The following is a 230,686-nucleotide window of genomic DNA, read 5'->3' as shown; positions in this document are numbered from 1 at the left end:
CTAACTTTTTTAGTGGAGTTGTATTACTAATTGATACTCCCTTTCAGTTTGGCGATGTATTACTGCTTGAGAATGGCTCCATTGCCATGCTGCAAAAAATTGGGGTGCGAGTGACTCAACTGTATATACCATCTAAGCATTGTAATATTTATATCCCTAACAGCACACTGCAAAGTCAAAACATTACAAATCTCAGCCGTCCGACCTCGTACTACCATTACTCTACCGACATGAAACTGCCGATCGCGCTGAATGTTAAAGAAGCAAAGCACGTGATGGTAGAGGTCATCCAGGCTCATCCCGATACTCTAGGTGATATTGACCAGAAATTAGCACAAATTGATCGCTACTATCAGTTAGAAGGATTAGAAAACCAACAGAAGATTGGCAAATTGCGTCTGCTTGCCGAACAAGAAGTGAACTTGAAACTAGAAGAAATTGCACCTGCGCTTGAGGCACTTGTCGTCACCTTGCAGTTTGCTGAAAAAGGTGGCATGACCAACGAGGAAATTGAGAATGTGCAACAAGAGTATCGAGAGTTTTTAAGCGCAATCGGTTTAGAAGTTGTCACCGAAATCTACCACAATCGCTCAGTTTTTACACTTAAAGAGAATCGTTCTCAAGACAGCTTAATTGAACTGATCCGAAATTGGTATCGCATTTACATTCGGGATTTTCATCTTTTAGATAATGATAGCAGCATTATAACTGAAGAATGGGAACGCAAAATCAATTTGTTAAAGCGGAGAGTGCAGCGTTTGTACCAAAAAATTTCTAATCCTCAAAATGAAGAAACCCGATTAGATGACTATGTAATGGAACTGAATCAATGGTTACGAGAACGGTTTAAAGAACCCCGACAAAAGTGGCAGGAGCCACAAGTTTTAATCAAAGGAATCGAAAATAGTGACGCGATAACTTACGTTCAGTTCAACCTGAATTTTTTTGTTGATGATATCAGGCTAGAAAACGGTCGTCGGGGCGATCGCGTCAGCAGCCAAATTTATGAAGAGGTTGTGCGATACCTCAAACAGAGCGCCACCGAAGTAATTGAACCTCAAGCGAACTCCAACGCAACTATCACTGTCCAAGGTGATAACTCATAATTCACACATCCACCATGATTACCTCTAACTTTCAACCGAAACCAACGCTCGATGCTGCACAGCGTACTCTGATGGCTGAAGCTTTCCAAGTTACTCGTCATCTCACAAATGGCAGTGGAGATGCTCATTTACAACAGCGATGGCAGCAACGGCTTTATGAATTACAAGCAACATTACAAGGATTTGCCCATCCAATTTGTCGTGAGGATTGTCCAGTAGAAACTATCCCAGTCAATGTCCGTCAAGCGTTTGCCGAAGCGATCGCCTTACTCAAGCACTACTACGAGTTGGGGGGTGCAGTTTGGCAGGGAACTGTATCATCTATCACATTGAGTCAGTACAAAGTTGAAGCAACACCAGCTGAGTCATTCACATTTGCCATTCCTCAACTCTGCCAGCAGTTTCAGTTAGCAACTGAAGTTCAGGAACAAATGACGACACTGTTGCAGACGGTCGATCGTAAAGTCGTTCAGCAAAAGCAGATCATTCAGGCAGCCCTGACGAATGTCGGTTTATTACCTAACTTAAAAAGTGCGCCGCCTGCTGCACCACTAATTCTATTTCAACATTTGTTTGGAGACATTCCCATTCCAGTTGAGGCGATCGCAGTTCTTTTTACAGAGACTCAAATTTACTTTTGTATTGATTATTCTGACAATCAACTACGTGATTCAGCCGTGTGGGAACAGCTATCAGAGATTGAACGTGAGCGAATCCAACAGTTTTTAGAATCCCTTAGTAACTTTAAGTTTGAACAATTCCGTCACTTTCCCTCGTTTAGCTTTAGCGATCCAGCAAGCATTGATGCTGCTTGGAGTGCTCGTCTAGCTCAAGCAAGTGATTTAAGCCAATCGCAAATTCTCCAAACTCTCAGTCATTCAGTGAGTATTCTGCCTACGAAAGATGCCGAAAAGTATTTGCTGCATGACATTTGGGGACATAACTGGCAGTCCATGCTGACTCAGTTTCGGGGCGACTATCAGATATTGGCAAGCTGTAGCGATCCGCTACGACCAGCTGAGACTGCCTATACCGGCTATGGGCCGTTGACCTGCCGGGAAATTTTTCAGCGCCAGGGAGAACAAGTATCTGTTGATGCAGAACGGGCACGGCTGTTTTTTCAAGGAGAGGTACGGCAACGCTTGGGGCTAATGTTTACCCATTTAATTGGTGAAATGGTTGCAGATGTGGCAGAGTTCAAATTTATCTGGGATCGTCCGGAATTGAGCGAACAACTTCCATGTTCATCTTCACTCAAAGAAAATCCGACGAAACTGGATTTTGCATTTGCAGATTTAGACTTTTTATTTTTGCGAGTGCTGCAACCGTTGCTAGATATCAAGCTATCGATCCTTGAAGAATCGGTTTTAGAACAAGAGTTACTAGCAGAGTGGGGCAGGTTGGGAGAGTCTATTCAGTCACTAGAGGCACGAGTCAGTTTGAAGCAAGCGATCGCCCAACTTTACCAAATTTTCTTTGAGGAGTATTGGCTGACCTGTTTGCCCACAATTACAGGTAATACCAGCATTTATGCCGATGTAATTGCCAATTTGGTTCACCTGCAAAACGTGATCAATACTCTGTTTACAGACGTTAGCTTACATACTCTAGCTGATGTTCCATTTCAAACCTTGTTGCTTTTATTCATGGGGTGCTATTGCAGTGGCGATAGTTATGAAGAGTTCTGGCAAGTTGACGATGCGATCGCGCAATACTTTATTCCTTGCTACCGTCAGCTAAGTCAGTTGATTAACAACTAAAAACTAAAAAGTTAGAACAAGGTAAGCCATTTGTCAGAGTTGAGAATGCAATTACGCAACTTAATCACTCACTGGTTCCCTTATCGGAGTTTTGCGAACCTCCTTTGATAACTCGCTTGCAAGCTGAACGCTTCAACAAGATCGTTGTTAACATCTGCGGAGCTTGCCCAAGTTGTAATTGTGAAATCTCTGGTATTTGACATCTAATTAGTGAATGCTGGCTTGGATGCGTATAACTGTCTCAAATAGTAAAAACCCTGATTTAATCCTTGTTATGTCAGGGTTTTAGGTATTTACAACACTGTGACAATATTTTGTTAACAAATAATTAGTTAATGTACAATGGAAACGACAACTAAAAAATCAGTGTTTTTACGCCATAAAAAACCCCACTAACTTATAGAAAGTGGAGTAATTAAAGTTACAAATTTAGGAGTCAATCATCGATAAAATCGCTATTTCACTAGACAAGCGAAATTATTCTAAAGCTTTCTTGAGTTCGTCTTTAATATTTTCTACGGTGTGACCAACTTGGGCTTCAGCTTGCTTTGCTTGCCCTTCAGTTTTATCTTGTGGATTACCTGTGACTTCACCCACAACCTCTTGAATTTTTCCTTCAATATTTTTTGCAGTCGCTTCTATTCTCTTTTCGGCACTCATGGTTTTTATCTCCAGCTTGTAGTTGATTCAGGGAACTCCAAAAATAAGTTACTACTACTTGCAAAGCGGGTCGAAAAGCCCGGCTATTTCAGAGGACGGGTAAGACGCTCATCCTACAAGTAATAAAATATTTGAGTTATTTTATTACTTGGAAATCCCTAAGCTATTAAATAATCTAACAGTTCTGTATTGTTTTTTACTTCCATCAACCGAGAGAAGATTTTGGTAAATTATATTAACTTAAGATAGATGCCGATCATAATTGTAGCAGATAATGCAAAATATGAAAATCTGATAAATAAAATTTATATATATTAAAAAAATAACTTTTTCCCCAATAAATGAACTATAAGTTAAAGCAAAATTTAAATAAAAGGAAAATAAAGGAGTGCCAACAAAAAGTCAAAAAAATATCTGGAAGAATGAGATTAATGACATCATTCGAGGTGCTTGTGGAGGTTTTTTGTTTGGCATACCCTTGCTGTACACAATGGAGGTTTGGTGGATTGGATCGCTGGCAAAACCACAACTAATAATGATGGCGATCGCATTAATGTTTATTGTGGTTTACTTGCTCAATCAGATAGAAGGCTTTCGCAAACGCACATATAGCTGGCTAGCGGCTCAAACCTCAATGGATACCGTCGAAGCGATCGCGATCGGACTAGTACGCCACGGCGTAAATAAAGCAACCATTTAAAATCCCTAAAAAGCCCATTCCATTATACTTTTGACTTTTGACTTTTGACTTTTGACTTTTGACTTCCGCCTTGCGGTACTAGCTTGTTCTACCTTTGTGCTGTTACTATTGCGAGAATTGACACCAGAAACCTCCTTAAGGGAGTCTTTAGGTAAAATCATCTTTGAAAGTGTGCCCTTTGCTCTCGGTGTAGCATTAGCGAATCAGTTGTTGGGAGATACTGAAAACAGTAATGGAAAAGGACAAGAAAGCGATCGGGAAAATAGCACAACCAGGAACAAAGGGGATGAGTTACACGCCACCTTTGCTGATGTGGGTGGAACCCTAATTGGTGCAACTATAATTGCATTTAATATCGCTCCCACAGATGAAATTCCGATGCTTGCAGCCGCAACCTCTCCACCTTGGGAGTTGGCAATGATCGCCGCATCTTTGCTGATTTCTTATGGCATTGTATTTCAGGCAGGTTTTTCTAACCAGCAAAAACGTAAAGAGCAAAAGGGAATTTTTCAACGACCATCAAGTGAAACGATTATGTCTTACCTGGTATCATTGCTAGCAGGTGCTTTTATGCTGTGGTTTTTTCAAAAGTTAACTCTTAGCGACCCCTGGACAATGTGGTTAGATCACACATTGATACTGGGTTTACCTGCAAGTATTGGTGGTGCAGCTGGAAGGTTAGCAATATGACTAAAACAGAACAACAACCAAAGCGCTCAATAGCTGAGTGGATAACATTCAGCATCGCCTCATTTATCCTAGCAATTATCGTCAGTCTAGTCGGCTACACTTGGCTGAACGAAAAAAATCAACCTCCGATCCTTTCTGTCACTAAAAAACAAACAATTAGAGAAATTAATGGTCAGTTTTATGTTCCTTTTGAAGTTGTCAATAGTGGAGGAGACACAGCTGAGTCAGTTCAGATTATGGCTGAGTTACTGATTAACGGCAACGTTACAGAAACAGGAGAGCAACAGATCGACTTTTTATCTAGTGGGGAAAGTGAAGAAGGTGCATTTATATTCAGCCATAACCCGCGCCAAGGTCAGTTAACTCTGCGTATTGGTAGCTATAAATTGCCATAGGGGACTGACAAATAAAAAAATACCCCACAATACTGGATAATCTATTTGTTGGAAGTATACCCGAACTCAACCCTCACTCCACTTGCTTTCATAGTGGCAACGCTAAGAGCAAGTTCGGGTGAGCGATCGCGTGGGTAGGGTATTTCTGTACCTGACGTGCCTCTGTCTCCAACACGCTGTTTGCGTTCGTAGAGAAGTTGAAATCTACTGTATAAATCCTATATTTTATTGCTTCACCATATTTCCAACACAATAGCGATCGCCTTTTTGAAAGCCTTGAATATAGCGGTTCTCGTTTGGATGCAATACATTTTGACCTCTCTCCAAACCTCTCTCCTAAAAGGAGAGAGGCTTTGAATCTTACTCCCCAACGCTAGCTCTTAAGGGGCTGGGGGTTAGGTCTGTATTGGACTCAACCGAGAAGTGCTATAAATAAAATAATTTTAGTAAATAAATTATTTTATTTTTCTCTCGTCAGAGATATAAAATAGGATTAACTGTTTTGAGGCATATTTCATCAGAAATTTATAATTTTGATATTTGTAATATGTCAGTATTACAAATATCAAAATTATTTGATATACAAAACTATCAAGGAATATTTTATATCTATTATTATTAGTATTCCTAATGATGATTTATTGGTGTGTACTAGTCATGACTACTGGATTTTTGCTTATGAGGGCAATGACAATATCTCTGCTAGTCTTGCAGATAACCTAATTGATGCTGGAAAGAATAATGACAAGTTGGCTGGTAATGGAGGCAATGACAAATTTCAGAGCGGTCGGCGCGATAATAGCAGTTGTTTGAACTCTCTTGATCGGAACAACGCATTGCCTCATCTTGAGTATTTAATTGTTGCATTTTGATGATATTAGTTTAAAAATTTAAGGAGTAAACATTGTGGAAGTCACGATAAATCAATTGTTTAAGTTATCTGTAAAATATTTTTCAGCAATCACAGCCATAATAATGGTTCTCCCATTACCAGTTAAAGCAGCTACATTCTTAGTAACTGAACGCGCTAGTTTAGGAGGTAATGATGAAGTTAATTGGGAAAATTTAGGTAAAGTATTTAATCCGTCTGCCCCTGATTTTTCTGCTTTTCTACCTAATTCTTTTTCAGGAACATCGCAACGTGGTTTAGGCTTGGATATAAATATAACTCCAACTAATAAGCCTCAAATTACTCCACCGTTTGTCTTTCAAACTTTACCTCCACCTGGCATTCGGAGTAACTTCAGTCTAGGTGATTTTATTCTCTTCGGAGGTATAGACCCAACAGGTTTTATCCCTCTTCCTCCTGGTACTCCCGATCCTGGAACTCAGGGGAACGGCGGGCCTTTTTCGATTAGTTTTGCCCAGCCAGTTTTTGGCGCTGGAACTCAGATAGCTGTAGACACTGGTAAATTGAAAATTGAAAATTCGATCGCCGCTTTTGATAACGCCAATAACCTATTGGGTACTTTCTCAGTTCCAAATATTTCTTCCTTAGCATTAGATAATTCGGCAGTATTCTTGGGGATTCGTAGTGACACTCCAAACATCTCACGACTTGTTTTTAGCAGTTCTGCTCCACAATACGGCTTGGCTATTAATCAGGTAAGCATTCTTGCAGTTCCCGAACCAACTTATATCTTAGCGATATTAGCTTTTGGTGTTTCAGGTGCTGTTTTGAAACGACGCAAACATACTTAACACTCCCACAGCATCGAAATAGTTTTCATTTAATAAGTTAGAGATTTTGGACATACTCAAACTTCTCTAAGTATGTAACGTAAGTTCCAGATAATTCTTGTCTTTAACCAAATTCAACTCAATGTTATACAAAGAATTAGAAAGCATCATAGACGCTAAGATACAAAAAGCCATACGGAAGCACGAAATCATAGTTGCTTTCATTAGTAGTATTATTGGCTTGATTTTTATCATGGGTTTGTTCCATGCTATTTTGCTCAACCACACTGAAATTCAAACATTTTGCTTGTACTGATTACTATTTGTAATCAATAGCTCTTTACAATCAAGCATTCCCCGATGTTCTTAAAACTAATCCAACTTACACATCTTTTTTATAAAATGGAATTGCACAGATGGAGAGTAAAAATAATAGCAGGGCTATATTCGTCTTATTTTTGACTGTATTTATAGACTTGCTCGGCTTCGGAATTATTCTGCCGATACTGCCTTTGTATGCCGAACAATTTGGTGCAAAACCTAATGAAGCGACTCTACTTGTAGCTATTTATTCTTTAATGCAGTTCTTATTTGCACCATTATGGGGCAGATTTAGCGATCGCTACGGTCGCCGTCCGATTTTATTACTGACTTTATTCGGTTCGGTAATTGCATACATAGGCTTAGGTTTTGCCAACTCATTATGGATTTTGTTTATTGCTCGTAGTCTTGCTGGGATTATGTCAGGGAATATTGCTACTGCTCAGGCGTACATAGCAGATATTACCACACCAGCTAATCGAGCTCGTGGCATGGGTGTAATCGGCGCAGCTTTTGGTCTTGGGTTTATTTTCGGCCCAGCGATTGGAGGTCTTTTAATCGGGTCAGATCCGAACAACGCTAACTTTCATCTACCGTCGTTGTTTGCAGCCGGATTATCCTTATTGGCATTTCTTTGTGCTTTGATATTACTTCCAGAATCTCTAAATTCTGAGACTAAAGCCAAAATTCAAGTTCATCGTCACCGTCAGCGATTGCTGAACTTACTACAGCTGTCACAACGTCCACAGCTTTGTGTGCTTGTTGGCATCTACTTTTTAGTCACCTTTGCGGTTGCAGCTATGGACTCTACATTAGCTTTATGGTCTAAGCAGCAATTAAATTGGGGCCCTCAACAAGCTAGTTATCTTTTTGCTTTCATGGGGATTGTCAGCACAATAATTCAAGGAGGGCTAATCGGATTCCTCAAGAAACAATTGGGTGAAATCAAGTTACTTATCTTGGGAATATTAGGATTAGGTTTAGGATTACTGTTAATTGTATTCTCAGAAAGCTTAACTTTTTTGTTGATTGCTACCACACTTGTGGCATGGGGAATTAGTGTCAGTCAACCAATATTGAACAGCTTGATTTCCCAGATGACACCTCCAGAAGAACAAGGACAAATATTAGGAATCGCCAGTTCTTGCTCTGCATTGGCACGCATCGCTGGGCCAACGTGGGCAGGAGTTAGTTTTATGAAATTTGGGAGTTTTGCTCCTTTTTTGAGTGGATTTATAGTAATGGTAATAGCTTTCACTCTTAGTTTACGAGTGACTAAAAGCGCATCTGAATCAAACACAGAACGTATCGCCTGAAAATCTAGGTCTGAATTACGAATTACCAATTACGAATTACGAATTATTATGACAGGTCGCCGAGTATTATTTTTAGGCATATTTATAAGCATCCTCCTCACCTACGCAATTTGGATTGGTGGGAGCATTCCTGCAAATATCATCAAACTTCCTGACCAAGGATTAAACTGGTACTACTGGAAACTTCCCCAACCAACCTTTTGGAGTAGAGCAACGGCTTGGGGTATGTACCTTGGGCATCAGTTTAGCATCTGGGCGTGTATCTTGTGGGCGCAGCGATCGCAGTTGAAATACAAATCAGCGTTGCACCCGATAAATTACCTCATGCTTGCCATTAATGGTGCATTCATTGCTTTACACTTCCTTCAGACCTATATTTGGTATGATGCTCTAGCTCAAGATACTTCAATTTGGGCTTCTCAAGGTGCAGTTGTACTCTTACTAGTTTTTGTACTGATTTTAGAAACACCTCGACGCGGTTTGTTTTTTGGCAATTCTGTTCCATTCCATCAACAGTTTTTGCAAATTATCAAGCTGTACCACGGCTATTTTTTCTCCTTCGCCGCTATCTACACCTTTTGGTATCATCCAATGGAAGCGACTTTGGGGCACTTAATTGGTTTTCTCTATATGTTCTTGCTGCTGCTCCAATCATCGTTGATATTTAACCGCACTCATGTAAACCGTTGGTGGACATTCTCTTTAGAAATTACGGTGGTTTTACATAGTGTTGTTGTGTCGTTGATGCTAGGACAAAGCAAGTGGCCTACATTTCTCTTTGGTTTTCTGGGTATTCTCGTGCTTACTCAACTTCACGGTTTACCTGTGGGTATCTTGACTAAACGTACTATCTACGGTGCTTTTTTAGTGAGTGTCCTGGCGGTTTATGCACTGACTGAACGCGGCTTGGGCAGAATTTACGAAGTAACCTATATACCTCTGATTGAGTTTGGATTAGTTGGTGCAATTTACTTAATCTTCCTGCTCATCTTATGGACAATTTCTCGTTTACCTGTCAAGACGTAATATCACATTAGGGTTTAATAACTCATCTGGGATATTTTAGAGAAATTTTAAATAATTGAAATATTCTTTAAGTGTCCATAATTATGTCCTTTATTATCACGTTGTATAGGAGAAGAAGCATTCTGTTTTGAAAGGATTAATTCTGCCCAATTATTAAGACTTCTATCGGAAATCAAATGTTCAAACTCATGTAGAGAATATACAATTGGCGGTATATTCAACCCCATACGAGAGCAATAGTCAGTTTGCTTTACCATCTCCTCAAATACTGTAGATGCAGCAATACTGTCATAAAAAGTCAAAATAAGAGGAATCACTGGCTTGTCGTGAAGATTTAAAGCTTTTACTGTGTTGCCAATTTGCTCGAATGCAGAATGAATTCGACACCAAACATCAGCAAGTTTATCAGCATGAAAATAGGCGCTTGTATCGGCAGACATAATACTACTTTTGCATTCTAATACGATATATGAACTTGAAGTTTCAATGAGAAAATCAGCACGCTTATCTTTGCTAGAGGTAGAATTTTTGACTTCAGAAATTCTTTTAAAAGAATTAGGAATAATAAAAGGAAGAAGTGTATTTTCAAGATAATCCTCGAATGAGCGACTTAATAATCCTTCTAACCTTTTCCTAGTACTATCCTCGAAAACAAGACCTCTAATCTGATTCCAACAAGATTCAGAAAAAGAAAAGGGATCTGGCGAACAGAATCTTTCACTATTCAATTTAATAAAAGGAACTTCTAGAAAATAATTATAAAATAGAGGTTGATAATAATCAGGAACACTATTAAGTGTTTGATTAATTCTATTCCGAAAGGAATTATCAGCTTCCGAGGAAAAAAGCTCACTATTTTGCTTAACAAATATTTTTATATTTTCTGGGTTAATACCGTGTTTTTGAACTTCATCGTCTATATCAAGAAATTCAGAAAAATCCCAAAATCCTTTTCTATTATAAAAATTGCCAAACACCATTAAGCAACCTACAATTTGTTTGAAGTAATTTATTGGACTTAGTTTTGTGCGCTCTATAAAATCATCTAAAAATTTTTGTCGGAATGTTTATCCAGTAGCTCAATAAATTTTATCGTTCGATGTATGCGAGCAACTGGGTATCCCAAACCTGCATTTTGAAAAGCTACTAGCCTTTGTAAGAATAAACCAGCTATATGAGCACGAATTACTTCTAAATCCAAAATGTTACTCAATTTTAACGACCAATTACGTGATGTTTTTTCATGTTCAATTTCCCATTTTTGGATAGAACTTAATACGACTTCTGCTTCTTTATCAAGAATACGTTTGTCTGAAATGGTATGATGTTCCCAACTATGGTAAGCATTAATTAAACTGTCAAACGTCTCAACACTAATATCCCCATGCCGATAGGGATTACCTGCACTAGCTAGTAACATGAGTCGGACAGCATAATTGCGTTCAGTATTACTATGCAACCAATCTAAAGGATCTGAATATTTCGTTTCCCACTTTTGCCAGCATTTCTTAGCTCCAATCTCTAGAATGGATGTTGAGTTGTAGCGGCGAATAAACTCACGTAGCTCAGAAAAACTTTTGAAATCCATTTGCAGTTAAAGAGCAACAAGCTAAGACGGATACGTAGCAAAATTTGTATTATGTTAACATATCCCCTTTAACTAAACCTTAAATATCTCCATAAATTAATTATGCGTTGCTCAAAATTTTTGGGAGGCACAATTCATTAATTATGCCTACATCATTTTCGGGAATGTCTATTAAAAAACTAACAATTTTACTCACCACTACTAATATTTTTTTGCTGTTGATAACGCTGTTTAAACTGCTGTTGCTGTATTTTATGATCCACAATTGGGTCAGGATAGCCAACAGCATGACGTTCTAAAGGTGGAATTTTACCAGTAACTAAATATTCTGTATCTACAGACCGCAATTCTGATACCCATTGTCGAATATATTCCCCCTCTGGATCGAATTTTTGCGTTTGACTGGCTGGGTTGAAAATCCGCACAGGTTTGGGGTCCATGCCGCTAGAAGCACTCCATTGCCAACCGCCATTATTAGCAGATAAATCACCATCAATCAGGTGTTGCATAAAATATTTTTCTCCCAATTGGGGATTAATTAGCAAGTCTTTAGTGAGAAAACTCGCAACAATCATCCGACAGCGGTTATGCATCCAGCCGCTTTCATTCATCTGACGCATTGCTGCATCCACAATGGGATAGCCAGTTCTCCCCTCACACCAAGCTTGGAAGTGTTCTTCGTTAGTTTGCCAAGGAAAGTTTTTAAAGGTGTCGCGGAAAGCACCATCAGCTAATTCAGGAAAGTTATACATTGCATGTTGATAAAACTCCCGCCAAGCTAATTCCTGTTGCCATGTGCGGATATTAACTGCTGTTTCCTGACTGCGGCTGTTTTCCAGTGCTTCTATCGTGGCTTGCCAAACGGTGCGAATGCCAATTACCCCAAATTTTAAAGCTGCACTCAGTTGTGATGTACCGTCCACTGCGGGAAAATTGCGCTGTTCTTGATATTCAGTAATGGCTTTATTAGTAAATTCTTCTAATCGTTCTTGTGCCGCCGCCTCTCCTGGTGAAATAATCAATTCTCCATCCCAAATAAATCCTAAATCTTTTGCTGAAGGTAGTGCGTTCGTCGAAGACGTTGGCGAAGCCATCGCTCCTGCAAGTTTGGCAATTTCCTGTTCAGCTTCCGTTAATCCCTCAACATTTTGCAATGTTTCTACTGGTTGACTCTTTGGTTTAGTAAGCCAATTTTTCCAGAAGGGGGTGTAAACCGTGTAAGGACTGTTACTACCCGTGCGTAACTCCTCTGGAGAGTTGAGGATTTGATCCCAGTTTTGGTTAAGAAACTCAATACCTTTTTCTTTGAGGGCATTTATAATGGTGCGATCGCGTTCTTGTGAATAAGGTTCTACATCCCAATTCCAAAAAACAGCTTTGGCTGTTAAAGCCTCTGCTAAAGCTGGTATCGCTTGTACAGGATCGGCGTGGAGTATTAACAACTGGCTACCAACTTCAGCATATCGCTCTTGGAGTTTCTGCAAACAGCCAATCATATAAGTTACTCTCACAGGAGCAACATCATCCCGTTCTAGAATATGCGGATCGAGGCAAAACACGCCCACTACCTTCGGACTCTGCTCTTTTGCCGCAGCCAGTCCCGTATTGTCAGAAATGCGTAAATCGCGCCGATGCCAAAACAGAATTAAGTCAGACATTCCATGCTGGATATAGTTCACCCGTACTAGCTTAGATGCTAGTGGTACCAATAAGCATCATTCTGACGATAAATTTATTCTTTTAATGGGTATTTAAGAGTTTAACTATAGCAGTTTGCAATTGCATGGTGTAGGGGCGCACAGCTGCGATCCTTACGAATTCAAATGAAAATCGCGATCGCAGAATGTCAATCGCAAACTAAACCCCGGTTTGTCAATCGGGATAGTGGTTTTTTAGCTCGAAATTGAGTATACTCTTCTTAACAGTTAATTAGTCTTTTTGTCATGGCTAACCTACTACTTGACGACGGTACGATTGAGAGCAATTTAGACGAAATAGCTAGTGAACTTGCGCCTCTTGGCATTCAACTCAAACACTACGACCCAGGAACATCGCTACTCTTCCCTAATCTGCTAGACCAGGACGTTTTAACTGAGTCCGAGAAACGTTATTGCGTAGAACTCCATAACAGTGTCTTTGAATTTCTTCAGCAAGAAAATGGCGCTCTCTGGTGTGACTTATTAAATGTACATCCAGGTTCGGTCAATCTTCACCACCTAATCGCAACCTACGGTCGTTACCATACTCATCCTGCGGCTGAACCCCTCTATGTGTTGTCAGGAGAAATGATTTATGGTTTCGTGCGACATGATGGCAGTCAGGTACAGCTTTTAGTTCAGGCACAAGACTATCTCTACATCCCCGCTGGCGTTGAGCATTGGTGCAGCCTAACTGCATCGTTGAATTTCAAAGGAGTACGCTATTTTGCGATGGCTGCGGCGGGTTGCGCCAATGCAGAAGGCTGGATTCCCAATTATACAGGGACTCAAGTGAGTGATTCGATCTAAAAGCCGCGTTAAAGCTCATTTATGCACGTCCTTTGGGCGACCTCACGAAATCGCGTTGCTCCCCCCTAAGCCTTGTGAAATGCGCTGTTTTTGAGTCAGGACTTACGCAACTGGCACAGTGCGATCACTATTTTGTAGTATTTATGTACTATATAAAAATGGGGTATCCACAGGTAATTGCTGAAATTAGTAACAATAATCGGCTGTGTCAGTATTCTTCAAATTATGAGAAAATTAGTTGAGGATGCATAAAATAAATTCTGTATTTTATGATATTTACTAAACTTAACTATTGCCAATACTTGTTAAGTAGTCAGATTAATTATACTCTCATAAACTTGGCAGATCATTTAGAGCAGATTAGTCATGATAAAATTAACCGTTATCTCAAGAATGAAAAGTTAACACCACGTTTGCTTTGGGATAATGTTAAAGATATCATCCAAGTGAGTAATAGCGCATATCTAGTTTTTGATGACACAGTACTAGATAAAAGATATGCAATTAGGACTTACGCAACTGTCACAAGCGATGGCGCAGCTACGCTGCGCCGAGCGCCCAATAACTAGGCGATAAACATGGGAACATTCGGACGTTTTAGTTGCTGAACTAAATAATTTGATAACAATCCATGCTTAATTTGATAGATTGTTTGATCAGTTTTATAAGCTAAATCTTTGAGCCTAAGCCAGACTAAAATAGCGCGAGGCTTTCATGATTTCTTTGAATACGACCCTTGCGGCATTGACATGACTCAATGCCAGTCAATTGTTTTAATTCTCTATGAAACTCCTCAACCTTCCAACGAACCTTACACACTTTTTGCACAACGTCCGTAGAGTCTTGAGATAAATCGTTTGTAGCGATAAAATCCGTTCTGTCGGTGGAGACAGTTACCCGGAATAGTTTCACTTTTTTTGCGCCTGATAACTTTTTTATTTTAACTGTTTTTCCTGATTTTAACTCTTTCTCATCCCAAGATAACAATTCAATTCTTTTATAGTCTTCTTGCTCTTCGGTATCATCAACAAGTCGATTACGTTTCAGAGGACAATAATAATATTTCCCTAACCCATCAATATATAACATCAATTTATTTGTCGCATACCAACTGTCCATTAAGACGGCTTTAAATGGTAATTTTTTATGGTACACAAAGTTTTGCAGCATCTCTGTTACATGTTCTATCTTTGTTTTCCCATCTCTGTCTGGATCATAAACAGAAAAGTCAACTACCCAAAACTTTCCGATTTCATGATTAACATATACACAATTTACTAGCCCAATCCCTTGAATTACACCATGCTCATTGCTACTATATTGGCGTTTACTTGGCTCTATTTCAATAGCGTATCGTTTATCAATTACTGTGTCATCAAAAACCAAGTAGGCGTTATCATTTATTTCTATTAAATCTTTCACGTTATCCCAAAGAAGACGGGGTGTTAATTTCTCATTTTTTAAATAACGGTTGATTTTATCATGACTTATCTGCTCTAAATGCTCCGCCAAATTTGTCAGAGTATAATTAATCTGACTACTTAACAAGTACTGGCAATAGTTAAGTTTAGTAAACCTCATAAACTACAGGATTTATTTCATGCATCCTCAACTAATTTTCTCATGATTTGAAGAATACTTAACACACCCGATTACTGTTACTAATTTCAGCAATGCCCTCTAGGTACGCCACTTAGTATATAGTACATAAATACTATACAAATGCGATCGCGCTGTGCCAGTTGCGTAAGTCCTGTCAAAATTAGGAACTTGGTTCTCCTTATAGAGCAAAAACCCTAGCTTTTTAGCAAAAACTTTTTCTATGTTACTGATTCATGGTGAAATCGAAAAAGTAAAACTAAGACCCCATATAGTTTTTAGCATTAGCGTTCGTGCAACGACTCCGCAGGAGTATCGCGTTGCGAAAAAAATGGATAAAGTCGAGCTAAGTGAGGCGCTATTAGATTTATCGACAGCAGCGGATTCAATAGGCTGGTTCATATAGTGTTAAAGAAAGCTGACCAATTTACTCAACTTCCTCACAATGAATTAACAGCTTTTCCATCGCTTCTGCTAGAGAAATCAATTCTGTCCAAGAGGAACCACTAACTAAATTTTGGGCGTGAGCTAATCGGTTTCGCAGCTGTTCAGCAGACTTGAGGAAACGTTCGCCAAACCGTTTTGATTTTAGTCCTAGTTGCTGGAGAAGTTCTGGCTGATTTAAAATCAACTCTCGCTTATCACAGAATTGTAAATAATCTAACAAATCGGTGGCTTCGTTTCTTTCCTGACTCTCTCGCCATAGTCGTTGAGCAACTTCTAAGCGCTCAGGTTTAAGGACTTTTTGCCAAGAATCTTGGGGATAGTAAATCCGCACCAGCCGCAGCAAATTCATTTCTAGCAGCGTTACTAAGCCAAACAGTAACATTCGCACGGGTGCTTTCTGCAAATCACCACAGGTAACAATACCACTGACCTGATTGCAATCTAAGACAAACAATCGCGGAGTTTGTTGCAAAATAGGTAGCAACTTTATCAGTGGGGTGGAAATGGCAATTAGTTCTTTGGGATGAAACACCCGTTGATAGTCACTACATTTACCTTTTTTGTCTGGAATCAAACTAGAGCGTTCTACATAACCGCTAACAATATCTCCCGTCTCAACGCCGATAACATCAAAATTTTGTGCTTGCATCCAATGCAGCACTTTTTTTGCCTCCGCATCAGCTGGCATAGCTTTCAGGGGTTCTGCCACGTATTCAATGGTGATATTGTTCTCAAATAAACTCCGCAGGTCTTGAGAACGTGATTTTAGGTGTTTCATCCCCCAGCTGTGAACTCACGTTAAATAATCCTACGGCACTGACGCGATCGCCAGTGGAATTTTCTGCTAGATTATCCTTGCATAGGCATTGCTATCCCAACAAATACCATAAACTTCACGTTATACCATCTTAGTTGGTAATAATTTAGTGATGATTTAGACAATTTCGAGCAACAAAATATTTCGCATCTAGAAAAAAATAAATATATATATAGCTTACTATATGAGATTAATTGATTAATTTGCGATTAAAATGCCGAAAACCCTGACAAAAAATGTTATTACTAAAACGACGTAACGAATTAATACTTGGTAGAATTTTACCAAGATAACCAAAATTGATAATAATATTATTATGCCAAGAAAAGAACAAGGATGGGTTACATTTCAAACCTCAGAGGACGAGCGGAAGATTTTAGAGGAGTTCTGCGAACAGTCTCAACGCACTAAGACTGAGATTCTGCGGGAACTCGTGCGTAGTCTCACTCAGCATTCTTCAACATCAATATCACCAGCAACTCAGCAGGAACAACAGGAAGATATTGACTACACTCAAAAGCCTGATATAGAAAGTAGTATTCAAAAGAAATCACTAAAAGTTAGCTCTCGCAATATTCTTAAAGGTGTGATTAAACGAGTTGTTTATGGAGCAGTTAATAGTGAGGTTACTCTGGAGATTATTCACAAAGTAGAATTAACTTCGATTATCACCAGAGCTTCCGCAGAAGAGTTGGAATTATCTGAGGGAAAAGAAGCTTATGCAGTTATTAAATCTAACGATATTGTTATAGCTAGAGAATAGAAATACGTTGATTTTGGGTGTTAGATATTAATACTACGCTTGCACCACGAAATCTGATGCACTGAGAGTTGGCGCTTCAATCAGAGTTGCAAATAGACCGCCGTTACCAAAACCAGCCGCACTACCATTTTGATTGTAGAATAACTGCCCATTAACAGCGTCGTAGATAATTTTCGCCGTACTAGTCAAGTCAGAGATGTTGAAAATGCCGCTACTGCCGACATTCGTTCCCCCAAATACCACATAGCTTTGCCCAGCACAATCAATACCGTTGGGGGAGGCAAAAGGTTGCCCAATAATCAGGTCGTTAATGCCATCGTTGTTTATGTCCCCTGCATTGCTAACTGAGGAGCCACCAAAAACACCGTTTATGCTAAAGCCGTTGCTGCCATTCAAGTCAGAGACATCAAATGATGAATTAGCCATGATTTTTTCCTATAGTTAGGGATAAAGCTTCAAAGGTCTATACTTGAAATTCCGTATTTTAAACTAAAAGTATTGTTATAAAGTGTCAAAATCATAAATCAGTAAAACAACGCGCTTTTATATGGAATTTCTTAATTAGGATAACTGCGATGTCTACGATGGGCTGTTTTGTGACGCTAACTATCTACTAGCTATATTTCCGTTGGTTAGTTTATATCGCTTTTCCAACTGTTACAATCAGCTTTTTAATAACTTTATGAAAAAAATATATATTATTGATTGATATAAAAATATTCTGTAATAATACCAATTTAAAAATGTTTGCGGCAGATACCCCACCCACGCTGACACGCACCTTCCCCTCACCGACTACGGTTACACACAAGTCTCTTGACCTGCAATGGCATTGTATCGACTAACAATGGCATTGCATCGGCTGACAATGGCATTGCATCGATTGACAATGGCATTGCATCGGCTGACAATGGCATTGCATCGATTGACAATGACATTGCATCGGCTGACAATGGCATTGCATCGATTGACAATGACATTGCATCGGCTGACAATGGCATTGTATCGACTGACAATGCTATTTCCTCGTTCCCATGCTTTGTATAGAGAATGAGAAAAGCCTTATCAAGCTAGATTTTTAGGACTTGTGTGTACGCCTTAGCCCTGACCAAGGGGAGGGTTGGGGAGGTAGGGCAAACGCGTATAAATTACTCTTAACCTTTTTGAATCGCTGCTTGATAGCGACCTAGCGCAATTAAAGGAAAGTATTGTTGATACAGATGATACTTGAGATAAAAATGGCAAGGGAAGCCAGTACCTGTAAAGTCCGCCTCAAACCAAGTACCATCAGGCTGTTGAGTTGCCACCAGATAGTCAATTCCTCGCTCGATCGCATCAAGAGCTAATTTACCAGTTGCTTCACCTGCTGCTATCAACCCAATTAAAGCCCAAGCAGTTTGAGATGCAGTACTATTTCCTTTTCCTTTGAGACTGGGGTCATCATAGCTGCGGCAAGTCTCGCCCCAACCACCATCTGGATTTTGACATCCAACTAACCAAGCTGCTCCCCGTTCTAGACTGAGTTTATGTCTTTGAGGATCGATTAACGCCAAAGCTGATAAAACGCCACTGGTGCCGTAGATATAATTTACACCCCAACGACCAAACCAACAGCCTTCAGTTTCTTGTTCGTGCAAAAGATAAGTAAGCGATCGCTCCAAATTATCACTATCAATTGACAAATCACAAGCACCCAGCATTTCTAGTACTCTGGCGGTAACATCTGCGGTATTTGGATCAATCATCGCTTTTAAATCGCCATAAGGAATCGAGTTAAGCCAATCTTGATCGTTATCCAAATCAAAAGCAGCCCAACCACCTGGTTTACATTGCATAGATGCAATCCAGTTTAAGGCACGAGCGATCGCAGCCTGCTTGATTTTTTCATTTGGGAGTTTCGCCAAATGTAGAGCCATAACCACCACCGCCGAGTCGTCTACATCTGGATAAAAGCGATTCTCAAACTCAAATGCCCAAGCCCCTGGTTTTCCTTGACGATTTTTGACAGCCCAATCTCCGTAATCTAAAATTTGTTTTTGTAATAACCATTCTCCAGCTTTTACCACAGCCGGATGATCTGCTGCAAAGCCAGATTCTACTAAGGCACGCATCGCCCAAGCTGTATCCCAGACAGGTGAAACACAAGGCTGTACCCGGTAACTATCCTCTGTTTCAATCGCAAAGTTATCAATTGCTTGCAAACCTCGTTCCACAATGGGATCGTTTCGGTCATAATCCAGACACCGCAAAGCTAACATTGAATTCAACATCGCCGGAATAATGCCGCCCCAGTCGCCTGTAGCTTCTTGGCGCTCTAAAATCCACTTTTCGGCGGCTTTGATGCCTTCTTGGCGGAAGGGTACTAAATTAAGGCTTTCTGCCAACTTGAAACCTCGATCAAGGGTGAGGAATAAATCTGTCCAATCGCCACTTTGGGGTAATTCCCACCGGACTCGATCGATAGCTTCAGCGTATAGCTCATCTAGGTTGATGGCTGAGTCGGTGAGAAAAACAGGTTTGCGATCGCATACAATCAGTAATGGTACGGTGCTGGAACGTGCCCAGCTAGACATCTCGTAGATATTAACCGGGAAAGCTTTTGGCAACAGCATTATCCAAGGTGGTAGCGAAGGAATACCGCGCCAGTTGTAGCAGCCAATCAAGGCTAGGTGTAACTTGGTAAAAATCCGAGTTTTGCTGATCCCACCCCTTTGGAGAATAAAGGCTTGCGCCCGAATCATCGCCGGATCGGTTGCTGGTACACCTAGCAGTCTTAGCGCCATATAGGCTTCAACCGAAGTGCTAAGTTCTCCGCCATCACCATAGTAAAGTTCCCAGCCGCCATGCTGCCGTTGCTCTTGACGCAAATATGCTTCAACTTGGTGCAAAGGTCTGGCTTGGTCTGTTCCCCAAATTTTATGCAGGAGGACGACTTCAGCAGTGATGGTGACATTAGATTCTAACTCTGCCCACCAATAACCTGCCGGATTTTGAATCGAAAGCAAATATTCTTGACTAGCTGCGATCGCATCTGCGATTTGATTGACTTTTACCCTGTCTTGTATTTGCATCAAAAACTATTTAACCTCAACACTTAACCTAGTTATGAACGCGGCACTACAGTGAAAAATTTTTTTCCTCTATTCAGTAGACATAGTATTGTGTCTGAGTCACTGAAAATTTGCAATAGGTCATGGATGTAATTGTATTAGGATTGATGCTGTTATCCTTGACAATTTGGTTAGGATTACTGGGTTTTTGGGGACAGTTTTGGCGGACAGACCAGCAATTAGAGGTTACAGAAACTCAGCTAGAATCGTTACCTGTGGTTTGTGCTGTAGTTCCAGCTCGTAACGAAGCACAATTGCTACCCACTACACTGCGATCGCTCCTACTTCAAGATTACCCTGGTTCTTTCAAGGTGTTTTTGGTGGACGATCGTAGCACAGATCAGACAGCAAATTTTGCCGAAGGGGTTGCCCACGCTGTCGGTAAACCCCAGCAATTGCATATTATCTCAGGTGAATCACTGCCTCCCGGTTGGTCGGGAAAACTTTGGGCAGTTGAGCAAGGTATAAAGAGCGCGAGTTTATTTGCACCCGATTATTTTTTGCTGACTGACGCAGATATCGAACACGATCCTGGTAATCTCCGTCGGCTGGTGAAGAAAGCTATGCAGGAAGATTTAGACTTGGTTTCGGTAATGGTGCGACTCAGGTGTGAGAGCTTTTGGGAAAAATTTTTGATTCCAGCTTTTGTCTTTTTCTTCCAAAAACTCTATCCTTTTCGCTGGGTGAATAATCCCAACAATCCCACAGCAGGAGCCGCCGGGGGATCTATTCTAATCGCCCGTGAAGCTTTAGAACGAATCGGGGGTATTCAAGTAATTCGCCAAGCTTTAATTGACGATTGCGCCCTGGCTCAGGCTGTTAAGAAGAGCAGAGGAGCAGGGGAGCAAGGGCGTAAGGGATACAAGGAAAATAACCATGCCCCATACCCAATGCCCAATCAAGGGCGTATCTGGCTGGGATTGAGTAGCTTGACTCGTAGCTTGCGCCCTTATGACTCGCTGGCGACGATTTGGGATATGGTTGCTCGTACTGCCTATACCCAACTGAATTATTCGCCATTAATACTATTGGGAACTTTGGTGGGAATGCCTCTAATTTATTTAACTCCACCTGTATGTGTGATTCTGGGTGCAGTCTGGAGCAATTGGGCGATCGCACTTACAGGTTTATTCGGATGGCTGTTAATGACTTTCGCTTACTACCCGACGATCCGCTTTTATAAATGTTCTTTCTGGTTCGCGTTGAGTTTACCTGCGATCGCTTTTCTCTATACCCTGATTACTCTAGACTCAGCACTACGTCACTGGCAAGGGCGCGGCGGCGCTTGGAAAGGAAGAGTTTATCACAGAGAAAGATAATTTATAGTTAGAATAAAATTAAATGTGGATGTCCAGTGGATGTCCACAGTGCTAATCTAAATAAAAATAAGCCGAAAGTGGTTGATTAAAAGAGCTATGACAACCGCAACACCAACAAATAATCCTGTTATTGTCCCCAAAAAGCTGCCTTTTCTGGAGTCCATTTGTTGGCAGACTGCCGATGTCTATCGGTTCACTTCAGAAGAAATGCTGAGTCGCTACGAGCGTGGTTGGCAATATCACAACCTATTTAATAATCTTGAGGGTGAAGAACTCAATTTCCTTCAGGAACTCGCCAGACGCTATAAATCCTGGTTGCAAGTTTCTTTATGACCTTCAGGTTAGAACACCATAATCAAATTCTCACAGTTCTTGAATGCTTAGATTCTGAAATACTTAGGAAGGGTTCTGCTTACTTCGGTGGCGGAACCCTTCTGGCATTTGATTTTGATGAATATCGCTGGAGTAAGGACGTTGATTTTATCGCCTCTGTTGGTACAGAAGGCTACAAATATCTGCGGACAGTGGTATTTGAGGGTGGGCATGAAGCATTATTTCGGGATTTAAGTAAAATCCAAGTTGGACGTAGCACAACTGACCAATATGGAATTCGGATGATCGTTTTTGTAGATGATGTGCCGATTAAAACGGAAATTATTGCCGAAACTCGTTTTCAACTAGACCCACCAAGATATCCAAAGTGGTCAGTCGTTCCTTGCTTAAGCTTCAATGACTGTTTTACCTCTAAGCTACTGTCAAATTCTGACCGTTACGCCGATGACAGCGTTGAGGCAAGAGATTTAATCGATTTAGCAATTCTCAGGCTGCAATCTCCAATACCTCAAGCATCAATTGAGAAGGCTGAAAAAGCATATCAGGTTATGCGTCCTTTGAAAAGAGCGATCGCACTATTTCAGGAAAGACCAGATTACAGGGAGAAATGCTTTCTAGGTCTGCAAGTTGATCAAGCTCAGATACCGAAAATTATCGACGGTATTGATTTACTCTCTACAGATTTAGATTTATCTCACACTCCAAGAACTTTTGGGGAACAACATGATATCTTTGCTGATTTAGAAACACAAATTGAAAAACGAGAAGATTTTTAAACAAGTACCCATTACCCATTACCCATTCCTCCTAAATCCTTGAAGCTGTTTGTTTATCACTCACAGAACTCACAGGCAATGGTTGAGCGGCTTTCAATACCGCATCCAGCAGCCCTGGAAACAGTGTCTCTAAATCTTCACGCCGCAGGATGTTAATGTGATGTGTCCCTTCTTTACGTGTAAAGACTATCCCCGACTCCCGCAAAATCTTAAAATGATTGGACATAGTAGATTTTGCGATCGCAAAATCAAATTTGGCACAGCATTGTTCCCCCTCAGTCGCCAGCAGGCGCACAATCTCTAGCCGTACCGGATCGCCCAAGGCATACAACACGCCCGGTAAAGAAATATTTTTTCGATCTGGATGATAAAGGAATCTCATAGTTGCATTATCTCATCAAGTGGCATATATTTTTATTATTCGATATTATCGAATTATAGAATTAATTAGGAGGGCAATTTATGTCATCCATTACAAATGTCACAGAAGCCACATTCAAGCAAGAAGTCTTGGAAAGTGAAATTCCGGTATTAGTGGACTTTTGGGCCCCGTGGTGCGGCCCTTGCCGGATGGTGGGCCCAGTCGTCGATGAAGTTGCTACTGAATACGAAGGACAGGTGAAATTTGTGAAGTTGAACACAGATCAAAATCCTACTGTAGCCAGCCACTATGGAATTCGCAGCATCCCGACGCTGATGGTTTTTAAGGGGGGTAGGCAGGTCGATACTGTCGTAGGGGCAGTTCCAAAAACCACCTTGAATAAGACCTTAGCACAGCATCTTTAATCTAGTACTCGACCAACCCAAAATTGCTAGGTGAGGGTGGGGAGTGGCGAGTAGGAGGTGGAGAGTAGGGGAAACAGGGCACAGGGAGCAGGGGGAAAATTATTGTTTTCTGCACCCTGCCCCAATGCCTCATGCGCAGTGCCCCATTCCCAACTTCTGAATTCTGTTTCAACTAACGGGGAAAGAGCGAAATGGACTTGAAATTACATGGTAAATCCGCGCTGGTGAGTGGCTCAACCGCAGGTATTGGTTTGGCGACAGCCCTTGGGTTAGCTCAAGAGGGTGCATCAATTATTGTTAACGGTCGATCTGAAGAACGAGTCGCTCAAGCGATCGCCAAAATTCAGCATTCTACACCTGATGCGAAAGTTTCTGGTGTTGTTGCGGACGCAGGCACTGCATCAGGGGTAGAAAAACTCATTCAAGAGGTTCCTGACGTTGATATACTGATCAACAATGTGGGTATTTATGAGCCAAAAACCTTCTTTGATATTACTGATAAAGACTGGTTAAACATATTTGAGGTTAACGTCCTTAGTGGAGTCCGTTTGAGTCGGCAATATCTGCAAAAGCAGCTAGAGCAAAACTGGGGGCGGATAATTTTTATCTCCAGCGAATCTGCTATTCAAATTCCCGTAGAAATGATTCACTACGGCACAACTAAGACAGCGCAGCTTGCCATTGCACGAGGTCTAGCAGAAATGACAGTTGGTACTGGAGTCACAGTAAACTCCGTCTTACCAGGGCCAACCCGCTCAGAAGGAGTTGAAGGTTTTATCACCAACCTGGGACAGGAACGCGGTATTACTCGCGCTGAAGTTGAGGCTGAATTTTTTCAAAATGTACGTCCAACTTCGCTAATCAAACGCTTTGCAACTAATGAAGAAGTAGCAGCGATCGTAGTTTATCTTTCTAGCCCCGTAGCATCGGCAACTAATGGTGCAGCTTTACGGGTAGATGGTGGCGTTATTCGGTCGATTGTTTAGTTAATGCGCTTTGCGTGGGGGCTGGGGGACAAGGGGACAAGGAGAATACCCAATGCCCAATGCCCAATGCCCAATGCCCAATGACCAATGACCAATGACCAATGACCAATGACTAAAATAATTTGGAGATAAAACCAATGACTAATGATATCAACTTATTTTCTCCTTACCAATTAGGGAATCTGGAACTACCTAACCGAATAGTGATGGCACCTTTAACCCGAAACAGGGCAGGTCAGGGAAACGTACCGCACCAACTGAATGCTACCTACTACGTCCAACGTGCTTCCGCTGGACTGATTATTGCTGAAGCAACACAGGTAACTCCTGAAGGACAGGGCTATCCTGCTACACCAGGAATTCATTCACCAGAACAGGTGGAGGGATGGAAGTTAGTAACCGATGCTGTGCATCAACAGGGAGGAAGAATTTTTCTGCAACTATGGCACGTAGGCAGGATTTCTCACCCTGATTTACAACCGAATGGAGCTTTACCTGTAGCACCTTCTGCCATTGCTCCTAAAGGTGACGCTACAACTTATGAGGGGCCAAAACCCTTTGTTACTCCCCGTGCTTTAGAAACTTCGGAAATACCGCAGATAGTCGAACAGTACCGTCAGGGAGCGGCAAATGCCCTAGCGGCTGGGTTTGATGGGGTAGAAATTCACGCAGCTAATGGTTATTTAATAGATCAGTTTCTCCGGGATGGTACGAATCAACGCACAGATAAATATGGAGGTGACATTGAAAATCGTGCCCGATTCCTGTTGGAGGTGACAGAGGCGGTAACTAGTGTGTGGGATTCTAACCGAGTTGGGGTACGTTTATCTCCTAGTGGGACTTATAACGATATGCATGACTCCAATCCCCTGGAGACATTCGGTTATGCGGCTCAAGCGTTGAACCAGTTTAATTTGGCATATCTGCATATTTTTGAGGCAATAGAGGCAGACATTAGACATGGCGGGATAATTGTACCCACTAGTCATCTACGCGATCGCTTTACAGGTACACTGATCGTTAATGGTGGTTATACCCGTGAAAAAGGCGATGCAGTACTGGCAAACAAAGCAGCAGATTTAGTTGCCTTTGGTACACTATTTATATCAAATCCCGATTTACCTCGACGCTTGGCTTTGAATGCACCACTAAATGAAGCAGATCAAGCAAGCTTTTATGGTGGCGATGAAAAGGGATATACAGACTATCCATTTTGGTCAACTGCTAACGAGCCGGTAGCTAAGGCGTAATTCTTCTCCTCTGAATAATTAAAACCCACTTTCCGCACTCTAAAGTATCAAATCAAACTGAGGAGTTTGAGATTTTTCCAAGATCCAACAAAATGGTTGTGTAAATTAGTTGTCAACTATGAAAGATACTTTAGAGGAAAGGGAAATCAAAGAACGCGTTAACAATTGGCTAGCCGCGTTTAGTGCAGGCAACAAACCATTTGATTTTTCTGTTCTAGACAATCTCTACTGGCAAGATGAACAATTGCTCGCCTTCGATACCCTCTCACCGCAGACCACTCGAATTCAAGGATGGCAATCGTATCAGGAGATATGGAAGCCCTTCATGACAGCAATAACACAGTGGCAAGTTAAATCAGTTGGGGATATTCAGATATTTACAGGTGATAACATTACCGTCTCAGCTCTGATTTTTGAGAGTACGGTAGCCACTATAGCGAATGAGGCGGTTAAAATTACGGCTCATGCAACGCTTGTATGGGAGAAGCGAGACGGACAATGGCGCATTATCCATGAACACATCTCTAACCCGGTTAACATTGCCAATTAGAGAGGAACACATTACATTGCCTTGCTCTTAATCACTCTCAGCAGAGTAAAATCTGAAACCCTTTCATAACTCAACTTATCAGGAGAATCTCATGATTTCCATTACTCAAACCCAACCTTTAGATGTACCCAGTGCGATCGCTCAACGTCGTTCCATCAAAACTTTTAAAACAGACCCCATCGCCCCAGAATTGCTCAAGCAACTAGTAGAGTTAACCGTAGCTGCACCCAGCAGCTATAATATCCAGGATTGGCAAATTATTCTTGTGCAAGATGAGGCGCAAAAGGCAGCACTGTCAGCAGCATCTTTTAATCAACAGCAAATTGTTCAAGCACCTGTAACCTTTGTTTTTGCCGCCGATCCTAACGCAGGCGAACAAAACTTGGCCCCAATTCTAGAGCGGGGACTCGAAACTGGGGCATGGAATGAAGGTACGGTAAACTACTTTAAAACCGCCGTCCCCCAATTTCAAGCGGCGTTGGGCGAGAAGCGACGCGAATATGCGATCAAAGATGCCATCATTGCTGCTACCCATTTGGTGTTAGCAGCAGAAAGTCTGGGATTATCCACTTGTTTTATGAACGGTTGGATTGAGGATCAGGTAAAACAAGTGATTAGTGCAGGGGATAATCCAGATTTAGCGATCGCTGTTTTAATTCCTGTTGGCTATGCAGCCGAACCACGCTTAAATCCAGGTCGTTTGCCATTTTCCTCTAATGTCTCTGTAGACAGAATTGGTAATCCTTATGCAGGGTAGTTCTCTCTAAATTGCGAATGGGGCATTGGGAAGAGACAAGGTAGAGGGGGAGATAAGGGAGAGACTTGTCCCCCTAGCCCCAATACGGTTCAGTTAAGCCTAAAAGTCAAGTAAATTAGGGATTAGTCCTAAGTACGGAAACTGAGTGTGATGGCTCTCAAAGATTTAACAGTAGTGTCTCATGATATACAAACTAATCATTTTCTGAAAGTGGTAGAGATAGCCATCCTTGCAACTGCTTACCTGCACGGCAATGCTTTTATTCCTTCTGTTACTGCAACTGTGATTATTTTGACATATAGTAGTTACCGCATGGTTAAAGTAGAGAAAATTGAGTCAATTAGCTGAATTATTTAAAACCTCAGCGATCGCCTGAGAAATCGGTAAGCCAGGACAGCGTTCCAGCCAGAAAAACTCGCCAACTGGGTTAACTTCAAGGAATACATGACGACCATCAGGAGTCAAAATAATATCAAGCGCCCCATAGTTTAAACGGAATTCTGCCATGAGTTTGAGCAATTTCTCTTCGACATCTTCGGGCAAAGTGTATGACTCCCAAGCGTCGAGTAAGGCGATTCCCTGTTTGCGCCAGTCGTAACGTGCCTTATCCAAAGTTTGAGAATCAACCGCAGCCGTTAGCACACGCTTACCTACAATAATTGTCCGCAATTCCAATGCCTTGGGAATCTTCTCCTGAAATGTCATTGGGCAGAAACGTAAGCCATCAAGGTTGTCTAGATCCTCTGATGAAATTGGATTTGTAAACACAACTTTTTCTCGCCCTTGTTCATCATAAATAGCAAAGGAAGACAGCATTTTTGTAATCATTCCCTGCTGACACTCTTGGGCAAATTGCTTTACTGCTACTGGATTATTTGTAGTCAGAGTGCGTGGCGTATCTAGACCAACATCTCCTGCTATTTGTAATTGCAGTTGCTTATTTTCGGCTCGGCGAATATTTGGCACAGGGTCAAGATGAAACCCCCTGATACTAGCAATCATTCCCTCAATACTGACGCGAGATTCTTTCAGTGAGGCTTGTCTAAGTTGACTGTCCATCGAGTTGGGAATTTTTGACCCAATTGCAATGCGCCGATACCAAACTGCTGACACTTGATTTAAATCTAATGTCTGGTCATCGACACTCAGAATCACTCGCTTAGTACTACCATAGTAAATATCTAACTGCACTTCTGTGGGAAATCGGTCTGTGTCAAAACGAAATGCTTTCTTTCCTTGGGCTTCAATTGCCTGAATAACTAGAGGAATACTTTCGTTGTCTTGGCTGTGAGTAATGATTAAAACAGTCATTTACAAATATAGAAAATGAAGTACGCTACAGATAAAAATAGGGGTTATCAGTTGGTTTGGAATTTTTAAGTAAGAGCATCTTACTTCGGGCTTGTTGAAAGTAGTGCAGATGCGATCGCTTGAGCAATTGGATAGTCCAAATCCCTCTCCAGCATCCCCCACTCTCCTGTAGGATTAATTTCTAAAAAAACATATTCTCCGGCTGGTGTTTTAATAAAATCAAATGCTCCAAAAACTAGTCCAAACTTCGCCATAAAGGTATCCAAACAACGGATTAGTTTATCAGGTAATCGATCTGGTTGCCAGGTAAGAATCTTTTTTGTCTCGCGTCGCCAATCCTGGGTAGATGCTGCATACTCAGACGCATCTAGCGCCCCGACAAAGAGATTGCCATTCACATACACTACCCGTAGTTCTTGCTGTTTAGGGATTTGTTCTTGAAACATAACTGGACAATAGCGCAGTGTTTCAGCATCAAGTAAGTCTTCTTCTTTAACGGCGCTGGTATACATGAAAAAAGAGGAGACTTGCATCCCAGAAGAAAGAGGTTTGAGCAGCTTGACAATCATTTTTCCCTTAACTTGGTGGAAAAATTCTCGTGCTTCTTGAGGATTATTGGTGACGAGAGTCCGAGGTATGATAAGACCTACTTCCGATGCAACCCGCAGTTGGCGTAACTTGTTTTCAGCTGCACTTATCCGGCGTAAATCATCCACCCACTTAGCTTCTCTCAGGCTGTCCCAAAAGCCATCTAAGACTGCGAGTGATTCACTAGAACAGACTGCTTGAAATTGTGGAGCCAATTCTTTACCGAGATCGGGTTGCCAAATACGCCGCATCCATACTGCTTGCACTTGCTCGGTGTTGAGGGAGCAATCGTTATATTTCAGTGTATGATTGCTACCAGAGTTACTTAAATTAGCCTGGAGTTGGAGTGCGATCGGAAACTTATCAGTATCAAGACGAAATGGCTGTGCGCCTAGTTTTGATACTGCTTCTGCAACTCTATCTATTGTAAAGTAATCACCACTATGGGTAATTAATAAAACCACATCACGCTCAAGGTGCATAAAATATTTTCATTAGTTTTTGCATCTTCACTATTGTTAACTATTGAGAAAGCAAAATTTTAAAAAAGTGAACTTAATTTTAATGGGAAGCCAACCTCTAGATGAAGTTGGCAAAGCTAACTGTATTTTTATTCTGACAATAGTTTTAAAACTGCATCTCTGGTGTAGTCAAAAGTATGCAGCTATGAAGGTCAATACGGCGAACTGTCATCACCATCTGAAGGATATTTCTGAGTAACAGCGTACTCATGACTATCAGAAGGGTGCTTCTTGGTTACTATAGTGGCATCTTCTTGATCGGATGGAAACTTCAGAGTTTGGACAAGATCATCATTCTTCTTGTTTGTGGCATTATTGCATCCACCGATAATCGCTTTTGATTCTTCATCAGAAAGGTCTTCAATGCTTTGCGCTTCCAAGAATCGAGCAAAGAATGGTACTGCTTGTGAATTCAAATCTTCTGGTTTATTTTCAGACACAATATTCCTCCTATAAAGACTGAACCTAAATTTATACTGTATCTGATTATGTGACATAATACTTACCAATATTTTTGCCAAAACAAGAGTTTATACATCAACTCACCCTCGTAAATTGGCGAAGGTATTGACTTAGCAAAACAAGTATTAATTTATGTTTTACAAAATATTTACTTTTGTGTAATTAGGTTTGTATAAAGTTAAAAATATAATAATTTTTCTTAAGTATAGCAACGGACAGGAAGCTTAGGACAGCAATAAAATCATAAAGTACGCTGTTGAAGACGCGTTTCCCGCAAACTGTCCTAACGGCTTTGGCGACTGCTATAAGTATGGACAGGGTGCAATTTCTCATGCACCGAAAACTTATTTTAAACCTGAATAATCACCCTTAAAAGCGCGACATTCCCAAGAATTATTCACTTCAAAATAATTCAAAATATTCTCTTTGCTCCCAGTTAGTTACCTGCTTTAAATACTCTTCTGGTGGCCGATCGGCGACGGACTGTAAAAAACGATTAATTTCACTTTGTTTCATCTTAATGATGAAGTTGATGAACTGATGCCCCATTTTTTGAGAAAAAAGTTCGCTTTGGCTCAAATATGAAATCGCCTCTGGTAAACTTTTGGGTAAGGTCGGACTTTCTGTAGCGTAAGGTGACTCCGTTGGGGAGCCAGGGTCAACTTTACAATCTACACCATCTAACCCAGAAATCAATTGCGATGCCATATACAGGTAGGGATTGGCTGCTGGTTCTCCAACTCGGTTTTCTATGTGGGTGGTGGGGTCATCATAACCGCCTTGTAATCTAATCATTGCCCCTCGGTTTTCCAATCCCCATCCGGCACGGTCAGGAGCTAGGGAATAAGGCCTAAATCTTTTGTAGCCGTTAATTGTCGGGGTTGTGAACACAGAAGCGGCATTGGCGTGTTTAAGAAGACCACCAACGAAATGTTTACCTAAATCTGACATTAGGGATTCAGAGTTTGCAGACATGAAAGCGTTCTCGCCTGTGGTTCGTTCTACAAGGGATTGGTGCAAATGCCAGCCATTGGAAGAAGAACCTTGCAATCCTGGACGACACATAAATGAGGCGATGTAACCTTGTTGACGGCAGATTTGCTTGGTCGCCATTCGGAATATCATCATTGTATCCGCAGCTTGCAATGCCGGAATCGGGTCAAAGGTAAATTCAAATTGACCGACACCTCCTTCGTTTTCTACACTTCTTAAAGGCAATTCCATTTCAACTAAGTTTTCTGCCAAAACGCGCAGTAAGTCGTGAATCTCTGGATTGTGTGATTCTAAAAGGTATTGAAAGCTATGCTCTACAGCGCTAACTTTGGCAGGTTCACCAGGTTTTCCAGAAGTACCAACATTAGCGATCGCTAACATCGGATCTTCTAACTTTGCCAGATACCACTCAACTTCTAAGCCGATAATATGCTCTAATCCTCTTTGATGTAACTCTACCAATGATTGGCGCAAAATACCACGACTGGAAAAGGGCATTGCCTGACCATTTTGAAAGTACTCGTCACAGAGAATAAAGCCAGTACGTTTTGCCCAAGGCAGAATTTTGAAAGTATCAGGGTCAGGAACAGCCACAAGATTTGGCGCACCTGTCATCGAAGGCATATCTAAACTACCACCAGGAACAAACGGGTTAAATACTATTGCACCACCAGTATCAAACAGGAATGTCCCTGTGCTGATTTGCATACCGTTTTCTAAGGCGCTGAAAAACGCTTGGGGTAAGAGCGACTTGCTGCGAACAATGCCATGCTGGTCTGACCAAGCGGTACGAATCAACAGTAGATCCTGTTCTTTAACAACAGCCTTGATCTTTTCAGATGCTTCTTTTTGGATTTCTGTCCACAGGTGATGACGCTCAATAAATCCAGGTCTTTTCATTGCACATGAAAATATTTTAATGTTACTAATTATTCGGCTAGTAGGCGATCGCTACTTGAAGAAATGGGCAATACTATAGTCAGAATAAAAGTAAAACCAGTAAGGTACAACAATATGCCTAAAAACCTTACATGGTAAAGTCTCTGATATACTTCATCCATGTCGAAACTTAATTATTAATTTTTCAATTTTTGGAGGAGAGAAAAATGAATAAGTTCACCAGTTTAATGATTGTCGGGGCAGTATTGTCAATTACTGCGCCAGCCTTTGCTGAAAATCGTGCGGTTAATATCAGTATTGGCAGCATTGGTGGCCCCTTAGATAATGCCGCTTTGCAAACGATTCGCCAGGTTATCGGGTTTGCAGTCGGTACTAGCACCGTCGATAAATTCATTGTATATAGTCCCAGGGCAGGATCTCCTATTCCTATCGAAGGGGGTTTATCTGCTTGTGCTGAAGCTGGCTTCGGCACAAGCAATACAACATTTAATGATTTTATTCAGCAATTGCGTTCAATTAATCCCAAATCAGGGACTTTCTACAATGTAGAACTTACCGCAAGCTGCAAACAGAGATAAGAATGTCGTTTGCACTCAAGCGCGGTAGGATGGGCTTCGTACCTCAGCCCATCCATTGAGTTATATAACCCTTTGTCATCACCCAAGCCCAAAGATTTATTTTAATGATATTGACAAAATTTTACCCTTGTGGTTATAACAAGCCCTGCTACCTCTAAAGGGGTTGTATCCCCAGCAAAGCTGGTAAATCCAGAGAGGCGAGGTGTTGATAAGCTTGATCTATGACCCGCTTACCTCTAAGAAAGCCTGTATTAGCTCCAGGACAAATATACTGAAGAGTTTCTGGTGTAAAACGTTCTAACAATAATCGAAGGCTCTGAATTTGCCTTGGCCAGTGAAAGGTTTTAGCTGTTCGTAATGGTACTGCTTGACCATGCTGGTTAGGAAGTAAATGGCGACCAGAAAATAATATACCACCAAGCTCACTGTAGTAGAGACAAGATGAGCCAGGAGAATGCCCTGGTGTCCAAATTACTTGTGTTGCAGCATCAAGAGTAAATTCTTGCCTAAAGCTAGTTACGGTTAAGCCTGGTAATAAATAGGCTTCTTGCTCTTGGATCAGCACCTCGCAACCAAAGGCTTGCTGAAATTCAGCAGTCTTACCAATGGCGCTGCGATGAGTGATAAATAACCAACGCACGCCTCCATGCACTGCTAAAAAATCTTGATTTGTTTTTTCTAATGCAGGGCAATCTATGAGGATATTGCCTTCATTTCTTACAATAAAATAAGAGGTTCCCCCGAATGTGTCCCGATTGGGTGGAAAAGCAAAAATACTCTCTTGTGCGAAGTTCGATTGCAGAGAACCTGCGCTGAGAACTTCGTCAGGGAAGACAGCCCGTGGCGGCTTAGTTATATGACTTGGCTGTTGAGGTAAAGGGCACATAATCAAAGAACCGAAACTGAGAAGTTGTGGACAATTTGATTACAGTGCGGAAATTCTCAAGAATTGAAACTTGAGCGTTAACCAGCACTGTTAACCGTTGTGAAAAAAATTGGGATTTGAGGTCTGCCTTGTAGTTAATGCTATGGTGCTGAAGCTACTGGTGGGGCGTTTTGTCAAAATTACTGAAGATAACATGGCATTTTGGTTTCTATTTATCCTGCTGCTGGGGCTAGCTACTTATCTCATGGTGCAGCGCAGCGTTGCTCACATCACCCGCACACCTGTATGGTTGTTGTGGCTGGTTTTAATGACACCAGCATTTCTGTTGAGTGGATGGACGCTAATCTACGGTACGAAACAATCTCCACCACCATATCTGATCCTCTGGTCGGTATTTGTCTGCACAGTTTTGTACTGGGTGTTGTTTCAATGGGGGCGTCAAGTACCAAGAGATACACAGACCGAAGCCCAAACCCAAGCCTCAGAATCACAACCGACTATCCAGCCTACCCCAGAACCAATAGTGCGTCCCATTGAACCAACGGAAGAAACCCAACTACGAAATTGTTTTCCTTGGTCTATATACTACGTTCAAAATATTGAGTATCGACCACAATCTGTGATTTGCCGGGGTCAGTTGCGAACTAAAGCCAGCAACGCTTACCAGCAGATTAAAACCAATATTGAAGCACAATTTGGCGATCGCTTCTTGCTGATTTTTCAAGAAGGTTTCAATGGCAAACCTTTCTTTGTGCTGGTTCCCAACACTCAAGCTGCGAAACAGACAGATACACCACGACGCAACCAGGAACGATTAACTCGACCAGGATTAGCGCTGATGCTGCTAGCAGCTACTTTGATCACTACTACCTTGGTGGGAGTGGAAAATGCTGGTGTTACTCTGCCGCTTATCTGGGATATTGGATCTTTGTTCAAGCTTCTATCTAACCCAGATGTCCTATTTAAGGGATTGCCTTATGCTTTAGGGCTGATGGCTATTTTGGGCACTCACGAACTTGGGCATTATTTGACAGCTAAATTTTACAAGATTCGCTCGACGTTGCCTTACTTTATTCCTGTACCTTTCTTCTTAGGAACATTTGGCGCATTTATTCAGATGCGTAGTCCCATTCCCAACCGCAAAGCTTTATTTGATATTAGTATTGCTGGGCCAATTGCAGGTTTTGTTGTTACTTTACCATTACTAATATGGGGTTTGGCTCATTCTGAGATAGTTTCCCTGACTGAAAAAACCCAACTTTTAAATCTTCATGCCCTCAATCCCAAGTATTCAATTTTACTGGCTATACTCTCGAAGTTAGCTTTGGGAAGTCATTTAACAGCAAAATCAGCCCTTGACTTGCATCCAGTTGCAGTAGCAGGTTTTTTAGGACTAGTTGTCACAGCGTTAAATTTAATGCCTGTGGGACAATTAGATGGAGGTCACATTGTCCATGCGATGTTTGGACAACGAACTGCGATCGTAATTGGTCAAATTGCTCGCGTGTTGTTGCTATTACTTTCTTTAGTTCGACAAGAATTTTTGGTGTGGGCGATTATCTTATTATTTATGCCGTTGATTGATGAACCTGCACTGAATGATGTCACCGAATTAGATAACAAACGTGACGTTTGGGGATTACTGGCAATAGCTTTGTTGATTATAATTATTCTGCCATTACCGCAAGCGATCGCTAACTTTTTGCAAATTTAATCAAGTAAGCATATCAGCGATCGCGTTCTCAAGCTTTATCGTTTTGCTAATTCTGGAGTCCGCCCCTTTAAACCAATCATCAATTTCAGCATAAATACTTTTAATATCGGTACTCGCTGCAAGAACCATAAACCCAGACGACGAACCACCACCACAGGGAAGAAATTATTAGAAAACATCCGATCTAACAAATCGGTGAAACCTAAAATCGTCAGATTCTCTAGCTGGCGCCAGCGTTCATAATCTTTGAGAATCTGAATATCGCCAATATCTTTACCCGCCTTGTGCGCTGCTTGAATTACTTGCGCCAAAGCTGCGGCATCCCGAATACCCAAATTTAAACCTTGTCCACCGACGGGATGGCAATTGTGCGCCGCATCACCAATTAATGCCAGTCGCGGGAGAACGTAGCGATCGCTTTGCATGAGTTGTACCTGAAAAACAAAGCGATCGCCTAGTAATTCCAGTTTCCCCATCTGATCGCCATAGCGGCGGCTTAGTTCTGCCAAAAATTGCTCGTCATTTAAAGCACACAAAGCTTTTGCTTCTTCATGGGGGGCAGTCCAGACAATGCGGCAACGGTTCCCCGGTAAAGGTAAAATCGCAAAGGGGCCGCTAGACCAAAATCTTTCGTAAGCCGTGTCATTGTGGGGTTTTTCTGGTTTGACAATGGCGACAATGCAAGATTGCCAATATTTCCAGCCAGAGGTTTTGATTCCAGCCGCTTGCCGAATTGGCGATCGCGATCCATCTGCTGCTACAACTAATTTGCTCTTGACTGTCTTTAGCTGATCGGCAATTTTTATCTCGATTGTGACTATATTCTGCTGGTATTGTGTATTTACCACTTCTGCCGGACAGAGATAAGTCACATTTGGACAATTTTGGACAAAATCTTGCAACGGCTGCAACAGGGCTTGGTGTTCCGCCACATAACCCAACTCTGAGGTATTTATATCATCTGTGGTAAATTCCACCACATCGGGATAATCGGCATCCGAAAGACGAACTCGGCAATACTTGGCGATTTGCGGCAACATTTTGTCCCAAACGCCAATTCCTTGATAAATTAGCGACGAAAGCTGATGAACTGCATAAGCTTGTCCCTTCGCTACCGCCACTGATGCGACTTTCGCCTCAATTAGCAAAATACTCAAACCAGAATCTTTTAAAGCAGAGGCTAGAGTTAACCCAATAATCCCACCGCCGACAATTACCAAATCATATTCATATCCCCGCTCATTTGGCGGTGTTGGTTGAGGGGAAATTTGCTCAAGCTGCGTTGGGGTCATTATTAAGTTAGGTTACAGCGTCTTAACTCTTATTTTGACGCGATCGCGCCTCCTTGAGCAAGTTAACAATTCAAAATTAAATAGGACTTACGCACTCAAAAACCTGAAAACTTGATCCCCCCTAACCCCCCTTAAAAAGGGAGGGATATAAAAAGCCCCCTTTTTAAGGGGGTTGGGGGATCTCTTATTCATCTGAATTATTTGCTGACTCGATAAATTGGTCTAACCTGACGATAAGTATTAAGTAAGCTGAGAAATTTATTACCATCAAAATTTATCGGGTCAACTTTTTTACCAGAACGGTCTACTAAATGGTGCGTAGTGATGCGATCGTCTGGGACTTGACTTTGAGCAATTAACCAAGCAAGAGAATTATATTGAGTTTCCGTGTAGCCGCTATGGGTTTGTTGGCTACTAGCGTCATAACTATCTGGCGGTGTTTCTAAAGAGACGTGATAAGCAAAATTATTCACCGACGCTGGCAAATTCGGATTAGTCTGCACAGTTTCCACTCCCTCGGAACTCTCAAATACTGAGTTAGCCGCACCAAAAGCCCGCTTTTCTGGCGGTACTAGATAAACTACTGTTCCGTCTAACTTAACTAAAGCGTGGTAACTTGCTTGCACACTTTCATCAGTATGGGCTACTTGAAAAAAATTAACGGCGCTGGAAGCAGAATAACCAGTTTCATGGAGGACGATAATCGGTTGATTGTGGAGAGTTACGCCGTTAACATCTTGAATGTACCGTTCTCCATAGTTACTTGGATCAACCGAAGCAACTTGATAATTAGGTCTGTACTGTGCAAAAGCTTGAGTGGTTACATACCTTGCTACAGGTTTGTTAGTCTTGACTGGGGACTTGATAACATTTTGAAATTTCTTCTCTGGCTCTTTCGCTAATTGAAATTGCGCCTGGGGATATTGACTGAAAGCTGTAACCTGTGGATTGGGTGTACGGGATATTGTCGGATTGTTGTGTAATTTTGTTGCTCGTCCAATTAGCAGCACTACAATTAGAGTGGCGAACATCAGCCAGATTAGTAGCACCCTAGTCACCCAGTCTGTAAACTTCATTTTTCTAATACCCGTAAAACGGTAGATATTAATTTATAGCTAAACTGGTATGTCTTTTGTAGAGGCGCACTTCTGTAAACCTCTACCGCTTATGGTATCTAAACAATAATCGCTATAATACCTTAATTCTAGTCAAATATACGCTATTAGTATATGTTGGAATGCTAAGTAATTGTTTTAGATGCTTCCTCTGTCTAGGGAGCTATTTAAATGTTCTCAAAAACATTGCTACTGGTTCAGGTAATAGTTGATGAATTGTGTGTCTACAATTCAAGATCGCAATCTCAAATCTAAAATGGTTAGCGTTTATACTCTGCTGCGTGATGTTTGCATATCCAACCCGAAAACTAGAGATGATACTAAGACACATTCAAAGCTCTCTTGGCATTGCATGTCTATAAAATGTTTTACCCACACCTTTTTCACTAACTACTAACAGTTTATTGCCGTTGGCTATCCTCTAACTTTTCTCGAAGATAGGTCAAAATCGCCTGCGCTCCTTGCTTGACAATCTCAGGCGGCGGTGAGGTCAATTGTGGGTTGTTAGCGAGTGATAACCATGTCAAGTTGGAGAGTTGACCGATTTCTGGCGGCAAGCTACTTAATTTATTGTTAGCAAGGAATAGCACCTCCAACTTGGAGAGTTGGCTAATTTCTGGCGGTAGGCTGCTGAGTTGATTGTAATGCACGCATAGCGTTATCAAGTTGGAGAGTTGGCAGATTTCTGGCAGCAGGCTGCTTAGTTTATTGTTAGAGAGGTATAGCTCCCTCAAGTTAGAGAGTTGGCCAATTTCTGGCGGCAGGCTGCTTAGTTTATTGTTATAGAGGTTTAGATGTGTTGCTTTTTCCCTGGCAGCTTTTTCTATAATTTGCAACAGTTCTTCGTTCGTCACCTGCAAACCTCACGAACGATGTAGCAATATTTACCAGAATAGTGTATCGCAGGAAATGGGGAGTAAGGGTAGATTCGTGTGTTCTATCTACATGAAAACTGCTTTAATGTTCAAATTAGCAGGGTGCGACGCCGAATAGCCCGTCGTAGACATCGCTAACCTCGCAGTAACATTCACTCATTCACGGAGTTAAAAGCCTCATTAATGGAGTTCAAATACTCATTAATGGAGTTCAAATACTCATTAATGGAGCTAAAAGACTCATTAATGGAGTTCAAATACTCATTAATGGAGTTCAAATACTCATTAATGGAGTTCAAATACTCATTAATGGAGTTCAAATACTCATTAATGGAGCTAAAAGACTCATTAATGGAGCTAAAAGACTCATTAATGGAGTTCAAATACTCATTCACGAATATCAAAGGGTGCGTTACGCTTTCGCGCTAACACACCCGAAGACTACGATCGCTTTATAATTGCGATGTCTACGACGGGCTATTCGGCGTCGCAGTTCTGAAACCAATCCATAAGCACTTATCCCAATTCTCTTGATGGAGAGACGGTTTCGTTCGTTTGAGAAGATGGTTTATTCAAGAAGAAATTCCAGATTCTTTGAATAGCTATTATTAGAAAACCAATCACAGTCACTCCTGCTAGCACTGGGAATACTAGCGCCAGCAAAGACAGTCCGATTGCCATGACCAACTCAATGGTTGACACAATAGGATTAGTTAATCCACCCGAAACGCCTGTAGAACTTATCCGCAATGTATTCATTAATCCCTTAGTTAATCCTGCGGTTCCACCACCAGCAACTAAAGCTAACGTCCATTGCACCAGTGGATTCATCTCTGGAGCAACCGAAGCTGTTACGATTGTCCCGGTGATAAATGCCGCAGGTGTGGCAACAATATCCAGCAGATGATCCAACCAAGGAATGTAATAACCAGTAATTTCCAGCGAACAAGCGACTGCAAATACAATTACAGCTTGAGGTGTTTCCAGCCAATCAAAGTCAGTCGGCAAATCAAAATGTCCAAAAACTGAAGCCACACTCAATGCTAGCAGTGGTACAAATACTCGAAAGCCAGCCGCCGCACTCAAACTAATTCCCAGTAATAATTCAATAAATGTATTTAGATTGAACAAAGAATTTAAATCCATAGTAAGACTCAAGTTATACTCCTAGTGTTTTTTCCATCTTTGAGCTGAACGGAGTAACAACTCTAAGCTGTGATCCCAAGATAAGAAACTTGATGAAAATATTTCATCTGACTATGTGTATAATTCAGTGAAACTTGGGATAAGCCAGAAACCCCTCATGTAGAGACGCGATTTATCGCGTCTAAAAGACTGACACGTTAGAGAGACGCGATAAATCGCCGTCTCTACAAAGAATGGACTCGTCAATTATTCCTTGACAGCTTTTGCATAATTCTGTCGTCGCCAATGTTGATAAATCAGGTCAAAATGAGCGAATGGTGAGTTTCAGCAAAACTGAATTTATTAAATAGTGCCCAAAATATCACAATTTGGGAAAATAATAAAGTAAGTGGAGTATCACAAGACTCACTTGATTTGCTCATTTATTCTCGGAAAATATGACTCATCCTTTCCTTGAACGGCTGCGTAGTCCAGATAGCCCAGTCCTCGTCTTCGACGGGGCGATGGGAACCAACCTGCAAACCCAAAACCTGACTGCTGAAGACTTCGGCGGCCCACAGTATGAAGGTTGTAACGAATACTTAGTCCACACGAAACCTGAAGCTGTCGCTAAGGTTCACCGAGACTTTCTCGCTGCTGGTGCTGATGTGATTGAAACCGATACCTTTGGCAGTACGTCCCTGGTGCTGGCAGAATATGACTTGGCAGACCAAGCCTACTACCTCAGCAAGACAGCCGCAGAATTAGCCAAGCGTGTGGCTGCGGAATTTTCCACGCCAGAAAAACCCCGATTTGTGGCAGGTTCCATTGGCCCCACAACTAAACTCCCTACCTTGGGACATATTGACTTTGATACCATGAAAGCTACTTTTGCCGAACAAGCAGAGGCGCTGTGGGATGGTGGTGTCGATTTATTTCTGGTGGAGACTTGCCAAGATGTGCTGCAAATTAAAGCGGCGCTGAATGGAATTGAAGAAGTGTTTGCCAAAAAAGGCGATCGCCGTCCGTTGATGGTTTCTGTGACAATGGAAAGCATGGGCACAATGTTGGTGGGTTCAGAAATCAGTGCTGTGCTGACAATTCTGGAACATTACCCAATAGATATTCTCGGTCTAAACTGTGCCACTGGCCCAGACTTGATGAAACCACATATCAAGTATCTGGCAGAACATTCGCCTTTCATCGTTTCCTGTATTCCCAACGCGGGTTTACCTGAAAACGTCGGCGGTCAAGCGCACTACCGCCTGACACCGTTGGAATTACGGATGTCGCTGATGCATTTTGTTGAAGATTTGGGTGTCCAAGTGATTGGGGGTTGCTGTGGGACGCGTCCAGAACACATTCAACAATTGGCAGAAGCCGCTAAAGACCTGAAGCCAAAAGTTAGACAACCTAGTTTAGAACCAGCAGCAGCATCAATTTACACCACTCAGCCCTACGAGCAAGATAATTCCTTCTTGATTGTTGGCGAACGTCTTAACGCCAGTGGTTCCAAGAAGTGCCGCGATTTGTTAAATGCCGAAGATTGGGATGGACTGGTTTCAATGGCGAGGGCGCAAGTAAAAGAAGGGGCACATATCCTTGATGTCAACGTCGATTATGTGGGACGTGACGGTGTACGGGATATGCACGAATTAGTTTCGCGCATCGTTAATAATGTGACATTGCCTTTAATGCTTGACTCCACCGAATGGGAAAAGATGGAGGCGGGTTTAAAGATTGCTGGTGGTAAGTGCTTGCTGAACTCCACCAACTACGAAGATGGGGAACCGCGCTTTTTGAAGGTATTGGATTTAGCGAAGAAATACGGTGCTGGTGTAGTCATTGGTACTATCGATGAAGATGGCATGGCGCGGACAGCAGACAAAAAATTTGCGATCGCACAACGTGCATACCGTCAAGCTGTAGAATACGGCATACCTCCCACAGAAATATTCTTTGATACCCTGGCGTTACCAATTTCCACCGGGATTGAAGAAGACCGAGAAAACGGTAAGGCGACAATTGAATCCATTGGGCGAATTCGTCAAGGATTGCCTGGATGTCATGTGATTTTGGGTGTTTCCAATATTTCCTTTGGTTTGAATCCAGCCTCGCGGATGGTGCTGAACTCGGTGTTTTTACACGAAGCAACGACGGCGGGAATGGATGCAGCCATTGTCAGTGCAAACAAGATTTTACCGTTGTCCAAGATTGAGGAACGCCATCAAGAAATTTGTCGGCAGTTGATTTATGACGAACGGAAGTTTGAGGGTAATGTTTGTGTTTACGATCCCTTGGGAGAGCTTACCACAGTGTTTGCCGGGGTGACGACAAAACGCGATCGCTCTTTAGATGAAAGTCTCCCCATCCCCGAACGTCTCAAACGCCATATCATCGACGGCGAACGCATTGGCTTAGAAGAACATCTCAAAAAAGCCTTAGAAGAACATCCCCCCTTAGAAATTATCAACACCTTCTTGCTAGATGGCATGAAAGTTGTCGGGGAATTATTCGGTTCTGGACAAATGCAGCTACCCTTTGTCTTGCAATCTGCGGAAACCATGAAAGCGGCGGTGGCGTTTCTAGAACCGTTCATGGAAAAATCAGAATCAGGCAACAATGCCAAGGGAACCTTTATCATTGCCACAGTTAAAGGCGATGTCCACGACATTGGTAAAAACTTGGTGGATATCATCTTGTCCAACAACGGCTACAAGGTGATTAACCTGGGAATTAAGCAGCCGGTGGAAAACATCATCAACGCTTACGAACAACACAAAGCTGATTGTATTGCCATGAGTGGTTTGCTGGTAAAATCCACTGCCTTCATGAAAGAAAATTTGGAGGTATTCAACGAAAAGGGAATTAGTGTCCCCGTGATTTTAGGTGGTGCGGCGCTGACTCCCAAATTTGTGCATGATGATTGCCAAAAAACTTACAAAGGTAAGGTTGTTTATGGCAAAGATGCCTTTTCTGACTTGCATTTCATGGATAAATTAATGCCAGCAAAGTCCGCTGGTAACTGGGAAGATTTGCAGGGATTTTTGAACGAAGTTGAAACGGCTGAAGTTTCGACTAATGGTCACAAAGAATCAGTAACTACAACTGCTAAGGAAACAGTAGCTACTGAACCAAAAGAAGTAGATACGCGGCGTTCTGATGCTGTGGCAATAGATATTGAACGTCCTACACCACCTTTCTGGGGAACAAAGTTATTGCAGCCTAGTGATATTCCTATTGAGGAAATATTCTGGCACTTGGATTTACAAGCTTTAATTGCTGGACAGTGGCAATTCCGCAAACCAAAAGAACAATCTAAGGAAGAATATCAGGCTTTCTTAGCTGAGAAAGTTTACCCAGTTTTAGAAACTTGGAAACAGCGAATTATTGAAGAGAATCTGTTGCATCCCCAGGTGATTTACGGGTATTTCCCTTGTCAAGCCGAGGGGAATTCTCTACATATATATAACTCCGAGAACCAATCACAACAGGTTGCAACTTTCGAGTTTCCCAGACAGAAGTCTTTAAGGCGGCTGTGCATAGCAGATTTCTTTGCACCGAAGGAGTCGGGAATTATTGATGTCTTCCCAATGCAGGCGGTAACTGTAGGGGAAATTGCCACAGAGTTCGCCCAAAAGCTGTTTGCTGCCAATCAATACACCGATTATCTGTATTTCCACGGCATGGCGGTACAGATAGCGGAAGCTATAGCTGAATGGACACACGCCAGAATTCGCCGGGAGTTAGGTTTTACTGCTGATAGCGAAGCGGTAGCGAGTACTCGAGCGTCTGAACCCAACAATATTCGGGATATCTTAGCACAACGCTATCGTGGCTCACGATATAGTTTCGGGTATCCAGCTTGTCCAAATATTCAGGATCAGTACAAGCAACTAGAGTTATTGCAGACTGACAGGATTAACTTGTATATGGATGAAAGTGAACAACTTTATCCAGAACAGTCTACCACTGCAATTATTGCTTACCACCCATTAGCAAAATACTTTAGCGCATAAAATCCGACTCGTTAACCCAATACGCTTGGTGCTAGTGATATTTTGCCTCAAAGATCCCCCCTAACCCCCCTTAAGAAGGGGGGAAAAGAAACTCTAAAAGCCCCCCTTTTTAAGGGGGGTTGGGGGGATCTCCAAAGACTCAGGTGCTTCAAGAAAGGTTTGAAAACACGCCCTAACCTCTTTTCTACCTCTCCCCTTCTCTCTCCTATCAGGAGAGAGAAGGGGAGTAAGATTCAAAGCCTCTCTCCTTGTAGGAGAGAGGTTTGGAGTGAGGTTCAAATGTTACTTTGATGATTTTTCCGGGAATCCTGTAGTTGTATACGCACCAAATTTATTAATCTCTCAGTTTAGGTAGGCTTATTTATGCAACTCATCAGCTCGTTAGATATTAGAAATTCAGAATATTTATCAAAAAATCGCCTCATCAGTTACCATCACCAGTTGCGTCTAATTTTTTCACTGGGTAATCAGGTAAAAAACGTTCTGGAAATTGGGATTTTTAATTCTCTGTTAACAGACATTCTGAAGAATAATGGATACAACGTCTCTACTGCTGATGTTGACCCCAGCCTCAAGCCAGAAATAATTTTGGATTTGACTACAGATTTTTCATTACCAAAAGATAAATTTGATGCGATTGTCCTGTTTCAAGTGCTAGAGCATTTCCCCTACCCTGAGTCAGAAGAAGCATTGAGAAAACTTGCTATTGCAACTAAGAAATTTTTGGTGATTTCGATTCCCTATTGCACTCAATACCTCTCATTTCAGGTGAAAACTTCTTTCTCTGGTAGACCAAGGTATTTACTATTCAATCTCCCAAAATTCTGGAGTACAACACCAGTCTGTGACGAACATTGCTGGGAAATGGGTTTGAAAGGTTATCCCAAAAAGCGGATTTTAAACTCTGTTGCCAAAGCTGGGTTAACTGTTAAGCAAGAATTTATCGATCCCAGTTATCCATACCACTATTTTTTGGTGTTGGAGAAGAATTTTAGTAATACTTAAACAGCAATCTGGGAAGAGTGGGGAGTCGGGAGTAGGGGAATCCGAATCAGAAAATGGCGGCAAACAATGCTCAAAAAAGGTACGTAGGCATAGCCCGTCGTAGACATCGCTTAAGTTATGCTTTTAAAATCATAATTGGTATCATACCCTTCTATGTTCTCCGGGTTTATCCTGGAAAACAGATAGCTAGTACAGGTCGGCGGAAATAAACCACCCATTTGAAATGTCTAGAACCCTTACGCAATCATAATTACGAATTACGAATTACGAATTACGAATTACGCCTTGCGGTACTAAGTTGTATTACCTACTATCATCGTTTCAGATACTAACATCGAAAATTACCAATTATGCTAGAACAAGGCACTATCAGTATTCATACTGAGAATATTTTCCCGATCATTAAGAAGTCGCTTTACTCAGATCACCAAATCTTCTTGCGGGAACTGGTATCCAACGCTGTAGACGCCATCCAAAAGCTGAAAATGGTATCTCGCGCCGGAGATTATGCTGGAGACATCGGCGAACCAGAAATTGAACTTGCCATTGACAAAGATAAGAAAACCCTATCCATCTCCGATAATGGTATCGGGATGAGTGCAGATGAAGTTAAGAAATATATCAATCAGGTTGCCTTCTCTAGTGCTGAAGAATTTATTCATAAGTATGAAGGCAAATCAGATCAACCGATCATCGGTCACTTTGGTCTTGGTTTCTACTCTTCCTTCATGGTGGCGCAAAAGGTAGAAATTGATACTTTATCTTATCAAGAAGGGGCGCAGGCGGTTCACTGGTCTTGTGATGGTTCCCCAGCATTCACCTTAGAGGACTCGCCCCGAACAACTCGCGGTACTACTATTACTCTCAGCCTGCAAGGAGAAGAGGAGGAATTTCTCGAATCAGCACGGATTAAGAATCTTGTCAAGACCTACTGCGACTTCTTGCCAGTCCCAATTAAACTTGATGGTGAAGTAGTAAATAAGCAAAAAGCACCGTGGCGAGAGTCTCCGAGTAATCTTACTCAAGAAGATTATTTAGAGTTTTATCGCTACCTGTATCCTTTTCAGGAAGAACCTTTGTTATGGGTACATCTAAATACAGACTACCCCTTTATCATCAACGGGATTCTGTATTTTCCGAAAATGAGGCCGGATGTAGATGTTACGAAAGGGCAGATCAAGCTATTTTGCAATCAAGTTTTTGTTAGCGACAACTGCGAAGAAATTATCCCGCAATTTCTGATGCCGATGCGGGGTGTGATTGATAGCACCGATATTCCCCTAAACGTATCGCGCAGTGCCTTGCAAGGCGATCGCACCGTGCGGAGAATTGGTGATTACATTGCTAAAAAAGTAGGCGATCGCCTCAAAGAACTTTTCCGCGATAACCGCGAACAATACATTAGCGCCTGGAAAGACCTCGGCACTTTTGTAAAATTCGGCGCTCTCAACGACGAGAAATTCAAAAAACAAATCGAAGATATCATCGTCTTCCGCACCACCGCCAAGCTGACAGAAAAAGTTGCTGCTGAAACGCCAGTGGTTGAAGTCCAGTCTTCAGAGGGGGATGCTTGGCAAGATGTCACTCCTTCACCCAATTCTGAGAACTCAGCACCCAGCGCTCCCTATACTACGCTCAAAGAGTATCTAGAACGGAACAAAGAACGCAACGAAAATCGGGTTTTCTACAGCACCGATGGAGCAACCCAAGCTACATACATAGAACTGCACAAAAATCAAGGCTTGGAAGTCCTGTTTATGGACTCCTTCATCGATACCCACTTTATCAACTTCCTAGAGCGGGAATATCAGGATGTCAAGTTTACGCGGGTAGACTCAGACTTAGATAATACCCTGCTAGAACAAGACAAAGCTACGGAAATTGTCGATCCCAAGACGAACAAAACTCGGAGTGAGACGATCAAAGAGTTATTTGAGAAATCCCTCAACAAACCCAAACTCAATATCCGTACCGAAGCTTTGAAATCAGACGATCCTCAAGGAACACCACCTGCGATCGTGCTTTTACCAGAAATTCTCCGCCGCCTGCGGGAAATGAACGCTATGATGCAGCAGCAAACAACAGAGTTTCCTGAAGATCACATTTTGCTGGTGAATACTGCTCACCCACTGATTCAAAATCTGGCAAATATTAACCAAGGTAGTATCATTCAAGGTGACGGTCAATCGCCTACAGATCAGTTAGTCAACTTGATTTGCCAACACGTCTACGATTTAGCGTTGATGTCTCAGAAAGGATTTGACGCTGAGGGAATGAAATCCTTCGTCGAGCGTTCAAATGAGGTACTCACCAAGCTGACGGAACAAGCAAGTAAATAGTGCTGAGTGCTGAGTGGGAAGTTGGGAGTTAGGAGTTAGGAGTTATTTCTCCCCTGCTCCCCTGTCCCCTCATCTCCCCACTTCTGTTGCCTAAGACCTAAAATGGAAAGGCTGTATTAAAATAACAATCTGGAGATATTTGCTATGTCCCGTCGCTGTGAACTAACTGGTAAGAAGGCAAATAACGCTTTTGCTGTTTCCCACTCCCACCGCCGTACTAAACGCCTTCAGCACGCTAATCTGCAAAACAAACGTGTTTGGTGGGAAGGTGGAAATCGCTGGGTGAGATTAAAGCTGTCTACCAAAGCAATTAAAACTCTACAAATTAATGGTTTAGAAGCAATGGCAAAAGAAGCTGGCATTAACCTAAATCATTACTAAGTAATCTGGATTTTATAACCTGAAACTTTCGTAGGGTAGAATATAGGTAATTCGTAGGGTAACACAGCTTGTGCTACCCTACTGCCTTGTAAAGCTCGCGTTCCACTACTACTGTGTTGGATAACAATAATAGGAACTATCGGGCGACGTAAGATTTAGCCGCTATACGCTCACCCGATAGGGAGAATGGAAATCAGTTCGCTCTTATATTGCGGAGCGTTAAGGCTTGCCTAGGAAGTCTTTTTTGCCAAGCTCTACACCGCAGTGTCTGAGAATGTCATAGGTTGTTGTGACATGAAAATAAACGTTTGGCAAAACAAAATATAGGAGAAATGGCATTCCTTCAAAAGATAGGCTCTTGTCACCCTGAGTAATGGTAATTGTTTTATCTTCCGAACCATCTATTTGTTCGGATTTTAATGTGTCTAAATAAGAGATAGTTTTCTGAACACGGTCAATAAGTTCGGGCAATGTAGTTTCATTGTCCTCAAACTTGGGTGCTTCTGCCCCTGCTAATTGTGCGGCACCTCTCTTTGCTATGTCAGAGGCAATTTGTACTTGTCTTGACAATGGAAACATATCTGGGAATAGACGACTATTGAGCAACACATGCTGATCTATTTTTTTGATTTCTGCGTATGTAGCACCTTTTTCAAGAATACCTACAAGGTTATTCAGTGTGTGAATAAACACTGGTATTGAAGCTTGATACATTGAAATGATCATTGATATTTCTCCAGAAAAAGTTCTATCTTTGTATAGTTGGGGTCTTGTCAAGATAAGTGGTGCGATTCGCTCAGTCTAAATCTATCGCATCGGATAAGCGCTACAGATAATAACGCGCGATCGCCATGAAGAGGGGGAAGGGAAAATTCCATACCTTTACCTGCGCCCCTTATCCTCACAATTATTGATAAAGAGACAGAGGGGCAAAGTGCAGGAGGCAGAGGGGAAAAACTTACTGCAACTTCTCCTCTGCTTCTTCGCCAATCCGTATCTGATTGCTACAGTCGCGGTGAAAAATACTAAGCTGGTAGATAGCACGTTTAAATTTTAGCGGAAATTCCAAATCGCATTCATCGGCGGTTTAGAATTCTCCATTGGCGAACTACCTGTAATTACATTATGTTTGATGCTCTATCTGACCGTTTAGAATCAGCCTGGAAAAAACTGCGGGGACAGGACAAAATTTCTCAATCCAACATTCAAGATGCATTGCGCGAAGTGCGCCGCGCCTTGTTGGAAGCAGATGTCAATCTCCAGGTAGTAAAAGATTTTATTAGCGAAGTCGAAGCCAAGGCACAGGGAGCCGAGGTGATTACCGGCGTGCGACCTGACCAACAGTTCATCAAAATTGTTCATGATGAACTGGTGCAGGTAATGGGAGAAGAAAATGTTCCCATAGCAGAAGCCCAGGAACAGCCTACTATTATTCTCATGGCTGGGTTGCAAGGTACTGGTAAAACCACGGCTACCGCTAAGTTAGCCTTACATCTTCGGAAATTAGAGCGTAGCTGCTTGTTGGTGGCGACAGACGTATATCGCCCAGCAGCGATCGACCAGTTGGTGACGTTGGGTAAGCAAATTGACGTACCAGTATTTGAACTAGGAAACGACGCCGATCCTGTAGAAATCGCAAGGCAAGGTGTAGAACGCGGTAGGGCAGAAGGTGTCAACACAGTAATTATTGATACTGCTGGTCGCCTGCAAATTGACGAAGATATGATGGCGGAATTAGCCCGCATCAAAGCAACCGTCCAACCCGATGAAACGCTGTTGGTGGTGGATGCGATGACTGGTCAAGAAGCAGCAAATCTTACCCGCACCTTCCACGAACAGATCGGCATTACTGGAGCGATTCTTACAAAATTAGATGGTGATAGCCGTGGTGGTGCAGCGCTTTCGGTGCGAAAGATTTCGGGAGCGCCGATTAAATTTGTGGGCGTGGGTGAGAAAGTCGAGGCACTGCAACCGTTTTATCCCGATCGCATGGCATCGCGGATTCTCGGTATGGGCGATGTGTTGACCCTGGTAGAAAAAGCCCAGGAAGAGTTTGACTTAGCAGACGCTGAGAAAATGCAGGAGAAAATTTTGTCAGCAAAGTTTGACTTTACTGACTTTCTCAAGCAGTTGCGGATGCTGAAGAACATGGGTTCTCTGGGAGGCTTGATCAAGATGATTCCAGGGATGAACAAGCTTTCAGATGATCAACTCAAGCAAGGAGAAACCCAGTTAAAGCGCTGTGAGGCAATGATTAACTCCATGACTCGCCAAGAACGCCACGACCCCGATTTATTAGCTAGTTCTCCCAGTCGGCGGCGGCGGATTGCTTCTGGTTCCGGCTATAGAGAGTCAGATGTCAGCAAACTGGTGGGTGATTTCCAAAAAATGCGATCGCTCATGCAGCAAATGGGTCAAGGTGGCTTCCCTGGAATGCCGGGAATGTTCGGCGGTGGCGGTATGGGCAACGCCTTCGCCGGTGCTGGTAATCGTCCCCCAGCCCCCGGATGGCGAGGTTATGATGGTGCCCCAGCCACGAAAAAGAAAAAACCCAAAGATAAAAAGAAAAAAGGCTTTGGCAATCTTTAATCTTTAGTCATTAACTAAGGACTAATGACAAAAGACTAATGACAAATAGCAGCAAACGCTAGGCAGTGCTAAAATTAGCATTTCGACCTCAGAATTTATCAGCAGAGGAAACTAACCCTCAATTTCTCGGCAGCAGCCAGGTTTAGGTTACTTCCTCACCAATTAATTAGTTGCTAACTAATATCTAACAACAGGAGAATGATTCTTCAACCATGATCAAACTGCGCTTGAAAAGATTCGGTAAAAAGCGGGAAGCAAGTTACCGCATTGTCGCCATTAACAACCTCGCTCGCCGCGATGGCCGTCCCTTAGAAGAATTGGGATTTTATAACCCCAGAACGGATGAAGTGCGACTAGACGTTCCCGGTATCGTCAAGCGACTACAACAAGGCGCTCAACCCACTGACACCGTTCGTCGCATTCTAGTAAAAGCTAATGTTTTTGAGCAGGTCAGTGCAACAGCCGCATCATAATTTCGGAACAAAACTCCCAACAGCTAGCCCCAACTATGTTGAGCTGGTTCGGTTTTTGGTGCAGCCGTTTTTGGAATCTCCAGAGACATTAAGCGTCGATTGTGAAATTTCTCAGGCCCTCAACCGGGTTTGGGTTCGCATCGCCTTTGAAAGCACAGATAAAGGAAAAGTATTTGGTCGAGGGGGACGCAATATTCAGGCGATTCGTACAGTAATTGCCGCAGCCGCCGCCGCAGCTGGGCAATCAACATACCTGGATATCTACGGCAGCACCACTCCGGGCCGCGAGGGTATGTCTTTTGATGAAGACACAGAAGAGCGATCGCCACCGCCGACTAAGAGAGAACCGCGTGCAAATGATGGGCCTAAACCCATTGTTAAACCACGCCTCCGCTAGGTTGAAACTAAAGAGCAAATCTGAGCGGTTGTTGTTACCTCCGCTCAGAATTTTTATAAAGATGGAAAGTAGCAAAAAGATTTTTAAATCTTTTTTTGAACTCTTCACCAGTAGGAGCGTACAGCTTTGTATTGGTGTCAACTTCAGATGAAATCTTCTGAGTGCATGAGTTTTGCCCTCACCCCCGGCCCCTCTCCCATGTTGGGAGAGAGGGGCAAATTCTCTAGTTCCTCTTCTGCCAATATGGGAGAAGGGGTTAGGGGAGAGGGCAACCCTACGGCAGATTAATTTGTTGCAAAGATTTTCCAAAATGTAGGAAATAAAAGCATAATTTCGCTGTTAGCGAGAAAAAATTAACCTTTGTCAAATACAGATCCTCACCAATTAAAAAATACTATGGCAGGTGCCTTAACAATTCAGCTGCCGAATATTACCAGTGCGATCGCTCTTGGCGGAGATGGAGAAGAAAATCTCAAAATTCTATCTCGGCAAACAGGAGCCGCTTTAGTGCTACGCGGACAAGAATTAGTGATTTCTGGTACTGAAGGGCAAATCGATCTGGCTTCTCGATTAGTGCGATCGCTTGAAGACCTCTGGATTAAAGGCAATACTATTTCCAGTGCCGATATTTTAACAGCTCATCAAGCCATAGATAGCGATCGCCAAGGGGAACTGCAAGATTTACAGCGAGATGTCCTCGCCAAAAGTCGCCGGGGTGAACAAGTTCGTGCCAAAACCTTCCGCCAGCGCCAATATATCGACGCACTCCGCAGATGCGATCTCACATTTGGGATTGGCCCTGCTGGTACTGGTAAAACTTATCTCGCTGTTGTTGTTGCTGTGCAAGCACTCCTTGCTAACCAGTTTGAAAAGCTAATTTTAACTCGCCCTGCCGTTGAAGCCGGCGAAAAACTCGGTTTTTTGCCTGGAGACTTACAGCAGAAAGTTAATCCCTATCTTCGCCCACTTTACGATGCTATTTATGAATTCATCGACCCAGAAAAAGTACCCAGTTTAATGGAACGCGGTGTGATTGAAGTCGCACCACTTGCCTATATGCGGGGACGCACTCTCAATAACGCCTTTATAATTGTGGATGAAGCTCAAAATACTACACCCGCTCAGATGAAAATGGTTTTGACTCGTTTGGGTTTCCGTTCGCGGATGGTGATTACAGGCGACATGACACAAACTGATTTGCCACTTCACCAACAATCGGGTTTAGTAGTGGCTTTACAAATTTTAAAACACGTTGAAGGCATTGCCTTTTGTGAATTTTCCCAAAGAGATGTTGTGCGCCATCCTCTAGTTCAGCGTATTGTTGCCGCTTATGAACAATATGAAAAATAGGAATTGGGAATGGGGCATAGGGCATTGGGCATTAGGTATTAGTTAGGACTAATTGTTTAACCAACCACAAATGACAAATGACAAAGGACAAATAACAAATGACCACAACATTAAAAGAATTTTTAGCAGCTTGCGAGACTTTGGGAACTTTGCGTTTAATTGTTACTAGCAGCGCTGCTGTATTAGAAGCACGAGGCAAAGTAGAAAAGTTATTTTATGCAGAATTGCCTAAAGGTAAATATGCGAATATGCATACTGAAGGCTTTGAGTTTCACTTGAATATGGATAAAATCACTCAGGTGAAATTTGAAACAGGTGAAGCGAAGAGAGGTAACTTTACAACCTATGCCATCCGGTTTTTAGATGATAAACAAGAGCCTGCTTTAAGCTTATTTTTGCAATGGGGTAAACCGGGAGAATATGAACCAGGACAAGTGGAAGCTTGGGAAACTTTAAAAGAGAAGTATGGGGAAGTTTGGGAACCTTTACCAGCAGAAATTTAATACAGCTAAACTGATAAGGGTGGAGGAAATCGGATATCTGCACTGAATTGCTCGATATTAACGCTGCGATGAATCGGTAAAATATATTCTAAATTTTCGTGTGGACGGGGAATAATGTGATTAGAAAGTACCTCGCCACCATCAACTCGCAGCACAGCCTTTAATCCTGCTGTTACTGCCACATTCACCTCGCCTATAACTCCTCGAATTAACACGGTAATTCGTCCCAAATCAGTGTTTTCATAACCAACAAGGGTTACACGGGCAGCTTTACACATAGCATCTCCTACTTCCACAGCAGTGGGAATGCCATAAACTTCAATCATGCCTAATGCCAATGTCATGCTGTCACTATAATTCGGGATAGGGCTAATTATCTCACTACAAAGTTTTAATTTTTTACAGAAAATTACTTAATTTTTAATTGATAAATAATAAACGTTAAATACAAAACTGCTAATGCTTGTAATGAAGGGAATTTGGAGTTTTTGCTTGCTAGTTTTTTTCCTATTCTGGGGTGGTGAAGCTTTTGCAGAAGAGTTGTCTCAAAGGTTAGCAAATTTTCCCCAATGGGAAAAACTAACTTCAGTGCAATCGGCTTCGGGTGATTTAGTTTACCCTGAATGGATGGCTGGTACTTGGAAAGTTACAAGTACCTTAGTAGATTTAGCTGCGCCTTTAGCACCAGAGATTGTAACACCAGGATTTGAAGGTAATCGCCGACAATTAAATCAGCCTGTGAGTTTTGTAGTAAGATTTGTGAAACGGCAATCATCTATTACTGGGTTAAAAATACTTCCTCAGATAGCTTACAAATCCCAAATTTTAGTAGCAGATAGAGCATTTAATAGCTTGAATTTGGCAAGAGCTTATTTAGGGGATGAAGCAGTGTTATTAGTCAAAGTAGATCCAGATTCACCTAATCGTCAAATTACGTTCTTGCGTAGCAGTCGCCAACTAGTTTCCATTGTGACTGCACGTGCTACAGAAACTACCTCTAATTGTAAATTCATCACCACAGAAGTGTTTCAACAACTATTTAAAGGTGGCTCACGCCCCTACTTCAACTCTGTAGAATCTACTACGGCTTATCATAAACTTCCAACATCCAATCCGGCGATTGAAGCAGATCAAGTTACTGCTGTCTATCTTTCACCCCAAGATCCAGATTACTTTAAAGCTGATTCTCGACCAGTTGCTCTCTACCGCTATCGCCTCGAATTTTTCCCTCAAGAACTACCAACTACTCCTAAAGAGTGATTTGTCATCTAGCTCTTGACTACTTTGTAGTGCGTTTGTAGTATACAAATTCCAAGTTTACGATCGCGCTCTTGGACGGTGTGCATCATGGCCAAATTTCAAGATATTGTCAATTACTTTCGCTCTGATTGGAAGCTGAGTGTTTTTAGTATCGCAGCATCCGGCATTTACGAAATTATTGATTTGGTTGTTCCTTATGCGATCGGGCAGATTTTAAACATTTTGTCTGGTCAAGCTTTGGATAAACCACTTCAAAGTGCGATCGCAACTTTTTCTGACATCACCAATTATCCAGTTACTAAAACTCTATCTTTGAGTGTATTACTGGGTTTAATTTTCGTTGTCACCGTAGTGAGAGCGCCAACACAGCCCTGGTTAACTGGTTGGTTTCACTGGGATATAACTTTCAGGTCGCGTCGAAAGAAAACCGAAGCAGCCATCGCCAAAATTCTTACTCTACCACTGGAATTTTATGACGAAAATAACCCCGGACGCATCGCCGGAAGAGTAGCTAGAGGTGTTGAGAACCACGCTTGGGCGTATCCCGAAATCGCCGGACAGTTGATTCCTAAACTGGTTCGTGTACTGGGAATTTTTGTGTTTATTTTGGTGATTGAGTGGCGAATTGCGATTTTATATCTAATTTCCTTTGTAATTATTCTCAGCTTCAGCTTGAAGGATTTACAGCAATTGATTAGGTATGAAAGTCGTCTGAATAAATATGCAGAGAATACCGAAAGCCACAATTCTGAACTGATCACCAATATCAAAACGGTGAAAGCATTTGCTACAGAAGCTAGGGAACTGAAACGGCAAAAGCAACGTCTAGATCGTGAATTAATAGTGGTTGATTATCGCATCCACAAAGGTTATGTGAAACTGGGTACTTGGCAAAGGACTGTAATTCAGTTTTGTGTGTTTACAATTCTGGGTTTGACTTTAGCAGCAACAGTAGACGGTAGAATTTCTCTCGGTCACTTTATCATGACCTTAACTCTTTCCAGCATGGCTTATGCCGAATTAGAACCTATTACTAACTTGGCAGAAGTTTTCGCCCGTCGTTACTCTTCCATGCTGCGGTTTCACGAATTTCTCCAAGAGCCAACTGCATCTGATTCAGATAGTCTTTTAGAAGAGAGCAGCCAGACAGAATCACCTTATAAATTTACTGGAAAAGTTGAGTTGTCACACGTCAGTTTTGGATATGATGCCAACCATCAAGTTTTGCAAGATATCAGCTTGTTGATTGAGCCATACCAAACAGTCGCATTAGTGGGGCGTTCCGGTTCTGGTAAGTCTACTTTAGTAAAATTACTGCTGCGATATTTTGAACCTCAAGCAGGTCAAATTCTGATTGATGGTCAAGATATTCGCACTTTGAATGTAGGTAAATATAGACGAAGGCTAGCGATCGTTCACCAAGAAGTAGACGTTTTCAACGGTACTATATTGGATAATCTGACTTATGGCAGACCAGATGCTAGTTTGGAGCAGGTTCAAGAAGCCTGTAGGATTGCCAGAGTCGATGAAGTAGTGCAGCATTTACCACAAGGTTATTACACCGTCGTGGGAGAACGAGGTGTCAGACTATCTGGAGGACAAAGACAACGCTTGGGAATTGCTAGGGCGTTGTTAGTGGAACCAGATGTACTGATTTTTGACGAAGCCACCTCTAGCTTAGATTATGAATCTGAGCGTTCAATTCAGCTAGCGATGCGATCGATTCAGGGCACTTGCACCACCATCGTTATTGCCCACCGTTTAAGCACAGTCAGGGAAGCTGATAAAATTGTCGTTCTAGAGCAAGGAAAGATTGTAGAAGTGGGTAGCCACAATGAACTCTTGCGTCACGAAGGTATTTACCGCCGCTTGCACTCTCTGCAAGAAACAGGAGAACTCCTGAGTTAGGGGATATACACCTTTTAGATTTTAAATTTTAGATTGACCACAGGATGAATTCGCTTGATTCAATCGACTTTATTCACAATAAAGTCGATTTTTTTCTAAACATATCCAGAAATTAAATATGTGTTATCTAAAACCCTTTCGCGCCTATTCAGTAGTACAACTAATATTATCAAGTGGGGAATTTGCTCCTATTCCCCAAGAAAAACCTTAGCCATCGAAATTCGTTTTACGCGCTTGGATGAAACGTGATAAGTAAAGTAAATAATTCATTGCCTACTGCTGGAATACTAATCACTAATCGAATTCTTCCAATCAGAAAAAACTAAGATTTGCTCTTATCGGCTTCTTTTTGTGCCGCCTCACTGTATTTTTTATAAAGTTGAGTACGAATCTTAGCTTCTTGATAACGGCTGTGGGTTTGTGGTACAGTACTCATTAAATCTGAAGCCCGTTGCCACTTAGCAGCGATCTCTAACCACTGAGTTGAGGTTGTAGCCGTTTTCCCAGATGCAGAAGCTTGATTGGCAATTCGCACAGATATTTGAAATGGATCGTCAGATGGCTCAGAAAAGCTATTGTTAGGAGAGCGAGATGGTGTTTGGGCTTTCCTGTGGTTAGTATTTTCTGTAGTTAAAGATTTGGAAGTTTCTGGTTGTATTAGATTTTTCAGTTTATTACCTAGCTGGGCATAAACAACCCAACTAAGCAACAACAGCGAGCATAAACCAGCTGCTGCTAATATCTTTGTTTTAGATTTATTTTTGGATTTTTCTTTGTTAATGAGTACTAAAGGACGAGAGACTTGAGTTTTAGGATAATTTGGTTTTCCTAATTCAGCTTGAGCTTCTGTGATATCTTTAATTAATTGCTTTACAATATTGGGCTGAATTAATGTAATTTCCTGCGACCAAAGCAATTGATTCTCGCGATCGCTATCTATTTCTTTTAACCACAGCAATTGTTGTTCTCGAACAATCCGACTGTTGATCTTGACGCGGCGAATGTGACGCGGGGCGATAGACTCAAGAATTTGCTGGATTTGTTCTACTAGGGGAGATTGCTCTAGTTGCTCTACTCTAGCTGCCTCGCAGAGAATTTGTAAGACACCATCAGAAAAAATGGCTCTAGTTCTGACACAAGACTGGGCTAGCTTTTCGTTCAATAGCTGAATAATCGCTGCAACGCTGCCTTGGTGAGCTTGCCAAGCGATATCGTTTATCCGGTCTACCACCTGAAATTTAGTGATAGCTCTTCCACCCTGACTGATTAACGTATTCATTAATTTAGGGACTCTTTTCTACTGACCTTGATCTTGTCTTCGATTTTACGAGTAAAAAGATGAGTTGCCAAATAATATCATAAATATGGAAATATGAAGCTTCCTTTTTGGTTTGGTAAGGACACTCGCTGACGCTCAGTTAATTTGTACGCTTCCCCGCCTTGAAAACGTGCAATTCTTGGGCTGAAACTGCGCTTTCCAGGCAACGCCCATGCTGACGGACTTAGCTGTTTGACATATTACACGCTCGTGTCTTTTGGCGATCGCCAAAAGGTCAGGTTGAGGTAGGTGAATGCACTCTGTTCCCGATGTGAAGCACCGACGATGTGCGATCGCAACTTCATAAACTAAACAAAATAGTCCTATCGGCATACTTTTGTGAGGAATTATCGTTTTTTTTACCTTTTTGCCACAATGGCAATACTAAATAGCACAGCGATCGTTACATTAGAAGATATATAAATAAAAATCAACAGTGATTTTTTTTCGTTCGCAGTTCACACAAAACCATGAGTGCAAGTACCATTATTTCCGATAATCCCTTACTCCAAGGCACTGGTTTACCCCCCTTTGCAGAAATTAAACCAGAACGAGTAGTACCAGCCTTTAATCAGTTGCTAGCAGAACTCGATCGGCAACTTGCCACCTTAGAGACTAGCGTACAGCCGACTTGGAGTGGTTTAGTAGAACCCTTAGAAAAGCTGACAGAACGGCTTACCTGGAGTTGGGGAGCGGTAAATCATTTAATGGGTGTTAAAAATAGCCCGGAACTGCGCGAAGCTCATGAAATCGTACAGCCACTAGTTGTACAATTTATCAACAAACTCGGTCAAAGCCAACCCATCTACAATGCTTTTAAGGCACTCCGTAGCAGTGATAGTTGGGCAACTTTAGAATTAGCCCAACAGCGCATTGTGGAAGCCGCCATTCGAGATGCAGAACTTTCTGGTGTTGGCTTAAAAGGAGAGGTAAGAGACCGTTTCAATGCCATTCAGATGGAGTTGGCAGAACTTTCTACTAAATTCTCTAATCATGTACTTGATGCTACGAAAGCCTTTAGCTTAACCCTGACAACAAAAGCCGAAATTGACGGTTTACCACCAAGTTTGGTGAGTTTAGCCGCCCAAGCTGCACGAGCAGCTGGAGAAGAGAACGCCACACCAGAAAATGGCCCTTGGCGTATTACTTTAGACTTTCCCAGTTACGGCCCTTTTATGCAGCACAGCACCCGTCGAGATTTGCGCCAAAAGCTCTACAAAGCTCATATCACCCGTGCTTCTAGTGGCGATTTAGATAATAACCCGTTAATTGTGCGTATTTTCGAGTTACGGCAAGAACTTGCAGATATACTTGGCTTTAAGAGTTTTGCCGAGTTGAGCCTTGCAAGTAAAATGGCTCCTAATGTTGAGGCAGTCGAAGCATTATTAGAAGAACTACGCCAGGCCAGTTATGATGCTGCTGTCAAAGACTTAAAAGAACTCCAAGCTTTTGCTGCATCTTATGGAGAAGAATATCAAGATTTAAAACATTGGGACATCAGCTTTTGGGCAGAACGCCAACGAGAAGTAAAATTTGCCTTTACCGCTGAAGAATTACGTCCCTACTTTCCCCTTCCCCAAGTGCTAGATGGCTTATTTGGACTTGTTAAGCGGTTATTTGGTGTTACAGTAACCCCTGCCGATGGTAAAGCCCCAGTATGGCATGAGGATGTGCGTTATTTTCAAATAGCCGATGAAACTGGTTCTCCCATCGCTTACTTCTACTTAGACCCCTATAGCCGTCCAGCAGAAAAACGCGGTGGTGCTTGGATGGATGTATGCATCAATCGTGCCAAAACTGAAAATGGTGCTGCCATCCAGTTGCCTGTGGCTTATTTGATATGCAACCAAACTCCTCCAGTAGATGGCAAGCCGAGTTTGATGACTTTCTATGAAGTAGAGACTTTGTTCCACGAGTTTGGTCATGGATTGCACCACATGCTCACCAAGGTTGACTATGCTGGAGCCGCAGGCATCAATAATGTGGAATGGGATGCAGTGGAACTGCCCAGTCAGTTTATGGAAAACTGGTGTTATGAGCGACCCACTTTGTTTGGCATGGCGAAACATTACGAAACTGGAGAAGCTCTACCAGAGCATTATTATCAAAAGCTGCTAGCGGCGCGTAATTATATGAGTGGTACTGGTATGTTACGGCAAATTCACCTTAGCAGTGTTGATTTAGAACTACACTACCGCTATCGTTCCGGTAGCAATGAAACTCCAGCAGATGTACGTCATCGTATAGCCAAGACTACTACTGTCTTACCACCACTTCCAGAAGATTCAGTATTATGTTCTTTTGGGCACATCTTTGAGGGTGGTTATGCAGCAGGTTACTACAGTTACAAATGGGCTGAAGTACTGAGTGCTGATGCTTTTGCCGCTTTTGAAGAAGCTGGGCTAGAAAATGAAGAAGCGATAAAAGCTACAGGTCGGCGTTATCGGGATACGGTGCTAGCACTCGGTGGTAGCAAGCATCCAATGGAGGTGTTTAAAACTTTCCGGGGTCGTGAACCAAGTACGATCGCTTTGCTTAGGCACAATGGTTTAGTGAGTGCTGCTGCAAACTAAACAACACCTCTGTAGAGATGTTGTATTGCAACGTCTCTACTATCAAATATTGGCTTAACTAAACATTATTTTCCTAGTTTAAGGTGTTCCTGGAAGAATGGGTTCTTCGGCAACATCATCTAAACGGATGCTACCTAATAAATTTCGCCACTCTGCTTTCTGTGCTGCATCTTGAGGATTTTTTTGACGTAGTTCAGCCAACGTCGTCAGCGCCTCGTACCATATCCCATTTTGGGCATAGATAGCATAGCGCTTTAGAGGTTCTGCCGTTTCTAGTTCTTTGACTGTTGCTTGACTGAGGTTAACTCGTTTTATTACCCCTTCAACAAAAGTTAGGGGAGCATTCTGTTGCTTGTCACAGTTAATGGTGAAAAACCAGCGGTATTGTTGACCTACTGCTAAAGTGGGAGCAGTGCTAGGCAAAGAAACGCGGACGATTCCGGGCTTATCCGGTAGAGCGATCGCTTTTTTGTATACCTCGTTATCGTCTAGATATTGCAGCACAAATTCAACTGTATATGGCGAATCTTTAGTATATGGCACATAGAAAAACCAACTTGGATGTTCTACTGTTGTTTGTGCCCAGACTCATATCTTGCACCTGATAAAAACTCTCAGTATTAGTCAATAACAAGAAAATAAAAGTAACATCTAAAAATTGAGCTTCTACGTTTTGCATTAGTATAATAAACTACATTTAGTATCAAAATATATACAAATGACATATACAAAGATGGGAATAATGTCATCTGCATAAAGATATTTTTATATGTTCGTAAAAAATGAGAGAAAAGGGCGTAGATAACATAAATAACAGCAAGAAATATGGAAACCATTCTTGCCCACGCCCATACCCTAATGTATACGATTCTGGCATTGATGCCTAGCCGTTATCAACGAGGCAACTTGGAAGCAATGTTAGGGCTGTTTCTAGCAGCAGACGGAAAACCTTTGCCACACTACAGTAAATCCAAATCTGAAAGTGCTTTAAGTAGATTTTTGAATACCTATAAATGGCCTACTCGCAAGCTAATTCGCCATCTTCGCCAACAGGCAATTGAGCAAGTTAACAGTCATTGTCCATTGGGAAGAAAAGCGTTTCTACAAGTAATAATTGACCTGACAACTTTAGAGAAATGTGGTCAATTTAAAGCATTTAAAAATCTAATAACCGTTTACAACGGGAAACGAGGCTTGCATATAGTAGTTTTATATTTGGTAGTTGGACAATGGCGTATACCCTGGAATTTTCGTGTCTGGAGAGGTAAAGGGACGGCTAGTCCGTCTCAAATAGCATTACGAATGGTACGTCATTTACCCAAAGATTTAACCAAACGATTTCGGGTAAAAATTCTCGCTGATACTGCTTTTGGTACTAAGGATTTTATCAACAATCTTCGGAAACTAAAATATCATGCTGTTATTGGTATTGGTTGTAATCGCAAGTTGGTTAATGGTTATCCAGTTAAACTTCTACATCGTCGAGGACAACAAGTCCGACTTGTTGGATTAGATTTCCCTGTTACTCTTTCTTGGTATTACTTCAAACGCGATAATGGTCAGTTTGTTAAAAGATATGTTATCTCTACACAACCTCTTAAAGCCAGTACTATTTCCTGGTGGGGTAAACGCCGTTGGAAAATTGAAGGTTGGTTTAAAACTGCTAAATATCGCTTTGGTTTAGATAGATTTGGACAAGGTACTCTTTTAGGAATTTATCGTTGGTTAGTCTTGTCTATTACTGCCTATTTATTAGCATATTGGACGTATCTTTCATCCTGTTTCCCTGATTCTTTAGACTGGGGTCAAGCTGCTTTCCTTGCACTATCTACTTTTTTACCTCATTTAGTCTTGTCTTTATTGCTACTAGACATTGAACGGCTTCGGCCCTTAGCACTTAGTCATGGAATTGACATTACTATTTCCAGGTGCAAGATATGAGCAGACATTAATTACAGAGTTAGCTTCCTGAGTAAAGGGTACTAAAGCAGTCAAGTCAATTTTAGGTGAAGGACATCCACTAGGCCCCCCGCGCTTTGCTCCACCACGAACACGACCTCCAGGAGGTGAGCCAGGTGGAATTGGAGGTTGAGTAAAAGTTGTGGCTTGAGCAAGGGTTGTTTTAGCGTCAGAGCGATTAGGAGTTGGTTTTGCCAGTATTGGAGTCAGGCTAACTAATAAACTTGTACAACTAAAAGCTACTACTAAAAACAGTTTTATCAGTTGTGAATTTAAATTCATAGAAACCTGACCTCATAGGATTTTAGATTTTAGATTGGACATTAGACATTAGTTATTCTGCTTTATCTCCTTTAGCTCCCGATTCCCCGCCCGGACTTTTATTTTTGAATGATTATAAATTGACATCAAACTCGCCATAGCTACAAGCGATAAAGCCGACGGTACAAAAGGTACCCAAGCACCTGAAATTAACAGACCCAAGCAAACTACATACAAAACGCTAGAAGTAACACCGATTGCCAATGCCAACCAGGGTAAGGAAAGCTTGCGCCAAACCAGGACTCCCCCAATCAAAGACCAGCCCCAAATCCAGGCGACCTCTGCCCACCATGACCAAGCTCGCAGCAACGGCCGCCCATCTTGGACTGCACCAAGGATCTGGCTGACCATGTGAGCTTGTACCAGTACTCCTGGCATTTGCTCATCTAAAGGAATGCCATAAGGTGTAGGCCAGGTGTCTGGAGAATCCCCCTTTGCAGTTACACCAATCAGAACAATCCGGTCTTTGATGGCGTTGGGGTTAATGGGACTAGATAAAAATTGCGTTAGCTTTACCTGTTCGGCTATTTCTTTTGAAGAACGATAGTTGAGTAAGATTTGACCGCCATTAGCATCAATATTTTGATAGCCATTAGTACGAGACTTCAGATTCGGAAAAATAGTTTTACCCAACTGCAAATTTCCTTCACGGGTGAACTTTGTTTGAACTCCTAAAGGGCGCAAATAAAGGGATGCTAGCTGTAAACTGAAGGAATATGGAGCAGAACACAATGATGTCGTCTCCTGATTCATGAACAGAAGATGTCGACGAATAACTCCATCGCGATCGTAAATAAAGTCACTGAATCCCAGATTTCCTGGGGGGATTTCTGGCGGTGGCTCAGTACCTTTAATTTTTTCTGTGCCATCGCTCCCCTTACATACGCCAACCAAGTTTTGAGTTTGCTGGAGACGAGTAATTAAATCTGGTTGTGTGGCTTTAAAATCACGGTAGATATCCAAGCCGATCGCACGGGGTTGGTATTGATTCAGTTTTGCTAAGAGTTTATTCAGAGATTTTTCGGAAATAGAAGCTCCGATCAAGGACTCGCCATTTTGTCTTTGAGTCGCCAGATCCTCATCGTCAATTGTGATTATTAACAGTCGGGGATCGAGTCCTTCTGCGGGACGCGATCGCATCATTAGGTCAAAGGCTTGAATCTCTGGATTTTCTAGCAATCCCAGCAATCTCACGCCACAAACCAAGACTGTAACTGCCAAGCTGGATAACAAAGTTCTTTTAAATCTGCGTCTGTTAGACAAAGGTAAATTTGCTTTATCTTCATCCTCAGATTTTGCAGACCTTAATTCATCCCAAGTCGGTGGTATCTGCGCCGGATTTTGGCAAATTACTGGTAGCCAAGTTGCACAAGGAAATCTATCCTCAAGTCCTTGCAAGCGTTCTCGCGCTTGGCGTACCGCTTGATATAAAGACTCGCCACCGGCAAAGCCTTGGAGAAAATACTTTAAAAACTCCTTCGCAACCTGATCTGGGACGGGTTCGCGCATGACAATCATTTGAGGAATTTGCAAATCAGCTAATTCTCGCGCCAAACCCAATCCATCACAGGAGTTGAATATAGCTAATTGCAAACCATTCTCAATAGCTTTTTTGAGAGCGTACTTTAACTCGCCAATGGTAAGACTATCAGTTCTATTTAGGTAAATTCGTCCGCTTTCTCCATTTTTCTGACTGGAACTGTGTCCAGCAAAGAAGAGAATATCCCAGTTTTTTCCCCAGAGATGCTCAGTCAAGTCCTTACGTTGTGGTTCTACCAAAAAGCTCACCTCTGCGTTACTACACTGTTGCAATAAAGCTTGATCGGCTTGGGTGTCAATCCCCTTACTATTGCCCACAATTGCCAAAATATTGACTAATTGATTAAGAGTGCGTGGCTTGTGAATGCGATCGTAGGATGGTGAAGAAAGGGCAATTTCAGCTTTGGGATAGCGTTCTAACAAGTCCCACAGATGCCAGGGTAATAGCTGCAATTGGCTATTTTCTGTTTGCAAAATCACCCTTACTTCGTCGCTGGACGATAATCTTTCTAACCATTTTTCCCTCAAAGGGCGAAACTCCTCTGCTCGCAGCCAGGTATTAAAGCGTGCCCGCAAAATATGAGAAGCGTTTTCGCAGTCTTGAACCATCGATACATTCGTCACCTGCATTTGGTCAGCATGGAGGCGATAACGATTGCCTATCTGCCGATAACTAGACTGCCAATGACTATAATAGAGCGGCATTTCCGGGAATGAAGGTAGCCTCCCGGTGATTTCGGTTGTAGCACGCTCGTGTTCTTCACCTATTTGGAGGGTGACAGCAAACCCCTGCTCAAAACTACCCTCTCCAAATTTGATCGCCACTAATTTACCCATAACCGTCGCTATCTCCCCATGCAATATCGTGCCCTGTTCTAATGTCCGATCACAAGCTTCACAAGCGTCTACAGATTTTTTTCAAAATCCCCAAAAGCTGGCTTGGATTTTTAATTTTTAATTAATGAATTATCACTTAATAAATTACCAACAAAGAAGGAAGATAGCTACATATTTCAAATTCGGAAATATTCGGTAATACTGGTATTATCCAAGGCTACCCTAACGCTAAATTGCTCTGTAGGTTCACCACGAAACTGCAACTGAATATAGTTGTCTAATTTTCTAGATTGAGCGTCGAGAAATATTGCTCCTGAACTATCTATAACAGTGAGATGAACTCCTGGTGGTAAGTAGATTTGATTTCCAGTGGCGTGCAATTGGAGATGAATACTAGTTTGTTGATCTTTTTCGGGGCTGATTTCCACAATCAACATCACAGGTTGGTTGAGAATTTGGATACCTAAATCAATCACTTTTGCCCGTTTAGTAATTGATTCTGGTTGTTTGAGAGTATCTAATTCCAAAGTTTCAATACTGCGAAAGGCATAAGTTGGCCTGAGTTCTGGCACGTTCCACAGCGATTCAATAGTCTCCCAGCCAGTCTCAAATATACCAGCAAACCACTGACTCAAATTCACTAATGAATTAACTGGGGATTGGCGCAGTTGCCAGATGTGGTCAATAAACGCTTCCAATGGTTGCAGTTGCGCTAAAGGCAGTGTTTCAGTTGCCACACTAGGGATAAAACCAAGCAGCCTTGCTTCTTCGAGCGATTCATCAAATTGAACTATTAAATAACCCACCCGTTCTTGCCAAGTTTCTGGAGGAATAGAACATATCTGCTGATGCAAAGGCACGGGGCGACACTCCAGACGGCCAATTGAGGGCAATTCTAAATCAGCTACATCCCCACAAAGGCGCATGATCGGGTTCCAACTGTCACTAGCTTGAAGATCGGTAGGAATATTCATCATCTGCAAGTAGTCATTCACCACCCATACAGCTAAAGTATTCAGCCGGACTTGCTCTGCTTTTTCAAGATTTGGCTGCTGGTTAGCAAATTGCTGGGCAGTTATGCGAGCTGTTTGGGAAATCGGCAATGTTAAAGCGAAATCATCTAGCTGATAGGTGGAGTTATTCATAAGTCAATTTATAGGGTTCAATGCTGCTATGTATATATCACCCGCATTCAATAAATTTATGCCACAAAATTGAATACTGGAAAAAGAGAATTGGGGACTGGGGATTAGGTAAAAATATCCCATCAAATTAAAATATTGTATATTCAAATGATCTGGGAGATAGAGCTTTTGAGTATTTATACTTCTATGAAGATAGCTTCAAGCTGCTAAAAGCGGCTTATCAACTAGCAGATAGTTTGGCAAATTTTGAGCGTACAATTTGAGCGATCAATTAGGAAGATTGGCTCGCCAAATCACAACCAATTACCAATCAATACATAGGCAGACCAAAAGCTTGGCGATCTGTAGTTGGGATGTTTCAGTAGTTTTAGCTGGGCACGGTGGACTGCTTCGGCTTTGGTGATTTTGCCACTCTTGAGTTCTCGATAGAAGGCACTAACAAACATTGCTGTTGATTCATCATCAATTTGCCACAGGGAAGCTATGGTACTACGTGCCCCAGCTCGGACAGCTGCTCCTGCTAGACCGAGTGCTGCACGGTTGTCTCCTGTTGCTGTCTGGCAAGCACTTAAGACTAATAATTCTACTACGGTTTTACCCTGACTGCGGAAGAGAGTATCAAAATCTTTGACATTGATCTGACCATCGAAATCTAAAATAAAAGTCTCTTCAAGGCGGGAACTAAACTGACCGTGGGTTGCCAAATGCACTATGTTGAATGAAGCACCACCAATTTCACTTTCCAAATTCTTTTTCTTAAAATCTCCATCAAGTAGGCTGGTTGTCGAAACTCCTGCTTTAGCAATACCGTCAAATTCAGATTTGATCGCTAGCAATGGTGCAAACTTGGAAAATCCTGGCGGCGGCTGAGTCAGTCCTGCGGTTAGTGCTCTCAGCTGCTGTTTTACCAGCGGTTTTGGGTCGAGGAGTTGTAGACCGACGCTCAGGGCGATCGCATATTTCTCTACCAAGTATTGTTTACCATCGTAGAGAGCTGCCATTGGTAAATTGCGTAATGGCCCATCTAAGACGAACACTAACGTATCAACACCACTTTTTTGCAATTGTGACTCAATGGGTTTAAGCAGCCAGTTGTAAACTTCTTGCGATTGGGTTTGGACGATCTTAGTAGCAGTTGGATCGACAAGATTTCTTCGCAGTTCTATTAAGAGTTTCTCTACTTCTTTTTGGGAAATTTTGGTACTGTAGCTTTGCAGAGGTTGTTTAGGAATTTTGACAATTACCTGGAGTTCGTCACGAAGAATAATTGGATAAAGGATGGCAGCCTTGGTATTATCTTTGTCTACTACTCGATCGAGGGCTACTCTCTGACCTTGCAGACAAGCTTCCTGAAAGAAGTCGTCTAATTCTGCTAGTTGGAGTGCTTCAATCCGCTGGCGTGCTTTCTCCAATATTTTTTCATTTGGTTTTCCTGTTTGAGATTGCAGCAGTAACTCTACTGACTGGCGGTAGACGGGTTCTACACTGTCCCGGAAGTCAAATTGCACATCCTGGTTCACGACATCTTTATTTACTACTAAATCTCTGCGGAGAGACTCAAGAGTGTCTACAGCAGCATCATAAGCCGCGATCGCACCATTAATATTTTTTTGTGCCCAAAGCAATCTACCTAACTGCCACTCCAAGCTATAGGTAATTTCTGGTGCATTGCTACTCTGTGCCAAAGCTAATCCTTGCCTGGTCAAGTCTTGCGCTTCTGACCACTGTCTGGTTTCTTCGTACAAGCCGCCTAAACTCTTCAGAGCATAAGCCTCTGCCCGCTTGTCCCCTAAACTGCGGGATTGCTGGATGGCACTAGCAAGTAACTTTGCTGAGTCTTTTGTACTGAATCCTGAGTAAAAACTCTGACTGGACGCTTGTAATACACCGCTCTTGACTTTTGCCAAACTTTGTGAAAAGTTAACCTGAGCATAAATACTCGCACGGCTGAGAGGGAGTTGGTCGAGGTAAGACTCAATCGACGGCAAAAGAGTTTGAACCTTTGCCCATTCTTTATCTTCAATCAGTAGGCCCAGGTGATTAAGTTGTGCTTGAACTTTTGTTAAAGGTGAGGGAGATGCTGCGACTGTTTGTTGATAATAGGCGATCGCCTGTTCCTTTTGGTTTTGTTTACGGGCATTATTTCCCAAGCTGAACAGACTAGCCCCAATATCAGCCCTTGATTGCAGATTTCGAGCAATTATCAGACTTTCTTCTAATGCTTTGCGTGACTTTTTCAAATCGCCCAATACCAAAAGGGCATCACCGAGCGATCGCAAACTCACTGTCTTTTCTATAGAATCGGGTTGAGATTTTAACGTCTGACTTATTCGATCGAGTGTTTTGAACGCTCGCGGGTAAAATCCTTGGGTGCGCCACGCCTGTGCTTGATTGATTAGCGATCGCACCACACCACTTTTATCATCTGCTTGTTTGTAAATTTCTTCTGTCTGCTGCCAAGTTGCCAAAGCCGCCTCAGACTGTCCCATTGCCAATTGCAGACGACCTTGAATATCTAGTGATTGGGCAAATATTGGCAGATTTTGGTTTTTATCCAGTCCTTGGAGTAAATTTAAGCTTTCTGTAATTGCCTGCTGCGCCTGACTCCATGTACCGAGTTGCTGGTAAGCTAGGGAAAGATTACTCAGTGTCACTGCTAGTGTGAGGTTCTCCCCTTGCTGCTTATATATTTGGACAGCCTGTTGTAACACTTCTACAGCTTTGGCAAATTTGCCAGTACTGTATAAAACTTTGCCCTGCTGTAGGAGTGAGGCGGCATCAGTGGGTACAGCCAGCGATGTCAGACTGTTTATTGGCAGTTGGGATGAAGAATTGATTGAGTTAGGAACTTTTGCTAGCACTGGTGAACCGACAATGCATAGCAAAGCGACCAAGAAGTACAAAGGCAAACGTAAAAAGTGAGCTAGGGGGGTGAGCCAGCGCGTCCTTGCGGTTTCCCGACCCCTGCTTTTAAACTTTAGAGAATTCGCACCAAAAATCCTAGTTGTTTTAGCCATAAGCATGACGAGAGGTAGGTGATAACCAGAAACACATAGGATCAACTATTAGGCTAACAGGGTAATGTTACCATTCCCATCCCTCACCAATCTTTGAGCTTTCACAATCTTCTTATTTATTGCGATCGCTGTGAAACTTGATTAGCAAAGTATAGTTAAAAAGCGAGCGCAAACCTTAAACAAAAACCCACCGAAATAGTGCTGAGTAAAAAGTAAAATTAACTAGTACACCACGGCGTAAATAGAGCAACCATTTAATATCCATAAAAAGCACATTCCATAAGACTTTTGACTTTTGACTTTTGACTTTTGACTTCCGCCTTGCGGTACTAGGCTTAGGCATAAAATTAATTCCGAGGAGTGAATACCTCAGCTGAAAGTGGGAAGATTCATCAGTACTACTTCTGACTCAGCACTGGCTCAACCCTAGCTATTCGCTATCAGCACCGATCATAATAATCCCTCCAATTCTGCAAACTTACGCAAACGCGGTAAACATTGGCGTTGATAAAAACTGCTTAACGTCGGAATTGACAACCCAAATTCCTCAGATAAATCTTTCCAGCTAACTTCTGGGGGTAAGCGTTTGAGAATTAACACCTGACAATTCACATCTGGACGTCCTTTAATGTAAGTACCGCGCAGTTCCCCATCCGAATCTGTCTTCGTCCATATCTCCAAGTCTTCCAAAATCGGAGGTGCTTGGGGGCTAGCCGGTAGGTTATCTACAGGATCGATAGTTTCACTTATTCCACCGAATGTAGACTGACGAATTCTCAGAGGGACTGTTGTGGCTTGTTCTCGGTTCTGGTTAAGGTAAAAGTCTTGTAGTCTCCGTTTTAGGTAAGCATTCAGCCAAGTGATCACACTGCCATAATTGGGATCGTAGGTTTGGCCTGTCAAACCTTCACAAACATTGCGACAGAAATACAACCAAGTTTGTTGTAGTGCGTCTTGATAGTAGGGAGTATGTTCCCTCCAGAGTCTACTTGCTGTCAAGCGAATAATTTGCGTGAGCAGCTTCTGACGCTGAGGGCTTCCAGGTTGGTGTCCACAGGCTTCTGTAACTAAGCGGCGTAGCTGTTCATCGAATTGAACCATGACAATCTTGGCGAAGAAAGCAAGAATATCTTAGTATTGCGTATAACAACACCCGAAGAATTACCTTTCCTTAAGATACTGAATCTTTTTTAAAAGGAAGTGGGCAACGGGCATATACTATTGGGAGATTTGAGGTTCTGAAGTAAATAGAACTTAGATTTGACACTCTCCGGGCTAAAGCGACGGAGATTTTTAAGACATCGAGCGCCTTAATATTCTGGTTGCTTGGGTTCTCAAACTCACCACGTTTGCTCATAGAGCTTGGTTATACACTCAATTTACCGCTTTTATTCCTACCCTATAAGTACATTCAGGGTAGGGAAGACAGCGATGCATTCAAAAACACTTGAATGCACATTTCCTTAAGATTTTGAAACAGCAGTAATCGTTTTTTCTAATGACTGCAATGTTGTCAATAATTTTTCTTTTTGGGGTTTAGAAGCTTTAAGTTCTTCTGTAACTCGATCCATATTTGTCTCTATAGTTTCATAATTATTAGGAGATTTAACTTTGATACCGTCTTCAACTTCTTTCCAAGCATCCTCAAATTGGTCAAATTCTTTTTTAGCTTGAACAAAGTTGCCAGATGTAACGGCGGCTTTAGTTTTAGATACGATAGTTAATAAACTACTATTACTTGTAGTGGATGTTGTCGCTGGGGCTGATGCTGCGCTAGCATTAGGAGTCACTGCTGGGGTAGTTTGGGTAGTAGGTTGTTCGGGACTGTTGCAGCCTACCAAAGCTAGCAAGCTGATACCTGCAACGCTCGACATTAGTTGAAAACGCTTCATTGTAAAACTCCTCGATTTATTATTAAGCTGTAATTGACAAAAGTGAATAGTCTGCTGTTTGCCAGCATTAATAGCAATATTTATGCGGCTAGTCTCTACTAGATAAATATATCACTTAACCTTATACTTATTTATAGAATAAGTTTGCAAAGTGGAAAAACATATATCAAAAACTCAAAGCCACAGGAGCAAAATATAATTTTATCAAAACTGTTTACGGACTTTGGTAGATGCGGCAGCTTCAGTCTTTTGAAAAGTTCAGCTAGGTTGTGAATAGACGTGATTTTTTGAAAAAACTTAACATAGGACGGAAAATTGACTATTTTTTTATATAATAGATAACAATTTTAAGTATTACTTCCTTTGCAAGATAAATTGGCAGATGTAAGCATTGAAATTTCGATCCATATTGGGTTAATTCATCCCATAATTCAGTAACGCTTAATTTTCATAACCACTAGTATAAAAATAATAACCTTTCTGAAAGATGACTATGAAACGATCATTTCGCAAGTATCACCGCACGATTGGCATCATAATTTGTCTACCTTTAATATTAACTGTATTGACTGGAATGCTGACAACTATTGTTAAAGAATGGCCAATTAGCACTGGGATTTCTTCTAGTTTGCTGTTAAGAATTCATACAGGAGAAATCTTCCATTTAGAAGCAGTTTACCCAATTTTTAATGGATTGGGATTGATTGGTTTGCTGGTGACAGGAATAAGTATGTCTGGATTATTCAATCAGAAAAAACGGAGCGGTATTAATAACTAATATTAGCTTATTTGAGAATTTAGGAGTTTCTGTGGAGAGTATTTCCGACAATCCCTTAAGAGTTATCAGTTGATAAAAAGTAAGAAAAGGAAATTATCAGATTTGATTTTTTGAATTAATCTTACTCTCCACTCTCCTTAATATAATCCCAGCCAGGATAGTAAATTTCCCCACCAAGAATATTGCAGATTACCTACACTCAACTTCATTTTGTTGCGAATATCTTGGATTTTCCAGTTGGTTAGTTTAGCTAGAGTTTGCGCCTCTTGTTCAAAACGTTTGGGTAAAGACTGCTTATATTGTCTACCAGCCTGACATTTTAGTTCCCCTTGGAACGGATGTTGCAAAACATAGCGTCCTTGGAAAGATTCACTGTTAGCAGTTTGTTGAAATATCAAGTCTTCAGGGAATTTGTCGCGGGTATAGCGAACATGCAATCGAGAGATGAAGACGTTACTTCTAGGAGAGGGACGACGAAAACTGGGGGGTACTGGCAGATTACTTGTAGAATTATCATCTAGCCAAAATACGCCTGCTTGCTTGAGTTCTTCTGGAGTCAGGGGTTCAGCAGAACAAGGATCGCAACTACCCATATCCCAAGCGTATTCTAAAAAACCAACTTTCCTGTCTTCTTTGGTGTAGATAGTTTGAAACATGGATTTGTAAAATTCACCAAATTCATCTTTGACAAATAAGGGAATGTTCGCGTCGGAGGGAATTTTCACCGTCCGATAGTTGGTGATTTCTGCTTGTCCTTGGGGCGAGAGGATGTAGACAATCAAATCTTGCTCTGTCGTAGCATTGATCATGCCTAAACGAATTGGCAGCATGAATTTAGGCGATTGGTAGGAAATTTGTAGCGGACGGAGAAACTGGTAGCCAGATTGCTCGAATTTATCCAAGTTGACTTTAGCAACAAAGAATTTCATTGAGGAGCGAATATAAGGCTGAAGTAACTGTTTCGCACCTCTGGGGATTTTGTAGCCATTGCGTTTAAGCCAAGTTTCCAGTCCGCCAGATTCTTTCGCGCTGAGGATCAGGATGTCGTATTCGCCAACGTTGAAACGTGCTTCAACCGTCACACCCAAACTAGTATCGCCCCTTGCACTCCCCGGCTCACTTCTGGCGGCTGCTGGTGCTGGTGCTGCTGATAACTCTCTTTCCTCAACTGGGGCACAAGGATCTGAGTCAAAATATTCTACCAATCGCGGCGCACTAAAAGCATCTAGGCGCTCGATAATCTTGGGTTCAGTGACGCGAACTTGTTCTTTTTGCAGCACCGTTGGCACAGGTACTACCATTGCAAAATCTTTGACTTCGCCTTGAAAGTCGTTTGCCATTGTTAGGATAGTGCGATCGCCATCCCGCGCGATCGCCACTTGAGAAGCTTTGTTATACAGTTTTGTATCAGCTTTGGCTACATAAAATCCACAAAATGCCCAAGCTGCTGGTGCAAAGCACAAAACAGCTACAATTGCCAACAATAATGGTGTTAAAAGTCGAAAAAACTTCATTTTTTATACCTCTATTTTTTAGTGCTAAGTTAGGAGTTTGGAGTTAGAAGTTCTACCTCTGCTCCCTCATCTTTCTCTTGCCAAGCAAACCTTGGGGCTAACCAGAAAACATCTAGCAGGATGCTCAACGGTGCAAGGGCAAACAGCGCCCAGAAAACTGCTGTGGAAACAAAGAAATAATTTCGCAGGATAAAAGTTAATCCAGCGATACAAACTGCCCAAACTACGCGCCCAATTCGGGAATTGGGGATTGATCGCGGATCTGTAATCATAAATAGGGCAAACAGCAGCAAAGACCCACTCATCAATCGATGCCAGTAAACATCCCAAGTCCAACCCAGCCAGAGATTGCGAATCGCCTCTAGCAAAGAGTAGGAACCCAAAAAAGCTGCTGTGGTGTCCCAGCGACCAACGCGCTGCAAAATCATGCCGCCAGTACCGAGAAATAATAGCCCATACCACCACTCTTCACCCCATTGTCCCGGCGAAACCCAAGCATCGGGGGTGAGAATCAAGGCAGATATGATGCCAAAGTTGGCAGGATTGAAAAAATGCTTATCGCCGACTCGGAAGATAAATTTGCTGGCGATCGCAATTGCTGCGGCTATTGCCATTGTCGTCCAGTGGTCAGCCCGCAACAGTAAACTCAGTCCCAGTGAGGTAATTAAAGCACTGCGCAAATTTAGGCTTTGTCCTTTGTTGTTGGCTAATGACCAATGACCAATGACTAATGACAATATCCATTGAGTTGCAAGACTTGTGGCGATCGCTACCCCAATCAATTCTGGCCGCAGCGTCCAATCTCGTGTACCGATTCCCAAGACTAGGAACAAGCCCAAAAATAAAATCTGATAATCTCGTATATCTTTAAGTAACATCAACCCTTAATTCAGGGATTCCCCGTAGATTTCTCATCAATTTAGACGAGAGATAGGTAAAATAGTATTGCTGTTACAGATTTTGTTACAAAGCGTCCCTACTGTTCACATCTGAGAACTGCTGAAAGATATCCTGTGCTTCCTTGCCCAACCGTGTGCCAAGGCATCCAATTTGGCTAGAATATTGAGGCATTGTATGCGGTGCGATCGCAGTTTCATAAGCAACACCTACAAAAAGTTGTCAGTAGCAGATAAACGCAAAATGCAACTAGCTCCCCTGTTCCCAATTTTCTACCGGATTCTCCAGCCGAATTTTCCCAACTGCCTTTGGAGTGGAAATCCCCATGCTAAGACGATCGCACTCACATTCGATGATGGGCCCCATCCTCAATACACGCCCGAAGTCTTAGCAGTGTTAGATAGTTACAAGATTACAGCGAGTTTTTTTTGGTTGGGTGTTTGCGTCAACCGTTCACCAGCCATTGCTAAAACCGTTAGCGATCGCGGACACTGGATCGGATTGCATGGCTACGATCATCGCTCTTTTCCCATGCTTTCCCCAAATGACCTGAAGGATAGTTTAGAAAAAACCCAAGCAGCCATTTACAATGTCTGCAACCTGCAACCCGAACAAGTGCGGGATGTTCGTCCCCCCAATGGTTTATTTACACCTGCTACTTTAAATTTTTTTTCTCAGTGGAATTACCGCCCAGTTATGTGGAGCGTTGTACCAGAAGACTGGGTGCGGCCAGGTGTCACTACAGTGGTACAGCGAATTATGCAGCAGGTCAAAAATGGTTCAATAATTGTTTTGCATGATGGTGCTTGTGGTGGACAAGATGTTGCTGCCACAATTCAAATTCTCATTCCACAACTGCTACAACAAGGTTATGAGTTTGTAACTGTTGATACTCTATGGCAGCAAGCTAAGACAAGCTATTGATAACTCGATAGGTTGGGCGATCGCTAAATTATTAGGACTTACGCAATTAACTTGTCACTTATGAACCAACAGGTATTGACCGTTACCAAGAATTTCACCATTACAACCGTCAAAATACTGTATGCACAAAAGCAAATAAAGTCTCCACATCCGGCAGAACTTAGCATAATTCATGCCATAATTTAAATCTTTGATTTTTGCTTGATTTTGATCAAAATTCATCAACCAATTTCTGAGGGTATTTGAGTAGTTAGTACCATTTAAATACCATCGATTAATGGTTTTTAGGTCTGTATTAATATTTGGTATGACATCATAATTCCATACCCGCATATTGGGGAAAATATATTTATTGATAAAAGGATGGGTTATGTTGTCAGGTAATTTTGTTGTGATTATGTGAATTAAAACCTTACCATCATCTTTGAGGATAGAAGCTAGTTTTGGGAATGATTTTGTTAAATTACCTACATGTTCAAACAGCCCAATCGCCATAATTTTATCAAATTTAGTCTCCAAATCAATATCATTAAAGTCCTTTTCATATAGAGTGAATCTATCTGAACTGAGGTAACTTCTAGGGTCTTGCATTTTTTTCCGCATATATTCGCATTGCTCGTGGCTCAAATTAAGAGCCGTTACTTTCACATGCGGAAACCGGGAAAGAATGTAATTTGATGCAGAACCCCAACCGCATCCCAAATCTAAGATTTCGTCTCCGTCTTCGATGCCTACTTTTGCAATCAAATCATCAAGCATGTCCATTTGAGCTTGCTCAAGGTTGGATGCTCCTTTTTCCCATAAAGCCATTGTGTATTTGGGATATAAAAGTTCTGTCTCTTTCAAGATCAGACTGAACATTTTTTCGGGTAGGTTGTATTGAACCTTCATTAGTTCGTGTGACCCTTCTGCAAGGCGATCGCTTTCTTGCAACAACCATTCATAGGGAACTAACAGAGAAGGAAAATACTTGTAGCTGATTTGTATGGAGAGATTTAAAAGGGCTTTAAGCAGAGGATCGGGGATTTTTAGCCCATTGATATAAGCCTCTGCTCCTGCCATTAAGATTGTATTGAATCCGGCGATCGCTGTGCGGCTCGCTTGGTAAGCAATTCGACTTTTATTATTTACATCTCCTCCTAAAGGAGTATGTCTTTGGATATCTTTTGGAATGCTGGAAGTCATATATATAGCTCCGACATTTCTATTGAAATTTTTAGTTTTCTTAGGGTTATTGTCAGATTTTAGCGATCAATAAATGCCTGGTTAAGGCATAAGGTAGTCCCAATGAAACAAGTTTCACCGCCAAGCATAAAAATGTCTTTCTTCCCCTGTTCTTTCAAGTCAGAGAGCAGAAGAGTTAAGAAATAAAACTCCATCATTTGTTGTAGTGCAAGAGTTGTAGAATATCTGCATCACAATCTCGTCTTCAAGTTGCATCTGAGTCTTTGTCACGTTCCACGACTACAGGCAAAATGTTTAAAACTTTTCTGCCTTGTGCCTCCTGCCCTAAAGCAAGTAACTTTATAATCATCACCGAAGGTTGCGAATTCATCTCTATGTAGACTTATGATAAAACCAAATAAAATTGAGACTTGTAAAATCAATTTATTGTATTAAAAATTAATATTTTATTATTTTATGAAGCGTAATTACGACTCTAAACTAATTTCTTAGGGTCGTATGCAAAAACATTACGTTCCTTGCTTCCATTTGAAGTATTTGCATCTTATCCAAAAGTATTGATCTTCGGGTTGCAAAACTATTTGATAAATTGCATTTACATTTATTGTGCAATACGAACGCAGAATGGCATGAGGATTTTCGTCCATTTTCTAGTCGGGAGTATCAGCCTTTGGTGGCTGATATCCCAGTGGCTTATGCTAGTTCCTAGAGTTGATGTGTGGTTAAAAAAGCTTTGACTTCAGCAGCAGTAGGTTGAGAAGCGATCGCACCTGGTTTAATAGTAGTCAGTGCCCCAACAGCACTGGCATAAGTGACAATGCGTTTTGCTGTTTCTGCATCCCGCAAGCTGTGGATACCATACTGACTCAGTTGCTGGATGAAACCTGCCAAAAAGCTATCTCCTGCACCAGTTGTATCAACTACAGGGATAGAAAACGAGGGTAATTTGCCTTCATTCTCACCTAGACAATAAGTGCAGCCGTTTTCCCCATCTGTCACCAGTACTCCCTCAATTGAAGCTAGACGATAAGTGATGGCTCCAGGATCTGCGGTTTCAAATAGCCATTCAGCCTCTTCTTTGGAGAGTTTGAGGAAATCAACTCGCTTAAACAATTCTGGAATTTTTTGATGGGCGATGTTTGGTTCATCCCAAAATACAGGACGCCAGTTGACATCCAGCACAATCTTCAGGTCGTAATGTTCTGCTAACTCTAGGGCGCGATTAATTGCCTCTTCACTTTCAGGATAGGCTAATTCCAAAGTACCCAAAACCAGAAAATCTGCCTGTTGAAACAGCGAATTTGGCAATTTTTTAGCTTGCAGGCGAGTATCAGCAAATTCGGCAGTATCGTACTGACCAAATCCGGCAAAGGTGCGATCGCCAGCCAGATCCCGTGTAACATAAACTTGCCGCGTTGGTGCTGTGGGATGGCGTTGTACTCCCGTCGTCTCTACACCTACATCTTGTAATAGCTTGACCAGTGCATTCCCTGGCTCATCTTCGCCAACAGATCCGATAAATCCCGCTGACATTCCCAGTTTGACTAAAGCACAGGCTACATTAGCTGGTGCCCCTCCTGGATAGGGAGTCCAAGATTTCACTTCTTCCAGCTTTAGCCCTAATTGATCGGCTAAACAATCAAACAAAATTTCACCAAGGCACAAAACACGGGGATTGCTCATCTCATTTTCAATTTTAGATTTCGATTTGGGATTAGGAATTTACAGTATAAAATCTACAATAGTTTTTACTAATCTGTCGCCAGTCCTTCATAGAATTAAATAGCAATTTTTACTACCCTATAGCATATATATGCTTCTCATTCTCGCTTATTTCAACTAAGTGCTTAGACAATAAATTTATCAAAATAAGCTATATTTATTACATGAAGCTTCGCGTAGGTTATATTTTTGCCAACTTGAAATCCAAAGAAAATATTGACAATCATATTACTGCTAACACTTGAAACCCCTACCAAGAAAAGAATCTTCTAGAATTAGAAAGAGCGATTAAGTACATATACCAAGGGAGGATAGAAATAGTCATGGCTGGTGGCAAGTCTGAGACCCCCGTTAGTCTGTCAGACAGAGAACTGCAAATTATCGATTTAGTAGCCGCTGGCTTAACTAACCAAGAGATTGCAGGAAAACTGGAGATTAGCAAGCGTACAGTTGATAACCATATCAGTAATATTCTCACTAAGACTGAGACAGATAACCGAGTAGCTCTTGTCCGCTGGGCTTTACAGTGGGGCAAAGTCTGTTTGAATGATGTCAATTGCTGTACTCTACCTAACCAGATTGAATAAACAATTTACTAGTAGAAGCGTAATTGCTTTGGTCTAGTAAATTACAAGTCAATTTTGAGTTTTACTGATTGTTCCCCTCCTTACGCCTAAGTTTTCAGTGTGAACACTCTACCAAAAGTTCCGAGTCCATCACTCAGCCGGAGTTTATGTTAGTGGAGCCAGCTGACCCTCGGACTCGGAAACTAAAAAGATCGGAATTCTTTTCCAAATTGATTGGGGAGCAGAGGAGCAGGGGAGAAGTTGCAGTAAGTCTTTCCCCTCTGCCCCATACCCAATGCCCTAACAAAACAATTATCTACAAAAATTAGCAACAATTCAGTAGTGCAAGCGTTACATTTGAAAGAAATCTATGTTGCCCCATCGGCTTTGGGAGTAGTGTTCCAATGAATACTTCCGCTTCTTTTCAGGGTAGCTCGTCTCCCTTTGAATTTTTTAACTTTGATTTTACGATACCTGTATCTGAGAAAATTCCGAGTCTGGAAGACCAATTTTCAGACTTTCCGCAACCCAGACAAGATGCCGACTTACTCAGACAGCTATCGTTTATTCCAGGGTTGAAAGAAATTTTGATGCTGCGGCAGGTTCACGCTTTAGAACATGCTACTGTTTGGGTTCTTAGCGAATCAAAAAGCGCCTATTCTGCCCCAGCAGAATCCACTAACGTTCAACTAGATAATGAACTATTAGGCGGTTTATCTACTGAGCAGGGATTCTACCTCTATGGTGAGGTAAATATTAGTGATTTGCGGCGTGCGGTAACACTTGCTCGACATCGCATCACTAGTGGAGAGTGGGATTTGGCTGTACATCCCCGTTGTGGCACAAATTTATCAGTAGCAATGCTCTTAACGGCTGGACTAGCTGTCGGTGTGCATCTATTGCTACCATTTCGACCAATCGAGCAATTTATCGGTTTGGGGTTAGCAGCAACGACAGCCGCGGAACTCGCACCTGATTTAGGTTCTATGGTACAGCGTTACCTGACAACTGCCATTCCTTTTAACCTAGCAATTGAAAATATTACCCGTACACGCGACGTTTGGGGGCGTGAGGCACATTTTGTTAAAGTATGCTGGCAAGAATGAAGAGAGCAAGAAGAGATAAGGGCACAAGATAAAATTTTCTCTCTTGTCTCCCCCATCTCCCCCCCACTCCCTACTTTCTACTTCCCTAAAAAAATTATGAGAAAACTTTACTTCTTACTTCCCGGTACAGATAGCAAATTTGCCTGTGGTGGTCTTTGGGCTGAATTAAAAGCACTTAATCTAGCTCAGAATTTCTGTAGTGCTGATGTTGTAACTTACCGTCAACGGGAAAAAGATAAGCTTTTTATTGATGATTTGCTAAAAGAGAAAAATTTAAATGATGTAATTTTTGTGATCAGTTGGGGATTTGATATAGCTCAACTTGTGGCTAAACTTAAGCAACATAATGTCGTTTATCATGCACATAGTGCAGGTTATCCATTTAGGCTACCTGCAAGTATTCCAATCATGACTGTTAGCCGCTATACAATGGGATACTGGGGAGGAAAATCACCCAATTCTCTGATTTATTATTTGCCCAATCAAATTTCTGATGAGTTTCAAAATTTAGGTTTGGAACGGGATATTGATGTTTTAGTTCAAGCTCGGAAGTCTTCTGAGTATTTAATTAAAGAATTGATTCCAGCGTTGCAAAAACGTTGTAAAGTATTGGTTGTTGACTCATACATAGAGGATTTACCTGGACTATTCAACCGAGCTAAGGTTTACCTTTATGATTCTGCTGAGTACTGGGCACAACAACGTGTTAGTGAAGGATTTGGTTTACAACCAATGGAAGCTCTTGCCTGTGGTTGTCAAGTATTTTCTAGTGTCAACGGTGGACTGGCTGATTACTTAGATCCTGGATTTAATTGCTATAAAATTGCTGGATATTCCCAAGAATATGATGTCCAACGTATTCTGAAGGTGATTAAATCTTCAGTAATTTTTAGCTTGCCTGAAGAGTTTTTGGTTGAGCATCGGACTGAAAATATTATTAAGCGTTTCCAAGTTATTTTGGATGAATTAAATGAGTTTTTTGACCATAAAATACAGCAGCCATCTAATATTAAGGATTTAACTAAAATACGTATGGCAAAATTACTCGCTCAGAAGATATATGGGAAGCTGAAGAAGAAATATTTTAAGTAATAAAAACGTAGACGCGTAGCGGCTTGCCGCAGCCTACCGCAGAGGCGCTGAGAATACAGAGAAAAGAGAGGAAATTGGATGATTCGGCGGTTATTAGTTACTGGGGGTGCGGGGTTTATTGGGGCGAATTTTGTCCATCATTGGTGTCAGGTTTATCCAGACGATCGCGTGGTGGTGTTGGATGCTCTTACCTACGCGGGGAATCGCCTGAATTTGGCGCTGGTTGAGGGTGGAGAGAATTTTCGGTTTGTGCAGGGGGATATTTGCGATCGCACCATCATAGACAACCTATTATCAACGGAAAATATTGATACCATCGCCCATTTTGCCGCTGAATCTCATGTGGATCGTTCGATTCTTGGGCCAGCTGCTTTTGTGCAAACTAATGTGGTGGGAACTTTCACGCTGCTAGAAGCTTTTCGGCAACATTGGGAGGCGAAAGCACAACCATCTGATTATCGTTTCCTGCACGTTTCTACTGATGAAGTCTACGGTAGCCTGGGCGCAGATGACGCAGCTTTTTGTGAAACCACACCCTACGCTCCCAATAGTCCCTATTCAGCTTCAAAAGCGGGTAGCGATCATTTAGTCCGTGCTTATTATCATACTTATCAACTTCCAACTATTATCACAAATTGCTCTAATAACTACGGACCTTATCAGTTTCCCGAAAAGCTAATTCCCCTGATGTGTATCAACATTTTGATAGGGAAACCATTACCTGTTTATGGTGATGGGAAAAATGTACGGGATTGGCTTTATGTGGGCGATCATTGCCGTGCTTTAGATGTGGTAATTAATCATGGTCAACCAGGAGAAACGTACAATATCGGTGGCAATAATGAGGTGAAAAATATTAACCTTGTCCAACTTTTATGTCAAATGATGGATGAATTAGCACCTGTACCAGTACATCCAGCAAAGCAGTTGATTACTTTTGTTAAGGATAGACAGGGACACGATCGAAGATATGCAATTAATGCAAACAAAATTAAAACTCAGCTTGGTTGGACGCCTTCAGTAACAATTGCTGAGGGTTTACGTTTAACTGTTGAATGGTATCTCAATCATCGTCATTGGTGGGAACCTCTGCTGTCTGCGGAATATCAAGCTTACTATCGCAAAAATTATCTGTAAAATTACCCAAAATGGGGCTAACTTTAACGAGTAATGCTCTCAAATTTTTATGGGGAACTAATTTGTCATAATGTAACCGACCAAGAATTATGCCTGGATGTCTATTTTGATTTTGAGCAAATTCTTCAATCGCTTTCCGAGAAAAAACTTTTTTGCTCCTGATAATAAATTCATTTAATGTCTGATAATTTATTAACCAGTCAGCGGCTTTTTCATTAGCTGCTCTTTCCTCATCATTTTCTTCTAACGCATCCAAATTGTCTAAATAAGCTCCTTGATGTCCTAAAACAATATGCGCTACCTCATGCATGAGGGTGAACCAGAATGAATCTATCCGGTCATATCTCAATGTCAATGCGATAACGGGATTGCTGTTTAAATAAAAGGCTGCACCATCCAAGTAGGTTTTGCTTAAATGCGGCACAATTAGAAAATGTACACCTAAATCTGCCAGCAATTTAGGAATCTGCACAATACTTTCTACTTCTTTAGCACAAGCAAGAATTTCAGGGATAGCAGTCTCTAGTTTTTTGCGTTCAAAACTAGCAACGGTTTGTTGTTTCGCTATGTTCTCAACTCGTTTTATCCAAGCTATGCGAGAAGTTTCCTCTAGCTCTCGATGCTCGGAACAACGGAAATTAACGTTTAGCTGGAGTGTTTCATCTAAGGAAGATACGCCGAAAAAATCACATACTTGCCGTTCTAAGTCATCAATTGAATCTGTTGCTTGAATCCACTTATTTTTGATTAGTTCAGAGATGGGGGCAATTGTATACAATCGGCTTTTACGAGTTATATCTTGCTCCTTTTTTTCTTTTCCCACTAGATGAAGTCGATACTGTGCTTCAAGGTTCGTCCAGAACTCTGGAGAAGTACCCAAGGCTTGGGAGAGTTCGATAGCTGTTTCAGGTGTAATTTGCTTGCTTCCCTGAATAATTTCATTGATGGTTTGAACTGGACGCCCCAAAATTTCTGCTAAATCTTTCTGTATCCACCCACGGGCTTCTAATTCTTGACTTAAAATTTTTCCTGGTATTGGTACTCTTGCTGGTGCTAGCTTCTGGCTAATATTGCTGTTTCTCCTACTGCCTTGGTTAGTGGTAGTTGGTGTGAGAAAATATCCCAGTGCCTTCATGATGGAATTGACGTTTTCAAGGCGTGGGTTGCCATTGCTGGATAAGGCTTTTTGCAATCCCCGGCGTGTCATGCCTATTTGCTCGGCTATCTGACTAATTCCTCGTACACGAGCAACGACGCGTAAGGATGCCAACAACGCACCAGAGTCATTGTCTTCTGCATATTCCTGAAATATCTCCGTCAAATAATTGTCGATTTCTTCTGGGTGCTTACGGAAGTACTCTTCTTCAAATTCATCAAGTGTTCTAAATTTTCTCACCGCTTAGGTACTCCTTCCAGTAAGCTTTTGCGTCTTCGATGTCCTGATTCTGTGTACTTTTGTCGCCTCCACACAGTACGACAACAATATTTTCAGCATCTTCACCGAAATAGACGCGATAACCAGAACCAAAGAACATTCGCAATTCGCTTAAACCATCTCCTATTGGCGCAACGTCACCGTAATTGCCTTGTTCAAGGCGGCGTAGGCGTTGTAGTATGCGTCGTTTTCCTTGTTGATCGCGTAAATTATCCATCCACTCTGCAAACGGCTCGTAACCGTCTTGATTGGCATAGATGATAATCTTTTTTGCTTGTGCTTCTTTGGCCACTTTTAATCTCTACTATATATTTATAGCAGATGCGAACAATAATTCGCACTAATTTTCTAGAGAACACCAAAATTGGAATCTTCACCTGCTTTCAATAAATTATCAGGCTGCCACAGTTTCTGTAGATAATGACTATCCTTGAATATAAGGGAATCACATCAACGTAAATTGCCAGCAGGTGTAAGATGCTGCAACCAGAACAAATATTACAAGATCGTTATCAAATCAAGCGCCAACTCGGCGACAATGGAATTCGCCAAACTTGGCAAGCATTGGATTTACAAGCCTCTGATGGCGAAAATTCGACCGTTGTGGTCAAACTTTTGGCCTTTGGCGGTACTGTACAGTGGGATGACCTGAAACTTTTTGAGAGGGAAGCACAAATTCTTAAACAGCTAAATCATCCCCGCATCCCTCGATATATAGATTATTTTTGTATCGACGATCGCACACTCTGGTTTGGCTTAATACAAGAATATATTCCTGGTGAGTCGCTTAAGGAAAAACTTGCTGTTGGCAAAAGGTTTAGTGAAAAGCGAGCGCGAAAAATTGCTGTTGAGGTTTTAAATATTCTCACCTATCTACATGAATTGAATCCTGGGGTGTTGCATAGAGATATTAAACCAAGTAATTTAATCTGGGGCGACGATAATCGGGTTTATTTAGTTGATTTTGGCGCAGTTCAAGATAAAGCGGCAAGAGAAGGTGTTACTTTTACCGTTGTCGGTACTTATGGTTATGCCCCAATGGAACAATTTGGTGGTCGAGCGGTTGCGGCTTCAGACTTATATGCACTGGGAGCAACTTTGATTCATTTGCTTACTGGAACTTCCCCCTCTGATTTACCCCAGCAGGATTTGCGACTGCAATTTACAGACCGAGTTAACCTCAGTCCCAGTTTTGTCAGTTGGCTACAAAAGTTGATAGAACCTGCTCCCGAACAAAGATTTACTAGTGCAAGTGTTGCGCTGAATGTCCTCAAATCGGGACTGACTGTCAAATCTGCAAACAAGAATCAACTTTTGCCGCCAAAAGAAATAATCAACAATTCTGGATGCGGGATATATAATCACAATGAAACAGTCCCAGAGGAAATTCTCGGTTGGAATTGGGGCGCTTTTCTGATGCCTTGGTTGTGGATGTGGCCGAATCAAGTGTGGTATGGTTTATTCTGTTTTGTACCTAATGCTTGGTGGCTAATGGCGATCGCTCTTGGTGCAAAAGGCAATGAATGGGCTTGGAAAAGTAGACCGTGGCGCAGTATTGAACAATTCAAAGCCCATCAAAGAGGCTGGGCGATCGCTGGTATTCTACTTGGAGCGCCCATTAGTATTATGTTGTGGGTTAGAGCGATCGCTTTGCTCAAATCGGCATTTTAGTGGGGCATTGGGCATTGGTATTATTTATTCTCCCATGCTCCTCTGCCCCTCTGCTCCCCTGCTTTCTTCTAACTACTAACTTGCGATTCAACTACACCCACGGGACAAGATACATTTGTCCCTCCTAAACCACAATATCCATTGGGATTTTTAGCCAGGTATTGCTGATGGTAGGCTTCAGCGTAGTAAAATTCCGGGGCATCTAAGATTTCAGTGGTAATCTTGCCATAACCTGCATCGTTGAGGGCTTGCTGATAAGCTTCCCGCGATGCTTCTGCTAGCTGCTTTTGATTTTCGGAATATACATAAATTCCCGAACGGTATTGAGTGCCAGTATCATTACCTTGACGCATCCCTTGGGTGGGATTGTGGCTTTCCCAAAAGACTTTGAGTAGTTCGGCATAACTAATCACTTTGGGATCAAACACAACCAACACCACTTCATTGTGACCGGTTCGCCCACTACATACCTCTTCATAAGTGGGGTTAGGTGTTAACCCAGCAGCGTAACCGACTGCGGTGGTGTAAACTCCTTTAAGTTGCCAGAATTTGCGTTCTGCACCCCAAAAACAGCCCAAGCCAAAAATTACCTTCTCTAATCCGTCGGGAAAAGGAGGTTTTAAGGGATTCTTGTTGACATAATGAGCTGCGGGTACTGACATAGATTGCGCCCTTCCTGACAGAGCATCTTCAGGTGTGGGCATAACTGCCTTTTTGCCAAATCCGAATAGTGCCATTGATTTTGACTCTGATATATATCTTTACCTTATTTACTATTGTAAAGATTCTCGCGATCGCTTGGGCTGTAAGTATTAATACCTTAGTTGATATCGAAGATGCGGCGAAGGCGCACTGAAGCCGATTGGGCCAGTTGCGTAAGTCCTGAGGGTGTCAAAGAAAGCAATTTTTATTGCGAATACAAAGCTTTTGGAATGGATGTGTAATGGCTACTTATAGTACATAAGTAGCCATTACATTGTGCCAGTTGCGTAAGTCCTGATTCAAATAATTTTGTTCCTTACGACACTGTTGTCTTGAAAATTTGCACGCAGGAACTTGAGATTGGTGCAATCAAGCTGTTTTCACAAAAATTAAATCCTGGCTACAACTTGGCAAAATTGAAATTGATTGCTCAAAAATTTGAAGATAGTCGTTCCGAAGAGACTTAATCATATCAGCTAAAACTTTGAATTCTTCATCAAAAATTTAAACAGGATTTAAGAGTTATTTTTAAATATTAGACTAAATTAGTTGTTAATTATTCTCAATTTTTATAAAAAATGTTGTTACAACCTCGAAGATCCTCAGAAAAAGCTAGTTCCCAATCTGTAAAACTCTTACGAAGAAAAGCACTCCTCAAAGCAGCGTCATCCCAAAAAATTATCGCTATTACCGTTGAGAAAATTCGTCAGTCTCTTGATTTAGAATATATTTTCCAGACAACCACTCAAGAAATCAGACAATTGTTTAACTCTGACCGCGTGATTTTATATCGTTTCAATCCAGATTGGAGTGGAACAATTGTGTCTGAATCCTTAGCACAAGGGTGGTTACCTCTGATTCAGCAGCAGGTGCATCAACCAGAATTAGTAGAAAATATCAGTGAATGTAGCTTGAAAAATTTATCTATTCCTCCAATTGTAGATACTTACTTACAATCTACACAGGGAGGACGCTTTTCTCAAAATGAAACCTATCGCGTTTGTGAGGATATTTACAGTGCTGGCTTTAGTAAGTGCTACCTCTCCATTCTAGAGCAATGTCAGGCAAGAGCTTATGTGATTACCGCTATTTATCAAGGTCAACAACTTTGGGGACTGCTAGCAGTTTACCAGAACGATTTGCCTCGAAAATGGCAAACAGATGAAGTATATATACTGACGCAAATTGCTTCTCAGTTAGGTATAGCATTGCAGCAGGCAGAATTACTCAAACAAACTTTTACTCAAAAGCAAGAACTTGCTGCAACTCTCAAAGACTTACAGCAGGCTCAAGCTCAGTTAATTCAAAATGAGAAAATGGTTAGTTTAGGACAACTAGTAGCTGGAATTGCCCATGAAATTAACAACCCAGTTAGCTTTATTTACGGCAACCTCAAACCGGCTGATGAATATACTCAAAATTTATTTTCACTCTTAGACCTCTACCAAAAACATTATCCTCAATCAGTCAAGGCAATTGAGGAGTTTTCAAATCAAATTGAACTAGATTTTTTAAGGTCAGACTTCCCTAAATTATTCAAGTCGATGATGATGGGAGCAGAGCGGATTCGAGAGATTGTACTATCATTGCGGACTTTCTCACGCTTAGACGAAGCTGAGATGAAAGCGATTGATATCCATGAGGGAATTGATAGTACAATGATGATTATCCAAAGCCGCCTTAAATCTACCGATCAACGCCCACAAATTGATGTGATCAAAGAATACGGCAACCTCCCCTTGGTTGAATGTTATGCTGGGCAGTTAAACCAAGTATTTCTGAATATTTTAGTGAATGCGATCGATGCTTTAGAAGATTCAGTACTTAAAGGTCGCTGGGCAACAAAACACAATATTTGGGATAATCCCCGAATTTATATTAGTACCCAATTACTAACGCCAAATCAAGTCACAATTCGCATTGCCGATAATGGACTGGGAATACCGGAAGATATTCAAAAGGAAATATTTAATCCCTTTTTTACAACTAAGCCCGTTGGACAAGGTACGGGGATGGGACTGGCTATTAGTTACCAAATTATCACACAAAGACATTATGGTTCTCTAGAATGCATTTCTCAACCAGGAATTGGTACTGAGTTTATTATTCGCATTCCCCTAATTCCGCAAAGTCAAATTTTTCACGCTTGATCTTATGTCTCTACCTTTTGAATAGAGCTTTTAAGCAAGTCATAAATATTTTCACAAGAGTAGTCAAAGAGCATGGTAGGCTGCTAAATATAAAGCTTTATGCTTGCTACAATTAAGGATTTAACCCATCACTTACAAGCACTATCATATCTGTATCTTTGGCTCTTTCCTTGTATCCATTTAATTACGAATTACTCTGTTAGTGATTATTTGGTCATTCGTCACTTGATTTGAAGTATACTATCGCCATCCCTTCAACTTCTTTACCCAGAGACAATCAGTCATGCGCTCTCGTCTAAAGTGCAGTGCGATGTACACGAAAAGCCGCAACTTCGTCTACGCACATCAAAAACAATAACCTGCTCCAGAATTCAGTTATTTAGCGATCGCTATTGATGCACTGCCAAAGCTCCTTCTCCCGAATCAGATTATTAGAACTCAGGAGTCAGAATGGGCTACGCCCCGCTGTGCTAAGGGTTTTTTGGGTAAATAGTTATTAGCAGGCAAACCAGCCATCAGATTCATCAAAAAGTTAAACACGCTTTTTAGACGATCGCATTTTTTTGTAACTTCTTTGCCGATTCTCAATCAATCTTAGCGTAGGCGAGCATTTACCGCAGCCATCGCTCTATGTCTGCCCGATTGGATCACACTTCATATCTAGCAAGCTTTTAGGCTTTTTGTAATCATTGCTTTCACCTTGGGCTGAATCGTCATACACTGATTTTGAACTAATGAAAGCGGTTGCCCTTACACAAACGATGAGCGAAAGTAAGATATCAGAGATATTAGAAACCTTCGAGGTAGACTTGCTGTCGGAGTGGACTCAGGAACTAGCCACTGTAAATATTCGGAGAGGCTTGATTAAAGAAGCCCAGCTAAAGGAGGAGTGCCAGGAATTCTTAAGTTTGTTTCGGATTGCCGTTGGGCGAGGCAACTTTATTAATATTCAGGCAGCAGAGTGGCAGGAGATGCGGGAGATGCTCAACAGTATTTCTCGATCGCGATCGCAAAATGGCTTCACACCCTCAGAAACGGCTACATTCGTCTTTTCGTTCAAGCAACCCCTCTTCAAACGAATGCGTCGGCAATTGAAAGACTCTATTGAGTTGGGTGAAAATATCTGGCTAGCCACAAACTTACTGGATAAGCTGGGATTGCTGACAATTGAAGTCTATCAAAAGACGCGGGAAGAGGTGATTTTGCGGCAGCAGGAAGAGTTGATGGAGCTGTCTACCCCAGTGGTTAAACTTTGGGAGGGAATTTTGGCATTGCCGATTATCGGCACTCTGGATAGTGCCCGCACTCAAATGATGATGGAGTCGTTATTGCAGAAAATTGTTGAAACCGGTTCCGAAGTTGCGATCATTGACATTACTGGGGTTCCCACCGTCGATACCTTGACTGCTCAACATCTGCTCAAGACCGTTACCGCCGCCCGTCTGATGGGAGCCGATTGTATGATCAGTGGCATTCGTCCTCAAATTGCCCAAACAATCGTTTATCTCGGCATTGATTTGGCTAATGTCACAACAAAGGCAACGTTAGCCGATGCCTTTCTCACGGCACTAAAACGGTTGGGAGCGACCATTAGCCGTTCTCAATCCAAATAGGTGGAAGGAAGCAATGGAACGCATTCCGATACTCAAAATGGGCAATTTCCTGCTTGTGACAATCCAAGTAGATATGCACGATCGCCTCGCCATGACGCTACAGGACGACCTGACCAACCGCATCACTCAAACTCAGGCTCACGGTGTCCTGATTGATATTTCTGGATTAGAGATTGTTGATTCCTTCATTGGTAGGATTTTAGGCAACATTGCCAGAATCTCACGGGTACTGGATGCTGAGACGGTTGTCGTCGGGATGCAGCCTGCGGTGGCAATCACCCTAGTGGAATTGGGGATGTCGCTGACGGGCATTCGCACTGCCCTAAACGTAGAAAAAGGCATGGCATTGTTGCGATCGTCACTTAATGAAACCACAAATCAAATCACTGCCACTAAACGGCGTGCAGATGACGATGGAGAAGACTGAAACCATCAACATTCAATCTTCTACAGATGTAGTTTTAGTTCGGCAAGCCGTGCGCCAGCTTGCCGTGGAGATTGGCTTTGGCTTAGTAGACCAAACAAAAATTGTCACCGCCGCCAGTGAGTTAGCCCGCAATACCCTAGACTATGGGGGGGGCGGCACAGTCAAGCTAGAAACGCTTCAGGAAGGGCGACGACGAGGACTCCGGCTGACCTTTGAAGATCGGGGCCCAGGAATTCCCGATATCGAGTTGGCCCTAAAGGATGGGTTCACCACGGGCAGCGGCTTAGGTATGGGGTTGGGCGGTGCCAAACGACTTGCTAACGAGTTTGAGATTCAGTCTGCGGTGGGAGAAGGGACACGGATAATAATTGTACGATGGAAATAAAATGAGAGAGTCTGTCGCCATTACAATTACTGAATTTAGCCAGACCGGGGAAGCCCGACGGGCAGCGATGGCTTTGGCAACTCGGCTCGGCTTTCAGGAAACTGAACGGGGCAAGGTTGGCATTGTGGTGACAGAAATTGCTAATAATTTGGTACAGCATGGCCACGGCGGAGTAGTGCTGCTGCGATCGCTCAAGCAACATTCCAGAATTGGCATTGAAATCTTATCGTTAGATAAAGGACGAGGAATGGTCGATGTGGATGAGTGTTTGCAAGATGGCTTTTCCACAGCCGGAACTTTAGGCAATGGAATGGGTGCAATTCGTCGTCTTTCTGGTTTATTTGAAATTTACTCTGTTCCCAACCAAGGAACAGCACTCCTGGCTCACCTCTGGCCAGACCCAGCCCCCCATCTGCCTGAGAAGATTTTAGAAATTGGAGCGATCTGTTTGCCCATACGAGGAGAAGAGGTTTCAGGAGATGCCTGGGTATCCGAAGTCGATTGTTGCCGTAGCCTGTTGCTAGTAGCCGATGGTTTAGGGCATGGGCCTGCGGCTGCCAGTGCTGCTGACGCAGCCGTAAGAATCTTTCAAGAGCATCTTCAGCGTTCTCCTGGTGCGATCGTGGAAGCTGCCCACGCCGCCTTGCGAAGTACGCGAGGAGCGGCACTGGCTATTGCCGAAATCGACTTTGAACAACAGTCTGTCCGCTTTGCCGGAATTGGCAATATTGCTGCCAGCATTTTCTCCTTTACTGAACATCACAATCTGGTGTCTCACAATGGTACGGTTGGACATGAAATCCGCAAAATTCAAGAGTTTAGCTATTCTTGGTATGCCAACGGACTTTTAATTATGCATTCTGACGGATTAGGCGCTAAGTGGCAGATTGATCACTATCCAGGCTTGATGCAAAAACATCCCAGTCTGATTGCAGGTGTGCTATACCGAGACTTTAACCGAGAGCGGGACGATGTAACGGTGTTAGTCGCTAAAGGAATGGGCAGATGACAATCGTTTTCACGATCGCCATCCAGTATGAAGAGGATGTTGTGCAAGCTCGGCAACGAACTCGTGAGATCGCCGAGCAGTTGGGCTTTGATGCTCAAGATCGGGCGCGATTGGCAACGGCAGTTTCCGAAATTGCCCGTAACGCGTTTCAGTATGCCAAAGGCGGAACAGTTGAATTTTCCGTGGCCGGAGAGCCGCAAACGTTTCTGATTCGGATTCAGGATCGGGGTGGCGGTATTCCTCATTTAGCAGACGTTTTGGCAGGACGCTACACCTCTGAAACAGGAATGGGGCTAGGCATCGTCGGTACGCGCAGGTTGATGGATTTCTTTGAGATTGAATCGCTGCCAGAGCAGGGAACAACGGTAACAATTGGCAAAAGGTTGTTGAAGCGCACGCCTACTTTCACTGATTCGCAATTGCAGCAGATTCGAGAAACCGTAATTCGGCGATCGCCCGAAAACCCCTATGAAGAAATCCAGCGGCAAAACCAGGAATTACTCCGGGCAATGGCAGAGCTACGCAAGCGCGAAGAAGAACTGAGCCAGCTCAATCAGGAGTTGGAAGATACCAATCGCGGTGTAGTTGCCCTCTATGCAGAACTGGATGAGAAGGCAAGCTCCCTGCAACAGGTAAACGAGCTAAAAACCCGCTTTCTCTCGAACATGAGCCATGAGTTTCGCACGCCGCTCAACTCAATTCTCTCCCTCTCTCGGATGCTGCTGGCCCGGATGGATGGTGATTTGACTGTCGAGCAAGAAAAGCAGGTAACATTTATCCAAAAGGCGGCAAGCGGATTATCAGAATTGGTCAACGACTTGCTGGATTTGGCAAAGGTGGAAGCTGGAAAAATTGAAGTGCATCCCAGTTCTTTTGAAGTGAGTGACTTGTTTGGCACGCTGCGGGGGATGCTGCGCCCATTATTGGTTCAAGGCTCCTCTGTAGCGCTGATTGTCGAGGAACCTGAAGGCATTCCGCCGCTCTATAGCGATGAGGGCAAAGTCGCTCAAATTCTGAGAAACTTTGTCTCGAATGCGCTCAAATTTACCGAGCAGGGAGAGGTGCGCGTCAGCGCTGTACAAACGGGTCATACCGTCACCTTCTCTGTATCTGATACCGGCATCGGCATTGCTCCCGCCGATCAAGAGCGGATTTTTGAGGATTTTATGCAAATTGAGTCCCCTTTGCAAAAGCAGGTGAAGGGAACCGGGTTAGGATTGCCGTTATCGCGCAAGCTAGCGGAGCTAATTGGCGGTAGCATTTCGGTGAAAAGTCAGCTGGGTGAAGGCTCTAGCTTTACAGCCTTGATTCCGATCGTCTACCCAAATGCCAGCGAATTTCCCACTGTAGTGCAACCAATCGTATCAGTTGAGCCAACTCGCCTGCCAATTCTGGTGGTTGAAGATCATCCAGACACCCTATTTATTTACGAAAAGCACCTTCAGCAATCAATCTATCAATTGATTGCCACCCGTACCTTAGCTGAGGCAAGGCTTGCTTTACAACAATTTCGACCGGCGGCGATTATCCTAGATATTCTGCTGGAGGGGCAAAACGGTTGGACGTTCTTGCGAGAAATCAAAGGGGATGAAACAACCCGTACTATCCCTGTACTCGTTATTACCATCATTGATAACGAGAAGCAAGCACTAGCGTTAGGAGCAGACGGTTTTCTAATTAAGCCGGTAGACAGATTGCCGCTGTTGAACAAACTTAATACGCTAATTACTGAGAACAAGCCACAAAAAATCTTGTTAATTGACGATGACCCCGCCTATCGGTATCTGGTGAAACAGTTGTTAATAAATACACCATTGAGTATTTTAGAAGCCGCGAATGGACAGGAAGGATTAAATTTGGCACAAAGCGAGCAGCCAAACGCGATCGTACTGGACTTGGAGATGCCAGAACTCGGTGGGTTTGATGTACTCAAGGAGCTTAAAAACAATTCCGTCACTCAGTCGATTCCTGCAATCATCTACTCATCTGCCCAACTTGATGCAGAAGCGCAGAGCTGGTTAGCGAAACAAAGCATTGCGATTGTTTCCAAAGAAACAGGCTCTCAAACGACGGCGATCGCCCAACTTCAAGATGCGCTCGTCAAAGCCGGACTTGTTCTAGAGGTTTCAGGGGAAAGTCATGTCTGAGCCACGGGTTACGATCCTGCATATTGACGATAACGAAGCCAATCGTTACGTTGTTAACCGGATTTTGCAAAATGCAGGCTTTAGTGTCGTGGAAGCGGCAACCGGAGCGACAGGATTAGAAGCCATTACTAACTTTCAGCCTGACTTAGTAATTTTAGATGTCCAACTACCAGATGTTAGCGGCTTTGAAGTCTGTCGCCAAATTAAGGCAAACTCGGAAACGGCTTTTATCCCTGTGCTACATCTTTCTGCAAGTTTTGTCCAAAGCCAGGATAAAGCGGAAGGCTTAGATAGTGGTGCTGATGCTTATTTGGTGCAACCTGTTGAACCGATTGAATTGCTTGCCACTTTGCGATCGCTCCTACGAATTCGCCGAGCGGAGGAAGCTGCTTTGTCCTCAGCGCGGGAGTGGCAAACCACCTTTGACTCCATCAACGACGGCGTATCTCTGGTAGACAGAGAAGGTATAATTCTGCGCTGTAATCGAGCGATGATGCAGCTTTTTGGCAAGCCTTCTCAGGAAATTTTAGGTTATGCCCACCATGAGTTGATGGACGCAGAATTGGGAATCGGTGACGGCGCTTGTTTTCGCCGTGCGAAAGAAACTCACCAACGCCAAATTCTCGAATTTCAATCCCGAGAACGGTGGTTTGCCAAAACTATCGACCCGGTACTTGATGAGCATGGGACTCTCACAGGTGCCGTTTTCACCCTGTCCAATATTACCGAACGTAAGCGAGCATCAGCCTTGCTGCAAGAGCAAAACGATCGCCTCAATCAACTGATGATTTCTTTGCAGCAACAGACTGAACAAGCGCAGCAAGCCAACCGCATCAAAGATGAATTTTTGGCAGTACTGTCTCATGAATTGCGATCGCCCCTGAATCCGATTCTAGGTTGGGCAAGAATTCTGCAAAAGGGTCATCAGGATGCAGCTAAAACTCAGTACGCCCTGGAAACGATCGAGCGCAACGCAAAACTGCAAGCACAACTAATCGAAGATTTGCTCGATGTGTCGCGTATTCTCCAAGGGAAGTTGAGTTTAAACACAGTTCCAGTCGGTCTAACTTTTACCATCAAAGCTGCCCTTGAAACCGTGCGGCTTGCTGCTGAAGCTAAATCTATTCAGATTCAAACAATATTTGAACCGAACGTTGGGCAAGTGTTAGGTGATTCTGGTCGCCTGCAACAAGTTATTTGGAATCTACTTTCTAACGCAATTAAATTTACCTCACAGGGTGGTCGAGTAGAGGTGCGGTTAGAAAGTATAAAGGATGAAGTAGATACTCATCCTGCGGAATACACTCAAATCACTATCAGCGACACTGGTAGGGGGATCTCTGGTGACTTTTTACCCTACGTCTTTGACTACTTTCGCCAAGCCGATGGGACAACGACGCGAAAATTTGGCGGGTTGGGGTTAGGATTAGCGATCGTGCGTAATTTGGTTGAATTGCACGGCGGAACTGTTCAGGCAGCCAGTCCTGGAGAAGGTCAAGGAGCAGTGTTTACAGTTAAACTTCCACTGATCGCTGCTTCCAAATTGAATCAAGATAATACTGGCGATCGCGATCGCTCAGATTTCAATCTGAATGGATTGCAAGCGCTGCTTGTAGACGATGACAAAGATTCGCGGGAGTTCATTGCTTTCGTGCTAGAACAGTACGGGGCACAAGTGACTGAAGCAGACTCAGCAGATGATGCTTTGAGCAATTTGGGGCAAGCAAAATTTGATTTGTTAATTAGTGATATTGGTATGCCCGATATGGATGGCTACACACTAATTCGTCAAATTAGAAAACAGTCACCCGATCGGGGCGGAGAAATTCCAGCGATCGCCCTGACTGCTTATGCGGCAGAAACCGATCGACAACAAGCACTAGCCGCCGGATTTCAACAGCATATTTCTAAACCAATTGAGCTAGAAGTATTAATACAGGCTATTTTGACTATAGTAAAGGTCTAGCAACCTGACTTTTGTCTTATCTGTTGAAGCTAAACTCAACCTAATTGCTGTTTGGTTGATTTCACCCCCAAATATTCTAGGAAGTTTTGTTAATAGAAACAGATATTTTTGTTTGTTAAATTGAGAATTAAAAGTAATTAATAAGTAGTAGTGGAGGCTGTAACAACAGATTTTGGGTAGATAAATCGCTAAATCCTTTATCTAATTTCTGAAATCATCTTTAGCCTTTTTTCTGCGATCGCTGCGTTTAACAAACCTATTTAAGTAAACGCTCATTCCTAATAGGTTAACTTACTTCTGCTATAATTCAACATCTAAAAGTGAATACTACTTTAAATTATCCCGTGCAGCAGCACGAACAATGCTGTTGGGGTCTTGTGTTAGTTGTTGGCAAATATCGCGATCAGTATTAGGGTTTTGAGCGATCGCATATCTTTCTGGCCAAAACCAAGATTTATAGTATCTTGCCAGAAATGAACTCGGTATATGAGGATTCATGAGAACCAAAAAGCGAGAAAATGATGGTCTATCGGGAAATTTTAGACACCGATCCAAGAAAGGAATCGCCGCTTCTGGTTTTTGAGTCAAGCTCCTATATCGTTCCGAAGACGCTTAATATTAATCTCATATTGACGTTCTAGAGAGAAGTATTGAAAATTATCCTTATTCCGAATACGCTTAATATTAGTCTCACAAATGCCAGCAGCAAATTCTAGAAAAGAGGTTGTTGCATTAAATGCACAAACAAGCTTAAAGAGTAATTTATTCTCAAAAGTGTGAGAAAAGTTTAGATTTTCCAAAATTGACAAATCATAAGCCGGATTGCTAAATAATTCTTCAGGAAATAGATGCGCTAGTCCGATTAACCATTGTGTTGGTGTATTGGGATTACTTGCGATCGCTCTTTGCATTTCCACATCTTTGTTGTTTCTGGCTTGTATGGCAAGTTCTCCTAATAAACTACTATCGGCGATAGGATTGGCAGCAACTAATCTCGTTAACTCATCATTAATTGCAGCTAATTCTCGTAATCTTTGTGGTGAAGTATTATGACTTTTTGCTTCTTGCTTAAGCGAATCGAGTAACATTAACTTAACAATCCTCTTTTACTATTTCAGCAATATCATTTTTAATTTACTCGGATATTTCAGTAAGTGCTAGGTTGATTTAGTAAAAGATTCAAAGCCTCTCTCCTTTTAGGAGAGAGGTTTGGAGAGAGGTCAAAATTGTACTTCACGCTTGTCGAGAACCGCTACAAAAACACTCAATTAACAGTAGCCTCAGAAATAACCGTTACACAAGCATTTACTAAGGGTAACAGCGGCCCTAATTGCTCTTGTCCATTTACGGCTAAATCGCTGTGACACAAATAAACTCTCTGGGATACACGAGATAGCAAATCTGTCAAAATCCTTTGCAGTCGTTGTTCTTCTGCCAATTTTTCATCTTCTGCTGTCCAAGGTTCGCCTAATCTATCTCGCAGGAAAAACGGCGCACCAAACAAAGTCGCTGCACCACCTTTCGCCCATAGGGGTGAACCAGCATCCAACCAAAAATGCCACTGGTGCGATCGCCTACTAGATCGATATTGAAATATGGTTGCTAGTGTGATAGCCTTTCTCGCTCCACCAATGGGACGCACAGGGTAAGCGTTGGCGGTAATCGTACCACGTCGCAGTAGTTGAATGAATTCAATAATAGTTGTCTGAGGCGTTGTCTCCACTGGAGCAATTTGTCGTAACCTGGTGTCAATTTCCCAGTAATGTTGGGCAGTTTCTAATAATTCCCGCAATGCTGCTAGTTGTTCGTAAGGAAGATTACTACCATTCCACAAAAAACGTTGAATTGCTCTGTCTAACAGAGAAATGGGACTGGGAATTAACCGCAATTCTTGTTGCGATCGCTGCTGTTCTAACCACTGTAATATCTCATTATATGCTGTAGTCGCTGCATAGCCGATTCGATCCCAGCGCTCAAAGGCTGACACTGGTAGTAAGTTGGGGCGATCGGGATGGGGTACAAAGCAGTAATCTGCAATCAAACCAGCACGTACCGGGTCAATATGAGTGCTGAGTGCTGTTAGCGGATAGCTAAGGTTTAGCCCGTTGTGAGTGCTGTTAGCGTTAGCGGGGCGTTTAGCCCGTGAGGAGTTAGGAGTTAGGAGTGAGGAGTTTTCTGGTGGTTGTTGTTTCCTGCTCAATACAACCAGCATTTCTGCCACGGCATCCCGATCTACGAGTCGTCCCAAGCCGGGATAAACTAGCGCCAGCATGGTGAGTAAGGCGCGAATCACGGGCGAACTAATTAGGGGACGTTGATCGTTGAGCGATTCTACTTGGATGTTTTGCTTGACGAGGATTTCTACTAAAGTATAACGAGCGATCGCATCTAAACCTGGTGCAATAATCGCCACTTCTTCTGGTTGCACTTGCTGTAATTGGATGGCATTAGCAATTACCTCTGCTGTTTGCCGCAATAATTGGGCGCGGGAGGTAGTTTGAATTGAATGCACTGTTTTTGGTAAACTCAACAGTACCATCGGTTCTGTGACTAATTCCACCATCTGTTTAGTCAGTTGTTCGCTCAGAGACTCTGGAGGCGGCCCATTCAAGATTTCTACCCGACAACGCTCTGCTAATCCTTCTAGGTAGTTGGGATCTGCTCCCAATCCCAATCGCACCGCACCATCAGGATTGTAGCTAAACGCGCCAACTGCACCTCGATCTAATAGCAACTCAAACAAAAGACGCGCTACGCTAGGATAGTCATCGACATCATCCGCCAGTACCGCCTGATAGCGTTTAGTTAGATGCTGCTGGTAATGGCGATCGCTTAACAAATGCTGACTATAAAGTTCCGTAATAATCCCATAAGTTAGTAACCCCCTATCTAAACACCAATTACGCCAATCTAGTAGCAAAGATGCCAAAAATTCCGGCTCTAAAGTTGTGGTATTTTCCCCAAAACCCTTGGCCAAAATCTGGGCAATATCTTCGCAAGGTATACCACTGTAAGCTGCTAATTGTAATAAGTCCAAGATGCGACGCACCAAACGAGATTCATTCACTCCCGCAAGACGTAAAATTTCTTCGTCTAATTGGGGACGCCAAAGTTTGGTTGCTAACTCTTGCTCTGTTTCTGGTCGCAATCTTACCGGAAACTGGGCTTTCAAGTTCAACGAGTTAATGAGCAACGGCCAAAATAAAATAACTTCATCCTGAAAAAAACCTAGTGGCGTCTTGGCACGAACCGGATATTTACCCAAAGTAGATGTAACAATTATATCCCCTAATTCTCGACGATTATCATCATTGGCAGCTAAGACTAAAACTCCCGGCTCTGTTTGTTTAAGATATAAAAATTCAGATACATCACCAGTTTTTTTACGTCCTGATTTTTTCGTATAAAATGATTCAGTGTATTGTGTTTCTGATGTTACCCAATTACAAAATTGCTCTACCAAGCGAGCCGTCTTACCACTACGGCTACTGCCAACAATCCAAACCGAATGAGAAACCACAACCTTTCTCCTTGTAGATTTGTTAGTATACCTCGTGCGTTAACTTAAGGTTAATAAGTCATTAAATAATGCTGAATGATTGTCTGCAATGAAAAACTCTGTTTTTAGCCAAAAAATCTATTCTTTCTTACTTGCTGCTTATCGATGGTACTTACAGACTCCTGAACGTTCTTTAAATCAAGCTTACGATGCAGTATTAAAGATTCAGGAAATAGAAGATAAGCATTTCAATGGTAACAAAATAGACATTGACTCAGCCATGTACAGTAACAGTGTGATGGATTATTTTGAGTCAGACCTCAACAAGCTATTAAAAATTGCCAGGATGCGGCTGACGGAGTTTAGAGGAAGCCGTTGGTTTCTAAATGAAGAGAATCAAAAAGCTGCTCAAAAAGCAGGTATAGAGTATTTAAGTCCTTCTTTAGTTTTGGAAAAGCTAAACTATATCGACCAAGTTTTATCTAAATACACAACAAGTTCCGAGCGAGTAACTTCTAACGCTTTAGTAGTCAAACCTCCAAGTCTGCCAGTTAACTCTGTAATATCTGACGACAAATCGCTGCTCGTTAATACTCCAACATTACCACCCAAAATATCAAATCAAGACTTAAATCATAAACCAAAAGCTAAGAGTAAAACCGATACAACGGGTGTTTTACCTCGCTCTATTTTAAGTACTATTACTCGTCTGCAAGTTGAATTAGACCCTAATTCGGAACAAGAAGTAATTCAGAATTTTCGTCAAACTCAAAAAAGAACAATAATATCTCTCAGGTTTCTTTTACTATTAATTATCGTACCACTTTTAACGCATCAGATAGCAAAAACTTTTGTAGTCGGCCCAATTATTGAGAAATTTAGAAATACTGAGGAAATGCAGATATTTCTCAATTCTGAAATGGAAGAGGAAGCCTTTGAAAAATTACAAACATTTGAAGAAAAGCTCAAGTTTGAAAATCTCATTGTCAAAGCTCCTCCACTGTTACCTGAGCAGATAGAGACTGAAATGAAAAATAAGGCGAAAGAGCTTGCTGAAGAATTTCGTCACGAAAGCTCTGGTGCGATCAAAAATGTTTTTGCAGATATGTTCTCGGTGGTTGCTTTTATCTGGCTTTTGTTAGTCAGTAAGTCTTCTATTGCTGTGCTCAAAGATTTCTTTGATAATATTGTCTATGGACTTAGTGATAGTGCCAAGGCATTTATCATTATTTTGTTTACTGACATCTTTGTAGGATTCCACTCTCCTCATGGCTGGGAAGTACTTCTAGAAGGAGTATCACGCCATTGGGGATTACCGGCAGATAGAAATTTTATCTTCTTATTTATCGCTACATTTCCGGTGATTTTGGATACCATATTTAAGTATTGGATCTTCCGATATTTGAACCGGATATCGCCTTCTGCTGTTGCGACTTACCGTAATATGAATGAATAAGCAATAGGGCATTGGGCATTGGGCATTGGGTAAAACTTTTGGTGTTGTGAAACAATTAAATAATTTTTGGTTTTTGATTTTAGAATTTGAGCGAGGTGGGAGAATCTTAAAAATTTTGAATTTTAATGAAAAAGACACTTACTGGGTTAGGAAAGTTTAACAAAATTATCGCCATCAGTTTACCTGTGATTTTATCAATTTTCCTGGTGCGGATGCAATCTTTGACGCATCAGGAACTCATTTCGCCAGAATGTAAGATAAAAAAGTGGGATCTACCAGTGTCCTTGACTGCTGAAAATCAAGATGCATTTCCACAAAAACAAAAATTACCATTAATCCCAAGACTACCAATTACTTGTTGTCAAAATGATACCTCTTGTTTGGATGAAGTAATTTATGGAAAAATACCAGACAAAAAGGCACTGATCGGTGCGATCGCTCGCAGTCTTCAATATCTGCAAACAGCTAATGCTGCGGCTGCTTATCAAAACTATCCGGTGGCTGGGATTACGCGCGATCGCGTCATCAAAAGCTTGAAAAGATTCCGCGAACTCCTATTAAAAACTAATTCTGCAACAGAATTACATCAAGCCATCCTGCGAGAATTTGTTCTTTACCAGTCAGTCGGTAAAGATAAGAAAGGTTCCGTTTTATTCACCGCCTATTATGAGCCACTTTACGCAGCTAGTCGCGTCCTCACAACCGAATATCGCTATCCTGTTTATCGCTTACCTCCTGATTTCAACTCTTGGACTAAACCTCATCCGACACGCGAGGAGTTAGAAGGAGTAGATGGTTTACAAAGTGCAAAAGGGAAATTGCGAGGATTAGAGTTGTTTTGGTTTCGCCTTCGCCTCGAACCATATCTAGCTCAAATTGAAGGTTCGGCGAGACTTCAACTTCCCGATGGGACTCAAACAGCAATTGGCTATGCGGGTAATACCGCTTATAACTACAAAAGTATTGGGCGAGAATTAGTGAATGATGGCAAATTACCGCTACAAGGTGTAACTATGCCAATTATTCTTAACTATTTCCAAAAGCATCCCCAAGAATTAAATATTTATATTCCGCGCGATCCCAGCTTTGTTTTTTTTCAAGAAAATCACGGTGAGCCAGCGCAAGGTTTTATCAACGTACCATTAACAGCAGAGCGTTCTATTGCTACAGATAAATCTCTCATGCCTCCTGGTGCTTTAGCGTTGATTCGCGCTTCCATTCCCTTTGTTAATCCTACCGGAAAAATGGAGGAGCGCATCGTTAGTCGCTATGTTCTTGACCAAGATACCGGAGGTGCAATTAAAGGTGCAGGTAGAGTAGATTATTTTTTAGGTACTGGGAAAATAGCAGGCGATCGCGCTGGTGTTACAGTCAGTAATGGACAATTATTTTATCTCTTACTTAAGTCCAAGAATTAAACACACTCGCATTTTAATACTAAAATTCCCGACTTTTTAGATCAGTCAGGAATTTTAGCCTTTCGGCGTCAATGAAACACCCATTCCAAATCAATGGAACGCTTGCGATATAGTAATTACGAATTACGAATTACGCTACTAGTACAACACGGCGGAAATAAACATACCATTTCAAATGGCGTAAAAGCCCGGAATACACTTCTTTTGACTTTTGACTTTTGACTTTTGACTTCCGCCTTGCGGTACTAGGCTTCCAAATCCATTTCAGCATCATCATCGTCATGATCGTAAGGGATATCGTCAAGGTCGATCATTTCGGAAATTTCTTCTACTTCAGTTAGATACTCAGATTCTTGATGTTCGCGCTCGATTAGACGACCAGTAGACTTCAGCCATTCCAAGAGAATAAACTCATTACTTGTACGAATTACAGGCGCTCGCTGGTTACGAGGTTCTTCACGCAAAGGACTTATAGGCATAAAAAAAACTCACTTTGAATTATAGGTTGGCGTACAAAAACATCAAAATTGTACATTAAGGTTAAAAGTCTTGTATGACAAGCTTTTTATCAACAGATGAAATATGACCCATTGAAGTTTTCGTCTCAAGTCCATCTAGCTATTTACCATTAAAATGTCCCCGCGTCAGTTTTAATAATAAATATTCCAGCCGATGCAATATATTATTACAAAGCATTTGGTAGCTTGACGAGAGTTTCATACATATCAGAGGGTAATGCAGATAGTCTATTCGCTACAGCGACTGCATCAGCTAAGTTACTAAATTGACACCGGACTATTTCTTGTCCATTTCCTGAAGGGAATCGTTTCCTAGCTTTACTAGATACGGCACAAATAATCGCTAAAGCTTTGGCTAACCCGTCTTTTGTCAATATTGTTTCTTGAACGAACCCTTCAACAGGGATAAGGCAAACCTCAAACCGATAGCCAGGTCTGGTAGAAACAGCTATATCGATATATGGTTTATCTTCTTTTCTGATTCGGCGTAAATATTTGGCTGTCGAATTAGGATCGTGCAAATCAGTCCCAAGGGCGTAAGTAAAAAAGCAATCTTCTGTAAGGGACTCAGGACGAGTAATTATATCCGTGGGCATAAGTTCCAGTAGTATCCGTAGGTTGTCTGCGTGTGTGACACACTAGACTTGTCCGTTCTTCTTAGCACCTTTTTTTGACAGTTGGATGTATCAGCATCACGCGAGGTATTGCAATACATTTCGGCTAACTAAAATTTCAATTTTTGGAATACTGATAACATCAAACACCTTCAGAATCAAAGGGTGTAGAGATTTAGATTCGGAGAGGCGTCTATATAGTCAGTCACATGACCGAAAATATTTCTCAACAGATAAAAATTATAACATAGTTGATGCCAAACTTTGCGATCGCTTCACCTGACAGCATCGGTGGATGCCTAAAAGCGATCGCAAACTATCTGAATATTTATTTATACCCATCAACTTATAGACTTCAAGGGTACTCAATTTACTATCTATAGTTGAATAAGATAAACTTCTAAAAGCTTGACTATTACTGCTAATAATGCCTTAAAGTTGCTAAATAAGGACATTTTCAGGAGTTATTGATATAAAATTATCGCCTCAATAAATCCCCAAGATTATAAATATAATCCTGGGGTATAACTTTCATATCTTTGTCAAGACATTTAAAAACCTAAAGGATACAAGGGAGGATAAGACTAAAAACAGTATTCACCCAATTATGGTTTGACGTAAGTATTCACAACATTTCGAGATAGAGTTTTAATGGCAGCGGGAAGAGGAGCATATCCACTGTTTTAAAACTACTTTTAAAACACTTTTATTCTTTTTTTAAAGAAAATAAAAACCTTTCATTTTTCATTTAAGTATGTAGTTTTTCTTATTAATATTTTTTAGAGGCTTTAATCAGTATTTAATAGAGTTTACTAATTGCTTGACAAAAAACACACTATCTGGGTTGCTCGGAATCGAGTTTTGTGACTATATTCTGTCAAAATCGTGGATTTTTCACTGTTTTTGTGTTTTTCACGACATCAAAAATATAAATAATGTTTTATGCTACCGAACGAAATCATTAATCGTGCCATTCACGTTATTGACTCAGTGCTAGTACGGTTTTTGTGGTGTTGGTAAAACAGGCTTTCTGAGTCCTTTTCAAATAGGGCTATACCAACATTTAAGGCATTTTCTCACTAGTGTCTAGGCTGACAAATTCTACTAACTTTAGATAAAACTGCGCTCAACACGTAGATTGAGTCGTAGCAATATCTTGTAGATGACGGAGTAAAACCCAACACATACAAGATGTTGGGGTCTTGGGTTTCCTCCTTCAAACGCCACTTGTTTCTTCCTTTTATCCAAAGGGAGAGGCTAGGCGTAGCTTGCTTAAACGCAGAAAAGCTGGAAAACCCTTCTACAGACGTGGCTTCCTAACCTACATTTGTAGCGATCGTTTTTCAAATTGGTATTTAGTCATGAGTAGCAGCCATCACAAAATCCGTTAGAACTAGCTACAATTCCGTCTCCACTAACTTTTTTTGAGGTATTCAATGAACAAGATTAATCTGTACAAACAACGCCAGAGCAAAAATAAGGTATTGATTTTAACTTCTCTGACGACTGTTTTAGCTTCTTCACTACTACTACCCTTCCAACAAGCCTTTGCTGCAACATTGACTACTGTTGTAAATTTCAACGGCACCAACGGAGCTACACCAAGAGCTGGTGTACTTAAAGGCAACGGTACTGATGGCAATCTTTATGGAACTACTTCTGCTGGTGGCACTTCTGGCAAAGGAACTGCATTCAAGTTAACTCCTACTGCTTTCACTACTCTGACCACACTAATAAACTTCACCGGAACCTCTGGAATCAATAAAGGGACTAATCCAGTTGCTAGATTATTCCAAGCAGCCGATGGCAATTTATATGGGGCAACCTTTACAGGTGGTACAAGTGACCTCGGCAGTGTGTTTAAGTTGGCAAAAACAGCTTTTACAACCCTGACAACTCTTACAAATTTCACAGGCACTAATGGGGCTAACCCAGCAGGCCGACTGATTACAGGTACTGATGGCAATTTGTGGGGGACAAGCTCTACAGGTGGGGCCAATAAGAAAGGAACTATATTCAAGGTTTCGCCCACCACCGGGGCACTCACCACCATTAGAAGCTTCAGTGGTACTGATGGAGCAACTCCATTAGCAAGATTGCAACTGGCTACCGATGGAAACTACTATGGCAGTGCTTCTGCCGGTGGAACAAGTGCTAAAGGAGTTGTGTTCAAGTTAACTCCCGCAGGAATACTGACTTCATATAGCTTTAGTGGCGCCAATGGGGCAAATCCGCAATCTGGATTAATTGAATCTAGTGGATTCCTCTACGGCACCGCTAAACTGGGTGGAGCCAGCAATAAAGGAGCTATATTCAAGGTTCCAGTTGGTGGCGGTACACCCGTTTTAGTTGCTAGTTTTAATGGCACCAATGGGGCCAACCCAACGGCTGCACTCATAAAAGCAAGCAATGGTAACTTCTATGGCACAGCATCTGCTGGTGGGGCAAATAACAAAGGAGTTATTTATCAGCTGACTGGGGCAACCATCACCGGCTTAATTAGTTTTAATGGTACTAATGGAGCAACGCCAGAGTCCACGCTAATTCAGCTCTCAAATGGTGCCTTTTACGGTACTGCCTCGAATGGCGGTAGTTCTAATCTAGGAACTGTGTTTAAGTTTGTAATCTAGTTCCAAATCTAATCGGCATGTAGAAAATGGTAAAACGTACATTTGAACGTCTACCATTTTTCTACAATCGATCTAAACTTTTCAAGACAGGTATTTGAATTTCGGTGACTCAATACTGTTTCATCTCATGTTCGCTCCGAAGAACCCTAAAGAGCCAAAATACCCTTGATCTGCACTCAGAGCAAGCCTACGGTGTACATACAAGTCTGAAATATTTATAGCATAGCAGTTTGCTCAGATACCTATGAGATAGGGAAAGTCAAGGCTTTGAAGTTGGTTTATCCAGGCTGTCTGTATGAGAAGATTGAGTAAATTCTCAAAGTCGAGAAGACTCTACCAGTTCAATCTCGATATTTGCAATCCAGCTTTTCAAATCAGAGAAATTTAGTTTTAGATAAATCTTAATATCATGTTAACTTAACTTCAGAATACTAATGTAAAATATAAAACTTTACTATAGGTTTATAATTTGATTAATAATGAATGATGTTAAAGCACGTTTGATTGTAAAAATTGATACATGTAATAATTATAGTACACCATAGGAAAATTAGCAAATGTTTAGACAAAGTTCTCACGAGAGAAACTTTTTCAAAGCTTTAACTGGTAGTGCGGCGAAAAAATCTCACAAGTTAAGACGGGCATTTAAATCCTGTCTGACTATTCTGCTTGAATCTGTACCTTTTTTGATTGCTTGTGCTGTATTGGTTAGCGTTATCAGCCTAAAAAGTCCTATCCTGCTGTTTTGTTTACTTGTTGGTAGTTTAATTGCTGTTATCATCCAGCAAATGGGACAGCAAGTGAATTTACCAAGGCGATCGCTAATATTATTACAAATTTTAGCAGCAGCGATCGTTCTGAGTTTGTATTGGTTAGACTGGTTTGCAGCCCCCGCACAAGCTCAATTTTTTGGTAAAGCTGAAGACTTTTTCAAAACCAGCTTCCGTGGTTCAGCAACCAATGGTGGTGATAGCAACACAGCAATAAGTTTGATATTTAATGTGTTGCGGGCAATTTACTTACTCTATATTGCAATTTCCTTAGTTGGTGTGATTAACGCAGTGCGTAAAGATGAAGATTGGCAAAGCATCGCCAGAACTCCCCTATTAGTGGTTGTTGCTGTTACCGTTGCTGATGTACTTACAGGCTTTGTAATTGGCGCTAGCCCTAATAAATAATTTAGATATTTCAAATGTCTCAAGAGCGGGAACAAGAATTTCGTCCAGTCAATCAAGTTCTGGGAAGCCAACCTTCGTTAGGGCCAATTCCTGCCGATCAAATTCTTCCTTGGACGGTAATTGCCTTAGCCTCCTACTTTATTATCAATGGGATTTTTGGGGGGATTTTTCAAGAAGAGTTTCAAAAATGGTTGTGGACAGTACTAATTACTGGTTGGGGAATAGGAACTTGGTGGATCTTAACTGGTGGTAGGAGTTGGAGTTTTTTAAGTAAATTTATCGGGGTTCCCGCTTGGACAAGAGGCTTTGCTCGTTATCAAAGCTTACTGGAAGTTAACAATGAAGCAAAAAATCGGAAAACAAAGCGTCGGCATCGCCGGAAATGAAAGTAGATTAACACCATTTGAAGATGCCTTGCACTTGGCGACAATGCTGCGTGTAGCAATGAATGGACGTGATATTGGCGCTTATCTTTTGACAAAAGGTACTCAAAAAGATCGGTTCTGCTTTGTTTTTGGTTTTGATTGTAAGGGAATTCATACCACCTTAAGACCTGAACAAATTGATACACTTTTTAATAACATTGAAGCCGGATTAAAAGATATTCCTAGCGGTGAAAGGATGACGCTGCACTTGGGATCTTTTAGTTCAGACAAAGAACGCCAAAAAGAATTAGCAACATTAATCAGAAATGCCCCATCGCGAGACATAAAATATTTATTGATGGCGGAGAGAGCCAGAGTTAAAGAGCTGACTCTTTCTGGAATTCGTAAACCCAAATTTTTGCGGATTTATGTCACTTACACCATTGAATCTAACTCGCAACACGCAGATGATTGGATAGAAAAGCTTTTAGTCAAAGCTGAATCGTGGTGGTTGAAATTCAAAGGCGATCTTTCAGAAGTTGAAAATCAACGCATTGAAACCCTGATTACAAATGCTTACAACCAAGGTTTTCTTCGCTGGGAACAAATCTTATCTAACAAAATGGGATTGGATGTCAAACCTTTGACTGCTGATGAACTTTGGAGTGACATCTGGAAAAGGTTTAATGATACGCAGCCAATAGATATTCCCCAGTTAATGACTTTAGATGAACAAGGACTACACGAACAAGTTAATTCCGATTTAGCTAGTACTAAATTACTTCTAGACAATATCCACGGCACAACTTTGCTGATGGAATCCAGTGTACCTTGTGCTGATCGCCGCTGGGTTAATGTTAATAATCGTTATATTGGCACGCTGTCATTTCTGGAAAAACCCGGCGGTTGGCCCAATAAATCGGCTCAACTGCGCTATTTATGGGAGCTGTTGGCCAGAGAAACAGTAGTAGATACAGAAATTTTTTGTGAGTTGACTGCCGCAAATCCAGCAGTGGTAAAAACTACTTTGCAACGAGTGCTGAAGCAGTCAAACATGACGACAATCATGGCTCAAGAAAAAAGTAAAACTATTGATGTCAACGCTCAATTAAAGTTGAAGAAATCGGTAGCAGCACAAGAACAGTTATTTGAAGGTGCAGTCCCGATTTATACGAGTGTCGCCATTTTAGTACATCGTCCAACTGTAGAAAAATTAGATGAGGCGACAAGATATATTGAAAATTGTTTTCAACGCCCAGCCAAGGTAATTAGGGAAACTGAATATGCCTGGAAAATTTGGCTGCAAACTCTACCAATAGTTTGGGAGGGTTTATTAGCAACACCCTTCAACCGTCGCCAGCTATATTTAACTAGTGAAGTTCCGGGATTAATGCCTCTAGTTTTAAGTAAAAAAGGTGACAAACAAGGTTTTGAGTTGATTGCTGAAGAAGGTGGAACACCAATACATTTAGATTTATTTAATCAACACAAAAATTTAGCTTTGTTTGCTACAACTCGTGCTGGTAAATCGGTGTTGGTATCAGGGATTTTAACTCAGGCTTTAGCGCATGGGATTCCGGTTGTGGCGTTAGATTTCCCCAAACCTGATGGAACATCTACTTTCACTGACTATACAGAGTTTATGGAGGGGAATGGAGCCTATTTTGATATCTCCAAACAATCGAATAACTTATTTGAACAGCCAGATTTACGATCGCTAGAAGCAGAACAACAGCGCGATCGCTTTAATGATTATACCGCCTTCCTCGAATCAGCGTTAATGACAATGGTTTTAGGATCGTCCACTGAAAGTCAAATCTTATCGCAAACCGTGCGATCGCTGCTCAACCTCGCTTTAGAAGCCTTCTTTAGAGATGAGGGTATCAAAGAGCGATATAAACAGGCTATGGAGGGAGGATTTGGCACTCTTGCTTGGCAGAAAACCCCCACTTTAAAAGATTTTCTCTTTTTCTGCTCGCCAGAACACTTGCAGCTAAGTTCTTTAACTGGCAGAGTAGAAGACGCTCTCAGCCAAATTCAGTTGCGCTTACGCTTTTGGCTTTCTAGCCGCGTAGGACAAGCTATTTCTGCACCATCTAGCTTTCCTACCGATGCACAGCTTTTAGTTTTTGCTCTCAGAAACTTATCAGATAGTGAAGATGCAGCCGTACTATCCTTAAGTGCCTATTCAGCCGCACTCCGACGCGCATTAAGTAGTCCAGCTTCCATATTCTTTATCGACGAAGCACCAATTTTATTTGAGTTTGAGCAAATTTCCGACTTAGTTGGTAGAATTTGTGCTAACGGTGCTAAAGCCGGTATCAGAGTTATTTTATCAGGACAAGATCCTGACACCATTGCCAAATCTAAAGCTGCATCGAAAATATTGCAAAACCTGACAACACGGTTGATTGGACGCATCCAGCCAGTTGCAGTAGATAGTTTTGCAGACATCTTGAAATATCCCCGCCAAGTTATTTCTCGTAATGCCTCAGAAAGCTTTTTTCCCCGCAAAGAAGGCGTTTATAGCCAATGGCTGCTAGATGATAACGGTATTTATACATTCTGCCGTTACTATCCAGGTTACGAACAATTGGCAGCAGTTGCGAATAACCCCTCTGAACAAACTGCACGTAGCAAAATGATGCAACTTCACAGTGATAAATATGAAGCAATTTCTGCGTTTGCGCGTCAATTAGTGGCTACTCTACGTAGTAGTTAATTGAGTTATGTAAGTAGTTAATAGTGAGTCAAACCATTTTGGATTTTAAATTTCTGATAGTGTAGCATTAGCAAATTACCAACGTCTTTTAGATTTCCTGCACCCATTCTTGGGTTGTAGCTTAGGAATTTTAGATTTTAGAATAGCGTCGGGGATTTAACCGAAAAACTAATTCTATTATCCAAAATCCAAAATCAGCACGGTTCAAAAGCTAAATTTTTACCTCACTATATAATGTAGTCTACCTTTTTCAGGCACAGATATATGCGAAAAACTATCATTTTTACTTTTACCTTGCTATCTCTGGGAATACTACCAGCGATCGCACAAATTCAGACAGGCGGATTAGGTCAGGTTTGGACTGACTTTCAATCATATTCCCAAGATATGCAAGATTACTTTCAACATAATAACTTGAAGTATACCTTAAACCCTTTAGAACAAAGTCAGAGTCAAATTGCTATTGAGAGTGCCAAGGGAGATTTGAAGATACCTAACCCCGTTGCTGCGGGACAAAAAATTCGTGATGATTCAATTAACTACTCTTATAATTCAGATGCTAAATCAAGTCGCTTTGAGAATAATGCAGCAGTACGGGGAAATTTAATTAGTAATGAACTTAATCGTATAATTACCCGTGGAGTAGCGGTAGGTGTTCTCGGTAAAAATGGACAAACTAGGACAAAAGTAAAGTTAGAAAATACAGAAAAATCTCTGGAAGATATTGAGGGATTTGCTCAGGATATACAGGATAGTAATAATACATTTATCAATCAAATCAAGTCTGGTATTACTAATGCAGGTAAAGCTGCAACTCCAGAAGCAAATGCTATTTCTGGATTAGCAGAATTGCTAGGTGTTAGTCAAGTGCAAATGATGAAAATTCAACAGGAACAAATAAAAATTGTAGCTGAAACATTTGGTCAGACATTACAAAATAATCAGGCTTTACAATATTCCAACTTAAATTTAGCAAACATTTCTCAGCAGTCAGAAGAGGCGAATCGCGCTCGGAGAGTAGAAACATCTACAGAAGCAGCGCGACTTTTACGAGCGACTTCTCAACTAGATTTGTTTGGCAGACAAGTTAATAAGTAGGATTTTAATAAAAAACCTCTAATATTTTAGACAATTTTAAAATCCTTTAACTTCTGAAAAAGCAACAGGAAATCTAAAAAAGCTTAGTATGGTGGGTTATTTTCCTAACGCACCTGGCAAAATCTAAAAAAATAGCCCATCAATTCAAAATGCAACTTGCTATTAAACTAATTTTTGCCCAAGTAGGCATCGATCAGGTTATCGATAATGGTGCCGCAACTTCCCAAAGTATTGCCGAAGGTTGGGACAAACAATGGCTGGATTTATTACAAAATAACACCAGTAATAACTTGTATGGAGCGCTGACAAATCTGGGTATTTTTTTTGCTGTAGGAACCTTGTTGTTTTTTATGATACAATTCCTTAAAGACTTAATATCCTACGAATACACCCGTCCCATATCAGCTTTAATTTGGCCTTTTATTGTGGTAGTACTCTTAAGTAATTCAGGCAATGGAAGTATACTGTCTAATCTGACATTGGGAGTACGGAATGTTTTAAACACTGTGAATCAGCAAGTAGTGGTTTCAGCAGATGCAGATAAAATATATCAGCAAGCACTGAATATGAGTGTTGCTGAAGAAGTAGCTGGTTCTTTACTACGTCCTTGTCAATCTCTTACTGGTGAACAACAAAGTCAATGTTTTGTTAATGCTGCTGAAAAAATTAAGGTTCTCTGGCAGAAATATAGAAATATTTATGGAAATAAAAATTGGATAAATAGACTACAAACTAAAGTAGATAATATCAGATATGGGACTGGCATTGTATCAGAAACTTCTTTTAATTCTCTGTTAGGTTCTACAGTCCAAACGAGCATCAAAAACTTTTTAGTTTCCTTACAATATGCCTTCCAAAATTTGATAGAAGCTACTATGTTGTTAATAGCAGTTTTAGGGCCAATTGCTGTAGGTGGATCTTTGCTACCTGTAGCTGGTAAACCAATTTTTGCATGGCTGACCGGCTTTTTATCTATTGGAATCGCTAAAATTTCATTCAATATTATTGCTGTGCTGACTGCCGCAGTGATTGTCAATGGCCCAGGTCAAAATGCTAATGTCGATCCAGATTTAATGTGGTTCATAATTTTTCTGGGGATTTTAGCACCAATTTTATCTTTACTTGTGGCTGCTGCTGGTGGTTTTGCGGTCTTCAGTGCTATCAGCAGTACGGCTTCTTTAGTAAAAGAAAGGATATAGAAAATTAAAAATTAAAAATGAATAAATGTAAGTGTTGTAACTAGTAAGTATATGCAAAACATCATATATAATAGCTGAAGTTTTTGCAAAAGGAGGTGAGTAAATGGTGCGTTTACTAGAAAAAAGACAAAGAACGGGAAGTGTTTTGACGCTTTTTGCGATCGCAACCTTTAGTTTACATATATTAGTTTTATTTTTATTCTTATTACAAGGGCTAAATATTCGCCAACTCAGTCTGAGAAAACCTCCCAACTTTGTGCAATTAATCGATGGTAAACCAGTAGCTAATATTGATGATTTAGCAAGAGAACCAGAAGCAATTCGCCAATTTATCAGCAAAACGATGATATCAATGTTTAGTTGGTCTGGAACCTTACCACCACAAACTATTGAAGAAGTCGCAAACCCCAAATCCGATTTAGGAATACTGATTAACACACCTCAAGGTAGTAGCCAAAAAATTACTACCAGCAGTTGGGTAGCTAGTTTTGCCTTGTCAGAAGACTTTCGCAAAGGTTTCTTAAGCACAGTTGCAGAAATAACACCGCCAGAAGTTTTCTCTGAAAATCCCAACCAAGCGATGATTTCACAACTAGTAATTAAAAGAGTTTATCCGCCAAAACAAATTGCACCAGGGAAGTGGCAAGTGGGTATGGTAGCGGACTTAGTTCAAAAAAATCGAGTTGGTGGTGCAAAACTTATAACTCCTTTTAATAAAGATTTACTTGTACGTGCAGCAGATTATTTCGCTAATCCCCAAGCCGACAATAGCACCGATGTGCAAAAAGCAATTTATAGTGTCCGCGCTGATAGACTAGAAATTTATGAAATTCGGAATTTATGTTTGCTAGATGACTACAACCCGAACAAAAATCAATCACAACAATGCGGAACTGGACAAACATCTGATAGTTTTATCAGATAATCGATTTTTTACATGAAGATAGTTCAATTTATACGATCGATTATTAATGCAATTACTCAAACCAGAAAATAAAAAAAATAGCCCTTTACCCCTGTTGGCAGTAGGAACGTTTGGTTTACATCTATTTACCTTACTGTTACTAATATTTCACTGGTCTATGTTACAACAGTTAGGTCGACAACTCACACCTCAAAGTTTAGTGCAACTTGTTGATGGTCATGCTATAACGGTAGACCCGCAACCCAATTTAGAGCGACAACCAGAGACTATTCGGCGCTTTGTGGGTGAAACTATGAGTTTAATGCTTACCTGGTCACAACAGCAGCCACCAACACAAATCTGGGAAATTACCTCCCAACTAGTAGCTGATGATTTTAAACAAAAACTTAAGTCACAAATTACTAATTTAAATCCAGATAGCCAATTTGAAAATGTTAATCGAGGAGCGGAGAATGTCTTAGTAATCCAAAAAGTTTCTCAACCTCAAGAAATAAGTAATGGAAAGTGGAAAGTAGAGATACTTGCCAATCAATTAATTTTTAACAGTTATGATAAATTAGGGAAATCAGTTTCCTTTAATAAACAAATTTTAGTTAGAGCAATAGATCAACCTGCAACTTCACTACCAAATGCAGCACTACCGTCGCAGTTTGCAGCTTACCGCCTTGGGGAAGCCAGATTAGAAATTTATAATATATGTGAAATTAAAGATAATAATTGTTCTGGAAATCCAAACTAGGCTCTACCATGACCCGATACTCAATTCCTGCCCAAACGCCTCCCCAAAATGGATTTACTCTTACCACCGACGATCGCCAACCAGAAGTAGAATCTGTAGATTGGGAATCACGGATGTCAAGGTTGGTCGGCTTTGAAGAAGAATCTTCTTCTGGTGATACTCAAGGATCGGAAGACTCTGCAACGCCGCCAGAGTCGCTATCTCTTCCACAAGAAGTTCAGACCAAGCAAGCACTCTCATCTAATCCCTTTGCCAAGTTAGGCTTGGTGGGGGCTGCTACCTTAGCGATCGTTTTGGTGGGTGGTGTGTTTTTGTCTCAGTTGATGAGTGGCAGCAATCAAAAGCCAAAAACTATTGTTTCTCCACCAGTGCAACAGCAGCCCACTGATGAATCCATATCTCAACAGATGGAAGGCCAAATAGATACTCTCAAAACGAAATTAGCCCTGAGTGAACAAGCACAGATGGTGAAAGCTGCCCAACAACAGCTTAGAATTGCCAAATCAACGCCGACAGTAGCCTTACAACAACCGTCAGTTAGACAGAAAGTGATCCCAACACCCCCACCAACAGCTTACGTACCTCGGACAGTGACAGTTGAGCGCATCATTAGAGTACCTGCTTCTCAACCTTTGCTATCACCCCAGCCACTAGTTGCGAAGCCAAATACTCAACCGGTTGTTAATGTAACTCCACCACCCCCACCAAGCCCATTTGAAGAGTGGGCAAGGTTAGCAAAGTTAGGTAGCTACGGTCAAGTGAATCCTAGCAATCAACCTACTAGTAATATAGCTACTTTGGAACCTGCAAAGACTACACAGCCGCAGCAGCAAGAGACACCAAACCCCGATCCTGAGCAAACCCCACAAACCCCACAACCGGAAAATTCTGCGGTCAGTCAAGCCCAACCGCAGGGACAGAAATCTGTAGCAGTTGGGAGTAGTGCCAAAGCTGTGTTGGCGACAGCAATATTTGGAGAAACTAGTAATAAGTCAGGTGGTGGTGGTGATGCAGATGAAGCGAAAAACGTATTTGTGATCCGATTGAAAGAAGCACTAAAATCTACCGATGGTACGGTCGCTCTACCTGCAAACACCGAGTTCCTAGCTGAAATTGGTTCGCTTTCTGAACAAGGTCTTTTGCAGATGAACATAGTCAAAGTTATCTCGCAAAATAATGGCAACCCCACAGAACGAAGCTTACCCAACAATGCAATTATTCTTCGCGGTACTCAAGGTAAACCTTTAATCGCAAATAAATTTCCTGGTCAAAGTTCATCTATAGCCTCAATGGATGCAGGACTATTCGTTTTGGGAGGTATTGGTAAAGCAGCAGAGTTAGTAAATCGTAGTGATAGTGAATACCAATATCCAACAATTAACCCCACCCCCAACCCCGATGGCTCTTCTAACGGTAACGTCACCAGTGCATATCCTATTTTAGTCACTAAGAACAGACGCAACCTTGCAGCTGCTGTTTTAGAAGGTGGTATGAACTCTGTAGTTCCCCAAATCGCCCAACGCAATCAACAGGCGATCGCTCAAATGTCTCAACAAACTAATGTTTGGTTTTTGCCAGCAGGCACAAATATTGAAATCTACGTTAATCAACCAACTCAGTTTTAAGGGGTAATATTTATACCAATTTTAGATATTTGCAACCATGAAAAAGAATATTAACTTGTCAGTAAATACCCCAAAACGTTCTTATTTCATACCTATAGCTTCCTTAATTTTCTCGGTTGCTATGTTCTTATTGGTAGGTCGCGTTGTAGCTAATAACGCCGTTCTGCGTTCCGTATTTTCCTGCCAAGCACAAGGTTTAGGGGGACTAATACCTACGATCGACGTTTGGTATCAACAAGGAACAAACTTAAGTTTTATTCCGGCTGGAGAAGTAATTAAAAAAGTTTGGTTAAATGACCCATCACAAGTAACTATAAGTTTTGATGGCCCAGTATGTATGCAGTTTGGTCAAGAAGCTAATAGTAGTTCAGAAGATTGTAAAAACTCCGCAGCAAATGTAATTCAACTCAGACGAATTCAAAAACTGGACATTCCTGGACTTCCTCCCACTAGTAATACACTTTTAACAGTTGTTACCGAAGCGCAAGGTAAAAACAAGCTGTATACTTTTCGAGTTATATATAAAACAGATAATCCTGAGTATCACACTTTAGCAGTTTTTCCCGATCCTTCTGGTCAGGAAGGAGCTTGTGCGAAAGTTTTACAATAAATAAAGTTCTAGCAAAATTACCCGATAGCCACAGAAATTTACTGTTGAAAAAAGCGTTGATGCCTACGTATGTCTGCATTTTTGCCGATCAAAACCCTTGCTATAATTCCCTCCTTCTAAAAAAGGTTAGGGAGGATTTAAGCCTTTTGGCAGTTTTATTTCTTTAAATGGTACGGCTAAGATAAAGTGTATACAGTTGTGTAATAGTTCAATCACTTAAAAAACGCTATAGCTTATACTGACTTAACAAACTCAGGCATTTTTAGCCTATATCTTTATAAATCTTCAAATAAAAACTGACCATAAATTCCAAAATCGTGTAAATATAAAGAAAAGCTTAAGAGGTTACAGACTCATGGTAACAGCGAAAATGATGCAACAGCTTTGGGCTGTAATCGAGTCTACCCAAGTTAGCACCCTGCTCCAGTTTGATGATGCCGCTTTAGTACAATTGCTTTTCCAGCAGTTACAAGCAAAGCAAGGTCTTGACGCCCAGACAGATAGCACTCTCAATACTTATATAAAATCTAAACTGCCCCTAATACGTGATACAGCTGAAGGTCGATTATCTTTAGGCCAAGGTGGCAATCATTAGTCCTAAAAATCAAATGATTGCTCGTTGCCAATCATACGCTCAGAGTTCAAACAGTGGAATATTATGAATAACTGGCTAGTAATTGCCCTAGTAGCTTATCTAATTGGAGCAGCGATTGAAGGGGTGAGTACAGCCAGTCAGCTATCTCATTCAATGCCAGAATTAGCTAAAAATACACAAGCTCATCCTTCAGAGTCTGAAACTGAGTTTAGTTCAAGTTGGCGAGTTGTGGCCGCCATCGCCTCAGTCAGTATTTGTGGAGCTTTTTTCTGGCCTTGCCGCCTTTTCCACCGTTTAATTAAAGGCAACGTTCGGTCATAATCCTAAAACATCAATATAGATACTAATTCTGGAAGAAGCTCTCCCCTTGTGAGAGAAGAGTTTTGAGTTTGCTCTCGCTTACCTATCATGCAGTTTGTTCGGGTTCTGTCGCTACAGGTTGCCCAATTTTTGGCTCCGTTCCCGCAAATAGTCGTTCAATATTAGTGCGATGGCGTAAAATCACATACAACCCACCGCCAATCCCAAACAGAATATAGGGTAAAGGTTGATGCAAAAGTGCCATGAAAATGGAAACTGCGATCGCACCTGCAATTGAACTTAAAGAAACAATCCGCGATATTGCCATAACGACAGCAAACACACTTGCTGTTGCTAAACCTACCTGCAAACTCATTGCCAACAAAATCCCCAAGCTGATGGCAACAGATTTACCACCGGTAAAGCCCAAAAAAATTGATTTACTATGTCCCAGAATAGCAGCTAACCCAGATATTGTTACTACCCACGCCTGCCACAGTTGTACATCTACCGTTGGAGGGATATAATTTTGAATTGGTTCAAAGTTGAACAACCAATAAACTAGAGCGATCGCTAATACTCCCTTTAAGGAATCAAGTACTAAAACCAATGCTCCTGGGCCTTTCCCCAAGGTTCTTAGTACATTAGTTGCGCCAGTGGAACCTGAACCAACCGCCCGAATATCAATACCTTTTAACTGCTTCACAGCGATGTAGCCAGTGGGAAAAGAACCCAGCAGGTAAGCTATAACTACAATTGCCCCGCACAGAGTTAACCAAATAGCCATAATACAATTCAAAATTCAAAATTTAAAAAAGTCAAGAGGTATTACTCTTGACCAATGACCAATAACTAATGACTCATTTAAAAGTCATCATCATAGTTTCTCACTATTTTGGGGTCAGGAGCAAAGGCTAACCACAGTGGAAATTGCAGCAGTGATAGACTGATTTGCTCTTCTGAATCGTCAATAATAATTAAAGGCAATTGATTGGCTTTCGTCAATCGGTCTGCTTTTTGAGCGAGAGCATCAGATGCCTCAAATAATACCACACCCCGGTCTGGGCCGAAATCTGGGCGACCGATTCCTAGACAATCTTGCAAGCCGCGCCGCCATTCACCTAATCGCTCTGGCGTATTAGCTAAGACTAAAGTACGGACGCGATCGCCATACAGCTTGTGTAATATCGAAATTGCAGCTGAGGCAATCAGAATATTTTGTAAGCGGCTACCCATTGTCCGCAAACCACCCCTTCCTCCTTGGGTAAAAAACCAGTTGGAGATTCGTTCAGCGTGGATTGGTTCAAAGGTACGGCGTAGTTGCCACGGTGGGCCGTAGTAATCTGGTTTATTGCGGTATTGGTCAATTAGGCGGCGAATTTGCTTTGTAGTATCTTGAAACTGCTGTTGGGCAAATTGGGGTATTCCAGGTTGGGGTTCAGTTGGTTTAGCCTCTTTTACAGATGGTTTTTCTCGTTCCACCACACTTGGCGTTAGTTGCAACTGCTCGGCGGCAGAAGCCAAATCCTGTAAACTACCTGTGAGATAGTCCTTAAAACCCTGTACCCGAATTGCCAAGTCTTGGGATGTACCAGCAAAAGTAGTTCGCATCTCATTGCGGATACGTTCTTGACGGCGTTCTAATTGTTCTACAGAAATTTGCAGGGTTTGTTTGCGTTGTTCTAATTGCACTAGCGACTCTTGCACGAGTCGCCCCAGTGAGGTTTGAGTTTCACTCACCTGTGTCTGAAGCTTTTCGTAAGAAGCTTGCAGCTTGGCTATTTCTGACTTGAGAGCTGCTTGGGCACTTTGCAACTCTGCCACTCGCTGCTCTGCTTCTACATATAATGAATGATTTCCCGATCCTATTTCAGACCCCAGGGCGACATTTTCCGCTTCTAACTGCGCGACAAACTCGCCATTTGAATTTTCTGTTAGCTCTACTGTAGAATCTACCACTTCTGCATTGGAAATGAGTGGCTCAAAAGTTGTGTAGTCCTCTGATGAGCTAATGGCTTTTGTGTCTACCACTGACTCAACTGATGGATCAACTGGATGTTCAACTACATTGTTCTCTTCTGGTTTTTCTGTCAACCGCTCATCAATTGGTTCTGGGGTTTGAGATGCCTCTGGGTTCATAAACAATAGTGTAATTCCTATGACGCGAATAAATAGCTTTCAGAAATATTACAATTGACCTGCTATAAAAGTCCTGAGCATGAGTGCTGAGTTCTGAGTCTATATCAAAATGACTCAGAACTCAGCACTAAATACGCGGACAACGTTGTTCTAAGCAAGTTTTCAAGGTGTTGGGGTCAAATAAAATCGGCAAAAAGTGAATACTTTTAATTTCTTTAAAGTAAAACAAGATAGGGACTCTATTCCAAAATATCCGCCAGTTTTGCCATTCCTGGTAGGGAAAGCGCCGAATCAATTTTTCGCCTCTGTAAATATCTAAGTCGGTAGCGGTAAATTGCAAACGCAGCGTTAACGCCTGAAACATGAGAAACAAACCAAACAGAGTGAAAACAGAGCCTACCCACGGTTGTACCAACAGTAGTGGAATCGCGGCAATCACCAACACTATGGGTATATTGTAACTAGGCTTGAGTTCCACAGTTGATGTGGAGTTAGAAGCAAATGAACTGGTCACAGTCTTAAATCCTGCTTTGTTTAGTAGGCATCTCTCCTATTTTAGGAGTCAGGAGTTAGGAGTTAAGATTCCTCACTCCTAACTCATCAGTTTTATAGACCTATGAATGCACTACCAGTCCCCTGAAACATTAACCAAGAAAGAAAGAAGTTGCTAACAAATATAATCAGCAAGGCAGTCACAACAGCAGTTGTAGTTGACTGTCCTACACCTTTTGCACCTCCTGTTGTCGTCAACCCCCAACTGCAACCAATTACAGCAATTAAAATGCCAAAACAACAGGCTTTAATCATGGCGCTAAAAATATCCCAGAGACCAAGAAAGTTACGGGCTGAGTCTAAAAATACCGTATCAGATAGGTTGTAGATATTTGTCGCAATGATGAATCCTCCGAACATCCCTGTCACCAAAGACAGAAGGGTTAAAATTGGTAGCATTAAACAGCAAGCAAGGACGCGGGGGATAACTAGATAATCGATTGGATCTGTTCTTAACATCAACATGGCATCGATTTGTTCTGAGACTCGCATGGTACCGATTTCTGCTGCAAAGGCAGAACCGACTCGTCCTGCCAAAACCACTGCTGTTAACACGGGAGAGAGTTCTCGTGTCAAAGCTAGAGAAAGCACTCCGCCGATAACGTTTCCGGCGCCAAAGTTGATAAATTCCCGCGCTACCTGAATGGTAAACACCGCGCCAACGAAAATAGCCGTTAATAGGGCAATAAATAAAGAATCTGGCCCAACTGCTGCCATTTGTTCTAAGGTGTTGCGCCGATGGATTTTGCCCCTCAATAGGTGAACTAGTACTTGCCCACCCAGAAAAATTGCCGCCAGCAGCCGCTGACTCCATTCCTCTAAACTGGATTTGGATGTAGTCTGGTTCAATGTTCTCTAGCTAACTCGTAACTGCCTTAAGAATAGCGGAAGTCATGGGAATGGGGAATGGGGAATGGGGCATTGGGCATTGGGCATAAGAGGCAGAGGTGCAAAGGGGCAAAGAGGAAAAACTTACTGCAACTTCTCCCCTGCTCCCCTGCTCTCCTGCCCCTCTGCCCTCATCTCCCCACTTCCCCAAGAAGACTGAATATTAACTTATATTAAAGATGCTCTCAGAAAATGAAGCTGTTATTAAACGTGCTGCAAAGCAATAAATAAGTAGTAACCTTGGCTATAACCTCCATTTTGCAGGGTTTTTGTAGATTTAAGTCGCTTTTTTTATCCCCAGCATGGGCTGTAACTACTAGCCGTTTATTTTAATGAAAACTTAAGATTTTTGACAGATTGTCTGCTCAAGAGCGATCGCCCGTATTCTAGAAAATGACAAACCGCTATCTTGCTTTTGTCATCTCTACTCACGGAGTTTGTCTTAAATGACTATTTTTACTAACTTTCTCCGCTCCCTAGTACTTACAATCATTTTTAGTTTTGTCGTTCCCATGTTTTTTGTTGGCGGCGGATTCCTCTTTCTATCCCTGATTGGTCACTTCCCTGGTTTACAAGAGTTAACCGAGGCGATCGCAACTGAGATTATGCATTTTCTCGCCACCTTTGGTAGTGGAACTCCCCTACGGGGATTATTTGTAATTAGCTTGACCTGTAGTTTCGTTGGGGCACTGTTTGATATGTTTGTCTACTACCGATATCAAATTTTACGGATAGATTCTTAAGTAGCAAAAATAGCTTCATCAGGAGATTATTAGGCTGTAGAAGACAGGAAAAAGTAATATTTCCAAGAGTGAAAGTACTACTGATCTTAACTTAACTAGAGATTAGTGTTGCTGAATGGATTTTTATTAATTAAATTAACTGTCGAAGTGATTGATTAAATATTTATATATTCATTAGTTATTAGTTATTAATTACTGACAACTAGTAAACGTGCGCGACCATAGTAAACCAGTCCTCAAACATTCAAAAAGCCAGAATAACAAGGCATTGAGAACTTTGAATTTGGCAAAATAGCTAAAATAGCCTTTCTAAATCATCACGTTAACGCTAAACTAGAATTTGGCATTTTGTGCTAGCTGCAATCTTTAAGGATTTGATTAGCTTTAATTGAGAATATCAAATAAAACTCACTGAAAAATATAAAAATTTCCTTAAAATCCTGATGAGTACAATGCCTGCTCATGTTTCTTAACAGAGGAAAGCAGGTCGTCTGACCGTTGGGCATCTTATATTGAATTTATTACGAGGCATGTTGAGAGCTCATGGTTTGGCCGTTTAAGCCCAAGTTTAGAAAACAAATTGCGCGGATTGAAATTACTGGTGCGATCGCCGGTGCTACTCGCAAACGCGTCCTAGAAGCCCTGAAAACTGTAGAAGAAAAAAAGTTTCCGGCATTATTGCTACGTATCGATAGTCCTGGCGGTACAGTCGGAGATTCTCAAGAAATCTACAGTGCCCTGAAGCGTTTGCGCGAAAAAATCAAAATCGTCGCTAGCTTTGGCAATATTTCGGCTTCTGGAGGAGTCTACATCGGCATGGGAGCCGAACACATCGTCGCCAACCCAGGTACGATTACGGGTAGCATTGGTGTGATTCTGCGTGGAAATAACTTGGAACGCTTGCTAGAAAAAATCGGTGTTTCCTTCCAGGTAATTAAGTCTGGCCCTTACAAGGACATTTTGGCTTTTGACCGGGAACTGACTCAACCAGAAGAAAATATCCTGCAAGAGTTGATTGACACAAGTTATCAGCAGTTTGTCCAAACAGTAGCTGAGGGCCGTTCTTTAACGGTAGAAACTGTGAAAAGTTTCGCCGATGGCCGGATTTTTACTGGACAGCAAGCTCTAGCCTTGGGTGTTGTAGACCGCCTGGGCACAGAAGAAGATGCCCGTCGTTGGACAGCAGAACTGGTTGGTCTCGATCCAGAAAAAACTCTCTGCTATACCCTAGAAGAGCGTAAACCTTTATTGAGCCGCTTTCTACCCGGAAGTCGTCAATTTTCATCAGGAATTAGGGCTGGTATTGATTGGCTCGAATTTGAAATGTCTACTAGTGGTTTACCTCTGTGGTTATATCGACCCTAATATGAGTTAGGAGCGGAGCCGGAGATGCTCTGCCTTTGGTTATGAATGAAAAGTTATGAGTTAAAAATCTTAACTTCTCATTCTCAACTCCTAACTCCTCACTTTTGTGTTTTAAGGAGGATTTTGGCGTGGACTGGCAAATGCGGGCTATTCGCGGAGCAACAACCGCTTCAGAAAATACTGTTGAGACAATCCGAGAGGTGGTTACAGAACTACTAGATGAACTGGAAAACCGGAATCAATTTCAGCAGAGGGACATCATTAGTGTGACTTTTTCAGTGACACGCGATTTGGATGCAGTTTTTCCAGCTGCGATCGCAAGAGCGCGTTCTGGTTGGGATAATGTGGCTATGTTGGATGTGCAGCAAATGCACGTAGAAGGCAGCTTACAGCGCTGTATTCGCTTCTTAATTCACGCTTATCTGCCAACCTCCGCCTCAATTCATCATATTTATTTACGCAACGCCGCTAGCTTGCGTCCCGACTGGAGTTTGCCTCAGACTTTACAAGCATCACAGCAAGCAGTTAAGTCAAAAGTGTAAAATACTTAATATTTTTAAGATAAAATCCAGTTTTCCAACTGTAAATTAGAAATACATCTGTAGTGACGAGTATTGTTTGTTACTAAAGTGTAATTGTCTGCAACTGCAACACTAGTACCGTTCAGTCTTAGTTAAAGCTCGGTTTCTGCCTCCTCGATCAAATGAACCAATATCCACACGGCCTTTGGCATCAAGACTAAGACGTAAAATACTCTTATCATTTAAAGCTGATTCATTAAAAGAGTGCTAGTTGTTCAAAAATTGCGTCAGTTTCTGGTATTTTTTTTGAAGTAAAACTTTTGCTACTCGTTTGAGTCGATAACCTAAATAGTTTAATTTCACACGAATTGTTTCTTCAGTTGGTAACTGGTCAATACTGTAACCAAACTTGTCAAATTAATAGCTTTCGTACTTCAGAGGCTGTGAAGCGTGTATACAATCTCTGACTTTTAAAACTTGGATCAGTTTGGCGAGTGAGAATCAACCAGTTTCTTAATATCTTCCAAAAGGTTTGGTAAGTGTTCTTCTGCCTTCCAGCGCCCTTTATAAAGAATAATTATCTATATAAGTAATCCCAGTTGTTTATTCTTTGATTCCTTTACGGATAATATTTCTATCCCATCCCAATTCTTTTTGAGCCAACAATTGCCCCCCATAACCTAGATCAATCATTCTGTGGAGTTCTCAAAAGACTTTGAGTGCAACTGCAGCAGAAATTGAAGCGCGAGATTCTCTCTCAGAAGATCGCGCTAGGATTACTGAAGCGTTTACCCTGATTCTGGCAAATCCGCTTCTGCTGCCCTACAAATTTGACCCCAGTTTTTGCAAAACTGCATAAATATCTAACTAGGCGTAGATAGTTCTACAGAAATACCCAGGCTTTACAAACATCCTCTCATGACGACTGTTCAATTCTTAGATGATAAAAGTCATAACAAAAGTAGTCACAAGTCAAAAATGAGTCAGTAAATCTCAGGCTTTAACTTAGTTAGCAGTGGAGTTAGATAAATATACCAGTAGGAAATATTTAGCTTATAAAAAAGTGGCTTTTCTTGAAAAATTAAGGAGGATTAGTCATGGCAGCAATCGATACAGCACCGTTAGAAAACAGCTTGGGATTTATAGCTTTAGGAGCTTATATTCTCACCTTAATGCCCACGAATCTCAGAATTATTTTTCCTCAAACTAAACAAGCGAACCTTCCCAAATGGCTGTTGAAATATCGACGAATTATCGGTATTCTGGCTTTCTGCTTGGCTTTGCTTCACGGTTTCCTCTTAGTGAAAAAGAGAGACCTTGATTTTTTAGATCCCAATACCTATTGGATTTATATCCAAGGTGTATCTACCTTTATAATTTTTACCCTATTGGCAATTACTTCTAATGACTGGAGTGTCAAAAGACTGAAAAAAAATTGGAAGCGATTACATACCCTGACTTACTTAGCTATGTTCCTGCTCACTTGGCACGTTTGGGACAAAATGTTAGATCATTGGAGCTATTTAACCCCGATTGGGCTAGTAGGGATTGTCACGACAACTCTTTTATTTCTGATGCGACGCTGGCTTGAATATCGGAATAAACAACAAAAAGCCAAAGGAAAAGCGTTCTCATCTCAAATTCCAGAAAAAATTACTCTATAGTACCGCTAGTCTCCGACACCGTTACGCAGTGGGTGCAAATCAGATTATTCTCCCACTCGCACAAGGAATGTCCTGTTATGAGATCGAAACAAATTACCTGGAAATCTTCAGCAGCATTCGCAATCAGCACCCTAACGATCTTGGTTGGTAGTAGCAGTTGTGCTAACCTATTGTCTTCCTTCCGAAACGCTAGTGTTGCTACTATCTCTGTTGCAACCACTCAACCTTTACGTTCTGTCCAAGGAGATTCAACTTGGGTTTACGCTCTTGCAATCAGCCCTGATGGACGCTTCCTCGCCAGTGGCAGTTACGATAAAAAAATCAAAATTTGGGATCTGCCTAGTAACACCTTACTCTATACTTTAGAAGGACACGGCGATGCAGTGGTAAGCCTTGCTATCAGTCCAGATAGCAAGCTGCTCGCTAGTGGCAGTTGGGATAACCGTATTAAACTCTGGAATTTAGAGACGGGGCAACTGCTTCGTACTCTAGATGGCCATACAGATGATGTAGAAGCCGTTGCCATCAGCCCCAACGGAAAGTGGTTAGCCAGTGGTAGTGCTGACACAACCATCCGCATCTGGAACGTGCAGACTGGCGTACAAGTTCATCAGTTATCGGATGGAAAGTGGGTAAGAACTGTTGCTTTTAGTCCGGATGGGCAGACCTTAGCTAGTGGCAATGAGAGTGGGACACTCAAAATTTGGCGGCTCATGGATGGTGCTGTTCTAAAAACCCTGAATGCTCATTCACAAGCCGTGCGCTCAGTGACTTTTAGCCCTGATGGACGGACTTTAGCGAGTGGCAGTGCTGATAGGACAGTCAAACTCTGGCAAATGCCCACTGGTAAATTGTTGCACTCCCTAAATGGACATTCAGGAGTTGTGTGGTCAGTGGCTTTCAGTCCCGATGGCAAGAGATTAGCTAGTGGTAGCAATGATAGCACTATCAAGTTATGGGGATTGCCTAAAGGCAAACTCTTGGAGAATTTGATCGGGCATGAGCGAGGCGTGCGGTCAGTAGTTTTCAGACCGCATGGAAACATGATAGCCAGCAGCAGTGCCGACAAAACCATCAAACTCTGGTCTCTTCCTAAAGAGTGATAAAAAGCTTTCAGAAAGTAAACAAATCTATAAGGAGGAAATCTGATGATAGACAGGGATACATCCTAGCCGACATTAATTTGACAACTAGGCTATGCCATCTCTGCTTACAAAAATGTCAAAGCTGTCAAAATCACTTTCTTTTGATAATTTTATCGAAATCTAAAGTGCAGATTGCTTTAACGCAATAGTCATTCAATCAATTAACTTTACCTTAATTAAGGAGCATTATATGAGTGGATTTGGTCACGGTTCCGTCGGCACACGAGAACAAGCATTTACACATTTACTGTCTTTAAGAGCAAAAAGCTATCCGACCCATGAACTACTAAAACTTGCCAACAGCATAAAGTCAGAGCTTGATACCGTGAAAGATGGTCCTGATCCTGAAGAAAATTTGCTGTTACCAGCAGGTTATACATACTTTGGTCAATTCATCGATCACGATCTAACCTTTGATAACACATCATCTTTAAACCCAGTAGATATTGGTTCTCAAGATCGTTTGCCAAGTAATTTACGAACTCCACGCTTTGATTTGGATTCCTTATACGGTGACGGTCCTGATGCTCAACCTTTTATGTACGCTGAGGATGGAGCTAGTCTTTTATATAAAAATGGTACTGAAAATCAGGTTCAACCTACCGTCAGTAATACAAAGCTAGTTGAAGACTTTAAAAATCAGGCAGATCAAGATTTACTGCGTAGCCCCAATGGTCGCGCGATTGTTGGTGACAAACGTAATGATGAAAACTCGATCATCAGTCAAATTCAATTGTCTTTTGTCAAGTATCATAATGCAGTAGTAGCAAAGCTCAAACAAAATAATCGGAGACTGCAAGACGATCAGAAACTGACGGGTACTGCTTTGTTTGAAGCAGCACGAAACGAAGTACGCTGGGTTTATCAAAAGATAGTGATAGAAGACTTTTTGCCGCGCATTGTTAACGCAGATGTTCTAGAAGGTCTAAAAGACAAAACTCGTGACCAGCGCGCCCAAAACTATGCTCTTTACACAGAAGACAAACGCGAGAATTTACCCCGCGAATTTGTAGTAGCAGCTTACCGCTTTGGACATTCTGGAGTACGTTTTGGTTATCGCCTCAACAAAGATAAAAGATTTAGCATTTTCCCGGATAGTGAAAGTTGCAACCCAGACAATGACAGTTTATTAGGATTCGAGCCACTACCGAGTCATCATGTCATTGATAATTGGGCGCGCTTTTTCCCGTTTACAGACCCAGGAGTGTTGCCTAATGAACCTCGTGACGAGCCTGCTGATAAAACAGAAAGACCAGAAGTACGCTTACAACTAGCTTACAAAATTGATTCCAACTTGGTTGACCCACTTGGCGTTTTACCGTCTCCTGTATTGCCAACCAGCCAGAATGTTGGGGGGGTTATTAAAGAAGTTAAAGATGCGATCAGCCCTGACACCTTACCAGACACGAAAGTAGTACCACCACGTCCATCCCTAGCACTGCTTAATTTATTGCGAGGCAACAACTACAGAGTACAAGGTGGGCAACAGATTGTCAAAGCTTTACAGAACAAAGGTTTTACTCAGGCTATTCCTCTCACATCAGATCAACTCAGTGTGAGACAACCAGCGGGTGAAAATTCGGCAGGCGATGCACTGTTCAAGTTTGAGCCAATTGCTGAGAGTCTGCAAAACGACACCCCACTCTGGTTTTACATCTTAGCTGAGGGTCAAGCTCCTTTAGTAGATCGCTTTGGTGTGGGAAAAAGTTTTTCCGAAGTAGACTTACTAAATGGTGTTGGTGCTAAAACTCAGCTAGGTTGGGTAGGTGGTCGGATTGTAGCCGAGGTATTTTATGGACTTTTAGATTCCGATCGGGAATCTTATATTAATAAAGCACCTAAAGATTGGCAGCCAATTTTAGGTGGCAATCAGACAGTTATCTTTGCTAACCTACTCAAATTTGCTGGCCAAAATATCGAACCACCTCCAACCAGCACAAGCACCCACAAAAACTCAGGTTTTTGCTGATGGGAAAAATGATAATTATGCAATCTGTTTTTGCTTGCTTGTGACTAGTTAGGTATTATACCAATTTTTTATGAAGCTGCGTTAAATAAAGCTTCAAGAATAAAGTCGTAAGAGGTAAGAGAAACAATCACCTCTGGTGTAATATTTTCTAGTACAGAAGCTAATTTATGACGCAGTTGGGTAAGAGTTGAATGGCACTAAGATAAGCGGAAATCATTGATATTACTGGTTTTGGGGTGTGGGATGTAGGGAATGAAGAAGTAACGTCTGTTTGGGAGCAACGCTCCAAAGTGAGGTGCTAAAAATTAGGGGTATAAATCACCTGTTTAATAGTGCGTAGGCGTAGCCCGCCGCAGGCATCGCAATGAAATGGCTGGTTTTATTGAGAATCTAGCTAGATAATTGAGAATTAAACCTCGATCTCACTTTTTCGCGTAGCTCCCCCTCTGTTTCACCCCTAAAAAATGAATGTTTATTAACACTACACCCTACCCCAACACCCTGGCCAGACCAGGTTTCACGTTTTCTTAATGCCATTTGGCTAATCCCGTAATGCCTTGGGACTTCCGCCACAGAGCTACCCGAAAGACAACTTTGCAACCAACTCAAGGGCAGCAACAGAATAACTGTGATCCCTCTTATCCAGATTTTTGTATCCCTAAGAATTCACCCGACTTAAATTGCCGAGATAATAAGGGTTTCAGGCGGCGTTGTTGGGACTGTCCATCATCACCACAAGCGATCGCTTTTAAGTCCATCTAAAACAGAGGTCCTTGAAAGGTAGATTAGAAGCTGATTTGAGCAGATGATCTTCCCAAGGTGAAATTAAGGGCTGATAAGGGTTTTGGAAAAGTTTTCGGTCTACTGAATGTCCCAATGTCATCGCCACTGAAATGGGCAGAAGAATTTTGAGTTCTGTAATCAAGCTGTTGAACTCCATTTAAAATTAAATATCAAGATGTGAATACTTTTGCCCTCAAGTTCAAACTCATTTAGTCGTTGCACAACAATTACTCGTGCTTTTTTCGTGGATTTAGTAATTAAAAAAGATAACACTGATGTCATGGTTAAGCTAGTCACAAAACTCAAACCAGTTTTGAGGATTTGACAACGCTTAGGACTCTTAAATATATTTTCTCAATTAGGAAACTTAATTGAGAAATTTCAGAACTTAATAAATCTTATTTTTTCCATTTGCTCAACAATTTTCCTGATGAAACCCACAAAATATTAAATTTTCATCTTTCACAAACATAGTACTAGAATCTCAATTTTTGATCGGCTAGATGATTACAGAACTTGTTACTTTTCCTTGCTGATTAATCTCATAGACAATCGGAACACTAGTCGCAAGTTCGAGGTTGGGTATTTCTTCAATACTAAGGTTATCTATATACATGATGATTGATCGTAGAGAATTGCCGTGGGCAGAAACCAGGGCAAACGCATCTAAATATTGACGAGCCTGAATCATGGTGAAATACACCAAGACTCAAACTACATAGGGCTTTCAGGATATTAAACCTCACTTTAGATGAAAATAATAATCATTATTAGGGGAGAGTTAGAGGCAGCCGACGGACGGCTGCCTGAATTTTCACGGTCAGTTCTCAAGTCACTAAATAGCGTAAGTTTTCTCACAGTCTGATTCTCAATAGTTTTAGATTAATGACTAGGAATCACGAGAAGATCAGCGAAAAGAAAAACTCAATTTATGCGATAGCTAACTGACCAAGGGAGCAATGCGATTTTGTCAGATTCGGTAAACGAGGTGCGATCGCTAAAAATCAAATCTGAGTACTAAGTAATTTCATTTACAATTTACTACTTAATATGTATAAATATATTTTTATTACTGATGAAAGGATTTAGCGATCGCACCTTTTTTCCCAGACCTCACCAAATCGCGTTGCTCCCCTGACCAAAGTGACTTTTACAGATGTTGTGAAAAGTCAGGACAGCTGCCCTTCATTGAACGTGGTATTCTCACATTGATCACAAAGAAGAATTACGTTCTTATTCTCCTCTCTATGAAGCTCAAACCCAAAATTACGATTGCTGACCATTTTGCGGTGATACAAGATCCACGAATAGATCGCACCAAACGACATAAATTAATCGATATCATGACCATTGCCGTATGTGCTGTGATTTGTGGTGCGGATGGTTGGGTAGCCGTAGAGACTTATGGTTGTGCAAAGTATGAATGGTTAAAAACATTTTTAGAATTACCAAATGGGATTCCGTCCCACGATACATTTGCAAGAGTATTTGCACAAATAAATCCTCAACAGTTCCAGGAATGTTTTCTGAGCTGGATGAAATCAATACAGAAGATAACTGATGGTGAAGTTGTCGCACTTGATGGGAAAACTTTACGTGGTTCTTATGATACAAGTAGTGACCAAAGCGCAATTATAATGGTAAGCGCCTGGGCAACTACAAATAAATTAGTGCTGGGACAAGTAAAAGTAGATGAAAAATCAAATGAAATTACAGCAATTCCAGAATTATTAAAGGTATTAGAACTGTCAGGATGTATTGTGACCATTGATGCAATTGGCTGCCAGAAGGAGATTGTGAAGCTAATCACTCTAGCATTATGCAGATTATGTAATTGCGTTAAAGAAGAATCAAGGAAATCTTTATGATGAAGTCGAAAAACTATTCTCTTCAGGGATAGCCACAGGTTTTGATGGGATTAAACATAGCACATATAAAACAGAAGGAACAGGGCATGGCCGTCATGAAATTCGCAATTACGTAATGTTCTCTCAAATTGAATCTCGGCTTAACCCAGATTCGATTTGGTCAAATTTTAATAGTGTTGGCATGGTAGAATCTGTCCGTTCATTCAATGGTGAAACAACGGTTGAAACTCGGTATTTTATCAGTAGCCTTGAGTCAGATGCTAAACAGTTTGGTAATTCTATTCGCAGCCATTGGGGAATTGAAAATTCATTGCATTGGCTATTGGATGTTGCCTTAAGAGAAGATGACTGTCGAATTAGAAAAGATAATGCTCCACAGAATTTTGCAATTCTCAGACATATTGCAGTCAATCTTTTAACTCAAGAGAAGCGTGTCAAACGTGGAATCAAAAATAAACAGTTTCTTGCAGCGATGGATAACAAATATTTACTAAGTATTTTAGCGTTAGCTTAAAATAGTACATCAAAACTTGAGTTGAATGTTTTACATAAAAGTTTTATTTATCCTCTAAGTAAATATATTCTTATGTAGCTCATAATTGAATTATTTTAGTATTGACGATTAGTCATTGAGTTGAAGTAAGCTAATTCACATTTTGAAAAAATATTTGATTTGTTTTATTTATCATTTCACCAATTTTTACAATTATCTATGTCATTTTGGAATCTCCCTTAGTTTTTATTAGTAAATAAGATGCGTTTGCCCTGCCACAAACAAGTTGTTTACCAATCAAGGTTAGACCACAAGAGTAAAATGGTTCTTCGCCGCCGTACTAGGAGAAGATTTAACCCCAAAATTTTCATTGATCGCACCATAGAAACAACTGCAATTATCTCTCTGCTGATTACTAGCTTTTCAGGAGTAGGGGCAATGGGGTGTTGGGGAATGGAGATTATCGAGACAAATGCTAATCCCAACATAATTATCTCTGGTTGGCAGCAGCAGAAAGGTATTTGCCTGGGTGCAATGCTGGTAAGTTTTTCTGCCTTCTTAGGCAGTTCTTTAGTCGGAGCAAGTCTCAGTATTCAACGAGATAAATTTCAGGGAGATAAACAACGATGGAAATCAAATTAACCACAGCAGAGAGAGATTCGGACTATCCTACAAGGCTGTCAATATACATTGCGGCTTGTAGGGAGTAGTCGAGATTATCGTAAAATTCAATCGTCAGAGCATTTTTCTACCTCAAACGATGTGGTGCTAAATGATGCGTTCAATATTTTGGGAGATGTAGTCAACGCAATCGAGCAGGTAGAGCAATTTTCTCAACAAGGAGAATCCAGTCATGGAACAGGAAATTAAATATGCAATTGGTTTGGGCAATCCTGAACTCGTAATAGAGTCATTTCCAAAACTTGAACCACAACTAAAACCAACAGTAACGATTTACGACTTCTCTTCTTTGTTATCTAAGCACGAACCACTAAAAAACAACGATAACAGATGTTCATCCCCACGGCTGCTTGGCGATCAATGCGTTGATTATGAAAACCATCAAGAAAATCATGTTTTACATAGGAGCAACAACATGACATTCACTCTGGATAATCGCTCTAAAAACAAAGAATCTTCTTTAACAAAAGCATTGCGACAGATACAGGAGTTAAACTCTAAAATTCAGGAATTAGAACAGTGCCATAAAGACTATGTGGTATCGCAACAGAATTTGATTCCAGCCATCGCCGAAATTTGTATTTCTCCGATCCAGGAAGTGCAGGCGCTAAGGATTTTGATTTATCGGGGAGAAGCAGCTTGTCGGCAGTACTTGCGTTCAGTGTTGATTAAACAACGTCAGACTTCATAAAGATCAAGCACTCAGTGATTCCGGTTCTGTACGAGATATTTCCAAAACCCGACGTAACCAATATGAAGTTTCAACAGATGCAGATTGCTTTTGTTCGGTATCCGACCAAATGTTCTCCCAGTGGAATAGCCATCGAGTCAATAAGCGACCTAAGTCAACCAACTCTGCTGCTCTATCAATATCATCTGCTTTCACCATATCTGGTACAGTCCACTCAATAAAGTATCGACTTTCTTTTACCAGAGTCAGCATCAATTCCTGCGATGAGCCTTGAGTCCACAAAGACTGAATTTGCTCAAGGTGTGCAGCTAGATGATGTAAACGGGTAGTCACATCATCTTGTATAAAAATTTGTTGTCTCGGTGTCAATTCGATCATAAATTTCCCAGGAATTCGATAATGATTTGAGCGACCCTTTCTCTAATATTAGAGTCCAATATCTCCATTGATTTATTTTGCCGGGGGCGGAGATTGACAATCGATTCAAAAATCATCTTTTGAGTCACAGGCATAAAGCTTGCTGCCCAGATAGTTTCTTGCCGACTACCATCACCTAAAAGAGCCTGTTCGCAGTCATAGTGCAAATCACCACCACCAACCAACACCCGACGCTCGATATCGACTGCGGTTTTAATGTAGAACTTGTGTTCTTGGAGCATTTGTTCAAGTTGTTCCGGGGTAGCGCGTTCGCGTAACAGCAAAATCATACAGCTGAAAACCTCTGTAATATCATCAAAGCTAACTAGAAGGGCGCTCTGTTTCTTGCAACCAACTTAAAATAGTCAGCGCCAACTCCCAGGATTCGCGCCGCTCCCAATTAGGTAAGTGATTCAGTACTTGTGCAAGGAATATTGCTGGGTTTTCCAATTCTCCGCCACGAGCCGCAACACCATCCCTAACGAGCGCCCCCAAAGTGGCAGCTTGATTCCCTTTATAGTCAGGCTGTCTCTTAATTTCATCAACAATCCAGTCCGGTACTGTGATTGTTTTAAATCCTGATTTCGGCATACACAACAGAGAAATAATATAAAGATAGTACGGCAGTTTACGTTATGTTTGCAATTTTTTGTGCGGTATGGTACGTTAAACTCAAGTCGCAAGTAAGTTTTGTAACCCCTAGCTGTCTAATTGGTATTGAGAGCTTGAAACTCAAGCACAGTGAGAAGTTCTTGATGTTGATTAACCAAAGCTTGTATTGCGCTAACTGGATTACGATGAAGACGACGTTTTTGTTGGCGAGGAGCTTCTGCCATTGCTAATCGACGACGTTGAGTTTTATACTCAGTTATAGGTACTTGCTGAATTTGTTCAAGTAGCTGTTTTTCATTCTCAGCAAAAAAGAGAACTTGATATTGCCCAAAATCACGCAATTCAACAGTTGATTTGCGCCCACTAATTCGCCTCTGATGGCGACGCAACTGGCTGAATTTTGACTCAATTTTGAGATTATCTGGCGGTAAACCAGGGATATCATAGCAGTGCAACAAATTAGCCCCGTATTTGTGCCACAGCAGTTGTAACTTTTTTTTGAGAGCAAATTGTGCCGGATTTTGTTGACTGTCAGGCACAAACTGTTGTAATAACTCTTCCATCTTGCACCGGACTTGAAAGCTTGTTAAAGGTAATTTTGCAGCTTCTGTGATATAAGTCACATCATCTGTGTTACGACTGGTGTGTTCTGGATAGTGCAAACATTCGGCAATTCTTCGCAGCCACTTGTGCGCCTCTTCTAAATCCGATGCTACTGAACAATTAGTCAGTAAAGCAAGGTCCACCCATACTGACAATAGAGATAAATAATCTGTGTCAATTTCCCGGCATGGTAAACTACGTAGTATTTCTCCAATAACTGATAATTGTTGGTAGCCTTCAATACCTCCCCAATTAAAAGGTTTACGATTGGTACGATTTACACAATCCCGAATCGCAGCACGAATTTGGGATTCGACTGCCATTAACTCCGCATCTCTTGACAAATAGGGAATTGCTAAAAAAGGGGGCTACTGTCTGGCTGTCTTAATTGATTTGGGTGAAGAAGTCTTTCTGAGCGATCTGGAACTTGTGGCAGCCCATCCAAATCTGCCTTTAATTGCTGTCGGAGCTTTGTATCTAATGGCAGTACAGACTCACTCAAATTACTTAGAAAGTGGGCTTGACAACGCTGATGTGGTGCATTTGACCAACTTGAATTCATTGCAGCAATGATTGCTGATTCCCCATCTGACAGCGTTGCTAGCACTGTAAAAGGTAATTCCTTATATGGTTGCAGCCATTCAATTAGCCGTTGTGCTTGTGCTTGTTGTAACTGAATTCCACTGACTGGTGTGCCACTTAGTACTTCGTACAATACATACAGCAAGGTTCCATGACCTTCGGGCTGTAAGGCATCAATTGCCCAAATTAAACCACCATGTTCATGGGCTGTGGCAGCTAATTTCTCCTGGGTATGTGCAATCGTTCCACCTAAGAGTGCTAGAAATTGTCGATAGAGCTTGCCTACGTTCCTCTCGTTAATTTCAACACCACGCTGCTTTAATAAGCGTTGAATTTCTACCAACTGTTGATGCTCATGCTCATGTTGCCAACCTATAAATGCCAGCACATCTAGCCCGTAAGTGCTTTGAGGTAAACTATATTTTAGCACACCACAGGCTAAGTAGTGTTTACCAAAATATTCACATTGAGAGTTGGCACATTCTTTACCCTTGCCTGCCACAAACACTGCTCCATTTAAGGTTTGAATGGTTTTTCGCATGTGCCAAGATGGAAGGCTAACTAATATTGTGTTGCAATGGATACACAATTCTCGCTCACATTTTACAATTATTCGTTTGGCATCCGGGAAATATCTTTGTGGGCGATGCCGAGGCTTTTTTTCGATCACGAAGTTTTTACTGCTGGTAGGTGCTCTTTTTACCTTACAACACTCATTAGACAGTCAGGGATTGGGCATTAAAAACATTCCGATAGATAGGATTTTTAATTTTGAGATAGCCGTTATGTCTCTCTACTAAACCGGACAATAACAGTTGTGTCTGTTCTCGACTATCATCACTTGGAACAGAATGAAGAGGCAAAGAGGAAAACTCTTCTCCGCCGCTCGCCTGCCCCCTTGCTCCCCTGCTCCCCTGCTCAATAGCATCTTCTGCAAGCAATACCTGTTGATAAATACCCAACAACCGCCCTGCCTGTTGTTCGTCGAATAAGAGGCGATCGCGAATAGTACGCAAATGTTCGGGTTCGTCTTGTGACTGCCAATTTTGAATAATCTGCTTAAGCACTAATTGCTCTACCCACAATACTTCTATACCTGGAGGCAGGGTAATCTTCCCTCTAGTTTCAAAGGCTACTTGAGTAATTAAGTCACAGAGTTTTTGTGTCAGAAAGGGTTGTCCGCCTGTCCAATAAATAACCTCTTGCAGTATTGCTTGTGGTTGACTGACTACTTCTTCTAATCCTAGAAGCAAGGGCGTGGCCTCATCCAATCCAAAGCCCTGTAACTCAATTGCTTTACCAAGGTTAAAGGGCGTGCGGCGTTTATCAGCAATCAAGTCGGAGGGACTAGCTACACCAAATAGTGCAAATCCCAAGCGTTCAAAGTTTGAGTTATGCGGCCGTAGATTATAGCACTGACGAATCCAAGCAAAAAAGTCGTTAATTGGGAAACTTAAACTTAGCAGGCTATCAATCTCATCAATAAATATGAAAATGCATTTGGCTTTGCCGTCTCGCAGAGAATCACTTTTGAGATTTGGTAGTAAGATATCTTCAACAAATAGCTGTAGTTTTTGCACTGAGGAAATACCTGCTTGCATTTCCCACCAATGCTGAAAGTCAATTTGTGACGCTAATTTTAAACTATATAATAAGCTGATAATAATGCCTTTGTACCATTGATCTGGTGTAGTATCTTCAATACCCAAGCGAGTCATATCTAAGTAAACACAACTATGCCCTTCTTCTTTAAGACGATAACTTGTGCGTTGTAGTAACGATGACTTGCCCATCTGACGGGAGTTGAAGACATAACAGAAATTGCCAGCTTTCAAACTGGCATAGACTTGTTCATCTGCCTGACGCGTAACGTATGTGGGGTCGTCACTGCGGAGACTACCCCCTACTTGATATTTCATCTCTTGTAAAAACCACAAATTTCAATTTCTTCTTGGCTAAGAGGAACCTTTAATATCTTGCAAAAAACACGCTGAATATAAGATATTTTTCAGGCTTGGCTTTTGTTAGCGTCAGCAGCAATAATTTATTCTCACCAAAGTGTTCTAGTAATGAAAGAGTTATTGCCCAGATTTTTAATTAGTGTTTAACCATTAAATCCCTCGCAAAATTGCTGATGTCTTACTATTGGTATAGATGCATTTAAATATTCTCCACATCCTGCGATGCCTAGGTTGGGCTGCGCCTACGCGGTACTTGATAATGAGTCAGTGCCAAAAGTGTTGCTCTATCAAACAATTGTCGATAGCTGTTTTGCAAAATAGGCGCGGTAGAGTTCGCAACGCGGTAAGATGCGATCGCTCTCAAAGCGAATTAATCCCAAACCTTCAAGCTTGTAAGTGTCAATAGGATTAAGAGAAATATCTTGCTTTGCTGCCAGAATTTCAGCAAAGGTCTTTGCCAGTCTAGGATTTTCTTGCAGTTTGAGCCAGTGTCGCCATAAATGATATCGGTAGATGCCACCACTGGCGATCGCATCCTCTATTATTTCTTGTAGGGTCATTTCTTGAGAGCAAAGATAGTACAAACTAATCTGAATTAGTGCTGGATGTCCTCCTACTAATGACATCAGTTTGGCAAAATCTTTAGCTTTAAACGAGTCTAAACCATACCGCCTAGCTAAATCTTCTACTTGTGGTTGAGTAAAATCATTCAGACGAATAGGTAGACCAATATTAAAAGGAGAGAGGTTAATATCCATAGAGATGTAGTCTTCGGTTGAGTAAACCATTATTAACCTCAGCTTTTGCCAGTTGGGATTGTGTCGTGCTTCCTCACACCATGACCGCAACAAAGCAAAAAAATCTTGGCAAATGTAAGGATATTCAAAAAAACGGTCAACTTCATTCAACACTAAAACCACTGGGCTTTGACATTGATCGAGCAAATAGTTTTCTAAATACAAGCCGCTACTCAAGTTGTAGCCAATTTCTTCATTCCACTTTTCCTTGAGGTTGGGGTCAATACCTAACCCTGTTGCAATTTTCCAGCAAAGACGACGCAACAGTTGATTTAAATCAGTTAGACACTCACTATCGAATTGGTAGCAATTCAGATTCACAGTCTGATACCCAAGTTTGTGTGCAAAGGCACAAAGCCGCAACACAAGAGAACTTTTACCCATCTGTTTGGGAGACCTAATCCGAATCACGCAGCCACCAGTAGTTATTTCCCGATAAACTTTTCTCTCTAGTGGAGGACGTTCAATATAAAAGTGAGAATCTAAAGGTACGGGGCCATCCGGGTATGACCAAAGATTTTCTATCTGTTCAGTTTGTGTGTGATGTTCTTCGACAAATGAGGTTAATTCGGAACGTTGAGATAAATTTTCTTCTATATTTGTAATAGACAATAATTCAGATGTTTCAGTCTCATTTGCTTTATTGACTATGGTGTAGTCTTCGCTGTGTAATTCTAGATTAAAAGCGCTAAAGCAGAGTTTTATAGTTTTTTGATCTACACTTTCACTTAAAGACCATAATTTACTCAAAGTTCTACTAGAAACATGAATGCGCGAGCTTATTTTTTCTAAACTCAAGTGTTCGCCTTTATTTTCTACTATCTCCACAGAAAGAATTGCTGATTGTAACCGTTTAATTCCTGTGGAAGTTAGTACAACTCCTCGTGTGCGTTTATTTTTATACATTGCTGTTCCAGATATGTATTATAAATGAGTTTTACAAGCAATACTTTTTTCTATTTACCTACTGAAACTGGAATTTAGCGTAGCAATTTTTGATACAGTCTTCTTTTATTTTTTGTAAAATCCATAGGAACTCTAATCAACTAATTTACATTATATTAGCTTGATAGTAGACACTAACATCAATTATCTATTTATCCTACTTTTCCTACTTTTCCTACTTTTTCACTCGGTGTTTTAATGGTAGTCTTGCAAAAACTCTCTGAAGAAATGAAGTCCTTGTATTTACCTAAATTTGTACAAATATGATTAAATAATGTAATATTTTTAGCTTGTATAATTTGTGACTTTTTGTTGAGTGTAGCAAAAATATTATCGCTTTAGTAAAACTATAAATACTTAGTATTTATAGTTGTGTAACTACTTGTAATCAAGACTTGGTTGAAAAATTGGCAGAAATTATGCACAAGCAAAGTCCAAAGATATACGAGTATATGGTGTATAATTTAGTAGTATTTTATACTTTTTTAGTATACAAGCAATGCAGAACTTGCCTAACAGATGTATTCTGATTACTAGCTTCTACCAAGAAAAGGGAAGATTTTCTAACTGTCTTGATATCCATTGAGGAGTAAAAACACTCCGGTAGATCGGATTTTTAACTCTCAGATAGCCGTTATAATTTCCTATCAAACCAGATAGCAATAGTTGCGTCTGTTCTTCACTATTATCGGCTGGTATCAAGTTCTCTATCGGGTTCCTATTCCTTAGTTCCTCTACTTGTAACACCTGTTGATAAATTTTTAATAACTTTCCTGCTTTGTGTTCGTCAAAAAGTAAGCGATCTCTTATGGTACGGAGGTGTTCAGGTTCATCTTGGAATTCCCAATGTTGAATAATGCGCGATCGCACCAATTGTTCTATCCAATATCCTTCAGCACCGTTCGGTATAGTAATCGTTCTTTTATAATTTTCCAAAGCAACTTGCACAACTAACTGACAAAGCTTTTGCGTGAGAAACGGCTGTCCTCTTGTCCAATGAATAATATACTGCAATATTGCCTGTGGCTGGGTGACTACTTCTTCTAAACCTTCAAGTAGGAGCATAGCTTCATGTAATTGAAAGTCACATAACTTAATTGCTTGACCAATCTTAAAGGGATTTCGATGTCGATCAACAATTAGGTTAGATGGACTAGCTACACCAAACAAAGCAAAAACCAAGCGTTGAAAACTTGGGTTGTGTGCTTGCTGCTCATAACAGTAACGAATCCAGATCAAAAAATCGTTGACCGGAAAATTCAAACTTAGCACGCTATTAATATTATCGATAAAGATGAAAATGCGATTATTTTGGACTTTTCTCAGCAACACCTGTTCAACAAATTTATACAGTCGTTGTACAGGATCAAGCTCTGATTGTTGCTCCCACCAACTTTCAAAGTTGATTCGCTCTGTCAGATTTAACTTGTGAAACAAGCTGAAAATAATGTCCTTATACCATTGTATAGGTGTAATTTGATTAGTACCTAATAGAGCTAAATTCAGATAAACACATATATGATTTTCTTTTTCTAAATGATGAATAGTCTGGTGTAGTAGAGATGATTTGCCTATTTGGTGGCACTTGAAGACATAACAAAAATCTCCTGTTTTTAATCCAGTATAAAGTTGTTCGTCTGCTTGACGGACAATATATGTAGAGTCATCATACTTCAGGCTACCACCGACCTGATATCTCATAGCCAAGTCAATTTCCATAAATAGGGATACTTGTACTTTTATAACCAATACAACATTTAACCACAACAATATTCTGATATAATTTCACTATTATGCTCATTATTTTTACTGTTACTTAAGTTTTAAGTGTCTTATCTCTCCTTGGATTCTCCGATGCCGATCGCCCTGTTTTATCACTCTCAGAAAATAGCTGATCTCTAGATTTAATGCTATATGCCGAGCTTTCTCAATCATTCCACTTACTTCTTTTTCATTGCGGTGTTGAAGTGAAATTTGATAAATCCAGGTTGATATTTTTAGCAATGGCAACATATAATTATTACTCAATCAACTTGTCTTAATTAGTAAATAAAGCGTCGTAATGAGTAGATGGACATAAATAACGTGAAAACAGGACAAGCGAGACGCCTACCCCATACCCCATAAGAGGTTAATTGTTTTGTGGGGTGGGCATTATGCCTGCCATAGTTAGTAAAAAAGCATTTTGTATTTAATTAAGTTCATCTACTTATTGCCAATGGAAACGAGAATTTAAATCAATATATTTCATAATTTTCACAGCAGATGTGTAGTGGAAAATGACAGCTAAATAAGCCTATGAAGAAAGCAATTTTTTTGAGAAAAAATTATATATTTTTAGATAGCTAAATAATAATCGCTCAATAGATAGTGCCAAAGTCGATTGCTCTATCATGTGCAGACTTATCTTCTCTTAGCTAAAAATAAAAATCAAGGAAAGTTAAGACATTTAAGTAAATTTTTGAGATAGTTAAGACAGGAATACTGTTTGGTTAAGGAAAAAAGTAGGCTCAAACCCTTGAAACATCCTTATAGCCATAAAGAAAGTAACTCGTCATATCTGTCAATTAGGTGCGTGATCGTTCGTTGACTGATACATATACCCTTTAATTCAAGGTGAGTGTGTATTTGAGGAACACTTCTATGTTCCTGGTAGCGTAATGCTCCTTATAAAATCACATCCAAACCAAATTCGTTCTGTGGTAGAGCGAGTGACCCTTCTTGCTCTGGTCGATATGCTTTTTTATACCACAGACATGACTTATTTTGACATTGACGAATTTTTAGCCCACATTTCGCACTTCAAAAAGTAACATAAATAAACTACACTCACAAGCAATTCAAAACTATAGTTAAAAAAATCAAATAACAATCAAAAATAAATTATGCGCGCCAAAAATCTAGCTTTTTTATTGTATTTAAAAAGCTAGTAAGACAACAATATTTAATCCCACATTCCGCACTTCATTTTGTAGTACGAGTATCGGTAAAATAAGTAGCAAAAATAGCTTAAATATAAACACTTATCTAAATAAGTAGCAAATATACATAGTAGTATAAAAAGTGCCAAGAAATGGAAATTCATAAGGTATTGACAATAAATTCAGGAACAAAAATGAGAAAATGAGCCTGAATTAAATAAAAATACCCTAAAATATGAATTACCAAAAAGAAGAGTTGGAGAGTAAAAACTTAGATCACTTAGGAATAATAGCAGGAATAATAGATGAGATAGGAATAGGAGAAAAACTCAATGAGATATTTTTAATAGATAGTAGAGAGAAAGTTAATACAGGAGAAGTAGTCAAAGCAATCATTCTTAACGGACTAGGTTTTGTGTCGAGGCCATTGTATTTATTTTCTCAATTTTTTGAAGATAAAGCAATAGAGCATTTATTGGGTTCAGGGATTAAAGCAGAGGATTTAAATGATGATAAAATAGGCAGAGTAATGGATAAGCTGTACAAATATGGATTAACAAAATTATTTCTAACAATTGCATTAGAAGTAGTCAAGAAATATGGAGTATCAACTAAGTATTCCCATTTAGATTCAACATCATTGCATTTACATGGAAAGTATAATAATTACCCAAATAATCTAGAAAAAGAATCAGGAATAAGCCGAGTAAATCCTATTATAATCACACAGGCATATTCTCGTGACCATAGACCAGACTTAAAACAATGTATATTAGATTTAATAGTAAGTAGTGATGGAGATATACCTTTATTTTTTAGAGGAGCATCAGGAAATGAATCAGATAAAGCAGTATTCGCTCAAATCCTGGTGGAGTATGAAAAACAAATAGATTTTGAAAGTATAATGGTTGCTGATAGTGCATTATATAGTGAAAGTAATTTAAAATTAATGTCGAATATGAAATGGATAAGTCGAGTACCGTTATCCATTAAAAAAGCCAAAAATTTAGTTAAAGCCTTCACAAGTAAAGAACTGAAACCAAGTGACATCAAAGGATATAGCTATCAAGAATCAAAAGTATCTTATGGAGGAATAGAGCAAAGATGGTTATTAGTAGAAAGTGCAGAGAGAAAAAAAGCAGACTTAAAGAAACTAACCCAAAAAATCCAAGAAGAGTTCCTAAAAATTAGTAACCAGCTTGTGAAGTTAGCACAAGAAGAATTTGAACAAGAATCTTTAGCGGAATTAAAAATTCAAGAGTTAGTAGCCAAACTAAAATATCATAAAATATCAGATTTAGAAATTACCGAGAGATTAAATAAAAGGCAGACAGGAGTTTATAAATTAGGAGGTAAAGTCATAGAAGATCAGGAGCTAATCAGCCAAAATCAAAACTCTTGTGGTCGATTTATTTTAGCAACGAATATTTTAAAGACAACCGAATTAGAATCCAGAGAAATATTGAGAATATATAAAGAACAGCAATCTACAGAAAGAGGATTTAGATTTATCAAAGACCCGTTATTTTTCGCCGATAGTCTTTTTGTGAAAAATCCAGAAAGAATAGAGACAATGATGATGTTAATGGCATTGTCTCTTTTGGTTTATAATCTGGGACAAAGACAATTAAGAACCTCGTTAAAGACCCGAAAAGCGACAGTTAAAAATCAACTGAATAAATCCACAGAATCCCCTACTTTGCGTTGGATATTTCAATGTTTTCAAGGGATTCATTTTCTGATTACACAAGGAATTTATAGGATTCTTAACTTGACTGAGGAACGTTGTCGAATCTTACAATTCCTGCCTACAGCTTGTCAAAAGTATTATTTATTGTCTTAGTTTTAAAATCTCTAATTCACTATTGTATAGTCTTGTGTTTTCATAACTGATTGAAAAAATTCAATTAAATATTGTTGTCTTACTAGCTTTTTAAATACAATAAAAAAGCTAGATTTTTGGCGCGCATAATTTATTTTTGATTGTTATTTGATTTTTTTAACTATAGTTTTGAATTGCTTGTGAGTGTAGTTTATTTATGTTACTTTTTGAAGTGCGGAATGTGGGTTTTAGCTGTAGTTGTACTACCCCATTTAACGTTCTTATATGTCGAGGATTATTGTATTCATTCCACATTGCTTTGCCGCACGAGGGGCATCTTTTTTGAACACAATCGAGTACTTCAAACGATGTTGCCTCCGGTTTTAGACAATTTCATGCCAAGTTTTTGCACCATTATTTCGCTACAAGATCAAGATTACAGGATTTCCACTCTTCTCTAGTAAGTTTTGCCACGCTAGGTTGTTACTGGTGAGTCGAGTTGGCGGTGTCGGTTTCCGTCCCGTCGAACTGGCGTTATTTTATGACACTGTGTGTTCCTCGCTGACCTTAATTTCTTCTGCTACCCCGAATTATTGAGCCGATACTATTTGCTTAACTTTCTTAACTTTCTTAACTAATGTTTTAAATATTTTCTTAAGTGTCTTAACTGGGATTGCGTTTTATTTAAAAAAATGGGATTATATTATCTAATATATTTATTTACTAAAAAATTACATATAAATTATGATTTCGCTTAAAATCTAGTAACTATTTATTTTAATGAACAATAGAATTGAAGTTGAGAATAGAAACTAATGCAATTAGATAATCCTAGTCAAGTTTTAACCAGTTTAAATAATAAAAGTTTTACCTATGTAAAAATAGAAATAAAAATTACTATTCGAGCGAGTTTAACTGTAACAGTTCCAAAGAGAGTAACTTAGTCTAAGCTTGAAAAACTTTTTGACCCAGACTCTCTTTGCACATTCCTTATTTGTATTGTTATAACTAAAATTCTAAAGTTTAAAGGAGTTTGAATGAATAGAATTGTAAAAACAACTTACCCACTCTCATCTGGTCAAGAAGCAATATGGCTCATCCAGCAAATTGCTCCAGAGAATGTTGCTTATAATATATTCATTACTGCAAAAATTAATTCTTATTTAGATATTAATGTTGTCAATCGTGTATGGAAAAAAATTATTGAACACTATCCTATTCTTCAATCTACGTATACCATCCACAAAGGTAAACCCGTTCGAGAAATTAATCAACAACAGGAATTTAAAATTGAAGCAATAGATGCCAGTAACCAAAGTGAAGATGGCTTAAAAGAGAAAATATTTGCTGTAGCTGACCGACCTTTTAACTTAGAAAAAGATGCAGTTTTTAGAGTTAGTCTATTTACTCAATCAGCCAACAAACACGTTATGATGCTAACAATGCACCATATATCTAGCGATATGTGGTCTGTTGATTTACTATTCAGTGAATTTAGGTCTTTGTACACTACCGAAATTGAACAAGATAGCCAAGAGCATACAGAGACAGCCAATGATTTTTTGGAAAAAAATAAATCTTATACAGAATTTGTGCAATGGCAGTCAGAAATGCTATCGAGTTCCACAGGAGAAAAGCTTTGGCAATACTGGCAAAAAAAATTAGCTGGCGACTTACCAATTTTAAATTTGCTCACCGATAAACCCCGCCCCCTATTACAGACTTATCAAGGAGTATCATATATTTCAAAGCTAGATGAACAACTAATTCAAAAACTCAAACATCTAGCTCTATCCTTTGGAACAAGCTCTTATCAGATTCTGTTGACAGCATTTTACGTGCTACTTTATCGTTACACTAATCAAAAAGATATCCTCATAGGCAGCCCAATAAGAGGTCGGAAGGGTAAAGAATTCAAAAAGATTATCGGCTACTTCGTCAATCTAACAGTTTTACGAGTTTCTGTTGAGAAAAACGCCACATTCAACGAACTTTTCGCTAGAGTCAGCAAGACAGTTAGAGAAGCCCAAAAGTATCAAGATTACCCTTTTCCTCTTTTAGCAGAACAACTTCAACCGCATCGAGATCCCAGTCGTCCGCCTTTATGTCAAGTTATTTTTACTTGGCAAGCACAAAGTTGGTGTGAACCAAAAGAGAATTCATTGCACATTCAAGAACAAGTGCTTCAGATGGAGCCATACTTGCTCGGACAACGGGGTGCAGGTTTTGATCTGAATCTTATGGGGATGGAAGCTCAGGGAGAGTTACAACTCTGCTGGCAATACAACACTGACTTGTTTGAAGCTGCTACAATCATGCGTATGGCAGGGCATTTTGTGACCTTGCTTGAAGGTATTGTTGCTAATCCACAGGAGCAGATTTGGCAACTACCTCTACTGAGGGAAGTTGAGCAGCAGCAGTTACTGGTGGAGTGGAACGATACTTTTGTAGATTATCCTCAAGATAAGTGCATTCATCAGTTGTTTGACGAGCAGGTAAAGCGTACCCCTCATTCAATAGCAGTGATATTTGGAAATGAGCAACTGACTTACCACCAGTTAAATTGTCGCGCTAACCAGTTGGCTCACTACTTGAAGTCTTTGGGTGTGGGAGCGGATGTGCTAGTAGGGTTGTGTGTAGAACGTTCTTTAGAAATGGTGATAGGCATACTGGGGATACTCAAAGCAGGTGGTGCATATCTGCCTCTTGACCCAGATTATCCTACTGAACGCTTGAGCTTTATGCTAGAAGATGCTCAAGTAACAGTGCTGCTGACACAGCAGCAAACCTTGAACAAGTTGCCCCAGCACCAAGCACAGCTTGTATCTTTAGATACTGACTGGGCAGTAATTTATCAGTCAAGCCAGAAAAATGCCTTAGCGCAGCCTACCGTAGGTAGCGCACTTGTGCAAGCAGATAACTTAGCTTATGTGATTTATACTTCTGGTTCTACAGGTCAGCCAAAGGGAGTGATGCTTTCTCACCGCAATCTTTGCAACCATATGTTTTGGATGCAATCAACATTCCCTCTGACTGAAGAAGACAAAGTGCTACAGAAAACCCCCTTTAGTTTTGATGCCTCAGTTTGGGAATTTTACGCACCTTTGCTAGTAGGTGGACAGTTGTTATTAGCTCAACCAGGAGGTCATGCTGACCCCGCTTACCTGTTAAATTTAATTGCTCAACAACAGGTCACTACTGTTCAGTTTGTACCATCTTTATTACAAATACTGATAGAACAAGGAGGACTTGAAAATTGTCACTCCCTCAAACAAATCTTCTGCGGTGGTGAAGCTTTACCTGTTGCTTTGCAAAAGAGAGTGTTAAGTAATCTCAATGTGAACTTACACAATCTCTATGGGCCAACGGAAGCTTGTATTGATGCCACCTTCTGGACTTGCAAGGAAGGAATTGAGCGTCAAGTTGCCCCTATCGGCCGTCCAATAGCCAATACGCAAACCTACATTTTAGACGAGTATCTGCAACCATTACCCATTGGTGTACCTGGAGAACTGCACATTGGCGGTGCTGGATTAGCCAGAGGCTACTTCAACCGTCCTGAGTTGACAAAAGAAAAATTCATCCCTAATCCATTTGAGGATAGTGCAGCGTTAGCAAGTCCGCGTACCCTTACAGGGAAGCAAGCTACGCATAGCGTCTCGCAGAGAGCGTCGGCAGCAAAGAGTAGACTGTATAAAACTGGGGACTTAGCACTTTATTTACCAGATGGCAAAATTGAATACTTGGAACGTATTGATAATCAGGTAAAAATTCGGGGATTCCGTATTGAGTTGGGAGAAATTGAAACCATACTCAACGAACATAGCGATGTGCAGACATCTTGTGTAATTGCCCGCGAAGATACCCCAGGACAGCAGCAGTTGGTCGCTTACGTAGTACCACATCTACAAGTGACACTAACAATCAATGAACTGCGTTACTCCCTAACAGCAAAACTTCCACAGTACATGATTCCCCAGGCGTTTGTGGTGTTAGAGTCACTACCACTAATGCCCAACGGTAAAGTAAACCGCCGCGCACTACCAAAACCAGATTTACACAGCCAACCCAAAGACCAATTTGTTGCACCTCGCACCTCCACTGAAGAAATACTGGCACAAATTTGGTCACAAGTTCTCAGAGTACAGCAGGTAGGTGTACATGATAATTTCTTTGAGCTCGGTGGCGATTCCATCCTCAGTATTCAAATCATTATTAGAGCAAGGCAAGCGGGATTAGAACTGACTCCCAAGCAATTATTTACTCATCAAACTATCGCCAAATTAGCCACCGTGACAGGCACAATCACGGAAGCCCAAACAGAGCAAGGGTTGGTCAATTGTTCTTCTTTAGAAACTGATAATTCTACTCCAAATGATTTCCCGTTATTACAAATTAATCAATTAGAACTAGAACAAATATTATCAAATTTATGAAATCAGAAATTAATAAAACAAATAGAGAAAATATAGAAGATATTTATCCTCTATCTCCGATGCAACAGGGGATGCTGTTTCATAGCTTGTACGATCAAAAATCAGACGTATATTTTGTCCAATTCAGTTGCACTTTGAAGGGAGCATTGGATGTAAAAACCTTCGAGCAAGCTTGGCATAAATTAGTAGAAAAATATTCCATCTTTCGCACAGCTTTTATTTGGAAGTCTTTGAGCCAGCCTGTACAAGTAGTATATCGACAGGTGCAGATTGCTGTTGAAACCTATGACTGGAAAAAGTTAACTTCACAGGAACAGCAACACCAATTAAAAGTTTTTCTGGATTTTGATCGACAAAAGGGCTTGCAATTGTCTCAAGCTCCATTGATGCGCCTACATCTGTTCCAATTGGACAGGGATACTTATCAATTTGTTTGGAGTAGCCATCATTTATTACTTGATGGCTGGTCTTTATCTTTGGTAATTAAAGACCTCTTAAAGGTTTATCAAGAAAATTCTCAGAATCAAACTTCCAGTTATCAATCATCTGTCAACTATTGCAACTATATTGCTTGGCTACAGCAACAGGATCAAAAACAAGCTGAAGAATTCTGGAAACAAAAACTTCAAGGTTTTACTGCACTCACTCCATTGACAGTAGAGAAACTGTTACCAAACCAAGAAAATAGCAGCGTCAGCTATGGGGAACAAAAAATTCAGTTCACATTTTCAGCAACAACCACACTTCAGTCTTTTGTCCGACAGCATCGCTTGACTCTCAATAATTTAGTGCAAGCAACTTGGGGTTTGTTACTGTCTCGCTATAGCCAAGAAACAGATGTAGTTTTTGGCGCAACTGTATCTGGTCGGGAGCCATCTATTGTTGGCATTGAATCAATGGTGGGACTATTTATCAACACCTTGCCAATGCGAGTTCAAGTTGCCGCAGACACCCAAGTGCTGACTTTAATTAAGGATTTACAAGCACAGCTACTTGAGTCTGAGCAATACTCATATAGTTCCTTGGCAGATATTCAAGGCTGGAGTAAGATCCCCAGGGGTACATCTTTATTTGACAGCATTGTTGTCTTTGAGAATCTTCCAGTTGATACTGCTCTCATCTCACACAATAATAGTTTTCACCTAGAAAATACTCAGGTTTCTCAAGAAAGTAATTATCCTCTAACAGTAATAGCTCTTCCTGGTGAACAATTAGAGATAAAAATTAGCTACGATACTAGCCGATTTGATGATACAGTGATCGCTCGAATGTTGGGTCATTTCCAAACATTGCTTCAAGGTATTGTTGCTAATCCACAACAGCGCATTTCTCAAGTGCCAATGCTGACAGCAGTTGAGGAACAGCAGTTATTAGTTGAATGGAACAATATTCAGGCGGACTATTCTCAGGCTCAGTGTATTCATCAGTTGTTTGAAAAGCAGGTAGCACTTACTCCTAATGCTGTGGCGGTGACATTTGGCAATCAACAACTGACTTATCAACAGTTGAATACCCAAGCTAATCAATTGGCACATTACTTGCGCTCATTGGGAGTAAAAGCCGATGCGCTAGTGGGTATTTGTGTGGAACGCTCACTCTTAATGATTGTAGGAATACTGGGTATTCTCAAGGCAGGTGGTGCATACCTGCCACTTGATCCTGAATATCCCCAAGAGCGTTTGAGCTTTATGTTAGAAGATGCTCAAGTGTCCGTGCTGTTAACTCAACAGCAATTAGCAGAGTTTCTTCCTCAACATCAAGCGCGTGTCATCTGCATAGATACCGATTGGGAAAAAATTACTCAAGAGTGCGAGACAAACCAGGAAAATAGCGCAACACCTGATAATCTGGCTTATGTCATTTACACTTCAGGTTCTACAGGTAAGCCCAAGGGTGTTTTAGTCAATCACGCTAATGTAGTGCGTCTGTTTACAGCCACAGACCCTTGGTATAAGTTCAATCAAGATGATGTGTGGACAATGTTCCACTCCTACGCCTTCGACTTCTCTATTTGGGAAATATGGGGTGCATTGCTGTATGGTGGACGATTGGTAGTAGTTCCGTATTTAGTGACGCGATCGCCTAAATCATTCTACCAGTTATTGTGTCAAGAACAAGTCACAGTTCTCAACCAGACACCTTCAGCCTTCCGCCAATTAATTCAAGCCGAACAGTCAATTACAACTGCTGGCGATTTGAACTTACGCTTAGTAATTTTTGGTGGGGAAGCTTTAGAAATCAACAGTTTGCAGCCTTGGTTTGAGCGACACGGCGACTCCTCACCCCAGTTAGTGAATATGTACGGGATTACAGAAACTACCGTACACGTTAGCTATCGCCCACTGAGCAAAGCCGATTTGAATGTTACAGCCAGTATCATTGGCCGTCCGATTCCCGACTTGCAGGTATATTTACTAGATCAGCATTTGCAGCCAGTACCGATTGGTGTTAGGGGTGAAATGTACGTCGGTGGTGCTGGGGTAACACGCGGCTATCTGAATCGTCCCGAATTGACTCAACAACGATTTATCTCTAATCCTTTTGCGGAGGTAGGAGGAAGTAGATTATATAAAACAGGTGACTTAGCTCGTTATTTACCTAATGGCGAGTTAGAGTATTTAGGACGTATTGATAACCAAGTCAAAATTCGCGGCTTCCGCATTGAGTTGGGAGAAATTGAGGGATTACTAGCTTCTCACCCCGCACTGTGGGAAAATGTGGTGGTTGTACGAGAGGATGAACCTGGGGACAAACGTTTAGTAGCTTACGTAGTAACAAAGCCGGAAAAATCTACCACAGTCCAAGAATTACGCTCCTTCCTCAGCAACCAATTGCCGAGCTACATGATGCCAAACACCTTCATGTTGCTGGAGTCCTTACCTCTTACCTCTAACGGCAAAATAGACCGCCACGCCCTACCAAAACCAGACTTAGACAACACACAATTAGAACAATTTGTTGCCCCACGCACTCCTATTGAAGAAATGCTGGCACAAATTTGGGCGCAAGTGCTGAGAATAGAGCAGGTAGGCATTCATGATAACTTCTTTGAATTGGGGGGACATTCCCTACTAGCAACACAACTGGTTTCACGCATCCGCAACACTTTCAAAGTCGAATTACCATTGCGTGAATTGTTTACCAATGCAACAGTAGCTCAATTAGCGCGATCGCTTCAGCAGTTGCAACAACAAGATATCTCCCTGACTTCTTTACCCATCCTCAAGCGGACTGAGAATGTAGAACTACCACTGTCTTATGCTCAACAGCGTTTATGGTTTTTAGACCAATTTGAGCCGAACAGCCCCTTTTACAATATCCATCTTGCTTTACGTTTAACAGGAACCCTCAAAGTTCCTGCCTTAGAACAAAGCTTACAAGCAATCGTTGAGCGTCACGAAGCTTTACGCACCAACTTCATCACCGTTGATGGACAAGCTTCACAAATCATTCAAACACAATCAGACTGGCAAGTTTCAGTTTTTGATTTGCAAAATTTACCTGCAAACGAACAAGAAATAGCTCTACAACAATTAGCGCAAGAACACGCTATTCAACCCTTCAATCTAGCAACTCAAGCATTATTTAGAGCAAAGTTATTGGTGCTGAATCAGACAGAAAATGTATTGTTAGTGTCCATGCACCATATTGTCTCAGACGCTTGGTCAATGGGTGTGTTTGTCAAAGAATTAGCGGCACTGTACGATGCTTATGCTCAAGGTAAATCACCCAATTTATTACCACTACCGATTCAGTATGCAGACTTTGCACTATGGCAAAGAGAATGGTTGCAAGGAGATGTCCTGCAAGACCAATTGAATTATTGGCAAAAACAACTCAAGTACGCACCAGCTTTATTACCACTCCCCACAGACCGACCCAGACCAGCTGTACAGACTTTCGTGGGCGCACATCAAGAGTTTGAGCTTTCACCTGAGCTAAGTCAACAGTTGACACAACTGAGTCAGCAACAAGGGGTGACATTATTCATGACGCTGTTAGCAGCTTATGATACCTTGCTTTATCGCTACACAGGTACAGAAGACATTTTGGTAGGTTCGCCAATTGCTAACCGCGATCGCTCCCAAATAGAAGGGTTAATTGGCTTTTTTGTCAATACATTAGTCATGCGTACCGACTTATCAGGCAACCCCAGTTTTAGCGAATTACTCGGTCGTGTTCGAGAAGTCGCTTTGGGTGCATACTCTCATCAGAATTTGCCTTTTGAAATGTTGGTAGAAGCATTACAGCCAGAACGGAGCTTAAGCCATACGCCTTTGTTTCAGGTAATGTTTGTCTTCGAGAATACTCCTATCTCAACCGCAGAGTTAACTGGATTAACTGTCAATCCACTGGTTGTAAAAAATACGACTACCAAGTTTGATTTAACTTTAGCAATACTGAACACTGCCACTGGACTCGTGGGTATATGGGAGTACAATACCGATTTGTTTGATGCCAGTACCATTGAGCGGATGGCGGGTCATTTTGTCACACTCCTAGAAGGTATTGTTGCTAATCCAAAAGAGCGAGTTTCTCAATTACCTCTATTAACAGCAGTTGAGCAGCAGCAGTTATTGGTTGGTTGGAATGATACATCGGTAGAGTATCCCTCAAATAAATGTGTCCATCAGTTATTTGAGGAACAAGCACAACGTACCCCGGATGCAGTAGCAGTAGCGTTTGAAAAAGAACATCTCACATACCACGAGTTGAATTGTCGCGCTAATGGGTTGGCACATTACTTGCGCTCCTTGGGTGTGGGAGCCGATACGTTAGTGGGTATTTGTGTAGAGCGTTCTATAGAAATGCTAGTGGGACTGTTGGGCATTCTCAAAGCGGGTGGCGCTTACCTGCCAATTGACCCAGAGTATCCTACTGAGCGTTTGCACTTTATGCTAGAAGATGCTCAAGTAAGAGTGCTGCTGACACAGCAGCGACTTCTTGATAGACTGCCCCCAAATCAAGCACAGCAAGTCTTGTTAGATGCTGATGCTCAAGTTATTTCTCAATGTAGCCAAGAGAATCCCATTACTGCTACCGAAGCTAGTAACTTAGCTTATGTGATTTATACTTCTGGTTCTACGGGACAACCCAAGGGAGTATTAGTTGCCCATAAAGCACTGCTCAATCTTGTATTCTGGCATCAGCGTGCTTTTGCAATCACTGCGTTTGACAAAGCTACTCAGGTTGCTTCCACAGCATTTGATGCTGCTGTGTGGGAATTGTGGCCTTACCTAACCGCAGGCGCAAGTGTTGATCTCATCAAACAGGGAATCTTGACATCCCCACTAGATTTGCAAGATTGGTTGATATCGCAAAACATCACCATCAGTTTTCTACCAACACCAGTAGCAGAGCAGTTATTGTCTCTGGAATGGAAACCAAATACAGCTTTGCGAACGCTTCTCACTGGGGGAGATAAACTCAATCGCTATCCATCCAGCCGACTGCCTTTCCAGGTCGTGAATAACTATGGCCCAACTGAAAATACTGTTGTCACCACTTCTGGCATAGTAGTTGCTGATGGCACAGATCACATTTCTCCATCTATTGGTCGTCCCATAGCCAACACACAAGTCTACATTTTAAGCGAGTATTTGCAGCCAGTTCCTATAGGTGTGGCGGGAGAATTGCATATTGGTGGGGAATCCTTGGCGCAAGGCTATCTCAACCGCAACGAGTTAACACAACAGAAATTCATCCCAAATCCTTTTGATAAGGCAGAAGGCCAGAGATTATATAAAACAGGGGATTTAGCCCGCTATTTAGCCGATGGTAATATTGAATACCTGGGACGCATCGACAATCAAGTTAAGATTCGCGGTTTCCGTATTGAATTGGGCGAAATCGAAGCCATACTCAACCAAGATCCTAATGTGCAAACATCTTGTGTGATCCTCCGTGAAGATATCCCAGGAGAAAAACGTTTAGTTGCCTATGTCACACTGCATCAGCATACACTAACAATTAGCGAACTGCGCCATTACCTGAAAGCAAAACTTCCTCCTTACATGATGCCCCAGGCTTTGGTCATCTTGGAGTCAATGCCACTAACTCCCAATGGAAAAGTAGACCGTAGGGCATTACCAGCACCGAATTTACAGAGTGACAAAGATAAATATGTCGCCCCACGCACCCCCATTGAAGAAATGCTGGCGCAAATTTGGGCGCAAGTGCTGAAAGTCGAGCAAGTGAGCATTTATGATAACTTCTTTGAACTGGGAGGGCATTCATTACTTGCAACGCAACTGATTTCACGTATCCGTTCTAATTTCCAAGTAGAACTACCATTGCGTGAGTTATTTGCTACGGCCACAGTTGCCGAATTAGCGCAATTGATTGAGCAATTACAGCAACAGAAGTTACAACTGACTGCGCCACCCATCTTACCAAGACCAAGGGATGCTCAATTACCACTATCTTATGCTCAAACAAGGCTGTGGTTTTTAGATCAGTTTGACCCCAACAGTTCCTTTTACAATATCCCCACAGCTTTGCGTCTAGTCGGTACTCTTAATGTTGCTGCCTTAGAACGAAGCTTACAAGAAATAATTGCGCGACACGAAGCTTTACGCACCAATTTCATTACAGTTGATGGACAAGCAAATCAAGTCATCCAAACACTACCCAATTGGACAGTATCAATTGTTGACTTGCAGCATTTACCCTTAAGCGAAAAAGAAATTGCAGCACAGCAATTAGTACAACAACAAGCTACTCAACCATTTGATTTAGTAAGACTTGCATTAGTCATATCGACATTAGTAGTGCTGTCCGAGACAGAACACATATTTTTAATGTGCATACACCACATTGTTTCTGATGGCTGGTCAATGAGTGTGTTTGTCTCTGAACTAGCGGCACTTTATAATGCTTATTCCCAAGGTGAACAGTCACCTTTAACACCACTAACGATTCAGTACGGAGATTTTGCTATTTGGCAGAGAGAGTGGTTGCAAGGAGAGGTACTGCAAACTCAACTAAGTTACTGGGAACAGCAACTCAAAGATGCGCCAGCCTTGTTAGTGCTACCTACAGACCGACCCAGACCGGCTGTGCAAACCTTTGCTGGTGCAACTCAAGAGTTTGCCCTGCCAATTGAACTAACTCAAAAGTTGACAAAACTCAGCCAAGAGCAAGGCTGTACCCTATTTATGACGCTGTTGGCAGCTTATGATACCCTACTATATCGCTACACTGAGCAGGAAGACATTTTGGTAGGAACACCAATTGCTAACCGCGATCACTCTGAAATAGAAGGGTTAATTGGCTTTTTTGTCAATACTTTAGTTTTACGGACTGATTTATCAGGAAATCCCAGCTTTAACGAACTATTAGGTCGTGTACGACAAATGGCAATGGAGGCATACTCGCATCAGGACTTGCCATTTGAAATGTTGGTGGAAACATTGCACCCAGAACGTGACCTCAGTCATTCACCTCTGTTCCAGGTAGATTTTCTCCTGCAAAATGATCCCCTGTCGCAAGTAGAGTTGACTGGGTTAACTGCTACGCTGTTACCAATAGAAAGCACAACGGCAAAATTTGATTTAACTCTGGCAATGTCGAACACTGCTACTGGACTGGTAGGTGTGTTTGAGTATAATACCGACTTGTTTGATGGCACTACTATTGAGCGGGTAGTCGGACATTTTGTTACCCTGCTGGAAGCAATTGTGGCAAATCCACAGCAGCACATAGCCGAATTGCCAATGTTAACAGCTGTTGAGCAACAGCTGTTATTTGGAGAATGGAACGATACTCAGGCTGATTATCCAGATCATCAGTGTGTTCATCAACTGTTTGAGTCGCAGGTTGAACTGACACCCAATGCTGTAGCGGTGGTGTTTGGGAATGAACAACTAACTTATCAGCAGTTGAATACCCAAGCGAATCACTTAGCGCATTACTTACAATCTGTGGGTGTGGGGATAGAGACATTTGTCGGCATATATTTAGAGCGATCGCTCTCGATCATTGTGGCATTGTTAGCTATCCTCAAAGCTGGTGGTGCTTACGTTCCTCTAGACCCCGATTATCCCCAACAGCGTTTAGCTGACATCTCCCAAGACTCACAATTATCCTTCCTGATTTCCAAAACTAAATTGCTCGGCTCCTTGCCAGTCCAAGGCACAAAAGTCATTGTCTTAGACGCAGAGTCACAAAATTTAACTGCTCAACCTCAAGACAACCCAAACAGTGAAGTTAAACCAGAAAACTTGACTTGTATCCTCTATACTTCTGGGTCTACTGGCAAACCCAAAGGCGTAATGCTGTCTCATGGGGCTTTAGTTAGCCATAGCTGTGCAATTAGTGAAGTATTTGGTTTAACAAGTAGCGATCGCGTTTTGCAATTTGCCTCCTTCAGCTTTGATGTTGCAGCCGAAGAAATTTTCCCCAGTTGGTATACAGGCGGAACTGTAGTACTCAGACCCGCCCAAATGTTCCCTGACTTGGCAAGTTTTGCTCGATTTATTGCCCAAGAAAAGTTAACTGTCTTAAATATCACCCCAGCTTACTGGCATGAATGGGCAATTGCGGTATCTCAACAGGATGCAACTGTGCCGGAAAGCTTAAGGTTAGTAGCTGTGGGTGGGGATTCAGTTCTACCAGAAACAGTGACAATGTGGCGGCAATTAGTAGGCAATCGCGTTAGTTGTATCAATGTGTACGGCCCCACAGAAGCATCAGTAACGGCGATCGTTAACGACCTGCTTGATCCCAAATTGGAAACAACCAATACAGTCCTAATTGGTCGTCCCATTGCTAATACCCAAGCCTACATCCTTGATGGTAATCTCCAACCAGTACCAATTGGAGTCAAGGGCGAACTGCATCTAGGCGGTGTACGTTTAGCTAGAGGATACCTTAACCGTCCAGAATTAACCCAGGAAAAATTTATTCCTAATTTATTTATGGAAGGTGAAGGGAATAGATTATATAAAACAGGAGATTTAGCACGTTATCTGCCGAATGGTAGTATTGAGTGCTTCGGACGCATCGATAATCAGGTAAAAGTCCGGGGCTTCCGCATTGAGTTGGGCGAAATTGAAACGGTACTCAACCAACATCCCCATGTGCAGATATCTTGTGTCATCGTCCGCGAAGATACTCCTGGGGATAAATGCTTAGTCGGCTACGTTGTACCTTTGGAGCAGAAGCTATCCACCATTAGCGAACTGCGTCAGTTCCTCTCCAGTAAACTGCCGCTTTATATGGTTCCCCAAGCATTCGTAATGCTGGAAACACTACCACTCACACCAAACCGTAAAGTAGACCGTCGCGCCTTACCAGCACCAGACTTATACAGCAATCTCCTCAAAAAATATGTCGCCCCACGCACCCCAGTTGAAGAAATGCTGGCTCAAATGTGGGCGCAAGTGCTGAAAGTCGAGCAAGTTGGTATTCATGACAACTTCTTTGAGATTGGCGGACATTCACTACTAGCAACGCAATTGGTTTCACGCATCCGCAACATTTTCAAAATAGAGCTACCATTGCGGACTCTGTTTGCAGCCGCAACAGTTGAGCAATTAGTGCGATCGATTGGGCAGTTGCAGCAAGAGGATTTAGAACTAACTTCCCCACCCATCTTAAGGCGGGTGGAAAATACAGAATTATCACTGTCTTATGCTCAACAGCGTTTATGGTTTTTAGAACAGTTACAGCCGAATAGTGGCTTATACAACATCCCCCTAGCTTTGCGTCTAGTCGGAACTTTCAATCGAAGTGCCTTAGAACAAAGCTTGCAAGAAATAATTGCGCGTCACGAAGCCTTACGCACCAACTTCATTGCCGTTGATGGAAAAGCTTTGCAAATCATTCAAACAGCAACAGATTGGCAAGTCTCAATTGTTGATTTGCAGGATTTATCGACACCTGAGCAAGAAATAGCTATACAGGAACTAGCGCAACAACAAGCTCTGCAACCCTTTGACCTAGCAACACAAGCATTAGTCAGGGCAAAGTTACTAGTGCTGAATAAGACAGAACACATTTTGTTAGTATGTATGCACCACATTGTCTCTGATGAGTGGTCAATCGGTGTGTTTCTCCAAGAATTAACAGCGTTGTACAATGCGTATTCTCAAGGGAAATCCCCCAATTTAGCGCCACTACCAATTCAGTATGCCGACTTTGCCCTGTGGCAGAGACAGTGGTTGCAAGGTGATGTACTGCAAAGCCAATTGAATTACTGGCAAGAACAACTCAAAGACGCACCAGCTTTATTACAATTGACCACAGACCGACCCAGACCTGCGGTACAGACTTTCGCTGGCGCATATCAAAAGTTTGAACTTTCACCTAAGTTAACCCAAAAACTGACACAACTGAGTCAGCAACAAGGGGCAACTTTGTTCATGACGTTGTTGGCAGCGTTTGATACCCTACTTTACCGCTACACAGGACAATCTGATATTTTGGTGGGTACACCAATTGCTAACCGCGATCACAGTGAAATAGAAGGGTTGATTGGCTTTTTTGTCAATACATTAGTGATGCGGACTGATTTATCTGAAAATCCGAGTTTCTCATCATTACTCACTCGTGTTCGGGAAATGGCTTTGGGCGCTTACTCTCATCAGGACTTGCCCTTTGAAATGCTGGTGGAAGTATTGCAGCCCCAGCGTAATTTAAGCCATACACCTCTGTTCCAAGTGGCGTTTTTGTTTCAGAATACCCCTACGTCTGGTGTAGAACTGAGTGGGCTAACTATAAGTGATTTGCCACCAGAAAATGTCACTGCCAAGTTTGATCTTACCTTGGCGATCGGCAACACAGCGACTGGACTGGTGGGAATGTTGGAGTACAATACCGACTTGTTTGATAGCAGTACTATTAAGCGCATGGCGGATCATTTTGTGACACTGCTTGAGGGAATTGTGGCAAATCCCCAACAGCCCATTTCCCAATTGCCAATGTTAACAGCAGTTGAGCAGCAGCAGTTATTAATTGACTGGAATGATACACGGGTGGATTACCCACAAGATAAATGTATCCATCAGTTGTTTGAGGAGCAAGTAGAACACACCCCGGATGCAGTGGCTGTAGTATTTGAAAATGAACAGACGCGACATATCGCGTCTCTAACCTACCACGAGTTGAATTGTCGTGCGAATCAGTTGGCGCACTATTTGCGCTCACTGGGTGTAAGAGCCGATGCGCTAGTGGGTATTTGTGTAGAGCGTTCTTTAGAAATGGTGGTGGGACAGTTGGGCATTCTCAAGGCAGGGGGTACATATCTGCCACTTGACCCAGAATATCCAACTGAACGTTTGCATTTTATGCTTCTTGATGCTCAAGTTCAAGTGCTGCTGACCCAGGAGCAACTCGTTGATCAACTATCCGCAAATCAAGCAACTCTTGTATGTTTAGATACTGACGCTCAAGTTATTTCTCAGTTCAGCCAAGAGAATTTGATTACTGCTACCACAGCTAGTAACTTAGCTTATGTGATTTATACTTCTGGTTCTACCGGGCAGCCCAAGGGAGTATTAGTTGATCATCATGCATTGCTCAATCTCATATTTTGGCATCAACAGACTTTTGAAATCACGGCTTTAGACAAAGCCACTCAGGTCGCTTCCACAGCATTTGATGCTGCTGGATGGGAATTGTGGCCTTACCTCACCGCAGGGGCAAGTATTTATTTACTCAAATCTGGAATCATTGGATCACCAGTAGATTTGCAAGATTGGTTGCGATCGCAAAATATTACCATTAGTTTTCTGCCAACGCCTGTAGCAGAGCAATTATTGTCTCTAGAATGGACTCAAAATTTCACCTTGCGAACTCTACTAACTGGTGGAGATAAACTTCATCGATATCCATCAAGTTCTCTTCCTTTCCAAGTCGTGAATAACTATGGCCCAACTGAAAATACTGTTGTTACAACTTCAGGGATAGTAGTTTCTGATGGATGGGAGCATAATATCTCACCATCTATCGGTCGTCCCATTGCTAACACGCAAATCTACATTTTAGATGAGTATTTACAACCAGTTCCCGTTGGTGTGCCAGGAGAATTGCATATTGGTGGTGCTTCCTTGGCCCAAGGTTATCTTAACCGCGCAGAGTTAACACAAGAAAAATTTATACAAAACCCTTTTAGCGATAAACCACATTCCCGCCTTTACAAAACTGGGGATTTAGCACGCTATTTACCGGATGGCAATATTGAATACTTGGGGCGCATTGACAATCAGGTAAAAATTCGTGGCTTCCGCATTGAATTGGGAGAAATTGAAACTGCGCTGTCCCAGCTAAGAGAAGTACAGGAAGCAGTAGTCGTCGCACGGGAAGACCAACCGAATAACAAACGCCTAGTAGCTTATATTGTACCCCAACAGAAAAATGGAGAAAATAATTACCCCGATAATTCAGCTCAATGTTTAAGAGCGAATCTCAAGAAAATCTTGCCCGACTACATGATCCCCTCCAGCTTTGTGGTGCTGGATAACCTGCCCTTAACGCCAAACGGCAAGATAGATCGCCGTGCTTTACCAAAACCTGAGCTAACTCTTCTAAATGAAGCTGATTATGTCATGCCAAATACAGAAGCAGAAAAAATCATTGCTGGTATTTGGCAAAAAGCGCTGCAAGTAGAAAAGGTAGGTATTCACAATAATTTCTTTGAACTAGGGGGACATTCCCTGATAGCGACTCAGGTAATTTCTCGATTGCAAGAAGCTTTTGGAACTTCGTTGCCATTACGTTATATCTTTGAGTCACCGACAATTGCCCAGCTAAGTGAGGCGATTTTAGGTCAACTGGAAACTGGTTCGAGTTTGGCAGTACCTGCAATTCTACCCGTTTCCAGAGACGCAGATATACCGCTATCTTGGGCGCAGGAGCGACTGTGGTTTGTGAATCAGTTAGAGGGCGAAAGTGGTGCATACACCATAGATTTCACCTTGCGTTTAGTGGGGAATCTCAATGTCAAAGCTTTAGCACAAGCCTTTACAGAGATAGTACAGCGCCATGAAGTTCTACGGACTCATTTTGAGATCAAAAATAATCAGCCAGTACAGGTAATAGATCCTAATATGACCATCACGTTACCAGTGGTCGATCTCCAGAATTTACCAGACCCCTGGAAACAAGTGGAGCAACTGGCAACAGCAGAAGCCTGCAAACCATTCGATTTAGCTAATGGCCCTGTGCTGCGAGTCAAGATGTGGCAAGTTGCAACTGATGAGCATGTATTGCTATTCGCAATCCACCATATTGCAGCTGATGGTTGGTCAATCGGCGTTTTAATTGGCGAACTGTCAGCCTATTATCGAAGCTTTTTAACGAGTAGTTCTGTTGATTTACCAGAGTTACCTGTACAGTATGCCGACTTTTCCGTATGGCAGCGTCAGTGGCTGACAAATCAGGTACTAGAGCGTCAAGTAAACTACTGGAAGCAAAAGTTAACGGGAGCGCCACCTCTATTAGAATTACCCACAGACCGCCCCCGCCCAGCTATACAGACTTTCCGAGGTGGTACAGAGCAACTTCAACTAGATGCCTTGCTAACGCAGCAGTTGAAAAAGCTATCTCAAGAGTCTGGAAGCACGCTGTTTATGACACTGCTGGCGGGTTTTGTAGTTCTAATGTCTCGCTACAGTGGACAAACAGATTTGGTGGTTGGTTCACCGATCGCAAATCGCAACCGTACAGAAATCGAAGGGTTAATTGGTTTTTTTGTCAATAGTCTGGCACTGAGATTCGATTTATCCCAAGAACCGACCTTTGAAGCTTTACTGGCGCAGGTGCGACAGGTGACTCAAGAGGCATACGACCATCAGGATTTGCCCTTTGAGATGTTAGTCGAAGAGTTGCAACTTGAACGAAACCTCGATCGCAACCCGTTAACACAGGTGGTGTTTGCCCTTCAAAATGCTCCCACCTCCCCGTGGGATCTGCCTGGTTTAAAGGTTGAAGGGATGCCTTCGGGACTTGACTCAGTTCGGCTTGACTTAGAGGTTTACTTGTGGGATGCACCAGAAGGGCTTGGGGGCTTTTGCTCTTACAACAGAGATTTATTTGATGCGGCAACTATTGCCCGGATGATGCAACATTTCAAGACTTTGCTTGCGGCAATAGTTGATAATCCACGGCAGCCAGTGTCTTTACTACCCTTACTCACCCAGCAAGAACGCCATCAATTATTAATGGAGTGGAATGATATTCAAGCAGAATATCCGCAGAATCAGTGTATTCATCAGTTATTTGAGTCACAGGTAGAGCGGACACCTGATGCAGTGGCGGTGGTATTTAAAAATCAACAACTCACCTACCACGAGTTGAATTGTCGTGCTAACCAGTTGGCGCACTACTTGCGGTCTTTGGGCGTGGGAGCGGATGTACTCGTTGGGTTGTGTGTGGAGCGATCGCTGTTAACGCTGATTGGACTTTTGGGGATTCTCAAGGCCGGTGGTGCTTACGTACCCCTTGACCCCGATTATCCGACTGAGCGTCTGGGCTTTATGCTTGAAGATGCTCAAGTTTGGGTACTACTAACCCAACAGCACTTAGTTGATAAAATCCCCTCAAATCAAGCAAATACAGTCTTTTTAGAGCAAATCTGCTCAGAAATTGCCCAAAACAAACAAGATAACCTGACTGGGATCGTAACGGCTTTTGATCTAGCCAATGTGATTTACACGAGCGGTTCCACAGGTAAACCAAAAGGGGTGATGGTTGAGCATAAAGGATTGTGCAACCTAGCTCAAGCTCAGATTCAGGCTTTTGGCTTGCAAAATTCCAGTCGTGTTCTCCAATTTGCTTCTCTCAGTTTTGATGCTTGCATATCAGAAATCTTGATGACTTTGGGAGCGGGAGCAACACTTTACTTAGGAACAAAAGACTCTCTCATGCCGGGTACGCCATTAATTGAGCGATTGCACGATTATGCCATTACCCATGTCACCCTACCACCATCGGCATTAGCAGTTATGCCAACTGAAAAACTCCCGGCACTGCAAACATTAATTGTCGCTGGCGAAGCCTGTTCTGTTGAACTGATGAGGCAATGGTCTTTTGGGAGAAACTTCTTCAACGCTTATGGGCCAACAGAAGCTAGCGTGTGTGCTGCGATCGCCAAATGCACTTTTCAAGATGAGAAAATTACCATTGGTCGTCCAATTGCCAACACCCAAATCTACATTTTAGACTCGCACGAAAAGCCAGTTCCCATCGGTGTACCAGGAGAACTGCACATTGGTGGTGCGGGATTGGCAAGAGGCTATCTCAACCGAACAGAGTTAACACAAGAGAAATTCATCGATAATCCTTTTAGCGATGAGGCCCATTCTCGACTTTACAAAACTGGAGATTTAGCCCGCTATTTAGCCGACGGTAATATTGAATACCTGGGACGCATCGACAATCAAGTTAAGATTCGCGGTTTCCGCATTGAATTGGGCGAAATTGAAGCAGCTTTGAGTCAACATTCCTTGGTACAGGAAAGTGTTGTTGTCACCATTGATACCTCTGGAGATAAAAGTCTGGTGGCTTACCTAGTACCCGGTTTCAAAACTCAAGTACTACCCCAGCAGTTGGCTCAATGGCAGAGCGAATACGTTACTGACTGGCAAAAGCTCTATGAACAAGCATACAGTCAACCTCAACCATCCACAGAGGATGTAACATTTAATATTTCTGGTTGGAACAGTAGTTACACCAGGCAACCTATTCCAGATTGGGAGATGCGGGAGTGGGTTGAAAATACGGTGAGCCGAATTCTGGCCGTTGAACCACAGCGAGTATTAGAAATTGGTTGCGGAACGGGGTTATTGCTATCTCGCATTGCTCCCAACTGTCAACAATATTGGGGATGTGATTATTCCATAGCTGCCCTACAGCACGTTGAGCAGGTATGCAGCACGGTTGAGGGTCTAGAACATGTGCGGTTACTGCACCAAATGGCGGATAACTTTGCAGCTATCCCCCAAGGAGAATTCGATACTGTAATTTTGAACTCAGTAGTCCAGTATTTCCCCAATGTTGACTATCTGTTGCAGGTGATAGAAGGAGCGATATCTACGATGGGCTACGCCAACGCAACAATTGGTCAAAAAGGTGGTCAAAAAGGTACGTTATTCGTGGGCGATGTCCGCAGCTTACCTCTGTTGGAACCATACCATGCAGCCGTGCAGCTAGCCCGCGCCGAGTCGGACAGAACTGTTGAGCAATGGCAATCTCAGGTACATTCTAGTATCGCCGCCGAAGAAGAATTGCTCATCGACCCCAGATTTTTCATCGCCCTCCAGACACGCTTTCCCCAAATTACTTGGGTAGAGATTCAGCCCAAACGCGGCCATTCTGAAAATGAGTTAACTCAATTCCGCTATGATGTCACCCTACATCTAGGTACTGATGTCCTTTCAACGGTAGTCCCTTGGTTAAATTGGCAACTAGACCAACTTTCCTTTAGTCAGATTCAAAATCAATTAGTTGAGGAGCAACCAGAACTGTTGGGAATCAGATGTGTACCCAATCAACGTGTGCAGCAAGCACTACAGACTTGGAAATGGTTGTCAAATCCCCCTGGTGTCGAAACAGTCGGTCAACTGCGGGAAATGCTGACACAACAGCCAGTAACCAGTATCAATCCAGAGCAGTTTTGCCAACTGGGGCAGCAACTGGGCTACAGTGTTCACCTGAGTTGGTGGGGGAGTAGTCAGGATGGTTGCTATGATGTGATGTTCTGCCGCAATTCAAAGGCAGCACAAGGCGCTTTTTGGGATAGTTCAGCAATCGCTGCCAAACCCTGGACTGACTACACTAACAATCCCCTACACGGCAAGTTGGTTCAGAAGCTAGTGCCGCAAGTGCGTGAATTTATCCAACAAAAGCTACCCAATTATATGGTGCCGCAAGCTTTTGTCGTCCTCAATGCCCTGCCCTTAACACCTAATGGCAAGGTAGATCGTCGGGCGTTGCCAAAACTTGATACAGCCTCCAGAAATCTCTCAACTAGCTTTGTTTCACCTCAAACACCTATTGAAGCTCAACTGGTGCAAATCTGGGGTGAAGTTCTGGGACTAGAACGGATTGGTATCAAGGACAATTTCTTTGAAATAGGGGGACATTCCCTGCTAGCAACTCAAGTCATTTCCCGGATCAACTCAGCTTTTGGAATTGATTTATCTGTACAGAAGATGTTTGAGTTTCCCTCAGTAGCTGCGATCGCATCCTACATAGAAGTAATGGATTGGGCAGCAGAAGGTTTAGCAGTTACAGAAGCCAGTGGCGAAATAGTGGAGTTTTGAGTAATGACTAAAAGCACCTTTGAATTCCTTTGTCAACTAAAAAGTTTGAGTATTAACCTAGAGATTGATGGCGTTAGCGGAGCGCCTCTGGAAAAGGTTCGCTTACGTTGTCATGCCCCGGATGGGGTGTTAACTCCAACCCTGCGCCAAGAAATAGCTGGGCGTAAAACCGAAATTATTTTCTTATTAAAAGAGGCAAAGCAGCTTAAAACCTCCGAGCAGTTGTCAATTCAACCCGTGCTACGGAACGGTAAGCTACCACTGTCTTTTGCCCAACAACGACTCTGGTTTGTCCACCAGATTTCACCTGACAGTACTGCTTACAATATGCTGGAGGCTCTGCGGCTAGACGGTTCGCCCAATATAGCTGCACTCTCGCAGAGTCTGGGTGAACTTATTCGCCGTCACGAGGTATTAAGAACTACTTTTTCCACGGTAGATGGAGAACCAATTCAAGTAATTGCCCCGGACACTGCCTTAACTTTGCCAATTCATGACTTGCAGGGGTTGGCTACCGAGGAGCAAACTGAGCAAATTCGACAAATAGCGAAGTCTGTTGCCTCCAAACCCTTCGATCTGGCTGTTGGGCCATTAGTACAATTTACTCTCCTCCAACTCAGTAATCAGGAATATGTACTGCTGTTGAAGATGCATCACATTATCTACGATGGTTGGTCTTTAAACATCTTCTTCAGTGAGTTATCTCAGCTATATGCAGCTTTCAGTCAAGGATTGCCCAACCCATTACCCAAATTACCCATCCAGTACGCCGACTTTGCAGTTTGGCAACGCCAGTGGCTAACTGGTGAAGTCCTCGAACGCCAACTCAATTACTGGCAAAAACAGTTAGCGGGTGCGCCTTTGGTACTAGAACTGGCTGGCAATCGGCAACGTTCCCCAGTTCAGACCTTCCAAGGTGGAATTGAGTGTTTCAAACTCGATCGCAACCTCACACAACGCCTCAAGCAGTTGAGCCAGGAGTCAAACACAACTCTGTTTATGACCCTACTGGCAGCTTTTTTTATCTTGCTCTCTCGTTACAGTGGTCAGTCAGATATTATTGTTGGCTCCCCCATCGCTAACCGCAACAGTCCCGCGATCGAGAAACTAATGGGATTTTTTGCGAATACTTTAGCATTAAGGGGCAATCTCTCTGGAAATCCTACCTTTGCTGACTTTTTAGCACAAGTGCGGCAAACCACGTTGTCAGCATACTCCCATCAAGATTTGCCCTTTGAGATGTTAGTGGAAAAGTTACAGCCAGACCGGGATTTAAGTCGTAATCCTCTAGTACAGGTGATGTTTTCCCTCCAGAATGCCCCAGAGTCTTCTGCTAATTTGCCTGGTTTAAGTATCCAGAATATTCCTTTGCCGCTTGATGTCAGAGCTAGGTTTGACCTGGAAGTGAACTACTGGGAAATTCCCTCCGGTCTAGAGGGCGTTTGGTGCTACAACACTGATTTATTTGATGCGACCACAATTGCTCAGATTGCCCAACATTCTCAAACTTTACTAGAAGCAATTGTTGCCAATCCCAAAGCACGAATTTCTGAATTATCACTATTGAGTCAAGCAGAGCGTCATCAATTATTGGTGGAGTGGAACGATACTCAAGTAAAATATCCCGAAGATTTGTGTATCCATAAGTTATTTGAGTCACAGGTAAAGCTTACACCCGATGCAGTGGCAGTGGTATTTGAAAATGTACAGACGCAACATGTCGCGTCTTTAACCTACCACGAGTTGAATAGTCGCGCTAACCAATTGGCGCACTATTTGCAAACTCTGGGTGTAAAACCAGATGTACTGGTTGGGTTGTGTGTAGAGCGAACTGTGGAAATGGTCGTGGGATTATTGGGCATTCTCAAGGCGGGTGGAGCTTATGTGCCACTTGACCCACAATATCTGACTGAGCGCCTGAGTTTCATCTTAGAAGATGCTCAAGTTTCAGTGTTGCTGACTCAGCAATCACTCCAGGGCAAACTACCACAACATCAAGCACAGCTTATTTGTCTGGATACTGACTGGCATTTGATTGCTGAGTGTAGTCAAGATAATGCGTTAGCACAGCTTCCCGTAGGTATCGCCGAAAGTGGGCAAAACGCGATCGCAGATGTGCAAGCTACTAACTTGGCTTATGTGATTTATACCTCTGGTTCTACAGGTCAGCCTAAAGGAGTTGAAGTTGTTCACCGTGCCGTTAATCGTCTTTTGTTTGGCGTAAATTACGTTCATCTCGATGCAACTCAAAGATTTCTTCAAATTGCCCCAATTTCTTTTGATGCTTCCACATTCGAGATTTGGGGAGCTTTGTTGCATGGTGCAAAATGCGTTCTTTTTCCAGAAAGTATTCCTACTGCTAAAAGTCTGAGGCATGAAATCCACAAACATGACATTACTATTTTATGGCTGACGGCTGCTTTATTTAACTCCATAATTGATGATGATCCCCAAGCCTTGGCAGGAATTGAACAGCTACTAATTGGTGGGGAAGCACTTTCAATTGCTCACGTTCAGAGAGCAACTGAAGCTCTGCCATCTACACAAATTATTAATGGCTATGGGCCGACAGAAGGCACAACTTTTACTTGTTGTTACCCAATCCCTAGACAGATTAACTCAACTATAAAGTCAATCCCCATTGGACGAGCGATCGCGAATACACAAGTTTACATCTTAGACGAATATCTGCAACCAGTACCTATGGGTGTGCCAGGAGAATTGCACATTGGTGGTGCAGGGTTAGCACGCGGCTATCTCAACGCAAGAGAGTTGACCGATGAAAAATTCATCCCCAATCCCTTTAGTCGAAGCACAGAAGCAGGGAAGCAGGGAAGCAGAGGAGCAGAAATTCTTTATAATTACCAGCGATGCACTGAGCTTGTCGTTAGCGGAGCATCTTGGAGAGAAGTGTCCCCAATCCCCAGTCCCCGACTTTATAAAACCGGAGACTTAGCACGCTATTTACCTGATGGCAATATTGAATACATAGGGCGAATCGACAATCAGGTGAAAATCCGGGGCTTCCGCATCGAGTTGGGAGAAATCGAAGCAGTACTGAGCCAACATAGTGGTGTGCAAGTTTCTTGCGTAATTGTCCGCGAAGATACCCCAGGTGATAAGCGATTAGTCGCTTACATAGTGTCGCACCCAAAGGTGACACCCATAACGATTGAACTGCGCCAGTTCCTTGCCAATAAACTACCTGGATACATGATACCTTATGCCTTTGTGATGTTGGATTCTCTGCCACTAACACAAAACGGTAAAGTAGACCACCGCGCCTTGAAAGCACCTTCTCACACCAATGACTTAGAAAAATTTGTCGAACCTCGTAACCAATTAGAACTGCAACTAGTGCAAATTTGGTCAAAGATTCTTAAGGTTGACAAAGTAGGGGTAAAAGATAACTTTTTTGACCTTGGTGGTCATTCCCTTTTAGCTTCCTACTTAATGACTCAAATTAAGGAGCAGTTTGGTAAAGATATTCCCTTAGCAACTGTTTTCCAAAATCCAACTATTGAACAGTTGGCAGCAACTATCCAAAAAGATTCAGATTACTCAAATTCTTCTTGCTTAGTAGCCCTTCAACCTAATGGTGCAAACTTACCTTTTTTCTGTGTTCCAGGTGCAGGGGGCAGACCTTTTTATTTTTATCATTTAGGACGTTATTTAGGAGATGAACAACCGTTATATAGTTTTGAAAATGATCTGTATGAGAATTTAGGAGCGATCGCTCGTATTGAGGATATCGCTAGTGTTTATATTGCTGCAATGCAAACTTTTCAGCCAGAAGGTCCATACTTATTAGGAGGACATTCCTATGGGGGAAACGTCGCTTTTGAAATGGCTCAACAGTTAAATAAACAAGGGCATAAAGTTGCTTTGCTAGGAATTATTGATTCTTCAGCACCAACCTATAAGGATAAGCAAATGCTTGCTGATTATCTTAGTTGGGATTTTGCAATGTGGTTAGCTGAAGTAAGTAAAGGGCTAGAAATTTATTTAGATAAAAATGTAGATATTTCCTACGAGACTCTACAAAGCTTATCGGAGGAGGAACAACTAAAATACGTTTTACACTATTTCAAAATGGCTAATATGTTACCCCCGGATGCTGGAACTAATCAACTAAAAAATATCGTACAAGCTTATAAAACTAGCTGTTTATGTCTGATTGATTATGTACCAAAACAACTTTATCCGGGTAAAGTGACGATTCTCCGCGCCAACGAGGATATGCCGTCAGATCCTAATAGTGAGTTAGCATCTGAAGCTTCCGCAGATTTTTCCTTGGGCTGGAGCGAGTTTTCTACAGAGCCAGTGGATATCCATTTTGTGCTAGGTAATCACATCTCAATTATGAGCGAACCTCATGTCCAAGTTTTAGCCCAACAATTGAAAGCTTGTATCAAAGAAGCACAAGCAAATATCTAATAAATAGTTGTGCCAAATCAAATTTATTTGTAAAGTGAGGACACAGGAAACGAAAAATAATGTTATGTAATTATTGCTTTTGGATGCTGAGTAGGTCATGGTATTAGTGAGAAAAAATGGACAAAAGCGAATATGTTAGCAATTTTGATAGTTTAATTTTAAGTCCCCAAATTAGAAAACTCTACGGGCAAAAAGAGTTTTTTAATGTAGGATATTGGCTTGAGGATACTCAAAATCAACAATCAGCTTGTTTTAATTTGCTAGAAAAACTTTTAGATTTTATTCTAGAAAAAAAAGGAAACATTCTCGATGTTGGTTGTGGTTTGGGCGCAACGACTAGTCATCTACTTAACTATTATTCGTCTACTGATATTGTGGGAATTAATATTTCATCCCAACAAATCGAAAGAAGTATTGTTAACGCTCCAGAGTGCAAATTTATATGCATGGATGCTGTACAGATGGAATTTGAAGATGAATCTTTTGATAACATCATCTGTGTTGAAGCAGCCTTCTACTTTGATACCAGGGAAAAGTTTCTCAAAGAGGCTTGGCGTGTATTGAAGCCAGGAGGACATCTCATCCTCTCTGATATCATCTTTGAAAATACTCAGCATTTCGGTGATTGGATTGTTCCGCAAAAAAATATTGTCAAAGATCAAGATATTGAGGAGTATAAAAATATTTACAAACAGGTAGGATTCCAACTTTTAGATTTTGTGGACGTAACAGAGAAGTGCTGGCTAACACACTACCGATATCTAAAATCTTCTATTGAAGAGGAATTCCAAGCAGGAGAGATAGATGAACAAACCTATCAGTTAAATATTGATGGCATAGATGGGTTGCTAAATTCTTCATCTATTGCTTATTTGTTAGTTTCAACAAAAAAACCAGCGAAAGTTATTTGATAAATCCAGCAGAATTATGAATAGTTACTCATGTCTTATAGATAAAAAATTTGGTGCTTTAGCCAGATAGCTAACTCTTACTCTGTAGCTATTCGAGACTAAAAATAAGCGAAATTTGCCCCGTCTACAGAACAATAGTGAATGCAATTTTGTACTTTCAGACAATAAATAGATCAAGTTATACACCATATCGTTAAGTAGAAAAAATGACAGCTATCTTTGTAAACGAACAAGAATTAGTCAAACAAATAGTCGAATATGTCGAGAAAGATGAAATTGCGATCGCTGTGAGAAAACTGCGTCAACAAGCGGCAAACTCTCGTGAACTTCTCCCACGTTGGCTACTAAATACAGCAGATGCTTTAGAAAATAACGATTGGGATATCTTGTCTGAAGGCTTTATCAATAAAGATTTTATCGGGAAAAACGGCTATTTCCTGATTATTGCACCTTACAAAATCAATCGACAATCTCAACCACAGGTGACTTTAAGTGCAATTTACGGCAAAATGCACGACACCCAAGAGCCATCTATCGAACAATTAGAAAATCTCAGTCGGGAAAAGTTTGGAAAACTTGGTCAACCTGTTCCAAAGAACTATTCTTTTACCGAGATAGCTAGTTGTGGTAATATTAGCGGTGAAAGTGGTGAAGCCTTCATTGTTCCATATAGATGGTGTTTTCGTAACAGTTCTTCTGGCCCAGTATTAAACAATGCAAGCGAGCAGCGACGACGTTTTTTAGGTTCGAGCCGCGAATGCATTAAAAAAATATTTGAATATGAAACGGCTAATTTACTATTAGATCCTTTAGAAGATGAAATCAATGATAAACGCTATCGCCACGCAGACACTCAAGTTCATGAAGCTGGTCATGCGAGTGGTTTAGGATTTGACTTCAAGTTAAAGCAAAAGTTTTTCCAAAACTATACTTATGGTGGTGTAGAGGAATGGCGAGCTGATAGTTTAGGGTTTGAGTTTGCTGCTTGCACTTTAGCTGCTCAAGAAGCGGGGAAGTTAGTAGCTGTGAATCTCTGTATTCGCTTTGGCTTAGATGCTCATCGTTTAGGAGGCTTAGAAAAAGATGTGGATGTACATGCTGGACTTTTGAGCTTAGAACATCTTTTTCAAAATGATGCCATATATATCACTAAAAATGGTCAATTAGCTTTGCGTAATTTGAGTTATCCAGGTTTACTTCAAGCTGTGGAACTCCACCGGGCACAAGCATTATGCTTGACTCGAAGAGAGTTAAATCTTAAAAGTCCTACTGGTCTTTTTTCTCTGTATAAAATAGATATTCACCCTTCCATTCAATCAATTTTTCAGGGGCTAGTTATAGAACGCTGTCAAGGAATTTGGGCAAAGTTGCAATAATGATAGGACTTACGCAAAACTACACACGGTAGGGGCAATTCATGAATTGCCCCTACCTGAGAATCAGGGTTTTGACTATTGTTTGCGTAAGTCCTAAATGACTTTCTCACTCTTTTCGGCGTTGTTGTGGGAATAGGAATAAAACGACTCAAACAATTTCGCCACATCGGGATACGATATGAAAAGTTAGCTGCAATTGAAAGCACCCTATTTAGAGGATATGCGAAAAGTAGGAGAATACGATGTGGCGATCGTCGGTGTTCCCGACGATTCTGGAACTACTTATCGACCAAGGACACGCTTTAGCCCCCAAGGTATTCGTCGGATCTCTGAATTATACACCCTCTATAATTTTGAATTTGGTGTAGACTTGCGCGAACAGATTAGTTTATGTCATGTCGGTGATATTTTCAGCATCCCAGCTAATAAGGAAAAGTCCTTCGATCAAATTTCTAAAAACTTTCAACAAACACGGGTGTGACGTAATCAAATGTTTCAGTTGCTATCAGACAAAAAAGTGGTGATTATTGGTGCAAGCTCAGGGATTGATCTGGCAATCGCCAGCAAAACAGCAGAAATGGGGGCATCGATAGTGATATCAGGTTCCTCACAAGACAAATTAAATCAAGTCAAGGATTTGGTTGATTTTGCGGTTGAAGCGATCGCGGTTGACATCTTAAACGAGGCTTCAGTGGATGCTTTCTTTGAGAAAGTCGGCAACTTCGATCATTTAGTTGTTACGGCTGTACCAGATAGAAATATCCCGCGATCGCTTTTATCAGAGATGACAACCCAAATCGCTCAAAGCGGGATGGAAAAATTCTGGGCAACATTTTATGTTGTCCGTGCGGCGGTGAAAAATATAGCGCCTGACGGCTCGATTACCCTAACATCAAGTGTTACTATCTCCAAACCTTCAAAAATGGGTGGTATTTCAGTGATAGCAGCCGCAAATGCTGCTGTTGCCGTATTTGGCCGCACGTTGGCATTGGAACTCTCTCCAATTCGAGTTAATGCAATTGCCCCTGGAATAGTGGAAGATACAAGCGTATTAAGCTATCAAAGCGAGTCGGAGCGATCGGATTTGTCAAAGTGGGCTGAAGCATCCTTGCCTGTCCAGTATCTTGGGCAAGCAGAAGAACTAGCACAAGCAGTGTTGAGTTTGATGACAAATCCTTATATTACAGGGGTAATTTTGCCCGTGGATGGCGGTGTAACCCTGGTGTAATCACAACACCAATTGGTTCTGACGATCAAAGATTTTAGTTGATTTCTAAAATATGCCAACTCAAGTTATTCAAACTCAACCAACAAAAAATGCTTTTTCAAGTTTTATCCAATTTTGGGGCGATGTAAAAGTGATCTTCGGGCCTTACTGGTATCCAACCAAGCCAGGAGAAAGAGCATTCTCAGATGTAATTCGTGCTTGGGGAATGCTAATTCTCCTAATATTACTAATAATCGCCCTTGTGGGTACAACTGCTTATAGTAGTTTCGTTAATCGCTATTTGGTCGATAGTCTTATTCAAGACAGAGATTATTCTAAGTTTACTAACATTTTATCAATCAATATTGTTGTACTTGTCTGCCTAACGCTTTTAACAGGATTTTCTAAATTTGTCAGAAAACAAATCGCTCTTAATTGGTACAAATGGCTTAATAATAAGATTTTAGATAAATATCTAACCAATCGTGCTTATTATAAAATAAATTTTAAAGCAGATATTGATAATCCAGATCAACGATTATCACAAGAAATTGAACCTGTTACCACTAATGCTCTGAACTTTTCAGCTACTTTTCTAGAAAAAGTCCTAGAGATGGTGACTTTTTTAATAATTGTTTGGTCAATTTCGCAAAATATTGCCCTTATCCTGCTTGCTTATACGATCATAGGCAATTTGATTGCCGTTTACTTAAATCAAGAATTGACTAAAATTAATCAAGAGGAACTCTTATTTAAAGCTGATTATAGTTACGCCTTGACACATGTGCGGAATCACGCTGAATCGATAGCTTTTTTTCAAGGAGAAAACCAAGAATCGAATATACTTGGGCGGCGATTTAGTAATCTGCTCAAAAATATTGAACGTAAGATAAGTTGGGAGAGAAGTTCAGAAATTTTTAGTAGAGGATATCAATCTATTATCCAAATATTTCCCTTTTTAGTACTTGCACCTTTATATATTAGAGATGAAATTGATTTTGGGCAACTTGGACAAGCTGCTTTAGCTTGTAATCTATTTGCTATTGCTTTGGGAGAATTAATCAGTCAATTTGGGACTGCTGGACAATTCTCTAGCTATGTTGAGCGTTTATCTGAGTTTTCAGATGCTTTAGAAGAAGTAACTAAGCAACCCGAAAATGTCAGTACTATTAAAACAATAGAAGAAAACCATTTCGCTTTTGAAAATGTCACCTTACAAACGCCCAACTATGAACAGGTAATCGTCGAAGATTTATCGTTGTCTGTTCAACCGGGAGAAGGTTTATTGATTGTCGGCCCTAGCGGTCGAGGTAAAAGTTCTCTATTGCGAGCGATCGCTGGTTTGTGGAGCGCTGGAACTGGTCGTTTGGTGCGTCCTCCTCTAAAAGAAGTATTATTCTTACCCCAACGTCCTTACATAATTTTGGGAACTTTGCGCGAACAATTGCTCTATCCAAATACCAATCGTCAAATGCCCGACGCAGAACTTAAAGAAATTTTGCAACAAGTCAACCTGCAAAACTTATTTAGTCGAGTCGATGGCTTTGATACAGAAGTTCCTTGGGAGAATATATTATCAATAGGAGAACAACAACGCCTGGCTTTTGCACGACTGTTAGTTACTCATCCTAGCTTTACTATATTAGATGAAGCAACGAGTGCTTTAGATTTGCAAAATGAAGGAAGGCTGTATAAACAGTTACAATCAACGAAAACAACGTTTATTAGTGTTGGGCATCGAGAAAGCCTGTTTGATTATCATCAATGGGTTTTGGAACTTGCACAAGATTCCAGTTGGCAACTTGTGAGTGTTCAAGATTATCGTAATCAAAAAACAATAAACATTCAAAGCACGCCTAATAATGAGTCGCAAAATCAATCTCAAATATTGACAGAAACAATTACAAGTGAAAGGCTTTCTCATAAAGAAATAAGCGAATTAACTAACTATTCCATTAGCACTATTAGAAGTAAGGCAAGCAAAGGAGATTTTATTACTACTAGGGATGGCTTGACGTACCGCTATGACAAGAACTCAAGTGTGTTGAAATGGTTAAGAGTTTAACGGCTTGACAATTTTAGAGTTTAGGTCGCACCAAAGGCACGCTAAAAGCGCAACTTTGATTTTGGTGAAGCAGCGCGGTCTTCTCCCAAAAGGAGACGCCCAAGGCGTTAGCGAGGTACGAGCATCTGGGGGTTTCCCCCATGAGCGACTGCTGAACCAGATAACTCTGAAAGAAATTAGCAGGCGTTTGCTGAGTTATTTATCGCCTGTGAAAGAATAGTTTTCTATTTTGATTTGTAAAAATCGCGCTTGCTCAGAACCCTAATTTTTTTAAAAAGTTGGGGTTATTGTTGTTCACTAATTAATTACTTAATAGTTATAATAATTCAATAATTTTTTCTTAACTTTCTTAACTTTCTTAACTTTCTTAGAATAATTACTACTTAACTGTCTTAACTGACCTTGAAAATATATTTAATTACTGATATATCTGTAGTTGAAAAACAAGTTAATTTGTTTAAGGAGAAGTCTATGCCTGCAAACACAGCCAAAACAGTGGATGTTGTAGCGGTACCATTCTTTGCGCGTTTCTTGTCAGAGCAAGCTACTGAAGGAACAGAGGTTCCTTGGACTTACAAGTTTCCTTCAGATTTGGAAGATAAATAATATATTTAGTCTTCTACATCTGAAAGTACCTTTCTGATCGGAAAGATACCTTGTAATTGGCTGAATCATAATTTAATAGAGTAGCAGTTATCAAATAACTGGAAACTACTTTTAGAGATGCGATGGCGCAGAGCGCCCGCCGTAGGTGATCGCTTTCATATTACCTTATCCATAACATGGAGGTGATTGCTTTTTCCATCTCCCTAAATTCTTCAAAAACTTTGGGTTATAAAAAGCAATTTGTTTGTTATGACTTAATAGCTACCTCATAAATTATCAAATAAAATATATTTTATGCACCTGTCTAGTGATGTTGTTTTATTAATCAGCCACAGTGGTGATTTCTTCACAATAGATAGAGTGGCAGAAGCCTTATCAAAAAAAGGGGTGCAACCATTTCGTCTAGATACTGATAAGTTTCCTCTAGAAGTGCAATTAACAGCACATTTTGATAAGTCTAAAAGCTACCACACTATAGAATGTAACAACCACTCTATCAACACAGAGCAGGTGCAAGCTGTATGGATGCGCCGTATTTGGGAACCACAATTGAGTCAAGAATTAGCGCCAAAGTTCCGAGGCGCTTGCGTTAGAGAATCACTTGCAACTTTAGATGTTTTTTGGGACAGCCTCAAGGGAGCTATATGGGTAGATAATTTAGAGCGGATAAATTATGCAAGTAACAAGCTGCGCCAACTACGGATTGCGTCTGAAGTAGGCTTTGTTATTCCCCAAACTCTTGTTACCAACAAAGCCCAAGCAGCACGAGAGTTTTTCAGGCAAGTTAACGGCAAAATGGTGAGCAAGCTCTTAACTGCTCTTTCCCGCAGTATGGAAGCTAACTCCTCATTTTTTCTGTACACCAGCATCGTCAAGGAAGAAGATTTAGTTGATGCCGAGTCACTGCGCTATTGCCCAATGGTTTTTCAAGAGCAAATTCCAAAGCAACAGGAATTACGGGTGGTGTATGTGAATGGTAATGTATTTGTGGGGGCGCTAAATGCAGATGTGTATGCAGCAGCCAAAGTTGATTGGCGTAAACCAGGTGTTGAGGTTGGCGCATGGCAACACCACCAACTTCCTGATGAAGTAGTTAGTCGTCTCAAAGTCTTTATGGGGAAATTTGGGCTGTTGTTTGGAGCGTTAGATTTCATCGTCACACCATCAGGCGAATACGTCTTTTTGGAAATCAACCCTCTGGGGGAGTGGGGAATGCTGGAAAAGGATCTAAACTTACCCATTGCAAGTGCGATCGCAGATGCGCTACTTCAAACAAAGAATTGAACGAGCAAAAATTTAATATTTAATACTAGCCTGCGGCAAGCCACCCAAAGGGTGTCTACATACTTCACACTTCATACTTTTTATGACCGTATTAATAGTCACGTTTAGTAAAGACAACGAAAGTATTCCTCTAGTCATCAACGAAATTGAGGCTAGAGGAGAAAAAGCATTTCGGTTTGACACAGATAGATATCCCACCGAAGTCAAGCTAGACATTTACTGCGGCGATACTGAACGGGTAATTATTACTGATGGCGAACAGAAGCTCGATTTGAGCGAGGTATCCTCAGTTTGGTATCGGCGGATGCGCTACGGTCAAAAAATCCCCGACTCAATGGACAAGCAATATAGAGATGCGTCAATTAACGAATGTCGCGCCACAATCAGGGGGATGATTGCCAGCCTTCAGGGATTCCACTTTGATAAAATGTCCAATGTAGATCGGGCTAATAATAAGCAACTACAATTGCAAGTTGCACGAGAAGTTGGTCTTGTAACTCCACGTACTCTGACTTCAAACAATCCAGAAGCAGTCAAGCAATTTGCTCAAGAGTGTAGCCAAGGTATAGTTACCAAGATGCTTTCTTCCTTTGCTATTTATGATCAACAGGGACGAGAAAACGTTGTGTTTACCACTCCAGTTACAAACGATGATCTGGAGAATATGGAAGGACTGCGTTTTTGTCCGATGACCTTTCAAGAAAATGTGCCCAAGGCGCTGGAGTTGCGGACAACTATTGTGGGACACCGCGTATTTACTGCCGCAGTAGATTCCCAAAACTTAGAAGGATCTACTTACGACTGGCGCAAAGAGGGGAGAGCCTTAGTTAAAAATTGGCAACCCTACGACTTGCCAGAAGATATTGAGAAAAAACTGCTCAAACTGATGGCTTATTTTGGCTTAAACTATGGAGCAATTGATATTATTGTCACGCCAGATGGTCGGCATATATTCCTCGAAGTTAACCCAGTCGGGGAATTTTTTTGGCTGGAGATATATCCACCACACTACCCAATTTCGCAGGCGATCGCAGAAGTATTACTGACTAATAAAAATTAGGGGATTGAGCCTTATATATTTTTCTTGTCTTCTATTTTGAAAGGTGTTAATGAAATTCCACTATTAAGTTTATTAATCTTAAATTACTACTTATTGAAAATTATGAATTATTTAGATTGGGAGATTAAAGCCTTGTGATCAACCTAGTAAATACACAAACAGTTTTAACATTTGATGGGGTAAATGATTATATAGATTTTGGCAGAAACGATATTGGCGGCGTTTTCGCTCAAGGGAGTTCAGCTTTTACGGTTTCAGGATGGGTAAATCCACATGAACTAACAAATAAAGCCACTAGTTACGGGACGCGCAATGTATTTTTTGCCCGTTCTTCAGAGAGATTCAGCGATAATTTTGAATTCGGCATCAGTGAAACAGGAAGCCTAGATGTCTACATTGATGAAAGTGTTAGCAAAAATATTAAAACCTTCGGACAAGGAGAATTAACTATAGGACAATGGCACTTTTTTGCTATTGTTTTTAATAGTGGTCAGCTAACCGTATATCTTGACGAGCATGAATACAACGATTCTCTTAGAGGTTCATCTTTAAACAAAGCCACAAGTTCTATAACTCTGGGAGCAACGTTACACAAACAGGTCTATTTCAAAGGACAATTAGCAAACATTAGCGTTTGGAATTATCCCTGCACTCAAGCAGAAATCCAGACTCATCGTTGTGGGCTAATAGTTGGGGATGAATCAGGATTAGTGGCTTACTGGAAATTAGACGATGGGCAAGGTACAACTGTCAAAAACCAAACTGGAAAATCTTATCAAGGAAATTTTCGTGGTAATCCTATTTGGACTTTATCAGAAATTCCATTCGCAACACAATCATCAAATCCAGTTCTATTTGCAGCAGAATCATTTAATCAAGAAGATATTCAAGAAGAGATCCAAACTGAAACAGCAGTTATTCCTGAAGAAAATATCTCACCAATAACTACAAGTTTATTAGCAGCAACAGTATCGTTAGTAAGCGACGACGAAAACCAATCAAAGGAAATTCAACAGACAGAAATAAACAGCGAAGAATCCGAGATTATTCCAACTGCGATCGGTTTCAAGCCACATGACGAGGAAACCAAAACAGACCAAACTGAAGATCCCGTCAATATCCAACAAGCACAAATATTAACTCAGGAGGAATCGGCAGAAACCATGAATACAGAAGCCCGTCCCAAATATAAAATACTTTCCATTGATGGAGGCGGTATTCGAGGCATTATTCCTGCATTAATCCTAGCAGAAATTGAAAGGCGGACACAAAAGCCTATATTCAGTTTGTTTGATTTAATTACTGGCACTTCCAGTGGTGGAATTTTAGCACTTGGACTAACTAAACCCCGATTAAGTTCCGATGTATCTGATAACTTGCCAGTAGCTGAATTCACTGCTGAGGATCTTTTACAGCTATTTCTTGAGTATGGGGTAGAAATATTTTATGAGCCGTTGTTTGAAAGACTACTTGGCCCATTAGAGGATATATTTCTCCAGCCAAAATATCCTTCCGAAAGCAAAGAAGAAATTTTCAGGAAATATTTTGGTAACGCCCTTATAGAAAATAATCTCAAAGAAGTTTTTGTAACGAGTTACGATATTGAGCAGCGAATTCCGATATTTTTTACAAACCAACTAGAAAAACAGCAAATAGAATCTAAGAATTTTCAGAAGTTATGTAGCGGTTTTTCGCTCCTAGATGCAGCATTGGGAACTAGTGCCACTCCGACTTATTTTGCTCCTCATCGGGTTGTAAACCCCCACAATAGCGGCATCGCCTATACTTTAATCGATGGTGGAGTATTTGCTAATAATCCAGCCCATTTAGCTATTTTAGAAGCACAAATTAGTAGTAAACGAAAAGTCCAAAAAGTCCTGAATACAGAAGATATTTTAGTAGTTTCTTTAGGTACAGGTTCGCTGACGAGTGTCTACCCTTATAAAGAAGTCAAAAATTGGGGACTATTGCAATGGGGAAGACCGCTTTTAAATATTATGTTTGACGGAAGTAGTGAAGTGGTAGCTGGAGAATTAGAACAGTTGTTTGAACCTAGCGATAAAGAAGCTAAAAGTTTTTATTATCGCTTTCAAACATTATTAGATAGTGAACTGGAAGAAATAGATAACACCAAACTCCAAAATACACGTCAGTTACAAGCTATAGCCCATCGACTAATATCTAACAAAAGTCAACAAATCGATGAATTGTGTAGTCTTTTGTTGGGCTAAATCAGATTTCTTACGTCTTGCACCAGTTAGTTGGTGCAAGATGTAAGATTTTTAATTTCTTCACAAAAGAAATTAGTAATGACTCTCTTATACCAATTCACTTAAATTACGAAACAGATGTAAACCCCGAAAGGGAAGTATCTCTAAGTTTTTTAATTGCGTTAGCGGAGCGGGGCGTTAGCCCATTGCGAATTGCGAATTGCGAATTGGTATTAGTCATGTTTTCACTTTATAAGGATTGTAGGTAAGTACAATGGATGAACTCGTCAAAAAAATTTCTGGTTTAGGCCTTCCTGGCATACTATTCGTGATTGCAACAGGTGCAGCAGGGGGTAATGTCGCCGCCGTTGTCGCTATGCTTTCAACGCTGGGCGGGCCTTTCGGCCTCTTAGGAGGTTTAGGCTTACTTGGGCTGGTAGCCGTTCTAGGGGAATATATAGCGGGATTTGGAATTGAAAACATTCTCAAGCTCATCTATACAGAACGTAGCAAAACTGAATCTGTCAGATTTCTTCTCAAAGAAATTCAAGAATTGCCCATTTCAGATGAGTTAAAACTCAAACTGAAACATCATATTAGCCCAGTAGTCGTTACTGAGCCTGACCAAGGCCCTTTTCCGAGAACAGTCGAAATTGTTGATGAGGAATCATTGACCTAGTGCATTCGATTTGATCCCCCCTATACCCTGCCTTAACGCTGACAGCGTTAAGGCAGGCTCCCATTAAAAAGGGAGTAAATTTAATAAAATTCCTCCTTAAAAAGGGGAATTTAGGGGAATCTACAAATCTCGAATACAACACCATAAAAGTTTTCAGACATTCTCTAAGAGGAAAAATGGCCTCTGAGTCTAACTTAATTCTCAAAGGCCATTTCAAAATTCCTAGTGTAATTAGTAACGGCTACATTTTTAGAATATGCAAACTCCATCTGTGCGTGAGCAAAATACAACAAATCCTTTTTCAGCCTTGATTCAGTTTTGGCAGGATGTGAAAGTAGTCGCTCAACCTTATTGGTATCCGACAAAAGCAGAAGGAAGAGTATTTTCAGATGTGATTCACTCATGGGGAATGCTCATTGTCTTAGTATTATTAATAGTCGTGATTGTTGGTGCAAATGCTGCAAATAGTTACTGGAATCGCTATGTGATTGATATCGTTATTGAACAGAGAGACCTTGATAAATATAATAGTACTTTATGGCTGTCTAGTCTCATTATTGTCGGGATGGTATTGTTAGTAACTCTTTTGAAATATGTCAGAAAAAAAATAATTCTTGACTGGTACAAATGGCTAAATAATCATGTTTTAGAAAAGTATTTAAGCAATCAAGCTTATTATAAAATCAATTTCAAATCAGATATAGATAATCCAGATCAACGCTTATCCCAAGAAATAGAACCCATTACTAGTATTGGTTTGAGATTCTCATCTTCTTTACTAGAAAAATCTTTAGAAATGGTCAGTTCTTTGATAATTCTCTGGATAGTTTCTTCACAAATCGCAATTTATTTAGTTATTTATACAATTATAGGTAATTTAATAGCTGTTTACTTAAATCAAGCAATAAATAAAGTTAACCAAGAAGAAATTGCATTTAAAGCAGATTTTGCCTATTGCTTAACTCATGTTCGTAATCACGCTGAATCAATTGCTTTTTTTCAGGGAGAATCTGAAGAATTAAATATAATTCAGCGCCGCTTTAATAATGTTTTAGAAACTGCTGAACGCAGGCTGAATTTAGAGAGGGGACAAGACGCTTTTGGTAGAGCATATCAGTCTGCCATTAGCGTATTCTCGATGTTTATTCTTACACCTTTATTTCTTCAGGATAAAATTGATTATGGACAAATTAACCAAGCTAGTTTTGCTTGTTTTATGTTTTCTAACGCTTTAGGAGAACTAATAGCCGAGTTTGGTATTTCAGGACGATTTTCTGGCTATGTAAAGCGTTTAGCAGAGTTTTCAGATGCGCTACAGGCTGCTAGTAAACAACCAGAGAACGTCAGTACTATTCAAATTTTAGAAGAAGAACGTTTAGCTTTTGAGAATGTCACTTTACAAACGCCAAATTATGAGCAGGTAATCGTTGAAAACTTGTCACTAGCTGTTCAGCCAGGAGAAGGTTTATTGATTGTTGGCCCTAGTGGTAGGGGTAAAAGTTCTTTGTTGAGAGCGATCGCTGGTTTGTGGAATGCAGGAACTGGTCGTCTAGTGCGTCCTCCTCTAAAAGAAGTATTATTCTTACCCCAACGGCCTTATATCATTTTAGGGACTTTGCGCGAACAGTTGCTCTATCCTCACACAGACAGGAAAATGAGCGACAAAGAACTTGAACACATTTTGCAACAAGTTAACCTGCAACACTTACTTACCCGCGTAAATGGCTTTGATACGGAAGTTCCTTGGGAAAATATATTATCGTTAGGAGAACAACAACGCCTCGCTTTTGCACGGCTATTAATTACACATCCTAGTTTCACTATCTTAGATGAAGCAACGAGTGCTTTAGATTTAAATAACGAAGGTAATTTATATCAACAGTTACAATCAGCGAAAACAACTTTTATCAGCGTTGGTCATAGAGAAAGCTTATTCAATTATCATCAATGGGTGTTAGAACTTTCACAAGAATCTAATTGGCAACTTGTTTCTATGCTAGATTATCAATTGCAAAAAGGAATTGCTGTTAAACCATCACAAAAGGAGCAAATTACGATAGATATTTACCCGAAAAATGAACTCAAAATGAAACCAGAATCAGCAGCGATATCTAACGACAAGCCCTTCTCTACGAGAGGCTGCGCCAACGCGTTCGAGAGTGACGCTCCTAACGTCGCTAACGCTACGCTATCGCAATCGACGGGAACCGCCTTGGCGCAGCCTCTCGTAGAAAAGACTGCGACTCCCTCACCACAAAGCGTCTACGCCACAATTATAGGACTTTCTCATAAAGAGCTTCAGACATTAACAGACTATTCTATTACTACGATCAGAAGTAAGGCTAGTCAAGAAAAGTCTGTGACTACTAAGGATGGTGTAACCTACCGCTATAACAAAAACCCAGAGGTATTGAAATGGGTAATAGATTAAGCCTATATGGTTAAAGTCATCTCAACCTAATGTGCAAAGTGCGACTGCTTGATGCGATCGCGATAATATAAGTTCAAAGCGAGTCCTAGAAAAAATCGGCATACAGCTTATAGAATCACGAGATAAAATGCTGGTATGGGAATTATGCAAAATAGCTACGGTAAAGTAATTTTGTCTGCTTTAAAAAGGACATCTTGACTTAATGTAATCACAAAAATCTTCAGGTGTTGAAATGAATAAGAGTTTAGTAACTATTTGTATATTTCAAAACAAGTGATGCTAACTAGAAAGCAAAAACAATTAGTTACTTATAAATCTATTACGATTTATGAAAAATATTACAAATTTCCTACCTTAAAAAATCCCAAACTAAAAAAAGTTCAAAGAAAAATTAGAAAATGCCAAAACTTAATTAAAGAAGGTACTAAATATTATTCTTATTTTTGGGGAATAATCAAATGGAAAAAGGAAATTAGTCAAGGAGAAACCTTAGCAAAGGTTAAATTATTAATTACAGATTATATTCAACTTCTGGATTTTTTAGAAAATTATAAAAACAGTTATCAAAATTTTTTATTAAATTTTATAGATGACTGGAAAAATTTGTTTCGCCAAAAATATTATGAAATTAGAAAAGTCAATGAAGAAAGAAGTAAGTTAGAGATAAAGAATAATAAAGATTCTCAAATAATTGAAAAGTTAAAATGGGAAGAAGAAGAGAATTTAAAATCTATTTTGTTGTTAAGTAATACTAACTTTTTAATATTAGAAAAAGTAAAAATACTCATTGAAGGAATTAAAAATTTAGCGGAAGATACCAAAAATCAAAAGCAAGCTATTCAGAAAATACTTAAAGATATAGAGGTGTATCAAGAAATTTATGAATACCAAGTCAGAGCTACAAAAATTCGTCAAGAAATCGCAAAAATAGCTGAAACAGCAATTAATCTAGAAAAGTCTCTACAAGATTACTTTAGTCCGTTTCAATCTTTAATAGATGATGTAGTAAAAGTAGATGCAGATTTTTACGCAATTGTAGGAGAAATACAGAATTTAGCAAGCAGTACTCTAAATTCTCAAGTTAATTTATTAACGAGACAAGATACTAGTACAATGTCTCATGACATACTCAATTTATTAGTGGCAAGTTATGATAAAAAAGATAGACTGAAAGATGCTTTTCTTCAGTCACAATTATTAGATTTACAGGTTCATGACTTTGATTTAAGTAAAGATAATATAACTTTAAATCAAGCGATTTACCTCATATCTAATTATATTTCTACTCAACTGGTTGCTCAAAAGAAAGTGCTAGGGATAGAAGAAACAGATATTGTTCCTGATTATTCTCAGAATTTTATCGAAAAAATAGAATTGGCGGAACAACCTAATATTGATATTGAGCATCCTATAGAGTTTAAAAATAATTGGAATATTGATTACAGTAAATTGCAAAACCTTCTTACACAGCATAAGTGGCAAGAAGCTGATATTGAAACAGCTCAATTAATGCTACAAGTCATGAGTAAAAATGATTGGAATGAAGTTTATAAACAGGATATTCTTAACTTTTCATGTGAAGCTTTTCATAAAATTGATCAACTTTGGCAACAATACAGTCATGGTTACTTTGGGTTTAGTGTTCAGCAAAGTATTTGGAACGAAATAGGCGGTCAAATAGATTATGAAACAGAAAAAAGACTTGGCGATCGCCTGGGTTGGCGAAAAGAGGGAAACTGGTTAAATTACGACCAATTAACTTTTAAATTATCCCCGACGACACCGATGGGACATTTACCAGTTAAATGGTTACATTATGACCAAAATATATTAGATATATTCCCACATTCATCTACAACCCCCCTGTCAATGGCAGCTTGGCGAGTTGGATCTTGGCTAGTATGGCAGATGCATTTATTTTTTACTCGTGCCAAAACCTGTCACGAAACTTTACCATGAGTCAATCGCACATTATTTAATAATTGGGGAGAAAGCCAATGAATAATATGAATCTATCTGATACAGAAATAGAAATTTTCCTTTTTGGAAAATGGCGTTTTAATACAGACTGGGAAAAAATTTATATTGAATTTAAAGATGATATGACTTATGAGCAAACTAGAATTCAAACGTTTCTTTTATCTAAACCCAGCGAATTTATCACGGGTAATAAATTTACTGGTGTATGGCACGTAAATGATAAAAGATTATGTTTAATTGTTAAAACTGTTCCTAAATCATTTTTCAATTTGCGATTACTGATATTATCTAAAGTTGATTTGGCCGATATGATAGCTAGCATCTTCTCTATATTTATAACCGAAACTTATGAAGTTATTGAAATTAATAAATTAAAGTTTATAATCAACCATAAAAATCAGATAATTGCTGGTACAAAAATCAAATAGTACTTTTTCCATGCTTGTAATATTAACTTAAAAAGACTAGGTAACATATCAAGTCTGTGCAAATTATAACGTTCCTGTATTTTAGTAGTAGATTTATTGAAATTAATTTACAATATTAATATGAATAATATTAATCTTATGCATAGAGAGCTTAGAAAATCTTAGAACTTGCAAAATTTATTGTGCTAACCTAGTTTAGTGCCACTAAGACTAACTATAACTTGAATTTAACTTGTTTTTATCCTACTTATCTATTCCTTTTGAATGGTTGGGCTTTCTGATAATGTGCATACCTAAAATTTTTAAAGTACTATTATTATGGCGGATAGTGAGTGATGTTAACTCTTGACCCAACAGATAAAAGCTACCCATAATACTAACCCAATTGTACAGTCCGCTTTTTGGTCTGTTAAGCGTTATTGTCGCATTCCTTCGATTATTTGCTCCTTTAAGTATTAAAATACCACCAAAATTAAAACTACCCGATGCAATTAATTGGCTGCTAGTAATGCTAGCCGTGATATTGGCAAAGGTGTAGCCTAAAAACTTGAGGCTTCCTGCAATACTGGCAGAATTATTGATATTACCATTAGTTCCTTTGCTGAGAGTGACTGTAGCGCCGTTGAAAGCTAAAATGCCAAAATTGAAATTACTTGTAGCTTGAAACCCGCTCTCGTTCAGGCTGATACCTAACGCGGTGAATTGTTTGCCTAAGAGAGTAACATCGCCTAAACCAAAAACCTTTTTATTAGTTAAATCAAGTTTAAAACTCGGAACATTGAGCTTTATAACATTACCTAAATTGAGAGCTACATTATTAATTGAAACCTTCTGAGTGTTAAATGATAAAGTGCCGCTACCCAAAGATTGATTAAAAGCAATAATATTTGCTGTCCCTGTTGCGCTTTGAGTCTTTAAATTAACTGTGAGGTTTGGAATAGTCAAAGTCAAGAAACCTGCTAAACTCAGCCGAACATCCCTCAGATTGACACTATTTTGAGTAACATCAAACATAATGCCTGCTAGGGTATTGCCAAAAACTGAAATTGTTCCTAAACCACTACCGCTACCAGATTTTATATCGATACTCAGGGCATCAACATCAATACTTAACAGATTGCCTAAACTCAAGTCAAAGTTTTTAAAGGTAGTATTGGTAGGGGAAATTTTAAATTCAACATTCGCAATTTCGTTATCAAGAATTTCTACATAACCATCTCCCTCAAGATACTGCTCACTAGGCGTTACCTTTAAAGATAAATCTAAACTATCGTCATCCGTTCCCTTAATTTTCAGAAATCCTAAATCAATTTCCAGAACTTTTAATGAACCAAAGATATTATTAAAAGTTTTATCTCCTTGAAGAATTAAGATTGCCTCATGCCCCCAAGCATTAAGTTTGCCATTAATTTCTAAACCTTCTGATATTGCTTGAGCCGCAATTATTGTTGGAAAAGGAACATACTTAATCAAGGGATTGATTTTTCCGTCTCCATCCCCATCAATTGATTCGATGTTTAAGTTCACTAAGCTTTCTAAAAGCCCTAGTGCTTTGTTAACTAAATCGGTTGAATAACCTACTTGTTTGCTAATAAAGGAAGTGACTGGTCCCCGCCACAAATCTATTAAGCTAATCGCTTGCTTGGGATTTAAAATTAAAGCTAATCTTTCAGGATCATTAGTGTCCATCAGAAAAGCTACCTCAAGGTCTGTTTTTTCCCATTTCAAATCACCAATGAAGCCAAAGTTATCAAAGTAAGGAGGTAAATACGTTCCGCCTCCTTGAAATCTGATATTGCGAAGTTCAGTTCCTACCAATCCATAGGGATTAAACCAAGATTTTTCACCTTGTTGACAAAAGTATGCTGTTAAAGATTCGGGTTCGAGAGAGAGACTACCAGAGAGAAATAGCTTAGGTTCTTTTTCTTGGGTGGGATCGTAGCCTTGAAGAATTAAATTTCCAGTTAATCCAAAGTTTGGCTCTAAATCAGCCCCAATATTTAACCCTATGAGCAAATTATTAAAAGTAGCTTTAAATTGTTGCTGGGAAAATAGCTGAATATCGCCTGCAATATTACCTGTTAAGCTAACCTGTCCTGCCGGATTAAAGTTAATTATGGCTCTTAAACATCCAATTCCTAAGCTTCGATAAATAAAACTGCTGAAATTTGTCTGGAGATTATTGAAATCAATATTTCCAATAAAGTTGAATCCTCTGCTTAAGTTAATGCAACCTAATTTTGAATGTATAAAATCATGTTCAGTATCAGTGATAATTAGCTCTGGGTTGCTTAATTTTAAATCGTTGATAATAGGAAGTTTACTAGCTATGTTGCTAAAAATAAAATCTTCCTTTAATTTATATTTTAATGTGGTTTGCTTGCCAAAAAATAATTCAATACCTTGGTTATTTAGTAATCCTTTAAAGCTGAGTTCAACTTCTTGAGAAGTTTTATAAATTTTATATTTTGGTTTAGATATTCTAATTTCAGGTTTGCCAAATATTTCAACAATGATTCTATCAAATATTACATTTATGTATGGAACTGTACTATGAGTACTAAAAATTTTATCTAAATTTAACTGCAAATCATGGTCAAAATCTAAATAAATTCCTGAACTGGACGAGACTAAATTTACATTATCTAAAAATCCAAGTTTTAATTTGATAACATTAGGTAAGGGAATTATTGTGAAATCAATGCTATTAGCCATAAATAAGTTGATGTAAATGTTTTTAACAGATTGGTTTAGAGGTTATTTCTAGCAAAGCGTTTAGAACCTAAACTCAAGTCTTTGCTGGCAGATCGTATTCTCAAAAAAACTTTGAATACCAATTCGTCATAACTAGATGTAAAAGTTTCCCTGAATTTAGTAGAGCAACGTAGCAAAATTATAGCTAAAACTACCACATTATTGAGTCACAAGAATCGTCAAGTCTCACAAAAAATTTATCCACACAAACAAATTACTTCTCCAACAACTGTTTTAATTTCAAGTAACCAATAATAGTCGAACGTCCCCAGCCAGAACTAAAGTTAACAATAATACCCCGTTTGTTTTTCACCATTGCTGGTACGAAATGGCGAATTATATTTGCTACTCCTTTGATATTGATATCTATTAAATCCGAAAATTCTTCAGATGGTATTTCCCACAAAGGTGCTAGATAATTGGTAATTGCCGCATTATTAATTAATATATCTGGCGGTGAATATTTTTGAAGTACGTCTTGGGCCCATTTTTTTACAAGTTGTTCATTTGCCACATCTACAGATGTAAAATCGTTGGGCGCACTAAACTTTTGGCGTATTTTATCGATTGCGTCTGATGAACGGGCGCAACCAATAACAGTATGTCCCTGTTGAATAAAACCCTCGGTCATCGCATAACCTAGACCTTTACTTATGCCTGTAATTAAGATGAACTTACTCATATTTTTCTGGTATTATTAGATTTCAGTTTTTTCGGGTCGGTTTCGTGGAGGTAAGGTTCGTCCATCATAAAACTGAATAACTAACTTACTTAGTCCGAGCCATGCTAGTGCAAAAATTAAGGGAGTTAGAGTTTCAACCACAACTACTACAACTGATGTTGTCTGAAAAAAGAAAAAAAGCATTGGAGTCAAAGCCAAAGTAAGTACTGTTGCAACTCCACTCCCAAATCTCAATCGCTCAATAATAGAAAGCGCCGAGCTACAACTGGCACATTTTTCCGTATGAGAATGATACCTATCCAGAAGCACGGACTTTGCCAATGGGGGAGAAAAAGTCTCTTTGCCAAATGGTTCAGCATTATATTGGTTTACTCATATCTTGCACCTGATAAAAACTCTCAGTATTAGTCAATAACAAGAAAATAAAAGTAACATCTAAAAATTGAGCTTCTACGTTTTGCATTAGTATAATAAACTACATTTAGTATCAAAATATATACAAATGACATATACAAAGATGGGAATAATGTCATCTGCATAAAGATATTTTTATATGTTCGTAAAAAATGAGAGAAAAGGGCGTAGATAACATAAATAACAGCAAGAAATATGGAAACCATTCTTGCCCACGCCCATACCCTAATGTATACGATTCTGGCATTGATGCCTAGCCGTTATCAACGAGGCAACTTGGAAGCAATGTTAGGGCTGTTTCTAGCAGCAGACGGAAAACCTTTGCCACACTACAGTAAATCCAAATCTGAAAGTGCTTTAAGTAGATTTTTGAATACCTATAAATGGCCTACTCGCAAGCTAATTCGCCATCTTCGCCAACAGGCAATTGAGCAAGTTAACAGTCATTGTCCATTGGGAAGAAAAGCGTTTCTACAAGTAATAATTGACCTGACAACTTTAGAGAAATGTGGTCAATTTAAAGCATTTAAAAATCTAATAACCGTTTACAACGGGAAACGAGGCTTGCATATAGTAGTTTTATATTTGGTAGTTGGACAATGGCGTATACCCTGGAATTTTCGTGTCTGGAGAGGTAAAGGGACGGCTAGTCCGTCTCAAATAGCATTACGAATGGTACGTCATTTACCCAAAGATTTAACCAAACGATTTCGGGTAAAAATTCTCGCTGATACTGCTTTTGGTACTAAGGATTTTATCAACAATCTTCGGAAACTAAAATATCATGCTGTTATTGGTATTGGTTGTAATCGCAAGTTGGTTAATGGTTATCCAGTTAAACTTCTACATCGTCGAGGACAACAAGTCCGACTTGTTGGATTAGATTTCCCTGTTACTCTTTCTTGGTATTACTTCAAACGCGATAATGGTCAGTTTGTTAAAAGATATGTTATCTCTACACAACCTCTTAAAGCCAGTACTATTTCCTGGTGGGGTAAACGCCGTTGGAAAATTGAAGGTTGGTTTAAAACTGCTAAATATCGCTTTGGTTTAGATAGATTTGGACAAGGTACTCTTTTAGGAATTTATCGTTGGTTAGTCTTGTCTATTACTGCCTATTTATTAGCATATTGGACGTATCTTTCATCCTGTTTCCCTGATTCTTTAGACTGGGGTCAAGCTGCTTTCCTTGCACTATCTACTTTTTTACCTCATTTAGTCTTGTCTTTATTGCTACTAGACATTGAACGGCTTCGGCCCTTAGCACTTAGTCATGGAATTGACATTACTATTTCCAGGTGCAAGATATGAGTTTACCCACTGACGCAATTCAAATACAAAACTATCTGCTTTGGTTGGAAGGTAAAAGGCTTTAGTAAAGTTAGGGCTACCTCCTTTAGCTTCAAGATACCTTTCTTGATAGTGGAGAAAAATTTGATCGTCTTCTAAAACACCATTTTGTCCAATGTGGTAATACCAACGCGGTCTGAGCTTAATAAACCAACCTGGAAGTTTATCAGGAAACTTAAAAGGAAAACGTGCAAATACACGACATTCTCCTTTACGTATGGGTGTAGCATAAACAACGGTTAGAATTCTACCACGCTGGGAGTTGATGTCATGCCACATTAAACTTGGAGCGACGAAGGTTGTAGACAACTCTCCTGATTGCCCTGGTTTCAAACCTTGTTTCCAAATCCCTTTGAATCCATGTTTCCCAGATTCAATCACTTCAAGTTCCAAAGGTGCTGCATTTGCCCTATTTCCTACCGTTTTATGATGTGTAAACGATATGTGGCTAGGGTCTAGTATATTTTCTAATAGTGTTAATGCATCATAAGGTACATCTCTAAATGTATTAATTACAACCCATCCTTCGGGAGATTCTTCTAATGGTTCAATTATTGGGACTTCGGTTTTGGCAGCATTTTCATATTCCCCAAAGTATACAAACAGTAGTCCTTGCTTTTCAATAATTGGTAATGATGCCACACAAGCTCGTTTTGATGTCTCTGCTGTTCCACCTTTGACTTGTTGAGGAATCCTTTGACAATTTCCATCTCCAGAAAAAGCCCAACCGTGATAGGGACATTCCAAAAGCCCATCGTCACTAATCCTACCTTCAGACAACGGTGCTAAACGATGAGGACACTGGTCTTCAAAGCTTCTCCAAGATTGGGCAAGTCTATCCCACCAAATTACAATATTTCTTCCCAGCACTGTAAAAGGCGTTGGTTTTGATTTGTCTAAGTCCTCTAGGTAATGGATGGGATACCATGTTTCTTTACAATCAAAACTATTCGGATCGCTACCGCCCCCAGGCTGTTTTGAGTGAAAACTATCTCTGACATTGACTTCTTTCTCAAACATTTTTGATGTTTATTAATTTTTATTGCCTACTCTAAGATTTATTTTAGCTAGTATGAACATTGGCTGTATGGCGATCGCATTTCCATAAATGATTTTATGAATAGCCACTAAGCTCGACTTTATCCAAAATTAAGAACTTGGTTCTCCTTATAGAGCAAAAGCCCTAGCTTTTTGGCAAAAACTTTTTCCATTCGCTAAAGCCGATGTAACGAGCTTTTCCCTAACGCACTACCTCAGCGAGTGCCGTCATGGTTTCTTCTAAAGGCGTATTTTGAATCGTAGCGATGGCATTGGTACAGATCAACGTATGTCAAAAACCCAAAAGAATTTTGACTTCTAGAAAATGATCCTACTGCGATCGCTTTTAAGCATCTGCCCGAAAAAGATATTTATGTCCAATTAATAAATTCCTCAATAAGGGACTCGTATTTCCCATAGATTTGGTGTACTTTGTTAATTCTGTGCAAATTATTTATACCTATCTTCTTGCAGCTTTACTCAGACAAATTTTAAGCCAATGCCTTCAAGGGAACAGCCAATGAAAACTTCTAATGATACAGATATTAAGAAAATCATCAAAAAATCCGACAAGCTCACCCTGAGACAGATGAAGTTAATCGAAGAAGCAGAAGACCAACTTCTTGAGGCTAATACTGTCAATTCTCCAGCCCCTGTGGTTGAGGTTGAGGAGAAACCAGTAGCGATTTCAGAGCCTAGAGTTCCTGACTATATTCCATTGCTTGATAATCCTCCAGTACAATCTGTGGGTAATTCCGGCTGGCAGGTTTCTGATGTCTGGCGGGATATCCGCGTGGATGATTTTTGTAATTAAAGCAGACAATTTGTATTCCCAGACGGTTCTGCATCAAGGCGGTTGCAATTATCCATGATCCGAATCTTAGAAATTGAGGGACAGGAACCGCTTCAGGAAGAAAAGTTTTCCCGAATGCATTCTTCGGCAGCAATACCTCTGTATCTTCGCTGAACCAATATTATGGCAACCGCCTGAGCAACTTTTGTAAACTATCTTTGCACCAAGTCAAAGTTATAGTTGCATTGTGTCTATAATAAGTTACGGGTAACTATAACTGAAAGTTAGCACCCTGTAAGTGTGTATCGCTAGATTAGGCATTAGAGACGATACCAAAGACAAGCAAAATTTATCGGCAACGCAATAGTTTCTATTCCCGTTGCCAACATGCACCCTCCGCGATCGCATGTTGGTGAAAGTGTTGTATATCAAGGGAAGTAGTGTTAATCGGAGTTTATGTCGGATAAAAGATAAGGGTTACTTATTTTGGGTTGGAGGTGATAAAATGAGGGCTGTCACTGTAGGCATAACTTGAGCAACTTGTTTGCTTTATGCTTTCAAAGAAGGCTGCTCAATTTATCCTTACAAAAATAAAGGAAGTGAACTGAAGGAGGAACAACGCTGTTGCTTGATTTTTTCCCTTTATAAGAGCTATGCCAAAACTTAGTTTTAATGCTAGGTGTGAATATATTTGCTCACCTTATGATTTCAAAACAGAACTTTTGCTTAGGTTATAGTTTCAAAAGCTGTTTTCGATGAATAATTTCCCACGCAATTAAAGGCTTTCCTCCAGCTAATTGCTCAACTTATGATTACAGTTACATCCGCCTTCAAGCGATCGCTAGTCTGAGATCGCTTACAAAAATTAAGCCTTAGAATAGGGAATCGGTGTTCGGAAAGATATGGGGTATGCCAGCAAGAGATGTTTTTCACAATGCAGTCAAGCATGGATTAATTGCCAATGGATGGAAAATTACCCATGACCCATTGCCAGTTAGTTTTGAATTGGGGGATATGTATATTGATTTGGGTGCTGAAAAACTTTTGGCCGCCCAAAGAGGGGAGGAAAAAATTGCGGTAGAGATTAAAAGTTTTGTCAGAACTTCAGCAATCTACGAATTTCATACAGCATTAGGACAATTTATTAACTACCGTCTGGCACTTTTTGAGCAAGAACCAGAACGCACATTGTATTTAGCAGTACCAATTGATGCTTACAGTTCATTTTTTACAATTAGGCTCGTACAAAATATTATCCGCATTCATCAACTGAAATTAATAGTTTATAACCCAGAAACAGAGGAGATAGTGGAGTGGATAAACTAACACAGTATCGACAAATCGTGCAACAACTGCTACGTGAATATGCAGAAATTGGTAGTCCTGATCCAGATGTAGAAACACAAATAGTCTTTGATACTGAACGCGACCACTACCAATTGATGAATGTGGGGTGGAAAAATCAACGCCGCGTTTATGGTTGTTTTTTACACATTGATATTAAAGATGGTAAAGTCTGGCTGCAACACAATGGTACAGAATACGAAGTTGCTGAACAATTGGCAAATTTAGGAATTCCTAAGCAAGATATTGTGATTGGATTTCACTCTGCTTTTAAACGCCAGTTTACAGATTATGCAGTTAGTTAAGCCAATGAACTACAACACAGATTCTTTACCTGCAATCAAACTTATCTCTCTTGATGGTGAAAATCCATTGAATATTCAAGGAATAAGGAGTACAAAAACGTCTGCACCTACGGATATTCGGTGGGTAAAGGTACTGGAGTTTTTACGCAGCAATAACCTTGCACTCAATAGCCGCAAGCTTTATGAACGTGAACTGAAGCGTTTTTTGGCTTGGAGTGAACTACATTATCATGAACTGCGCCCACGTCACCTTGCGCTATATAAAGAATACCTAAGAGATGAAATACGGACTGATGCAGGTAAACCGCTTTCCAAAAGCAGTATCAATGCTTCGATTGCGGCACTTAAAAGCTTTTTCAAATGGATGTGCTATACATATCCTGACATAATTTCTACTAATCCCACGCTGGGGATAAAACTGGAAAAAGTACCTCTACCACCAGCCCAGAGTTTAACCCCAGAACAGATGGAACGGGTGTGGTCAGCGTTGGAGTTATTGGGAGAAACAAAGCAACGCGATACAGCACTTCTTCACATTCTCAGTCATGGACTCCGGGCTGGGGAAGTTGTACAGCTAAATGTTGGATCATTTGATGGCAAACTGCTGTTTTTACCAGACACCAAAACGAATGAACCGCGCTTAGTTCCACTGCGAAAAGAGAGTCGGGAAGTTTTAGCAGAGTATTTGCTTACGCGAGAAGAAAGGAGTGAGGTGTTAAACAGCGACTCCCCACTGATGATTTCACACCATGCTTCATACAAGGGCGAACGCTTAAGTTATCACGGCATTTACTTCGCTGTGGAAAAAATCGGTGAAATAGCTCACATTGAGGACTTACATCCTCACTCCTTTCGTCACACCTACGCTACTGACTTATTGCTATTGGGAGTTGACCCCAGCCATGCCCGTAAGCTGACTGGACATCAAAGTGAGAAAGCGTTTCGACGGTATACCCTTCGCAGTGAACAAGAAGCTGCGATCGCTGCTTACTATCGCGCGATTGGCGAAGAAGCGGAGTAAGGTATGCCAAAGCCACTTGATCCCAAATGTCAGCTATGTGCCAAGTTACCAACTGCCCAAGCTAAAGTTTTACATGGAACAGCAGGGGATGGATGTTGGAATCCCAAAGTCTGTCATAATCGCCGTTCGTTTTACCGCCACCGCTCCCAGAATAATTCAGCAGAAATTGATGCGATCGCAGTCGAACCACCAACAACATATTTTGCAGTGCTGTATTTGTATAAAGAAGCAGGGGATAAGCCATTGCACGCCTTGGGCGCAGAACTCTGGCTGGGGCAAAAACCGATTTGCCGCTTAGAACCAATTCACTGTTTTGGGTTAACGGCTGGCAAGATCCGCGCCTATACAGATCAGGTGTTGCAGTCTTTTGCTAAACAATACGGTGTTTCACTATATCAATATAAGGATATGTTTGAAATTGCCTCAAGTTACTGCCCAGTACGACCCTGCCCGTTACATCCAGAATCCTAGAGATGACCACATACCGCCAATTAACAATTTGGGATGTGCTTGATGAGTTGTCCGAATCTCCAGCAACATCAACACTAGCACCAATGTGGGAATGTTTAGATGCCGAGTTAGAAAAATTACCCTTGGAGGCACAATTATCAACCGCAGGTATTGCCTTCAGTCAAATTGCGGATATTCTCAAGTCTCGTGCCGAAGTGCTGTTGCAAGATACCCGCGATCGCAATAGTCTTTTGGGGCCTGTTGTTAGCACCGATCTCTTTGCTGGTTTAGTGCGGACAACAATGCACCTAGATTTAGATGATTTGATTGAACCACAGACACCACAAACCTTTAAACCACACGGACCACACCAATTTTCATCTCCTACTGAGTTAGGTGATTCTGTAGTAGCACCTGTTGAAAAAGCGAATGTTTTGGCAATGCTCGATGAGGTGACAACTTTAGAAGATGTCCGCAATTTGGCATCAGATGAAGATGTCCAAAAATGGCAGAGCGCGATCGCTAAATATCTTACACAGGTTAAAGGTGAAATTTCTTTAACTCAACTCCAAGGTGGGTTAAAAATGCCGATGGTAGAAGTATGGTTGGGATTATTGCTGGGTGGGTTTACATTAGAACAGCATGGCGATTTTTATCACAACCAAAATGTTTGGGTGAAAAGCTCTCCTTCCTACTACCAATAACAATACATTCGCCATATAGGAGAGTCCGCGATCGCTTACCGCTTTCATACAACGAGACTCTATCAATGTTGCATCTGGATGTGCTGCAACTAACTCTCTCAACTCTATGTCAGCATTTGTCAGATGACTAAATTGTGGTTTTCCTCGCGGCTTGGATTGTAAATTTCCATCAACTCATATCTTGCACCTGGAAATAGTAATGTCAATTCCATGACTAAGTGCTAAGGGCCGAAGCCGTTCAATGTCTAGTAGCAATAAAGACAAGACTAAATGAGGTAAAAAAGTAGATAGTGCAAGGAAAGCAGCTTGACCCCAGTCTAAAGAATCAGGGAAACAGGATGAAAGATACGTCCAATATGCTAATAAATAGGCAGTAATAGACAAGACTAACCAACGATAAATTCCTAAAAGAGTACCTTGTCCAAATCTATCTAAACCAAAGCGATATTTAGCAGTTTTAAACCAACCTTCAATTTTCCAACGGCGTTTACCCCACCAGGAAATAGTACTGGCTTTAAGAGGTTGTGTAGAGATAACATATCTTTTAACAAACTGACCATTATCGCGTTTGAAGTAATACNAAGAAAGAGTAACAGGGAAATCTAATCCAACAAGTCGGACTTGTTGTCCTCGACGATGTAGAAGTTTAACTGGATAACCATTAACCAACTTGCGATTACAACCAATACCAATAACAGCATGATATTTTAGTTTCCGAAGATTGTTGATAAAATCCTTAGTACCAAAAGCAGTATCAGCGAGAATTTTTACCCGAAATCGTTTGGTTAAATCTTTGGGTAAATGACGTACCATTCGTAATGCTATTTGAGACGGACTAGCCGTCCCTTTACCTCTCCAGACACGAAAATTCCAGGGTATACGCCATTGTCCAACTACCAAATATAAAACTACTATATGCAAGCCTCGTTTCCCGTTGTAAACGGTTATTAGATTTTTAAATGCTTTAAATTGACCACATTTCTCTAAAGTTGTCAGGTCAATTATTACTTGTAGAAACGCTTTTCTTCCCAATGGACAATGACTGTTAACTTGCTCAATTGCCTGTTGGCGAAGATGGCGAATTAGCTTGCGAGTAGGCCATTTATAGGTATTCAAAAATCTACTTAAAGCACTTTCAGATTTGGATTTACTGTAGTGTGGCAAAGGTTTTCCGTCTGCTGCTAGAAACAGCCCTAACATTGCTTCCAAGTTGTCTCGTTGATAACGGCTAGGCATCAATGCCAGAATCGTATACATTAGGGTATGGGCGTGGGCAAGAATGGTTTCCATATTTCTTGCTGTTATTTATGTTATCTACGCCCTTTTCTCTCATTTTTTACGAACATATAAAAATATCTTTATGCAGATGACATTATTCCCATCTTTGTATATGTCATTTGTATATATTTTGATACTAAATGTAGTTTATTATACTAATGCAAAACGTAGAAGCTCAATTTTTAGATGTTACTTTTATTTTCTTGTTATTGACTAATGCTGAGAGTTTTTATCAGGTGCAAGATATGAGTAGAGCCAAAGATGCGACCTTTGAATTAACAGATGCGATATTGCTGACCCGCAATATTTATTCCTTAGCAGATTTATCCTTATCACCAGTATTCAGACGCAAGTGGCCAAGTATTTATGAAGCGCTACAAGATAGCAGACCGCAGCGACAGAAATTGATGCAATTATACATCAAACAGATACCAGTAGAGGGACGACCCTTGTTAGCAGGCGACCACACAAACTGGCCTCGCCCTGATGCAGTAACGCTTCAAGAGAGGACTTATGAGCATAGTGGCACATCCATAGCAGAAAATAAACCGATTACCATTGGTCAAGGATATAGCACAATTGCTTGGATACCAGAAGATTCAGGTAGTTGGGCATTACCCTTGAGGCACGAGCGGATCACAAGTGGCGAAAGCCCAATTCAGAAAGCGGTTTGGCAACTTAAACAGGTGTGTAAGCATTTAGCCACCAGACCAATTTCAGTTTGGGACAGTGAGTATGGTTGTGCCCCTTTTTTGTTAAAAACTGCGAGTATTCCAGCAGATATTTTGGTACGATTGCGTTCAAATCTTTGTTTATGGGGTGAACCTGAAGCCTATTCCGGTAAGGGACGTCCCAAGAAACATGGGTCTAAATTCAAACTTAGTGAACCTACAACATGGAGTGATGCAGAATCTGTTTTAGAATTGGATGATCCGAAACTACAACGGGTAAGGGTTAGCCTCTGGAAGAATTTACATTTCCGTAAAGCGGCAGCACTCCGATGCTACTCCTACGGGTTGAACGTCTCAATGCACAAGGTAACTTGAGAGTGTTAAAACCTTTATGGTTGGCTTGGGTAGGAGAAGAAATGCCACCTGTAGAGGAAGTTTGGCGACTTTATTTGCGTCGCTTTACAATTGACCATTGGTATCGCTTTTTAAAACAACGTCTACATTGGACTGTTCCCAAGCTAGGCACTCCTAAACAATGCGAGCGGTGGAGTGACTTAATGCCTTTTATGACTTGGGAGTTGTGGTTAGCTCATGATATTGTTACTGACAATCCTTTACCTTGGCAGAAATCAATCGATAAATTGACCCCTGGGAGGGTCGCTCAAGCTATGGGAGGAGTTTTTGCGGCCATTGGTACTCCAGCTGTTCCACCCAAACCTCGTGGAAAGTCCCCTGGTTGGAAAGCAGGAAAAAAACGTCACCGTAAAAACCGATGCCCAATTGTTAAAAAAACAGTAACACGACCACGTAAAGAAGCATCTGTTGCTGTTTAATACCTAAGATTATTCATACTTTTGCTAAGTCTCTGATTAACTCAGCCCTGCTGGGTAATTTTGTATGGCTTAGTCTAAACTCCAGTTGTGAGTAATGTCCTTGAATGCGATGTAATTCTGCTAGGTTATTCAAGCTGTCACAATATACAGAATTCTCGGTTAGTTGCTGATTTATACCTATATTTACAGCTTGCTGGGCAATAAACATAGCTTGTTCTAAATTACCTTGTCCAGCTAGTTGCACAACTTCTAAATTAAGTTTATTTAATTTTGCTATGTTTTTTTTCGTCATTTACTTTAAGTCAAAAGTATGAGTAGGTTGGATTGAGTCAATGCATTACCCAACATCTCGATTAATTTAAGTCTCTTTCTTTTTACTTTTACATTTTTGCTTTTTACTTTACCTCGTATTCTGTATACAAAACTCGACAATTTTCACTTGCATTGACAAACTCTAGTAACTGAATCAGATCATCTTCTGTTAGTTCTAATGGTTCATCATTTCCTTGCGGTAGCCAGTCGAGACTAGGCGCTTCTATAGTCACTACTGCTAAGATATATTCCTTACCTGGCACACCTTCGATCGGAAAAGATGTGATGGGTGAACCCTGTTGAGGTAGACTAGTTTTACCTGTATCTAATTGTGGCTGGGGAGCGAAACGTGATGGACAAAAACACCATACTTGCTCTGATGTATCCTTTTGTATTAGTAATAAATATCCTGGACTTTCAAGATTTACTTCAAACTGAATATAACTACCAATACGCACGGATTTTTCATAACGGCTATTAGCTTGCCATTTCCAACCTAATGTTTCTGTTTGTACTAAAACTAATCCCATTTCTTCAATAGGGGAACCTAGTGATTGAAGTTGTTGCCAAAGCTGATTGAGAGGCGTTAATAATACTTGTTGTGGTTCTTCAACAGGAGAAAATGGTGCGATTATATCTTGCCAATCTAAATCTAAAATCTGACAAACTTCAACAAAAATATTGTAACTAATAGGTATACGGTTAAAAAACTTACTGATAGTCGCCCAAGATGCAACACCGACATCATCAGCTAAGGTTTGTTGAGTCCAGTTTTTTCGGATGAGTGCATACTTCGCCCTTTCAACACCTTTTTCTGATGCAACAAGCGATCGCTTTGGCATAGCAAGTCAAGTAAAAAGTAAAAAGTATATCTTTTCCCATTTTACCAAGTTATATACAAAATTATATACTCTGCAATCAAGTTATACACGTAGTTATATACCCGCCTGCAACGATGGAAGCATAGCAACAGATAACAAGAGGATGTGACAGATACCTAATAGGAGCATCCGCCACTCCCTTCTTCATCCGTCGCCAACCTCTTTCTTTTACCTTTTTACTTGATTTATGATGTTCACCCTCGAACAGCTTCATTTTGCATGGAGTCAAGTCCGTGCGGGGAGTCGCAGCGCTGGTGTGGATGGAATTACCGTTGACTTGTTTGCAGCATCTGCTGACGAACAGTTACAAATTCTGCTGCGCCAGCTACAACTTGAATCTTATCGCGTCAGCCCCGCACAAGGATTTTATTTAACCAAAAAAAGCGGCGGAAAGCGACTAATTGGCATTCCTACAGTCCGGGACAGAATTATCCAGCGTCTCCTATTGGAAGAATTATACTTCCCCTTGGAGGATACATTTCTCGATTGTAGCTATGCCTATCGTCCTGGACGCAACATTCAACAAGCCGTACAGCAGCTATTTTCTTATTACCAATATCGCCCAGCTTGGATTATCAAGACGGATATCGCCCAGTTTTTTGACAGCCTATCTTGGGCGCTGCTGGTAACTAACTTGGAAGCATTGCATCTGGAAACAACGGTACTGCAATTAATCGAACAACACATCAAAGCTGGGATTGTAATTGCGGGTAAGTACATCAATTACGGACAAGGTGTATTGCAAGGCGGGATACTTTCTGGAGCCTTAGCTAATTTATACCTGACTGATTTTGATCGAAAATGCCTCAGTTACAATATTAATTTGGTGCGGTACGGAGATGATTTTGCCATTGCTTGTAACAGTTGGTCAGAAGCAAATCGTATTTTCGACCAAATTACAACTTGGCTGGGGAAACTTTACTTAAAGTTGCAACCCGAAAAGACGCAAATTTTTGCACCCCATGAAGAGTTTACCTTTCTTGGTTATCGCTTTGCCAATGGAAAAGTTTACGCGCCACCGCCACCAGAACCGAGACGGGAAGGGGAATGGTTAACTAATGCTTCGGGCACACCTTATTTTCGTCCTAAAGAACGCCCGTTAAAATTTGTTTCCCGTCCGCCGAAAGCTTGTGATATTAGCAAGCCGACTAATTTACCTCGCGCACCAATTTCTCATCTTTGGCAGGAATTTATGACAACATTATATGTCACAGACCAAGGCGCTTATTTGAGCGTCAAAAATCAACAGTTCCATGTTTATTATCAAAGGGAATTGCGGATAAAAGTTCCCATTGTACGAGTGACGAGTATCGTGTTATTTGGTTGTTGCAATTTGTCCCACGGTGCGGTATCTCTGGCGTTGCGACAAAGAATTCCTGTCATGTATTTATCACAGAAAGGCAGGTATTTTGGGCGCTTGGAGACTGAAGGAATGGCGAAAGTTGAATATTTAGCACGTCAGGTTGAGTGCTGCAAAAATTCTGAGTTTACTAAGAAGCAAGCATCAGCTATAGTGCAAGCAAAATTGCATAATTCGAGAATTATGTTGATGCGATTAAACCGTCGGGTGAAGTCTGATAAAGCTACTCAAGCCATCGCTCAACTAGAATTATTTATGGACAAATTACCATTCGCTAAAGATGTCAATATGTTACGTGGTTATGAAGGAATAGCTGCAACAACATATTTTCAAGCTTTAGGTTCATTGATGACAGGGGAATTTGCTTTTGAGAAGCGCACTAAACGGCCTCCGACTGACCCAATTAATAGTATGCTGAGTTTAGGGTATACATTATTAAGTCAAAATGTTCATTCACTAATCCAGGCAGTAGGTTTACATACCCACTTTGGCAACTTACACGTACCTCGTGACAATCATCCAGCGTTAGTATCTGATTTAGTAGAAGAGTTTCGTGCTTTGGTTGTTGATTCTCTGGTAGTATATCTGGCAAATCGAAACCTGTTTACAATTGACGATTTTACTTACCCAGACGAACGCAATGGTGTGTATTTTCAACCCCATGCACTCAAAAAGTTTCTCAAACATTGGGAGGAAAGGCTACAAACAGAAGTGACGCATCCCCATACAGATCAGAAATTGCCTTACCGTCGGTGTATTGAGTTACAGGTACGTGAATATATTGCTTGTTTAATGGGTGAGGTTGAGGTGTATCGTCCGATGATTTGGGATAAGTAAAACTTAACTGTTTGCTCGTTTCGGGGCTGAAGTCTAAAGCCCCAAACCCTGATTCTTTCGTTGACAGCCCCGGCAAGCTTATCAATTAAGGGTTCGGGGCTTTTTCTCGGAGGGTTAATTCTCAATTGAGGGTATTGATTTTGGATAAATTTGACAAGCCCCGAAAATCTGCTGTAGGATGACCTCTGGGTAAGGCTTTCAGTAGCCAGCCCTTTAAACTTCTTCGGAAGTTGAATTAATGGAAACTAGGATCAGCGTTTAGCATTTTTTTTAAGGTTTCAAAACTTTAAACTTCTTCGGAAGTTGAATTAATGGAAACCAGTACTGAAGCCTAAACCAGCGGTACTTTTTGAGGCTTTAAACTTCTTCGGAAGTTGAATTAATGGAAACATTTGATAACTTCCTTCCAGAATGTATAAAACCAGATATTTAAACTTCTTCGGAAGTTGAATTAATGGAAACTTCAGAATGCGGGACACAAAATCTATGGTCATCTGCTCTTTAAACTTCTTCGGAAGTTGAATTAATGGAAACAATGTTGGACATGTCTGATTCCTTGGAGTTAATTTCTCTTTAAACTTCTTCGGAAGTTGAATTAATGGAAACCTTTTCTACCTGTACCTCTGTGTCCGAAAACAAGGGCTTTAAACTTCTTCGGAAGTTGAATTAATGGAAACCGAGTTGCTAAACAATTATTCTTGTTGAGAACAATTGCTTTAAACTTCTTCGGAAGTTGAATTAATGGAAACTTACTATTGGATGTGGCATTCTGCCAAAGTCTATTTTCCTTTAAACTTCTTCGGAAAATGAATTAGTTATAAATTACAGACCCCCGATTTGTTTGAGAAATCGGGGGTTTTGTTTTTTAAGCGAACATTATTTAGTATGGCTATATTCCCAGATTTTTAATTGTCTAACTTATATACAAACTTATATACAAACTTATATCCAAACTCCCTTTGTTATATATCAGGTTATATATCTATCTGAGAATATGTAATTAAGTAAGAAGTGCAACGAACAAAAAAAAGAACAGCCTTTTCTGTTTGAACTTTTTACCTTTAACCTTTTACTTAATTTCAACTATGTCCACAATTTATATCACCGAACAGGATGCAACCCTCCAAGTGCAACACCATTATTTAAAGGTGTTCCATCAACAAAAACAATGTATCAGTCTTCGGATTAATAACGTCAGCCAAATCATTCTCTTTGGTAACATCAGATTGTCAAAAGAAGTACTTCAGGTTGTAGTAGCTCATCAAATCCCAGTGCTTTATTTAACTGCAAATGGCAAATTCATCGGGAGATTAGAAAACACAGCACAACGCCAATATAAATATCTAACTTCTCAACGCCAACGCGCACGTAATGCAGAATTTAATCATGCTACTGCGGAAAGTATCATCTGGGCAAAATTGCACAATCAACATACCTTTGTGCAAAGTTGGACTCGTCATTACGCCGACTATACAACCAAGCGTGCATTAAATTACCTAACGTTGTTGATGGATAACTTACCACTAGCAACATCTCCTAATGAACTGCGCGAATATAGCGAAGAAGCAGATAAAGTTTACTACAGTGCTGTTACTTCGCTACTCAACTTTCACAATTCATGTTCACAGTTCAACCAAAAGCGCATTAATGGTTTTTTGAACCTGGGATATCAACTACTGCATCAATATATATACACCCTACTGGATACCACAGGACTTCATCCCGATTACGCAATTTTACACCGCGATTTAGATCGTGAGTTACCGTTAGCATGGGATTTTACCGCCGAATTTCGTGCTGCAATTGTTGATGACCTAGTATTAAATTTCGCCCGAAATTTTCCCCATACTAACGGAAACGGGAATGGAAATGGTAAAAGTCATCCACGAAGCATCCTCCAACATTTTCTTCAGCATTGGGAAGGAAAGTTACGTACCTTTATACTGCATCCTTACGCAGGAGAAATTAGCTACCGCCAGTGTATGGATTTACAAGTACGAGAATATCTTGCGTGTTTGCTGGGTAATGTGGACTATTACCGTCCCTTGGCTTTGAAATTTCACCCAGCCGATTCCAACCTCGCCAATATTACTGAACTCCAAAAAACACCGTTAACCCTGGTGAGGTAGAGATGTTCTATTTAGTATGCTACGACATTGTTAGCGATCGCCGTCGCAACAAAGTGGCTAAACTCCTAGAAGCTTACGGATTGCGGGTGCAAAAGTCGGTTTTTGAATGTGTATTAGATGAAAACCAGTACACAACTCTATCTAAATATCTTGTTCGATTAGTAAACAAACGCGAAGACCAAGTACGATTCTATCCGATGTCTGCACATACTCGTTGCAAAATCGCAGTTTTGGGTACGCAACCGCAGTTGGTAATTGACGACGCGGCGTATATTGTCTAATTCGGAATTTTCACCAAGATTTCACCCTACTAAAAAGACCAATATGAACGCTCCACGCGCTCCACCGGCAAGAGTGAAACATCTCCACGCTTTCGGTCAAGTTTGGATATTCGGAAACTATTGAATGCAGATTCCAGCTATCAAATTCCGTTTAGTTTTTACTTCCAAAGTTCAAAAAAAACTTGAGACCTTACCCTCTTCAGACCGCAAGCAATATAAAAAGGCTTTTGAATGTTTTGCTCAATATGGCCCGACCTATCGGAGTTTGAGAACGCATCGATATCGCTGCAAAGATAGTGATATTTGGAGTTCTTCCGCATCGATGACGAAACGATTTTACTGGCGTTACATGGAGAAAATAAGTATTGAAGTAACACACATAGATTCACATTAAACCAATTCGCAATTCGCAATGGGCTTCGCCCCGCTGCGCTAACGCAATTCGCAATTACGTTTTGTGTTAGCGAGTTTGTGAGCGTCCGGGGATTTAGCTTAGGTATCAAAACCCGCTGCCTATATTGCTGGGGACTTAAACCCCCAAAGTTTGTTAATGAAGTCAAAAGTCAAAGCATTTTCAAGCCAAGGCTTTTGGCTTTTTACCTTCTCTCCTTTTACCTTTTTACTTTTTACTTATTCTTATGCCCAACCCTCGTCCATTACAAATGCGAGATTTACGGCTAATTTCAATGTACAGCAATTGGGAATTTGGCATGACACCACAGCAATTCTATTCTAAATGGGCAGTTAGTTATGAGCAAATAGCTCTGATATGCTCTCGTTCTGATTCCACAGTTAGGGGCTGGTTTAGAAATGGGCGTAACCGACGCTATCCAACACGTAATGATTTACTTCATCTAGGATTGATGGATTTCTTGCTGGAACATTACGAGGAGATTCCTGAACATATACAAGGCTTGTTGCGTTTTGCTGCTTCATAGTGTTTTGCATCCACATAAGTACTCGATTGTCAATATCTTCTAGACCTGTTTTGATGTCTATCTCCTAAACTAATGTGAATTTGGGCAATTGAAAAATACATTATTCATACAAATTTCAGCAATTGTAGGAGATTATTATGACCTATTTTGAGCAACTACATCCGTGGTGCATAATTCGTAAATTATCTAGCAAGGATAGCAAAGTTATAGCGAGATTCCGTCGCCATAATGACGCAACTGCTTATCTACAAGTGCTGCAAAAACAAATGGCTAATGTAAAGTTGGTGGTGAAATTTAATTCCCCGACTGAAATTGCTTGACTTCATCAGAAGTCGAATTAATGGAAACATTGGCATTTTATCCCCGCCAAACGTGTCAAACCTCCAGTTACAAATCATAACTGGAGGTTTTCTAGTTTTTCGTCAGATACTTATCGATATCTGAAACACCTATAATATTCACTAATCAATGAAAGTGGTTACTTGAGAAGGCGATCGCAGATCGTGAATGTATAAGTATAGATTATGCCGACACAGATAGCGATCGCCCAAGTATTCTTTCAAAAAATTATCTTGGAGGAGTTAGAACTTTATATAAACATTTAGACACAATGGGTGCGCGAAACTCTGCTGCAAGGACAAGCGAGAAATGACAAATAAAAAAAGCTGATTACTTTCTCAAAATGCCTGTTTGCTTTCTCATTTTAGTGTTTTGGGCAAGCAAAAAGGCATATTGCTTACTCAAAATGCTTAATTGCTTACTTATAAAACCTCGCGGGATGCGGGAAACTCAGTGGCTTCAGAGAAAGAGAGTGTCAATTATCCGATGACCAAAAATCACGAAAAATTAGGATAAAACTGTTGCCCCTTATCTGTTCGACAAACTTCATATAACTTTACAAAAAATAAATATAAGTTATATGTATTTTTGCGTAATTATTTCTTTAGGTAGGGAAGTATATTTTGAGTGCCTTAAAAATTTACTTGGTAAAACAAGAAAAATCAACTACAGCCTAAAATCTCAATAAGATAGCTATTTTCAACGTATACTCATATCTTGCACCTGATAAAAACTCTCAGTATTAGTCAATAACAAGAAAATAAAAGTAACATCTAAAAATTGAGCTTCTACGTTTTGCATTAGTATAATAAACTACATTTAGTATCAAAATATATACAAATGACATATACAAAGATGGGAATAATGTCATCTGCATAAAGATATTTTTATATGTTCGTAAAAAATGAGAGAAAAGGGCGTAGATAACATAAATAACAGCAAGAAATATGGAAACCATTCTTGCCCACGCCCATACCCTAATGTATACGATTCTGGCATTGATGCCTAGCCGTTATCAACGAGACAACTTGGAAGCAATGTTAGGGCTGTTTCTAGCAGCAGACGGAAAACCTTTGCCACACTACAGTAAATCCAAATCTGAAAGTGCTTTAAGTAGATTTTTGAATACCTATAAATGGCCTACTCGCAAGCTAATTCGCCATCTTCGCCAACAGGCAATTGAGCAAGTTAACAGTCATTGTCCATTGGGAAGAAAAGCGTTTCTACAAGTAATAATTGACCTGACAACTTTAGAGAAATGTGGTCAATTTAAAGCATTTAAAAATCTAATAACCGTTTACAACGGGAAACGAGGCTTGCATATAGTAGTTTTATATTTGGTAGTTGGACAATGGCGTATACCCTGGAATTTTCGTGTCTGGAGAGGTAAAGGGACGGCTAGTCCGTCTCAAATAGCATTACGAATGGTACGTCATTTACCCAAAGATTTAACCAAACGATTTCGGGTAAAAATTCTCGCTGATACTGCTTTTGGTACTAAGGATTTTATCAACAATCTTCGGAAACTAAAATATCATGCTGTTATTGGTATTGGTTGTAATCGCAAGTTGGTTAATGGTTATCCAGTTAAACTTCTACATCGTCGAGGACAACAAGTCCGACTTGTTGGATTAGATTTCCCTGTTACTCTTTCTTAGTATTACTTCAAACGCGATAATGGTCAGTTTGTTAAAAGATATGTTATCTCTACACAACCTCTTAAAGCCAGTACTATTTCCTGGTGGGGTAAACGCCGTTGGAAAATTGAAGGTTGGTTTAAAACTGCTAAATATCGCTTTGGTTTAGATAGATTTGGACAAGGTACTCTTTTAGGAATTTATCGTTGGTTAGTCTTGTCTATTACTGCCTATTTATTAGCATATTGGACGTATCTTTCATCCTGTTTCCCTGATTCTTTAGACTGGGGTCAAGCTGCTTTCCTTGCACTATCTACTTTTTTACCTCATTTAGTCTTGTCTTTATTGCTACTAGACATTGAACGGCTTCGGCCCTTAGCACTTAGTCATGGAATTGACATTACTATTTCCAGGTGCAAGATATGAGATGATATCTTTTTTGTGGATTTACCCCATGAAGGGGCAAGATATGAAGTTTTCAATCTACATCTAGCTAAGTATTTTCCAGGGTTTCGAGACAATAACTCACCTTGGAGTGATGATCAATGGCGTAGACTTTTGGCTGAATATCGCATTTGCAGTCCAGCAGAAATTGGTAATGCAGTCCGTCGTTGTGCCGAGGAGGCTTTTTATCAAGGTAGACCAGGGGAAATTGAGTTTGAGGATTTGCTGAAACAGCGACAAGAATTTACTCCAGCTATGGAGCGAGAGTCAGAACAGATACAAGCAATTCGCAATCAGGCTATTTATGCTAAACCTGTGGCTAGTCTGGATGTTTCTCGATTTGCTTATCAGCATCGGGAGTTATTTGGGTGATATGAGTGGAATTTTTGAAATTCAGCTTGTGTCGGATTTTAAAATGCCGATGGTAGAAGTATGGTTGGGATTATTGCTGGGTGGGTTTACATTAGAACAACGTGGTAATTTTTATCACAACCAAAATGTCTGGGTGAAAAGCTCTTTAACTTCGACTGGTGACATCCTTGGGCGCTGACTCTGAGACTACAGCACCGGCTGACCAACCTCACGGGAGCCCTGTATTTCCCTTACAAATCAAAATCAAGGCTGAAGGTTTGGTCATCAGAATCCTCTGGTTTAGAGTCTGTAGATAGCTCTTTAGTCGGCTGAACAAGTTGGTTTGACTCAGTATTAATCGGGGTGAAAGCTACTTGTTGAGTAGGGAATGTACCCTTTCTGAAAGCAAAATAACAATCAATGATAAAGTAAAGCGTCTCTAGGTAACTTTTACCTAATTGCTGTGATTCTGCAAATATCCGCTCACGGTAGCTATCTTTGATCCGAACTTTTTCCGGTGTCAAATCTTGTTTGTCTGCCATTGTTATAACTTCCCAGATGTGGTTGTTGGATTCTTGCTCATAATGGTTTTTGCCATTTCTAGAAGCCCAAAAACATTAGCTTCCACTGGATTATCCAAAATTTTGAAACCGTTCTTTTCTAAAAGCTTCTTAAATCCTGGTAACAGACACCCTCCACCAATCGCCCAAATTTCATCCCCTTGGTGCTTGGCATCAAGTGTCAAATTCAACACTTTCTTCAAGTATTTTTCATACCAATCTTTCAAACAAGCACTATATATATCTTTAATATCGATGTCACGGCTGTACTTGGTATGTCCCATTTCCAGACAAAATCGGATTTTGGAGGCATCTCCGATTTTTCCCCCATTTAGATGTTTCATTTTTTGGGAAATATCATCGATTAGAACTTCTACACCAATGGGGTAGGCGGTGTGAACTTCTCGCTTCCCCTGGTTATAACGAGAATACAGAGTCGTTCCATTGCCAAAGTCTAAAATGGTTAATTTTTTCGGTAGTTGATGCCCAAACAATGCACCCATCCCCTCTAGCACAATTTTCAGCACTTCTACTTTCACCTCTGATTGTTTACCAGCAAGTATTGGCTGATATTCCCCACTTAGTACTTTTTGCAATTCGTCAGCCAGACCTACATCATGTAAGCTGACGACTAATTTTAAGTGCCAAGCCTTACGGTGTGGTAGATGTGCCAATGCACCCAATAATGTCAACAACGCATTATTGACTTTGTTTTCATTGTTATCCGTGTTCCGGTCAAAATGATAACCTGTACGGAAAGCTGATTCTCCGACTGTGTAAGCAGTGCCGTTAAAAACTACTCGTCCGGGTACATCTTCCATCTCGGCATTGGTTATATAGCTGGGGACACGAACTACTTCAAAGCCATCGACTAAAAGTTTTAGGCTTCCATAACCGTTATCAAAGCCAGCAGGAAAAATTTTTTGTAAGGTATGAATATTCGACATTGGGGGAAAGGTAATACGGTTCAATTTGTAAAAGTTATCAGTTGAGAAGATATGGGGGAGCAGAGGAGAGAAGAATAAAATGACTACCTCTTTTTTCTCCAGCCTCAAGAGCTTATCATACCCCCTTGGGGGCTAAGTGGGGTATAAAGTGTTCAACAGTCAAGTGTACCCTATAAAACACCCATACATACCCTAAATAGGGGTCAAATACTCATCGAAGCCCTGAATCATTTTTGGGGTACATATAGCCCCTATGTAGCCCCCGTCAGCATTTTTGAAGTTTTATTTTATTCAAAAAACAAAACTGGTTTACTAGATTGCATTATTATACAATTTAGTTATTTTTGAATGACTAAATTCAGTCTTGACTAAAATCAGCAACAAGTAAACGGGACAAAAATCTATTTTTACAACTATCTTCTCGAAGAGTAGGACTTTTTGAGAGCTAAAGTAATGACTAAATAACGTTAGTTACAATTTAGTCATTTGTAAATGACTAAATTACATAATGACTAAATAACTTAAAAACAACATTATGCATTATGATATTGACTAATTTACACAATGCTGCTGGTAGTCAGTAAAATGTTAATTCTTACTTGTGCATCCTTGTCCGGTGGCCAGGGAAAAACAACTGTTGCAATCTTGTTGGGTAGAATGCTTGCTCAAACAGGACAGCGTGTACTGATGATTGATGCCGATCCCCAAGCGAACCTAACTTTTTACCTGGGACACGAAGTTCAGCAGAATCAACCCACGCTTCTAGAAGTTCTCAAAAAACAGATAAATACTGAAGACGGTATTTACGAAATCGGAGAAAACCTATGGTTAATTCCTGCTGATGATGGATTAGATAATGCTCAAGAATTTTTGTCTGGGAGCGGTATGGGAGCTATTGTTCTAAGCAAACGCTTAAAAGAGGTATCAGATTTATTCCAATACTGCATTGTCGATGCGCCACCTCAGCGATCGCAAATCTGCCTTACATCGTTGGGGGCAGCTGACCATATCATCATTCCTGTAGAAGCATCATCCAAAGGTGTAAATTCTCTCATCCGAACTCTGAGTTTAGTTGAGGAGCTTCAAGAAATTGATGCTTTTTCAGGGATAGTGCTTGGCATCTTGCCATTCAGAGATAAATGGGTAGGTAATAACCAAGTCGCACAAAGTAAGGCGAGTATCAGTGCAATGCGAACAATTGCCGAAGAAATAGTCGTTTTACCTTCAATTTTAGAATCTGAACAATTTAAAAAGGCGATAGATAAAGGTGTAAGTTTGTCCTCTCTAGGCTTTGAACAACTCGAAACTCCCTTCCAACAAATTATCGAGAGGTTACAAAAGAATGTCTGATGTTTTTGAGCGCCTTAAGAAAAAGACACGTCCAAGTGTTCCAGCACGGGATACAACACTTGTGAAAGTACAACATGATAACTTACTAAATGACGAAATTACTGAATTTAGTCATTTACCTGAAAAACCAAAACCAGATTTAGATAGTGAGGAAGTTATAAACGATAAGGTAAGCACTTCTAATCAAGAAGAGCAGTTAGAGTTACCGCAGATCATCAGGCGAACAATCAGGTTAGAACAGGACATTGATACCAAGCTAGATACGTTTTGCAATGTAAATAAAATTACTAGAGATACTTTCCTAGAAGGTGCATTTATCGTCTGCTCAGAAAATGAGGAATTATTGCAACAGGTACTAAACCAAGCTAGAAAACGTTATCAACAGCGTAAACAAGCTGGTGAACAACGCAAATTTCAGACATTGGCTAAGAAAATCAACGTTAACGATTAAGTTAACCCTAATCTATCCGTGGGAGGTTAAGGTAATTGCACTAATATGGGGTAAATATAGCGTAGCTGACACTAGGGGCAAGATAGGCTAAAAGTATTCCTGTATAAGCTTTTGAGTATCGCTTTTAGATAAATCAACCAAGCCTTGTTTGCTTCTTGTTAGACAAGACTATAACGAAAGAATAAGGGTTTCAGTCCTGTCATTAGCATACTACAAACCTTTGTTTTAGGTAAAATTGTACTATCTTGCCCCTGGTGTCAGTTACGCTATATCTGCCCCAATATCTGGAATATTTGCAACTTGGTGGATAATTCCTCTTAGTTAAATCCTATAATCCTATTGCGAACGGTGAGCTATAAAGCTTTAAGTAAGGAACTGCACTGGATCTGTAGCCTCACGGCTGTTATTCACAAAAATATCAGCAATTAGTCGTAAAACTTCAGCTTGTTCTTCTGGAGGTGCTTCAGCAATCAGCGATCGCAGGCTAATTCCTGGTCTCTGACCAAATAACTCAGATAAATACCATACCCTAGCTTCTACCGGAATAGCCAAAAGTAGCGATATTAGTTTTGATGCTCCTAGATCCGCCTTCCCGCGACGAAAGCGGGATAACATTACTTCCGACACTTTAGCCTGTTCAGCAGTTTTCTTCGCTTCCAAATTGAAGCGATTCATCATCTCATCGAATAACTGCTGATAACTTTGAGTTTTTTCTGATACAAAACTTTGCATTGCTTTGCTAATTATACTTAAGTTTAACGGTTATACTATTTGATGTTTGATGAAACAACAACGATGATGTATACCCTAATCTTACCAAACTCTTGCTAGGAGTGCTTTTTTCCAGACATATCTTTAATCTTCAGATTACTAGCATAGCCATCAAATAAATGCCTTGTCACGATTGAATATAAAAGTTCGTTGACTAAGTGTTAATGATGGACACCTAAAAAATTAGTCTCTATCCCAACGGATCGAGGTGAAATTTTGTCTTTTCATTTGTATTAGCAAAATTGTGACACAACCAAATTCAAAAATTCAGGGACGTTTCTATCCACTTCAGCATGAAGAATGGCTGAAAGCCTGCCGTGAACTCACACCAGCACAGAGGGATATCCTCTACTACATCCGAACCATTGATCCTTATAACCAAGGGATTGACATCAATGCCGCCGAGGTAGCTCGTAAGCTGTCAGCACCAGAGCGGATAGTCCACAGGCAAACTGTAAGCCGCGCTCTCAAGGAATTGGACGCAAAGGGATTCATTGATCTAGAGCTATTGCAAGTCAGAACCAAGGTGAAGCCAAAGGGATTATGGTGCAATCACACACCCGAATTTATTGAAGACACCGATGGTGTGATGATGCACCCAAGGTGTGATGACGCACCCGAATTTATTGAAGACACCGATGGTGTGATGACGTACCCAAGGTGTGATGACGCACCGAGCGCGATCGCCACACACCACGCTGGATCACCACGCACCACGATGGATCATGACGCACCATGCGCGATCGCCACGCACCATGCGGAGGCTGAAAGCCTTGCGGAGAGAGAATTTCACAACTCTAAGATCAATAAGAATTATTTAGACTTTATAAAGACTCTCTCAGAAGACGAGCGAGCGAATTTTTTGGAATTTTGTGAGGAAAAAACCAAAAATCTTAGCCAGCCAGTGAATGACATTGAGGCTTGGTTAGCTCACAAGAACAAAGCCGGAAGAAATCGCTGGGAGGTTTATTACGAAAAATATCTGGCTTCAAAACAGGTACAAGCCAAAAAAACTGAAACAAAAAATGCTCGAGACGAATTCCGCCGAGAAATCGAGGAACGGCAGCGACAGGCTCAAAAAGCTTGGGAAGAGTCGCAAAGGCAAAATCTCGCTCTTGATACTGGCGGTGAGACATGATTGATAAATTGCCACCCCAAAACATCGAAGCGGAAGAGGCGATTTTAGGCGGTATCATGCTTGATCCAGAAGCAATCGGTAGGGTGAGCGATCGCCTTATTCCCGAAGCCTTTTACATTAGCGCCCATAAAGATATCTATCAAACCGCGCAGCGCCTTCATTGCTCTGGTAAACCCACTGATTTACTCACAGTTACAGCTTGGCTTACTGACCACGATTTGCTAGTCCGTATCGGCGGCAGAAATAAATTAGCAACTCTGGTAGACCGCACAGTGTCAGCTGTCAACATTGACGCTTTAGCCGAGTTGGTAATGGACAAATTCGCGCGTAGACAGTTAATCAAGGCTGGAAATGAAATTGTACATCTGGGTTATGAGACAGAAACTGAGTTACCACAAATCCTTGACCAATCAGAACAGAAAATTTTCCAATTATCTAATCAAACCCTATCTTCAGACACTGAACACAACAGCACGATTAACGTTGCTGCTTACGAGGATTTAAATTCAGGAAACCCCATTTACCCTACAGGACTTCATGAACTCGATAATTTGATGGTGGGATTTGAAAGCGGCACACTCACCATAGTTGCGGGTAGGCCATCAATGGGTAAGTCCCAGATCGCCTTGTTTTTGGCTCTCCAAATTATACTACTCCACAATCTACCTGTGGTCATCTTCTCCTTGGAGATGACAAAGAAACAATTGGAGTACAGGCTGTGGAGTTTAATTAGTATTACCAACGCCTATAAGCATTTAGAGTTAACGCCACTAAAAAGCGATCGCATCCGCAGACATCGCTCAGGTAATAAACCCCTAGCAGACTGGGAATTTACAAGCATTGCCAAAATCGTCGGTGTTGCTTCAGAATTACCGCTGTACATGAATGACTCAAGGGGCATCACCGTTTCACAAATTGCGTCAGAATGCCGTCAAATTAAGGCCAAAGAGGGAAAACTGGGGTTAGTTGTAGTTGATTACCTGCAAATGATGGCAGAGGATTCTGGTGGCAACCGGAGTTATGAACTAGGTGACGTGGCACGGGGACTTTACAAAATGGCTGGAGATTTAGATGTTCCTGTGTTGGCACTTTCTCAAATCTCTAGGGGAGTTGAGGGCAGACAGAATAAGCGCCCAATGATGAGCGACCTTAGCCAGTCAGGAATTTTAGAAATGGTGGCAGACAATATTATTCTCGCTTACCGCGATGAGTACTACAACCCAGACACTACAGACCAAGGAATATTAGAGCTAATCATGGCTAAAGCACGGCACGGTGAAACAGGTACAGCAACGGTATTTTTTGACAAGTCCTATGGAATTATCCAGAATTTGCGCTCCAGAAATATTTGAGTCCTCAAACTGCTGTCAAAACCATCCGCCTCCTGTATCGGAATTTTTACTGGGGGGTATTGATAATAGCCCTAGTAAAAACTTTGAACAAATAGAAATACCCCCAAGTATTGACAACCCTAGTAAAAACTCTGAACAAATAGAGATACCCCTAAGTATTGACAACCCTAGTAAAAAGCGCAGAAATTGGGGTGAGGGTAACGGCACTATTTATTGGCGCACCATTACTAGGGGTGGAAAGGACTATCCCCAGGCTTATTATCATTGGCAGGAAAAAGGGAGCAAAAAGACCAAGTACATTCCCAAGTATTTGCTTGGGGATATTCAAGAAGCAGAGTTCAAGAAGCGCCCAATTAGAGAAATTTTGACATTACTGGGTGTTGTACCTAGCCCTAGTAAAAACACATTACTGGGGGATATCGAAAATAACCCTAGTAAAACTAGACGACACAAAGAAATACCCCCCAGTAAAAATAACCCTAGTAACGATGTCGAACAGTCAGAGATAACCCCCAGTAAAAATAACCCTAGTAAAACTAGACGACACAAAGGATTAGGTAGTGGCTCCATTCAGTGGAAAACCATCACCCTTCACGGCAAAGATTATCCCCAAGCTTGGTATCACTATGAGTTTTGGAAGGATGGCGATCGCCTGGTTAAAAAGTGCAAGTATATTCCAAAACGACTATTAAGCAGAATAGAGAAGCTAGAAGCAGATAAAGCGCCAGTTAGAGATATTTTGTCAGTATTGCGAGTAAAATTATAGAAAAACTTCATAAAAATCATCAACATTCGCCCAAGCCAGAATAACCGTAGTATGATAATACAGTCTAACCAAATTCGAGAACAAGTTAGCCAAATTACCAAGCAATTGCTAGGAAGATTGTAATGCCTAACTGGAGTGCAATTGAAGCGAGTTTTTTACGTCAATCCCACGCGCAACAATTAGGAGAATTGGCAGCTAGTTTGGCACGCCTTAACTCTTGGTCACAAAAGAGTGCAATTCGTGAATTAGTTCCAATATTGTTGTCAGAAAGTTTGTTGTACGTGTCTTTAATACAACAAAAAAGTGAAATTAATAATGTTGAATTAAATCAACTCCAAGACTTATTACAAAACTGGATCAATGTTTGGGACAAATCAATGGAAATTACAGATATTGCATCTGTTGCGTCTACTTGGTCACAGCGAGTATTGGAGATGTCGGGTTTGCTAGCTTCTTAAATCGTTGACTCATATCTTGCACCTGGAAATAGTAATGTCAATTCCATGACTAAGTGCTAAGGGCCGAAGCCGTTCAATGTCTAGTAGCAATAAAGACAAGACTAAATGAGGTAAAAAAGTAGATAGTGCAAGGAAAGCAGCTTGACCCCAGTCTAAAGAATCAGGGAAACAGGATGAAAGATACGTCCAATATGCTAATAAATAGGCAGTAATAGACAAGACTAACCAACGATAAATTCCTAAAAGAGTACCTTGTCCAAATCTATCTAAACCAAAGCGATATTTAGCAGTTTTAAACCAACCTTCAATTTTCCAACGGCGTTTACCCCACCAGGAAATAGTACTGGCTTTAAGAGGTTGTGTAGAGATAACATATCTTTTAACAAACTGACCATTATCGCGTTTGAAGTAATACTAAGAAAGAGTAACAGGGAAATCTAATCCAACAAGTCGGACTTGTTGTCCTCGACGATGTAGAAGTTTAACTGGATAACCATTAACCAACTTGCGATTACAACCAATACCAATAACAGCATGATATTTTAGTTTCCGAAGATTGTTGATAAAATCCTTAGTACCAAAAGCAGTATCAGCGAGAATTTTTACCCGAAATCGTTTGGTTAAATCTTTGGGTAAATGACGTACCATTCGTAATGCTATTTGAGACGGACTAGCCGTCCCTTTACCTCTCCAGACACGAAAATTCCAGGGTATACGCCATTGTCCAACTACCAAATATAAAACTACTATATGCAAGCCTCGTTTCCCGTTGTAAACGGTTATTAGATTTTTAAATGCTTTAAATTGACCACATTTCTCTAAAGTTGTCAGGTCAATTATTACTTGTAGAAACGCTTTTCTTCCCAATGGACAATGACTGTTAACTTGCTCAATTGCCTGTTGGCGAAGATGGCGAATTAGCTTGCGAGTAGGCCATTTATAGGTATTCAAAAATCTACTTAAAGCACTTTCAGATTTGGATTTACTGTAGTGTGGCAAAGGTTTTCCGTCTGCTGCTAGAAACAGCCCTAACATTGCTTCCAAGTTGTCTCGTTGATAACGGCTAGGCATCAATGCCAGAATCGTATACATTAGGGTATGGGCGTGGGCAAGAATGGTTTCCATATTTCTTGCTGTTATTTATGTTATCTACGCCCTTTTCTCTCATTTTTTACGAACATATAAAAATATCTTTATGCAGATGACATTATTCCCATCTTTGTATATGTCATTTGTATATATTTTGATACTAAATGTAGTTTATTATACTAATGCAAAACGTAGAAGCTCAATTTTTAGATGTTACTTTTATTTTCTTGTTATTGACTAATACTGAGAGTTTTTATCAGGTGCAAGATATGAGTAGCGCAGCGTTAGCGACGCAGGAGCGTCTGGGGTTTTAAACCCGTTTATTCATCCACCAGTCGCACAGAATTCAATTCTGAATTCTGGCTCCTGACTCCTGAATTCTGTTTGATAAAGAATTTTGGGCAAGGTGTCGATTTGAGCAATTGCCGTTCGACTGACTGATAAAGGGAGATAAAGTTCAATTGTACTAGACAAAATTTTTGCACTCAGGTGTCGATTTGGACAATTCCCGTTCGACTTAATCACAAAGGAGGCAACCGAATGAAATATTTGCTGCTGATTTATATGGACGAAAACGCCATGAGCGACACCGAGCGGGAGCATTGCTATGGGGAATCTGCCCAACTCGCCCAGGACTTGCATACTCAAGGACAATTTCTGGCGACGGCTCCACTCCATCCTGTTGCAACCGCAACCAGTGTCCAAGTCCGTGATGGCAAATCACTCGTGACCGATGGACCATTTGCCGAAACCCGCGAACAATTGGGTGGATTCTTCCTCGTTAATGCTCAGGATTTGGATGAAGCCATTGCGATCGCCACCCGCATCCCAGGTGCAAAAGTCGGCACCGTCGAAATCCGTCCTGTCATCGAAGTTGCGGGACTACCAGCACAGCCCTGACCGTCCTTAACCGCTTGAACTCAAGGAGAACCCTCATGCAAAACAATTCCAAAATCACTCCCTGTTTATGGTTTGATGATCAAGCCGAAGCCGCCGCTCAGTTTTATACGTCGATTTTTCGCAATTCCAAAATTGTCCACGTCAGTCGATATGGAGACGCTGGACAAGAAATTCACGGAAAACCAGCCGGAGCCGTCATGACTGTCAGCTTTGAACTTGATGGTCAGCCGTTCACAGCACTCAACGGTGGCCCGACCTTCAAATTTAACGAGGCGATTTCCTTCCAAATCTTTTGCGATACCCAGGCGGACGTGGACGATTACTGGCAAAAATTGTCTGCCGGTGGGGATGAAACCGCACAGCAATGCGGCTGGCTCAAAGACAAATACGGCGTCTCCTGGCAAATTATTCCTCGCATTCTGATTGAGTTACTCAACCACCCCGACGCGGCAACCTCTCAAAAAGTGACCACTACCATGCTGCAAATGAAGAAGATCGAGATTGATGAACTCAAGCGTGTCGCTGCTGATTAGCGGTTCCTTCAAAGTTGCGCTTTGCGCTAATCAGCACACCCAACCCCTGACTGTCTAATGAGTGTTGTAAGGAAAAAAGAGCACCTACCAGCAGTAAAAACTTCGTGATCGAAAAAAAGCCTCGGCATCGCCCACAAAGATATTTCCCGGATGCCAAACAAATAATTGTAAAATGTGAGCGAGAATTGTGTATCCATTGCAACACAATATTAGTTAGCCTTCCATCTTGGCACATGCGAAAAACCATTCAAACCTTAAATGGAGCAGTGTTTGTGGCAGGCAAGGGTAAAGAATGTGCCAACTCTCAATGTGAATATTTTGGTAAACACTACTTAGCCTGTGGTGTGCTAAAATATAGTTTACCTCAAAGCACTTACGGGCTAGATGTGCTGGCATTTATAGGTTGGCAACATGAGCATGAGCATCAACAGTTGGTAGAAATTCAACGCTTATTAAAGCAGCGTGGTGTTGAAATTAACGAGAGGAACGTAGGCAAGCTCTATCGACAATTTCTAGCACTCTTAGGTGGAACGATTGCACATACCCAGGAGAAATTAGCTGCCACAGCCCATGAACATGGTGGTTTAATTTGGGCAATTGATGCCTTACAGCCCGAAGGTCATGGAACCTTGCTGTATGTATTGTACGAAGTACTAAGTGGCACACCAGTCAGTGGAATTCAGTTACAACAAGCACAAGCACAACGGCTAATTGAATGGCTGCAACCATATAAGGAATTACCTTTTACAGTGCTAGCAACGCTGTCAGATGGGGAATCAGCAATCATTGCTGCAATGAATTCAAGTTGGTCAAATGCACCACATCAGCGTTGTCAAGCCCACTTTCTAAGTAATTTGAGTGAGTCTGTACTGCCATTAGATACAAAGCTCCGACAGCAATTAAAGGCAGATTTGGATGGGCTGCCACAAGTTCCAGATCGCTCAGAAAGACTTCTTCACCCAAATCAATTAAGACAGCCAGACAGTAGCCCCCTTTTTTAGCAATTCCCTATTTGTCAAGAGATGCGGAGTTAATGGCAGTCGAATCCCAAATTCGTGCTGCGATTCGGGATTGTGTAAATCGTACCAATCGTAAACCTTTTAATTGGGGAGGTATTGAAGGCTACCAACAATTATCAGTTATTGGAGAAATACTACGTAGTTTACCATGCCGGGAAATTGACACAGATTATTTATCTCTATTGTCAGTATGGGTGGACCTTGCTTTACTGACTAATTGTTCAGTAGCATCGGATTTAGAAGAGGCGCACAAGTGGCTGCGAAGAATTGCCGAATGTTTGCACTATCCAGAACACACCAGTCGTAACACAGATGATGTGACTTATATCACAGAAGCTGCAAAATTACCTTTAACAAGCTTTCAAGTCCGGTGCAAGATGGAAGAGTTATTACAACAGTTTGTGCCTGACAGTCAACAAAATCCGGCACAATTTGCTCTCAAAAAAAAGTTACAACTGCTGTGGCACAAATACGGGGCTAATTTGTTGCACTGCTATGATATCCCTGGTTTACCGCCAGATAATCTCAAAATTGAGTCAAAATTCAGCCAGTTGCGTCGCCATCAGAGGCGAATTAGTGGGCGCAAATCAACTGTTGAATTGCGTGATTTTGGGCAATATCAAGTTCTCTTTTTTGCTGAGAATGAAAAACAGCTACTTGAACAAATTCAGCAAGTACCTATAACTGAGTATAAAACTCAACGTCGTCGATTAGCAATGGCAGAAGCTCCTCGCCAACAAAAACGTCGTCTTCATCGTAATCCAGTTAGCGCAATACAAGCTTTGGTTAATCAACATCAAGAACTTCTCACTGTGCTTGAGTTTCAAGCTCTCAATACCAATTAGACAGCTAGGGTCTCCGATCGCATAAATCCCAGCGCAAGTTGTTTGAAATTGATCGTCGATTTTAATAAAACCCTGTGCATCTAATTCAGTGCCTGTCACCGCAGAATTTAATGCCTGAGTATTCGGTTTGCGCCCAATCGCAATCAGCAATGCTTCTCCATCTAGTACTTCACCATTGTTCAGCGTTAGGGTAAACACACCGTTAGTGTAAGCAATCTGCTGAACCGTCACATTGAAATGCAGTCCAATTCCGTCTTGCTCAAAAGCATCAGCAAGCACAGCACTGACATCGGATTCTTCTTGAGCCAGCAAGCGATCGCCCCGCACAATCAATTCGGTTTGGCTCCCTAAACGCGCCATTCCCTGCCCTAACTCCAGGGCAATATAGCCACCGCCGACCACGAGCAACCGGGGCGGAATCTGCTGCAAATCAAAGAAATTTCGGTTGGTCAGATAAGGCGTTCCAGCTAAACCGGGAAAGTCAGGAATGCTGGAGGATGTCCCTGTATTGATAACAATGAGCGGAGCCTGCACAGTCACACCTCCTCCACTCACAGTTCGCTCTCCGGTGAAAGCAGCTTCAGCGCAGATGACTCGAACCCCTGCACTCTCTAGTCGCCGCTTGGTACCCTGGTTAAACTGGCTGCGAATACTACGCACACGCTCCATCACCGCAGAAAAATCGACCTCGACCTGCGCGTGTATGCCTAACTTTGCCGCTTGTCGAGCGCGACCTGCGGCATGGGCAGCGGCTAGAAAGGCTTTAGAAGGTGTGCAACCATAGTTTATGCAACTGCCTCCCAATGCATCGCGCTCAAATAGAACGACGTTTCGACCTGATGATGCAAAGTCAGCTGCGAGTGGAACTCCGCCCTGACCACTTCCAATCACAATTACATCTGCTGTTTCCATTGTTACCTCTGTTAATAGTTGCTCATCATACTTTGTCAAGTACGACTGGCTTTAATTAAATCGACTGCCTTATACCAATTTAATGTGAAGTTGCACATATCTTGATCCCCCTAAATCCCCCTTAAAAAGGGGGACTTTGATAAATGTTTTTCCAGTTCCCCCCTTATTAAGGGGGGATCGAATTCTATGCAGCTTCATAAAAAATTGGTATTACACAGGTAAAACAACGGCTAATGATTGATTATTTAACAGCGAGTATTACATTTGGGGTAACTATATAAATCTCATCTAGGTTGAAATCCGTAGTTTTTCCGTATCGGGTTTGAGATGAGTTATAACCCACACTCGATATTGAATTTTATTTATAATGAAAGGGCTTATTTAAATTTTTTGAGCAAAGAAAAGAACCGATAAATAGGGTTTATTAACATATCCCCCATGAGCATTTAATATCTGTATAATAGCATCAGAGAAATCCTGCTTTTCAGTTTCAGTAAATTCTTGATAAGCAGTTTGAGTTTTCAGAAGACCTAGATATCGCTCTGCATCATAATCAATAGACCAAGGATATTGTTTGACCACTAGGTTTTTGAAACAAAAGCTATTTAATATCCAGTTTTCTCTTTTTTTTATTAGTGATTCAACTGAGGATGGTTTAGCATTATATATTGTTGTACATACATATTTTTGAAACGTTTCTTTGAGCGCCTGAAATATTGAAGTATCTGGTAAAATAGAGAAATTCCAAAAAAACGCAATATAACCTTTTTCTTTTAAAGCTTGTGCAACTTTTGGATACCCTTTTTCACGATTTACCCAATGAAAGGCTTGGGCAGATATTGCTAAATCAAAGGACCTTGGGCGTAGGTTCCAATCCTCTAAAGTCACTGTCTCAAATGTCACCTTTGGATATAAACGCATATTTTGAGATGCTATTGCAATCAGTCTTTCACCTGGCTCTAAACAGCAGATAGCATAGCCCTTTTCAGCAAATGGAACAGTTCCCTTACCTGTCCCTGTTCCAATATCTAAAATTGAAGCTGAATCTGGAAGATTAGCCATCTCAATTACATCTTCAATCAATTGAGATGGATAGCTAGGGCGTGCTGCATCATAGATTTCTGCAACTTCATTAAAGGACTCACTACGTTTTCTGTTCATCACTGATAAATCCACAAACGTATTTTACTCCCGATCACTTTCGCTCGGATTTTAGAAAATATTAACAGTTTTACCACTAGAGAAAAAGCCTCTGTCTCCAATCCAATTTGACAAGACGCTACCGCTACTATTAATCTGTATGATTGGTAATCATTCGGGTGCAGGGTGCAAGTCTGTACTAAAAATAATTCAGAAACCAACCGAGAAACTTTTACTATGATTTATGACAAAAGCTTTATCCTGGCTTATTAAGGGCAGCACTTTGTTTTGTTTATTGCCTTGGGAGCCAATTGCGGCACAAATTGTTCCAGATGCAACCCTAAGAGTCAACTCCAGCGTCACAATAGAGGGTAATAATACCAGTGCGATAACTGGAGGAACCCAAGCCGGAAGCAATTTGTTCCATAGCTTTGAACAGTTTTCTGTACCCACAGGAAGCGCAGTCTATTTCAAAAATGCCCCAGACATCCAAAACATTTTGACAAGAGTGACGGGTAGCTCAGTATCTAATATTGATGGTTTAATTCGAGCTAACGGCATAGCCAACGTATTTCTTATTAATCCCAATGGGATTATTTTTGGGCTGAATGCTTCACTGAACATTGGCGGCTCGTTTTTCGGCACTACTGCCAGTAATATTAAATTTGCTGATGGCATCTCCTTCGATGCTAAACCCCTTAGTGGTGCAGAACCTCTGTTGACAGTGAGCGTGCCTGTGGGATTAGGATTTGGGACAAATGCTGGAAATATTCGCGTCTTTGGAGACGGACAAGGTATAAGAAAAACTTCAAACCTCATAGATACTAGTTCTGGTCTGCGCGTGCAGCCAAATCAAACCTTAGCTTTGGTGGGTGGTAATATATTACTCTCAAGTGGAACGCTTAAAACAACAGGGGGACAGATTGAATTAGGCAGCGTGGCTGGAGCGGGTTTGGTCAATCTGATTCCTACAGATAAAGGCTGGACGTTGGGATATTCAGGCATCTCAGCCTTTGGAGAGATCCAGTTATCTGGAGCAGCAGCAGTTGATGCCAGTGGGAATGGTGGTGGTAATATTCAAATACAAGCCATGAAGCTAATGCTAGACGGTGGTTCTCAGATTGAGTCCAGCACATTAGGAGCAGGAACGGGAGGAACATTGAAAATTAATGCTTCAGATTCAGTGAACCTGGTGGGATTACCAGAAGTTGATTCGTTTTTCAACACTGGTATATCGAGCCTAGTTTACCCAAGAGCTACCGGAGCTGGTGGCAACATCAATATTGAAACTGGGCGGTTAAATGTCCGGGATGGAGCAGGGATCGCTGCTGGTACGTATGGCTTCGGAAATGCTGGTTCCATAGAGGTCTTAGCTCATGATTCAGTGGAAGTGTTGCGAAAACCAACAGCGAATGCAGGCAGTTCCATAACAAGTTTGGCCCAACGAGGATCTACCGGATCTGGCGGTAACATCAAGATTCAAACTGCGCGGTTAAGTCTACGCTCTGGAGGAGTTATATCATCAGGCACATTTGGGCAGGGTTCGGGAGGCAACGTATCTATCACTGCTGACGAAGAAGTGCAAGTAACCGGAAAGTCATTAACTGGTAATTCTCCTAGCAGAATATCAGCTCGAACTGGAGGAACTGGAAAGGCCGGAAATCTGACAATCGAAGCAGAACGATTAACTGTCACTGATGGTGGGAGAGTAAATATTGGTGGTGAAAAAATTCCAAAAAGTCTTTCCGTTTTCCAGAAATTGGACTCGTGGTTTTGTGGAGCGATATGGGCACTGGTAAAACTGAACTCATGCGCTGGTGGCGTGACCAAAATCCTAACGCACGGTTCCTCAACAATGGACATCGGGTTAACTTGCTGAAAAATCTTGCCGAACGCTTGCGGACGGCGATGTACTCCGACTTGGGTTACACAGGTTTAGCCCAGGCCCCAGCCCTTAGTATTACTATTGACAGCTTGCATAAGCTGAATACTCAGTCTCTCACCTACGGCTGCATATTTATAGATGAAGCCTGCCAATACCTCACCCACTTACTACACAGTAATACTTGCAAACAGCACCGTGCAGCAATCCTAGAAGTACTGGAATATATAGTATACAATGCGCCACTGGTCGTCATTGCTGATGCACACATGGATGATTTAACGGTAGACTTCTTTCTTGCAATGCGACCAAAAGGTGAAGTACCTTACATCATTAAAAACGAGTGGCGAAACGGTTCACGCACAATTTATTGGTACGAGGGGGATAATGAGAGCGCCCTAGTCGCCCAAATCTCGGCAGCGCTGATGCTTGGAGAAAAAATCATGGTTGCAAGTGACAGTAAGCGTTTCATCAAAAAACTCGACAAATCCTTTACTATCAAATACGAAAAGGCAGGAGAAGGGGTGCATGGTAAAGGGCAAGGGGTAAAGGAAGAATTAACAGATTCCTCCACCCTTTCACCCTTACCCCTTACCCCTTGCCCAGCCCGTAGGGCTTCATGGCGCATCTGGTCAGTTCATTCCGACAATTCTGGCAGTGATGAAAATGTCGCTTTCATCAAAGACATCACCAACGCCGTCAAAAACTTTGATGCCTTGTTCACCTCTCCCAGTCTCGGTACTGGTGTTGATATTTCGGAGTATCATTTTGATTTAGTATTTGGTGTGTTTCACGGCGTTTCCCAAACTGCTACTGAGTGCGCTCAACAACTGTACCGTTATCGTCCAAAAGTCCCGTTTCATATTTGGGTGGCCCCGCGCCCCCCATTTGGCTACCAAGATACAAACGCATCCAAGATTAAAGAGCGCTTGCTCCAAACCAATGAAATGACCGCTTTTCTGTTGCGGATTGACCGTCAAACAGGCAAGCGGGGCGCAGAGAAAGATTGGGCGCTTGAGGCTTACTGCCAAATTATGGCTAACCGCCACTATTCTCTTAATAATCTGCGTGATGATTTGCGATCGCTGCTCACGGAAATGGGCAATACATTTATATGTGTGGGCAGTGATGATGATGACCAAGCAAGAGAAAGTCTAAAAGCAGCAGCACAAGCTTTGGATCGTGCCCACAATTCTCATGTTGCCAAGGCTAAGAATATTACTTTGAGTGAGTACCGTGCCCGTCAGAGCAAAGATTACCTTGACCCTAGCGAAATTTTTGAATGTGAAAAGTTTCGCATTTCTGACTCTTACGGCATCGAAGTAACCGAATCACTCGTAGAAATGGATAAAGGTGGTCGCTTAATTAGAGCGATCGCTGGACTTGAGGCCATTTTAGCAAAGCCCGAAGAATCAATTGTTGACCCCAAAACTGGGCAAAGTTATCCTACCCCACCAGCAATTGTCACCCAAAAAGACCGCACCGAGCGCGACAATCTACCTTTGTGCATCGACTGGGGCAATTACTCGGCACGGTGGCTTGCTAGATTTAACCTGGGATTGCATCAAATTCTCTTAAGTTTAATGAGGGGTGATGAAGTTTCTGCCGACGATTCCACCTTACTCAAGATGACGGAGATTGCTATACATTGTGCTGCTCACGTCAAAGCAATTCTTGGGTTTACTATTCCTAGTGACTGTAAGCCTATTTGGTTGCTAGGAACTTTAGTTGAGCAGCTGGGGTTAAAGTTAACTTTCCGTAAGCAAGGTAAACGCGGTCAACAGGTGAAACTTTTCTCTTTAGATAAAGAGCAATTGGAATTTGCAATGCATGTAATTGCTCATCGTGAAACGAAGCGTAATCAAAAAGAAAATCGAACCTATTATGCTGCCGAAACCCCTGCTGTGTATAGTGCAAACCCAAATCACCAGCCCGTATCCATCCCCCCCCTTGATGCTATAGGGAACTCCCATTGCCAAGGGGAGGATACTACCGAATTTGAGTCGCCTCCGACCGATCGCATTACGCTACTCCATTGTGTGGAAATGCTACGCTCTGGCATTAAGCAGGGGGTGGACGCGATTAAGGGCATCCTTAAGCGATGGGTTGAGGATTTGCGCTGGGATACGGTGCTGGAACTTGAAGCGATCGCAGCGAATGAGCTGCGACTTGTCGAGGATCAAGTCCCGGAATTTTATGCCTTGCTAAGTGAAGATGTGTTGCCTGTTGAGGGGTAAAGTCAGCATCACATGCACGCAATTATGAGATAATTACTTATCAGAATCTTGCTTATAAGAATATATGTTCCGATAAGTAAATGCATCAAACCCTTGAAAACAGCACACCTTCTCCTCTTGCTCTGGCTTCTCCCATCCCGCTAATCGAACATCCCGCTGCGGTCTATTTGGCAACCCTTTCCCCTGGTTCCCGCCCCACAATGCGCCAAGCTCTCAATGCGATCGCGCGATTGTTAACCAACTCAAGTTGTGATGCGATGACCCTGAACTGGGCAGCACTGCGCTACAAACATACGGCGGCAGTCCGCTCTGTGTTGAGCGAAAAATATGCACCAGCTTATGTCAACAAAGTGCTGTGTGCTTTGCGGCGAGTTTTAAAAGAAGCCTTGCGGTTAGAAATAATGGATGCTGTTGATTTTGCTCGTGCTGTAGACATTCCCAACGTTAAAGTCACCAAGCAATTGCGGGGACGTGTCCTTACGGCAGAAGAAATCGCCCAATTGATGCAAACCTGCTTTGATGACCCTACCCCCACTGGTTACAGAGATGCTGCAATATTTGCAATACTCCGTGGATCTGGAGTCCGCCGCTCTGAAGTGGTGAATTTAGACTTGAGCAACCTAGACCTGAATACTGGGGCAATAGAAGTGCGCGGTGGCAAAGGTGGTAAAGATCGGACTGTGTACTTACCCGATGCTGCTCTTACTGTCGTCTTGGACTGGTTATCGCTTCGAGACTTCGAGGCAGGCCCCTTGCTGTGTCATATCAACAGAGGCTCAAGGATAGTACGACGACGGCTTACCTCTCAAGCAGTGCTGTTCATCTTGCAAAAACGTGGTTTAGAGGCGGGAGTAACTAATTTCTCCGCTCACGATTTCCGTAGAACTTTCATCTCCGATCTGCTCGATGCTGGTGAAGACATTTCTACAGTTCAAAGGTTAGCTGGACACGCAAACAGTGACCAGACTGCCAGATATGACCGTCGCGGTGAAGAAACTAAACGCCGTGCTGTCCAAAAGTTGACTATTCCAGGACAGAGGAAGAAATCTCCTCTATTGATGTAGTTTCTACACTTTTTCTATACGTTCCTGGCTCTGAAATGCGATCGCTCTTCTTTTCAGTTTAGGGCTATAAGGGAATGGGTCGGTGAAGTACAAGAAATGGAACCGAGCGATTATGCAGATGATCAGTATGGGTATTTTGAGTGATTAATATAATGACTGGAAATATTTGATACTTAATATCTAAGTAATATGGTTGATGCTGGAATTGCTACGGGGTGATATCTATATTTATTCGCAATCGCCAATGGTAGCCGTTGGCAGTAGTATCTCTTCATAAAAGCGATCGCCTCCGGCGGCAGGGCAAACGCATCTAAATATTGACGAGCCTGAATCATGGTGAAATACACCAAGACTCAAACTACATAGGGCTTTCAGGATATTAAACCTCACTTTAGATGAAAATAATAATCATTATTAGGGGAGAGTTAGAGGCAGCCGACGGACGGCTGCCTGAATTTTCACGGTCAGTTCTCAAGTCACTAAATAGCGTAAGTTTTCTCACAGTCTGATTCTCAATAGTTTTAGATTAATGACTAGGAATCACGAGAAGATCAGCGAAAAGAAAAACTCAATTTATGCGATAGCTAACTGACCAAGGGAGCAATGCGATTTTGTCAGATTCGGTAAACGAGGTGCGATCGCTAAAAATCAAATCTGAGTACTAAGTAATTTCATTTACAATTTACTACTTAATATGTATAAATATATTTTTATTACTGATGAAAGGATTTAGCGATCGCACCTTTTTTCCCAGACCTCACCAAATCGCGTTGCTCCCCTGACCAAAGTGACTTTTACAGATGTTGTGAAAAGTCAGGACAGCTGCCCTTCATTGAACGTGGTATTCTCACATTGATCACAAAGAAGAATTACGTTCTTATTCTCCTCTCTATGAAGCTCAAACCCAAAATTACGATTGCTGACCATTTTGCGGTGATACAAGATCCACGAATAGATCGCACCAAACGACATAAATTAATCGATATCATGACCATTGCCGTATGTGCTGTGATTTGTGGTGCGGATGGTTGGGTAGCCGTAGAGACTTATGGTTGTGCAAAGTATGAATGGTTAAAAACATTTTTAGAATTACCAAATGGGATTCCGTCCCACGATACATTTGCAAGAGTATTTGCACAAATAAATCCTCAACAGTTCCAGGAATGTTTTCTGAGCTGGATGAAATCAATACAGAAGATAACTGATGGTGAAGTTGTCGCACTTGATGGGAAAACTTTACGTGGTTCTTATGATACAAGTAGTGACCAAAGCGCAATTATAATGGTAAGCGCCTGGGCAACTACAAATAAATTAGTGCTGGGACAAGTAAAAGTAGATGAAAAATCAAATGAAATTACAGCAATTCCAGAATTATTAAAGGTATTAGAACTGTCAGGATGTATTGTGACCATTGATGCAATTGGCTGCCAGAAGGAGATTGTGAAGCTAATCACTCTAGCATTATGCAGATTATGTAATTGCGTTAAAGAAGAATCAAGGAAATCTTTATGATGAAGTCGAAAAACTATTCTCTTCAGGGATAGCCACAGGTTTTGATGGGATTAAACATAGCACATATAAAACAGAAGGAACAGGGCATGGCCGTCATGAAATTCGCAATTACGTAATGTTCTCTCAAATTGAATCTCGGCTTAACCCAGATTCGATTTGGTCAAATTTTAATAGTGTTGGCATGGTAGAATCTGTCCGTTCATTCAATGGTGAAACAACGGTTGAAACTCGGTATTTTATCAGTAGCCTTGAGTCAGATGCTAAACAGTTTGGTAATTCTATTCGCAGCCATTGGGGAATTGAAAATTCATTGCATTGGCTATTGGATGTTGCCTTAAGAGAAGATGACTGTCGAATTAGAAAAGATAATGCTCCACAGAATTTTGCAATTCTCAGACATATTGCAGTCAATCTTTTAACTCAAGAGAAGCGTGTCAAACGTGGAATCAAAAATAAACAGTTTCTTGCAGCGATGGATAACAAATATTTACTAAGTATTTTAGCGTTAGCTTAAAATAGTACATCAAAACTTGAGTTGAATGTTTTACATAAAAGTTTTATTTATCCTCTAAGTAAATATATTCTTATGTAGCTCATAATTGAATTATTTTAGTATTGACGATTAGTCATTGAGTTGAAGTAAGCTAATTCACATTTTGAAAAAATATTTGATTTGTTTTATTTATCATTTCACCAATTTTTACAATTATCTATGTCATTTTGGAATCTCCCTTAGTTTTTATTAGTAAATAAGATGCGTTTGCCCTGGGGCAGAAACCAGGACGTTATCTCCATCTTTTATATGAGGAAAGATTCGATTTTGAAAAAATGGAATCGTCCTTTTGGCAGTGTCTTCAAGACTTTCTCCTCCTGGTGGTCGTTTGACAAATGAACGCCGCCATTCATGCACCATGTCTTCACCGAACTTTTCTGTGGTTTGAGCTTTGTTTAATCCCTGTAAATTACCGTAATAGCGTTCATCAAGTTTTGCACACATGAAAATAGGAATTTCCTGACTTTTATCTCCTTCATAGTTATCCCAACCATGCCATTCGTGATCTGAAGCGTTATGTTTGAATACAGGGCTTTTACCAGCGCAAGTTTTTTCACATTCAGTTAGACAAATAGCACTTGTCTCAATGGCACGAACCAGTAGGCTAGTAAAACACACATCAATTCGATAATTTCTAATTTTTTTTGCCGCCGCAATCGCCTCAAGGCGACCTAGATGACTCAGGGGGACATCAACCCAGCCGCTAAATCGGTTGGCTGCATTCCAAGTACTTTGACCGTGACGAATTAGAATGAGTTTTGCCATTATGGGTTGAAGAAAGCAGTGAATGCAGCATTTTGGTTGGATGTACCGATTGAGCAGCGCCTACGGCTAAAGTTACAGTTGAACTTGATTTTGAAATGGCTCACACCTTTCAATTACCGAGAACTGGTGGCGTTGGGGGCAGCTATTTGGTTAACTAGAGCAACAATGCCACAATGAAACAACGATAACAGATACAGTAACGTTAACCGATTAATTTCATCGCCAGATTTACTATGCCCAAGACTTGGAACATAAAGGTAGATAACTATTTTCAAGCCAACCCCAATTGCATTATCGCCACCGCCCATGTAGACTCGTTCCCTATAAACCTCCCCCTAGAACCGAACATCCGTGAGCCAAACCGCAAAAGCGCAACCTACAGACAAATCTTCGACTCGCTGACGACCGAACCCGTA

The 230,686-nt window shown here is 41.0% G+C and carries 185 protein-coding genes, 12 pseudogenes and 1 CRISPR repeat array (2 of these 198 cut by a window edge); of the genes and pseudogenes, 125 read left to right on the top strand and 72 right to left on the bottom strand.

Annotated elements, in window-relative coordinates:
• Both NLP_RS13430 and NLP_RS13425 read left to right on the top strand, forming a co-directional pair.
• Window positions 1-1,106, top strand: the 3' portion of a protein-coding gene (locus tag NLP_RS13430; protein ID WP_234017313.1) for a mechanosensitive ion channel family protein. 553 nt of this gene lie to the left of the window's left edge; 1,106 of the gene's 1,659 nt are visible here — the last part of the coding sequence; its start codon lies off the left edge, out of view; the stop codon is at window positions 1,104-1,106.
• A gap of 14 nt (window positions 1,107-1,120) precedes the next feature.
• Window positions 1,121-2,866, top strand: a complete 1,746-nt coding sequence (locus tag NLP_RS13425) for a hypothetical protein (RefSeq protein WP_104906827.1) — start codon at window positions 1,121-1,123, stop codon at window positions 2,864-2,866.
• Window positions 2,867-3,343: 477 nt separating this feature from the next.
• Here NLP_RS13425 and NLP_RS13420 read toward each other — a convergent pair whose 3' ends face one another.
• The gene (locus NLP_RS13420) at window positions 3,344-3,526 is read right to left on the bottom strand and encodes a CsbD family protein (protein ID WP_104906826.1); all 183 of its coding nucleotides are present in this window, start codon (window positions 3,524-3,526) and stop codon (window positions 3,344-3,346) included.
• Window positions 3,527-3,932: 406 nt separating this feature from the next.
• On the opposite strand from NLP_RS13420, the pseudogene NLP_RS36070 reads away from it, so the two are divergent.
• The 6 genes and pseudogenes from NLP_RS36070 to NLP_RS13385 all read left to right on the top strand — a co-directional run.
• A pseudogene (locus NLP_RS36070) lies at window positions 3,933-4,916 on the top strand (TIGR02587 family membrane protein); the annotation flags it as partial.
• Complete coding sequence (locus NLP_RS13405; protein ID WP_104906825.1) at window positions 4,913-5,311, top strand: TIGR02588 family protein; 399 nt, start codon at window positions 4,913-4,915, stop codon at window positions 5,309-5,311. The pseudogene NLP_RS36070 and the gene NLP_RS13405, both read left to right, overlap by 4 nt.
• Window positions 5,312-5,886: 575 nt before the next feature.
• Window positions 5,887-6,183 (top strand): calcium-binding protein, encoded by a 297-nt coding sequence (locus NLP_RS13400; RefSeq protein ID WP_104906824.1) that lies wholly within the window; start codon window positions 5,887-5,889, stop codon window positions 6,181-6,183.
• 103 nt (window positions 6,184-6,286) lie between these two features.
• Window positions 6,287-7,012, top strand: a complete 726-nt coding sequence (locus NLP_RS13395; RefSeq protein ID WP_234017312.1) for a hypothetical protein — start codon at window positions 6,287-6,289, stop codon at window positions 7,010-7,012.
• Window positions 7,013-7,407: 395 nt separating this feature from the next.
• Window positions 7,408-8,628: an MFS transporter gene (locus NLP_RS13390; RefSeq protein WP_104906822.1), complete on the top strand. Its 1,221-nt coding sequence runs from the start codon at window positions 7,408-7,410 to the stop codon at window positions 8,626-8,628.
• A 48-nt stretch (window positions 8,629-8,676) separates the two neighbouring features.
• A complete protein-coding gene (locus NLP_RS13385; protein WP_104906821.1) occupies window positions 8,677-9,654 on the top strand; it encodes a hypothetical protein in 978 nt (325 codons plus the stop codon).
• Between the two features lie 47 nt (window positions 9,655-9,701).
• On the opposite strand, the gene NLP_RS34155 is transcribed toward NLP_RS13385, so the two are convergent.
• The 3 genes from NLP_RS34155 to NLP_RS13375 form a co-directional block, all read right to left on the bottom strand.
• Entirely contained in the window at window positions 9,702-10,634 is a 933-nt protein-coding gene (locus NLP_RS34155; RefSeq protein ID WP_199784818.1) for a hypothetical protein, read from the bottom strand.
• A gap of 65 nt (window positions 10,635-10,699) precedes the next feature.
• Complete coding sequence (locus NLP_RS34150) at window positions 10,700-11,242, bottom strand: hypothetical protein (RefSeq protein ID WP_199784817.1); 543 nt, start codon at window positions 11,240-11,242, stop codon at window positions 10,700-10,702.
• 188 nt (window positions 11,243-11,430) lie between these two features.
• Window positions 11,431-12,900, bottom strand: coding sequence for an FAD-binding domain-containing protein (locus NLP_RS13375; protein WP_104906820.1), 1,470 nt, complete (start codon window positions 12,898-12,900; stop codon window positions 11,431-11,433).
• A gap of 285 nt (window positions 12,901-13,185) precedes the next feature.
• On the opposite strand from NLP_RS13375, the gene NLP_RS13370 reads away from it, so the two are divergent.
• The gene (locus NLP_RS13370) at window positions 13,186-13,749 is read left to right on the top strand and encodes a cupin domain-containing protein (protein WP_104906819.1); all 564 of its coding nucleotides are present in this window, start codon (window positions 13,186-13,188) and stop codon (window positions 13,747-13,749) included.
• Window positions 13,750-14,018: 269 nt separating this feature from the next.
• A pseudogene (locus NLP_RS13365) lies at window positions 14,019-14,249 on the top strand (IS701 family transposase); the annotation flags it as partial.
• A 65-nt stretch (window positions 14,250-14,314) separates the two neighbouring features.
• Here NLP_RS13365 and NLP_RS13360 read toward each other — a convergent pair.
• Both NLP_RS13360 and NLP_RS13350 read right to left on the bottom strand, forming a co-directional pair.
• Window positions 14,315-15,330 (bottom strand): annotated as a pseudogene (locus tag NLP_RS13360) (IS701 family transposase).
• Window positions 15,331-15,775: 445 nt separating this feature from the next.
• Window positions 15,776-16,573, bottom strand: coding sequence for a hypothetical protein (locus tag NLP_RS13350; RefSeq protein WP_104906817.1), 798 nt, complete (start codon window positions 16,571-16,573; stop codon window positions 15,776-15,778).
• Window positions 16,574-16,928: 355 nt separating this feature from the next.
• Between NLP_RS13350 and NLP_RS13345 the strand changes: the two genes are divergently transcribed.
• Window positions 16,929-17,375: a TOBE domain-containing protein gene (locus tag NLP_RS13345; protein ID WP_104906816.1), complete on the top strand. Its 447-nt coding sequence runs from the start codon at window positions 16,929-16,931 to the stop codon at window positions 17,373-17,375.
• 33 nt (window positions 17,376-17,408) lie between these two features.
• Here NLP_RS13345 and NLP_RS34900 read toward each other — a convergent pair whose 3' ends face one another.
• Entirely contained in the window at window positions 17,409-17,801 is a 393-nt protein-coding gene (locus NLP_RS34900; RefSeq protein WP_234017311.1) for an integrin alpha, read from the bottom strand.
• A 400-nt stretch (window positions 17,802-18,201) separates the two neighbouring features.
• On the opposite strand from NLP_RS34900, the gene NLP_RS13335 reads away from it, so the two are divergent.
• Entirely contained in the window at window positions 18,202-18,429 is a 228-nt protein-coding gene (locus NLP_RS13335) for a hypothetical protein (protein ID WP_158680364.1), read from the top strand.
• 100 nt (window positions 18,430-18,529) lie between these two features.
• Here the strand turns inward: NLP_RS13335 and shc are convergent, their stop codons facing one another.
• Entirely contained in the window at window positions 18,530-20,446 is a 1,917-nt protein-coding gene (gene shc, locus NLP_RS13330) for a squalene--hopene cyclase (RefSeq protein ID WP_104906814.1), read from the bottom strand.
• 122 nt (window positions 20,447-20,568) lie between these two features.
• On the opposite strand from shc, the gene NLP_RS13325 reads away from it, so the two are divergent.
• The 3 genes from NLP_RS13325 (at window position 20,569) to NLP_RS13315 (ending at window position 22,913) form a co-directional block, all read left to right on the top strand.
• Window positions 20,569-21,804, top strand: a complete 1,236-nt coding sequence (locus NLP_RS13325; protein ID WP_104906813.1) for a glycosyltransferase — start codon at window positions 20,569-20,571, stop codon at window positions 21,802-21,804.
• 96 nt (window positions 21,805-21,900) lie between these two features.
• Complete coding sequence (locus tag NLP_RS13320; RefSeq protein WP_104906812.1) at window positions 21,901-22,137, top strand: hypothetical protein; 237 nt, start codon at window positions 21,901-21,903, stop codon at window positions 22,135-22,137.
• Window positions 22,134-22,913 carry a nucleotidyl transferase AbiEii/AbiGii toxin family protein gene (locus NLP_RS13315; protein WP_104906811.1) on the top strand — a complete coding sequence of 260 codons (780 nt, stop codon included), beginning with the start codon at window positions 22,134-22,136 and terminating at the stop codon, window positions 22,911-22,913. The genes NLP_RS13320 and NLP_RS13315 overlap by 4 nt, the downstream gene beginning before the upstream one ends.
• Window positions 22,914-22,944: 31 nt before the next feature.
• On the opposite strand, the gene NLP_RS13310 is transcribed toward NLP_RS13315, so the two are convergent.
• On the bottom strand, window positions 22,945-23,295 hold the full coding sequence (locus NLP_RS13310; RefSeq protein WP_104906810.1) for an ArsR/SmtB family transcription factor: 351 nt from the start codon (window positions 23,293-23,295) through the stop codon (window positions 22,945-22,947).
• Window positions 23,296-23,375: 80 nt separating this feature from the next.
• On the opposite strand from NLP_RS13310, the gene trxA reads away from it, so the two are divergent.
• The 6 genes from trxA to NLP_RS13280 all read left to right on the top strand — a co-directional run bounded on the left by trxA (window position 23,376) and on the right by NLP_RS13280 (window position 27,590).
• Window positions 23,376-23,699: a thioredoxin gene (trxA, locus tag NLP_RS13305; protein ID WP_104906809.1), complete on the top strand. Its 324-nt coding sequence runs from the start codon at window positions 23,376-23,378 to the stop codon at window positions 23,697-23,699.
• A gap of 191 nt (window positions 23,700-23,890) precedes the next feature.
• Window positions 23,891-24,685: an SDR family NAD(P)-dependent oxidoreductase gene (locus NLP_RS13300; protein WP_104906808.1), complete on the top strand. Its 795-nt coding sequence runs from the start codon at window positions 23,891-23,893 to the stop codon at window positions 24,683-24,685.
• Between the two features lie 137 nt (window positions 24,686-24,822).
• A complete protein-coding gene (locus NLP_RS13295) occupies window positions 24,823-25,935 on the top strand; it encodes an alkene reductase (RefSeq protein WP_104906807.1) in 1,113 nt (370 codons plus the stop codon).
• A 118-nt stretch (window positions 25,936-26,053) separates the two neighbouring features.
• Complete coding sequence (locus tag NLP_RS13290) at window positions 26,054-26,485, top strand: YybH family protein (protein ID WP_104906806.1); 432 nt, start codon at window positions 26,054-26,056, stop codon at window positions 26,483-26,485.
• A gap of 91 nt (window positions 26,486-26,576) precedes the next feature.
• Entirely contained in the window at window positions 26,577-27,242 is a 666-nt protein-coding gene (locus NLP_RS13285) for a nitroreductase family protein (protein ID WP_104906805.1), read from the top strand.
• A 150-nt stretch (window positions 27,243-27,392) separates the two neighbouring features.
• Window positions 27,393-27,590, top strand: coding sequence for a hypothetical protein (locus tag NLP_RS13280; RefSeq protein WP_104906804.1), 198 nt, complete (start codon window positions 27,393-27,395; stop codon window positions 27,588-27,590).
• Here NLP_RS13280 and NLP_RS13275 read toward each other — a convergent pair.
• The 4 genes from NLP_RS13275 to NLP_RS13260 all read right to left on the bottom strand — a co-directional run bounded on the left by NLP_RS13275 (window position 27,579) and on the right by NLP_RS13260 (window position 32,017).
• A complete protein-coding gene (locus tag NLP_RS13275; RefSeq protein ID WP_104906803.1) occupies window positions 27,579-28,553 on the bottom strand; it encodes an MvdD family ATP-grasp ribosomal peptide maturase in 975 nt (324 codons plus the stop codon). The genes NLP_RS13280 and NLP_RS13275 overlap by 12 nt on opposite strands.
• A gap of 80 nt (window positions 28,554-28,633) precedes the next feature.
• On the bottom strand, window positions 28,634-29,623 hold the full coding sequence (locus NLP_RS13270; protein WP_104906802.1) for an MvdC family ATP-grasp ribosomal peptide maturase: 990 nt from the start codon (window positions 29,621-29,623) through the stop codon (window positions 28,634-28,636).
• A 191-nt stretch (window positions 29,624-29,814) separates the two neighbouring features.
• Window positions 29,815-30,102: a microviridin/marinostatin family tricyclic proteinase inhibitor gene (locus NLP_RS13265; protein WP_234017310.1), complete on the bottom strand. Its 288-nt coding sequence runs from the start codon at window positions 30,100-30,102 to the stop codon at window positions 29,815-29,817.
• A 424-nt stretch (window positions 30,103-30,526) separates the two neighbouring features.
• The gene (locus tag NLP_RS13260) at window positions 30,527-32,017 is read right to left on the bottom strand and encodes a glutamine synthetase family protein (RefSeq protein ID WP_104906800.1); all 1,491 of its coding nucleotides are present in this window, start codon (window positions 32,015-32,017) and stop codon (window positions 30,527-30,529) included.
• 206 nt (window positions 32,018-32,223) lie between these two features.
• On the opposite strand from NLP_RS13260, the gene NLP_RS13255 reads away from it, so the two are divergent.
• On the top strand, window positions 32,224-32,595 hold the full coding sequence (locus NLP_RS13255; RefSeq protein WP_104906799.1) for a hypothetical protein: 372 nt from the start codon (window positions 32,224-32,226) through the stop codon (window positions 32,593-32,595).
• Window positions 32,596-32,749: 154 nt separating this feature from the next.
• Here NLP_RS13255 and NLP_RS13250 read toward each other — a convergent pair whose 3' ends face one another.
• Complete coding sequence (locus tag NLP_RS13250; RefSeq protein WP_104906798.1) at window positions 32,750-33,481, bottom strand: MBL fold metallo-hydrolase; 732 nt, start codon at window positions 33,479-33,481, stop codon at window positions 32,750-32,752.
• Window positions 33,482-33,674: 193 nt separating this feature from the next.
• Here NLP_RS13250 and NLP_RS13245 point away from each other — a divergent pair, with 193 nt between their 5' ends.
• Window positions 33,675-35,195, top strand: coding sequence for a site-2 protease family protein (locus NLP_RS13245; protein ID WP_104909863.1), 1,521 nt, complete (start codon window positions 33,675-33,677; stop codon window positions 35,193-35,195).
• Window positions 35,196-35,230: 35 nt separating this feature from the next.
• On the opposite strand, the gene NLP_RS13240 is transcribed toward NLP_RS13245, so the two are convergent.
• The 4 genes from NLP_RS13240 to NLP_RS13220 all read right to left on the bottom strand — a co-directional run bounded on the left by NLP_RS13240 (window position 35,231) and on the right by NLP_RS13220 (window position 39,623).
• Window positions 35,231-36,487 (bottom strand): FAD-dependent hydroxylase, encoded by a 1,257-nt coding sequence (locus NLP_RS13240; protein WP_104906797.1) that lies wholly within the window; start codon window positions 36,485-36,487, stop codon window positions 35,231-35,233.
• A gap of 197 nt (window positions 36,488-36,684) precedes the next feature.
• Complete coding sequence (locus tag NLP_RS13235; RefSeq protein WP_104906796.1) at window positions 36,685-37,563, bottom strand: peptidoglycan recognition protein family protein; 879 nt, start codon at window positions 37,561-37,563, stop codon at window positions 36,685-36,687.
• Between the two features lie 440 nt (window positions 37,564-38,003).
• Window positions 38,004-38,456 carry a leucine-rich repeat domain-containing protein gene (locus NLP_RS13230; protein WP_104906795.1) on the bottom strand — a complete coding sequence of 151 codons (453 nt, stop codon included), beginning with the start codon at window positions 38,454-38,456 and terminating at the stop codon, window positions 38,004-38,006.
• Window positions 38,457-38,993: 537 nt separating this feature from the next.
• On the bottom strand, window positions 38,994-39,623 hold the full coding sequence (locus tag NLP_RS13220) for a DUF4126 domain-containing protein (RefSeq protein WP_104906793.1): 630 nt from the start codon (window positions 39,621-39,623) through the stop codon (window positions 38,994-38,996).
• A gap of 437 nt (window positions 39,624-40,060) precedes the next feature.
• Here NLP_RS13220 and metH point away from each other — a divergent pair, with 437 nt between their 5' ends.
• The 4 genes from metH to rpmB all read left to right on the top strand — a co-directional run bounded on the left by metH (window position 40,061) and on the right by rpmB (window position 47,346).
• Entirely contained in the window at window positions 40,061-43,621 is a 3,561-nt protein-coding gene (gene metH / locus NLP_RS13215; protein WP_104906792.1) for a methionine synthase, read from the top strand.
• Between the two features lie 363 nt (window positions 43,622-43,984).
• Window positions 43,985-44,626 (top strand): class I SAM-dependent methyltransferase, encoded by a 642-nt coding sequence (locus NLP_RS13210; protein WP_104906791.1) that lies wholly within the window; start codon window positions 43,985-43,987, stop codon window positions 44,624-44,626.
• 350 nt (window positions 44,627-44,976) lie between these two features.
• Window positions 44,977-46,965, top strand: coding sequence for a molecular chaperone HtpG (gene htpG, locus NLP_RS13205; RefSeq protein WP_104906790.1), 1,989 nt, complete (start codon window positions 44,977-44,979; stop codon window positions 46,963-46,965).
• A 144-nt stretch (window positions 46,966-47,109) separates the two neighbouring features.
• Window positions 47,110-47,346 (top strand): 50S ribosomal protein L28, encoded by a 237-nt coding sequence (gene rpmB / locus NLP_RS13200; RefSeq protein ID WP_104906789.1) that lies wholly within the window; start codon window positions 47,110-47,112, stop codon window positions 47,344-47,346.
• A gap of 219 nt (window positions 47,347-47,565) precedes the next feature.
• On the opposite strand, the gene NLP_RS13195 is transcribed toward rpmB, so the two are convergent.
• Window positions 47,566-48,072 carry a DUF1993 domain-containing protein gene (locus NLP_RS13195; protein WP_104906788.1) on the bottom strand — a complete coding sequence of 169 codons (507 nt, stop codon included), beginning with the start codon at window positions 48,070-48,072 and terminating at the stop codon, window positions 47,566-47,568.
• 399 nt (window positions 48,073-48,471) lie between these two features.
• On the opposite strand from NLP_RS13195, the gene ffh reads away from it, so the two are divergent.
• From ffh to NLP_RS13170, 5 genes are all read left to right on the top strand, one after another.
• Window positions 48,472-49,935 carry a signal recognition particle protein gene (ffh, locus tag NLP_RS13190; protein WP_104906787.1) on the top strand — a complete coding sequence of 488 codons (1,464 nt, stop codon included), beginning with the start codon at window positions 48,472-48,474 and terminating at the stop codon, window positions 49,933-49,935.
• Between the two features lie 212 nt (window positions 49,936-50,147).
• Window positions 50,148-50,408 carry a 30S ribosomal protein S16 gene (gene rpsP, locus NLP_RS13185; protein ID WP_012409382.1) on the top strand — a complete coding sequence of 87 codons (261 nt, stop codon included), beginning with the start codon at window positions 50,148-50,150 and terminating at the stop codon, window positions 50,406-50,408.
• Complete coding sequence (locus tag NLP_RS13180) at window positions 50,371-50,805, top strand: KH domain-containing protein (RefSeq protein WP_104906786.1); 435 nt, start codon at window positions 50,371-50,373, stop codon at window positions 50,803-50,805. The genes rpsP and NLP_RS13180 overlap by 38 nt, the downstream gene beginning before the upstream one ends.
• Before the next feature lie 396 nt (window positions 50,806-51,201).
• The gene (locus NLP_RS13175; RefSeq protein WP_104906785.1) at window positions 51,202-52,155 is read left to right on the top strand and encodes a PhoH family protein; all 954 of its coding nucleotides are present in this window, start codon (window positions 51,202-51,204) and stop codon (window positions 52,153-52,155) included.
• Window positions 52,156-52,253: 98 nt separating this feature from the next.
• Window positions 52,254-52,658 (top strand): ChuX/HutX family heme-like substrate-binding protein, encoded by a 405-nt coding sequence (locus NLP_RS13170; protein ID WP_104906784.1) that lies wholly within the window; start codon window positions 52,254-52,256, stop codon window positions 52,656-52,658.
• Window positions 52,659-52,663: 5 nt separating this feature from the next.
• Here the strand turns inward: NLP_RS13170 and NLP_RS13165 are convergent, their stop codons facing one another.
• The gene (locus NLP_RS13165) at window positions 52,664-53,002 is read right to left on the bottom strand and encodes a carbon dioxide-concentrating mechanism protein CcmK (RefSeq protein ID WP_104906783.1); all 339 of its coding nucleotides are present in this window, start codon (window positions 53,000-53,002) and stop codon (window positions 52,664-52,666) included.
• A gap of 115 nt (window positions 53,003-53,117) precedes the next feature.
• Here NLP_RS13165 and NLP_RS13160 point away from each other — a divergent pair, with 115 nt between their 5' ends.
• Window positions 53,118-53,918: a DUF6816 family protein gene (locus tag NLP_RS13160; RefSeq protein ID WP_104906782.1), complete on the top strand. Its 801-nt coding sequence runs from the start codon at window positions 53,118-53,120 to the stop codon at window positions 53,916-53,918.
• Between the two features lie 87 nt (window positions 53,919-54,005).
• Window positions 54,006-55,826 (top strand): ABC transporter ATP-binding protein, encoded by a 1,821-nt coding sequence (locus tag NLP_RS13155; RefSeq protein WP_104906781.1) that lies wholly within the window; start codon window positions 54,006-54,008, stop codon window positions 55,824-55,826.
• Window positions 55,827-56,148: 322 nt separating this feature from the next.
• Here NLP_RS13155 and NLP_RS13150 read toward each other — a convergent pair whose 3' ends face one another.
• Together NLP_RS13150 and NLP_RS33110 are read right to left on the bottom strand one after the other, a co-directional pair.
• On the bottom strand, window positions 56,149-57,105 hold the full coding sequence (locus NLP_RS13150) for a hypothetical protein (protein WP_104906780.1): 957 nt from the start codon (window positions 57,103-57,105) through the stop codon (window positions 56,149-56,151).
• Window positions 57,106-57,240: 135 nt separating this feature from the next.
• The gene (locus NLP_RS33110) at window positions 57,241-57,477 is read right to left on the bottom strand and encodes a hypothetical protein (RefSeq protein ID WP_158680362.1); all 237 of its coding nucleotides are present in this window, start codon (window positions 57,475-57,477) and stop codon (window positions 57,241-57,243) included.
• Window positions 57,478-57,614: 137 nt separating this feature from the next.
• Here NLP_RS33110 and NLP_RS13145 point away from each other — a divergent pair, with 137 nt between their 5' ends.
• The gene (locus NLP_RS13145; protein ID WP_104906779.1) at window positions 57,615-59,717 is read left to right on the top strand and encodes a M3 family metallopeptidase; all 2,103 of its coding nucleotides are present in this window, start codon (window positions 57,615-57,617) and stop codon (window positions 59,715-59,717) included.
• 78 nt (window positions 59,718-59,795) lie between these two features.
• On the opposite strand, the pseudogene NLP_RS13140 reads toward NLP_RS13145, so the two are convergent.
• Window positions 59,796-60,284, bottom strand: a pseudogene (locus NLP_RS13140) (DUF928 domain-containing protein); the annotation flags it as partial.
• Between the two features lie 258 nt (window positions 60,285-60,542).
• Here NLP_RS13140 and NLP_RS13135 point away from each other — a divergent pair.
• Window positions 60,543-61,658: a transposase gene (locus NLP_RS13135; RefSeq protein WP_104906701.1), complete on the top strand. Its 1,116-nt coding sequence runs from the start codon at window positions 60,543-60,545 to the stop codon at window positions 61,656-61,658.
• Here NLP_RS13135 and NLP_RS13130 read toward each other — a convergent pair.
• The 6 genes from NLP_RS13130 to NLP_RS13100 all read right to left on the bottom strand — a co-directional run bounded on the left by NLP_RS13130 (window position 61,608) and on the right by NLP_RS13100 (window position 70,427).
• Window positions 61,608-61,958, bottom strand: coding sequence for a hypothetical protein (locus NLP_RS13130; RefSeq protein ID WP_234017309.1), 351 nt, complete (start codon window positions 61,956-61,958; stop codon window positions 61,608-61,610). The two genes, NLP_RS13135 and NLP_RS13130, sit on opposite strands and share 51 nt — an antisense overlap.
• Window positions 61,959-62,006: 48 nt before the next feature.
• Window positions 62,007-64,373 carry a CHASE2 domain-containing protein gene (locus NLP_RS13125; RefSeq protein WP_104906777.1) on the bottom strand — a complete coding sequence of 789 codons (2,367 nt, stop codon included), beginning with the start codon at window positions 64,371-64,373 and terminating at the stop codon, window positions 62,007-62,009.
• Window positions 64,374-64,549: 176 nt separating this feature from the next.
• Window positions 64,550-65,518, bottom strand: coding sequence for a DUF1822 family protein (locus NLP_RS13120; protein ID WP_104906776.1), 969 nt, complete (start codon window positions 65,516-65,518; stop codon window positions 64,550-64,552).
• Window positions 65,519-65,811: 293 nt separating this feature from the next.
• On the bottom strand, window positions 65,812-68,535 hold the full coding sequence (locus NLP_RS13110) for a CHAT domain-containing protein (protein ID WP_442946651.1): 2,724 nt from the start codon (window positions 68,533-68,535) through the stop codon (window positions 65,812-65,814).
• 450 nt (window positions 68,536-68,985) lie between these two features.
• On the bottom strand, window positions 68,986-69,636 hold the full coding sequence (locus tag NLP_RS13105; protein ID WP_104906774.1) for a hypothetical protein: 651 nt from the start codon (window positions 69,634-69,636) through the stop codon (window positions 68,986-68,988).
• A 362-nt stretch (window positions 69,637-69,998) separates the two neighbouring features.
• Window positions 69,999-70,427: a DUF4363 domain-containing protein gene (locus tag NLP_RS13100; RefSeq protein WP_104906773.1), complete on the bottom strand. Its 429-nt coding sequence runs from the start codon at window positions 70,425-70,427 to the stop codon at window positions 69,999-70,001.
• 493 nt (window positions 70,428-70,920) lie between these two features.
• On the opposite strand from NLP_RS13100, the gene NLP_RS13095 reads away from it, so the two are divergent.
• Window positions 70,921-71,205 carry a peptidase gene (locus NLP_RS13095; protein WP_104906772.1) on the top strand — a complete coding sequence of 95 codons (285 nt, stop codon included), beginning with the start codon at window positions 70,921-70,923 and terminating at the stop codon, window positions 71,203-71,205.
• A 137-nt stretch (window positions 71,206-71,342) separates the two neighbouring features.
• Here NLP_RS13095 and NLP_RS13090 read toward each other — a convergent pair whose 3' ends face one another.
• The gene (locus NLP_RS13090; RefSeq protein WP_104906771.1) at window positions 71,343-72,719 is read right to left on the bottom strand and encodes a DUF2330 domain-containing protein; all 1,377 of its coding nucleotides are present in this window, start codon (window positions 72,717-72,719) and stop codon (window positions 71,343-71,345) included.
• A 29-nt stretch (window positions 72,720-72,748) separates the two neighbouring features.
• A complete protein-coding gene (locus tag NLP_RS13085) occupies window positions 72,749-73,597 on the bottom strand; it encodes an RnfABCDGE type electron transport complex subunit D (protein ID WP_104906770.1) in 849 nt (282 codons plus the stop codon).
• Window positions 73,598-73,859: 262 nt separating this feature from the next.
• On the opposite strand from NLP_RS13085, the gene NLP_RS13080 reads away from it, so the two are divergent.
• The gene (locus NLP_RS13080) at window positions 73,860-74,540 is read left to right on the top strand and encodes a polysaccharide deacetylase family protein (RefSeq protein WP_104909862.1); all 681 of its coding nucleotides are present in this window, start codon (window positions 73,860-73,862) and stop codon (window positions 74,538-74,540) included.
• 54 nt (window positions 74,541-74,594) lie between these two features.
• Here NLP_RS13080 and NLP_RS13075 read toward each other — a convergent pair whose 3' ends face one another.
• The 3 genes from NLP_RS13075 to NLP_RS13070 form a co-directional block, all read right to left on the bottom strand.
• Window positions 74,595-75,725, bottom strand: coding sequence for a class I SAM-dependent methyltransferase (locus tag NLP_RS13075; protein ID WP_104906769.1), 1,131 nt, complete (start codon window positions 75,723-75,725; stop codon window positions 74,595-74,597).
• Window positions 75,726-75,969: 244 nt separating this feature from the next.
• Entirely contained in the window at window positions 75,970-76,095 is a 126-nt protein-coding gene (locus NLP_RS35525; protein WP_267894917.1) for a hypothetical protein, read from the bottom strand.
• Window positions 76,096-76,430: 335 nt separating this feature from the next.
• Entirely contained in the window at window positions 76,431-77,408 is a 978-nt protein-coding gene (locus NLP_RS13070) for a carbohydrate kinase family protein (protein ID WP_104906768.1), read from the bottom strand.
• Between the two features lie 362 nt (window positions 77,409-77,770).
• Between NLP_RS13070 and NLP_RS13065 the strand changes: the two genes are divergently transcribed.
• From NLP_RS13065 to rfbB, 4 genes are all read left to right on the top strand, one after another.
• Entirely contained in the window at window positions 77,771-78,034 is a 264-nt protein-coding gene (locus tag NLP_RS13065; protein ID WP_099103136.1) for a helix-turn-helix domain-containing protein, read from the top strand.
• Window positions 78,035-78,417: 383 nt separating this feature from the next.
• Window positions 78,418-79,119 (top strand): DUF6391 domain-containing protein, encoded by a 702-nt coding sequence (locus NLP_RS13060; protein WP_104906767.1) that lies wholly within the window; start codon window positions 78,418-78,420, stop codon window positions 79,117-79,119.
• A 96-nt stretch (window positions 79,120-79,215) separates the two neighbouring features.
• Window positions 79,216-80,211, top strand: a complete 996-nt coding sequence (locus tag NLP_RS13055; RefSeq protein WP_104906766.1) for a glycosyltransferase — start codon at window positions 79,216-79,218, stop codon at window positions 80,209-80,211.
• Window positions 80,212-80,289: 78 nt separating this feature from the next.
• Window positions 80,290-81,348, top strand: a complete 1,059-nt coding sequence (rfbB, locus tag NLP_RS13050; protein WP_104906765.1) for a dTDP-glucose 4,6-dehydratase — start codon at window positions 80,290-80,292, stop codon at window positions 81,346-81,348.
• Here rfbB and NLP_RS13045 read toward each other — a convergent pair.
• Window positions 81,275-82,744, bottom strand: a complete 1,470-nt coding sequence (locus NLP_RS13045) for an addiction module antidote protein (protein ID WP_104906764.1) — start codon at window positions 82,742-82,744, stop codon at window positions 81,275-81,277. The genes rfbB and NLP_RS13045 overlap by 74 nt on opposite strands.
• Window positions 82,731-83,075, bottom strand: coding sequence for a type II toxin-antitoxin system RelE/ParE family toxin (locus tag NLP_RS13040; protein WP_104906763.1), 345 nt, complete (start codon window positions 83,073-83,075; stop codon window positions 82,731-82,733). The genes NLP_RS13045 and NLP_RS13040 overlap by 14 nt, the downstream gene beginning before the upstream one ends.
• Window positions 83,076-83,260: 185 nt before the next feature.
• Between NLP_RS13040 and NLP_RS13035 the strand changes: the two genes are divergently transcribed.
• Window positions 83,261-84,454, top strand: a complete 1,194-nt coding sequence (locus NLP_RS13035) for a serine/threonine protein kinase (RefSeq protein WP_104906762.1) — start codon at window positions 83,261-83,263, stop codon at window positions 84,452-84,454.
• Between the two features lie 68 nt (window positions 84,455-84,522).
• Here the strand turns inward: NLP_RS13035 and msrA are convergent, their stop codons facing one another.
• Window positions 84,523-85,191: a peptide-methionine (S)-S-oxide reductase MsrA gene (gene msrA / locus NLP_RS13030; protein ID WP_104906761.1), complete on the bottom strand. Its 669-nt coding sequence runs from the start codon at window positions 85,189-85,191 to the stop codon at window positions 84,523-84,525.
• A gap of 543 nt (window positions 85,192-85,734) precedes the next feature.
• Between msrA and NLP_RS13025 the strand changes: the two genes are divergently transcribed.
• The 7 genes from NLP_RS13025 to NLP_RS12995 all read left to right on the top strand — a co-directional run bounded on the left by NLP_RS13025 (window position 85,735) and on the right by NLP_RS12995 (window position 94,853).
• Window positions 85,735-87,306, top strand: a complete 1,572-nt coding sequence (locus NLP_RS13025; protein ID WP_104906760.1) for a GAF domain-containing sensor histidine kinase — start codon at window positions 85,735-85,737, stop codon at window positions 87,304-87,306.
• A gap of 734 nt (window positions 87,307-88,040) precedes the next feature.
• Window positions 88,041-88,919, top strand: coding sequence for an STAS domain-containing protein (locus NLP_RS13020; protein ID WP_199784816.1), 879 nt, complete (start codon window positions 88,041-88,043; stop codon window positions 88,917-88,919).
• A gap of 13 nt (window positions 88,920-88,932) precedes the next feature.
• Window positions 88,933-89,346, top strand: a complete 414-nt coding sequence (locus tag NLP_RS13015) for an STAS domain-containing protein (RefSeq protein ID WP_104906759.1) — start codon at window positions 88,933-88,935, stop codon at window positions 89,344-89,346.
• Complete coding sequence (locus tag NLP_RS13010) at window positions 89,285-89,731, top strand: anti-sigma regulatory factor (RefSeq protein ID WP_234017308.1); 447 nt, start codon at window positions 89,285-89,287, stop codon at window positions 89,729-89,731. Before NLP_RS13015 ends, NLP_RS13010 begins: the two co-directional genes overlap by 62 nt.
• Window position 89,732: 1 nt before the next feature.
• The gene (locus NLP_RS13005) at window positions 89,733-90,740 is read left to right on the top strand and encodes an ATP-binding SpoIIE family protein phosphatase (RefSeq protein ID WP_104906757.1); all 1,008 of its coding nucleotides are present in this window, start codon (window positions 89,733-89,735) and stop codon (window positions 90,738-90,740) included.
• On the top strand, window positions 90,737-92,887 hold the full coding sequence (locus tag NLP_RS13000; protein ID WP_104906756.1) for an ATP-binding protein: 2,151 nt from the start codon (window positions 90,737-90,739) through the stop codon (window positions 92,885-92,887). Before NLP_RS13005 ends, NLP_RS13000 begins: the two co-directional genes overlap by 4 nt.
• A complete protein-coding gene (locus NLP_RS12995) occupies window positions 92,880-94,853 on the top strand; it encodes a hybrid sensor histidine kinase/response regulator (protein WP_104906755.1) in 1,974 nt (657 codons plus the stop codon). Before NLP_RS13000 ends, NLP_RS12995 begins: the two co-directional genes overlap by 8 nt.
• A gap of 327 nt (window positions 94,854-95,180) precedes the next feature.
• On the opposite strand, the gene NLP_RS12990 is transcribed toward NLP_RS12995, so the two are convergent.
• The 3 genes from NLP_RS12990 to NLP_RS12980 form a co-directional block, all read right to left on the bottom strand.
• A complete protein-coding gene (locus tag NLP_RS12990) occupies window positions 95,181-95,441 on the bottom strand; it encodes a hypothetical protein (RefSeq protein ID WP_104906754.1) in 261 nt (86 codons plus the stop codon).
• The gene (locus NLP_RS12985; protein ID WP_104906753.1) at window positions 95,438-95,941 is read right to left on the bottom strand and encodes a hypothetical protein; all 504 of its coding nucleotides are present in this window, start codon (window positions 95,939-95,941) and stop codon (window positions 95,438-95,440) included. The genes NLP_RS12990 and NLP_RS12985 overlap by 4 nt, the downstream gene beginning before the upstream one ends.
• Before the next feature lie 176 nt (window positions 95,942-96,117).
• Complete coding sequence (locus tag NLP_RS12980) at window positions 96,118-98,373, bottom strand: hypothetical protein (RefSeq protein WP_104906752.1); 2,256 nt, start codon at window positions 98,371-98,373, stop codon at window positions 96,118-96,120.
• Between the two features lie 79 nt (window positions 98,374-98,452).
• Between NLP_RS12980 and NLP_RS12975 the strand changes: the two genes are divergently transcribed.
• Together NLP_RS12975 and mltA are read left to right on the top strand one after the other, a co-directional pair.
• Window positions 98,453-99,808 (top strand): proton extrusion protein PcxA, encoded by a 1,356-nt coding sequence (locus NLP_RS12975; RefSeq protein WP_199784815.1) that lies wholly within the window; start codon window positions 98,453-98,455, stop codon window positions 99,806-99,808.
• 125 nt (window positions 99,809-99,933) lie between these two features.
• A complete protein-coding gene (gene mltA / locus NLP_RS12970) occupies window positions 99,934-101,226 on the top strand; it encodes a murein transglycosylase A (RefSeq protein ID WP_104906750.1) in 1,293 nt (430 codons plus the stop codon).
• 245 nt (window positions 101,227-101,471) lie between these two features.
• Here mltA and NLP_RS12965 read toward each other — a convergent pair whose 3' ends face one another.
• The 3 genes from NLP_RS12965 to NLP_RS35520 form a co-directional block, all read right to left on the bottom strand.
• The gene (locus NLP_RS12965) at window positions 101,472-101,705 is read right to left on the bottom strand and encodes a DUF3134 domain-containing protein (protein WP_094350689.1); all 234 of its coding nucleotides are present in this window, start codon (window positions 101,703-101,705) and stop codon (window positions 101,472-101,474) included.
• 206 nt (window positions 101,706-101,911) lie between these two features.
• Window positions 101,912-102,340, bottom strand: coding sequence for a hypothetical protein (locus NLP_RS12960; RefSeq protein WP_104906749.1), 429 nt, complete (start codon window positions 102,338-102,340; stop codon window positions 101,912-101,914).
• 258 nt (window positions 102,341-102,598) lie between these two features.
• Entirely contained in the window at window positions 102,599-102,727 is a 129-nt protein-coding gene (locus NLP_RS35520; protein ID WP_267894916.1) for a hypothetical protein, read from the bottom strand.
• Window positions 102,728-103,794: 1,067 nt separating this feature from the next.
• Between NLP_RS35520 and NLP_RS12955 the strand changes: the two genes are divergently transcribed.
• From NLP_RS12955 to NLP_RS12900, 12 genes are all read left to right on the top strand, one after another.
• Window positions 103,795-104,988 carry a choice-of-anchor tandem repeat GloVer-containing protein gene (locus tag NLP_RS12955; protein ID WP_104906748.1) on the top strand — a complete coding sequence of 398 codons (1,194 nt, stop codon included), beginning with the start codon at window positions 103,795-103,797 and terminating at the stop codon, window positions 104,986-104,988.
• A gap of 557 nt (window positions 104,989-105,545) precedes the next feature.
• Window positions 105,546-106,166 (top strand): hypothetical protein, encoded by a 621-nt coding sequence (locus NLP_RS12950; RefSeq protein WP_104906747.1) that lies wholly within the window; start codon window positions 105,546-105,548, stop codon window positions 106,164-106,166.
• A 14-nt stretch (window positions 106,167-106,180) separates the two neighbouring features.
• The gene (locus NLP_RS12945) at window positions 106,181-106,552 is read left to right on the top strand and encodes a hypothetical protein (RefSeq protein WP_104906746.1); all 372 of its coding nucleotides are present in this window, start codon (window positions 106,181-106,183) and stop codon (window positions 106,550-106,552) included.
• On the top strand, window positions 106,506-109,253 hold the full coding sequence (locus NLP_RS12940; RefSeq protein ID WP_104906745.1) for a hypothetical protein: 2,748 nt from the start codon (window positions 106,506-106,508) through the stop codon (window positions 109,251-109,253). Before NLP_RS12945 ends, NLP_RS12940 begins: the two co-directional genes overlap by 47 nt.
• 264 nt (window positions 109,254-109,517) lie before the next feature.
• Window positions 109,518-110,351, top strand: a complete 834-nt coding sequence (locus NLP_RS12935) for a hypothetical protein (protein WP_104906744.1) — start codon at window positions 109,518-109,520, stop codon at window positions 110,349-110,351.
• A 149-nt stretch (window positions 110,352-110,500) separates the two neighbouring features.
• Window positions 110,501-111,550: a hypothetical protein gene (locus NLP_RS12930; protein WP_104906743.1), complete on the top strand. Its 1,050-nt coding sequence runs from the start codon at window positions 110,501-110,503 to the stop codon at window positions 111,548-111,550.
• Between the two features lie 103 nt (window positions 111,551-111,653).
• A complete protein-coding gene (locus tag NLP_RS12925) occupies window positions 111,654-112,475 on the top strand; it encodes a hypothetical protein (RefSeq protein ID WP_104906742.1) in 822 nt (273 codons plus the stop codon).
• Between the two features lie 46 nt (window positions 112,476-112,521).
• Window positions 112,522-113,214: a hypothetical protein gene (locus NLP_RS12920; protein ID WP_104906741.1), complete on the top strand. Its 693-nt coding sequence runs from the start codon at window positions 112,522-112,524 to the stop codon at window positions 113,212-113,214.
• A gap of 8 nt (window positions 113,215-113,222) precedes the next feature.
• Complete coding sequence (locus NLP_RS12915) at window positions 113,223-114,839, top strand: TrbI/VirB10 family protein (protein WP_104906740.1); 1,617 nt, start codon at window positions 113,223-113,225, stop codon at window positions 114,837-114,839.
• Between the two features lie 37 nt (window positions 114,840-114,876).
• Window positions 114,877-115,449, top strand: a complete 573-nt coding sequence (locus tag NLP_RS12910) for a hypothetical protein (RefSeq protein WP_104906739.1) — start codon at window positions 114,877-114,879, stop codon at window positions 115,447-115,449.
• 355 nt (window positions 115,450-115,804) lie between these two features.
• A complete protein-coding gene (locus tag NLP_RS12905) occupies window positions 115,805-116,044 on the top strand; it encodes a hypothetical protein (RefSeq protein ID WP_104906738.1) in 240 nt (79 codons plus the stop codon).
• Between the two features lie 63 nt (window positions 116,045-116,107).
• Window positions 116,108-116,365 (top strand): hypothetical protein, encoded by a 258-nt coding sequence (locus NLP_RS12900; protein ID WP_104906737.1) that lies wholly within the window; start codon window positions 116,108-116,110, stop codon window positions 116,363-116,365.
• 85 nt (window positions 116,366-116,450) lie between these two features.
• On the opposite strand, the gene plsY is transcribed toward NLP_RS12900, so the two are convergent.
• From plsY to NLP_RS12880, 4 genes are all read right to left on the bottom strand, one after another.
• Window positions 116,451-117,131, bottom strand: coding sequence for a glycerol-3-phosphate 1-O-acyltransferase PlsY (plsY, locus tag NLP_RS12895; protein WP_104906736.1), 681 nt, complete (start codon window positions 117,129-117,131; stop codon window positions 116,451-116,453).
• Between the two features lie 77 nt (window positions 117,132-117,208).
• On the bottom strand, window positions 117,209-118,483 hold the full coding sequence (locus tag NLP_RS12890; protein WP_104906735.1) for a DUF3086 domain-containing protein: 1,275 nt from the start codon (window positions 118,481-118,483) through the stop codon (window positions 117,209-117,211).
• Window positions 118,484-118,610: 127 nt separating this feature from the next.
• Window positions 118,611-118,997 carry a DUF3119 family protein gene (locus NLP_RS12885; protein ID WP_104906734.1) on the bottom strand — a complete coding sequence of 129 codons (387 nt, stop codon included), beginning with the start codon at window positions 118,995-118,997 and terminating at the stop codon, window positions 118,611-118,613.
• Window positions 118,998-119,089: 92 nt separating this feature from the next.
• A complete protein-coding gene (locus tag NLP_RS12880) occupies window positions 119,090-119,884 on the bottom strand; it encodes an MlaE family lipid ABC transporter permease subunit (RefSeq protein ID WP_104906733.1) in 795 nt (264 codons plus the stop codon).
• Window positions 119,885-120,369: 485 nt separating this feature from the next.
• Between NLP_RS12880 and NLP_RS12875 the strand changes: the two genes are divergently transcribed.
• The 3 genes from NLP_RS12875 to aroH all read left to right on the top strand — a co-directional run bounded on the left by NLP_RS12875 (window position 120,370) and on the right by aroH (window position 122,573).
• Window positions 120,370-120,666, top strand: a complete 297-nt coding sequence (locus tag NLP_RS12875; RefSeq protein WP_104906732.1) for a hypothetical protein — start codon at window positions 120,370-120,372, stop codon at window positions 120,664-120,666.
• A gap of 543 nt (window positions 120,667-121,209) precedes the next feature.
• A complete protein-coding gene (sppA, locus tag NLP_RS12870; RefSeq protein ID WP_104906731.1) occupies window positions 121,210-122,031 on the top strand; it encodes a signal peptide peptidase SppA in 822 nt (273 codons plus the stop codon).
• A gap of 128 nt (window positions 122,032-122,159) precedes the next feature.
• The gene (gene aroH / locus NLP_RS12865; RefSeq protein WP_104906730.1) at window positions 122,160-122,573 is read left to right on the top strand and encodes a chorismate mutase; all 414 of its coding nucleotides are present in this window, start codon (window positions 122,160-122,162) and stop codon (window positions 122,571-122,573) included.
• A 123-nt stretch (window positions 122,574-122,696) separates the two neighbouring features.
• On the opposite strand, the pseudogene NLP_RS34890 reads toward aroH, so the two are convergent.
• Window positions 122,697-123,245, bottom strand: a pseudogene (locus NLP_RS34890) (ISAzo13-like element transposase-related protein); the annotation flags it as partial.
• A gap of 22 nt (window positions 123,246-123,267) precedes the next feature.
• On the opposite strand from NLP_RS34890, the gene NLP_RS12855 reads away from it, so the two are divergent.
• The 4 genes from NLP_RS12855 to NLP_RS12840 all read left to right on the top strand — a co-directional run bounded on the left by NLP_RS12855 (window position 123,268) and on the right by NLP_RS12840 (window position 127,330).
• Entirely contained in the window at window positions 123,268-123,411 is a 144-nt protein-coding gene (locus NLP_RS12855; protein ID WP_199784814.1) for a hypothetical protein, read from the top strand.
• 238 nt (window positions 123,412-123,649) lie between these two features.
• Window positions 123,650-124,216 carry a ferric reductase-like transmembrane domain-containing protein gene (locus NLP_RS12850; protein WP_104906654.1) on the top strand — a complete coding sequence of 189 codons (567 nt, stop codon included), beginning with the start codon at window positions 123,650-123,652 and terminating at the stop codon, window positions 124,214-124,216.
• 77 nt (window positions 124,217-124,293) lie between these two features.
• On the top strand, window positions 124,294-125,319 hold the full coding sequence (locus tag NLP_RS12845; RefSeq protein WP_104906653.1) for a WD40 repeat domain-containing protein: 1,026 nt from the start codon (window positions 124,294-124,296) through the stop codon (window positions 125,317-125,319).
• Between the two features lie 232 nt (window positions 125,320-125,551).
• Window positions 125,552-127,330: a peroxidase family protein gene (locus NLP_RS12840; RefSeq protein ID WP_104906729.1), complete on the top strand. Its 1,779-nt coding sequence runs from the start codon at window positions 125,552-125,554 to the stop codon at window positions 127,328-127,330.
• A 1,282-nt stretch (window positions 127,331-128,612) separates the two neighbouring features.
• Here NLP_RS12840 and NLP_RS12825 read toward each other — a convergent pair.
• On the bottom strand, window positions 128,613-128,804 hold the full coding sequence (locus tag NLP_RS12825) for a hypothetical protein (RefSeq protein ID WP_199784813.1): 192 nt from the start codon (window positions 128,802-128,804) through the stop codon (window positions 128,613-128,615).
• A gap of 556 nt (window positions 128,805-129,360) precedes the next feature.
• On the opposite strand from NLP_RS12825, the pseudogene NLP_RS12820 reads away from it, so the two are divergent.
• The 3 genes and pseudogenes from NLP_RS12820 (at window position 129,361) to NLP_RS34885 (ending at window position 131,846) form a co-directional block, all read left to right on the top strand.
• A pseudogene (locus NLP_RS12820) lies at window positions 129,361-130,495 on the top strand (ISAs1 family transposase).
• A 300-nt stretch (window positions 130,496-130,795) separates the two neighbouring features.
• Window positions 130,796-131,116 carry a hypothetical protein gene (locus NLP_RS12815; protein WP_234017307.1) on the top strand — a complete coding sequence of 107 codons (321 nt, stop codon included), beginning with the start codon at window positions 130,796-130,798 and terminating at the stop codon, window positions 131,114-131,116.
• 211 nt (window positions 131,117-131,327) lie between these two features.
• Window positions 131,328-131,846, top strand: a complete 519-nt coding sequence (locus NLP_RS34885) for a hypothetical protein (RefSeq protein ID WP_234017306.1) — start codon at window positions 131,328-131,330, stop codon at window positions 131,844-131,846.
• Window positions 131,847-131,849: 3 nt separating this feature from the next.
• On the opposite strand, the gene NLP_RS12800 is transcribed toward NLP_RS34885, so the two are convergent.
• From NLP_RS12800 to NLP_RS12760, 8 genes are all read right to left on the bottom strand, one after another.
• The gene (locus tag NLP_RS12800) at window positions 131,850-132,224 is read right to left on the bottom strand and encodes a hypothetical protein (RefSeq protein ID WP_104906725.1); all 375 of its coding nucleotides are present in this window, start codon (window positions 132,222-132,224) and stop codon (window positions 131,850-131,852) included.
• Window positions 132,221-132,553: a DUF5674 family protein gene (locus NLP_RS12795; protein WP_104906724.1), complete on the bottom strand. Its 333-nt coding sequence runs from the start codon at window positions 132,551-132,553 to the stop codon at window positions 132,221-132,223. Before NLP_RS12795 ends, NLP_RS12800 begins: the two co-directional genes overlap by 4 nt.
• Before the next feature lie 31 nt (window positions 132,554-132,584).
• Window positions 132,585-132,854 carry a hypothetical protein gene (locus NLP_RS12790; protein WP_104906723.1) on the bottom strand — a complete coding sequence of 90 codons (270 nt, stop codon included), beginning with the start codon at window positions 132,852-132,854 and terminating at the stop codon, window positions 132,585-132,587.
• A gap of 116 nt (window positions 132,855-132,970) precedes the next feature.
• Window positions 132,971-133,801: a hypothetical protein gene (locus NLP_RS12785; RefSeq protein WP_104906722.1), complete on the bottom strand. Its 831-nt coding sequence runs from the start codon at window positions 133,799-133,801 to the stop codon at window positions 132,971-132,973.
• Window positions 133,802-133,833: 32 nt separating this feature from the next.
• Window positions 133,834-134,730 (bottom strand): hypothetical protein, encoded by an 897-nt coding sequence (locus NLP_RS12780; protein ID WP_158680361.1) that lies wholly within the window; start codon window positions 134,728-134,730, stop codon window positions 133,834-133,836.
• Between the two features lie 46 nt (window positions 134,731-134,776).
• A complete protein-coding gene (locus tag NLP_RS12775) occupies window positions 134,777-135,979 on the bottom strand; it encodes an AAA-like domain-containing protein (protein ID WP_104906721.1) in 1,203 nt (400 codons plus the stop codon).
• Between the two features lie 329 nt (window positions 135,980-136,308).
• Window positions 136,309-137,724 carry an AAA-like domain-containing protein gene (locus NLP_RS12765; protein ID WP_104906720.1) on the bottom strand — a complete coding sequence of 472 codons (1,416 nt, stop codon included), beginning with the start codon at window positions 137,722-137,724 and terminating at the stop codon, window positions 136,309-136,311.
• 579 nt (window positions 137,725-138,303) lie between these two features.
• A complete protein-coding gene (locus tag NLP_RS12760) occupies window positions 138,304-139,482 on the bottom strand; it encodes an AAA-like domain-containing protein (RefSeq protein ID WP_234017305.1) in 1,179 nt (392 codons plus the stop codon).
• A gap of 1,437 nt (window positions 139,483-140,919) precedes the next feature.
• Here NLP_RS12760 and NLP_RS12750 point away from each other — a divergent pair.
• The 18 genes and pseudogenes from NLP_RS12750 to NLP_RS12670 all read left to right on the top strand — a co-directional run bounded on the left by NLP_RS12750 (window position 140,920) and on the right by NLP_RS12670 (window position 184,880).
• Entirely contained in the window at window positions 140,920-142,527 is a 1,608-nt protein-coding gene (locus NLP_RS12750) for an IS1634 family transposase (protein ID WP_104906718.1), read from the top strand.
• A 1,016-nt stretch (window positions 142,528-143,543) separates the two neighbouring features.
• Window positions 143,544-146,942, top strand: a complete 3,399-nt coding sequence (locus tag NLP_RS12745) for a non-ribosomal peptide synthetase (RefSeq protein WP_104906717.1) — start codon at window positions 143,544-143,546, stop codon at window positions 146,940-146,942.
• Entirely contained in the window at window positions 146,939-164,206 is a 17,268-nt protein-coding gene (locus NLP_RS12740; protein ID WP_104906716.1) for a non-ribosomal peptide synthetase, read from the top strand. Before NLP_RS12745 ends, NLP_RS12740 begins: the two co-directional genes overlap by 4 nt.
• Window positions 164,207-164,209: 3 nt before the next feature.
• Window positions 164,210-168,643, top strand: a complete 4,434-nt coding sequence (locus NLP_RS12735) for a non-ribosomal peptide synthetase (protein WP_104906715.1) — start codon at window positions 164,210-164,212, stop codon at window positions 168,641-168,643.
• Between the two features lie 116 nt (window positions 168,644-168,759).
• The gene (locus NLP_RS12730) at window positions 168,760-169,554 is read left to right on the top strand and encodes a class I SAM-dependent methyltransferase (RefSeq protein WP_104906714.1); all 795 of its coding nucleotides are present in this window, start codon (window positions 168,760-168,762) and stop codon (window positions 169,552-169,554) included.
• A 206-nt stretch (window positions 169,555-169,760) separates the two neighbouring features.
• Entirely contained in the window at window positions 169,761-170,930 is a 1,170-nt protein-coding gene (locus NLP_RS12725; RefSeq protein WP_104906713.1) for a DUF6014 family protein, read from the top strand.
• Window positions 170,931-171,126: 196 nt separating this feature from the next.
• A pseudogene (locus NLP_RS12720) lies at window positions 171,127-171,387 on the top strand (arginase family protein); the annotation flags it as partial.
• A 33-nt stretch (window positions 171,388-171,420) separates the two neighbouring features.
• Window positions 171,421-172,158 carry an SDR family oxidoreductase gene (locus NLP_RS12715; protein ID WP_104906712.1) on the top strand — a complete coding sequence of 246 codons (738 nt, stop codon included), beginning with the start codon at window positions 171,421-171,423 and terminating at the stop codon, window positions 172,156-172,158.
• A gap of 52 nt (window positions 172,159-172,210) precedes the next feature.
• Window positions 172,211-174,202: an ABC transporter ATP-binding protein/permease gene (locus NLP_RS12710; RefSeq protein ID WP_104906711.1), complete on the top strand. Its 1,992-nt coding sequence runs from the start codon at window positions 172,211-172,213 to the stop codon at window positions 174,200-174,202.
• A 4-nt stretch (window positions 174,203-174,206) separates the two neighbouring features.
• Window positions 174,207-174,422 carry a hypothetical protein gene (locus tag NLP_RS33105; protein ID WP_158680360.1) on the top strand — a complete coding sequence of 72 codons (216 nt, stop codon included), beginning with the start codon at window positions 174,207-174,209 and terminating at the stop codon, window positions 174,420-174,422.
• A gap of 251 nt (window positions 174,423-174,673) precedes the next feature.
• The gene (locus NLP_RS12705) at window positions 174,674-174,808 is read left to right on the top strand and encodes a microviridin/marinostatin family tricyclic proteinase inhibitor (RefSeq protein ID WP_104906710.1); all 135 of its coding nucleotides are present in this window, start codon (window positions 174,674-174,676) and stop codon (window positions 174,806-174,808) included.
• Between the two features lie 294 nt (window positions 174,809-175,102).
• A complete protein-coding gene (locus tag NLP_RS12700) occupies window positions 175,103-176,092 on the top strand; it encodes an MvdC family ATP-grasp ribosomal peptide maturase (RefSeq protein WP_104906709.1) in 990 nt (329 codons plus the stop codon).
• Between the two features lie 82 nt (window positions 176,093-176,174).
• Window positions 176,175-177,152 (top strand): MvdD family ATP-grasp ribosomal peptide maturase, encoded by a 978-nt coding sequence (locus tag NLP_RS12695; protein ID WP_104906708.1) that lies wholly within the window; start codon window positions 176,175-176,177, stop codon window positions 177,150-177,152.
• Window positions 177,153-177,286: 134 nt separating this feature from the next.
• Window positions 177,287-179,383, top strand: a complete 2,097-nt coding sequence (locus NLP_RS12690; RefSeq protein WP_104906707.1) for a patatin-like phospholipase family protein — start codon at window positions 177,287-177,289, stop codon at window positions 179,381-179,383.
• A gap of 253 nt (window positions 179,384-179,636) precedes the next feature.
• Window positions 179,637-180,041 carry a hypothetical protein gene (locus NLP_RS12685; RefSeq protein ID WP_104906706.1) on the top strand — a complete coding sequence of 135 codons (405 nt, stop codon included), beginning with the start codon at window positions 179,637-179,639 and terminating at the stop codon, window positions 180,039-180,041.
• Between the two features lie 256 nt (window positions 180,042-180,297).
• A complete protein-coding gene (locus NLP_RS12680) occupies window positions 180,298-182,472 on the top strand; it encodes an ABC transporter ATP-binding protein/permease (protein WP_104906705.1) in 2,175 nt (724 codons plus the stop codon).
• 276 nt (window positions 182,473-182,748) lie between these two features.
• On the top strand, window positions 182,749-184,431 hold the full coding sequence (locus NLP_RS12675) for a GUN4 domain-containing protein (protein ID WP_104906704.1): 1,683 nt from the start codon (window positions 182,749-182,751) through the stop codon (window positions 184,429-184,431).
• Between the two features lie 38 nt (window positions 184,432-184,469).
• Window positions 184,470-184,880, top strand: coding sequence for a hypothetical protein (locus NLP_RS12670; protein ID WP_234017304.1), 411 nt, complete (start codon window positions 184,470-184,472; stop codon window positions 184,878-184,880).
• A gap of 243 nt (window positions 184,881-185,123) precedes the next feature.
• Here the strand turns inward: NLP_RS12670 and NLP_RS12665 are convergent, their stop codons facing one another.
• Both NLP_RS12665 and NLP_RS12660 read right to left on the bottom strand, forming a co-directional pair.
• Entirely contained in the window at window positions 185,124-187,595 is a 2,472-nt protein-coding gene (locus tag NLP_RS12665) for a hypothetical protein (RefSeq protein WP_234017303.1), read from the bottom strand.
• A 253-nt stretch (window positions 187,596-187,848) separates the two neighbouring features.
• Complete coding sequence (locus tag NLP_RS12660) at window positions 187,849-188,316, bottom strand: SDR family oxidoreductase (protein WP_104906702.1); 468 nt, start codon at window positions 188,314-188,316, stop codon at window positions 187,849-187,851.
• Window positions 188,317-188,925: 609 nt separating this feature from the next.
• Between NLP_RS12660 and NLP_RS12655 the strand changes: the two genes are divergently transcribed.
• Window positions 188,926-190,041, top strand: a complete 1,116-nt coding sequence (locus tag NLP_RS12655; RefSeq protein ID WP_104906701.1) for a transposase — start codon at window positions 188,926-188,928, stop codon at window positions 190,039-190,041.
• Here the strand turns inward: NLP_RS12655 and NLP_RS12650 are convergent.
• Window positions 190,030-191,100 (bottom strand): annotated as a pseudogene (locus NLP_RS12650) (aromatic ring-hydroxylating dioxygenase subunit alpha); the annotation flags it as partial. The gene NLP_RS12655 and the pseudogene NLP_RS12650 overlap by 12 nt on opposite strands.
• Before the next feature lie 538 nt (window positions 191,101-191,638).
• On the opposite strand from NLP_RS12650, the gene NLP_RS12645 reads away from it, so the two are divergent.
• From NLP_RS12645 to NLP_RS12620, 6 genes are all read left to right on the top strand, one after another.
• Complete coding sequence (locus NLP_RS12645) at window positions 191,639-191,932, top strand: hypothetical protein (protein WP_104906700.1); 294 nt, start codon at window positions 191,639-191,641, stop codon at window positions 191,930-191,932.
• 888 nt (window positions 191,933-192,820) lie between these two features.
• Complete coding sequence (locus tag NLP_RS12640) at window positions 192,821-193,237, top strand: element excision factor XisH family protein (RefSeq protein ID WP_104906699.1); 417 nt, start codon at window positions 192,821-192,823, stop codon at window positions 193,235-193,237.
• Window positions 193,225-193,560: a XisI protein gene (locus tag NLP_RS12635; protein WP_104906698.1), complete on the top strand. Its 336-nt coding sequence runs from the start codon at window positions 193,225-193,227 to the stop codon at window positions 193,558-193,560. The genes NLP_RS12640 and NLP_RS12635 overlap by 13 nt, the downstream gene beginning before the upstream one ends.
• Before the next feature lie 4 nt (window positions 193,561-193,564).
• The gene (locus tag NLP_RS12630; RefSeq protein ID WP_104909857.1) at window positions 193,565-194,581 is read left to right on the top strand and encodes a tyrosine-type recombinase/integrase; all 1,017 of its coding nucleotides are present in this window, start codon (window positions 193,565-193,567) and stop codon (window positions 194,579-194,581) included.
• A gap of 3 nt (window positions 194,582-194,584) precedes the next feature.
• Entirely contained in the window at window positions 194,585-195,052 is a 468-nt protein-coding gene (locus tag NLP_RS12625) for a hypothetical protein (protein WP_104906697.1), read from the top strand.
• 2 nt (window positions 195,053-195,054) lie between these two features.
• Window positions 195,055-195,735: a hypothetical protein gene (locus NLP_RS12620; RefSeq protein WP_104906696.1), complete on the top strand. Its 681-nt coding sequence runs from the start codon at window positions 195,055-195,057 to the stop codon at window positions 195,733-195,735.
• Between the two features lie 174 nt (window positions 195,736-195,909).
• On the opposite strand, the gene NLP_RS12615 is transcribed toward NLP_RS12620, so the two are convergent.
• Window positions 195,910-196,935: a transposase gene (locus NLP_RS12615; RefSeq protein WP_442946665.1), complete on the bottom strand. Its 1,026-nt coding sequence runs from the start codon at window positions 196,933-196,935 to the stop codon at window positions 195,910-195,912.
• Between the two features lie 236 nt (window positions 196,936-197,171).
• Here NLP_RS12615 and NLP_RS35790 point away from each other — a divergent pair.
• Window positions 197,172-198,517 (top strand): annotated as a pseudogene (locus NLP_RS35790) (NF041680 family putative transposase).
• A gap of 13 nt (window positions 198,518-198,530) precedes the next feature.
• Here the strand turns inward: NLP_RS35790 and NLP_RS12605 are convergent.
• The gene (locus NLP_RS12605) at window positions 198,531-198,809 is read right to left on the bottom strand and encodes a hypothetical protein (RefSeq protein ID WP_234017300.1); all 279 of its coding nucleotides are present in this window, start codon (window positions 198,807-198,809) and stop codon (window positions 198,531-198,533) included.
• Between the two features lie 103 nt (window positions 198,810-198,912).
• The gene (locus NLP_RS12600) at window positions 198,913-199,671 is read right to left on the bottom strand and encodes a DUF4384 domain-containing protein (RefSeq protein ID WP_104906694.1); all 759 of its coding nucleotides are present in this window, start codon (window positions 199,669-199,671) and stop codon (window positions 198,913-198,915) included.
• Window positions 199,672-199,900: 229 nt separating this feature from the next.
• Here NLP_RS12600 and cas1 (NLP_RS12595) point away from each other — a divergent pair, with 229 nt between their 5' ends.
• The 9 genes and pseudogenes from cas1 (NLP_RS12595) (at window position 199,901) to NLP_RS34135 (ending at window position 208,225) form a co-directional block, all read left to right on the top strand.
• Window positions 199,901-201,907 carry a CRISPR-associated endonuclease Cas1 gene (gene cas1 / locus NLP_RS12595; protein ID WP_199784856.1) on the top strand — a complete coding sequence of 669 codons (2,007 nt, stop codon included), beginning with the start codon at window positions 199,901-199,903 and terminating at the stop codon, window positions 201,905-201,907.
• 212 nt (window positions 201,908-202,119) lie between these two features.
• A CRISPR array of direct repeats spans window positions 202,120-202,656; the repeat unit is 34 nt; unit sequence TTTAAACTTCTTCGGAAGTTGAATTAATGGAAAC.
• A gap of 336 nt (window positions 202,657-202,992) precedes the next feature.
• Window positions 202,993-204,036: a CRISPR-associated endonuclease Cas1 gene (gene cas1, locus NLP_RS12590; RefSeq protein ID WP_104906692.1), complete on the top strand. Its 1,044-nt coding sequence runs from the start codon at window positions 202,993-202,995 to the stop codon at window positions 204,034-204,036.
• Window positions 204,037-204,038: 2 nt separating this feature from the next.
• Window positions 204,039-204,317 carry a CRISPR-associated endonuclease Cas2 gene (gene cas2, locus NLP_RS12585; RefSeq protein WP_104906691.1) on the top strand — a complete coding sequence of 93 codons (279 nt, stop codon included), beginning with the start codon at window positions 204,039-204,041 and terminating at the stop codon, window positions 204,315-204,317.
• 638 nt (window positions 204,318-204,955) lie between these two features.
• Complete coding sequence (locus NLP_RS12575) at window positions 204,956-205,255, top strand: hypothetical protein (protein ID WP_104906689.1); 300 nt, start codon at window positions 204,956-204,958, stop codon at window positions 205,253-205,255.
• A 137-nt stretch (window positions 205,256-205,392) separates the two neighbouring features.
• Window positions 205,393-205,575 (top strand): hypothetical protein, encoded by a 183-nt coding sequence (locus NLP_RS12570; protein ID WP_104906688.1) that lies wholly within the window; start codon window positions 205,393-205,395, stop codon window positions 205,573-205,575.
• Window positions 205,576-206,541: 966 nt separating this feature from the next.
• Window positions 206,542-207,252 carry a transposase gene (locus NLP_RS34145; protein WP_199784811.1) on the top strand — a complete coding sequence of 237 codons (711 nt, stop codon included), beginning with the start codon at window positions 206,542-206,544 and terminating at the stop codon, window positions 207,250-207,252.
• Between the two features lie 33 nt (window positions 207,253-207,285).
• Window positions 207,286-207,657: pseudogene (locus NLP_RS36065) on the top strand (hypothetical protein); the annotation flags it as partial.
• Between the two features lie 15 nt (window positions 207,658-207,672).
• Window positions 207,673-208,047 carry a hypothetical protein gene (locus NLP_RS12560; RefSeq protein ID WP_234017299.1) on the top strand — a complete coding sequence of 125 codons (375 nt, stop codon included), beginning with the start codon at window positions 207,673-207,675 and terminating at the stop codon, window positions 208,045-208,047.
• 1 nt (window position 208,048) lies between these two features.
• Window positions 208,049-208,225 (top strand): hypothetical protein, encoded by a 177-nt coding sequence (locus NLP_RS34135; RefSeq protein WP_199784812.1) that lies wholly within the window; start codon window positions 208,049-208,051, stop codon window positions 208,223-208,225.
• Between the two features lie 52 nt (window positions 208,226-208,277).
• Here the strand turns inward: NLP_RS34135 and NLP_RS12555 are convergent, their stop codons facing one another.
• Complete coding sequence (locus NLP_RS12555) at window positions 208,278-208,568, bottom strand: hypothetical protein (RefSeq protein WP_104906687.1); 291 nt, start codon at window positions 208,566-208,568, stop codon at window positions 208,278-208,280.
• Window positions 208,569-208,570: 2 nt separating this feature from the next.
• A complete protein-coding gene (locus NLP_RS12550; RefSeq protein ID WP_104906686.1) occupies window positions 208,571-209,533 on the bottom strand; it encodes a ParM/StbA family protein in 963 nt (320 codons plus the stop codon).
• Between the two features lie 585 nt (window positions 209,534-210,118).
• Between NLP_RS12550 and NLP_RS12545 the strand changes: the two genes are divergently transcribed.
• Together NLP_RS12545 and NLP_RS12540 are read left to right on the top strand one after the other, a co-directional pair.
• Window positions 210,119-210,883 (top strand): ParA family protein, encoded by a 765-nt coding sequence (locus tag NLP_RS12545; protein WP_094353341.1) that lies wholly within the window; start codon window positions 210,119-210,121, stop codon window positions 210,881-210,883.
• Window positions 210,876-211,334, top strand: a complete 459-nt coding sequence (locus tag NLP_RS12540; protein ID WP_104906685.1) for a hypothetical protein — start codon at window positions 210,876-210,878, stop codon at window positions 211,332-211,334. The genes NLP_RS12545 and NLP_RS12540 overlap by 8 nt, the downstream gene beginning before the upstream one ends.
• Before the next feature lie 363 nt (window positions 211,335-211,697).
• Here the strand turns inward: NLP_RS12540 and NLP_RS12535 are convergent, their stop codons facing one another.
• Window positions 211,698-212,066 (bottom strand): transcriptional regulator, encoded by a 369-nt coding sequence (locus NLP_RS12535; protein ID WP_104906684.1) that lies wholly within the window; start codon window positions 212,064-212,066, stop codon window positions 211,698-211,700.
• Window positions 212,067-212,349: 283 nt separating this feature from the next.
• Between NLP_RS12535 and NLP_RS12530 the strand changes: the two genes are divergently transcribed.
• Genes NLP_RS12530 through NLP_RS12515 form a run of 5 tightly spaced genes read left to right on the top strand, consistent with a single transcriptional unit; the run spans window position 212,350 to window position 215,819 of the window.
• Window positions 212,350-213,243, top strand: coding sequence for a MarR family transcriptional regulator (locus NLP_RS12530; RefSeq protein ID WP_104906683.1), 894 nt, complete (start codon window positions 212,350-212,352; stop codon window positions 213,241-213,243).
• A complete protein-coding gene (dnaB, locus tag NLP_RS12525) occupies window positions 213,240-214,595 on the top strand; it encodes a replicative DNA helicase (protein WP_104906682.1) in 1,356 nt (451 codons plus the stop codon). Before NLP_RS12530 ends, dnaB begins: the two co-directional genes overlap by 4 nt.
• Window positions 214,558-215,361 (top strand): hypothetical protein, encoded by an 804-nt coding sequence (locus tag NLP_RS12520; protein WP_104906681.1) that lies wholly within the window; start codon window positions 214,558-214,560, stop codon window positions 215,359-215,361. Before dnaB ends, NLP_RS12520 begins: the two co-directional genes overlap by 38 nt.
• A 9-nt stretch (window positions 215,362-215,370) precedes the next feature.
• Window positions 215,371-215,484 carry a DUF5674 family protein gene (locus tag NLP_RS34870; protein ID WP_325034760.1) on the top strand — a complete coding sequence of 38 codons (114 nt, stop codon included), beginning with the start codon at window positions 215,371-215,373 and terminating at the stop codon, window positions 215,482-215,484.
• Window positions 215,484-215,819, top strand: coding sequence for a hypothetical protein (locus NLP_RS12515; RefSeq protein ID WP_104906680.1), 336 nt, complete (start codon window positions 215,484-215,486; stop codon window positions 215,817-215,819). Before NLP_RS34870 ends, NLP_RS12515 begins: the two co-directional genes overlap by 1 nt.
• A gap of 9 nt (window positions 215,820-215,828) precedes the next feature.
• On the opposite strand, the pseudogene NLP_RS36060 reads toward NLP_RS12515, so the two are convergent.
• Window positions 215,829-216,200, bottom strand: a pseudogene (locus NLP_RS36060) (hypothetical protein); the annotation flags it as partial.
• Window positions 216,201-216,233: 33 nt separating this feature from the next.
• A complete protein-coding gene (locus NLP_RS34125; RefSeq protein ID WP_199784811.1) occupies window positions 216,234-216,944 on the bottom strand; it encodes a transposase in 711 nt (236 codons plus the stop codon).
• Window positions 216,945-217,448: 504 nt separating this feature from the next.
• Between NLP_RS34125 and NLP_RS12505 the strand changes: the two genes are divergently transcribed.
• From NLP_RS12505 to NLP_RS12495, 3 genes are all read left to right on the top strand, one after another.
• Window positions 217,449-217,808 carry a YciI family protein gene (locus tag NLP_RS12505; RefSeq protein ID WP_012408899.1) on the top strand — a complete coding sequence of 120 codons (360 nt, stop codon included), beginning with the start codon at window positions 217,449-217,451 and terminating at the stop codon, window positions 217,806-217,808.
• A gap of 35 nt (window positions 217,809-217,843) precedes the next feature.
• Window positions 217,844-218,341 (top strand): VOC family protein, encoded by a 498-nt coding sequence (locus tag NLP_RS12500; protein WP_086762236.1) that lies wholly within the window; start codon window positions 217,844-217,846, stop codon window positions 218,339-218,341.
• Between the two features lie 104 nt (window positions 218,342-218,445).
• Window positions 218,446-219,342, top strand: coding sequence for a hypothetical protein (locus NLP_RS12495; RefSeq protein WP_158680358.1), 897 nt, complete (start codon window positions 218,446-218,448; stop codon window positions 219,340-219,342).
• A 728-nt stretch (window positions 219,343-220,070) separates the two neighbouring features.
• Here NLP_RS12495 and NLP_RS12490 read toward each other — a convergent pair.
• Both NLP_RS12490 and NLP_RS12485 read right to left on the bottom strand, forming a co-directional pair.
• Window positions 220,071-221,117 carry a dihydrolipoyl dehydrogenase family protein gene (locus NLP_RS12490; protein WP_234017298.1) on the bottom strand — a complete coding sequence of 349 codons (1,047 nt, stop codon included), beginning with the start codon at window positions 221,115-221,117 and terminating at the stop codon, window positions 220,071-220,073.
• A 381-nt stretch (window positions 221,118-221,498) separates the two neighbouring features.
• A complete protein-coding gene (locus NLP_RS12485; protein ID WP_104906678.1) occupies window positions 221,499-222,293 on the bottom strand; it encodes a class I SAM-dependent methyltransferase in 795 nt (264 codons plus the stop codon).
• A gap of 208 nt (window positions 222,294-222,501) precedes the next feature.
• Here NLP_RS12485 and NLP_RS12480 point away from each other — a divergent pair, with 208 nt between their 5' ends.
• The 3 genes from NLP_RS12480 (at window position 222,502) to NLP_RS12470 (ending at window position 227,440) form a co-directional block, all read left to right on the top strand.
• The gene (locus tag NLP_RS12480) at window positions 222,502-224,136 is read left to right on the top strand and encodes a filamentous hemagglutinin N-terminal domain-containing protein (RefSeq protein ID WP_234017297.1); all 1,635 of its coding nucleotides are present in this window, start codon (window positions 222,502-222,504) and stop codon (window positions 224,134-224,136) included.
• Window positions 224,025-226,376 carry a plasmid replication protein, CyRepA1 family gene (locus NLP_RS12475; RefSeq protein WP_234017296.1) on the top strand — a complete coding sequence of 784 codons (2,352 nt, stop codon included), beginning with the start codon at window positions 224,025-224,027 and terminating at the stop codon, window positions 226,374-226,376. Before NLP_RS12480 ends, NLP_RS12475 begins: the two co-directional genes overlap by 112 nt.
• An 80-nt stretch (window positions 226,377-226,456) precedes the next feature.
• Window positions 226,457-227,440 carry a tyrosine-type recombinase/integrase gene (locus NLP_RS12470; protein ID WP_104906677.1) on the top strand — a complete coding sequence of 328 codons (984 nt, stop codon included), beginning with the start codon at window positions 226,457-226,459 and terminating at the stop codon, window positions 227,438-227,440.
• Window positions 227,441-227,613: 173 nt separating this feature from the next.
• On the opposite strand, the gene NLP_RS33090 is transcribed toward NLP_RS12470, so the two are convergent.
• Complete coding sequence (locus tag NLP_RS33090; RefSeq protein WP_158680357.1) at window positions 227,614-227,775, bottom strand: hypothetical protein; 162 nt, start codon at window positions 227,773-227,775, stop codon at window positions 227,614-227,616.
• Window positions 227,776-228,331: 556 nt separating this feature from the next.
• Here NLP_RS33090 and NLP_RS12465 point away from each other — a divergent pair.
• Window positions 228,332-229,466, top strand: a pseudogene (locus NLP_RS12465) (ISAs1 family transposase).
• A 228-nt stretch (window positions 229,467-229,694) separates the two neighbouring features.
• On the opposite strand, the gene NLP_RS12460 reads toward NLP_RS12465, so the two are convergent.
• On the bottom strand, window positions 229,695-230,270 hold the full coding sequence (locus tag NLP_RS12460) for a histidine phosphatase family protein (RefSeq protein ID WP_104906676.1): 576 nt from the start codon (window positions 230,268-230,270) through the stop codon (window positions 229,695-229,697).
• Between the two features lie 18 nt (window positions 230,271-230,288).
• Here NLP_RS12460 and NLP_RS33085 point away from each other — a divergent pair, with 18 nt between their 5' ends.
• Together NLP_RS33085 and NLP_RS12455 are read left to right on the top strand one after the other, a co-directional pair.
• Window positions 230,289-230,447 carry a hypothetical protein gene (locus NLP_RS33085; protein ID WP_158680356.1) on the top strand — a complete coding sequence of 53 codons (159 nt, stop codon included), beginning with the start codon at window positions 230,289-230,291 and terminating at the stop codon, window positions 230,445-230,447.
• A 56-nt stretch (window positions 230,448-230,503) separates the two neighbouring features.
• A protein-coding gene (locus tag NLP_RS12455; protein ID WP_104906675.1) for an AIPR family protein crosses the window boundary here: on the top strand, window positions 230,504-230,686 show its 5' portion. Its footprint extends 1,053 nt past the window's final position; the window shows 183 of its 1,236 coding nt (coding positions 1-183); it begins with the start codon at window positions 230,504-230,506; its stop codon lies beyond the right edge, outside the window.

It is taken from the genome of Nostoc sp. 'Lobaria pulmonaria (5183) cyanobiont', from assembly GCF_002949795.1.
GTDB lineage: Bacteria > Cyanobacteriota > Cyanobacteriia > Cyanobacteriales > Nostocaceae > Nostoc.
Note: the sequence above shows the minus strand (reverse complement) of the source record. Positions and strands in the feature narration are given on the sequence as shown.

What these genes read in the sequence shown, in the direction of transcription:
- NLP_RS13020 (WP_199784816.1), top strand. Translation starts at nt 88,041, where the DNA reads ATGAAAGCGGTTGCCCTTACACAAACGATGAGCGAAAGTAAGATATCA.
- NLP_RS13235 (WP_104906796.1), bottom strand. Translation starts at nt 37,563, where the DNA reads ATGAAGTTTACAGACTGGGTGACTAGGGTGCTACTAATCTGGCTGATG.
- NLP_RS12940 (WP_104906745.1), top strand. Translation starts at nt 106,506, where the DNA reads ATGAAGCAAAAAATCGGAAAACAAAGCGTCGGCATCGCCGGAAATGAA.
- NLP_RS13090 (WP_104906771.1), bottom strand. Translation starts at nt 72,719, where the DNA reads ATGAAGTTTTTTCGACTTTTAACACCATTATTGTTGGCAATTGTAGCT.
- metH (WP_104906792.1), top strand. Translation starts at nt 40,061, where the DNA reads ATGACTCATCCTTTCCTTGAACGGCTGCGTAGTCCAGATAGCCCAGTC.
- NLP_RS12775 (WP_104906721.1), bottom strand. Translation starts at nt 135,979, where the DNA reads ATGAAATATCAAGTAGGGGGTAGTCTCCGCAGTGACGACCCCACATAC.
- NLP_RS12665 (WP_234017303.1), bottom strand. Translation starts at nt 187,595, where the DNA reads ATGGCTAATAGCATTGATTTCACAATAATTCCCTTACCTAATGTTATC.
- shc (WP_104906814.1), bottom strand. Translation starts at nt 20,446, where the DNA reads ATGCAAATACAAGACAGGGTAAAAGTCAATCAAATCGCAGATGCGATC.
- NLP_RS12920 (WP_104906741.1), top strand. Translation starts at nt 112,522, where the DNA reads ATGCAATTACTCAAACCAGAAAATAAAAAAAATAGCCCTTTACCCCTG.
- NLP_RS13060 (WP_104906767.1), top strand. Translation starts at nt 78,418, where the DNA reads ATGAATACTTCCGCTTCTTTTCAGGGTAGCTCGTCTCCCTTTGAATTT.
- NLP_RS12740 (WP_104906716.1), top strand. Translation starts at nt 146,939, where the DNA reads ATGAAATCAGAAATTAATAAAACAAATAGAGAAAATATAGAAGATATT.
- rpsP (WP_012409382.1), top strand. Translation starts at nt 50,148, where the DNA reads ATGATCAAACTGCGCTTGAAAAGATTCGGTAAAAAGCGGGAAGCAAGT.
- NLP_RS12750 (WP_104906718.1), top strand. Translation starts at nt 140,920, where the DNA reads ATGAATTACCAAAAAGAAGAGTTGGAGAGTAAAAACTTAGATCACTTA.
- NLP_RS13000 (WP_104906756.1), top strand. Translation starts at nt 90,737, where the DNA reads ATGACAATCGTTTTCACGATCGCCATCCAGTATGAAGAGGATGTTGTG.
- NLP_RS12705 (WP_104906710.1), top strand. Translation starts at nt 174,674, where the DNA reads ATGCCTGCAAACACAGCCAAAACAGTGGATGTTGTAGCGGTACCATTC.
- NLP_RS12500 (WP_086762236.1), top strand. Translation starts at nt 217,844, where the DNA reads ATGCAAAACAATTCCAAAATCACTCCCTGTTTATGGTTTGATGATCAA.
- NLP_RS13035 (WP_104906762.1), top strand. Translation starts at nt 83,261, where the DNA reads ATGCTGCAACCAGAACAAATATTACAAGATCGTTATCAAATCAAGCGC.
- ffh (WP_104906787.1), top strand. Translation starts at nt 48,472, where the DNA reads ATGTTTGATGCTCTATCTGACCGTTTAGAATCAGCCTGGAAAAAACTG.
- NLP_RS12890 (WP_104906735.1), bottom strand. Translation starts at nt 118,483, where the DNA reads ATGAACCCAGAGGCATCTCAAACCCCAGAACCAATTGATGAGCGGTTG.
- NLP_RS12745 (WP_104906717.1), top strand. Translation starts at nt 143,544, where the DNA reads ATGAATAGAATTGTAAAAACAACTTACCCACTCTCATCTGGTCAAGAA.
- NLP_RS12945 (WP_104906746.1), top strand. Translation starts at nt 106,181, where the DNA reads ATGTCTCAAGAGCGGGAACAAGAATTTCGTCCAGTCAATCAAGTTCTG.
- NLP_RS12470 (WP_104906677.1), top strand. Translation starts at nt 226,457, where the DNA reads ATGCATCAAACCCTTGAAAACAGCACACCTTCTCCTCTTGCTCTGGCT.
- NLP_RS13070 (WP_104906768.1), bottom strand. Translation starts at nt 77,408, where the DNA reads ATGAGCAATCCCCGTGTTTTGTGCCTTGGTGAAATTTTGTTTGATTGT.
- NLP_RS13350 (WP_104906817.1), bottom strand. Translation starts at nt 16,573, where the DNA reads ATGAAACACCTAAAATCACGTTCTCAAGACCTGCGGAGTTTATTTGAG.
- NLP_RS13170 (WP_104906784.1), top strand. Translation starts at nt 52,254, where the DNA reads ATGACCACAACATTAAAAGAATTTTTAGCAGCTTGCGAGACTTTGGGA.
- sppA (WP_104906731.1), top strand. Translation starts at nt 121,210, where the DNA reads ATGGTTTGGCCGTTTAAGCCCAAGTTTAGAAAACAAATTGCGCGGATT.
- NLP_RS35525 (WP_267894917.1), bottom strand. Translation starts at nt 76,095, where the DNA reads ATGAATTCGCAACCTTCGGTGATGATTATAAAGTTACTTGCTTTAGGG.
- NLP_RS12670 (WP_234017304.1), top strand. Translation starts at nt 184,470, where the DNA reads ATGAATAATATGAATCTATCTGATACAGAAATAGAAATTTTCCTTTTT.
- NLP_RS12815 (WP_234017307.1), top strand. Translation starts at nt 130,796, where the DNA reads ATGGTTCTTCGCCGCCGTACTAGGAGAAGATTTAACCCCAAAATTTTC.
- NLP_RS13005 (WP_104906757.1), top strand. Translation starts at nt 89,733, where the DNA reads ATGAGAGAGTCTGTCGCCATTACAATTACTGAATTTAGCCAGACCGGG.
- NLP_RS12605 (WP_234017300.1), bottom strand. Translation starts at nt 198,809, where the DNA reads ATGACGAAAAAAAACATAGCAAAATTAAATAAACTTAATTTAGAAGTT.
- NLP_RS12795 (WP_104906724.1), bottom strand. Translation starts at nt 132,553, where the DNA reads ATGATTTTGCTGTTACGCGAACGCGCTACCCCGGAACAACTTGAACAA.
- NLP_RS13130 (WP_234017309.1), bottom strand. Translation starts at nt 61,958, where the DNA reads ATGAATTTAAATTCACAACTGATAAAACTGTTTTTAGTAGTAGCTTTT.
- cas1 (WP_104906692.1), top strand. Translation starts at nt 202,993, where the DNA reads ATGTCCACAATTTATATCACCGAACAGGATGCAACCCTCCAAGTGCAA.
- NLP_RS12460 (WP_104906676.1), bottom strand. Translation starts at nt 230,270, where the DNA reads ATGGCAAAACTCATTCTAATTCGTCACGGTCAAAGTACTTGGAATGCA.
- NLP_RS13165 (WP_104906783.1), bottom strand. Translation starts at nt 53,002, where the DNA reads ATGACATTGGCATTAGGCATGATTGAAGTTTATGGCATTCCCACTGCT.
- NLP_RS12785 (WP_104906722.1), bottom strand. Translation starts at nt 133,801, where the DNA reads ATGGCAGTCGAATCCCAAATTCGTGCTGCGATTCGGGATTGTGTAAAT.
- NLP_RS12930 (WP_104906743.1), top strand. Translation starts at nt 110,501, where the DNA reads ATGCAACTTGCTATTAAACTAATTTTTGCCCAAGTAGGCATCGATCAG.
- NLP_RS13010 (WP_234017308.1), top strand. Translation starts at nt 89,285, where the DNA reads ATGAAACCACAAATCAAATCACTGCCACTAAACGGCGTGCAGATGACG.
- dnaB (WP_104906682.1), top strand. Translation starts at nt 213,240, where the DNA reads ATGATTGATAAATTGCCACCCCAAAACATCGAAGCGGAAGAGGCGATT.
- NLP_RS12515 (WP_104906680.1), top strand. Translation starts at nt 215,484, where the DNA reads ATGCCTAACTGGAGTGCAATTGAAGCGAGTTTTTTACGTCAATCCCAC.
- NLP_RS12760 (WP_234017305.1), bottom strand. Translation starts at nt 139,482, where the DNA reads ATGGAAATTGACTTGGCTATGAGATATCAGGTCGGTGGTAGCCTGAAG.
- NLP_RS12630 (WP_104909857.1), top strand. Translation starts at nt 193,565, where the DNA reads ATGAACTACAACACAGATTCTTTACCTGCAATCAAACTTATCTCTCTT.
- NLP_RS13160 (WP_104906782.1), top strand. Translation starts at nt 53,118, where the DNA reads ATGCTTGTAATGAAGGGAATTTGGAGTTTTTGCTTGCTAGTTTTTTTC.
- NLP_RS13125 (WP_104906777.1), bottom strand. Translation starts at nt 64,373, where the DNA reads ATGGGTAAATTAGTGGCGATCAAATTTGGAGAGGGTAGTTTTGAGCAG.
- NLP_RS13250 (WP_104906798.1), bottom strand. Translation starts at nt 33,481, where the DNA reads ATGTGCCCTTTACCTCAACAGCCAAGTCATATAACTAAGCCGCCACGG.
- NLP_RS13210 (WP_104906791.1), top strand. Translation starts at nt 43,985, where the DNA reads ATGCAACTCATCAGCTCGTTAGATATTAGAAATTCAGAATATTTATCA.
- NLP_RS12925 (WP_104906742.1), top strand. Translation starts at nt 111,654, where the DNA reads ATGGTGCGTTTACTAGAAAAAAGACAAAGAACGGGAAGTGTTTTGACG.
- NLP_RS12735 (WP_104906715.1), top strand. Translation starts at nt 164,210, where the DNA reads ATGACTAAAAGCACCTTTGAATTCCTTTGTCAACTAAAAAGTTTGAGT.
- NLP_RS12600 (WP_104906694.1), bottom strand. Translation starts at nt 199,671, where the DNA reads ATGCCAAAGCGATCGCTTGTTGCATCAGAAAAAGGTGTTGAAAGGGCG.
- plsY (WP_104906736.1), bottom strand. Translation starts at nt 117,131, where the DNA reads ATGGCTATTTGGTTAACTCTGTGCGGGGCAATTGTAGTTATAGCTTAC.
- NLP_RS13100 (WP_104906773.1), bottom strand. Translation starts at nt 70,427, where the DNA reads ATGAAGCGTTTTCAACTAATGTCGAGCGTTGCAGGTATCAGCTTGCTA.
- NLP_RS13175 (WP_104906785.1), top strand. Translation starts at nt 51,202, where the DNA reads ATGGCAGGTGCCTTAACAATTCAGCTGCCGAATATTACCAGTGCGATC.
- NLP_RS13135 (WP_104906701.1), top strand. Translation starts at nt 60,543, where the DNA reads ATGGAAACCATTCTTGCCCACGCCCATACCCTAATGTATACGATTCTG.
- NLP_RS12680 (WP_104906705.1), top strand. Translation starts at nt 180,298, where the DNA reads ATGCAAACTCCATCTGTGCGTGAGCAAAATACAACAAATCCTTTTTCA.
- NLP_RS12520 (WP_104906681.1), top strand. Translation starts at nt 214,558, where the DNA reads ATGGAATTATCCAGAATTTGCGCTCCAGAAATATTTGAGTCCTCAAAC.
- NLP_RS13085 (WP_104906770.1), bottom strand. Translation starts at nt 73,597, where the DNA reads ATGTTACTTAAAGATATACGAGATTATCAGATTTTATTTTTGGGCTTG.
- NLP_RS12825 (WP_199784813.1), bottom strand. Translation starts at nt 128,804, where the DNA reads ATGATTCAGGCTCGTCAATATTTAGATGCGTTTGCCCTGGTTTCTGCC.
- NLP_RS13275 (WP_104906803.1), bottom strand. Translation starts at nt 28,553, where the DNA reads ATGACTGTTTTAATCATTACTCACAGCCAAGACAACGAAAGTATTCCT.
- NLP_RS13260 (WP_104906800.1), bottom strand. Translation starts at nt 32,017, where the DNA reads ATGAAAAGACCTGGATTTATTGAGCGTCATCACCTGTGGACAGAAATC.
- NLP_RS12535 (WP_104906684.1), bottom strand. Translation starts at nt 212,066, where the DNA reads ATGCAAAGTTTTGTATCAGAAAAAACTCAAAGTTATCAGCAGTTATTC.
- NLP_RS13080 (WP_104909862.1), top strand. Translation starts at nt 73,860, where the DNA reads ATGCAACTAGCTCCCCTGTTCCCAATTTTCTACCGGATTCTCCAGCCG.
- NLP_RS13150 (WP_104906780.1), bottom strand. Translation starts at nt 57,105, where the DNA reads ATGAATACGTTAATCAGTCAGGGTGGAAGAGCTATCACTAAATTTCAG.
- htpG (WP_104906790.1), top strand. Translation starts at nt 44,977, where the DNA reads ATGCTAGAACAAGGCACTATCAGTATTCATACTGAGAATATTTTCCCG.
- NLP_RS12900 (WP_104906737.1), top strand. Translation starts at nt 116,108, where the DNA reads ATGAATAACTGGCTAGTAATTGCCCTAGTAGCTTATCTAATTGGAGCA.
- NLP_RS12725 (WP_104906713.1), top strand. Translation starts at nt 169,761, where the DNA reads ATGACAGCTATCTTTGTAAACGAACAAGAATTAGTCAAACAAATAGTC.
- NLP_RS34900 (WP_234017311.1), bottom strand. Translation starts at nt 17,801, where the DNA reads ATGGCTAATTCATCATTTGATGTCTCTGACTTGAATGGCAGCAACGGC.
- NLP_RS34125 (WP_199784811.1), bottom strand. Translation starts at nt 216,944, where the DNA reads ATGGAAACCATTCTTGCCCACGCCCATACCCTAATGTATACGATTCTG.
- trxA (WP_104906809.1), top strand. Translation starts at nt 23,376, where the DNA reads ATGTCATCCATTACAAATGTCACAGAAGCCACATTCAAGCAAGAAGTC.
- NLP_RS12490 (WP_234017298.1), bottom strand. Translation starts at nt 221,117, where the DNA reads ATGGAAACAGCAGATGTAATTGTGATTGGAAGTGGTCAGGGCGGAGTT.
- NLP_RS12840 (WP_104906729.1), top strand. Translation starts at nt 125,552, where the DNA reads ATGAGTGGATTTGGTCACGGTTCCGTCGGCACACGAGAACAAGCATTT.
- NLP_RS13300 (WP_104906808.1), top strand. Translation starts at nt 23,891, where the DNA reads ATGGACTTGAAATTACATGGTAAATCCGCGCTGGTGAGTGGCTCAACC.
- NLP_RS12620 (WP_104906696.1), top strand. Translation starts at nt 195,055, where the DNA reads ATGACCACATACCGCCAATTAACAATTTGGGATGTGCTTGATGAGTTG.
- NLP_RS13420 (WP_104906826.1), bottom strand. Translation starts at nt 3,526, where the DNA reads ATGAGTGCCGAAAAGAGAATAGAAGCGACTGCAAAAAATATTGAAGGA.
- NLP_RS12505 (WP_012408899.1), top strand. Translation starts at nt 217,449, where the DNA reads ATGAAATATTTGCTGCTGATTTATATGGACGAAAACGCCATGAGCGAC.
- NLP_RS12715 (WP_104906712.1), top strand. Translation starts at nt 171,421, where the DNA reads ATGTTTCAGTTGCTATCAGACAAAAAAGTGGTGATTATTGGTGCAAGC.
- NLP_RS13325 (WP_104906813.1), top strand. Translation starts at nt 20,569, where the DNA reads ATGGATGTAATTGTATTAGGATTGATGCTGTTATCCTTGACAATTTGG.
- rfbB (WP_104906765.1), top strand. Translation starts at nt 80,290, where the DNA reads ATGATTCGGCGGTTATTAGTTACTGGGGGTGCGGGGTTTATTGGGGCG.
- NLP_RS12645 (WP_104906700.1), top strand. Translation starts at nt 191,639, where the DNA reads ATGAAAACTTCTAATGATACAGATATTAAGAAAATCATCAAAAAATCC.
- NLP_RS12540 (WP_104906685.1), top strand. Translation starts at nt 210,876, where the DNA reads ATGTCTGATGTTTTTGAGCGCCTTAAGAAAAAGACACGTCCAAGTGTT.
- NLP_RS12915 (WP_104906740.1), top strand. Translation starts at nt 113,223, where the DNA reads ATGACCCGATACTCAATTCCTGCCCAAACGCCTCCCCAAAATGGATTT.
- NLP_RS12765 (WP_104906720.1), bottom strand. Translation starts at nt 137,724, where the DNA reads ATGTATAAAAATAAACGCACACGAGGAGTTGTACTAACTTCCACAGGA.
- NLP_RS34145 (WP_199784811.1), top strand. Translation starts at nt 206,542, where the DNA reads ATGGAAACCATTCTTGCCCACGCCCATACCCTAATGTATACGATTCTG.
- msrA (WP_104906761.1), bottom strand. Translation starts at nt 85,191, where the DNA reads ATGGCACTATTCGGATTTGGCAAAAAGGCAGTTATGCCCACACCTGAA.
- rpmB (WP_104906789.1), top strand. Translation starts at nt 47,110, where the DNA reads ATGTCCCGTCGCTGTGAACTAACTGGTAAGAAGGCAAATAACGCTTTT.
- NLP_RS13075 (WP_104906769.1), bottom strand. Translation starts at nt 75,725, where the DNA reads ATGACTTCCAGCATTCCAAAAGATATCCAAAGACATACTCCTTTAGGA.
- NLP_RS13295 (WP_104906807.1), top strand. Translation starts at nt 24,823, where the DNA reads ATGACTAATGATATCAACTTATTTTCTCCTTACCAATTAGGGAATCTG.
- NLP_RS12960 (WP_104906749.1), bottom strand. Translation starts at nt 102,340, where the DNA reads ATGCCCACGGATATAATTACTCGTCCTGAGTCCCTTACAGAAGATTGC.
- NLP_RS13280 (WP_104906804.1), top strand. Translation starts at nt 27,393, where the DNA reads ATGGCTCTCAAAGATTTAACAGTAGTGTCTCATGATATACAAACTAAT.
- NLP_RS13145 (WP_104906779.1), top strand. Translation starts at nt 57,615, where the DNA reads ATGAGTGCAAGTACCATTATTTCCGATAATCCCTTACTCCAAGGCACT.
- NLP_RS13065 (WP_099103136.1), top strand. Translation starts at nt 77,771, where the DNA reads ATGGCTGGTGGCAAGTCTGAGACCCCCGTTAGTCTGTCAGACAGAGAA.
- NLP_RS12545 (WP_094353341.1), top strand. Translation starts at nt 210,119, where the DNA reads ATGTTAATTCTTACTTGTGCATCCTTGTCCGGTGGCCAGGGAAAAACA.
- NLP_RS33110 (WP_158680362.1), bottom strand. Translation starts at nt 57,477, where the DNA reads ATGCCGATAGGACTATTTTGTTTAGTTTATGAAGTTGCGATCGCACAT.
- NLP_RS12935 (WP_104906744.1), top strand. Translation starts at nt 109,518, where the DNA reads ATGCGAAAAACTATCATTTTTACTTTTACCTTGCTATCTCTGGGAATA.
- NLP_RS13110 (WP_442946651.1), bottom strand. Translation starts at nt 68,535, where the DNA reads ATGGCTAAAACAACTAGGATTTTTGGTGCGAATTCTCTAAAGTTTAAA.
- NLP_RS13220 (WP_104906793.1), bottom strand. Translation starts at nt 39,623, where the DNA reads ATGGATTTAAATTCTTTGTTCAATCTAAATACATTTATTGAATTATTA.
- NLP_RS13425 (WP_104906827.1), top strand. Translation starts at nt 1,121, where the DNA reads ATGATTACCTCTAACTTTCAACCGAAACCAACGCTCGATGCTGCACAG.
- NLP_RS12955 (WP_104906748.1), top strand. Translation starts at nt 103,795, where the DNA reads ATGAACAAGATTAATCTGTACAAACAACGCCAGAGCAAAAATAAGGTA.
- NLP_RS13055 (WP_104906766.1), top strand. Translation starts at nt 79,216, where the DNA reads ATGAGAAAACTTTACTTCTTACTTCCCGGTACAGATAGCAAATTTGCC.
- NLP_RS34885 (WP_234017306.1), top strand. Translation starts at nt 131,328, where the DNA reads ATGGAACAGGAAATTAAATATGCAATTGGTTTGGGCAATCCTGAACTC.
- NLP_RS13320 (WP_104906812.1), top strand. Translation starts at nt 21,901, where the DNA reads ATGACAACCGCAACACCAACAAATAATCCTGTTATTGTCCCCAAAAAG.
- NLP_RS34155 (WP_199784818.1), bottom strand. Translation starts at nt 10,634, where the DNA reads ATGGTGTTTGGCAATTTTTATAATAGAAAAGGATTTTGGGATTTTTCT.
- NLP_RS13335 (WP_158680364.1), top strand. Translation starts at nt 18,202, where the DNA reads ATGGCATTGTATCGACTAACAATGGCATTGCATCGGCTGACAATGGCA.
- NLP_RS33090 (WP_158680357.1), bottom strand. Translation starts at nt 227,775, where the DNA reads ATGATTCAGGCTCGTCAATATTTAGATGCGTTTGCCCTGCCGCCGGAG.
- NLP_RS13315 (WP_104906811.1), top strand. Translation starts at nt 22,134, where the DNA reads ATGACCTTCAGGTTAGAACACCATAATCAAATTCTCACAGTTCTTGAA.
- NLP_RS13375 (WP_104906820.1), bottom strand. Translation starts at nt 12,900, where the DNA reads ATGTCTGACTTAATTCTGTTTTGGCATCGGCGCGATTTACGCATTTCT.
- NLP_RS12875 (WP_104906732.1), top strand. Translation starts at nt 120,370, where the DNA reads ATGACTATTTTTACTAACTTTCTCCGCTCCCTAGTACTTACAATCATT.
- NLP_RS12575 (WP_104906689.1), top strand. Translation starts at nt 204,956, where the DNA reads ATGCCCAACCCTCGTCCATTACAAATGCGAGATTTACGGCTAATTTCA.
- NLP_RS12675 (WP_104906704.1), top strand. Translation starts at nt 182,749, where the DNA reads ATGCTAACTAGAAAGCAAAAACAATTAGTTACTTATAAATCTATTACG.
- NLP_RS12910 (WP_104906739.1), top strand. Translation starts at nt 114,877, where the DNA reads ATGAAAAAGAATATTAACTTGTCAGTAAATACCCCAAAACGTTCTTAT.
- NLP_RS12965 (WP_094350689.1), bottom strand. Translation starts at nt 101,705, where the DNA reads ATGCCTATAAGTCCTTTGCGTGAAGAACCTCGTAACCAGCGAGCGCCT.
- NLP_RS13195 (WP_104906788.1), bottom strand. Translation starts at nt 48,072, where the DNA reads ATGATCATTTCAATGTATCAAGCTTCAATACCAGTGTTTATTCACACA.
- NLP_RS13120 (WP_104906776.1), bottom strand. Translation starts at nt 65,518, where the DNA reads ATGAATAACTCCACCTATCAGCTAGATGATTTCGCTTTAACATTGCCG.
- NLP_RS34150 (WP_199784817.1), bottom strand. Translation starts at nt 11,242, where the DNA reads ATGGATTTCAAAAGTTTTTCTGAGCTACGTGAGTTTATTCGCCGCTAC.
- NLP_RS12655 (WP_104906701.1), top strand. Translation starts at nt 188,926, where the DNA reads ATGGAAACCATTCTTGCCCACGCCCATACCCTAATGTATACGATTCTG.
- NLP_RS13240 (WP_104906797.1), bottom strand. Translation starts at nt 36,487, where the DNA reads ATGACCCCAACGCAGCTTGAGCAAATTTCCCCTCAACCAACACCGCCA.
- NLP_RS12845 (WP_104906653.1), top strand. Translation starts at nt 124,294, where the DNA reads ATGAGATCGAAACAAATTACCTGGAAATCTTCAGCAGCATTCGCAATC.
- mltA (WP_104906750.1), top strand. Translation starts at nt 99,934, where the DNA reads ATGAAAAAGACACTTACTGGGTTAGGAAAGTTTAACAAAATTATCGCC.
- cas2 (WP_104906691.1), top strand. Translation starts at nt 204,039, where the DNA reads ATGTTCTATTTAGTATGCTACGACATTGTTAGCGATCGCCGTCGCAAC.
- NLP_RS13105 (WP_104906774.1), bottom strand. Translation starts at nt 69,636, where the DNA reads ATGGTTCAATTCGATGAACAGCTACGCCGCTTAGTTACAGAAGCCTGT.
- NLP_RS12790 (WP_104906723.1), bottom strand. Translation starts at nt 132,854, where the DNA reads ATGCCGAAATCAGGATTTAAAACAATCACAGTACCGGACTGGATTGTT.
- NLP_RS13385 (WP_104906821.1), top strand. Translation starts at nt 8,677, where the DNA reads ATGACAGGTCGCCGAGTATTATTTTTAGGCATATTTATAAGCATCCTC.
- NLP_RS13345 (WP_104906816.1), top strand. Translation starts at nt 16,929, where the DNA reads ATGCCAAGAAAAGAACAAGGATGGGTTACATTTCAAACCTCAGAGGAC.
- cas1 (WP_199784856.1), top strand. Translation starts at nt 199,901, where the DNA reads ATGTTCACCCTCGAACAGCTTCATTTTGCATGGAGTCAAGTCCGTGCG.
- NLP_RS13180 (WP_104906786.1), top strand. Translation starts at nt 50,371, where the DNA reads ATGTTTTTGAGCAGGTCAGTGCAACAGCCGCATCATAATTTCGGAACA.
- NLP_RS12660 (WP_104906702.1), bottom strand. Translation starts at nt 188,316, where the DNA reads ATGAGTAAGTTCATCTTAATTACAGGCATAAGTAAAGGTCTAGGTTAT.
- NLP_RS12700 (WP_104906709.1), top strand. Translation starts at nt 175,103, where the DNA reads ATGCACCTGTCTAGTGATGTTGTTTTATTAATCAGCCACAGTGGTGAT.
- NLP_RS13025 (WP_104906760.1), top strand. Translation starts at nt 85,735, where the DNA reads ATGTTGTTACAACCTCGAAGATCCTCAGAAAAAGCTAGTTCCCAATCT.
- NLP_RS12985 (WP_104906753.1), bottom strand. Translation starts at nt 95,941, where the DNA reads ATGTTACTCGATTCGCTTAAGCAAGAAGCAAAAAGTCATAATACTTCA.
- NLP_RS13285 (WP_104906805.1), top strand. Translation starts at nt 26,577, where the DNA reads ATGATTTCCATTACTCAAACCCAACCTTTAGATGTACCCAGTGCGATC.
- NLP_RS13155 (WP_104906781.1), top strand. Translation starts at nt 54,006, where the DNA reads ATGGCCAAATTTCAAGATATTGTCAATTACTTTCGCTCTGATTGGAAG.
- NLP_RS13370 (WP_104906819.1), top strand. Translation starts at nt 13,186, where the DNA reads ATGGCTAACCTACTACTTGACGACGGTACGATTGAGAGCAATTTAGAC.
- NLP_RS13245 (WP_104909863.1), top strand. Translation starts at nt 33,675, where the DNA reads ATGGCATTTTGGTTTCTATTTATCCTGCTGCTGGGGCTAGCTACTTAT.
- NLP_RS12950 (WP_104906747.1), top strand. Translation starts at nt 105,546, where the DNA reads ATGTTTAGACAAAGTTCTCACGAGAGAAACTTTTTCAAAGCTTTAACT.
- NLP_RS12850 (WP_104906654.1), top strand. Translation starts at nt 123,650, where the DNA reads ATGGCAGCAATCGATACAGCACCGTTAGAAAACAGCTTGGGATTTATA.
- NLP_RS13270 (WP_104906802.1), bottom strand. Translation starts at nt 29,623, where the DNA reads ATGCACCTTGAGCGTGATGTGGTTTTATTAATTACCCATAGTGGTGAT.
- NLP_RS12800 (WP_104906725.1), bottom strand. Translation starts at nt 132,224, where the DNA reads ATGATCGAATTGACACCGAGACAACAAATTTTTATACAAGATGATGTG.
- NLP_RS12625 (WP_104906697.1), top strand. Translation starts at nt 194,585, where the DNA reads ATGCCAAAGCCACTTGATCCCAAATGTCAGCTATGTGCCAAGTTACCA.
- NLP_RS34135 (WP_199784812.1), top strand. Translation starts at nt 208,049, where the DNA reads ATGAGTGGAATTTTTGAAATTCAGCTTGTGTCGGATTTTAAAATGCCG.
- NLP_RS12555 (WP_104906687.1), bottom strand. Translation starts at nt 208,568, where the DNA reads ATGGCAGACAAACAAGATTTGACACCGGAAAAAGTTCGGATCAAAGAT.
- NLP_RS13390 (WP_104906822.1), top strand. Translation starts at nt 7,408, where the DNA reads ATGGAGAGTAAAAATAATAGCAGGGCTATATTCGTCTTATTTTTGACT.
- NLP_RS13015 (WP_104906759.1), top strand. Translation starts at nt 88,933, where the DNA reads ATGGAACGCATTCCGATACTCAAAATGGGCAATTTCCTGCTTGTGACA.
- NLP_RS12685 (WP_104906706.1), top strand. Translation starts at nt 179,637, where the DNA reads ATGGATGAACTCGTCAAAAAAATTTCTGGTTTAGGCCTTCCTGGCATA.
- NLP_RS12480 (WP_234017297.1), top strand. Translation starts at nt 222,502, where the DNA reads ATGACAAAAGCTTTATCCTGGCTTATTAAGGGCAGCACTTTGTTTTGT.
- NLP_RS13255 (WP_104906799.1), top strand. Translation starts at nt 32,224, where the DNA reads ATGAATAAGTTCACCAGTTTAATGATTGTCGGGGCAGTATTGTCAATT.
- NLP_RS12570 (WP_104906688.1), top strand. Translation starts at nt 205,393, where the DNA reads ATGACCTATTTTGAGCAACTACATCCGTGGTGCATAATTCGTAAATTA.
- NLP_RS12550 (WP_104906686.1), bottom strand. Translation starts at nt 209,533, where the DNA reads ATGTCGAATATTCATACCTTACAAAAAATTTTTCCTGCTGGCTTTGAT.
- NLP_RS13395 (WP_234017312.1), top strand. Translation starts at nt 6,287, where the DNA reads ATGGTTCTCCCATTACCAGTTAAAGCAGCTACATTCTTAGTAACTGAA.
- NLP_RS13405 (WP_104906825.1), top strand. Translation starts at nt 4,913, where the DNA reads ATGACTAAAACAGAACAACAACCAAAGCGCTCAATAGCTGAGTGGATA.
- NLP_RS12995 (WP_104906755.1), top strand. Translation starts at nt 92,880, where the DNA reads ATGTCTGAGCCACGGGTTACGATCCTGCATATTGACGATAACGAAGCC.
- NLP_RS13290 (WP_104906806.1), top strand. Translation starts at nt 26,054, where the DNA reads ATGAAAGATACTTTAGAGGAAAGGGAAATCAAAGAACGCGTTAACAAT.
- NLP_RS12905 (WP_104906738.1), top strand. Translation starts at nt 115,805, where the DNA reads ATGGTAACAGCGAAAATGATGCAACAGCTTTGGGCTGTAATCGAGTCT.
- NLP_RS12730 (WP_104906714.1), top strand. Translation starts at nt 168,760, where the DNA reads ATGGACAAAAGCGAATATGTTAGCAATTTTGATAGTTTAATTTTAAGT.
- NLP_RS13095 (WP_104906772.1), top strand. Translation starts at nt 70,921, where the DNA reads ATGAAACGATCATTTCGCAAGTATCACCGCACGATTGGCATCATAATT.
- NLP_RS12710 (WP_104906711.1), top strand. Translation starts at nt 172,211, where the DNA reads ATGCCAACTCAAGTTATTCAAACTCAACCAACAAAAAATGCTTTTTCA.
- NLP_RS12695 (WP_104906708.1), top strand. Translation starts at nt 176,175, where the DNA reads ATGACCGTATTAATAGTCACGTTTAGTAAAGACAACGAAAGTATTCCT.
- NLP_RS12640 (WP_104906699.1), top strand. Translation starts at nt 192,821, where the DNA reads ATGCCAGCAAGAGATGTTTTTCACAATGCAGTCAAGCATGGATTAATT.
- NLP_RS13310 (WP_104906810.1), bottom strand. Translation starts at nt 23,295, where the DNA reads ATGAGATTCCTTTATCATCCAGATCGAAAAAATATTTCTTTACCGGGC.